The organism is Microbacterium caowuchunii (genome assembly GCF_008727755.1).
Taxonomy (GTDB): Bacteria; Actinomycetota; Actinomycetes; order Actinomycetales; family Microbacteriaceae; genus Microbacterium; species Microbacterium caowuchunii.
In genome coordinates this window covers 851816-1078474 of record NZ_CP044231.1, presented here as the reverse complement: position 1 = coordinate 1078474, position 226659 = coordinate 851816, and the positions used below count along the sequence as shown (strand labels likewise).

Sequence of the window (226659 nt, the reverse complement as noted above, 5' to 3'; positions counted from 1 at the left end):
GCTCGACATGCTCCTCACCGCACAGCCCGGCGCGGACCCCAGCTGCACGGACGACGGGCCGGGAACGCTGGGCGCGATCCGCGCGAAGGTGCAGGTCGTGGTTCCCGCGCTGACCCTGCTGGGCGCAGACGAACACCCCGCCGACCTCGTGGGCGGATCCCCCATCGATGCAGAGACCGCCCGCACCCTCGCCGGCGCCGCACCGGACGCATGGATCCGCGTCCTGACGCACCCGGTCTCAGGAGCCGTGCTCGCCACCGACACCCGATTCGCGGAGACGCCCCTGCGGAACTTCCTGAAAGCCCGTGATCGGCACTGTCGGTTCCCCGGATGCCGGGTCCCCGCCGTCCGCTGCGAGACCGACCACACGATCGACTACGCCCAGGGCGGGAGAACCTGCGTGGAGAACTGCGCAGAACTCTGCCAACGGCACCACTCGATGAAGCAGTTCACCGCATGGCGGGTCCGCCAGCTGGGCGACGGGGTGCTGGAGTGGACCTCGCCCCTCGGGAACACCTACGTCGACGAACCGCCGTCCGCGACCGTGCAGTTCATCCCGGATGCGGTCGGTCCGCCGACGCGGAGGTCTGCACCACCCCTGACGCAGGCGTCGGATCCCCCGCCGTTCTGATCCGGCTCAGCCCTGCAGGACCGCGGGCTCGCTCTTCTCGGCGACCGGGAAGATCTGGTCGAGCAACTGCGCCGTCCAGGCGATCAGGTCGCCGTCCGCGAGCACCGTACCGTCCGCCGTCGGCAGCGGCACGACGACGGCCTCGCCGGACGCCACGAGCTTCGACTTCGGGTACAGGCGCTGCAACCGCACCCGCATCGAGTCCGGCAGCTTGGCCGGCGCGATCCGCAGGTTGGGCCCCATCGCCACCACATCCGTGAGCCCCGACCGAGCGGCACGGCGCCGCAGCCGGGCGACCGCGACGAGCCCTTCCACCTCGGACGGAAGCGCTCCGTACCGGTCGCTCAGCTCCTCGATCACGAGGTCCAGGGCGTCGTCCTTAGCCGTGGCGGATGCCGCGGCGGAGAGCTTCTGATACGCCTCCAGCCGCAGCCGCTCGCTGTCGATGTAGGTCTCCGGGATGCGCGCCTGGACCGGCAGCTCGAGTCGGAGCTCGGTGGGTCCCTCGGTGTCCTCGCCGCGGAAGGTCGCGACCGCCTCCCCCACCATCCGCAGGTACAGGTCGAACCCGACGCCGGCGATGTGGCCGGCCTGCTCGCCCCCGAGCAGGTTCCCCGCACCGCGCAGCTCGAGGTCCTTCAGGGCCACCTGCATCCCGGATCCGAGGTCGTTGTTGACGGCGATCGTCTCGAGCCGGTCGGCGGCGGTCTCACTGAGCGGCTTGTTCTCGTCGTAGAGGAAGTACGCGTAGGCCCGCTCCCGCGCGCGGCCGACGCGCCCGCGCAGCTGGTGCAGCTGGCTCAGGCCGTACTTGTCGGCCCGGTCGATGATGATCGTGTTGGCGTTCGCGATGTCGAGACCGGTCTCGATGATGGTGGTCGAGACGAGCACGTCGGCACGGCGCTCCCAGAAGTCGTCCACGACCTTCTCGAGCTGGTGCTCGCCCATCTGTCCGTGCGCCACGGCGATGCGCGCCTCGGGCACGAGTTCCGCCAGGTGCGCGGCGACCCGCTGGATCGACTGGACACGGTTGTGCACGTAGAAGACCTGCCCCTCGCGCAGCAGCTCGCGACGGATGGCGGCCGCGATCTGCTTGTCGTTGCGGGGGCCGACGTACGACAGGATCGGATGCCTGTCCTCGGGCGGGGTCTGCAGCGTGGACATCTCGCGGATACCGGTCACGGCCATCTCCAGCGTGCGCGGGATCGGCGTCGCGCTCATCGCGAGGATGTCGACGTTCGTCTTGAGCTTCTTCAGGGCGTCCTTGTGCTCGACGCCGAACCGCTGCTCCTCGTCGATGATGAGCAGTCCGAGGTCCTTGAAGATGATCTTCTCGGTGAGGATGCGGTGGGTCCCGATCACCATGTCGACCGTGCCGTCGGCCAGCCCCGCGACGACCTCGCGGGCCTGCTTGTCGGTCTGGAAGCGGGACAGGGCGCGCACCTTCACCGGGAAGCCGGCGAACCGCTCGGTGAACGTCTCGGTGTGCTGCTTGACCAGCAGGGTGGTCGGGACGAGCATCGCGACCTGCTTGCCGTCCTGGATGGCCTTGAACGCCGCCCGGACCGCGACCTCGGTCTTCCCGAAGCCGACATCACCGGACAGCAGCCGGTCCATCGGGATCGGCTTCTCCATGTCGGCCTTGATCTCGTCGATCGTCTGCAGCTGATCCGGCGTCTCGGCGAACGGGAACGCCTCCTCCAGCTCGCGCTGCCAGGGGGTGTCCGGGCCGAAGGCGTGGCCCTTGGACGCCATCCGCGCGGAATACAGCTTGACGAGCTCGACCGCGATGTCGCGCACCGCCTTGCGCGCCTTGCTCTTCGCCGTGGCCCAGTCGCTGCCGCCCATCTTCGAGAGCGTCGGCGCTTCTCCGCCCACGTACCGCGAGAGGAGGTCGAGCTGGTCGGTCGGCACGAAGAGCTTGTCACCGGGATGACCGCGTTTGGAGGGCGCGTACTCCAGCACGAGGTACTCGCGCTGGCTCTTGACCGGATTGCGCCCGCCCGAGGAAACCTCGCGCTGCACGAGCTCGACGAACCGGCCGATGCCGTGCGTCTGGTGCACCACGTAGTCGCCGGCCTTCAGCTGCAGCGGGTCGACGACGTTGCGGCGCCGGGAGGCGAGCTTCTTCACGGCCCGGGAATCGTTCGCGATGGTGCGACCGTAGAACTCCGACTCGGTGAGGACGGCGAGCTTCGCGCCCTCGACCTCGAAGCCGCGTTCCAGCTCACTCGTGACGATCATCGCCACACGCGGTTCCGGGGCCTCGAGGATGGTGTCGACGCGCCGGGCCGCGATCCCGTGCTCGCCGAGCACGTCGCGCGCCCGATCGGCGAGCCCGACGCCGGATGCGGCGATCACCACGGACCATCCGTCCGCGACGCGCGAGCCGACGTGCGCGATCGCGCCGTCCACGTTCCCCGCGAACGACGGGACGGAGCCGGCCTCGAGCCGGACCACGCCCCCGCTGTCGGTGAGACCCTCCACCTCGGCGTCCGCCGCGCCGGAGTCGAAACCGGACAGCGTCCACCAGACACCGCCGTTCTCGTGGGTCACCTCCTGCAGACGGGGCAGGCTCACGAAGTCGCCGGCACCGAGGTCGACCGGGGTGTCCGCTCCTGCGACGGCGGCGCTCCAGGCGGCGTCGAGGAACTCCCGATTCGTGTCCGCGAGGGTGCGGGCACGGGCCGCGGCACGCTCCGGATCGACGAGGGCCACCGCCGTCCCGCGCGGCAGGTAGTCCACGAGGGTGACGAGGTCGTCGATCAGGGCGGGGGTGAGCGATTCCATGCCCTCGGCGGGGATGCCCTCGGCCATCTTCTCGAGCATGCCGCGCAGGGACGGGAACGCGTCACCGAGTCCCCGGGCACGCTCGCGCACGGCGTCGGTGAGGAGGAGCTCCCGGCTCGCGACGAACTCGACCTCCGGGATCTCGCCCGGCAGCGAGCGCTGGTCGGCGACCGAGAACGCACGGATCTGGTCGATCTCGTCCCCGAAGAACTCGACGCGGTAGGGGTGGTCCGCCGTGGGCGGGAAGACGTCGAGGATGCCGCCGCGCACGGCGAACTCGCCGCGCCGGGAGACCATGTCCACCCGCAGGTACGCGCGCTCGACGAGCTTGGTCACGATGTCGGCGAGGTCGTGTCCGCGCGCACCGACCGCCAGGCGGACGGCGGCGGTGTCGGCGAGACCCGGCGCCAGGGGCTGGATGGCGCTGCGCACCGATGCGGTGACCACGAGCGGCGCCTCGCCCTCCCAGTCCGCGATCCGGCGGAGGACGTCGAGCCGTCGCCCGACCGTCTCCGCACTCGGACTGAGGCGCTCGTGCGGCAGGGTCTCCCACGCGGGGAAGTGCCGCACGTCGGCACCGGGGAGCACCGCCTGCAGGGCGGGACCGATGGATTCGGCGCGCCGGCCGGTCGGCACGATCACGAGCAGAGCGGCGGGGGCACCGGCCTCGCGGCGCTTCTCGAGCAGCGCCGCCAGCAGGGGTGCATCGAGCCCGTCGACGAGGGAGAAATCCCCGTCATCGGATGCGGTCGCCACCGCATCCCGGAAGGTTTCCGCCTGCGTGAGGGCGCGCACGATCCCGGGAACTGTCACCGGACAATCCTACGCGGGGTCCCGGGATCAGTCGCGCGGAGCGTGCCAGCGCTGCTGGGCGGCCACGAGCCCGTCGTCGACGAGCATCTCGACCGCATCCGCCGCGTCTGCGACGAGGTTTGCGAGCGTGGCCCGCTCCGTGGCGCCGAAGGGATCGAGCACCCAGTCCGCGGGATCCTGCCGGCCCGGCGGCCGCCCGATCCCCACCCGCACGCGCGGGAAGTCCGCGGTTCCGAGCGCCTTGGCCACGTCGCGGACACCGTTGTGCCCACCGTGTCCGCCGCCCACCTTGAGTTTCAGCGTGTCGAAGGGGATGTCAAGTTCGTCGTGGACGACGACCACGTGCTCCGGGTCGATGCCGTAGAACTTCGCGAGGCCCGCGACCGGTCCTCCCGACACGTTCATGAACGTATTGGCCTTGGCGAGCACGAGCTTGTCGCCCCCGGGGCGGAGCCAGGTCTCAGCGACACGGGCGTTCGCCTTGTGTGCACGGAACGTCTCGCCGCGGCGAGCGGCCAGCTCATCGACGACGACCTGTCCGATGTTGTGCCGGGTCGCCTCGTATCGCGGTCCGGGGTTGCCGAGACCGACGATCAGCCAGGTCTGCCCCATGGTGGCTCCTCGACGGGGATATGCGAGGAGGGGGTGCGCTGACGCACCCCCTCCTCGGACGAAAGGTCTTACTCGGCGGACTCGCTGGCCTGCCCTGCAGCCACCTCGGCATCTGCGGCGGCGATCTCGTCCTCCGCAGCGGACGACTCGGTCGAGATCGCGACGATCAGCGTCTCCGGGTCGACGGCCAGAGCGGCGCCGGCGGGCAGCTTCAGGTCGGCGGCGGTGACGTGCGTGCCGTCCTGGAGGCCGTCGATGTCGACCTCGACGTGCTGCGGGATGTTGGTCGCCTCGACCTCGAGCAGGACGACGTTGGCGTCCTGGTTGACCGAGGTGCCCACGGCCGACTCGCCGACCAGCACGACCGGGATCTCGACCTGGACCTTCTCGCCCTTCACGACGACCAGCAGGTCGATGTGCTCGATGATCTGCAGCACCGGGTCCTTCTGCACGTCCTTGACGAGGGCGAGGTGGTCCTTGCCGTCGATCGAGAGCTCGAGCAGCGCGTTGGCGCGACGGATGATGAGCGCGGTCTGGTGACCGGGCAGTGCGACGTGCACCGGGTCGGTGCCGTGGCCGTACAGCACGGCGGGGATCTGGCCGGCGGCGCGGAGGCGGCGGGCGAAGCCCTTGCCGAACTGCGTGCGCAGCTCAGCGGTGACCTTGTTGTCTTCCGACATGGTGATTCTCCTTGTGGGCCCACGGGACCCGATCTGGGTTTATGGATTCGACTCGAACGCGAGTGCGTGAGGAAACCGTGAGCCTGCACACCCTCGTCGATTACGGATGGCGCACGCGCAGGCACGTCATCCCTCGCCGAAGTTCACCCAGAGTCTATCAGCGAGCCCGCTAGCATGGAGAACGCTCCTGCCCGCGTCGAAAGGACCCCCGTGGACGCCCAACTCTCCTCCGACCTCCTGCTCGCCTTGATCGGACTCCTGTCCGCGGTGTCGCTGGTCGGTGTCGTCGGCGCGTTCTGGTCGCTGGGTCGTTCCGCCTACCGCAAGTAGCACGCATCAAGGGCGTCGGCCGGGCTCATCCCCGGGGCAGCGACGCCACGATCCGGTCGAGGACGTCCTCGATCGCGCCGGTGTTGCGCACCCGGAACCCGTTCTCGTCCGGCCCGAGCGGCTCGAGCGTCCGCAGCTGGGACGCGAGCAGACTCGGCGGCATGAAGTGGGCGCGTTCCCGCATGCGCTTCTCGAGCTCCTCAGCGGGCACATCCAGGTGCACGAAAACCAGGCCGGAAACGCCCGCCGCCAGCCGCCGCCGGTAGCGCAGCGCCAGCGCGGAGCAGGCGACCACGCCGCCCTGCGGCGACCCGTGCAGCACTTCGGCCACCCGATCGAGCCACGGCATCCGGTCGGCGTCCTCGAGGGGCGTCCCCGCTCGCATCTTCGCGAGGTTCTCCTCCGGGTGCAGATCGTCCGCATCCGTGAACGGCAGGCCGAGCCGGTCCGCGAGCGACCGGCCGATGACCGACTTGCCGGCGCCGCTCGGCCCCATGAGCACGATCCTGTCCATCGCGGGTCCCCCGTCGCGCATGCTCTCCTCCATCCGCCGGCACCCGCCCGGGGCCTCCGTGGCGATGACGTCGTCGCGCGCCGACCGGCCGTCCCCTCCATGGTGGCATCCACCGCGGCCCGACGCCCGCCGGGAACCCCGCCCGACGAAGCCACCACCACTACGCTGGTGCCATCCGCCTTTTCTCAAGGAGCGCTTGTGTCTGAAGCAGAAACCGCGACCGCCGGCGTCGCGAACATCGGAGTCGTCGGGCTCGCCGTGATGGGCTCGAACCTGGCCCGCAACCTCGCGTCGCGCGAGGGGAACACCGTGGCGGTGTTCAACCGCAGCTACGAGAAGACCGAGCACCTCGTCACCTCCCACCCCGAGGCCGGCTTCGTGCCCGCGGCCTCCTACGAGGAGTTCGCCGCCAGCCTCGCCAAGCCGCGCACCGCGATCATCATGGTCAAGGCCGGCGCCGGCACCGACGCAGTCATCAACGCCCTGGTCGACGTCTTCGAACCGGGCGACATCATCGTCGACGGCGGCAATGCCCTGTTCACCGACACGATCCGACGCGAGAAGGCGGTGCGTGAGACCGGCATCAACTTCGTCGGCGCCGGCATCTCCGGCGGCGAGGAGGGCGCGCTCAACGGCCCCTCGATCATGCCCGGCGGATCCGACGAGTCCTGGGTCACGCTCGGCCCCATCCTGCGCTCGATCGCGGCGATCGCCGAGGGCGAGCCGTGCGTCACGCACGTCGGTCACGACGGCGCGGGCCACTTCGTCAAGATGGTGCACAACGGCATCGAGTACGCCGACATGCAGCTCATCGCCGAGGCCTACGACCTGATCCGACGCGGCACGGGCAAGACCCCCGCGGAGATCGCCGACGTCTTCGCGGAGTGGAACCGCGGGGAGCTGGAGTCGTACCTCATCGAGATCACGGCCGAGGTGCTGCGGCAGGTGGACGTGGAGACCGGGCTGCCCCTGGTCGACGTCATCCTCGACCAGGCCGGCGCCAAGGGCACCGGGGCCTGGACGGTGCAGACCGCACTGAACCTGGGGGTGCCGGTCTCCGGCATCGCCGAGGCCGTCTTCGCCCGGTCGCTCTCCAGCCACCCCGAGCAGCGCGCGGTATCCGGCGGGCTGCCGGGTCCGACCGACGGCCTCCGCGTCGAGGACCCCGACGCGTTCATCGAAGACGTCCGCCGCGCGCTCTACGCCTCGAAGATCGTCGCGTACTCGCAGGGCTTCGACGAGATCCGGGCCGGCGCCGCCGAGTACGACTGGTCCATCGACCTGGGCGCGATCGCGAAGATCTGGCGCGGGGGCTGCATCATCCGGGCCCAGTTCCTCAACCGCATCGCCGATGCCTACGCGGAGACCCCGGACCTGCCCGTGCTCCTGACCGCGCCCTACTTCGTCGAGGCGCTCGAGCGTTCGCAGTCCGCGTGGCGCTCGATCGTCGGCGCCGCGGCGACGGCCGGCATCCCCGCCCCCGCGTTCTCCTCGTCGCTGGCGTACTACGACGGCCTGCGCGCGGAGCGCCTGCCCGCCGCGCTCATCCAGGGCCAGCGCGACTTCTTCGGCGCGCACACCTACAAGCGGGTCGACAAGCCCGGCACCTTCCACACCCTCTGGTCGGGAGACCGCACCGAGATCGAAGCCGAGGACACCCACTGACCCACCGCGCGCGGGCGTGGCTCGCGATCGCGACGGCCGGTTATCTGCTGGTCCTCGGCCGGCTCACGCTGGGCAACGACGATGCGGCCGGTACCGGGGGCGCGCTGCGAGGCATCGCGGCCGCCCTCGGCACCTGGCCACCGTCGGCGTGGGTCAGCTTCGACATGCTCGAATTCGTCGCCAACGTCGTGCTGTTCGTGCCCGCCGGCGCTCTGGCGCTGCTGTGGCTGGGCCGCCGGGCCGGATGGTGGTGGGCGGCGGCGATCGGTCTCGCCCTCAGCGGAGCGATCGAGGGCGTCCAGGCCCTGGTGCTCGCCGACCGGGTGGCCGATGTCCGGGACCTCCTGGCCAACACCCTCGGCTCGGTCCTCGGCGCCCTCATCGTGCGCACCGTTCTGCGCACCGGCCGCGGGTCCGCGTCCCGGCGCGACCGCCCGGCGCCGGGCTGACGACACCGCCGCTCCCAGCGGGCGCATAGGTTGCTCCATAGGAATCCCATAGGAGTTCGCGGACAATCGAGGGTATGGCCACGCCCGCTACCACCCTGCACCGCGCCGACGGACAGCCGCCGCGCGTCCTCGTCGTCGACGACGAGCAGATGCTGACCGATCTGCTCTCCATGGCCCTCAGAATGGAGGGCTGGGACGTGCGCGCCGCCGCATCCGGCTTCCAGGCGCTGCAGGCGGCCCGCGAGTTCGAGCCGGACGCGATGGTGCTGGACATCATGATGCCCGACCTCGACGGGATGGCCGTCCTGCAGCGGTTGCGCCAGTCTGGCAACGACGTGCCGGTGCTCTTCCTGACCGCCCGCGACGCCGTCTCCGACCGCGTGGCGGGCCTCACCGCCGGTGGTGACGACTACGTCACCAAGCCGTTCAGCCTGGAGGAGGTCGTCGCGCGACTGCGCGGCCTGATGCGGCGCGCCGGCACCGCTCAGGCCAGCGATGCGGAGCCCATCCTGCGCGTCGGCGACCTGACGCTCAACGAGGACAGCCACGAGGTGGAGCGGGCGGGGACCGAGATCGAGTTGACCGCCACGGAGTTCGAGCTGCTGCGCTATCTGATGCGCAACCAGCGGCGCGTCGTCTCCAAAGCGCAGATCCTCGACCGCGTCTGGAACTACGACTTCGGCGGCCGATCCAGCGTCGTCGAGCTCTACATCTCCTACCTGCGCAAGAAGATCGATCAGGGACGCGAGCCGCTGATCCACACCGTGCGCGGTGTCGGATACATGATCAAAGCGCCGCAGTGACCGACGACATCGACGCCCGTCCCCGGCGCGCACGGATGACCCTGCAGTCCCGGCTGATGACGGCGGTGATCGGCATGGTGGCGGTCATCCTGGGGGCCGTCGGACTCGCCACCGGCACGATCCTCAGCTCGATCATGCAGGAGAACCTCAACGCCCAGGTGCAGTCGCTGGGTCAGCTCCGCGCGTACCCCAACAGCACCGCCGCGGACATCCTCTCCGACGGCCGCCAGGAGGCGGGGACCCTGCTGGTCTACCGCTCCTCCTTCGGCGACGCCACGGGGGCATACGTGGCAGGCGACGAGACGGTCACCCCACTCACCGACGAACAGGTCTACGCGCTCGTGCAGAGCATCGAGCAGCCGGGCTTCACGACCGTGGCCGTCACCGGGCTCGGCGAATACCGCGTGTACATGACCGGCGGCTCCGGCGGCCAGTTCGCCGTCGTCGGGCTGCCGACTTCCGAGGTCACCACCACCCTCGCGCAGATCCTCACGACGGTGGCGCTGGTCACCGCCGGCGGCCTGATCCTCCTCGGCGTGGTGCTGGCGATCATCATCCGCCGGAGCCTCCGGCCCCTGCGCGATGTCGCAGCGACCGCGGAGCGGGTCGCCGCGCAACCCTTGTCCGAGGGCGCGGTCACGATCGCGGAACGCGTCCCCACCGCGGAGGCCGACGACAGCACCGAGATCGGGCGGGTGGGCGCTGCACTGAACACCCTCCTCGACCACGTCAGCGTGTCGCTGGATGCGCGCCAGCGCAACGAGGAGCGGATGCGGCGCTTCGTCGCCGATGCCAGCCATGAGCTGCGCACCCCGCTCGCGTCGATCCGGGGGTACTCCGAGCTGTCCCTGCGGGACCCCACGCTGAGCGAGAACACCGAGTCCGCCCTCACCCGCATCCAGGCCCAGTCGCTGCGCATGACCCGGCTCGTGGAGGATCTCCTGCTGCTGGCCCGGCTCGAAGAAGGACAGGAGCTCGTGTACGGGACCGTGGACCTGTCCCGGGTCGTGATCGAGGCGGTCGGCGACGCGCAGGCGGCGGGTCCCGACCATCGATGGGAGCTGGACCTCGACGAGGAGCCGGTCATCCTGGCCGGCGACGAGGGCCGGATCACCCAGGTGGTCGCGAACCTGCTGGCGAACGCGCGCACGCACACCCCGCCGGGCACGCGCGTCGCTGTGAGCGTCTCCCACGAGGGCTCCGACGCGGTCCTGCGCGTGCACGACGACGGCCCCGGGGTCGATCCTGCCGTGGCCGATGAGCTGTTCGAACGCTTCTCGCGCGGCGACACGTCGCGCGCGCGCAAGACCGGCGGCACCGGGCTCGGCCTGTCGATCGCCCGCGCGATCGTGCAGGCGCACGGCGGCGACATCTCCGTGCGCTCCCACCCCGGCGACACGACGTTCACCGTGCGGCTCCCGGCGAAGCCCGCCGACCCCGCGCCCGCGGACTGATCCCGCACGCTCCCCCGCCCTCCCGGACGATCTGACGGGGAGGTGGACGAGCCGCTAGCGTAAAGGGTGTGACCAGCCCCATCGATGCCACCACCACCTCCGCCTGGGCCGAGCTCGAAGAGCTCCGCCGCACCTTCGCCCCGGATCTCCGGGAATGGTTCGCGACGGACCCGGGCCGGGTGGAACGGTACAGTCTGCCGCTCGGGGACCTGCACGTCGACCTCTCCAAGAACCTCGTCACCGACGACGTCCTCGCCGCACTCGTCCGGCTCGCCGAGCAGACGGGTGTCGCCGAGCGCTTCGCCGAGATGCTGCGCGGCGCGCACATCAACACCACGGAGGACCGTGCCGTGCTGCACACGGCGCTCCGCCGTCCCGCAGGGAGCGAGCCCGCGCTCGTCGTCGACGGCCAGGACGTCGACCACGACGTGCAGGCGGTGCTCGCCGAGGTCTCCGCGTTCGCCGACCGGGTCCGGTCGGGAGAGTGGACGGGTGTGACCGGCGAGAAGGTCACCCATGTCGTGAACATCGGCATCGGTGGCTCGGACCTCGGGCCGGTGATGGTCTATGAGGCGCTCAAGCCCCTCGCCGACGCCGGGATCGAGGCGCGGTTCGTCTCCAACATCGACCCGACCGACATCGCCCAGAAGACGGCCGACCTCGACCCGGCCACCACGCTGTTCGTCGTCGCATCGAAGACGTTCACCACCCTCGAGACGCTGACCAACGCCCGTCTCGCGCGCGACTGGATGTGGGAGCGGCTCGCCGCCGCCGGAGCGATCGCGGACGACGAGACCGCCCGGAAGGATGCCGTCGCCCACCACTTCGTCGCGGTGTCCACCGCGCTCGATCGGGTCGCCGAGTTCGGCATCGACCCGCAGAACGCCTTCGGGTTCTGGGACTGGGTCGGTGGTCGCTACTCCGTCGACTCCGCCATCGGCCTGTCGCTCGCGATCGCGCTCGGCCCGGACGCGTTCCGCGAGCTGCTCGGCGGCTTCCACGCCGTCGACGAGCACGTGCGGACCACGCCGCTCGAGCGCAACGTCCCGGTCCTCATGGGCCTCCTCAACGTCTGGTACACGAACTTCCTCGGCGCCCAGTCGCACGCCGTCCTCCCCTACGCCCAGCAGCTCAGCCGGTTCCCCGCCTACCTGCAGCAGCTGACCATGGAATCCAACGGCAAGTCCGTCCGCTGGGACGGCACCCCGGTCACGACCGACACCGGCGAGGTCTTCTGGGGAGAGCCGGGGACGAACGGGCAGCACGCGTTCTACCAGCTCATCCACCAGGGCACCCGCCTCATCCCGGCCGACTTCATCGCGTTCGTGAACCCGGCCTACCCGCTGACGGACGGGGGCCGCGACGTACACGGCCTCCTGCTGTCGAACTTCCTCGCACAGACCAAGGCGCTCGCCTTCGGCAAGACGGCGCAGGAGGTCGAGGCGGAGGGGACGACCGGGCCGCTCGTGGCCGCCCGCACCTTCCCCGGCAACCGCCCGACCACCTCCCTCTTCGCCCCCGCGCTGACCCCCGCCGTCCTCGGGCAGCTCATCGCCCTGTACGAGCACATCACGTTCACCCAGGGAGCGGTGTGGGGCATCAACTCCTTCGACCAGTGGGGCGTGGAGCTCGGTAAGCAGCTGGCCCTGCAGATCGCGCCGGCCATCGAGGGGGATGCGGACGCGACGGCCGCCCAGGACGCCTCCACGCGCTCGCTGCTGGAGTACTACCGGGCCCACCGCGGCTGACGCCGCGGGTCGCGGGGATGCGGCTCAGTACCCGGCGAACGCGTCCGTGGTGACCGCGCGCGCCGACCGCAGCGCGGGCGCCAGATCCGCGATGAGTCCGGGCGGGCCGGAGATGTAGGCGTGCCGCGTCCGCAGATCCGGCACGGCGCGCTCGAGCCCCGCCGCGTCGATGCGCGCGCCCCCCGCCCACCTCCACCCCTCGGGCAGCGGGTCGGGCGGGTCCGGGGTGAAGACGACGACCGGGACACCGGAGGCGGCGATCTCATCGCGGAACACGAGCTGCGCCGCATCCGAAGCCACGAGCACCAGCACCACGTCGCGTCGCTCCCCCGCCGCGGTCAGGTGCCGCAACTGCGAGACGAACGGCGTGACGCCGATCCCCGCGGCGACCATGAGGAGGGGCTGCGCGCGGTCGGCCGGGAGGACGAAGTCGCCCCAGACGCCGGTCACCGCGAGCTCCTGTCCGGGGGCGACCTCTGCCAGCGCCCGCTTGTAGGTGCTCTGCGGGCCGGTGCCGTCGCGGTACGCGACACGCACGACCGGCAGGTCCTCGGGAGCGGACAGGATGCTGAACGGGCGCCGCGTCCCCCGCGCGTCCGGCCGTCGGTGCGGGACGTCCAGCTCCAGGTACTGCCCCGGGACGAACGCCAGCGGGCGCTCCGCGTGCAGGACGAGCTCCCGCACCGTGGGGGCGGGGACGACGCGGGCGGTGAGGCGCAGCCGCACCGCGGCGCGGACGCAGAAGGCGAACGCCACCAGATTGCCGATCAGCAGCGCCCGCTCCTGCCCGAGCGTCACGGCGCCGAGCGGGATCGGCCACCCGGCCAGGAGCCCGACGAGCACGGCGACCACGAGCTGCTGGCGGCGCCGCGGGGGCAGCGTGAGGGGCTCGGACAGCATGAAGGCGCCGAGGAACAGGAACGGCGACGAGGTGAGCACCTGGCCCGCCACCATCGGGAAGTCCAGTTCGAAGCCCGACTCCTGGTACTGCACCACGACCCGGATGAGGTTGACCGCCACGGCGACGAGCAGGAACACCCCGGCCACGCGGACCTTCTCCGTCCGCCACAGCACCGCGAGTCCGCACAGCAGCACCGGACCGAACAACACCGGCGTGCCCACCCACCACGCCGCTCCGCCGATCCCGGAATCCAGCGGGAGGAGCGCCGCGACCACGGTGACCACGGTGGCGCCCACCGCGGCCGGGTTGAAGATGTGCCGTCCGCGCCACACCAGGAGGTACTTCGACACGGATGCGGCGAGGGCTGCGACCGCGACGCCGACCAGACCCATCGGCTCCAGGGTCGGGCGCAGGACGAACAGCAGGATCCCCGCGGTGACGAGTGAGGACTCGAGCCGGAGCGGAAGGCGCAGCAGTCGCTGCGCGGCGGCGTCCGCGCCCGCCGACACGGCCACCAGCACCACCGCCGTCGTGACCAGCTCCGCCGGCGCCGGGACCACCAGGCCGAAGAAGGACAGGAGCAGCGCCACCACCGCGAGCACCGCGAGAGCGAGCAGCACGAGCCGGTACATGGAGAGCCGCCCGAGGACCGCCGTGACCCGGTTCCATCCGGAGACGAACGACGCCCTCATCGGAAGACCTCCGCCCGCGCGGCGGGCGACCACTCCGCGCGCCCGTCGGTCGCCATCCGCACCCACTCGACGCCCCAGCGCGCAGCCAGCTCCGGACCGCCCTCGAAGAACAACGCGGTCGCCGCGGCGTCCGCGTGCAGGGCGTCGGCCGCCAGCGCCCAGGTGGCCGCGATCCGCCGTACCGGCTCGCCGGTACGGGCATCCAGCACGTGGTGCAGGCCGTCGCCCCAGGCGCGGCGGTTCGTCGCCGAGGCGCACAGCGCCGCGTCCTCCACCTCCATCACGCCGATCGCCCGACTCGGGTCGTACGGATGCTCGAGGCCCACCCGCACCGGACCCCCGTGGACCGCGAGGTCGCCGCCCGCGTCGACGACGACGGTCCCCGAGGCGTCCGGCAGGATGCACGCCAGCACCAGGTCGACCAGGCGCCCCTTGCCCACCGCGCCGACATCGACCGTCGCCGCGGCGCGCAGGTGCAGCTCCGCGCTGTCCCAGGTCAGCTCCGCGGTCCAGTCCGGAGGCGAGATCACGGCGCCCCCGTCGACCAGCGAGTACTCGGGGTCGTAGCCGCGCCGGGCGAGCGCATCGCCGACCAGCGGGTTGACGGCGCCGCCGGTCGCGTCCGAGAGCTCGCGGTACACGTCGAGCATCGCGGCGGCATCCGCCGGGAGGGGGATCCGCCCGCCGGATGCCGCGAGGACGCTCACGAGCGAGTCGGGGCGGAATCGCGACCAGGTCGCGTCGAAGTCGCGGATGAGAGCCTCGACCCGGGCGCGCGCCCCCGCACCGAGCGGCTCATCGGTCTCGATCTCCCAGCGGGTGCCGATCGCATCGAACCGCCAGAGCGCCGCCATGTCAGGCCGCTGCCTCACCCTTGATCTGCTCGATCGCCTTGTTGAACCCGCCGCTCGTGAGGGACGAACCGGCGACGCGGCTGACCGAGATCTCGTCGATCCGCTTGCCCACCACCTCATCGGCGATCCCGCCGATGAACTGCGACTGGTACCGCTGGGATTCCCGCGCCTGCGGATCGCCGACGACCTCGACCGCCGTGATCACGTCGTCCTCGAGGGTGACGGTGACCTCCACCGATTCCACGGACTCCGGCGTCTGATACGCGCCCGACGCACTGTACGTGCCGTCGGCGTATCCCGCCGACGTGTCCGAGGCGGCCCCGGCCCCTCCCGCATCCGCCGTGGCGCACCCGGCCAGGCTGACCGCCCCGGCGACGCCGAAGAGCGCCAGCGCCGAGCGGACGGGACGGGGTACGGCATGGTCTCGGATCATCACGGTCCTCCAGGATGCGGCGTATCGGGCCCGCCGGCGGCGGTCACGGGGTCCACGCTTCATGCGTGCACATGGACCATCGTGACCGCTGCGCCTATGCGGATGCTCGGAGAAGCTCAGGCCGCGCCGTTGAACATGCTGGTGACCGAACCATCCTGGAACACCTCGCGGATGGCACGGGCGAGAAGCGGGGCGATCGGAAGGACGGTGAGACCGGGGAAGCGCTTCTCCTCGCCGATCGGGATGGTGTCGGTGACGACGACCTCGTCGATCGCGGCATCCTGGAGCCGGGAGACGGCGGGGTGACTGAACACCGCGTGGGTCGCCGCGACGATCACGCGCTCGGCACCACTGGCCTTCAGCGCCTGGGCCGCCTTGACGATCGTGCCGCCGGTGTCGATCATGTCGTCGACCAGCAGGCACACCCGCCCTTCCACGGAACCGACGATCTCGTTGACCGTCACCTGGTTGGCGACGTTCGGGTCGCGACGCTTGTGGATGATCGCCAGCGGCGCGCCCAGGCTGTCCGACCAGGTGTCCGCCACGCGCACACGGCCGGTGTCCGGCGAGACGACCGTCAGCTTCGCCCGGTCCTCGGGGCTCAGGGTGCGCTGGAAGTACTCCAGCAGCACGGGTTTGGCGAACAGGTGGTCGACCGGGCCGTCGAAGAAGCCCTGGATCTGGGCGGCGTGCAGGTCGACGCTCATGACGCGGTCGGCACCGGCCGTCCGCAGCAGGTCCGCGACCAGACGGGCACTGATGGGCTCGCGCCCGCGGCCCTTCTTGTCCTGACGGGAATAGGGGTAGTAGGGCGCGACGACCGTGATGCGCTTCGCGGACGCGCGCTTGGCGGCATCCAGCATGATGAGCAGCTCCATCAGCCACTCGTTCACCGGGGGGCCGAAGGACTGGATGAGGAAGATGTCGCATCCGCGGATCGACACCTCGAATCGGGTCAGGATCTCGCCAGAGGCGAAGGTCCGGTATTCCGTGGGCACCTGCTCGGTCCCGAGGGCCGCTGCCACATCCTTCGCGAGCGCGGGGTGTGAGCGGCCCGACGCGATGACGAGACGCTTCTTCGTCTTCGTCACCAGGCCGGGCGCGATACCGCGTTCGCGATCGAGATCAACCGTCTTGTCTTTGCGTGCCATCGCCCGATTCCTGTGCCGACCGGGCCCGTTTCGCCGCATCCGCCGCGGGGGTGCCCGGTCTGTTGTTCTCGACCCACCCCTCGACGTTGCGCTGAGGGGCGACGCTCAAAGCCAGGGCCCCGGCCGGGACATCCTTGCGGACGACCGCACCGGCACCGGTTTTCGCGCCGTCTCCAATCCTAACCGGCGCGACGAACACGTTATGCGAGCCCGTGTGCACCTCGTCGCCGATCTCGGTGCGGTGCTTGGCGATGTCGTCGTAGTTCGCGGTGATCGCCCCGGCGCCCAGGTTCACCCCGCGACCGATCGTCGTGTCACCGACGTAGGACAGGTGCGGCACCTTGCTCCCCGCCCCGATCGTGGAGTTCTTGGTCTCCACGAACGTGCCGATCTTCCCTCCCTCGGCGAGGACGGTCCCCGCCCGCAGGTAGGAGAACGGTCCGACGCTGGCGTTCGCCCCGATGACGGCGAGGGTGGCGTCCGTGCGGCGGACGACGGCATCCGCCCCGACCTCGCAGTCCTGCAGGCTCGTGTCCGGGCCGATGGTCGCGCCGGCGGCGATCGTGGTCGTTCCCAGGATGTAGCTGCCCGGCAGCACCGTGACGTCGGGCTCGAGCGTCGCGTCGACGTCGATCCAGGTCGCCGCCGGATCGAGCACGCTCACGCCCGCGACCTGCCAGCGACGCACCGTGCGGGCGTTGAGCAGGCGGGCGGCCTCGGCCAGCTGCACCCGGTCGTTCACGCCGAGGGCGGTGGCCGGATCGGGGGCGATGCACACGGCGATGCGCTCCCCCGCACGCCGGGCGAGGCCGATCACGTCCGTGAGGTACTTCTCACCCTGCGCGTTGTCCTGGCTGACGGCCGGGAGGTGGCGGCGGAGGGTCTCGGCGCGGAAGACGTACACGCCGGCGTTGATCTCCGAGACCTCCGCTTCGTGGTCGGTCGCGTCCTTCTGCTCCACGATCCGCTCCACGTCGCCGGAGGCGTCGCGGAGGACCCGGCCGTATCCGGTCGGATCCGGCAGCACGGCGCTCAGCAGGGTGACGGATGCGGAGCGCTCCCGGTGCGTGCGGACGAGGCCGGTGAGGGTTTCCGGCTCGAGCAGCGGCACATCGGCGCTCAGCACGAGCACGTCGCCGGAGAAGTCGCCGAGGCCGGCGAGACCGAGCTCGACCGCCCGCCCGGTGCCCGGCACCTCGTCCTGGTCGACCACCACGGCGTCCGGGGAGAGCTCACCGACCGTGCGCGCGACGGTGTCCCGCTCGTGGCGGACCACCACCGCGATCCCGGCCGGGGACAACGCCGCGGCGGTGTTCAGAACGTGACCGATGAGCGGACGTCCGCCGATCACGTGCAGCACCTTGGGCAACCGGGAACGCATCCGCGTCCCCTGCCCCGCGGCGAGGACGATGACGGCGAGCGGAGGGGTGTTCGCTTCTGACATGCTCCGCCGCCAGGATTCGAACCTAGACCTAACAGCTCCAAAGGCTGTCGTGCTGCCATTACACCACGGCGGACCATCGCCTCCGAGGGCGACCTCTTCCAGTCTGCCATCCCCTCGTGGCTCGCACCGGCGCGCGCGGACCTCGATAATGAGACCATGGCGCATGAGTCCGACGAAGTCGACCGGATCGTCGGCTCGTGGATGACCCAGCGGCCCGACCTGGATTTCTCCCCCCTCGAGGTGCTGTCCCGCGTGGACCGGCTCTCCCGGCACCTGGACCGTGCGCGGCGCGACGCCTTCCGGCGCAGCGACCTGGAGCCGTGGGAATGGGATGTGCTGTCCGCCCTCCGCCGCTCCGGTGAACCCTTCCAGCTGAGTCCGAAACAACTGCTCCAGCAGACGCTGGTGTCCAGCGGGACGATGACCAACCGCATCGACCGGCTCGTCGGCCGGCGTCTCGTGCGCCGGGAGGCGGACCCCGGCGACGGCCGCAGCATCCTCGTCATCCTGACGGAGGAGGGCCGCACGCGGGTCGACGCCGCCATCACGCGGCTGGTGGATGCGGAAGCGGTGCTCCTCCAGCGCATCTCCCGCAGCGACCGCGAACGTCTGGCGGCTCTGCTTCGCAAACTATCCCTGGGGTTCGACCAATGAGCGATGTGCAGGCCGGTACCGCCGGGGACGACGTGCCGGAGACGACGCCGCGCCAGGCCGCGTGGCACCGCTGGTTCGATCTCCGGTTCCGGACCCCTGTGGCCGTCTACGGCCTCATCGTCTACACGAGCCTGATCAACATCGCCGCCGAGCACGGCTCGGTATCGGATCTCCTGATCACGTCGGTCGCGTCACTGATCGTCTTCTACCTCGCGCACGTGTTCGCGCACACCCTGTCCGACCACGGCACCCACCGGCTGGGGCCGGCGACGGCGAGCGCCTTCCGGCATTCGCTGGGCATGCTCTACTCCGGGGTGCCGACGACTCTGGCGATGGTCATGGCGTCCTTCACCGTGCACGACACGGACGAGCTGTCGGACATCGCGACGAACACCACCTTCGTCATGCTGTTCCTGCTCGGCCTCTCGGCCTACACCCGCACCGGGGCGCCCGTCTGGCTCCGGCTGCTCGGGGCGATCGGCACGGCGATGCTGGGATTGCTGGTCGTCATCCTCGAGCTCCTCCTGCACTGAGCGCGGCGCTGCTGCTCAGCCGATCTGCTCGCCGAGCTCCAACCAGCGCTCCTCGAGCTCTTCGCTCTCCCGTTCCAGCTGGCCGATCGCTGCCATCTCGTCCGCGAGCCCGGTGTAGTCGGACTGGTCGCGGTCGGCGAGCGCGTCACGGCGGCTGCGGATCTGATCCGCGAGCTTCGCCAGACGCCGCTCGATCGCGGAGATCTCCTTCTGCGCGGCCCGCAGCTCCGCCCCGCCGAGGGTAGCGGTGCCGGCAGCATCCGCCGCGCTCTCGCGGACGGCGGCCGCGCGCGGCTGATCACGGCGCAGCCGGAGATACTCCTCCACGCCGCCGGGAAGGTGTCGCAGGCGGCCGTCGAGGATCGCGTACTGCTGGTCGGTCACGCGCTCGAGGAAGTACCGGTCGTGCGAGACCACGATGAGCGTCCCCGCCCACGAGTCGAGCAGATCCTCGATGGCCGCCAGCATGTCGGTGTCCAGGTCGTTGGTCGGCTCATCGAGGATCAGCACGTTGGGCTGGTCGAGGAGGATCAGCAGCAGCTGCAACCGGCGCTTCTGGCCCCCGGAGAGGTCCCGCACGGGCGTCGACAGCTGCGTGGAGGAGAACCCCATCCGTTCCAGCAACTGGCCGGGCGTGAGGTCCTGCGCCTTCGATCCGGAACCGATCGTGTAGCTGGTGCGCAGCTCCGAGATCACGACGCGGACCGGCTTGTCCATGTGCTCGTCGAGCTCGTCCATCTGCTGCGACAGCGTGGCGACCTTGACGGTCTTCCCGCGCTTGACGCGCCCTGCGGTCGCTTCGACCGTTCCCGCGACGAGTCCGAGCAAGGTCGATTTCCCCGCGCCGTTGACGCCGAGGATGCCGGTGCGCTCGCCCGGCGCGATCCGCCACTCCACGTCCCGCAGCACCTCGCGGTCACCGTAGGACACCGACACGTCGAGCAGGTCGACGACGTCCTTGCCCAGGCGGGACACCGCCAGCGACTGCAACGACACGGGGTCGCGGATCTCCGGGACGTCCGCGATGAGGGCGTTCGCGGCGTCGATGCGGAACTTCGGCTTGCTGGTGCGCGCGGGTGCGCCGCGCCTCAGCCAGGCGAGTTCCTTGCGGGCGAGGTTCTGGCGGCGCGCCTCGATCGCCGCGGACTGCCGGTCACGCTCGACGCGCTGCAGGATGTACGCCGCGTATCCGCCGTCGAACGGCTCGACGATCCGGTCGTGCACCTCCCAGGTGACGGTGCACACCTCGTCCAGGAACCAGCGGTCGTGGGTGACCACGAGCAGTCCGCCGGAGTTGGCGGACCAACGGCGCTTCAGGTGTTCGGCGAGCCAGGCGATGCCCTCCACGTCGAGGTGGTTGGTGGGCTCGTCGAGCGCGATCACGTCCCAGTCCCCCGCGAGCAGACGCGCGAGCGCGACCCGGCGCCGCTGACCGCCGGAGAGGGTGCCCAGACGCGCATCCCAGGGGAGGTCGCCCACGAGACCGGAGATCACGTCACGGACGCGGGCCTGCCCGGCCCATTCGTGCTCCAGGGCGTCTCCGACGATGGCATGCCCGACGGTGTCGTCGTCGTCGAGCGTGTCCGCCTGATCGAGCACCCCGATCTGGACGCCGCCGCGGGTCGTGACCCGTCCGCTGTTGGGTTCGCGGCGCCCGGCGAGCATCGCCATGAGGCTCGACTTGCCGTCGCCGTTTCGTCCGACGATGCCGATGCGGTCGCCCTCGTTGACCCCCAGCGAGACGGAGTCGAAAACCACGCGGGTCGGGTATTCCAGGTGCAGGGCCTCGGCCCCGAGAAGATGTGCCATCCCCTCCAGGCTACGGGAGCCCGCACACCGCGTCAGACGGCGAAGGAGAGGACCACGTCGCGACGGCGAGGTGGTCCTCTCCTTCAGGTCAGCTCAGACCGTTGTCGGCCAGCCACTTCTCGGCGATCGCCTTCGGCTGCTCCTTGTCCACCGTGCTCTGCACGTTCAGGGCCACGAGCGCCTCCGGCGTGAGCTTGGCGCTCACCGCGTTGATCACGTCGGCGATCTCGTCGGCGACGTCCGCGTTGACCACGGGCACGACGTTCGACGCGAGGAAGAGCGCCTCCGGGTCCTCGAGGACCACCAGATCCTCCGTCTGGATGCGCGGATCCGCCGTGAACACGTTCGCGACGTTCACGGTGCCGGCGACGAGATCCTCCACGGTCGTGGTCCCGGTCGCCTGGAAGGCGACGTCCACTCCGTAGGTGTCCTTCAGCCCCGACGGGCCGTAGGGGCGCTCCTCGAGCTCGGGCGGTCCGCCGAGGGTGAGGGGCACGGTGACCTCCGCGAGATCGGCGATCGATGTCAGCTGGTACTCGTCGGCGAAGTCCGCGGTCACCGTGTACGAGTCCTGGTCGCTGGCGGTGGCCTGGTCGAGCACCGTCAGCCCCTCGGGCAGCGCATCCTGGAGCGCCTCGTAGACCTCGTCCGACGAACGTGCGGTGGTGTCCTCGTCGAAGTACTGCAGCAGGTTGCCGGTGTACTCCGGGAAGAGGGTGATCGCGCCGCTCTCGAGCTCGGGCATGTACGCGTCGCGCTGCCCGATCGTGAACTGACGCTCCACGGTGAAGCCGGCGTCCTCGAGGGCCTGGGCGTAGATCTCGGCGATGATCTCGTTCGAGTAGTAGTCCTGCGACCCGACGACGATGGTGCCGGCCTCGGGCGCCTCGGCGGAGCCGCCCTCCTCGAGCGGATTGTTCGATGCGCATCCGGCCAGCAGGAGCGCGGCGGTTGCGGTCGCGGCCGCGGTGAGGGCGGCGCGACGACGGAATGCTGTGGACATGGTGTTCCTCTCAGATGGACGGGAAAGACGGAGGCGGTTCATGCGGCGGCCGCCAACGGGCGGCGGCGGGCGGTGGACGGGGCCGCGGCCGCACGTACCCCGTGCGGGACGGCGGCGCGCTGGAGCATCCCGAAGAGGGCGTCCAGCAGGAAGGCGAGCAGTGCCACCGCGATGGCTCCGCCGAGGACCTGGTCGATGCGGCGCAGCGGGATGCCCTGGATGATCGGCAGCCCGAGCCCGCCGAGACCGACGTAGGCGGCGATCGTGACGGTGGCGACGACCTGCAGGACGGCCGCGCGCAGCCCTCCGACGAGCAACGGCAGCCCGAGCGGAACCTCGACACGCCAGAGGATCTGCCATTCGGTCATCCCCATGGCCCGCGCCGCATCGATGACCCGGCGGTCGATGGCCTCGAGGCCCGTGTAGGCGCCGGCGAGGAGGGACGGGATGCCGAGGATGACGAAGGTCACCACGGCGGCCTCGGGCTTGTGCAGCACACCGAACAGGAGCACCAGGAGGACGAGAAGACCGAAGGACGGCACCGCGCGGGCAGCCCCGGAGACGGCGACCGCGATCTCGCGGCCGCGCCCGGTGTGGCCGATGTACCAGCCCAACGGCACCGCGATGAGCGCGGCGATGACGACGGCGACGGCGGTGTACGCGAGCTGCTGGGCGAGCAGGATCTGCAGGGCGGCGTTGCCGGTGTACTGCTCGGGCGACACGAGCCATGCCAGGGCGTCCCAGAACACGTTCATGCGGCGACCTCCGACGCCGCGGGGGCGACCCGTGCCGGTCGCTTCGCGCGCACCCGCCGCGTCCAGGGCATCAGCAGGCGTCCGGCGATCACGAGCAGGACGTCGATGATCAGGGCGAGGACGACGACGGCGACGATCCCGGCGAGGACCTCCTCGATGATCCGGCGCTGCAGCCCGTTGGTGAACAGGTAGCCGAGATTCGTCACGCCGACCAGGATGCCGACGGTGGCGAGGGAGATCGTGCTGACCGAGGTGACCCGCAGGCCCGCCAGGATCACCGGGCCGGACAGCGGCAGGTCGACGGCGAAGAAGCGCCGCAGGCCGCCGTAACCGAGCGCGGTCGCCGCCTGCCGGAGGTCGGGATCCACCGAGTCCAGTCCGTCGGTGACCGCGCGGGTCATGATCGCGACGGCGTAGATCGTCAGCCCGACGACGAGGTTGAACTCGGTCGGGATGCGGTAGCCGAGCGCGGTCGGCAGCAGGATGAGCAGCGCCAGGGAGGGGATCGTGTAGAGCAGCCCGGTGACGGTGATGACCCAGCCGCGCAGGAGCCGGTAGCGCCACGCCACCCAGCCGAGCGGGATGGACAGGACCAGACCGAGGAGGACGGCGATCACGCTCTGGCGCAGGTGCTCCCCCATCAGCTGCGCGATCAGATCGAGGTTCGCGAGGACCCAGGTCACCTCATGCCCCGTCCTCGACCAGCGCCCCCTGCGTACGGCCCTCCCCGTCCACCAGGACCGGACCGTTCGGGGTCTGTTTGATACGCAGGGCACGTTTGCCCCGGTCGGTGCCGATGAAGGCGGCGACGAAGTCGTCCGCCGGGTTCTCAGTGATCTCGCTCGGCGTGCCCACCTGGAGCTTCCGCGCGCCCGCGGCCAGGATCACGACCTGATCGCCCAGCAGGAACGCCTCGTCCACATCGTGCGTGACGAACACGATCGTCTTGTCGAGTTCGCGCTGCAGACGGATGAGTTCCTCCTGCAGCTCCGCCCGGACGATCGGATCGACCGCACCGAACGGCTCGTCCATGAGGAGGATGTTGGGGTCCGCGGCGAGCCCTCGCGCTACTCCGACGCGCTGCTGCTGCCCGCCGGAGAGCTGGGCGGGATACCGGTCGGCCATCGTCCGGTCCAGCCCGACGACCTCCATGAGTTCCAGTGCGCGGCGCCGTGCGTCGCGGCGTGACGTCCCGTTCAGGACGGGCACCGTCGCGATGTTGTCGGCGACGGTGAAGTGGGGCAGGAGCCCCGAGTTCTGCATCACGTAGCCGATGCGGCGACGCAGGTGCACCGGAGATCCGGCGGACACGTCCTCGCCGTCGATCTCGATCGTCCCCGCGGTGGGCTCCACCATCCGGTTGATCATCCTCAGCAGCGTGGTCTTGCCGCATCCGGACGATCCCACCAGGACGGTGGTCTTGCGGGAGGGGACGACGAGATCGAAGTCGCGCACCGCCTGCGTCCCTCCGGGGAACTCCTTGCTGACGCCCCGGAATTCGATCATCGGCGTCCCGTCCGTCGGGTCACGAGACCTGGACGCCCGGGGCGAACGCGACGTAGCCGGAGAAGTCCGCGCCGACGCGATCGATCGCGGAGGGGAACGGGTGCGGATACGCCCACGCGAGGTCGGCGGACTCCCGGCCGTCCACCACCACGTTGTAGTACTGGCATTCGCCCTTCCACGGACAGGTGTAGGGCGTGGGGCTCTCGTTCAGCGCACCGTCCACGATCGACGAGGGCGGGAAGTACCAGTTGCCCTCGATCCGGACCAGATCTTCGTCCGGGGCGTCCGCGACGACGACGCCGTCCAGTCGTGCCTTCATTTCGGACCTCCGCATGCATGCTTCGTCCCGACCGTCTCGGGGTGCCTGAAAGGCTACCGGCGCCGTCCGACCTCGGGGCCGGGATTGCGTGGAACGGCGGCGGTGTGCGTAGGCGGGTGTTCAGTACCAGTAGCTCAGATTCGCGGGGGCGGACCACCGGAACGTGCGGGCCAGGGCGACCGGGTCCGGGCACGAGAGGCGGCCGGCACGGGCGAGGGTGAGCGCGGACACCTCGCCGAGGTAGAGCGCGGAGAGCTCCGTGATGCCCAGCCGCACGGGCAACGACTCCCCGTCGCCGTCCCCCTCCCGAACGGACGCGTTCCCCTGCGCGTCCACCCCCAGAGCGAACGTCCCCGCGGCTATCCCGATGGGGTCGGCGACCTCGAGCCGGAACCTGCCCGGGGCCTCGTACCGGCGCCCCTGCAGGGCGGCGGGGACGTCGAGGATCCGGACGTAGTGGTGATCGCGCACGGTGACGGTCACGGCACGCCGGTCGGCGACCATCCAGAGCAACGGCTCGTCGAGGGTCTGCTCGGCGATGCGCACGGTACCGATCAGGTCCATCTCCATGAAGAACCTCCAGAGCGCGGCGTACGCATCGTCACCGTCGGCGATCAGGGACGAGATCTCCACGCTCGACCGGGCGAAGTCCTCTTCGTTCTCCTCGATCCGGTACAGCGCGAGGCCCTGCACGGTGCCCGCCGGGTCCGCGTACTGCACGGCACGCAGGAGCTCGGGCTTCTCCGCATCCGGTCGCGTGCCGGCGAAGCGGTCCCAGTGCCCTCCGGGCATCTCGAACTCGCCCGGACGTACGGCCCGGATCCGGTCGAACACGTCGGGGGCCAGGGCGCGCCAGCGCTCCCGGGAGATGAAGTCCACGCGTCCGGCCGGGACGGGTCCGGCCCACCCCGCCCGCTTGGTGTCGACGGTGAGGGATGCAGCGGATGCGGCGGATCCGAAACCGTACCGGCCGTACAGCGTCGATTCGCTCACGGTGAGCGAGGCGACCGGCAGTCCGGCCTCGACCGCTCTGCGCAGTTCGCCCTCCATCATCGCCCGCGCCAGCCCCCGGCGGCGGTGGGTGGGGGCGACGGTGACCGAACTGATCGCGCAGGAGGGCACCTCGCCGCCCGGGACGCTCAGCCCGCCCGCCCAGGTCGCGAACGTCGCGACGGGCTCCTGCGGATCGGGCGCGCCCGGATCCAGCACCGCGATGAGACGGCGGTACCCGAGGAACTCCATCCCGGCACGGCGGCGCGCCTCGGTCGGCTCCCCGTCGAAGAATCCCCGCGCGACGGACCGCTGCCAGGCGGCGAACTCGTCGGCATCGTCGTTGTCGAGCCGGACGAGCCGCAGCCCCGCGGCCTCCGCCCGGGCGGCGGACGTCGCATCCACCGGGAGGTCGTGGTGGGCACGGATCAGCGTGTCGTCCATCTGCTTCCTTTCCCGCGCCGTGCGAGGGTCGGGCGACTCAGGCTCAGTCCACGACGCGCGCACCGGGGACGGGCCCGTGCACGTGGTGGGCGACATGACCGCTCGCGCTCAGCACGATCTGCAGTTCGATCGCCGACTCCGCGTCCTTCGCGAGGAAGGCCAGAGTCGGCCCGGATCCCGACACGATACCCGTCAGGGCACCGTTGCGCTCCCCCTCCTCGAGGACCGGGACGAGATCCGGCCGCAGGTGCAACGCGGCGACCTGGAGGTCGTTGCGTGCCGCGGCGGCGAGCATGCCGGCGTCTCCCGCACGGAGGGCGTGCAGCACGTCCGGGTCGACGGACGGCGTCCGTGCCGGCGGGCCGATGTCGACGGCCCGGCGCTCGCGGTACTCGTCGAGGGCGCGATAGCAGGCGGGGGTGGAGAGCCCGTGGTCGTTCGTGACGATGACCCAGTCGAAGCGCCCGCGTGCGAGCGCCGGACTCAGCTCGTCGCCGCGCCCGGTGCCCACGGCTGTTCCGCCCAGCAGGGCGAACGGCACGTCGGCGCCCAGCCGCGCGGCGAGCGCCTGCAGTTCGGCGTGGCTGAGCTGAGCTCCCCACAGCGCGTCGCAGGCGACGAGCGCGGCCGCCGCATCCGCGGATCCTCCGCCCATCCCGCCGGCGACGGGCACGCCCTTCACGATGTCCAGGTGCACGCCGCCCCGGTAGCCGATCTCGGCCGCCAGCATGCGTGCCGCCCGCACCGCGAGGTTGCGGTCGTCCCGGGGGACGCCGGACACGTCGACGGAGCCGGAGACGGCGATCGTGATCTCATCCGACGGCGTCGCCCAGAGGTCCTCGTACGCGGACACCGCCTGATACGCCGAGGCGACGTCGTGGTAGCCGTCGTCCCCCAGCTGGCCGACCTCGAGGAAGACGTTGATCTTCCCGGGCGCGCGTACATGCACGCTCTCGAGCGGTTGCGAGATGCTCACAGCTTCGAGGACTGCGCCCAGATGTCGACGTCGATGCCGTCGGCGAGGACGTCGATGCGCGTCAGTTCTTCCGTGTCGAACGCCGGACCGTCCAACGCCGCCAGGTTCTCGTCGATCTGGTCCGTGCTGGACGCTCCGATGAGCGCCGATGCGACGGTCGGCTCCCGCAGCACCCACTGCAGCGCCATCTGGGCGAGCGTCTGCCCGCGCTCCTTCGCGATCACGTCGAGACCGCGGAGGGCGGCGAGCGTCTGCTCGGGCAGCGCCTTGTCCGGCAGGGAGGAGCGGTTCTGCGAGCGCCGCCCGCGCCCGTCCTCGAGGTATTTGTCGGTGAGCAGGCCCTGCGCCAGCGGGGTGAAGGCGATGGCCCCCATCCGCTCCTGGCGGAGCACACCGGTGAGACCGTCCTCGACCCAGCGGTTGAGGATCGAGTAGGCGGGCTGGTGGATGACCAGCGGCGTTCCGAGACTGCGGGCCACCGCCGCGGCGACGACCGTGCGCTCGGCGCTGTACGACGAGATCCCCACGTAGAGCGCCTTGCCCTGCACGACGAGCGTGTGCAGGGCCCCGATCGTCTCTTCGATCGGGGTGTCCGGATCGACCCGGTGGGAGTAGAAGATGTCGACGTAGTCGAGGTTCATCCGGGTGAGCGACTGCTCGGCGGAGGCCAGGATGTACTTGCGCGAGCCGAGATCCCCGTGGGGGCCGGGCCACATGTCCCAGCCGGCCTTGGAGGAGATGACCAGTTCGTCCCGGTAGGGCGCGAAGTCCTCGCGCATCATCCGGCCGAAGTTCGTCTCGGCGGAGCCGTGCGGCGGGCCGTAGTTGTTGGCCAGGTCGAAGTGGGTGATGCCCGAATCGAAGCTGTGCCGGAGGATGCTGCGCTGACGGTCGAACGGCACGTTGTCGCCGAAATTCCACCACAGGCCCAGCGATATCGGTGGCAGGTAGAGGCCGGAATCGCCCACCTGACGGTAGTCGAAACGGCTGTAGCGATCCGCCGCTGCCGCATAGGGGCGGTGGATCTCGGGGACGTCGGGACGGAACCGGGGGGCGCTCACCCCTGCAGCCTATCCACGCGGCCGCCCGCGCGCCCCCGTTCGCGGAGGAAACCCCCACGACACACGCGTGACCTAGGCTGACGAGATGGCCGCTCTGTCCGCACTCCCCCCCGATGCGCATCCGTGGTCCTCGCTTCTTGCACGCGAGGACGTCGTGCTCGATCACGGCATGCTCCACCTCCGTCACGACGACGTCTCCCCCGAACACGCCCGCCTCGCCGACCTGCTCCAGATCGCCGGCGCGCTGGAGGCGGCCGACGTGCCCTTCCTGCTCATCCGGCACGGCTACCGCACCCCGGCGCTCGTCGTCGACCTCGGCCGCCGGGAGGACGCCTGGCGCGCCCTGACCCGCCTGTGCGCCACCGAGCCGTATTACGCGAAGCTCAAGGGCGTCGCCACGATGCCCGTCCCCGACCTCGCCCCGCAGGCGGGCCCGGCATCGGTGCGACTCTTCCGCCCGCGCATCACCGGGCCGGGCGGGCTGCGGTACGGCAGCGCGTACGGCGTGCGGCTGGAGTTCTGGCGGATGGGTGCCGAGACGGTCGAAGCACCGCACGGCAACGCGCTCACCCGCCGGGTGACGCCCCGCGCCGACCTCTCGTTCACCGAGGTGGAGCGCTACGGCCGCCGGTGGCGCACCATCACCGGGATGTTCGAACCGCATCCGGGCGAGTTCACCCAGGACATCGACATGGTCTTCTCCTGGGTCGACGGTTCGTCCACCGAGTTCCAGCGCCAGCGTGCCGCACAGATGGCGGGGTACGTGGTCGGCGAAGGCGATGACAGCCCGGCGCGGTACCGTCACGTCGACGAGCTCCGCTATGCGCTGCGCAGCGTCCACATGTACGCCCCCTGGGTGCGCCGGATCTTCGTCGCCACCGACTCCCCCCGGCCCGCCTGGCTCGCCGACGACCCGCGGGTGACGGTCGTGCGCAGCGAGGAGTTCTTCGCCGACGCCTCCGCGCTGCCCACGCACAATTCGCACGCCGTCGAGGCGCAGCTGCACCGGATCGCGGGTCTCGCCGAGCATTTCCTGTACTCCAACGACGACATGTTCTTCGGCCGGCCCGTCCAGCCGGAGCTCTTCTTCTCACCGGCCGGGCTCAGTCAGTTCGTGGAGTGCGACGTACGGATCGGTGCGGGAGCACCCGATCCCCGCCGCAGCGGCCACGACAACGCGCTGCGGGTCAACCGGGCGCTGCTGGCGGAGCGGTTCGGCCGCACCATCACGCACGACCTCGAGCACTGCGCGACACCGCTGCGGCGCAGCGTCGCCGCGGAGCTCGAACAGGCCTTCCCGGCCGACTTCGCGCGTACCGCGGCATCCCGATTCCGGTCGGGGACCGACATCTCGGTCACCAACAGCCTCTACCACTACTACGCGATGTTCACCGGGCGGGCGGTGGCCACGACGGCGCCGCGGACCCGCTACTACCAGACGACGATGGCCGACTCCCTGCGCAGGATGGAGCGGCTCTCCGAGCGCCGGGACGTCGACATGTTCTGCCTGAACGACGGCGGCACCGGCGCGGAGGTCCCCGAGGAGGTGCGCGTGCGGGTCGTGACGGGGCTCCTCGAGCGGATGTTCCCGGTGCGCGCTCCGTGGGAGCGGGACGTCAGCGCAGGATCGGCAGCGGCGCGGTCGGAGGCATCCGTCGCGCACTGACCTCCTGCGCGATCCCGGCACGGTCGAGTCGCCGCTGCGCCTCCGCCGGGTCGATGTACTCCAGGGGACGCGGAGCGTCGACCGCCACCACCGAGTGCACGACGGTGTCGTCGAAGACGTGCACGAGGTTGTAGGACTGCGCACCGTCCTGCGGGCGCGTCCCGCCGACGGGGACGGTGAGGTCCTGCGCGTAGCAGGTGGAGGAGGCGACCGAGACGGGGATCCCGGCGAACGTCGCGAAGGTCGAGTAGTGCAGATGCCCCGCGATGACCGCCCGGACGTCGGTGCCGCGCAGCACGCGAGCCAACGCCGGCTGATCGCGCAGTTCCACGCTCGCCGCCAGCGGCAGCACGCTCGGGACCGGCGGGTGGTGCATGGCGAGGATGGTACCCAGCGGAGCGGGCGCGGCGAGCTCCGCGGCGAGCCATTCCAGCTGCGCCGGTCGCAACTCGCCGTGGTGGTAACCGGGGACCGAGGTGTCGAGCGTGATCAACCGCAACCCGTCCAGCTCGTCCACCCGGTCGATCGGGCTGAGGTCGGCGACGTCGTCGAGGAGGTGGGTGCGGAAGGCGCCGCGGTCGTCGTGATTCCCCATGACCCAGAACACGGGAGCGCCCAGACGCTCCGCGAACGGCTCGACGAGGGCGCGCAGGGTGCGGTAGGCCTCCGGCTCACCGAGATCCACCAGATCGCCGGTGAACACGATGCCGTCGGGGAGGATGCCGCTCGCCTCGATCCCGTCCAGGGCCCGCCCGAGCATGCGAGCGCCGTCCATCCGGTCGAACAGCATTCGTCCTGGTGCACGCAGATGCGTGTCGCTCAGATGAAGAAGCACTCTTTCGGCGGCGGGATACTCTCCCCTGCGCATGGGCTGCGACTCCTCGCTCGCGCTCGTCGGGTCGGCGCGTCCGGGAGAAAATGTTACCGGCGGGTTTCGTACCGGCCTGGGAATGCCCGATGAACGGGATGTGAACGTGTCGGAACGAACGTGTGCCGACGACCCTCAGGACGCGCGTGCGATGCGCTGGAAGTCGTCCACCGTCAGCTGTTCGCCGCGCTCGGTCGGGTCGACGCCGGCCGCTTCGAGGACCGCGGACGCTGCCGCGGCCGAACCGCCCAGTTCCGCCGAGAGCGCCTGCCGGAGCATCTTGCGGCGCTGCTGGAAGGCGGCGTCGACCAGGCGGAACGTGCGCAGCCGCTCCTGCTCGTCGCCGCGGGGCTCCGCCGCCCGCTGGAACCCCACGAGGACGCTGTCCACGTTCGGGACGGGCCAGAACACCTGCCGGGACACGGTCCCGGCCAGGCGCCAGGCGCCGTACCAGGCGGCTTTGACGCTCGGGGCGCCGTACACCTTCGATCCGGGCGGGGCGGCCAGCCGCTCCCCCACCTCGGCCTGCACCATGACGACGCCGCGCTGCAGGTGGTCGAAGTTCTCCAGGAAGTGCAGCAGCACGGGGACCGACACGTTGTAGGGCAGATTCGCCACGAGCACCGTCGGGTCGCCCGGCAGTTCGCTCACCCGCAGCGCGTCCGCGTCCATGACCCGCAGCATCCCGTCCCGCACGCCGTGTGCCCGCGCCGTGGCGGGCAGTCGCTCGGCCAGGCGGTGATCGATCTCCACCGCGACGACGCTCGCGCCGGTCTCCAGGATGGCGAGGGTCAGGGAGCCGAGTCCCGGGCCCACCTCCACGACGTGCTCGCCCGCGGAGACGCCGGCGACCTGCACGATCTTCCGTACCGTATTGGCGTCGACGACGAAGTTCTGTCCCAGCTTCTTCGTGGGGGTGACGTCGAGGTCGGCGGCGAGCGCGCGGATTTCGGCCGCGCCGAGCAGGTGCACGGTCATTCCTTAACTGTAACGAGCGCGACGGTCAATCCTGTCCGCGGCATGCGGAGCGGGTCTAGGGTGAGGCACCGTGAGCACAAGCGATTCTGTTCCCACCGGCTCCTTCTCGATGAAGGGCCCGTACGGACGCCGCGCCATTGGCCTCTCGGTCGCCGCGGCGGTTGGCGGTTTCCTCTTCGGATTCGACTCGTCCGTCATCAATGGCGCGGTCGACTCCATCCAGGGAACGTACGAGCTGAACGCCTTCCTGACCGGCTTCGTCGTCGCCGTCGCCCTCCTCGGCTGCGCGGCCGGGGCATTGATCGCCGGCTCGCTGTCCGACCGCTGGGGGCGCCTGAAGGTCATGCGCCTGGGCGCGGTCATGTTCTTCGTCTCCTCCGTCGGGACGGCACTCACCTTCAGCGTCCCGGACCTCGTCGTCTGGCGCGTGATGAGCGGTCTCGGCATCGGCATCGCCTCGGTGGTCGCGCCGGCCTACATCGCCGAGATCGCGCCTCGCCAGATCCGGGGCAGTCTCGCCTCCCTCCAGCAGCTCGCGATCACGCTCGGTATCTTCGGCGCGCTCATGAGCGACGCGGTGCTGGCCAACACGGCGGGCGGCGCCTCCGAGACCCTGTGGTGGGGCATGGAGGCGTGGCGCTGGATGTTCCTGGTGGGCGTCCTGCCCTCTGCCGTGTACGGCGTCCTGTCCTACACCCTGCCGGAGTCCCCCCGGTTCCTCATCGCGAAGGGCCGCGGCGACGAGGCCCGCGAGATCTTCTCCCGGCTCGTGCCGGCCGTCGACCTCGATCAGACCCTGCGCGAGCTCACCCGGGCGATCGAATCGGACCGCAAGAACCGGAACGCGTCGGTGCGGGGGCCGGTGATGGGCCTGCAGTCCATCGTGTGGGTCGGCATCATCCTGTCGGTGTTCCAGCAGTTCGTGGGCATCAACGTGATCTTCTACTACTCGACGACGCTCTGGAAGGCGGTCGGGTTCGACGAGAGCGACTCTCTGACGATCAGCGTGATCACCTCGGTGACGAACGTGCTGGTCACCCTGATCGCGATCTTCCTGGTGGACCGCGTCGGTCGCAAACCCATCCTGCTGACCGGTTCGGTGCTGATGACGGTGTCGCTGGCGGCCATGGCCGTCGCCTTCACCTTCGCGCAGGGCAGCGGCGAGGACGTTTCGCTCCCGGCACCGTGGGGCACGATCGCGTTGATCGCGGCGAACCTCTTCGTCGTCGGGTTCGGCGCATCCTGGGGACCGCTGGTCTGGGTTCTCCTGGGCGAGATCTTCCCCAGCCGCATCCGCGGGAAGGCGCTCGGTGTCGCGGCGGGCGCCCAGTGGATCGCCAACTTCCTCATCACCGTCAGCTTCCCGGCGATGTCGACGTGGTCGCTCCCGCTCACCTACGGCATGTACGCCCTGTTCGCCGCACTCTCTTTCCTCTACGTGGCGTGGAAGATCCCGGAGACCAAGGGCATGGAGCTGGAGAAGACGGAGACGCTGTTCGTGCAGAAGCCGAAGGCGGCCAAGGCCGACCGGTCCTGACCGCCGGGCGGAGCGGGGCGTGACGGCCAGCGCGTCCCTCAGGTTCTGCGCGTTCTTGAAGGTGACGTTGCCGACGAAGGACAGGTAGTACCCGCGCTCCCCTGCGATCCTTGCCATCGCGATGTTCCTGGTGGACCGCGTCGGGCGCAAACCCATCCTGCTGACCGGTTCGGTGCTGATGACGGTGTCGCTGGCGGCGCCGTGGGGCACGATCGCGCTGATCGCGGCGAACGTGTTCGTGATCGGGTTCGGCGCGTCGTGGGGCCCGCTGGTCTGGGCGCTGCTCGGCGAGATCTTCCCGAGCCGCATCCGCGGCAAGGCGCTGGGGGCGCCAACTTCCTCATCACCATCTCGTTCCCGGCGATGTCGTCGTGGTCGCTTCCACTCACCTACGGCATGTACGCGCTGTTCGCGGCGCTGTCGTTCATCTACGTCGCGTGGCGCGTGCCCGAGACGAAGGGCGCCGACATCGAGCAGACCGAGTCGCTGTTCATCCACAAGAGCGACTCCACCCCGCGCTGACCGCAGCGCGGGGTCGGTGCCGGTTCGTAGACTGCTCCGATGCCTTCCCTCGGTGACGTCATCGCGCCTCGCCGCCTCGGACGGGACTTCCGCTGGCTCCTCGGCTCATCGTGGTCGAGCAACCTGGGCGACGGCATCTCGCTGGCTGCCGCTCCTCTCCTGCTGGCATCCATGACGTCGTCACCGCTGATCGTGGCGGCCGGAGCCATGATGCAGTTCCTGCCGTGGCTGCTGTTCGGCCTGCTCGCGGGCGCGGTCGCCGACCGTCACGACCGGCGCCGGCTCGTCATGATCGCGAACGGATCGCGCGCCCTCGTCGTCGCCGCCCTGGTCGCCTTCCTGCTGACCGGTCAGGCGAACGTCTGGATCGTGCTCGCCAGTGCCTTCCTGTACGGCATCGCCGAGGTGTTCGCCGACTCCGCCGGCGCCACACTCATGCCGATGCTGGTGCGCCCCGGCGACCTCGGCATCGGCAACGCCCGCATGCAGGCGGGGCACCTCGTGGGCAACAACCTCGCCGGGCCGCCCGTGGGCGCCTTCCTGTTCGCGCTCGGGTCGTTCTGGCCGTTCCTGGTCGAGATCCTGTGCGTGCTGCTGGCCGTCGTGCTGATCTCCCGCATCTCGCGCACGCCGGTGCCCGAGCACGACGAGAGCGCACCGACCGGCACGGCGCACGCGATCCGCGAGGGTCTGCACTGGCTGCGGGGAAACCCGCCGGTGCGCACGCTCGTGCTGATCATCCTCGTGTTCAACGTGACGTGGGCGGCGCCGTGGAGCATCCTCGTGCTCTATGCGACCGAGCACCTCGGCATGGGCGCCGTCGGCTTCGGCGCTCTCACGACCGCGTCCGCGCTCGGCGGCCTGGTCGCGATCGGCTGCTTCTCCTGGCTGGAGCGCCACGTGTCGTTCGCGACGCTCATGCGCGTGTGCCTGTCGCTCGAGGTGCTCATGCACCTCGCCTTCGCCCTCACGACGTCGAGCATCGTCGCGTTCGTCATCATGTTCGGCTTCGGCGCCTACGCGTTCGTGTGGGGCACGATCTCGACCACGACACGCCAGCGCCTGGTGCCGATGGAGCTGCAGGGGCGCATCGCGTCGGTGAACATGGTGGGCGTCTTCGGCGGCCTCGTCATCGGCCAGCTCCTCGGCGGCCTCATCGCGCAGGTGTGGGGGCTCACCGCCCCGTGGTGGTTCGCGTTCGCCGGGTCGGCGCTCACGCTCCTGCTGGTGTGGCGCCAGATCTCGCATATCGCCGCCGCTCCCCCGGTCATGGAGCCCGTGATCACGCCCGACACCCCGCACGGCGGCACCTGAGGGTCAGCCGTCCTGCTCCCACGGCAGCCGCACCAGCGGCAGGATCAGCACGCGACCTGCGACGGCGGTGGGATGCTGCGCCATCAGCTGCGCGGCCTCGTCGATCGTCTCCGCCGTGACGAGGTCGTACCCGGCGAACCACTCCTTGAACTCCGGGAAGGGCCCGTCGGTGACGATCGTGCGGCCGTCGCGCACGACGACGGACTTGGCCTGGTCCCGGCCCGCGACCGGCGCTCCGGCCCCCAGCGCGCCGGCCTTGTCGCCCTCCTGCGCCCAGGAGTCCAGCATCCGGCGATCCTCCTCCTGCGGGAGTGGGGATCCGGTCGCGTCGGTCAGGTGGAGCACGAGAAACTGCTGCGTCATGTGGGTTCTCCTGGGGTGCGGGGCCTGGTGGCCGGGCGGGTCTGCATGGCGGGCGGGGCGGGCGCATCGGACGCCGAGGCGGAGACGGATGCCGCCAGCTCCGCGCGACGGCGGGCCAGAAGCGTCACCTCGCCGGTGTTCTCGGCCAGCGCGATCGCACGGTCGTACGCGTCGAGGGCTTCGGCGGCGCGCCCGATCCGGCGCAGAAGCTCGGCGCGCGTCGCATGGAACGCGTCGTGGCCCTCGAGCGCGCCGGCGAGGCTGTCGACGATCGCGAGCGCCGCCTCGGGCGAGTCCGCCTCCGAGACGGCGATCGCCCGGTTGAGGGTGACCAGCGGGTTGGCGGCGATGCGCTCCAGCGCACCGTAGAGCGCGACGATCCGGTCCCAATCCGTGTCGTCCGCGTGCGGCGCGGACGCGTGCACGGCGTTCACCGCCGCGAGCAGCAGGTAACGGTCGAGCCGGGCGGTGCCGCGCTCGACGGCGGTGAACCGCTCGTCGACCAGCGCGAGCCCCTCGTCGATGAGAGCGCGGTCCCACGCATCGCGGTCCTGCTCGTCGAGCGGGACCAGTTGCCCGTCGCCCGAGAGGCGGACCGCGGCGCGGGACTCGGTCAGCAGCATGAGCGCGAGCAGCCCTGTGGTCTCGGCGCGCTCGGCGGTCTCGGCCGGAAAGAGGTCGCGCACCAGGCGCGTCAGGCGGATCGCCTCGGCGCTGAGGTCGGGGCGGAGCGGGTCGGCGCCGGCACCGGACGCGAGGTAGCCCTCGTTGAAGATCAGGTACAGCACGGCCAGCACGCCCACCGCCCGCTCGGGCAGGTCCTCCGGCCCGGGGACGCGGAACGGCACGCCCGCCGCCCGGATCCTCGCCTTGGCCCGCGTCAGGCGCTGCGCCATCGTGGTCTCCTGCACCAGGAACGCCCGTGCGATCTCGGCGACCGTGAGGCCCCCGACGATCCGCAGCGTCAGCGCGACCTGCGCATCGATCGCCAGCACCGGGTGGCAGCAGGCGAAGATCAGGCGCAGGCGGTCGTCCTCGACCGCGCCGACCTCCTCGGCCGGGGAATCGTCCGCGAGCATGAGCGCCTCCTGATGCAGCTCGTCGCGTCGCGCCTCGCGCCGCAGCCGGTCGATGGCCCTGCGGTGCGCCGTCGTCGTGATCCAGGCCCCGGGCTGCGGCGGCACGCCGTCGACGGGCCAGCGCTGCACCGCGACGGCGAACGCCTCGGCCGCGGATTCCTCGGCGATGTCGAGGTCGCGGAAGCGCCGCACCAGGCCCGCCACCACGCGCGCCCATTCCTCCCGTTGCGTGCGCGCGAGGGCGGCGGCGACGTCGGTGCTCACGCTCGCCCTCCTTCGCCTCGATGCGGGGTCGGCCCGGCGGGGACCCTCACCAGGTCCACGAACGGGGATCCCCCGATTCGACATCCTGCGGCGAGGAAAGTGCAAGAGCGTCATTCCCGCTTCGGTGCTGTCGAATCCGGCGGTGGCCGACCGTGGACATGGTGAGGGCCGGCTCACCGGGTCTCTCTGACGACGAGAGGTGGACGCCATGTACGACCGGATCACGACGAACGGCCGGATCCCGCCCGACGCGCCGACCGACGGCGCCGCGCGGCCCGAACCCGTGCTGTCGCCGCGGCAGCGGCGCGCCGCGCGCCGGCACGCCTACTGGGAAGAGCTGTCGGAGTTCCTGCTGTCGATCCCCGCCGGCGTCGGCATCCGCATCGGCGGCTGACCGGCCGGGATCCTTGGTTTGGGGCGCACTCCGTCCCAAACCAGGCAGGCCCGGGGAAGAACCCGCCCCAAACCAGGGCGGCCGGGACGACACGCGCCGCGAACCGGGATGCCGGGACGAGAGGCGGCCCGAATCGGGGGTCAGTCCTCGAAGGAGCCGTACGCCGCCACGGTGTTCGCCGCGATCTGCGTGCACAGTTCGTCCACCTCGACGCCGAGCTCGGCCGCCATGAAGCGCACGGTCACCGGCACCAGGTAGGGCGCGTTCGGTCGCCCGCGGTAGGGCACCGGCGTCAGGAAGGGCGCGTCCGTCTCGACGAGGATCCGATCCCGGGGCGTGACGGCCAGCGCGTCCCTCAGGTTCTGCGCGTTCTTGAACGTGACGTTCCCGGCGAAGGACAGGTAGTACCCGCGCTCCCCCGCGATCCGGGCCATCTCGGCGTCGCCGGAGAAGCAGTGGAAAACGGTGCGCTCCGGGGCGCCGACGCGCTGCAGTGTGTCGAGGACCGCGTCGTGCGCGTCGCGGTCGTGGATCTGCATCGCCACGTCGTGCTTCTTCGCGAGGGCGATGTGCGCCTCGAAGCTCGCGTACTGCGCGGGCAGCCCCTCCTCCGGTGTGCGGAAGAAGTCGAGGCCGGTCTCGCCGATCGCCCGGACCCGGGGCTGGGCGGCGAGCTCGTCGATCACGCCGATCGCCTCGTCCAGACGCCCGGCCGCGGCGTACGCCGGTGCTTCGTTGGGATGGATCGCCACCGCGGCCAGCACGCGCGGGTGGGCGGCCGCGGCCCACGCCGACCAGCGGCTGGACTCGATGTCCCCGCCGGCCTGGACGACGCCGAGGATGCCGACCCCGGCGGCCCGCTCCAGCTGCTCGTCGAGGCTGAGCGAGGCCTCGCCGTCCTGGATCTCCAGGTGGCAGTGGTTGTCGTAGACCGGCACGGTCAGCGGCTCGGGAGCCTGCGGGTACGACACGTCCCGCGCACCCTTCTCCCGGGTGCGGACGTAGGTGCTCGGGTCGTTCTCGCTCACGCGTTCTCGATGCGGGGGAACAGCGGTGCGAGCCCGTTGACCGACGTCCCGGGGCGCAGGACGCCCCAGGTCCCGGCCTCACGGAGCGGCTGGTCCTGCAGGCGGCCGATCGACTCGGCGGCCCCGAGGGCGATCCAGAGCTTCTCGGTGGACTCCGGCATCACCGGCGAGAGCAGCACCGCGAGGGCACGCAGGCCCTCCGCGGCGGTGTACAGCACGGTGCCGAGGCGGGCACGCTGGGCGTCGTCCTTGGCGAGCGCCCACGGCTCGTTCTCGGTGATGTAGCCGTTGAGCGCGTCCACGATCGTCCAGATCGCGGTGATCGCCTCGTCGATCCGGAACCGCTCGATGGCGGCGTCGGCGTGGGCCGCCGCATCCGCCACGGTCTTCTGGATGACGAGGTCCGCCTCCGTGTAGTCGCCGGCGGGCGGGATGACGCCCTCGAAGTAGCGCTCGATCATCGCGGTGGTGCGCGAAGCCAGGTTGCCGAAGCCGTTCGCGAGCTCGGCCTGATACCGCGCCGCCAGGTCCTCCCACGAGAAGGAGCCGTCCTGCCCGAAGGCGATCGCGGACAGGAAGTAGAACCGGTACGCGTCCGAGCCGAACACGTCGGTGATCTCCGAGGGACCGATGCCGGTGAGCTTCGACTTCGACATCTTCTCGCCGCCCACGAGCAGCCAGCCGTGCGCGAAGACGCCGCGCGGCACCTCGAGTCCCGCCGCCATCAGCATCGCGGGCCAGATGACCGCGTGGAAGCGGAGGATGTCCTTGCCCACGACGTGGTAGGCGGGCCAGCGGCGCTGGAACTGCTCCTCGTCCTCGCCGTAACCGATCGCGGTGGCGTAGTTGAGCAGGGCGTCGACCCACACATAGATGACGTGCGTGGAGTCCCACGGCACCTTGATGCCCCAGTCGAACGCGGAACGCGAGATGGAGAGGTCCTTGAGCCCCGACCGCACGAAGGAGATGACCTCGTTGCGCGCCGATTCCGGCCGGATGAAGTCCGGGTTCTCCTTGTAGAGCTTCAGCAGGGGCTCTGCGAACTCGCTGAGCTTGAAGAAGTAGTTCTTCTCCTGCAACAGCTCCAGCGGCTTGGAGTGGATGGCGCAGACCTTGAGGCCTTCGAAGGCGCCGGTGCCGTCGAGGATCTCCGACTCCGGTTTGAACTCCTCGCAGCCCACGCAGTAGAGCGCCTCGTACTCGCCCGCGTAGATGTAGCCGCGGTCGTAGATCGCCTGCACGAAGCGCTTCACGCGCTCCTCGTGCCGCTCCTGCGTCGTGCGGATGAAGTCGTCATTGGCGACGTCCAGGGTCTCGAGCAGGGGGAACCACGACTCGCTGACGAGCTTGTCCACCCATTCCTGCGGCGTGACGCCGTTGGCGGCGGCCGCGCGGAGCATCTTCTGCCCGTGCTCGTCCGTCCCGGTCAGCATCCAGGTGTCGTCGCCCGCCTGACGGTGCCAGCGCGCCAGGGTGTCGACGGCGACCGTCGTGTACCCGTGGCCGATGTGCGGCACATCGCTCGGGTAGTAGATGGGCGTCGTGATGTAGAAGGAACGGCCGGTGCTCACCCGATGATTCTAGGCGGGCGGGATGCGCCGGTCCGCCGTCGTGGTCTCGGGCGCTGCGGATCAGTCGCGTACGGCCAGCGCTGCCTGGTACAGCTCCCGCGAGGAATGGCCGGTGTGTGCGGAGACCTCCCCGGCCGCATCCTTCAGCCGGACCCCCTCGCGCACGAGCTCGAGCACGCGCGTCACCGCGTCCGGGAACGCCATCGCCGAGCGCGACGCCCCCTCGACGACGACGACGATCTCGCCGCGCACGCCCTCCGCCGCCCAGGCAGCCAGGTCCTCGAGCGGACCGCGCTTGACCTCTTCGTGCAGCTTCGTGAGCTCCCGGCACACGGCGGCGCGCCGGTCGGGCCCGAACGCGTCCGCCATCGCCGACAGCACCTCGGCGATCCGCGAGTTCGCCTCGAAGAACACCATCGTGCGGGCCTCGGCCGCCAGATCCGCCAGTGCGCGGCGGCGGTCGCCGGGCTTGCGGGGCAGGAAGCCCTCGAAGGTGAACCGGTCGGTCGGCAGCCCCGACACCGCCAGCGCCGTGAGCACGGCGGACGGGCCGGGCAGCGCGGTCACCGGCACGTCCTGGGCGGCGGCCTCGGCGACGACCCCGTAGCCCGGGTCGCTGACGGTCGGCATGCCGGCGTCGCTGAGGAGCAGGATGTCCTCGGTCGCGGCCCGGCGAACGAGCTCCGCGGCGCGCTGCTTCTCGTTGTGGTCGTGCAGCGCGATCAGCTGCGGGCGGTTCTCGACCCCGAGCGCGGCGAGCAGCCGCTGCGTCGTGCGGGTGTCCTCCGCCGCGATCACGGTCGCCGTCTCGAGTGCCTGGACGAGCCGGCGCGTCACGTCGCCCAGATTTCCGATGGGCGTCGCCGCGAGGATGATCACGGCCCCAGCATAAGCTGGGCGGCGTGACCACGAGCGCTTCGCCGTTGCTTCCGACGGTGCGCCCGACTCGTTACGACCGGTGGATGGCACGGGTGCGGGCGAGCCCTGCGCGCACCCGCCGGCTGGACCTCTGGACCCCGGTCGCGATCACCCTGCTCGCCGCGCTGGCACGATTCGTGAACCTGGGCTCCCCGCAGGAGCTCGTCTTCGACGAGACCTACTACGTCAAGGACGCCTGGTCGCAGTGGAGCCTCGGCTACACCTCGAACTGGCCCGAGGGCGCCGACGCCGACTTCGCCGCCGGTGACCCGGCGGGCTTCCTGCGGACCGCGAGCTTCTCGGTGCATCCCCCGCTCGGGAGATGGCTGATCGCCGTCGGGATGTGGCTGTTCGGACCGGAGAACGCGTTCGGATGGCGCTTCTCGGCCGCACTGTTCGGCACCGCGACCGTGCTCCTGGTCTACCTCGTGGCGAAGACGCTGACCCGCTCGACGCCGGTCGCGGCCGTGGCCGGGTACCTGCTGGCGATCGACGGCCTGGCGATCGTGCTGAGCCGGGTCGCCCTGCTCGACGGATTCCTCGCCTTCTTCATCGTCCTGACCTTCTGGTTCGTCCTGCTCGACCGGCGCACGCACCTCGCCCGTCTCGCCGAACGGCTCCGGGACCGCCCACCCGGGATGTTCGGGCCGGTGCTCTGGCACCGGCCGTGGCTCGTCGCCGCCGGTGCCGCAGCGGGTGCGGCCACCGCCGTGAAGTGGTCGGGGCTCTACGTCCTGGCTGCGGTGGGTCTCTACGCCGTCGTCGTCGACGCGCTGGCCCGCCGCCGCGCGGGTGTGGGCGCGTGGCCCGTCGATGCCATCCGCCAGGGCGTCGTGGCGTTCGTGCTGCTCGTCCCCGTCGCGGTCGTCGTCTACCTCGCCTCCTGGATCGGCTGGCTGGCCGGCTCGGGCGGGCACAAGCGACAGAGCGCACTGGCCGAGCCGCTCTCCGCGTTCTGGTCGTGGGTGCCGACGTCCCTGCAGAGTCTCTGGCGCTACCACGAGTCGATGTACGCCTTCCACGTCGGGCTCTCGACGCCGCACAGCTATCAGAGCGCCGCCTGGCAGTGGCCGCTGCTGGTGCGTCCCACGTCGATGTACTGGGACAAGTCGGGCGACACCGTCGAAGCCATCTCGAGCATCCCGAACCCGCTCATCTGGTGGGGCGGGATCGCGGCGGCGGTCTTCCTCGTCGTCGTCTTCATCCGTCGGCGGGATCCCGCGGCCGGCGTCGTCCTCCTCGGGATCGGCGCGACCTACCTGCCGTGGCTGCTCTACCCCGAGCGCACGATCTTCCAGTTCTACACGGCGGTGATGGCACCGTTCCTCGTGCTCGCCATCGCGCTGACCGCCCGGGAGATCGTCGCCGGTCCCGGGACGTCTGCCGAGCGCCGCGTCGCCGGTCAGCGCGTGATCCTGGTGTTCCTCGTGGTGGTGACCCTGGTCAGCGCCTTCTGGTACCCCGTCTGGGCGGGCATGCCGGTGCCGTACGTCTTCTGGCGCCTGCACAACTGGGTGCCGACCTGGGTCTGAGGACGCTCAGTCCGTCGCGCCGGGTTCGGCCGAGAGGATCTCCTCCGCGCCGGCCTCGACATCCACCGGCACGGCGATCGGTCGCCCGCCCGTGAACGCCTCGTGCTCGCGCATGACGACCGCCTCGATGTCGACCGTCCGCAGATGCGGGAACCGCTGGGAGAGCCGGTGCACCACCGCCACGTAGGAGGTGAGCTCCCAGCCGTCGACGACGTGCGTGTCGGCGCGGTCCTCCCCGGAGGGGAACGAGATGGGGGTCACCGCACCATCGTCGCACCCCGGCCTGCGGCGGGGGTGCTCCGGAGCAGGTAAGTAGATCGTTGAGCAAGAATGCTGCCGAGTCACTCGGCGAGCGCGGTCAGCGCCGGGGGGTGACGTGCGCGTCGACCTGGTCGACGGCGTTCTGCAGGCGAGCGAGCGTGTCCATGACGATGGTCGCCTCGTCCGGCGACATGTCGATCACCGCGGCCAGCATCCGTTCGTGCATGTCCCCGAGGGTCTTGCGCACCTCTTCGTCCGTGTCGACCGTGGGGATCACGTAGATACTGCGCCGATCGGTCGCGTGCCGCTCGCGGCGCACGTGACCGGACTTCTCGAGCCGATCGATGATCGCCGTCATCGACGCCGTCGACACCCCGAGATACCGAGCGAGCTCTCCCGGGGAGACCAGCTGGTCCTTCTGCCTGGCCTTGAGTAGATAGCGGAGCACGAGCAGGTCGTTCTCCCCCATGGACATCGACTCGCGCGTGCGGCGACGCATCGCCACCTCCGCCGCGCGGTACATCCGGAAGGCCTGCAGCAGGGCGATGGCGCGACGGCGACGGTCGTCGTCGGCGTCCGAATACCAATAGCCGCTGTTCGGATCGGTCGGGTCGGGCATGAGTTCGATGATAGAGGCGTAGTCCCCTGCCACGGCACGACCTCCTTCCGGCTCCGGACATCCGGGATGCCTCACCAGTTTAGCTAAATATTCAAACTATCCGCCGTCGGCACCGGCGAGCAACTCGGACACCTCGTGCACGGGCAGCCGGCAGACGAAGCCGCGGCAGTCGTACGCGGTCGCCCGGCCGTCCCGGAGCACGCGGTCGGCCAGCAGCCCGAAGCCCGCGTCCGCCCACCGCCGGGCGGTCGGCTCGTCCAGGCAGACGACCGTGTCCGCTCCCATCCCCCGCGCGGCCGCCGCCAGCGGATCGTCCCTCCGGTCCGCGATGACGACGATCTGCCGTGGCGGCTGCAGCAGACGGGCGGCGACGCGCAGCACCGCGCCGTGCGCGAACGGCTCGGTTCGGGCGCGGCCCATCCGCGACCGCACGACGTCCTCGGCGATTGCACGGTACTCCTCCCCGCCGCCGAGTTCCCACAGGGTCAGGGCCGCCGAGGCCAGCGCCGACGTGCCGGACGGGCGGTCGATGTCCGCCTCGTCCGCGATGGGGGCGTCCAGCCGCCCCAGCACCGGGTCCCGGCCGCCCGGCACCTGCAGCCCCTCGCCCGTGCGGCAGAGATCGACGAGGCGCCGCGCCTCCCGCACGTAGGCGAGCTCGCCGGTCGCCGTGCCGAGCGCCAGGAGGCCCTCCGCATACGCCCCGTAGTCCTCCAGCGTCGCCGGCGCCGACGAGGGGATCTCGTCCAGCGAGGCGCGCCGCAATCGTCCCGCCTCGTCCAGATTGCTCTCTTCCAGGGCGTCGACCGCCCGGCGGGCGGCGTCCAGCAGTCCCGGCAGCGCGAAGCGGGTCCCGGCATCCGCGAGCGCCGCGATGGCCAGTCCGTTCCACGCCGTGATCACCTTCCCGTCCACGGCGGGGGCGGGAAGGTCCGCGCGCTCCGACGCTCCCGCGAGGTAGAACGCCCCTTCCCTCCGCTCCCCGGCGATGATCGATTCGGAGTCCTGCGCGGCCGCGAATCCGCCCGCGGGCGTCTGCAGGGTGTCGAGGAGGAAGCCCGCGATCCCGGCGGCGACGTCCGGGCGCTCCGCGTCGACCGCCACCTCGATCAGTCCGGCGTTGTCGGAGAGCATCCGCTCGTAGTGCGGCTGCGTCCAGTCGCGTCGGGTCGCGTACCGGAAGAACCCGCCGTCGACGTGGTCGCGCAATGGCGACCGGGCCATCGCGTCCAGGGTGCGCGCCGCCAGGGCGCCCGCGTCCGGTCGCAGGTCCGTGAACAGCGGCGACTGCAGGAACCGCAGCACCGGCACCGTGGGGAACTTCGGCGTGCCGGGCGCGGCGTCCGCTGCGGCGAAGCCGCCGTGGACGGGATCCTCCGCGGCGGCGACCACATCGGCGATCCGGGTCAGATCGTCGATGGTCGGCAGGCCCGCATCCCCGGCATCGCGCGCCGCCTGCAGCGCGTCGTGCAGGGCCTGGGAGGTCTCCGTCACCGCCTCGCGGCGCTCGGTCCACGCCTCGGCCACGGCACGGATCACGTCGCGGAAGGCCGGCATCCCCCCGCGCGCCTGCGCGGGCCAGTAGGTCCCGGCGTAGAACGGCCGACCCTCGGGCGTCGTGAACACCGACAGCGGCCAGCCGAGGTGGGGGGTGAACGCGGAGGCGGCCGCCAGCATGACGGCATCCACTTCGGGATGCTCCTCCCGGTCGACCTTGATCGCCACCAGCTCACGGTTGAGCAGCGCCGCCGTCTGCGGGTCGGCGAACGATTCCTCCGACATCACGTGGCACCAGTGGCACGTCGAGTAACCGATCGACACGAGCACGGGGACGTCGCGGCGACGGGCCTCCTCGAACGCCTCGTCGCCCCAGGCGAACCAGGCCACCGGCTGACCTGCGTGCGCGCGTACGTAAGGACTGGCGGATGCGGCGAGCCGGGACGACATGCCCCCAGGGTAGACGCAGAGAATACTGCATCCCAGGGGTCCCCCTGAGCCCTCAGATCCCTGTGATAGGAAAGGGGAACGCTCCCGGCTGCTTCGGGATCGTCGGGTGCACGGTGGACGCGGGGAAGGGGGCGGGGTGGCGCAGAGACTCCCCGCAGCACCCCCGGTGCTGCCCGGCTTCACCTACGTCCGTCCGCTCGGCACCGGCGGGTTCGCCGACGTCTTCCTCTTCGAACAGGACATGCCGCGCCGGCCGGTCGCCGTGAAGGTGCTGCTCGAGGACCTCGTCGACGAGGGCCTGCTGCGCATGTTCAACGCGGAGGCCGACGTCATGGCGCGGTTGAGCTCCCACCCCTCCATCCTCACCATCCATCAGGCGAGCATCTCCTCCGACGGGCGCCCGTACCTGGTGATGGAGTACTGCCCCAATTCCCTGAGCTCCCGCTACCGGCGCGAGGTGATCCCGGTCGCCGAGGTCCTCCAGGCCGGTATCAAGATCGCCTCCGCGCTCGAGACCGCCCACCGGTCCGGCCTCCTGCACCGGGACATCAAACCTTCCAACCTGCTCATCACCGCCTTCGGCTCCCCCGTCCTGTCCGACTTCGGCATCGCCACGGCGCTCGGCGGACGGGGCGAGGAGGAGGTCTTCGCGATGTCGGTGCCGTGGAGCGCGCCGGAGGTCGTGGACGAGCGCGTCGCCGGTTCCGTCCCGGCGGAGGTGTGGAGCCTCGGCGCCACCGTGTACTCCCTGCTCTCCGGTCGCAGCCCGTTCGAACGACCCGGGTCGGGGCAGAACTCCCGGGACCAGCTGAAGTCCCGCATCCGCCGGGCGGCGTACACGCCGATCGGCCGCGAGGACGTGCCGGCGAGCCTGGAGGCCGTGCTGAGCCGCTCCATGCAGCGCGACCCGGCCGCGCGCCAGGCATCGGCGGCCCAGTTCGCCTACGAGCTGCAGCTGGTCCAGCACGAGCTCGGACTCCCGCACACCCCCATGGAGGTGGCCGTCGACGAGTGGGCGTCCGCGGGCGCGCCCGTCGATTTCTCCGACGACCGCGCCCGGGGCCCGGTGCGCCCTTCCGTGCACTACGAATCCCGTCGTCCGGTGCGCGCACGCGCCGCAGCCCACCGTCCGGACGAGGGCACCGTGCTCGCCGGGGCGGAACCTGCCCGGCGGGGACTGTCCGCCGGGATGGTCGCCGCCATCGCGATCGGTGCGGCCCTCGCGATCGCCGCCGCGGTCGCCGTGACCCTGCTCGTGGTGGGGGGCTGAGGTGGCCGCCGCAACGGACGCCCCCCGCATGTCCCGGCGCGGGTGGATGCTCGGGGGCGCCGTCGCTGCGGTGATCGCCGTCGTCGTGACCCTCGCCGTGGTGTGGCCGGGCTTCGACGCGCAGCAGACCCCTCCCGACGACGGCAGCATCTGGGCCCTGCAATCCGGCGAGGGGCGCCGCTACGCGCGCGTGAACACGACCGTGGGCGAGATCGACACCGTCAAGCAGGTCGAGAACCCGAGCAGCATCGTGCAGGACGCCGAGCACCTGCTCGTCTTCGCGGAGGGCGGCACGCGGTTCGCGGACGTGGACATGGCGACGCCGCAGGATCTGGATGCGGACGCCGAGGACATGTTCCAGAACACCCCGGCCGGCACCGTCGCCGTCGTCGCCGAGGGCGCCCTCGTGGCCTACCTCACCGATCGCGGCGCCGTGTACGCCGCGCCTCTCGGGGCGCAGGACCGGACCACCGCGATCGATCCCTACGCCGACGAGGACGGCGAGGATCGTCCGACCTTCGTGGCGACCGCCATCGCGGTGGGCCTCGACGGGGTCGTCCACGCCTACTCCGCGGCGGAGGGACGGGTGATCCGCGCGGACGGGACGACGGGGCGGGTGCTCGGCTCGGACACGATCGAGGACGCGCCCGCCGAGAGCGTCCAGCTCACCGCGTCCGGGGACGGCTGGGCGCTGCTGGCCACCGACTCCGGGGATCTCTGGGTGCGTGGACGCACCGCCCCCATCCCCACCGGCACGACCGGCGGCGTCCTCCAGCGATCGACGTCGACCGGCGAGACCGTCTACATCGCCGACGCCACCGGGCTCGTCGCCGTGCCCCGGGACGGATCCGCGCCCGACCGCACCGAGGATGCGGCGCGGGGCGTTCCGGCCGCGCCCGCCGAGCTCGACGGCGTCGTCTACGGCGCCTGGCTCCCCGAGGGCGGGGCGTCCGGCACCCTGTGGAGCAGCGCGGACGGGGCGCGGAGCCTCGACTACCGGGGTGCGCAGCTCGGCGACGAGGTCGCCCCGGCGTTCCTGTCCAACGGTTCGCGCATGATCCTCAACGAGACCCGATCGGGCTGGGTCTGGACGCTGCCGGACGGCGCGCTGGTCGCGTCGTCGCAGCAGTGGGATGCGGAGGACGAACAGCCCACCGTCCAGCAGGACGAGGTCGAGGCGGAGCGCGTGATCGACCCGAAGCCGCCGATCGCGGTGGACGACGCCTTCGGTGTCCGCGCCGGACGCAGCGTCGTCCTTCCCGTGATGCTGAACGATCACGACCCCAACGAGGACGTCCTGAGCATCGTCGCGGCCTCCGTCGAGGGCCTCGACCCGTCCTTCGGCTCGATCGCGCCCTCGAACCAGCAGCAGGAGCTCGTCGTCCGGGTCGCGCCGGACGCAGCCGGCACGGCGACGTTCCGCTATCGGGTGACCGACGGCACGACGGCCGACGGACTGACGTCGGAGCCGGCCACGGTGACGCTGCGCGTGGTTCCGGAGGAGGAGAACTCCGCCCCCGTGTGGTGCGGCACGGACGGATGCCTGTCGAGCTGGCCGGATCCGCAGGTCGTACCCGGGGGCACCGTGTCCGCCAACGTGCTGGAGGGGTGGGTCGATCCGGACGGCGACCCGATCTACGTGTCACAGGCGGTGAACCAGTCCGGCATCGGCTCCCTCGTGCTGGACCCGCAGGGCACCGTGACGTTCCAGCATCCGAACCCGAACGCGACCGAGGCGCAGACGATCCCGATCGCGATCGGCGTCTCGGACTCGCGCGGACTCACCGCCGACAAGCCGCTCGAGATCACGGTCACCCCGAGCCCCCAGCTGACCGCCCAGTCCTTCGCGGTCGTGGGCACCGCCGGCGCCCCCACCACCGTCGACGTGCGCCCGCACATCACCGGCGTCACGGGCGGTCTCTCCATCCGCTCCGCGAACGCGCTCGACGACTCCGGTGCCGACATCGCCGTCAACAGCGTGGCCGGCACCTTCCAGTTCACCGGCGCCACACCCGGCTCGTACATCGTGCAGTACGTGGTGGCCGACGAGGCGGCGGAGGCGACCGGAATCGTCCGCGTGACCCTCGTGGACCCGGCACAGACGCAGATCTCCACACCGCCGCTCACTGCCTTCGTCCGCCCCGGCGAGGACGCCACGATCGACATCGTCTCCGCGGTGTCCAATCCCGCCGCCCTGGTGCTGCTGGCCAGCGACGTGCGGACGACCCCGGATGCCGAGGCGACCCTCGCCGTCGACCTGGTCGGTCAGAGCATGCTGCGCGTCGCGGGCGCGACCGACGACGGACAGCCCGGCACACTCGGCGTGGTCGCCTACACGATCTCCGACGGCACCGGGAACGCCTACACCACCACGACCGGCGAGGTCACGGTCGTGCTGCTCCCCCCGGCCGATGCGGAACCGCCCATCGCGGTCGACGACGCCGTCACGGTGCGGGCGGGGACGCAGATCGACATCCCGGTGCTCCTCAACGACACCGCACCCACGGGCGCGCAGTTCGCGATCGACGCCTCCACGATCTCGAACGACTCCGGCGAGGGCCTCGCCTTCGCGACGGGCCGGCTGCTGCGCTACCTGGCCCCCGAGCAACCGGGGACCTACACGGTCGGCTACACGATCTACCGCATGGGTTTCCCGGACATGACCGACACCGCCCGGGTCACCATCACCGTGCTCCCCGATGAGAACAACGCCGCGCCGGTGCCGCACATGCTCGTCGGCCGTGTCCTCAGCGGCGCGGCGGTATCCATCCCGTTCGACCGGTTCGCCGTGGACCCGGACGGCGACGCGGTCACCCTGGACCGCATCGCGGCCCAGCCGGAGCGCGGATCGGCGACCGTCTCCGCCGAGGGCGACGCGATCATCTACACGAGCTCGGCGGGTGACAGCGGGCAGGTGACCTTCACGTACCAGGTGCGCGACTCGCTGGGGGCGACCGGCACCGGCGAGGTCCGCGTGGGCGTGCTCGACGCCGAGTCCGATCCGAGTCCGGTCACCTACAGCGACTACCTGCAGGCGCAGGCACGCGAGGACGGCGAGGTCGTCGTCCGTCCCGCCGACAACGACATCGACCCCTCCGGCAGCGAGCTCGAGGTGATCGACGTGCGCCCCAACGCGGAGGTCGGCTCGGCCGAGTACCGCGCGATGGACGCCATGATCGCGGGCCTCGACGACAGCGTCGTGTCGCTGGAGTCCGGCACGCAGCTGGGCACCTACTCGTTCGCCTACACGGTGCGCAACGCCAACGGGGACACGGCCATCGGGCTCATCGTGCTCAAGGTCGTGCGCGATCCCGTTCCGGACTACCCCGTGGTGCGGGACACGTCGCTGACCATCGAGACCCGGGAGGACTTCCCCGACGGGATCGATGTGCTCAGCGGCAAGGTCTCCTGGACCGCGGGCGACGCCTCGGGGCTCAGTCTGTCGCTGTGGGGGGACAACCCCGGGATCGAGGTGGACGGATGGCGCATCTCCGGACGCATCCCGGACGAGACCCTGCTGATCCCGTTCGAGGTGTCGGGAACGTCCTTCGACGGCAGCGAGGTCACCTCCTACGGCTTCCTGCGGGTGCCGGGCACCAACGACCTCCAGCTGACCCTGCGCGCTTCCGCCGCCACCGTCCAGGTCGATGAACGGGGCACGGTGGACATCGATCTCGATCGCGCCGTCGCCCTCCCCCCGCGCAGCGACATCGAGATCGACGGTTCCCGCATCGCGGTCGGCGGAGCCCGGGCCCAGGCCCGCTGCGAGCTGCAGTCCGCGACGGTCGTCCGGTACAGCGCCGGCGCGGGTGCGCCGTGGACCGACACCTGCACGGTGCCGGTGCGCCTGGTCGGGCAGGAGTCCTTCACGTTCCTCACGGTGCACGTCGAGGTCGTCGCGGAGAACCCGCAGCCGGAGCTGCGTCCCGCATCCCTCACGGTGAGCCCGGGGGCCTCCTCGACCTACGACCTCACGGACATGACCACCTGGGCGGGAACCGAGGACTGGGCGGCGCTCAGCTATGGCCTCGGCTACACCGGTGACCAGTTCACGGTGACCCAGCAGGGCACGCAGGTCACCGTCACGGCGAAGGACGCTGCTCGCCCTGGCCGCCAGGAGCCGGTCACCGTCACCCTGCCGAGCCACCGCGACGTCCGCCCGTCCACGCTGGCGCTGACGGTCGGTCCCGCCCCCTCCACACTGCCCAAGGGCGCGACCCTGACCCAGCAGTGCTCCCAGGCCTCGGGCACGAGCTGCACCATCTCCGTCATCGGCGGGGGCGGGGAGGTCAACCCGCTGCCCGGGACGCCGCTGAAGGTCGTGGCGGTCGGGACCGGGGCCGGCGGGAGCTGCGCCGGGGTGTCCTTCTCCGTCGCCGGTCCCACCGCGCTGCAGGCGGCGTGGGCGGCGGATGCGGAAGGCACCCGGTGCACCGTCGGGTTCACCGTCGAGGACGCGCAGGGCCGGCAGTCCAGCGGAGACCGCAACGGTCAGGTCACGCTCGATCTGCAGGGATACCCCAAGGGCCCCAACAGCGTGATGCAGACGGCCCACGGCGACCGCTCCATCACCCTGCGGGTCGACCCGGGCGCCGCCGCGAGCGCGTATCCCGCGCTGCAGGGGTTCCGCATCTTCGACGGCGGGCAGCAGGTCACCACGTGCACCGCGGCCGGCGCCTGCCAGCCCTTCCAGGTCGCGGTCAACGGCGACCAGCGCACCTACGAGGCCCGTGCCTACAACAGCGTCGGCGATTCCCGCTCCGGGGTGAGCGTGCGCGCCTGGGGGTACCGCGCGCCCTCCGTCGGCGCAGTCACGGCGGAGCCGATCTACGACGCGCGCCGCACGAGCGCCGACACCGGCGTCGTCCGCATCCGCATCCAGAACACCGACGACGAGGTGCGCAGCTACAGCGTGACCGGCACCTCCTCGCCCGTACCCCGCGGCCGAGGCGAGTACACCGAAGTGGACGTGCAGCTGCCGGTGGGCCCCGCCACGATCCAGGTCACCCCGACCAGCGCGAACTCCGCGCCCGACGGCAGCGGGTCGGTCGGTTCCTCCGGTTCGGCGAGCGTCACGGTGGCGGGGCTCCCGCATACCGGGGGCGTCTCGGTCGTGGCTGAGTCGGCGACGGCCCTGACCGTCTCGGCCGCACCCATCGACGCGAACGGCAGCACACGCCCCACCGAGACGATCTACGTGGCCGTCCGCGCCGGTGGCGACTTCTCCTGCTCGGTCGGCTCCGACGGAACGGGGCTCCGGGTGTCCGGGTCGCGCGAGGTCGTGTCCGACTCCCCCGTCATCGGCGGACTGCGCGAGAACGAGAAGTACACGGTGGGGGCGTGCGTGGGCAACGGCTTCGGCGCCGCCAAGACCGGCACGGCCGACGGCTGGGCCTGGGCGCAGCCGGAGGCGCCCACCGGTGGCACGTACACGATCCGTCGCACCACGCCCTCGGGCACCGTCGCGTACGTGGTCGACGACGTGCGGGTGCCCAGCAGGTCCGGATTCGAGACCATCATCGACGGCGGCTCCCCCGCGATCGGCGCCGAACGGTCCATGACGGCGAAGTACTGCGTCCGCAATTCCAACCAGGAGCGCTGCAGCCCTCCCGGGGCGATCCTCCCGGCCGACGCCGCCAAATCCACCCAGGTCACGCTGTTCGAGCCGGCCGTCTCGGTCTGCCGTGTCGGCGCTACGCTCAAGGCGACCCTGGGACAGAACCCCGGCGGGCTCGGGACCGTCTCGATCGACCCCGGCTCGGTCACCTATTACGGCGACACGTCGCTGGGGTTCCCGGTCCGCATCCCGCCCGCGGAGGGCGCCCCGCTGACGGTTCCGAACGGCACGGTCCGGGTGACCGCGAAGGTGCTGTTCAGCTGGACGAGCCCGCAGGCCGCCTACCAGCAGGAGTCCTTCAGCGTCGACTTCCGCCGCTGCACCGGCACCGTGGACCCCAACCCGCCCGAGCCCGAGCCCGAGCCCGAGCCGGAGCCCGAGCCCACCGATCCCCCGACCGAAGGAACCAACCCATGACCGTGACCCCGGAACAGACCACCTGGTTCCAGGAGACCTTCGATCTGCTCGTGGAGAACGTGGAGCAGGTCGTCCTGGGCAAGCGACACGTGATCGAGCTCGCCTTCGCGGCCCTGGTCTCCCGCGGTCACCTCCTCCTGGAGGACTTCCCGGGGACAGGCAAGACCTCCCTCGCGCGCGCCATGGGCGAGACCATGCAGGGGTCGAGCTCGCGCATCCAGTTCACTCCGGACCTGCTCCCAGGCGACGTCACCGGCATCACCGTCTACGACCAGAAGCGCGGGGAGTTCGAGTTCCACTCCGGACCGATCTTCGCGAACATCGTGCTCGCGGACGAGATCAACCGTGCCAGCCCGAAGACGCAGTCCGCACTGCTGGAGGTGATGGAGGAGGGTCAGGTCACGGTCGACGGGATCTCCCGCCGCGTGCCCACCCCCTTCCTGGTCGTGGCGACGCAGAACCCGGTGGAGCAGGCCGGCACCTACCGCCTGCCCGAGGCCCAGCTCGACCGCTTCCTCATGAAGACCTCACTCGGGTACCCCGACCACGCGGCCACGGTGCGCATCCTCGAAGGCAGCGCCAACGGGCGCCGCGAGGTCGAGGCCGTGATCACGCCCGAGGCCGTGGAGACGATGTCCGCGATCGCGCAGGACGTCTACCTCAACCCGCTCGTCCTGGACTACATCGCCCGCGTGGTCGAGGCGACCCGTCAGGCGGCGCAGGTGCGGCTCGGCGTGAGCGTCCGCGGCGCGCTCGCCCTCACCCGGGCGGCCAAGACGTGGGCCGTCGCGCACGGACGCGGCTACGTGACCCCGGACGACGTGAAGGCGCTGGCCGAGCCCGTGCTGGCGCACCGGTTGATCCTCGACGCGGAGGCGGAGTTCGACGGCGTCACGCCCGGTGCGGTGATCGGGCAGGTCCTGCTCGATGTCAGTCCCCCGACCCAGCGCGAGTCGGCGTGAGCGGGGACGGCCCCTCCCGCATCACCCGGATCGGCTCGACGTCCACGGCGACGTCGGGAACGAGCACGCGCACCCGCACGCGCTACGACACGTCCCGCCAGACGACCGTCATCGTCGTCGGCGGCATCCGGTTCTGGCGTCGCCTGAGCCGATCCGTCGGCCGCGCGGCCGCATCCGTCCGCGGTACCGTGACGCCGGCTGGCTGGCTGCTCGTCGGGGCGGCGCTCGTCGGGCTCGGTGCGGGCCTGCCGCTCGGCTGGATCGAGTTCGTCCTCGCCGGCGTCGTGGCGGCCGTGCTGCTCCTGTGCGCGGCGCCCTTCCTGTTCAGCGCCCGCGCCTACGACGTCTCCCTCGCCCTCGCCCGCGACCGCGTGGTCGCCGGCACCGAGGTGGCCGCGCACCTGCGCGTGGAGAACGTCGGCTCGGGCGTCGCACTGCCGGGTCGGGTGGACATCCCGATCGGGGCGGGGCTCATCGACGTGCCCGTGCCGGTCCTGCGCAAGGGGGGCGTGTTCGACGAGGATCTGTCCGTCCCCGCCCTGCGTCGCGGCGTCCTCGAGGTGGGCCCGGCCCGCTCCGTACGCGGAGACCCGCTGGGCATCCTGCGGCGCGAGGTCACCTGGGAGGACGTGCACACGCTGTACGTGCACCCGGTGACCACGTCCATCCCGAGCACCGCCACCGGGTTCGTGAAGGACCTCGAAGGCAATCCCTCGTCCCAGGTCGTCGACTCGGACATCTCCTTCCACGCCATCCGGGAGTACTCCCCCGGCGATTCGCAGCGGCACATCCACTGGAAGTCCACCGCGAAGACCGGCACGCTCATGGTGCGCCAGTACGAGGAGACGCGGCGCTCGCGCATGGTGATCGTGCTCGCCAGCGGCACGGAGGAGTACGCGAACGACGAGGAGTTCGAACTCGCCGTGAGCGCCGCCGCATCCCTCGGCGTCCGTGGCATCCGGGACGGCCGCGACGTGTCCGTCGTCGTGGGCGGCGAGGTGCCCGAGTTCGCCCGGCGCTCGGTGCGCACGTCGCGCGAGCTGGCGACCGTGACCGCCCGGACGCTGCTCGACGACCTCGCCGGACTCGACAAGACGGAGCGGGTCAGCCCGCTCGGGGACGTGGCCGGGCTGGCCGTGGAGGGACACTCCGACGTCTCCATCGGCTTCCTCGTCTGCGGTTCCACGCCGACCCTGCGGATGCTGCAGCACGCCGCCCTGGCCTTCCCCGCGGACGTCGGCGTCGCGGCGCTGATCTGCGATCCCACCGCGGAGCCGGGCTACCGCACGATCGGGGCGACGTCCGTCGTCACGATCGGTCTGCTGGACGACCTCCGGCACATCCTGGCGCGGAGCGCGAAGTCGTGAACGGGGTCGAGTCGCGAGCCGCCGTGCGCGCCCGCCGCCGTTCGGGTCGTCCGTCGCTCGACGCCGCCGAGACGATCGGCAACGTCGCGTTCATGGACGCCCTGCTCGTGGTGGGTGCGGCCGCATCCTGGACCATCTCGCAGAGTCCCTGGTTCCTCCTCGTGGCCGCGGTCGGCATCGCGGCGGCGACCGCGATCGCCCTCATCGCCCTGGTGCGGCGCTGGCGCTGGTGGCTCACGGCCGCCGTCACCGCCGGGGTCTACCTCGTGGCGGGCGTCCCGCTCACGGCTCCCACCATGATCACGGACCCGGCGACGGTCCTCGGCGCGATCGCCGGTGTCGTCACGGCCCCCGTGACCGGCTGGAAGAACCTGCTCACGCTGGAACTGCCGGTGGGCATCTACCAGGCCGTGCTCGCCCCCATCCTCCTGCTGATCCTGATCCTCGGTGTGCTCGCCCACTCGCTGGCGCTCCGCGCTCGGCGCATCTGGCCGCTGGCCGCACCCGTCGCCCTGCTCCTGACGGTGTTCGGGATCGCGTTCGGATCCAGCGCCCTCTCCGGCTCGGTGCGGGCCGGCGGCTGGGAGCTCGCCGGTGCGGGTGAGGCCGCCGTCGGTCTCGCCGCACTGCTCGTGGCCCTCGCCTGGTACGTGTGGCGAGCGGTGCACACCCGGCGCGCGGCGCTCCGGGCGGCCCGCCGGATGACCCCCACCCGGGCGACGTCCCGCGCGAACCGGACGCTCGGCACCCGGATCGCCCTGTCCGCGGGGATGCTCGTCGTGGCGCTGCTCGCCGGCCTCGTGATCGCCCCGTGGGCGGTGGCCGGCAGCACGCGGGACGTGCTGCGCACCGCGATCGACCCCGAGCTCCAGGTGCGGCAGACCCTCAGCCCCCTCGCGGACTACCGCACCTCGTTCGCCGACGAGCGGTACGACGAGGTGCTGTTCACCGTGACGACCGAGGGTGCGCCGGCGGACCGGGTCCGGCTGGCCGCTCTCCCCTTCTACGACGGGCGCGTGGTCCGCGCCACCGACCCGACCGGCCGGACCGGCGAGGGCGCCACCGCCTTCACCCGGGTCCCGGCGACCCTCGACGGCACGAGCGGGCAGGACGTGGCCGCCCGGATCGAGATCGGCGGCTACCGCGGGATATGGGTGCCGACCGTCGGGGACCTCGTGTCCATCGATTTCGACGGCGCCTCCCGCGCAGCGCTCTCGGACGGGTTCTTCTACAACGCGGACACCGCGACCGGGGTGGAGCTGTCCCGGCCGGGGCTCGAGGCGGGCGTCGCCTATCGGCAGGCCGGCCGGATCGACGACACGGACCGCGCCCCCGGCACGCTGACCCCGCCGGCGGACGGACCGGCCGTGGACCCCGCGCACGTGCCGGAGAGCCTGCTCGCCTGGATCGAGGCGCAGGACGCGCCGACCGGCGGCGCCGGCCTGTCCGAACTGATCGACCGGCTGCGCGCCCGGGGACTGCTGAGCCACGCGCTGACGATCGAGGACGCGCAACTCCCGGCGTGGATGCAGGAGCTCGGCGAGTACAGCTTCGAGCCCAGCCGGGCCGGGCACTCCACCGACCGCATCGGCGCGCTCTTCGCCGCACTGCTCGAGCGGCAGAACGACGTGGGCGGGAGCGACGACGCGCTGCTGGTCGCGGCCGCCGGTGACGACGAGCAGTTCGCGGTCGCCGCCGCGCTCATCGCCGATCAGCTGGGCTTCCCCGCCCGCGTGGTCCTCGGAGCGCGTCTGACGAGCGCGGATGAGGATCTGCCCACCTGCGACGACGGCGTCTGTCGCGGCGGCGACCTGGCCGCGTGGATCGAGGTCCAGGATGCCGGCGGCTCGTGGACGGCGATCGACACGACCCCCCAGCACTCCGTCGCGCTGTCGCCGGACGTGCAGCAGCGTCGCGACCCGCAGAACCCGACCGAGGTGGAGCCCGAGCAGGCCGAGATCGTGCTGCCGCCCGAGGCGGATCCCGCCGACTCCGCGCCGCAGGACGAGGAGACCCCGGAGACCCCCGCGGACCTGGCGTGGCTGTGGACCACGCTCCGCGTCACCGGCATCCTGCTGCTGATCGTCGTGGTCCTCCTCGTGCCCGCCGCGACCGTGCTGATGGCGAAGGTGCTCCGCCGACGTGCACGACGCGGCTCCCGTGACCCCGTGGACCGCGTCGTGGGCGGCTGGGACGAGTACGTCGACGCCGCCGTGGATCACGGCCGTCTCCCCCCGGCCGCCGCGACCCGCGCCGAGACGGCGCAGGCCCTGGGCGGCGGGGCCGGTTCCGAGGCCGGACGCGTCGCCGCGCTGGCCGATCGGGCCGTCTTCGCCCCCGCACCCCCCACCGACGCCGAGGGCGAGCGCTTCTGGGAGCTGGTGGATGCCGAACGGGCACGCCTCGACGAGGGTCTGGGATGGGCGGCGCGATGGAAGGCACGGCTCTCGCTGCGGTCCTTCCTGCGCCGTATCGGGGAGATCGCCGGCCGGACGGGGAAGGGCTCACCATGACGGAACGGATCGTGCTGGTCGCGGGCGCGCGGACCGATGTCGGTCGGGTGCGGGAGACCAACGAGGATGCCGTGCTGGCCGAGCAGCCGGTGTTCCTGGTGGCCGACGGCATGGGCGGACACGAGGCCGGAGACCGCGCCAGCGCCGCCGTCGTAGCGGCGTTCCGCCCCCTCGTGGGGAGGGACGACCTCTCCCCGGAGGACGTCGTGGAGGCCGTCGATGCGGCGCACGCCGCGGTCGGGGCGCTGGCCCGGTCGCGCACGCGCGGAGCCGGATCGACCCTCGCGGCGGTCGTCGTGGTGGTCCAGGCGGGCCGGCCGAGCTGGCTCGTCGTGAACATCGGCGACTCCCGCGTCTACCGCCTGGTGGGGAGCGCTCTCGACCAGCTCACGGTGGATCATTCGGTCGTCCAGGAGCTCGTGGACGAGGGACGCATCAGCCGCGCGGAGATGTCCACGTATCCGGGCCGCAACGTCATCACCCGCGCGGTGGGCGATCCGTCCAGTTCCGCCGACTACTGGCTGGCGCCGATCATCACGGGCGAGCGCCTGCTCATCTGCTCGGACGGGCTCACGAACGATCTGAGCGACGAGGCGCTGCGTGCCGGCCTTTCCCTGGGCGGCTCCGCGCAGCAGACCGCACACGGACTCGTCGACCAGGCCCTCGCCCGGGGCGGCCGCGACAACATCAGCGCGGTCGTCGTGGACGTGCGCTCGGGCGGTCTCGCGCCGCGTGCCGACGAGGTCACCGGCGGGTTCGCCACGAGTGCCGAGGCGACCGTGCATACGATCGACGTGGACACCCGCACCTCCGACCGACAGCGAGCACGCCGTGACTGAGCGCACCTGGTTCGACGGCGATCTCCCCGCCCTCGCCACCGACCGTCTCGCCGTGCTCGTCGGCGGCGCGGACCCGGTGCCCGCGGCGCGGCGCGTCCTGGCGGTCGCCCGGGCCTCTGCGACACCCACGACGATCCTCGATGCGCTGCTCGCCGACGGCATCGCCGCCGTGCCGGACTTCGCCGTCGTCGCGCTCGAGAACGGCGAGCTGACGGCGTTCCTGCGGGGCGAGTTCGCCCTGCGGTTCGAGGACGGCGGCAAGAGGGTGTGGCGCGTGGACGGGGCGGGCGCGCACACGTGGCGCGAGGTCGCCGCATCCGGTGTCACGCGGGCCTGGTCGGGGACGCCCGGACGGGAGCCGCGCATGCTCACGCTCGGCACGACGCCGGAACGCCCGGTGCGCACCGGCCCCACGACCGCATCCGGCGTCGTCCTGCGGACGGTCCCGGCCGTCCCCCGCCCGGTGGCGCCCGCGCCGGCGCCGTCGGCACGGACGACACCGCCGTCCCGCATCCCGCGTGCGATCGTCCTCCCGGATGGCGCACGCGTGCCGATCGAGGGGACCCTCCTGGTCGGACGGGGCCCGCGCACGGCGCGGCTCGACGGGGGTCGCCTGCCCACGCTGGTACCGCTGGCGGAGGCGCCGCGCGACATCTCCCGGAGCCACCTCCGGATCTCCTCGGACGGCGCCCGCGTGCAGGTCGAGGACCTCGCGACATCCGGCGGGACCGCGCTGGTGGACGCGGGGGGCATCGCCCGTCGCCTGGTCGCGGAGCGCCCCGCCGACGTCCTCGTGGGCGCGACGGCCGAGCTCCCTGGCGGCGCCCGCATCCGATTCGTGGGGGACGAATGAGCGACGAGGACGAGGACCGCACCCGCATCACCGGCCGTGCCCGTCCGCTGGAGGACGAGAGCACTCGACTGACCGGCCGCGTCCGGGACCTGGACGACGACACCCGGCTCTCCGCGCGTGCCACGCCCGTGGACGACGAGACCCGGCTCTCCGCGCGTGCCACGCCCGTGGACGACGAGACCAGGCTGTCCGAGCACCGGCACCCCACCGACGCGACGACAGCCGGGCCCGAGACCGACGACGCGACCCGGATCGTCACCCGCCCGCTCGTGCCGCCCGCCGCGCTCCCGGTCCCGGCCGATCCAGCCGATCCAGCCGACGATGCCACCCTGCTCGTCCGCCGGCCGGCGCCCGCCGCAGCCGGGGATGCCGAGGACGGTGGCTCCGCCCCGGCGGTCGCCGGGGAAGACCGCACGGAACTCGGCAGCCGCCGCGGGGGTGCTCCGGTGGTGCGCCGCCGGGACCGCCGGAGCGTCCTGGACGAAGGGACCGCCCTCTCTCCGCGAGCCGGGCGACGGGCGGAGCCCGCGGTGGTCTCCACCCCGGAGGCCCTCGCCGTTCCGGACGCGGGAGACCAGGGAACGCGGCGGTACGGCATCCGCACCGTCGCCGCGACGGCCCCGCCCGCCACCGTCGGCGCTCCCGCTCAGGCGGTGACCGGAGACGGCGGTCTCGCCGCCCGCCAGGAGCGGCGTCGAGCACTGCGCACGCGGCTCCTGCTCCTCGTCGGCGGCGCCGTGATCGTGATGGCCGGCGCGCTCACCGGCCTGGCGCTGCTCCTCGGCGCCTGAGACCGCGCAGGTGCGTCATCCCTCGCCGAACAGCACCACGGGCTTGAGGGTCTCGCCCTTCTCACTGTCGCTGAAGGCGGTGCGGATGTCGGCGAAGTCATACGTCTTGATGAGCCGGTCGTAGGGGAAGTCCCCGGCCCGGTACATCGCGATGAGTTCCGGGATGAACAGCTGAGGAACGGCATCGCCCTCCACGATCCAGGTGATCCGGATGCCGCGGGACAATGCCGTCGGCAGCGCCACGACCCCCTCGGCACCCGCCGCCGCCGCACCCAGCGCCCCGGCGTGCCCGCCGACGGCGAGCGCGTCGATCATCTGCGCGAAGACGCGGGCGTTGCCGGTGGTGTCGAGCGCCGTTTCCACACCACCCCCGGTGATCTCCAGGATCCGCGCCAGCGCATCCTCCTCGGCCCCGTTGACGGTGTGCGTCGCGCCGAGCTCCCGGGCGAACTCGAGTCGGGCGGGCACGACGTCCACCGCGATGATGGTGCCGACCCGCTGCGACACGGCGGCCAGCAGCGCGGAGAATCCCACCGCTCCCGCGCCGAAGACCACGAAGCTCCCGCCGGCTCGCGGGCGGAGGACGTTGAGCACGGCGCCCGCGCCGGTCTGCACGCCGCATCCGAGCGGCGCGAGCAGCTCCAGCGGCATATCCTCGGGGACCTTCACGACGCTCCGCACCGCGACGTTGGTCCGCTCGGCGAACGCGGACTGACCGAAGAAGTGCGAGTTCACCGGGCGACCGGCAGCATCGGTGAAGCAGGTCGAGCCGTCAGCCCGTCCGCCCGCGAAATTGTGGCGGTAGCTCTCCAGACAGTAGGCGGGGTGACCGCTGAGACACGACCGGCACTGTCCGCAGCTGTCGAAGCTGAGCACGACGTGGTCGCCCGCCCGCAGATCTGTGACCCCCGGGCCCACCTTCTCCACGACCCCGGCTCCTTCATGGCCGAGCACCACGGGGAAGGTCGTGGGGATCCAGCCCGCTTGGACGACCGCATCCGTGTGGCACACGCCGGTGGCCACCATGCGGACCTGCACCTCGTCCGCACGGGGGTCGTCCAGTTCCAGGTCCCGGATCTCGAGGGTCTCCCCCACGGCGTCGACGACGGCTGCTTTCACGGTCATGGTGCTCCTCTTCCTGATCTCGGACGGCACCCGGCGTCCTCGCCGTACGTACCGGTCCCCGTATGCTGCCTCCTCCGGTGCGGGAAGCGGGCCCCCTTGCGCCGGGCGCCCCGCCTCGCAAGGGCCGATGGAGACCACAGCGCGTCCGCGGGATAACATCGAAGGCTGTGTCCACGCCAGAACCCGTGATCTCCTTCCCGCCCGAGCTGCCCGTCAGCGCCGCGCGGGACGAGATCGCGCGCGCGATCGCCGACAACCAGGTCGTCATCGTGGCGGGGGCCACCGGCTCGGGCAAGACCACCCAGCTGCCGAAGATCTGCCTTCAGCTCGGACGTACCAGGATCGCGCACACCCAGCCGCGCCGGATCGCCGCCCGCACGATCGCCGAACGCGTGGCGAGCGAGCTGCAGGTGCCGCTCGGCGGCGTCGTCGGATACAAGGTGCGCTTCACCGACAAGGTCTCCGCCGACACCCGGGTCGCCCTGGTCACGGACGGCATCCTGCTCAACGAGATCCACCGCGACCGGCTGCTCCGCCGCTACGACACGATCATCATCGACGAGGCCCACGAACGATCACTGAACGTCGACTTCCTGCTCGGCTACCTGCGCCGCATCCTGCCCGAGCGCCCCGACCTCAAGATCATCGTCACCTCGGCCACGATCGATCCGGAGAGCTTCGCCCGCCACTTCGCCGATGCCGCCGGCCGACCCGCGCCGGTCATCGAGGTCTCCGGCCGCACCTACCCGGTGGAGATCCGCTACCGCCCGCTCGTCGACGACACGTCACTCGGCGAGGACGAGGACGAGGACACGGACGAAGACGACGACCACCGGCCCGCCCGCCCGCCGGCCCGTGCACCGAAGCAGACGGCTGCGCGGACCGCACCCGGAGCCGACGAGGACGAGGTCTCCGCGATCGTGGGGGCACTCCGCGAACTCGACCGGGAGGCGCCCGGCGATGTCCTGGTGTTCCTGCCGGGCGAGGCGGAGATCCGCGACGCGATGGACGCGGTGCGCGGCGCGTACGCGAAGGACGCCTCCCCCACCGAGGTGCTCCCCCTGTACGGTCGGCTCTCCGCCGCCGAGCAGCACCGCGTCTTCGAGCGGTCCACGGTCGCCGGGGTGCGGCGGCGGGTCATCCTCGCGACGAACGTGGCCGAGACGAGCCTCACCGTCCCCGGCATCCGGTACGTGGTGGACGTGGGAACGGCGCGCATCTCGCGCTACAGCAACCGGTCCAAGATCCAGCGGCTGCCGATCGAGGCGATCTCGCAGGCCTCCGCCCAGCAACGCTCCGGCCGCGCCGGCCGCACCGCGCCCGGCATCGCGATCCGGCTCTTCTCCGAGGAGGACTTCGAGCGCCGGCCGGAGTTCACCGAACCGGAGATCCTGCGCACGTCGCTGGCCTCCGTCATCCTGCAGATGCTCTCGCTCGGGTTCGGCGACATCTCGGCGTTCCCCTTCCTCACCCCACCGGATTCCCGCGGCGTCCAGGCGGCCTTCGACCTGCTGGTCGAGATCGGTGCGGTCCGCCGCACGCGTCAGGGCACGACGCTCACCGCGATCGGCCGGGAGATCTCGCGGCTCCCCATCGATCCGCGGTTCGCCCGGATGCTGATCGCCGCGCGGGACGGCGGTGTGCTCCCGAGCGTCCTGGCCATCGTGGCGGGACTGTCCATCCAGGACGTCCGGGAACGCCCCGAGGACCGGCGCGAGGAGGCCGACCGGCAGCATGCGCGGTTCACCGATCCGACCAGCGACTTCCTCACCCTGCTGAACCTCTGGAACCACCTGCGCGAGCAGCAGGCCGAACTGGGTTCGAGCGCCTTCCGGAGGCTCTGTCGCAGCGAGTTCCTCAACTACGTGCGGGTGCGCGAGTGGTTCGATGTGCACCGCCAGCTCGCGCAGCAGCTGGGCGTCCCCCGGGCGCAGACCGAGACCGACCAGACGGCCGATCCGGATGCGGTGCACCGCGCCATCCTCGCCGGCCTCCTCTCGCACATCGGCATCCTGGACGAACGCGAGAAGCCCCGGGACGGCCGTCCCGCCAAGCCCGAGTACCGGGGCGCGCGCGGGGCGCGGTTCGCGCTGTTCCCGGGATCGGGCCTGCGCAAGAAGCGTCCGCAGGCGGTGATGGCGGCCGAGCTGGTCGAGACCAGCCGCCTCTTCGCCCGAACCGCCGCCGCGATCGACCCGGCCTGGGCGGAGCCGCTCGCCGGGGACCTCGCCAAGCGGCAGCTCAGCGATCCGCACTGGTCCAAGGACGCCGGGGCGGCCGTCGCCGCGGAGAAGGTGACCCTGTTCGGGGTCGAGATCATCCCTCGGCGCCGGGTGCAGCTGGCCCGGTTCGACCGTCCGCTCGCCCGCGAGATGTTCCTCCGGCACGCCCTGGTCGAGCAGGAGTGGGATCCGACCGTGCTGCCGAAGCCGCTCACCGCGTTCTCGCGACGGAACGAGGAGCTGCGCCGCCGGCTGGAGAAAGTGGAGGAACGCGAGCGTCGGCGCGACATCCTCGCCGGTGACGAAGCCGTCTACGCGTTCTACGACGGCCGCATCCCCGCCGATGTCTTCGACCTGCGCTCGTTCGAGGCGTGGTGGAAGGACGCCTCGACGCGCACCCCGCGGCTCCTGGATCTCACCGAGGACGACCTGGTCGACGGGAACACCCGCGCCGACGAGCGGGACTTCCCCACCCGCTGGACCCAGGGTGATCAGGTGCTGTCGCTGGCGTACCGCTTCGAGCCCGGCGCGCCCGACGACGGAGTCACCGTCGTCATCCCCATGGCACTGCTGGCGCAGGTGCGCCCGGACGGTTTCGACTGGCAGGTGCCGGGCCTCCGGGACGAGCTCATCACCGCCCTCATCCGCGCGCTGCCGAAGGCGATCCGCCGGCACGTCGTCCCCGCCGGGGACTGGGCGGTGCGGTTCGCGGAGGAACTGGCCGGAGCCGGTCCGGAGAACCACGACGGACTCCCCCGCGAGGACCTCGTGACCGCCCTCGCGGCGCGTATCCAGCGCGTGGCGAACCAGCCGGTCACGGCCGCGGATTTCGAGCTGGACCGGGTCCCCACCCACCTGCGGATGTCTTTCCGCGCGGTCGACGAACGCGGCCGGGCGGCCGGCTCCGACCGGGACCTCGGTGCTCTCCAGGCACGCTTCGCCGACCGTGCGCGCAGCTCCGTCGCCCGGTCCCTCACCCGCCCGCGCGGTCTCGAGCCCCGCGCGGTCGCCACGGCATCGGCCGCCGCTCCGGTGGCGGAGCGGAGCGGTCTCACCGACTGGACCGTGGGCGAGCTCCCCGAGCGGGTGGACTCCAAGGTCGCCGGCGGCATCGTCCGCGGTTATCCCGCCCTGGTCGACGAGGGCGCGAGCGTGGCACTCCGCCTGGAGGCGACCCCGGAAGCGGCGGCTCGCGCCACGCGAGGCGGCGTCCGCCGGCTGGTGCTGCTGGCCGTCCCGTCGCCCACCTCGTACGTGCTCGACCACTTGACCGCGACCGAGAAGCTGGCGCTGGCCACGTCGCCGTACCCGAACGCCAAGGCGCTCGTCGAGGACGCTCGCGTGGCGGTGGCGGATGCCGTCATCGCCGGTATCGTCCCGGACGGGATCGTGCGTGACCGGGCCGGCTTCGAACGGCTCCGTGACGCGTTCTCGGCCGCCGTGACCGACGAGCTGTTCCGTGCGACCTCCCTCACCGCCCGCATCCTGATCGCCCTGCGCGAGGTGGATCGCTCGATGAAGAAGCAGAACTCCCTCACCCTGCTCGGCGCGCTCGGCGACGTGCGCGCGCAGCTGGCGGGGCTCGTGTTCCCCGGCTTCGTCTCCCGCACCGGCCTCGCCCGGCTCGCGCACTACCCGCGGTACCTCCAGGCCGCCAAGGAACGCCTCGACGCTCTCGCGGACCAGCCCGGGAAGGACCGCGCGCGGATGACCGAGTTCGAGCGCGTGGCAGCGGCGTACGCCGAGGCAGGCGGGACGATCCCGACCGGTCCCGACGATCCGGAGACCCTCGTGCACGCGCGCTGGCTGCTGGAGGAGTTGCGCGTGAGCCTGTTCGCGCAGCGTCTGGGCACGGCCGAGCCGGTCTCGCCGCAACGCATCGCCAAGGTGTTGCGCGGATGACTGCGCGTGCGGCAGAGTGTCGCAGCGTGGCACACGCGATCGTCTACTCCCGCCTCGGCTCCCCCGATGTCCTCCACCTGACCGAGATCGTGGTGCCCGCCCCCGGACCGGGCGAGATCGCGGTGCGGATCGAGGCGGCGGGCGTGAACCCGATCGACACGAAGCTCCGTGCCGGCATCCGGCCCTCGCCCCCCATCGTCGAGCCGCGCCGGGTGGGCTCCGACGGCGCCGGGGTCGTGACGGCGGTGGGAGCGGACGTGGAGGGCTTCCGGCCCGGGGACGCCGTCGTACTCTTCGGCGGCGAGGGGCTGTACGCATCCGACGTCGTGGTCGAGGCCGACCGCGTCCTCCCCCGCCCGGCGCAGGTCAGCGCGGTGCAGGGTGCTGCGCTCGGCATCCCGGTCGCCACCGGATACCAGGCCCTCCGCTCGTTGGACGTCGGCCCCGGCGACACCCTGCTGCTGCACGCCGGTTCGGGCGCCGTCGGCCAGGCCACCATCCAGTACGCGGTGCTGTGGGGGGCGACGGTCATCGCCACCGCGTCTCCCGGGCGCTTCGACCGGATCCGCTGGCTCGGTGCCACCCCGGTGGCCTACGGCGAGGGACTCGCCGACCGTGTCCGGGATGCGGCCCCGGAGGGCGTCACGGTGGCCATCGACGCGGCCGGAACCGATGAGGCCCTGCACACGTCGCTCGAACTGGTCGAGGACCGCTCCCGCATCGCGACCCTGGTGCGGGGCGCGGATGCCGACGCGCTGGGCATCCGCGCCTTCTCCGGCGGCAGCCCCCATCCGCTCACCGACCGGCAGACCGCCTGGCGGGCGGAGGCGCTGCCGGTGACGCTGGCGCTCCTGGCCGCGGGGCGCTTCGACCTCGAGCCGCCGCGGGAGCTTCCGCTGGCCGAGGCCGCCGAGGCCCACCGGCTGCTCGAGTCGGGCGCGGGCGGGAAGATCGTCCTCCTCCCCTGAGGCCGGCCCGGCGGACGACCTCAGCCCGTCGCCGGTGCCGCCTGACCGATCTGCCACACGTACGGCGGCGGCGTCCCGTTGACCGCCCAGTCGCCCACGATCCGCGCTTTGAAGACCACCGGGTTGTGCGAGGCCGCGGTGCGGGCGTTGCGCCAGTGCCGGTCGAGCTGTGCTCCGGAGCGCACACCGGAGGCACCCAGCGCGTCGAACACATCGCTCGTCGCCCGCTGGGCGAGATCGACCAGGACCACCTGCGCCTGGGCGGAATCCAGCTCCGCCGCCTCGTTCGCCGCCTGCTCCTCGTGCGGGTCGTCGCCGAACCGCGCCAGGTACGCGCGCTGCGCGGATGCGGCCGCGCGCACGGCCACGGCGGTCGCCGCCCAGCCCCGGGCGGTGGCGGTGCCCACGACCTGCTGGATCTGCGGGTCCTCCGGCCACCGTGCGGCGGCACCGTGACTGTAGACGCGGGTCCGCCGCGCAGCCGCGTCCGCGACGTCCCGCGCCGCGCCCCGTGCACTCCCCGCCAGGACGGCCAGCAGCACGAGCTGGTAGAACGCGGTCTGGTAGGCGAACCGTTCGCGGAACGGGATGACGTCCTCGGGGGCGACCGGCACCCGCTCCAGGAGCAGGGTGCCGCTTCCCGTGGTGCGCTGGCCGAAGCCGTCCCAGTCGTCGATGTGGGTCACGCCGGGCCGACGGGCGGGGACGATCGCGCAGACGTCCTCGCCGGTGTCGTCGCGGCGGGCGAACACGTCGATCCAGTCGGCGTAGATGCTGCCGGTGGCGTAGAACTTCCGCCCGTCCACGACCAGCCCGTCACCGTGCGGCCGGACCCGCGTCAGCACGTCCCCCACGGCCACGTCGCCGACCTCGGTCCAGGCGTTCCCGGCGATCTCCCCCGCCACGAAACGCTCGAACCACACGCTCTGATCCGTCCCGGCATGCGCGTTCAGGCGGTCTTCGACGAGGGCGAAATGCCCGCGGAGGGCCTGCGGGATGTTCGAGTCCGCCTCCGCGAGGTCGGTCAGCAGCTCGATCAGCTGCGGCAGGGACGCCCCGGCGCCGCCGTACGCGACAGGGACGCGAACCGCCCCGAAGCCCAGATCGGCGAGGGCGCGGATCTCCTCGTGAGCGAGCTCGCCCGTCGTCTCCCGGGCGACCGCACCCGCACGGATCCGCTCGAACAGCGGCCGGAACCGCTCGCGGAGCGCCCCCAGGTCGGCTCCGGTGGACAGGTCATCCGACCGGACCCCGACGCGCGGGGTCGCATCGACGCTCATCGGACGTCCGCCCCGGACGAGGCCACGGGGGCGAGCCGCTCGGCGAGACGGGAGTCGCGCGTGCCGTCCTGCGAGGACGGACCGCCGGCGAAGGCCCCGCGGTAGCGTGCCGCGGGGTGGGCCGCGTCGACCCGGGCACGGCCGCTGCCGTACAGCGCTTCCCGCAGCGTCGCCCCCTCGTACTCCGTCTGCGCACGTCCGCGCCGTTGCAGCTCGGGGACGACGTACTCGACGAGGTCCTCGAACGTGCCGGGGGTGATGGCGTAGGCGAAGTTGAAGCCGTCCACGTCCCCCTCGTCCACCCACCGCTCCAGTTCGTCGGCCACGCTCTCCGGACCGCCCACGATGACCGGTCCCATCCCGCCGATCGCGCGCTGGCGGACGATGTCGACCGGCGTCCACCGCCGGTCGGGATCGACCGTGGCGAGCGAAGCCAGCACGGAACGCAGGCTGTCGTTCTCCACCTCTTCGAGCGGCTGGTCCGGGTCCCACTGGCTGAAGTCGATGCCGGTCCAGCCGCCGTACAGGGCGAGCACCCCCTCGCCGGAGGCGTACGAGAGGTACTCCTCGAACTTCGCGCGGGCGTCCGCATCCGTCTCGCCCGTGATGACGGTGACCAGCACGAAGATCTTCACCGCGTCGCGCGCACGTCCTTCGGCCTCGGCGCGGTCCCGGATGTCCGCCGCGATCTCGCGCGCCTGCTCCGGGTTGGCGGGGCTGATGAAGACGCCCTCGCCGTGCTTGGCCGCGAAGGCCCGCCCGCGCGGCGAGGCCCCGGCCTGGAAGATGACCGGCGTCCGCTGCGGCGAGGGCTCCGAGAGGTGGATGCCGGGCACCGTGTAGTAGGTGCCGTGGTGGCCGATCGGATGCACCTTGCTCGGGTCCACGTAGACGCCGCGTTCCCGATCGGCGACGACGGCGTCGTCCTCCCACGACCCCTCCCACAGCTTGTAGGTGACGTCGATGAACTCCTCGGCAAGCTCGTACCGCTCGTCGTGACCGATCTGCTGGGTGAGACCGAGATTCACGGCGGCGCTGTTGAGATAACTCGTCACCACGTTCCAGGCGACGCGGCCCTTGGTGAGGTGGTCGAGCGTCGAGAAGGTCCGGGCGAGGGCGTAAGGCTGCTCGTAGGTGAGTGCCGCGGTGATCCCGAAGCCGAGGTGCGACGTCACGAGCGCCATGGCGGGCACCTGCAGGAAGGGGTCGCCGACCGGGACCTGGTCCGCGTCCGTCAGCGCGGCCGCGGCCGATCCGCGGTAGACGTCGTAGGTGCCGAGGACGTCCGCGATGAACAGGGAGTCGAACCGGCCGCGCTCGAGGAGCTGGGCGAGATCCGTCCAGTACTCGAGGTCCTTGTAGGACGTCGCCCTGCTGTCCGGATGGCGCCAGGTACCGGCGGACTGGTGGCTGATGCACGTCATGTCGAAGGCGTTGAGGATGATCCGCTGGGGCATGCACCGAGTGTCACGTCCCGCACCCGCATCCGCCATCGCGCCCGACACACAACGCAACGCGCCCCACCCCCCGCGCCGAGCCACCCCTTTTCCCCGCGCCGAGCCACCCCTTTCTCTGCGACCCACCCCGGTATCTGCCGCCGCGAAAGGGGCGGGATGCAGTTACCGGGGTGGGTCGGCGGGAGTGGGGTGGGGCGTGGGGCGTGGGGCGGGGGGCGGGGGCGGGGGGCGGGGCGGGGGGCGGGGGCTAGTTGCCGGAGCGGCGCTTGTTGTAGACGTCGAAGGCGACCGCGAGGAGCAGGACGAGGCCCTTGACGGCCTGCTGCCACTCGATGCCGATGCCCATGATCGACATGCCGTTGTTGAGCACACCGATGATCAGGCCACCGATGATGGCACCGGCGATGGTACCGACACCGCCCTGGACCGCCGCGCCGCCGATGAAGGCGGCCGAGATCGCCTCGAGCTCGAAGCCGTCTCCGGCCTTGGGTCCGGCGAGGTTCAGGCGAGCGGTGAAGATGAGCCCTGCCAGGGCGGCGAGGAAGCCCATGTTCACGAACAGCCAGAAGTCGACGCGCCGCGTCTTGATGCCGGACAATTCCGCCGCGTGGCGGTTTCCGCCGATCGCGTAGATGTGCCGGCCGAACACGGTGCGGTTCATCACGACGCCGTAGACCATCACCAGGATGGCGAGGATGATCAGCGTGACCGGGACGCCCTTGTACGAGGCGAGGGCCCAGACGAACCAGCCGATGACCAGGGCGATCAGGGCGAGCTTGGCCACGAACCAGACGAACGGCTCGGTGTCCTGACCGTACTTCTGCCGCGCGACCCGCGTGCGGGTCTGCTGCACCACGAGCGCCACGATCGCCACGACACCGATGAGCAGGGTGAACACATCTGGATCGGCTTCGCCGAACACCCCGGTCAGGAAGCCGTTGCCCAACGCCCGGTACTCGGTCGGGAACGAGCCGATGTTCGCGTTGCCGAGCACGACGAGCGCGAGACCGCGGAAGATGAGCATGCCCGCGAGCGTCACGATGAACGCGGGTATCCCGACGAACGCGATCCAGAACCCCTGCCAGGCGCCCACCAGCGCCCCGATCAGGAGCGAGAGGACGACGGCGAGCCACCAGGGCATCCCCATCTTCACGGCGAAGACGCCGGAGATCGCGCCGATGAAGGCGGCGACCGAACCGACCGAGAGATCGATGTGTCCGGCGATGATCACCATCACCATCCCGATCGCGAGGACCAGGATGTACCCGTTCTGCACGACCAGGTTCGAGATGTTCTGCGGGCGCAGCAGGATGCCGTTGGTGAGGATGGCGAACAGCGCGACGACCGCGATCAGCGCGATGAAGATGCCGTTCTTGCCGAGGTCGCTCAGGACGTGGCTGAGCCAGCGCGTGAAGCGGTTGTCGGCGGGATTGATGAGGGCGCCGGCCGCCTGGGACTCCGGTGGCGCCTGCGTGGTGTTGTTCGACATGGTGAGTCTCCTGCGCCCGTCAGCGGGGCTTTTCCATGGTCATGAGTTTGAGGACGGATTCGGGTGTGGCCTGATCGATCGGCAGCTCGCCGGTGATGCGTCCCTCGGAGAGGGCGTACACCCGGTCGGAGATGCCGAGGAGCTCCGGGAGCTCGGAGGAGATCACGATGATCCCCTTGCCGGATGCGGCGAGCTTGTTGATGATCGTGTAGATCTCGTATTTGGCGCCGACGTCGATGCCTCGCGTGGGCTCGTCGAGGATCAGCACGTCCGGGTCGGAGTAGATCCACTTCGACAGGACGACCTTCTGCTGGTTCCCGCCGGAGAGCTTCCCGGTCTTGGCCAGGACGCTCGGGGCCTTGATGTTCATGCTCGTGCGGTAGCCGTCGGCGATCCGGAACTCCTCGTTGTCGTTGACGAGGCCACCCTTCTCGAGTTTCTTCAGCGACGCCATCGAGATGTTGCGCTTGATGTCCTCGATGAGGTTCAGACCGTACGTCTTGCGGTCCTCGGTCGCATACGCGAGCCCGTTGGCGATCGCCTCGGACACCGAGCGGGTGCGGATCTCGCTGCCGCGCATGAACACCTTCCCACTGATGCGGGTGCCGTAGCTGTGGCCGAACAGGCTCATCGCGAACTCGGTGCGGCCGGCGCCCATGAGCCCGGCGATCCCGACGATCTCGCCCGCGTTGACCGTGATGGACACGTCGTCGACGACGACGCGCGACGGGTCCTGCGGGTGGTGCGCGGTCCAGTTCTCGACCCGCAGCAGCTCCTCGCCGATCTGCGGCTCGTGGTCCGGGTAGCGGTGCTCGAGGTCGCGCCCCACCATGTCCTTGATGATGCGGTCCTCGGTGACGTCGGACTTCGCGATCGTCTCGATCGTCTTCCCGTCGCGGATGACGGTGACGCTGTCGGCGACCTTCTTGATCTCGTTGAGCTTGTGGCTGATGATGATCGACGTGATCCCCTGCCCGCGCAGGCTCAGGATCAGATCCAGCAGGTGGTCGGAGTCCTCATCGTTGAGGGCCGCCGTCGGCTCGTCGAGGATGAGGAGCTTGACCTCCTTCGAGAGCGCCTTGGCGATCTCGACGAGCTGCTGCTTGCCCACCCCGATCTGGTTGGCCTTGGTGGTCGGGTTCTCCCGCAGGCCGACGCGCTTGAGCAGCGCCGCCGCTTCGTAGTTCGTCTTGTTCCAGTCGATGATTCCCGCGGCGTTCTTGCGCTCGTTGTTGAGGAAGATGTTCTCCGCGATCGACAGGTACGGGCTCAGCGCCAGCTCCTGGTGGATGATGACGATGCCCTTGGCCTCGCTGTCGCGGAGGTTCTTGAACTGCACCTCCTCGCCGGCGTAGACGATGTCGCCGTCATAGGTGCCGTGCGGGTACACCCCGGAGAGCACCTTCATGAGGGTCGACTTGCCGGCACCGTTCTCTCCGCAGATCGCGTGGATCTCGCCGCGCTCGACGGTGAAGTTGACGTTCGAGAGGGCCTTCACGCCCGGGAACGTCTTGGTGATTCCGCGCATCTCCAGGATGTGCTCAGCCATCGTTTCTCCTTGCCGGATGGGGCCCGGCCGGGCGGTTCTCGCCGCCCGGCCGGGCCGTCAGGGGTGCGGGGCGTCAGCCCTTGATCTCGTCTTCGGTCCAGTAGCCGCTGTCCACGAGGACCTCGGTGATGTTGTCCTTGACGACGATCTGCGACTCGAGCAGGTACGACGGCACGACCTTCACGCCGTTGTCGTAGTCGGTCGTGTTGTTGACCTCGGGCTCTTCGCCCTTGAGGATCGCGGATGCCATCGCGACGGCGACCTCGGCGAGCTCACGGGTGTCCTTGAAGATGGTCGCGTACTGCTCCCCCGCTTCGATCGCGCGCACCGAGTCGAGTTCGGCGTCCTGGCCCGAGATGACCGGCCACTCCGGACCGACCGAGTACCCGGCGCCCTCGAGCGCCGAGATGATGCCGCGCGAGATGCCGTCGTACGGGGAGAGCACCGCGTCGACCTGTGTGCCGTCGGAGTAGTTCGCCGTGAGGATGTCCTCCATGCGGCTCTGCGCGGCCTCGCCGTCCCAGCGCAGCGTCGCCGCCTGCTGGAAGCTCGTCTGCCCCGACTGGACGACGAGCGTGCCGTCGTCGATGAGCGGCTTGAGCACGTCCATCGCGCCGTCCCAGAAGAACGTGGCGTTGTTGTCGTCCGGCGAACCGGCGAACAGCTCGATGTTGAACGGGCCGGCCGGCGCGCCCTCGATCGGGGTGCCGTCGAGCTCGGTGAGGCCGAGTCCGTTGAGGACCGACCAGGCCTGCTGCTGGCCGACGACGAAGTTGTCGAAGGACGCGTAGTAGTCGACGTTCTCGCTGTCACGGATGAGGCGGTCGTATGCGATCACCGGGATGTCGGAGTCGGCCGCGGTCTGGAGGACCTCGGACAGGGTGGTGCCGTCGATCGAGGCGATGATCAGGGCTTCCGCGCCCTTGGTGATCATGTTCTCGATCTGCGAGACCTGCGTGGGGATGTCGTCTTCCGCGTACTGCAGGTCGACGGTGAATCCCTGCTCCTCGAGCTGGCTCTTGACGGCGTTGCCGTCCTGGATCCAGCGCTCGGAGCTCTTGGTGGGCATGGCGACGCCGATGAGGCCGCCGTCGCCGCCGCCCTCACCGCCGCTTCCGCTTCCGCCTGCACATGCCGAGAGCATGAGGGAGCCGGCGGCCAGCGTGGCCGCGGCGAAGAGGATCTTCTTGGCTTTCACTGTCGTTCCTTTCGAGGTGACTGCACTGTCTTGGTGTTTCAGGGTGACCGCTGCCCGGAGGGCTACCGGCGGTCGTCGGTGGTCTGTCCGTACACGTTCTGGTACCGCGCGTAGAGTGCGTCGATCCGGTCCTGCGGGATCGGGATGAGGGGCCCGGCCTGGCGCGCGAGGTGGACGGTCCGGGCGGCGTCCTCGCACATCACGGCCGCTTTCACCGCGTCGCGGGGCGTCACGCCGATCGTGAACGGGCCGTGGTTCTGCATGAGCACGGCACGGGAGCGGTGCCCGCGGAGGGTCTGCACGATGCCGCGCCCGATCGAGTCGTCGCCGATGACGGCGAAGGGGCCGACCGGGATCGGGCCGCCGAACTCGTCCGCCATCCCGGTGATGACGCACGGGATCTCCTCGCCGCGGGCGGCCCAGGCGACGGCATAGGTGGAGTGCGTGTGCACGACGCCGCCGACGTCGGGCATGTGGCGGTACACGTACGCGTGCGCCGCGGTGTTGCTGGAGGGGCTGCGGTCGCTGCCGGGGGTCCCCTCGACGACGTTGCCGTCGAGATCGCACAGGATCATGTTCTCCGGCGCGAGTTCTCCGTACGTCACTCCGGAGGGCTTGATCACGAAGAGGTCGGCGCCCGGCACCCGCCCGGAGACGTTCCCCCCGGTCCAGACGACGAGGCCGTAGCGCACGAGCTCGGCGTGGAGCGTTGCCACATCGGCTCGGACGCGAGCGATCGCGACCTCCGTCTTCGCGCCGCTGACATAGCGATCGCGCTCGGCGGCGGGTGTGGACACGGGCTGACTCCTTCGTCTGTCGAAACCCCGGTGTGACGATCAATGTGACCGTTCACATTGCGACAATGTAACTCATCCCGGCCGCGACCTGTCAACCCGGATCGGGTCTCGGGTCGGTAACGGCGCGTCAGAGCGGCTGCGGGGCGCTCGTCGAGGAGCGCACCAGGAGTTCGGGGACGATCGTCGCCGGCACCGGCGCGCTGTCACCGAGCGGGCCGAGCAGCACGTCGACGCAGCGCCTGCCGAGTTCCGCGAAATCCTGGCGGACCGTGGTCAGCGGCGGCCAGAAGTGCGCCGACTCGGGGATGTCGTCGAAGCCGACGATGCTGATGTCCCCCGGCACGTCGAGGCCCTCGTCGCGGATGGCGTGGATGAGCCCCAGCGCCATCTGGTCGTTCGAGGAGAAGACTGCCGTGAAATCCCGCACGCGCAGGAGCTCCCGCCCCGCGTAGTACCCGAACTCGGCCGTCCAGTCCCCCAGGATCGGCGCGGTCGTCGGGATGTCGCTGGCGCTCATCTCCTCGAGGAACCCGCGCATGCGTCCCTCCGCCTCGATCCAGTCCTGCGGGCCGGCGAGGTGGTAGATGTGCCGGTGCCCGAGCTCGATGAGGTGGCGGGTGGCGAGCCGCGCCCCCGCCATCTGGTCCACCGACAGTGCATGCGTCGGGTCGAGCTCGGTGGACTGCAGGGTCACGTACGGGATGTCGAGCGGCTGGGCGGCGAGCGCGCGGAAGACCCGCATCTGCGGGGCGATGACCACCAGCCCTTCGACGGACTGCGCCATCAGGTGGGCCAGTCCGGCGGCGATGGAGCTGGGATCCCGCGGCTCGATGTTCGCGGTGCTCACCCAGTATCCGCGCTCCCGGGCGGCAGCCTCGATGGCGGCGATGCTGGAGGCGGGTCCGTACTGCGTGCTGGAGGACGAGAGGATCCCGATCGTCTGGGACCTGCTGGTGACGAGCGCCCTGGCCGCCCGGTTCGGGCGGTACTGCAGATCCGACATGACCTGCAGGACGCGTTCCCTGGTCTCCGGCCGGATGCTCGGGTGGTTGTTGATCACCCGGGAGACCGTCTGGTGCGATACGTCCGCCAGGCGCGCCACGTCGCGGATACTGGGACGTCGCCCGGCAGCCTCGTCGCTCATGGATGTGACTCCCCGCTCGGGAATGCGCACGGTCACACTCCTCCGAGCCATTATGCACCGCCGCCTGACGCCGCGACGGGCAGGATGTGACTGTCACATCAGGCACCCGTTCCTCTCCGCGGCGCGGTGCCGTACGCTGTGCCCCATGCCGGACTTCGCCAGGCACCTCCCCCTCAGCAACCGGCCGCGCTCCAACGAATCGGGCGTGACCGGCGATCGTCGTGTGGCGATCGCGGACGCCGTGGACGAGGCCGCCCGCGTGCTGGCATCGGTGATCGAGGAGGAAGCGGAGTTCGAGGCACGCGCCCGCAGGTTCCTCGAGGAGGCCGGGCTCGGCACGGGCGCCGCGGGCGGCTCCCCCTCGGAGCTGCTTCAGCTCGCGGCGACGATCCGCGTGGGGCGCCGGCGCAACACCCGTCTACTCGTGCACACCGTGCGCGCGCTGCTCGTGCTCGGCGATTCGGTGGAGGTCGAGCCGCGCGTGGCCGCCCACGTCTCCGGCGCCGTCGCGCTCGCGGCCACCGGGTCGGCCCCGTTCGAGCGCCGCGCGGTGCTGCGCGGGCACACGGTCCGGGCCGTGGACGAAGGCTGGGCGTTCGGGAACGGACCCGTCCTGGAGGGACGCGGGCGGGAGATCGTCCGCTTCGTCCTCGCCCTCGACGACATCCCTCCGCTCCCGGTCAGCTCCTCGTGATCAGCTCCCGGTAGAAGTCGATCCCGCGTAGCCAGACATCCACCCGGATGCGTTCGTCGTGCGCGTGCAGCGCGTCGCGCTCGGAGCGGGTGAGGTGGAACGGCGTGAACCGGTAGACGTGGTCGCTGATCGCCGTGAACCACCGGCTGTCGCTTGCGCCGAGCTGCAGGTACGGGGTGGGGATGATGTCCTCGTCGAGTGCCGTCGCGATCGCCCCGGCGAGGCGCCGCCACTGCTCGCCGTGCCACGGGGAGACCGGAGACGGCTCCGCCGCGTGGCGCACCTCGATCCGGATCCCCTCGTCCGCGATGACCGCACGCAGCCTCTCGGTGGCACCGGCGACGGTGTCCCCGGTCAGCAGCCGGATGTCGACCGCGGCGCGGGCGGTCGTGGCCAGGACGTTCTCGCCGGGCGCCCCGTGGAGCTCGGTCGCCACCGCCGTCGTCCGCACGAGCGCATTGGTCTCGGGGCCCATCCGCGCGAACACCGCGGACAGCACCGGCCCGACCAGGGCGGCGTTCCGGAACACCGTGCGCAGGGGCTGCCGTGCGTGCGGCGCGACGGTGGCGAGCATGGCCCGCACCGGCGCACTGATCCGGCGCGGGAAGGGCCGGCGCTGCAGCCGCGTCAGCGCGCGGGCGAGCCGCGCGGTGGCGGGCAGAGCAGGTGGCGTGGAGGCGTGCCCGCCCGCCTCGTGGGCGACGAGCCATGCCGTCATGTGGCCGCGTTCGGCGACCCCGATCATCGCGGTCCGCCGGTCCACCCCCGGCAGCACTCCCTCGACGACGGCGCCGCCCTCGTCGAGCACGAGTCCCGGCCGGGTGCCGCGCGCCCGCAGGAGCTCGACGACGGCGGCCGCTCCGTCGCCGGCCGTCTCCTCGTCGTGCCCGAAAGCCAGGTAGACGTCGCGCGCCGGCACGAAGCCCTCGCCGACGAGCCCCTCCACCGCCTCCATGATCGCGACGAGGGCACCCTTGTCGTCGATCGCGCCGCGGGCGTGCACCGCCGCATCCGCGCCGGTGCCGACGATCTCGGCACCGAACGGATCGTGCGCCCACTCCTCCGGTACGACCGGGACGACGTCCTGATGCGCCATCAGCACGAGCGGTCCCTCTGCGGATGCCCCGGGCCAGCGGTACAGCACCGTGTGCCCGGCGACCGTCTCGCGCGCCAGCGCCCGGTGCGTGCGGGGGTACAGCCGCGCGAGCTCCGCGTGGAACTCGTCGAACGCACCCCGGGCGACCAGCGACTCGTCGGCGTGCGAGACGGTCGGGATGCGCAACAGTCGCTGGAACCTGGCGAGGGGTGTCTGCACGCGTCGAGACTATCCACGGGAGCCGCAGGTACGGTGGACCTATGACCGACGTCCCTCCCCGAGGCCTCCGCTGGGGCATCCTGGCGACCGGCGGCATCGCCCACGCGTTCGCCTCGGACCTCCGCACCGCCGGACTCGACGTCCGCGCCGTGGGCTCCCGTTCCGCGGGCGCGGCCGAGCGCTTCGCCGCGGAATTCGACGTGCCCCGCGCGCACGCGTCGTACGAGGCGCTGGTCGCCGATGACGACGTCGACATCGTCTACATCGCCACCCCGCATCCCCTGCACGCCGGCAACGCACTGCGTGCGATCGAGAACGGCAAGCACGTCCTCGTGGAGAAGCCGTTCACCCTCACCGGCGCGGAGGCCGAACGGGTACGGGCGGCCGCGGAGGCGCACGGCGTCCTGGCGATGGAGGCCATGTGGACGCGCTACCTGCCGCACATGGTTCGCGTGCGGGAGCTGGTGCGCTCCGGGGCGCTCGGCGACATCCGGTCCGCGCACGCCGACCACAGCCAGAGGCTCCCCTCCGATCCCGCGCACCGGTTGAACGCGCTCGAGCTGGGCGGAGGCGCCCTTCTCGACCTCGGGATCTACCCGGTCTCGTTCGTCTGGGACATGCTGGGGGCCCCGACCGACATCGTCGCCCGCGGCCGTCTCGGACAGACGGGCGCGGACACCGAGGTCGCGACGGTCTTCACGCACGGCTCCGGTGCGCTGTCGACGACCACGTCGTCCTCGCGCGCCGCCGGCCCCGTCTCGGCGCACGTCGTCGGGACCGAGGCCCGCATCGACATCGACCGCGTCTGGTACAGCCCCACCTCGTTCCGCCTCACCGGCGCGGACGGCACGGTGCGGGAGACCTACACCTCCGCCGTCGACGGACGCGGGATGCAGTACCAGGCCCTCGCCGCCGAACGCATCATCGCCGAGGGCGCCCGCGACAGCGATGTCCTGCCCCTGGCAGAGACCGTCGCGATCATGCACACGCTCGACGCCATCCGCGCCCGGATCGGCGTGCACTACCCCGAAGAGGACTGACATGCCCGACCCCACCACACCCCGCGTCGCGGTCTACCTTGACTTCGACAACATCGTCATGAGCTGGTACGACCGCGTGCACGGCCGCAACGCCTACTCGCGCGACCGCCAGCGGATCGCGGAGAGCACCAAGGACCCGGAGATCGCGGAGAAGCTGGCCCGCGCCACGGTCGACGTCGGCGCGATCATCGACTACGCCGCGTCGTTCGGCACACTCGTGCTCACCCGCGCCTACGCGGACTGGTCGGCCCCCGTCAACGCCGAGTACCGCTCGCAACTGGTCGCCCGCGCGGTGGACCTCGTGCAGCTGTTCCCGGCGGCCGCGTACGCCAAGAACGGCGCCGACATCCGGCTGGCCGTGGACACGGTCGAGGACATGTTCCGCCTCCCCGACCTCACGCACGTCGTGATCGTCGCCGGCGACTCGGACTACGTGCCCCTGGCACAGCGCTGCAAGCGCCTGGGCCGCTTCGTCGTCGGCGTCGGGGTCGCCGGTTCCACGGCGAAGTCCCTCGCGGCCGCGTGCGACCGCTTCGACTCGTACGACTCGCTCCCGGGCGTCACTCCCCCCGAGCCGGCGAAGAAGGAGGGGGCGACGGCCGCCCGAACCCGGGCACGGAAGCGCTCGGTCGACCCTGCGGCGGACCTGCTCGAGCGCGCGCTGCGCCTGGAGAACGACAAGGACCCCTCGCAGTGGCAGCACGCCTCCGCGGTGAAGAGCCTCATCACCCGGCTGGACTCGTCCTTCAGCGAGAAGGCACTCGGTCACCGCAGCTTCACGGAGTTCGTCGCCGCCCACCCGGACATCGCGGAGATCGACGAGACCGACAACATCGTGCGGATCCGGCTGGTGGGCGACAAGCTCTGACGGCCGCGTCAGGGGCGCGGAGCGCGCGTGCTCCACAGCGCCCAGGCGATCAGCAGCGGCTGGAAGAACAGGCGCACGAGGCGTGCCCGGTCGGTGTTCAGTCCGAACCCGTTCCGATGCTCGGTGTACTGCGCCACGTTCCCCGGGAAGACCGCGGCGAAGAACAGGGCGAGGATCGTGCCCACGCGTCGCCGCTCCCGCGGGAGTGCGACGAGGGACGCGCCCAGCAGGATCTCCGCCACGCCCGATCCGACGACCACGGCGTCCTTGTCGAGGGGGACGATCTCGGTCGCCCAGTCGGGGACCTGGGCCTGGAACTCCTTCCGGCCCCAGAAGAGGTGCGAGAGACCCGCGAAAACCATGGCGACGGCGAGCAACCACCGGGAGAACGTCCTCATCGGCCCAGTCCACCGCCCGGCGCGGCCGCTGTCGAGGACTTGACGGCGGATGCCGCTCCCGTCACAGACCGGCGTCGCGGGCCGCGGCCGCCTCCGTGACGAAGGCCTCGTACTCGGCGAAGTCGTCCTCGGCGACGATCGCACGCAGGACGACCTCGTCCACGGCGGCGAGGTACGCGCCGAGCCGTTCCGCCACGTCCTGGGTGCCCGACGCCGGGAGCACGGTGTCGCGGGCGTCGAACCCGAGCCGGGCGAAGTTCGCCGCGTAGTTCGGGTACGTGGCGTACCGGTCCGCCTCACGGAGCATCCGGTCACGCGCTCCCACGTCGAACGCCGTCCGCACGTACAGGTGCGTGCGAGTCTCCTCCCGCTCGGCGATCGCCTCCTCGCGCTGCGCTGCCGCGGCCTCGGGGGTCAGCCAGCTGAGCAGCGGCCCGTCCGCCTCCCGGGCGGCGAGCCGCCGCATCCGGGGCCCGAGCGCCCCCACGACGATCTGCGCCGAGCGGGCCTCCCGGAGCCGGCCCACCCCGTCGGCCACGAGCGCGAGCTGCCCCGAGCGGGCAGCTCCGGAGCCGACGCCGAGAATGAGGCGCCCGTCCGGGATGCCCGCGCGGTCCAGCGCCTCGAGGATCTCGGCCGGGCCGCGCCGGTCCAGCGGTACGACCCCGGTCGCCAGAACGAGGCGGTCGGTCGCCCGCGCCGCCGCCCCGAGCGCCGCGATCGCGTCTCCGTCGGGGGTGTCGTTGACCCAGAGGGAGTGGAAGCCGGCGTCCTCGGCGACGCGGGCGATCTGTGCGATCAGGTGCGGGCCGAGCGTCGCGGCGACGCCGATCGACAGGGCGGTGCGGGTGCGCGTCATGAGCCGATCATGCCGCAGCCGGGAAAGCCCTCGCCACCTCGCACCCGCGGGCGGAGGCCGATCCTGCTCCCCATCTGGGCATTCGCCCGTCCGGTACAGTGGCGACCGTGGCACCCCGCAACCCGCCTCCTGGCTCGCAGACCTCGCTGCGCGAGGCCAACCGGGCGCGCCTGATCGACGCCCTCAAGCGGCACGGGCGCCTGACCCAGGTGGAGCTGGCCGGGAGCACCGGGCTCTCCCCCGCCACCGTGTCGAACATCGTCAAGGAACTGACCTCCTCCGGCATCCTGCACACGTCGTTCACGTCCCGCAGTGGGCGCCGTGCGACGCTCGTCTCACTGGCCCGCCAGCTCGGGCTCGTCGCCGGCGTGCACTTCAGCTCCCGTCACCTCCACATCGCGATCGCCGACACGGCCCGCACGATCGTGGCGCAGTCCGCGTTCCCGCTCGCTCTCGACCACCGTCACGACGCCGAGCTCGATCGGCTGAGCCTGCTGCTGGGCGACATGATGGAGTCCCTCGGCGGTGCCGTCGGTGACCTGCTCGCGGTGGGCCTCGCCCTCCCCGCACCGATCGACCAGCGCACCGGCATGATCTCCAGTCCGGGCCTGCTCCGCGGCTGGGAGGGCGTCGACGTCGCCGAGAGCCTTCGCGAGCGGATCGGACGACCCGTCTTCGCCGACAGCGAGGCGAACCTCGGGGGACTTGCGGAGGCCCGTGAGGGGAACGGACGCGGTGCCTCCGCCTCGGTCTTCATCCGCGTCGGCCACACGATCAGCGCGGGCCTCATCGTCGGCGGCGACCTCTTCCGCGGGGTCAACGGCAAGGCCGGGCAGATCGGGCACGTCACGATCGACGAGAACGGCCCGGTCTGCCGCTGCAGCAACCGAGGGTGCCTGGAGACGTACGCCAGCGGGCCGGCGCTCCTCTCGCTCTTCCCGCCGGGCGAGGGGATGCGACGGCTGAGCGACCTCCTGCACGCCGTCGAGTCCGGCGACGGCAGTTCACGGCGCGTCGTCGCCGACGCGGGCCGCCACATCGGCATCGCCGCCGCGAGCCTGTGCAACCTCTTCGATCCGGAGCTGATCGTCGTCGGCGGCGAGCTCGCGCAAGCGGGCGAGATCCTGATGGCCCCGATGCGCCACTCCCTGGAACGCTCGGCGCTGTCGTCCGCATCGGGTCTGCCGGAGATCGTGGAGGCCTCCTTCGGGGAGTGGGCGGAGGCCCGGGGCGCGATGGCGATCGCCCTTGACCATGTGACCGTCGGCGCCGAGGCCCTCCCCCACTCGGCGTAGGTGCTGCGCATGCCCGGTCAGCGACGAGGAGCCCGGGCGGGCGGGACTCGCCGGGTCGGGACGGCCGCCCTGGCAGCCGTGGGGCTCGCCGCGGCCCTGTCCGGCTGCGTCGGCCCGGCGTCGGATGCGGGGGCGGACCGGGCTCGGGAATCCATCGCCCTCCTGCTCCCGGAGGCGAAGACCGCCCGCTACGAGACCTTCGACCGTCCCCTGTTCGAGGCGCGGGTTCGGGAGCTGGGCGACCACCCCGTGCTCTACGCCAACGCCGGGCAGAACGCCGCGACCCAGCAGCAACAGGCCGAGTCGGCCCTCGCCGCCGGGGCGGGGGTGCTCGTGCTCGATCCGGTCGACGCCGACGCGGCCGTCAGCATCGTCACCGCGGCCAACGCCGCGGGGGTGCCGGTCATCTCCTACGACCGGCTCGTGGCCGGCGGCGACATCGCGTACTTCGTATCGTTCGACAACGAGCGGGTCGGGAGGCTGCAGGCGACCGCGTTCGTCGAGGCCGTCCGCGACGCCGGCGACGGCGACGGCATCCTGATGGTCAACGGCTCCCCCACCGACAGCAACGCGGATCAGTTCCGCCAGGGGGCGCACGCCGTGATCGACCGGAGCGGGTTGCGCGTGCTCGCCGAGTACGACACCCCGGACTGGAGCCCGGACAAGGCCCAGGACTGGGTGGCCGGTCAGATCGCCCAGTACGGGGACGAGATCGCCGGGGTCTACGCCGCAAACGACGGGACGGCGGGCGGTGCGATCTCGGCGCTGAAGGCGGCCGGTGCGGAGCCCTTCCCCATCGTCACCGGCCAGGATGCAGAGCTCGCCGCCGTGCAGCGGATCGTGGTGGGCGACCAGTACATGACCGTCTACAAGGCGATCCGCACCCAGGCGGAGCACGCGGCGGAGGTGGCCGTGGCGCTCCTGCGCGGTGAGGAGGTGACAGCGCCGACCCTGGTGGACGGCGTGCCCGCGGTGCTCCTCGAGCCGGTCCCGGTGACGGCGGCGGACATCATGGCGACGGTCGTCGCCGACGGGTTCTGGACCGTCGGCGACATCTGCAGCCCCCCGTATGCCGACGCCTGCGCGACCGCCGGCATCGGGTAGGGTCCTGACCCTGACGAGGAGACGATGACCGTGAATCCGACGACACCCCCGGCCGCCGGCCGTGCCCGCGAACGGGTGGTGACGATGCGGGGCATCGGCAAGCGGTTCGGAGCGGTCCGTGCACTCACGGACGTGGACTTCTGGGTCGACGCGGGCGAAGTGGTCGCGCTGATCGGGGACAACGGCGCCGGGAAGTCCACCCTCGTGAACCTCCTCGCCGGGGTGCACACCCCGGACACCGGGACGATCGAGATCGGTGGCGCGCCCGCCGAGATCGGCAGCCCGGCCGACGCCCAGGCGTACGGCGTCGCGACGGTGTTCCAGGACCTCGCGCTGTGCGACAACCTGGATGTCGTCGCGAACCTGTGGCTCGGGCGCGAGCTCGTCTCCGGTCGCGCCCTGGACGAGGTCGACATGGAACAGCGCACCTGGACCCTGCTGCGCGAGCTCTCCGCGAAGCTGCCGTCTGTGCGGGTGCCGGTCGCCTCCCTCTCGGGTGGACAGCGCCAGACGGTCGCGATCGCCCGATCGCTGCTGGGGGACCCGCGCGTGGTGATCCTCGACGAGCCGACCGCCGCACTGGGGGTCGCCCAGACCGCCGAGGTCCTCAATCTCATCGAACGCCTCCGGGAGCGGGGGCACGGCGTCGTCCTCATCAGCCATCACATGGCCGATGTCCTCGCGGTGGCGGACCGGGTGGTGGTGCTGCGGCTCGGCCGGAACAACGGGGTGTACGACGTGGCGGAGGTGACGAGTGAGACCCTCATCGCGGCGATCACGGGCGCCGCCGACCTCGCCCGGCCGACGCGCGCGGAACCGCACCGGAGCGTCACGGAGGATCCCGCCGATGTCGGCGACGGACGGACCGCGACGATCACCCCGATCCCCCGCCGGACCTCGCCGCGACCACCGGGGCGGGGCGGGCGATCGTGATCACGCCACGGTCCGCCCCCGCGGGTGACGATGCCGGCCTCCGGCCCGGCAGCTTCCGCAATGCGCTGGCCGTGGTCTCCGACCGGATCCGGGAGGGCGATCTGGGGGCCGTGCCCGTCCTCGCCGGCCTCCTGGTCATCTGGGCGGTCTTCCAGTCCCTGAATCCCGTCTTCCTCTCCAGCGAGAACCTCGTCAATCTCACGATGCAGTGCGCCGCGACCGGAACGATCGCGCTCGGCGTCGTGCTGGTGCTCCTGGTGGGCGAGATCGATCTGTCGGTCGGTTCGGTGTCGGGCCTCGCGGCGGCGGTGCTGGCGGTCACCTTCGTGAAGCTGCAGTGGCCCCTCCTGGTCGCCCTCCCGGCGGCGGTGGCCACCGGTTGTCTCGTGGGCCTGGTCTACGGCGTGCTCTACACGCGCTTCGGCCTGCCGAGCTTCGTGATCACCCTCGCCGGCCTGCTCGGATTCCTCGGCCTGCAGCTGTGGGTGCTGGGAGACACCGGGGCCATCGCGCTCCCCTTCGACTCCTGGATCGTGTGGTTCGCCCAGCAGATGTTCCTGCCTGCCTGGGCGTCGTACCTCCTCGTCCTGCTCGCCGCCGCCGCCTACGCGGCCTCGCTCCTGCGACGGGCGAGCCGGCGCCGGGCCGCGGACCTCGCCGGCGAGGGGTACGTCCGGATCGCGGTGAAGACCGGGACCCTGCTGGTCGTGCTGCTGGTGATCGTCTGGTACCTGAACCGGCACCGCGGCGTCGGGGCGATGTTCGTGTTCTTCGTGGGCCTCGTCGTGCTGATGAACCTCGTCCTGACCCGGACACGGTGGGGCCGTGCCGTCTACGCAGTGGGCGGTTCCGTGGATGCCGCGCGGCGGGCAGGCATCCGGGTGGATCGCATCTACCTGTCGGTGTTCGCGCTCTGCTCCACGTTCGCCGCGCTCGGGGGCGTGCTGGCCGCCGCGCGCCTGGCCTCCGCGAGTCAGAGCTCCGGCACGGGCGACACCAACCTGATCGCGATCGCCGCGGCGGTCATCGGCGGTGCCAGCCTCTTCGGCGGCCGGGGCTCGGCGTTCGCGGCGCTCCTCGGGATCATCGTCATCCAGTCGATCTCGTCCGGCCTGACCCTGCTCAACCTCGACGCCGCCGTCCAGTTCATGGTCACCGGAGTCGTGCTCGTGCTGGCTGTGATCATCGATTCGCTGTCCCGCCGCACGCGCGCCGCACGGGGTCGCGCCTGACCGTTGCGTTCAGTGTCGGAACGCGGATGCCGCGTTGCCAAAGCGTTACGTTCAAGTCTTGACGCCAAGAACCGATGCGGTCAAGATCACCTCAAGCGCGCGACGGTGCAGCAGCGAAGCTCCTGGCGATCGCGCATGTCAACGACGAAAGGCGAATGATGAAGAAGTCTTCATTCCTCGCCGTGGTCGCCCTCAGCGGCGCGGCAGCGGTGATGCTCGCAGGGTGCGGCGGCGGAGGCGGCGCCGAGACCAGCGAGGGCGGCGGTGGCGGGGACGCCGACGCCGGGCGCGCGTGCGTCATCCTCCCCGATGCGGCATCGTCGCCGCGCTGGGAGAACTTCGACCGCAAGTACCTGCAGGAGGGGCTGGAGGCCGCCGGCTTCGAGGCCGACATCCAGAACGCCCAGGGGGACGTCGCCAAGTACGGGACGATCGCCGACCAGCAGCTCACCCAGGGCTGCGGTGTCATGCTGCTGGTCGACTACCAGGGCGCGGCGGAGACGGTCGCCGCGAAGGCCAGCGCCGAGGGCATCCCGGTGATCGCCTACGACCGGCCGTTCGAGGGCGCGGACTTCTACGTCTCGTTCGACAACGTGGAGGTCGGTCGCCTGCAGGGGCAGACCGTGCTCGACGGGCTGGAGGCGAAGGGCGTCGCCCCGGCGGACGCCACCGTGGTCTACATCGGTGGCGACCCGACCGACGGCAACGCCGCGATGTTCCACGAGGGCGCGGTCGAGGTGATGGAGGGTGCCGGCGTCACGGCGGCGGCCGAGCCTCCGGGCGCCTGGGACCAGGGCAAGTCGCAGACCAACTTCGAGCAGGCGCTGACCTCGCTCGGTGGACAGGTGGACGGCGTCTGGGCGGCCAACGACACGAACGCGGCAGGCGTCATCAAGGTGCTGCAGGACAACAACCTCCAGGGTGTCGCGGTGTCCGGCCAGGACGCCAACGTGGCAGGTCTGCAGAACATCCTGCTCGGCTGGCAGACCGCGACGGTCTACAAGCCGGTCCAGGACGAGGCCACGGCCGCGGTCGAGACGGCGGTCGCGCTGCTGAAGGGTGAGACCCCGGAAGCCGGGGCGGAGCTCGAGGACGGGACCCCGTACATCCAGGTCACCCCCGTGCTCGTCGGCCCGGACGAGGTCAAGGATGTCGTCTCCGCCGGCGACGCCGCGTACGACGACGTCTGCACGCCGGACGTCATGGCGGCCTGCGAGCAGTTCGGGGTCACACCGTAACCATCCGTCGACCGCGAGGGCGTCGCGTCACCGGGCGCGGCGCCCTCCGCGTGTTCCGCATCGGCACATCGCAAGGAAGCGAGCATGACAGACACGATCACCGCAGCAGAGCCGATCATCGAGCTGATCGGCGCGAAGAAGTCGTTCGGTCCGGTCACGGTGCTCAAGGGCGTCGACCTGAAGGTGTATCCCGGCCGGGTCACCGCACTGGTCGGCGACAACGGCGCCGGCAAGTCCACCCTCATCAAGGGGCTGGCGGGCGTGCAGCCGTACGACGAGGGAGAGGTGCGGGTCGACGGCCGGCACCGTGACCTGCACACCCCCCGGGACGCCGCCGCCCTGGGCATCGAGGTGGTCTACCAGGACCTCGCCCTGTGCGACAACCTCGACATCGTTCAGAACATGTTCCTGGGGCGGGAGGAGTTGTCGGCGGGTACGTTCGACGAGGGCCGGATGGAGAAGGATGCCTCCGACACCCTGCGCTCCCTGTCCGTGCGCACCGTCAAGTCGGTGCGCCAGAAGGTGTCCTCACTGTCCGGCGGGCAGCGCCAGACGGTCGCCATCGCGCGCGCCGTACTGAAGAAGGCACGGGTCGTGATCCTCGACGAGCCGACCGCCGCGCTCGGCGTCGCCCAGACCGAACAGGTGCTGAATCTGGTGCAGCGGCTTTCCGAGCAGGGTGTCGCCGTGGTGCTGATCAGCCACAACCTCGTGGACGTCTTCCAGGTGGCGGACGACATCGCGGTCCTGTACCTCGGCCAGCTGGTCGCACAGGTCCGGACGAGCGAGACCTCCCGCGACGACGTCGTGGGCTACATCACCGGGACCAAGACGCTCGGCGGCGTCGAGATCCTCAACACGTCCACCGTGCGCACCGAGGGAGCAGCGGAATGAGCAGCAACGCGACCCGGACCGAGGCCGCTCCCGACCCGGTGGCGAGCGACCTCATCGGCAGCGGGATCGAGGGCGGCCTCGGCGACCAGGTGCAGGCCTGGCTGCAGCGCGTCCGCAGCGGAGACATGGGCGCCCTGCCCGCCGTGGGCGGACTCGTGGTGCTCGGGATCCTGTTCTCGACGCTGAGCCCCTTCTTCCTGACGGAGCGGAACTTCGCGAACCTGCTGAATCAGGCGGCGACCCTGGTGGTCCTCGGCATGGCCCTGGTGTTCGTGCTCCTGCTGGGCGAGATCGACCTGTCGGCGGGGGTGACCGGCGGGGTGGGGATGGCTCTGTTCGTCGTCCTCAACAGCGTCTGGGGCATCCCCTGGCCGCTCGCCCTGCTGGTCGGGTTCGGCTTCGGGATCCTCACCGGTGCCATGATCGGCTTCTTCGTCGCGCGGGTCGGCATACCCTCGTTCGTGGTCACCCTGGGCCTGTTCCTCGGCTTCCAGGGACTGGCGCTCGTCATCATCGGTCCGGGCGGCCTCTACCGGCTGCAGGTCCCGGAGCTGATCGCCCTCCAGAACGGCAACCTCCCGGTGTGGGGCGGGTGGGTGATGCTGCTGATCATGCTGCTCATCTCGGCCGCGATGTCGCTCTGGGACCGGAGCCGTCGTGCGCGCGCCGGGGTCCCGAACCGCGCCGTGTCGCTGGTCTACATCAAGCTCGCGGTCATCGCCGTGGTCGGCGGCGCGGTCGTGTTCGTCCTCAACCAGGACCGGGGGCAGTCGGTCAACGCGGTGCAGGGCGTCCCCTACGTCGTCCCGGTCGTGCTGGTGATCCTCTGGGTCGGCACCTTCGTCCTGGACCGCACCCGTTTCGGCCGGTACATCTACGCCATCGGCGGCAACGCGGAGGCGGCGCGGCGCTCCGGCGTGAAGGTGCGCTGGGTCAAGTGGTGGGCGTTCGTGATCGGATCCAGCCTCGCGGTGTTCTCGGCGCTCCTGGCCGTCTCCCGGGTCGGCTCCGTCGACGCCACGGTGGGGCGCGACATCGTCCTCAGCGGCGTCGCCGCAGCGGTCGTCGGCGGTGTGAGCCTCTTCGGCGGGCGGGGCCGGCTCGTGCACGCCGCGATCGGCGCGCTGGTCATCGCGACGATCACGAACGGTCTGGCGTTGCTGAACCTCCCCGCGGGCGTCAACCTGCTCGTCACCGGCGGAGTGCTGATCCTCGCCGCGACGGTCGACGCGGTGTCCCGCCTCCGCTCCGGAGGCGGGCGGACCTGACCGGCGGAGGGCGCCGGCGCGGTCCACCGACCCGCCGGCGCCCTCCGCACCTCACCCGCGCAGCAGTGCCCGCAGAGCCCCGATCGTGTCGGCATCCGCGGGCATCTTGTCCGCCCGGTAGTGCTTCACGCGGGCGAACCGCAGGGCCACCCCACCGGGGTACCGCGTCGAGCGCTGCACGCCGTCGATGGCGACCTCGACCACCGTCTCCGGCCGCACGTGCACCGTGTTCGCCGTACGGCGGGTCTCCTCCGCGAGGAAGTGATCGGTCTGCCACCGCAGGACCGCGTCGGTGAGCCCCTTGAAGGTCTTCCCGACCATGACGAGCCCGCCCGGCGCGCCGACCTCCCCCTCCGGATCCCGTGCCCCCAGGTGCAGGTTGGAGAGCAGCCCGGCGCGCCGGCCGGATCCCCATTCCACGGCCAGCACCACCAGGTCCACGGTCAGCACCGGCTTGACCTTGAGCCAGCTCTTGCCGCGCCGTCCGGCGGCGTAGGGCGCATCGAGCGCCTTCACCATCACGCCCTCGTGCCCGGCGGCCAGTGCTTCGCGCGAGAAGGCCTCCGCCCGCGCCGGATCGTCGGTGACGATGCCGGGGATCCGCGCCGGTCCCACCGCCTGCTCGAGCAGCATCCGCCGGGTCGCGAGCGGCTCGTCGAGGAGGTCGCGTCCGTCGAGGTGCAGGATGTCGAAGAACCACGGGCGCAGCGCCACGCTCGCCGCTCGCTCGGACCCGAACCGCGCCATGGTGTCCTGGAAGGGGCGGGGGCCGCCGTCCTCGTCGAGCGACAGGGTCTCGCCGTCGAGGATGAGCCGCTCGGCGGGGAAGTCCCGGACGGCGGAGACGATCTCGGGGACCCGTGCCGTGATGTCGGCGAGGCTCCGGGTGTACACGCGCACCTCGTCGCCGGCACGATGCACCTGGATCCGGGCACCGTCGAGCTTGTACTCGACGGATGCGGCCGCACCCGCCAGGGCGAGGGCCTCCGGCACGGACCCGGCGGTCGAGGCGAGCATCGGCAGCACCGGTCGTCCCACCATCAGGCCGACGGCCGCGAGATCCCCGGCCGGCGCGGTGAGGGCGATCCGCGCGGTCTCGCCCAGGTCGCCGCTGAGCATCGCCGCCCGGCGGACGACCGCGATGTCCCGGTCGGCCGCCTTCGCGATCGCCTCGACCAGGACGCCCTCCAGTGCCCCGGTGCGCAGTTCGCCCCGCACGACCCGGCTGAGGAAGTCCCACTCCCGCGGGGTCGCCCGCTCGGAGAGGGCGATCAGCTCCGAGCGCCGGAGTGCGGCGGCGCCGCTGCCGGCCACCGCCGCGAGACCCGCCAGCGCCGCATCGGCGTCGAGGACGGTGAGCGAGGGCACGCGGGCGTGCGAGGTCTCCAGCGCCGCGAGGCCGCGCCATCCCACGCCGATCCGACCCTGACGCGGCCGCGCCACGAGGAAGCCCACGGCCGGCTCGATCTCCTCCGGGGCGAGCTCGCGCAGCAGCGCGGCGAGCGCCGCGGTCTTCGCCAGGCGGGACGAGGTCGCGCCGACCGTTTCGGCGGCGTCGACGACCGCGGCGAGCAGCATGCTGGCATCATGCCATCCGGCCCGGACACCCGCGAGGGAGCACGACGAAGGCCGCCGCCCCGGTGGGGCGACGGCCTTCGTGAGAGGAAGGGGTCAGGCCGCTCGGGCGAGCTCCGCCGCGTCGACCGCGATCCGGCCGTCCACGGCATCCACCCGCACCATGCCGCCGTCCCCCAGGCGTCCGTTCACGAGCAGATCCGCGATCCGGTCGTCGATCTCGCGCTGGATGAGCCGCCGCAACGGGCGGGCGCCGTACTCCGGCTCGTAGCCGTGCTCGGCCAGCCAGTCGACCGCGGCGTCCGTGACGTCGAGGCCGATCTCGCGGGCGGCGAGCCGCGCGCGCGTCGCGCCGAGCAGGAGCGAGACGATCTCGCGCAGCTGCGGCAGGTCGAGCTTGCGGAACATGACGATCTCGTCGATGCGGTTGAGGAACTCCGGCCGCATCGCCTCGCGCACCTTCGCCATCACCCGGTCGCGGAGGTCCTTCTCGGATCCGAAACCGGTCGCGCCACCGCCATCGGCGATGAACCCGATCGCCCCGGACCGCGAGGCCAGGAACTCGGCGCCGATGTTGGACGTCATGACGATCACGGTGTTGCGGAAGTCGACCGTGCGTCCCTGACCGTCGGTCAGCCGCCCGTCGTCGAGCACCTGCAGCAGCAGGTTGAAGACGTCGGGGTGGGCCTTCTCGATCTCGTCGAACAGCACGACGGCGTAGGGGTTGCGGCGCACGCGCTCGGTGAGCTGCCCGGCCTCGTCGTAGCCGACGTATCCGGGAGGGGCGCCGACCAGGCGCGACACCGTGTGCCGCTCGCCGAACTCGCTCATGTCGAAGCGGATGACCGCGTCCTCGTCGTCGAACAGGGACGCCGCGAGGGTCTTCGCGAGCTCCGTCTTACCGACACCGGTCGGTCCGAGGAACAGGAAGGAGCCGATCGGCCGACGTGCGTCCCCCATGCCGGTCCGGCTGCGCCGGACGGCCTTGGCGACGGCGGTGACGGCCTCGTCCTGCCCGATGACCCGGGCGTGCAGCTCGCTCTCGAGCGTCGCCAGGCGATCGCGCTCCGTTTCGGTGAGACGGCTGACCGGGATGCCGGTCGCACGGCTGATGACGGCGGCGATCTGCGCCTCGTCCACGACCGCGTCCGGACGCCCGGTTGCGGTCACCTCGTCGATGCGTCCCTGCAGGCGGGTCATCTCGTCGCGCAGACGCGAGGCCTCCTCGTAGCGCTCGGCCGCGACGGCGGAGTTCTTCTCCGCCTCCAGCTCGGCCAGCTGAGCCATGAGCTGCGTGGTGTCCACGCTCACGCCCAGACGCAGACGGAGCCGCGCTCCGGCCTGGTCGATCAGGTCGATGGCCTTGTCCGGCAGCACCCGCTCGGTCAGGTAGCGGTCGCTGAGTTCGACCGCAGCGCGCAGCGCCTCGTCGGTGTAGGTGACCCGGTGGTGCTCCTCATACGCGGAACGCAGACCCCGGAGGATCTCGATCGCGTCCGTGAGGGACGGCTCGCCGACGCGCACCGGCTGGAACCGGCGCTCCAGGGCGGGGTCCTTCTCGATCACCCGGTACTCCTTGAGGGTCGTCGCCCCGACCAGGTGCAGGTCACCGCGCGCGAGACGCGGCTTCAGGATGTTCCCCGCGTCCATGGCACCTTCACCACCGGCACCGGCGCCGACGACGGTGTGCACCTCGTCGATGAAGAGGATGACCTCGCCGCGGAGCCCGGCGACCTCGTCCATCGTCTTGGTCAGCCGCTCCTCGAAGTCACCGCGATAACGGGCACCGGCGAGCATGGCCGGCAGGTCCAGCGCGATGACGCGCTTCCCGCGCAGCAGCTCGGGCACCTCCTCGGCGACGATGGCGCGGGCCAGGCCCTCCACGATCGCGGTCTTGCCGACGCCGGCCTCACCCATCAGCACGGGGTTGTTCTTCGTGCGACGGCTGAGGATCTCGATGGTCTGCTCGATCTCGTCGCCACGGCCGATCACCGGGTCGAGGTCCCCGGCCGCGGCGAGCGCGGTGAGGTCCTGTCCGTAGGTGTCGAGCATCGGGGTCTGGGATGCGGGTGCACCGGTCTCCGTGCCGGGCGCCCCGGCGGGGACCGGCTCACGGACGCCCTGGGTGAGGGCCTCGGCCGTGACGCCCGCTTCGGCGAGCACGCGGCCTGCCGGGCTGTCCTGCGCGAGGACGAGGGCGAAGAAGAGGTGTTCCGGGTCGATGTAGGTGGATCCCGCCGAGCGGGCCACCTGGAAGGCGTGGAACAGCGCGCGCTGCACGGACACCGTGACGACGGCGCCGTCCGCCTCCGCGGCGGGCCCGGCCTGGGGCAGGCGCCCCTCGATGCCGCGCAGGATGGCCTGCGGGTCGGCACCCACGCGGGAGAGCCCCTCGCGGGCGGTCGGGTCCTCGACGAGCGCGTGGAGCACGTGCAGGGCGTCGAGCTCCCGCTGACCGCGCATGAGGGCGAAGCGTCCGGCCTCCTGCAGGATCTGCTGGGTGCGGGCGCTCAGGAACCGGCTGAGGTCGATCGACCGGGCCGCCCGAGCCTGCTCGCCCTGCAGGTAGCGGGCGAGGAACTCGTCGAAGCTGCGCCGGGCGTCGTCCCCCTCCTGGGGGGTGAAGTCTTCGGGCATTCTGTCTCCTGTAAAGGTGAGCCAAGGCGACTCAACTTCATCCATGTTACGAAGTTGAGCGTGCGTGTATCAAGTTCAACGCGACGCTGCGCAGGGTATTCCCGGTTACGCTCGGTCCATCCCGAGACCCGAGGAAACCGTGATGAGTGACCCGCACGACCCCGCCGACACACCCGAGAGGCGGACCGCCGCAGGCGAGTTCTTCGCCGGGTTCCGCATCCTGTTCGGCGGTTTCGGATGGTGGCGGATGCGCCCGGGCCTCATGCTGCTCGGCCTCGTCCCCGCGGCGATCGTGAGCCTGGCCCTCGGCGCGGGCCTCATCACCCTGGGGTTCTGGATCGCGCCCATCACGACCGCGGTCACGCCGTTCGCGGAGGGATGGCCGGGCCTGTGGTCGACCCTGCTGCGCGTCGCCGTGGGGGCGGCCCTCTTCGGCGGCGCGCTGCTGCTGTCCGCGGCGTTGTTCACCGCACTGACACTGTTGATCGGCGAGCCGTTCTACGACCGGATCTGGCGCTCGGTCGAGGCGACGGAGGCCGGCACGCCCCCGGACCGTGATCCCGGGTTCTGGTCGGGGGTCGCCGACGCCGGATCCCTCATCGTGCGCGGTGCTCTCGCCGCCCTCGTCGCCTTCGCGCTCGGACTCATCCCCCTCGTCGGCGGCGTGCTGGGAGCCGTCACCGGTGTCCTGCTGTCGGGCTGGATCCTCGCGGACGAACTGTCCGCGCGCGCCCTCACCGCCCGGGGGATCGGACACGTCGAACGGCGTACGCTGCTGCGGGGGCGGCGCGCCCGGGCGCTCGGCTTCGGGGTGGCGACGCAGCTCTGCTTCCTGGTTCCGCTCGGCGCCGTCCTCACGATGCCCGCCGCGGTCGTCGGGGCCACGCGGCTGTCCCACGAGGTGCTCCCCGTCCCGGCGGCCCCGCACGCTCTGGCAGACTCCGAAGAATGACGCGCACCGCCACCCGCCGCGACACCATCGCCCTCCTCACCGGAGTGGGCCTGATCGTGCTGCCCCTCGTCGGCGCCGCCTTCAAGATCCTCTGGCCGGGATGGATGCTTGTGGTCATCCTGTTCGTGTCGCCCGTCCTGCTGATCGGCTACGGCCTGCAGGTCGCGATCGCCGCGAGCGGCTTCCTCTCCGCCCGTGCCGTGCTCCGCGACGGGGAGCGGCGGCGCCCGGCGCTCTGGGCGGCATGGCTCACCGCGATCGGGGTCGTCGCCGTCGGGCTCTTCTTCGTCGACGGCGGGGACTCGTCCTGGGGATCCGCGTTCATGTACATCGTCGGCGCGGAGTCCGACGACGGGGTCGCCGACGTGTCGAACGTCCTCGCCTGGGTGGGCGCCATCGCCTGGATCGGCGGTTGGGTCTGGCTCGTCGTCGAGTGGATCAGGGCGCTCATCCGCCGACGCCGGGGCTGAGCGGACGCAGGTCCGCGCAACACCCGATACGCTGGATGAAGTCTGTGAGAAGGAGTGCCATGTTCATCGTCGCCCTGCCGCTGTTCCTGCTCGGTATGTTCGCCTGCGGCATCTCGTTCTCGGTCGAGGGCTTCCAGGCCATCCTCTTCGTCGCCGGGATCCTGCTCGTCTCGCTGGCGATGGCACTGCCCATCCACATCCGCGCGAAGTAGTCGGCGGGCCGCTTCAGCCGCCCGAATCAGCCTGCGACCCGCATCCGCTGATGGGCCGCGTCAGCCTTCCCGTCGAGCGGCTCAGCCCTTCCCACCGGGCGGGCCGATGATCAGCAGCACGACGAAGAGCACGATCACGGCGACGAGGACGATCGCCGCGAACACCCACGGATGGTTCAGCAGCAGCCGCATGACCTTGTCGTGCCAGGCCGCATCCCTCGGGTCGTCGGTCGCCTCGAGGCGCCACTGACCCCGCAGCCGCCCGGTGCGATGCAACCAGATCTCGGTCGGGATCGTCGCGTACGGGATGACCGCGCTGCCGATCGCCACGACCGCCGGCCATGCTCCCCAGCGCTGGTTCTTCGCGACGACGATCGCGGTGGCGCCGTAGGACAGGAACACGAAGCCGTGGATGCCTCCGGCCACCGACACCACGACCGCGACATCCGTGACCGCTCGGATGATCAGGGCGCTGATGAGCAGCGTCCAGGAGATCGCCTCGGCTATCGCGAGGACGCGGAACAGGGACTGGGGCGTGCGGAACAAGGCGGGTCCTCCAACGTCGCGCGGCCGGGACAGCCGCGCCGCCACGTTACCCGAGCCCGGCTTCAGCTTTCCTGAAGGGTCATCCCGAAGGGCTGCTCGTGCAGTCCCTGCAGGGCGGCCGTGAGATCCGGGATGCCGTCGGCGAACTCCCGATCGAGGTCCGCGAGCCGACGGTCGGCCTCAGCCAGCACCCCGGCGCCCTTGTCGGTCACCCGGAGGTCGGATGCCGCCCCGGCGTGGGCGGTGACGTCCTCCGCGAGCCCGTCGCCGACGAGGATCTTCACGGCCGTGTGCGCCGTCTGCACGGTGATCTGGGAGCGCCGGGCCAGCTCCGAGAACGAGATCCCCGGGGTCGCCTGCAGGTGCGCCAGCAGAGCGTACTTACGCGTCGTGAGCCCGAGGTCCTTCAGCGCCGCGTGGAGCCGGTGGTCCCAGACGGCGGCGACGGTGATCAGCGAGATCACGGGGCTGAACGGCGGTCGCCCGACCGCGACGGACGATCGCGGTGTGGCGGTGTCTCCCATCCCCCCATGCTATCCGCCGCATCCGTGCGCGAGGCGGGCAGTAGCGTGGGGGGTGTGGACTTCTCCCTCGACGCGCTCCGGCGCTGGCCCGACGTCGAGGCACCGGACCTGGTCGCCGCCGATGCCGCTGACCGTCTGATCCTCGACGAATCCGCCGCTGCGCGCGCGGACGCTCCGCGGGAGCGCATCGCCGTGATCGGCGACGCCTACGGCGCGCTCGCCCTGGGCGCCGCCGCGGCCGCACCGGCGGCATCCGGCATCGTCCGCGTCCACCAGGACGCCCTGACCGGGGAGCAGGCGCTGGCCGCCAACGCGGAACGCGTGGGACTCACCGGCAGCGTCGCCTCCCTCCCCCTTTCGCCCGGGCTGCTCGAGGGCAGCCGGATCGTGCTGCTCCGGCTCCCGAAGTCGCTCGATGCGCTGCGGGACATCGCGGGAGCCGTCGCCGCGCACGCCCATCCGGAGGTCGTCGTCTACGCGGGCGGCAGGCTCAAACACATGAGTCTCGGGATGAACGACGTGCTCGGGGAGTTCTTCGCGACGCTCGACGTCACCCACGCGCGGCAGAAGTCGCGCGTCCTCATCGCGCGCGGACCGCGGGACGGGCGCGACCCGGAGCCCCGCCGGCAGACGCACGACGGTCTCGTCGTCTGCGCGTACGGCGGTGTCTTCGCCGGCACGTCGATCGACATCGGCACCAGGTTCCTCCTCGAGCACCTGCCCGACGCGCTGCCCGCTGGCGGTACGGTCATCGATCTCGCGTGTGGGACCGGCGTCGTGGCGGCATGGCTGGCACGACGCCACCCCGACCTGACGGTACTCGCGACCGACCAGTCCGCGGCTGCGGTGGCCTCCGCTCGCGCCACCGCGGCGGCGAACGGCGTGGCCGACCGCGTGCAGGTCCGCCGCGACGACGCGCTCTCGGCACAGCCGGAGCGCAGCGCGGCGTTCATCGCCCTGAACCCGCCGTTCCACTCCGGCACGGCGGTCCACAGCGGTCTCGCCCCACACCTCTTCACGGATGCCGCGCGCGTCCTCCGCCCCGGCGGCGAGCTGTGGACGGTCTGGAACTCGGCGCTGCGCTATCGCGCCGAGCTCGAGAGCATCGTCGGCCCCACCCGCCAGGTCGCCCGCAACACGAAGTTCACCGTCACCGTGTCCGTTCGCCGCTGACGCCCTGCGCTACCGCGGGCGGCACCGTCGTCTCGGTCGCCTCGCGGGACCGGTCGGCGTCCACGACGGCGGCGATGCGGCGGGGAACGGACTCGTCCTGCAGCGACGTGGTGTCGCCCAGCGGGCGGCCCTCCACGAGGTCGACCAGGAGCCGCCGCATGATCTTGCCGCTCCGGGTCTTGGGCAGGTCGGGCACGCGGAAAACGTGTGCGGGTCGCGCAACCGGACCGATGGCGCCGCGCACGTGCCGGCGCAGCGCGTCCGCATCCGCCTCGCCCGTCACGAATGCGGCGATGGCCTGCCCGGTGACGGCGTCCGCGACGCCGACCACCGCCGCCTCCCCGACCGCCGGATGAGCCACGAGGGCGGACTCGATCTCGATGGTCGAGAGGCGGTGCCCCGATACGTTGATCACGTCATCGATGCGGCCGAGCACCCACAGGGCGCCGTCCGCATCGAGCTTCGCCCCGTCGCCGGCGAGGAAGTAGCCGCGGTCGGCGAACCGCGCCCAGTACGAGTCCCGGTACCGCAGGGGGTCGCCCCACACGGTCCGCGACATCCCGGGCCATGTGCCGTCGACGACGAGCAGCCCTCCCCCGCCGGGCCCCACATCGGCGCCGTCGGCGTCCACGACCCGCACGCGCAGCCCCGGCAGTGCCGTCAGCGCCGAGCCCGGCTTCAGGGTCGAGACGCCGGGAAGCGGCGCGGCGATCGCGGCGCCCGTCTCGGACTGCCACCAGGTGTCGACCACCGGCGTCTCACCGCGCCCCAGGTGCCGGTGGAACCACACCCACGCTTCCGGGTTGATGGCCTCCCCCACCGTCCCGAGCAGGCGCAGCGCGGACAGGTCGACCGACGGCGGCGGGCCGTCCGGGAACCGGCTCATGAGCGAGCGGATGAGCGTGGGCGCCGTGTAGTACGTCGTGACCCCGTACCGGTCCAGGATCCGGAAGTGCCGGTCCCACGACGGGGTGTCCGGCGTGCCCTCGTACAGGACACTCGTCACGCCGTTCAGGAGCGGCCCGTAGGTGACGTAGCTGTGGGCGGTGACCCACGCCAGGTCGGCGGTGCACCAGTACACGTCGGTCTCCGGCTTGGCGTCGAAGACCGCCCAGAAGCTCCAGGCCACGTGGGTCAGCCAGCCGCCCGTCGTGTGGACCAGCCCTTTCGGTCGCCCCGTCGTCCCGCTCGTGTAGATGATGAACAGCGGCGTCTCGGCGTCGAAGTACTCCGGGTCGTGCCGGTCCGACGCGCCGCCGACCGCGTCGTGCCACCAGAGGTCCCGTCCGGGCGTGAAGGGGACGTCGGAGCCCGTCCGGCGCACCACGAGCACGTGCTCGATGGACGCAATCCCCTCGACCGCCGCATCCGCCTGCTGCTTGACCGGGACGGCCTCCCCGCGGCGGAACTGCCCGTCGCTCGTGACCAGCAGCTTCGCGCCGGTGTCCTCCACCCGGAAGCGCAGCGCCTCGGCGGAGAACCCGCCGAACACGAGCGAGTGGATGGCGCCGATGCGCGCCGTCGCGAGCTGAATGACGATCGTCTCGATGAGCACCGGGAGGTAGATCACGACGCGGTCGCCGCGGGTGATCCCGAGCGACGTCAGCGCGTTGGCCGCCCGCGCCACCTCCCGCTGCAGTTCCGCATAGATGATCGTGCGCCGGTCGCCGCGTTCGCCCTCGAAGTGGAACGCGATCCGGTCGCCGTGGCCGGCCGCGACGTGCCGGTCGACGGCGTTCACCGAGGCGTTCAGCCGGCCGCCCACGAACCACTCGGCCGCGGGGACCGACGCGCCGTCGGTCGGCGCCCACGTGTGCGCCGTGTGCCACGGCTCCGCCCAGTCCAGCACCTCCGAGCGGTGCGCCCAGAACGTCTCCGGATCCTCCCCCGCGCGCTCCCGCCATTCGCGCGCGATCCACTCCGGCGTCACGTTCGCCTGCGCCGCGAACGCCGCAGGAGGCGGGAACGTGCGCCGCTCGTCGAGGAGGCTGCGGATGGTGTCGTCGTGCGCGGTGGAGGTGCTCATGCTGCTTCCGGGGTCGAGGTGACACCAGCCTCCGGGGGATGCCGGTGCGCGGCCAAAACGGATGACGACGTGTGACGCGTCGGGGGGCTGGCGCGGCTCGCTCGGGGGGCTGCGCTCGGGGGCTGCGCTCGGTGGGGGGGGCGCACTCGGTGGGGGGCTGCGCTTGGTGGGGGCTGCGTGGTTCGTGTTTCCGGGCGCATGCCCCCGACCGCCTTCGGCGGTCTCCCACCAGACCCGATGCCAGCGCCCGGAAACACCAACCACTCCGCCACCGCAGCAGCACCTCGCCCCAGCGCAACATCCCCCTGCCGCCCTTCGGCGCTCACCAGACCCGATGCCAGCGCCCGGAAACACGAACCACTCCGCCACCGCAGCAGCACCTCGCCCCAGCGCAACATCCGCCTGCCGCCCTTCGGCGCCCGCCAGACCCGATGCCAGCGCCCGGAAACACGAACCGCTCCGCCACGGGGGACAGCATCCGACAGCGCCGCCACCCTTCCCCGAGCGCCCGGGCGACGTCCCGCCGCACCCGCAGCCCGCATCCGGGCGCGGACGGGGGTCACGCGGGCACGCGTGCGAGGGGACGGCCACCGCGACGCCAACGCTGCAGCGGGTCCCACCACGCCGGCCCACGGACCTCCGGAACACCCCTGCGCATCCGCACCTGCCACCCTGACCCGTCCAGCGTCCGATGGTGATGCCAGCACAGCGCCACGCCGTTGTCGGTATGGGTCGGGCCGCCTCGCGATGCCTCCTCCACATGGTGGATCTCGCACCATTCCGGCGGGGTGTCGCAGCCCGGGATGAGGCACCCGCCGTCCCGGGCCAGGATCGCCCTCCGCTGGTGCGCGGTGAAGATCCTCCCCGCGAACCCGAGCGAGACGATCCGGCCTTCCCGGCCCAAGACCACCCGCTGGACGTCCCCGATGCACGCCGTGTGAGCAGCGACGGACGCGGGAACGGGAACGTCGCAGCCGGAGACACGCGCGTAACCGCGTCCCGAGGCGAGGTCGGCGGCGCGGACCGTCACCACCAGCGTCGGTGCTGCTCCCCCGATCGCCGGCAGCCCGCCGGACGCCGCGGCCGCCACGAGCGCCGTCGCCAGGGCATCGTGCTGTTTCTGCGGACGGGTGCGCACATCCGGCGAAGGCTCGCGCCCCTCACCCTCGCGCCCCTCACCCTCGCGGCCCTCACCCTCGCCCGCGGCCTCACCCTCACCGGGGTCCTCATTCCCCCACACCTCGGGCGAGAACCGCACGCCCGGGGCGAGCTTCGGGTTCAGGATGCTGTGGAAGATCCGTTGCAGCTGCCCGGCGACCTCCGGCATCAGTGCCCCTCGCACGGGGATGAGCCCGTCCCGCTCCCGGCCCAGCACCAGCCCGCGGTTGCGGAGCGCTCGTTCCTCCCGCGGTTCGGCGCCGTCCTGGTCGAGATACGTCGCCCAGACCTGCGCGAACACCCGCAGCTCTGCGGCTGTCGCGGGCGGCGCGGAGTCCACGCCTCGCCCGCAGGCGGCATCCGCCAGTTCACTGTCCGCGGCGCACAGCTCGGACCGCCCGACTCGACCGGCTGCTGCCTGCAGCGGGGCCATGGCGGCGGCCGCCGCATCGGACCCGACGACGCCGTCGCGCATCGCGGCGCGGAGGCTCGGGAACACGCACTCGCCCATCTCGCCGGTCAGACCGACCGGCCAGATGCCGCGGGCCGCCCGTTCGACGTCGGCGACCCGTGCGGGCGAGAACCGGGTGGCCCGCTGCAGCAGCTCGCTGACCGAGCGGCACCCGAACCGCGTCGTCAGCCGGTCGTCGCGGACAGCACCCGCGGACCGCTCCTGCACCTCCGCGGTCACCGCCACGAGCACCCCTTCGGCTTTGCGGATGACCTCGGCGGCTGCGCCGACCACCGCGAGCAGCTCCGCGTCGTCCGCCGCCGCTGCCCCGCCGTCGAACACCCCCGCGAGCGCGTCGCGGAGCGCATCACCGATGCTCCGCAGCGCCGCTCCGATGTCGTCCATACCTCCATTCAACACAGGGGTTCCGACATCGAAGCCGACGGAATATCCCCGATCAGAGGCATTTATCCACAGATTCCGCCAGACGCAGGGTTATCCACAGATGGAGGGAACAAGGACGCGGCCGCACCCAGCGCACGCCCTCCGGGCCGAGTCCGTTGCGCGCTTGCCTGCGACCGATCGGATGCCGGTGAGCTCGATCACCTCGTCCACGCGGGAACGCGGGATGCCGTCCGTGGCGGCCATGGCGAGCAGGTGATTGCGAGCGGTGCGGCCGGTGTGCACGGCCTTTGCGCCGAGCAGCACGCCCACTTCGCTCAACGGGCGCGGAGGCGACGGTACTCGGCGCCGTTGACCGTGACACGTCCGGCGGTCGGCCGGTCGAGCCCCACGATCATGCGCATCGTCGTGGATTTCCCCGTGCCGTTCGGGCCGAGGAACCCGGTGTCCGCATCATCCTCCAGGAGGCCTGCCGGTCCCGTGCCCGCGTCAGCGGAAGACTCGCGCGATGGATGCGCCCAGCTGGGTGAGCTGCATCCAGAGCAGATACCGGTACAGCGGACGCAGGAGCACACCGCGGATGCCGCGCGTGCGCATACCGCGGCGCTGCCAGCGGAGCGCGATGCGCAGGCGGGTACCACCGGCGGCAGGAGTCAGAGAGAGGGTCACCCGCCGGGTGGCCGCGGTCGGCGCATCGGGGCTGGAGAAGGACCAGGCGATACACGACACGGGCTCGTGGCCCAGGAGTTCGACGCGCACTCGGCGGAGTTCGGGCTTGACCCGCATCCGATTCCCGTCCGGCCGGGTCTCGCGCAGACGAGCCGTCCAGACCGCTCCGGTCGCCAAGTCATCGGGATGGGGCCGGTCGACGTGGACCTCGCCGATGTTCGTGTCCCACTCCGGCATGCGCAGGGGATCGGCCAGCAGATCCCAAACCTCCCGGGGCGTCGCGGGCACGAACGTCTCCCACTCCCCTGCCGGCTCGGCCGCGGACGCGGCACTCGATCGGGACGCCACCGGGATGACCCGCTCCGCCTCGTCCAGGCGCTCCCGGACGGCGTCGGTCGATGTGCCGAGGCGCCGCAGCACCTCCGCGATCATCCCGCTCGGCTCGTCCAGCAGTTCTCGGAGAACGGCTGCCGCGTCGCCCCGCTTGCCTCCTCGGGTGGACTCCGTGAAGACGTCGACGGCGCGCGCACTCCAGGCGTAACCACCCGTCTCATGGAAGACGATGCGGCCCGGCCCGGGAGACGGGACCGTGACGCCGATCGTTGCGAGCTGAGCGGCATGCTGCGCCGCGACCGCCGCCCGGGCTGCCTGCAGGGTGACACCACCGGCACGCAGCACGTCTCCGGCGAGCTGGTCGCTGACGACGAGGGCCAGGAACAGGTGATCGATGTCACTCGTGCGCTGACCGACCCGCGAGGCCTCCTCCATCCCCGCCAGCGAGAGGAGTTGCGTGGTCTTCGCCACATCGGCGAGCTTGCTCATGACTGCCTCCTGGGCACGGGGATGGTCTGGTCGATCCTCTTCGCGTACTTCTTGTGGACGGCCTGGCGCGAGACCCCGAGCGCGTCAGCCACCTGCTGCCAGCTCATGCCCGCGCGCAGGCCTGCCTCCACCTGGCGCAACTCCAGGGCGTCCGCGAGCACCCGAAGCGACGCGACCGCCCGCAGACCCGCCCGGGGATCCGAGGTATCGGCGGCCACCTGGGCGACGTCTGGGCTCTCCATGCTGTCAACCTACGTTGCCAATGGCACGCTGTCAATGTGGGTTGCCAATGGGGACGCGCGACACCCGTCGGGACCCGCACCGCCGCTCCCCTACGATGGATCAGCCCCGGGGGGAGGCATGGGATTCGCGCGATGAGGCGATTTCCGTCCTGCGTCCCCGCGAACCCGACAGCGAGGACGACATGACCCACTGGAACGAAGCAGACCTGATCGCCGATGCGCAGGCCATCCTGGGGCCCGGCGAGGAGGTGCTCGGCGCCGGCATCTTCGGCATGGCGAACCTCGTCGTCGCTCAGGTGGCCGGCGTGACCGTCGGGGCCGCGGCGGGCCGTCGGGCGGCCGACGTGATCTCGAACATCACGAACCTCATCGGCAGTCCGCTGCTGGATGGGCTCGCGGCCGCTGCCGGTGCCGTGGCCGGGTCACGCGCCGGCCTCCAGGCCACCGCCGCAGCGCAGGGCGTGAGCGTGCGGCTGCTCGTCGCGGTGACCGCGGAGAAGGTGCACGTCCTCAACCAGGACGAAAACCTCCGCACCGAGGTCGCCTCCTTCGACCGGGATGCGGTGGACGTGGAGGTCAAGAAGCTCGGACTGAACCGCTACCTCACCCTGACGGACACCGGCACCGGCGACAGCATCGAGCTGCACGGCGCGACCGGCTGGATCGCCGCGCAGGCCGCCGGCGACAAGGTGGTCCTGGATCTCCTGCAGCACTGACGAGTAAAGCCCCCGACAAGCGGGGGCTTTACTCGTTTCGGTGGACCTGAGGGGATTCGAACCCCTGACCTCTTCATTGCGAACGAAGCGCGCTACCAACTGCGCCACAGGCCCGAGAACCTCAGCTACATTATCACGTCCGGAACACCCGGCCGTGCCACCGGTCACCCCGCCCGGCGGTCCTGCAACAGCTTGCGCACGTGCGCCTCGATCTCGGCGTCGTCCACGTATCCCATCCGCGTGAAAGCCGATGCCGGCTCCACCTTCTCGGGCGTACGGGCGACGGCGATCGAGGGCGGTGCGGCCTTCTCCGCGCGTACGCGCTTGGCCTCCTCGAAGGCGGCCCGACGCAGCGCCTCGCGCGCGTCGGCGGCGTCTCGTACGGCGGCGGCCGACGAGCCGGCGGACGACGACAGCGGGCGCGGGAGCGTCCGCGGCTGCCAGGTCGCTTTGCTCTGGACCGGGAGGGCGACGTCCTGCACCTCGGCGGTGCGGGCCACCACGACGGGCGCCACCTGCTCCCGTCGCACGGCGCGTGCCGCGACCCGCGACATCCGCTGCAGCACGAGGAGACTCGACAGCGCCCCCACTCCCCCGATCCACAGCAGCGCGGCGGAGGAGAAGGCGAGCATGGTCCAGACGCCGGTGCCGAGGGCGGCGATCGAGAGCACCCCGGCAGCGGACGCGGTCAGCCGCGTGCGACGCCGGGCGCGGGCACGACGGACCTCCGGCCGGTCACGTGCGGCACGGGCCTCGGCCTTCGCCCGCTCCAGTTCCAGGCGCGCCTGCTCGAGCTCGACGCGCTCCTTCTCGGCAAGGGTTCGCCGGGCGAGCTTCTGCTGCGCGTGGGCGGTGCGGGCGGAGAGTTCCAGCCGCACCTCCTCGGGCGTCTCGCTCGTCTCGGCCAGCACGCGCAGCGCCTGGCTGAGCCGGACGGCATTGCGCTCGGCGGAGTTGTACTGATGCCGGCTGTGCCAGCTCGGCAGCAGGTAGAGCATCCACAGGGCCACGGCGACGAGGACGATGACGCCTCCGCCCAGCACCTGTCCACCCATGCGGTCCACGCTAGGTGATCCGCGTCGTCAGGGACGAACGCTGTGGGCGTGTCGCGCGCTACTGGCCCGCAGCATCCCGGTCGGCCTGCGGGATGTCGGCCGCATCGCGGGGCACGCGGGCCTCCGCCCACCGAGCGAGCACCCCCTCCGGGACGTCCTCCTTGACGAGCGCGAAGGCGTAGTGGTCGCGCCAGTCCCCGTCGATGTGGATGTACTTCCGGCGCAGTCCCTCGTACCGGAACCCGAGTTTCTGCACGACCCGGAGACTGGCGTGGTTCTCCGGGCGGATGCAGATCTCCATCCGGTGCAGGCGCAACTGGTCGAAGCACACGTCCGTGGCCAGCGCGACCGAGATCGGCGTGATGTCCCGCCCCGCGTACTCCCGGGAGACCCAGTACCCGATCGTCGCGGACGACAGCGAGCCGCGCGCCACGCCCCAGACGTTCAGCTGGCCCGCGACCTCGCCGTCGTACTCCATGACGAACGGCACGCCGACGCCGTCCCGGTACTGCTGGAGCAGGCGTCGGATCCCGACTTTCATGTCGAGGGAGACGGCACCGTCCGGGCTGGTGGCCTCCCAGGGGCGCAGCCATGTGCGGTTCGACAGGAGATGCTCCTGCAGGACCTTGGCGTCACGATGACGCACCAGCCGGATCGAGACCGGTCCGTGCGCCCTCGGTACCGAGAGGTCCATTCGCGCGCCCTTCGCTCCAGGTCACAGACCCGCGGCGAAATCCTTGAGCCAGGGCCGCAGGTCCGGGCCGAGGTCGTCACGGTCGCTGGCGAGCTGCACGATCGCCTTGATGTAGTCGAGTTTGTCACCGGTGTCGTAACGGCGGCCGCGGAACACGACGCCGAAGACGCCCTTCTCCGGGTCGGCCGCGAGCTCCTGCAGCGCATCGGTCAGCTGGATCTCGCCGCCCTTGCCGGGCTGGGTGTGCTCGAGCACCTCGAAGACGTCGGGACCGAGCACGTAGCGTCCGATGATCGCCAGGTTCGACGGGGCATCCTCCTGGTTCGGCTTCTCCACGAGGCCGGTGACCTTCACGACACCGTCGGTGTCGGTTGCCGCGACCTCAGCCACGCCGTAGAGGTGGATGTGCTCTGGGTCGACCTCCATCAGCGCCACGATCGCCGCACCGCGCTTGTCGTACTCGGCGAGCATCTGCGGCAGCAGCGGGTCGCGCTCGTCGATCAGGTCGTCGCCGAGGAGAACCGCGAACGGGTGGTCGCCCACGTGCGCCTGCGCACGCAGCACCGCGTGACCGAGCCCCTTGGGCTCACCCTGGCGCACCATGTGCACGTCGGCGAGGTCGGAAGCCCGCTCGACCTTGGCCAGCTTGTCGGTGTCGCCCTTCTCACGCAGCTTCTGCTCGAGCTCGGGCATGGCGTCGAAGTGGTTGGCGATGTTGTTCTTGTTCCGGCCGAGGATGATGAGGACGTCCTCGATCCCGGCTTCGACCGCTTCCTCCACCACGTACTGGATCGCGGGCTTGTCCACGACCGGCAGCATTTCCTTGGGCATGGCCTTGGTCGCCGGCAGGAACCGGGTGCCCAGACCTGCGGCGGGGATGACGGCTTTGAAGGGCTTGTGCGACATGCGCCGATCCTATCCGCCCATCGAACCTAGACTCGTCTCCATGTCGGACGTGATAGACCAGGCCAAACGTGCGCTGCGCGCAGACCTGCGTGAACGGCGCCAGATGCTCTCGGATGCGGCTCGCGCGCAGGCGGGAGTGGGACTGACCACCCAGTTACTCGCCCTCGTGGACCAGTACGGCGCGACATCGGTGTCCTGCTTCCTCTCCACCACCATCGAACCGGAGACCCGCGGATTCATCCGCGCGGCCGTGGCACGCGGCGTCCGGGTGCTCCTGCCCGTCACGCGCGTCGACGGTCTCCTCGACTGGGCCGTCGCCACGGAGGACGGCGAGATCGCCGAGGGCCTGTTCGGTCTCCCCGAGCCGGTCGGCGACCTCCTCGGCCCGATCGCCGTGAACGACGTCGACCTCATGATCATCCCCGCCGCCGCCGTCGACCGGACCGGGATGCGGCTGGGCTGGGGCCGCGGATACTTCGACAAGACGATCGGATCCATGGAGGGCTGTCCGCCCGTCTACGCCGTCGTCTTCGACACCGAGTACGTCGACGAGGTGCCGCGAGAGAAGCACGATCAGCCGGTCACCGGGATCGTCACCCCCACCCGAACCGTTCGCCTGCCCGCCGCAGGCTGAGTCCTCACACCCACGCCCCTAGGAGACCCATGCCTACCTACGCCTATGCCTGCAAGTCCTGCGGACACCGCTTCGACGCCGTCCAGTCCTTCTCCGAGCCGACGCTCACGGAGTGCCCGCAGTGCTCCGGTGTGCTCCGCAAGGAGTACGGCTCGATCGGCGTGACCTTCAACGGGTCCGGCTTCTACCGCACCGACTCGCGCTCGGCGACCACCTCGTCCGAGAAGTCCTCCTCCGCGAACTCGGGTGGTGGTGAGTCGAGCTCTTCTTCGACATCATCGTCCACAGGGACGACATCCGCCGCCCCCGCCGCCCCCGCGGCATCCTGAGCGGCCCCCGCCACTCACGAGCGACAAGGAGCATCGGATGATCAAGGGTTTCAAAGAGTTCATCATGCGCGGCAACGTCATCGACCTTGCCGTCGCCGTCGTCATCGGCGCGGCGTTCACCGCCATCATCAACGCGCTGGTGGAAGGTTTCATCAACCCGCTGATCGGCGTCATCTTCCAGCTGGGCGACCTGTCCGGCTGGGTCTGGGTCGTCCCCACCCTCTCCGGCAGCTCGTCGAACTTCCTCGTCGGCGGGATCGTCAACGCGATCATCAACTTCCTGGCCGTCGCGGCGATCGTCTACTTCGTGTTCGTGTACCCCATGAACAAGTGGAAGGAACGCCAGGCCGCGCGTGCCGGCGTGACGGAGGCCGAGGAGGAGAAGCTGCCCACCGAGCAGGAACTGCTCATGCAGATCCGCGACCTGCTCGAGAAGCAGGAGCGTCCTCAGCTCTGAGTCTTCGCCGCCGTCAGTAGTGCGGCGGCACCTCGCGCCGCATCCGCTCGTCGTTCGGTCCCCCGCCGGAGGACGACGCGGATGCGGCGTCGTCGTCTGCGGGATCCTCGATCACGTCGACCTCGGGGACGGCGCCGGGCGCGGGCGTCAGCTTCGCGCGGCGGGATCCGGCGACGCGTTCCACCCGCTGACGGGGCTCATTCGGGGACATCGAGCGGTTGGGTCGAGGCGTGCGTCGGGTCGACGTGCCCGGTCACCCCCAGGATCCCGGCGATCCGCGCGGCGACGGATGCGGGGTCGCTGTACAGGTCGAACGCGTGCACACGGACGTAGTGCCAGCCGAGGCGGCGCAGGATCTGCGGGCGCAGCCGCAGCGACTCGCGCAGCGACTCCGCGCGGGTCTCCGGGTCGCACTCCACCACGACGGCCTTGCCCTCATGCCGTGCCACGAGCGGCAACAGGCCACGGTACTGCAGGTCCACCGTCACGCCGAGCTCGCGGAGCTCGCGGGCGAGGGCCCGTGTCATCGGGTCGGCGAGGTCTTCGAGATGCTGCTCGCGATCGCGCGCGGCCACGCCGCCCAGGATGCTCATCAGGGTGGCTGCACCGTGCTCGAGCCGGCCGTCCTCGAACGCCGTCGGGCGGATCGAGGAGACCACCACCATCGAGCGGCGGGCGCGGGTCATCGCGACTGTGAGCAGGCGCTCCCCGTCGGGCGTGGAGAGGTCGCCGAAGTCGCTGAGGACCCGGCCGTGCTTGGTGAGTCCGAAGCCCAGCGACAGGATGACGCGGTCCCGGCTCTCGGCGACGGACTCCTCCAGCGTGAGCACCGCGAACGGTTCCGCGGAGTCCCGCGAGACGAAGTCCGCGACGTCGGAGCGCCCGGCGAAAGCGGCGCCCACGGCAGCGCGGATGCGCTCGGCATGGCGGCGACTGGCGGTGACGACCATGAGCGACTCGCTCGCCCGGTTGACGGCGTGCTCGGTGACGAGGGTGACGACGCGGGAGACCTCGGCGTCAGGGCTCTCCACCGCTCCGGAGACCGGATCAGGGGTCCCGGTGCCGCCCTCGACGTAGTCGATGCTGAGGCTGCCGCGGCCGAGGTAGGAACCGGCCCAGGGAAGGGAGACGATCTCCCCGCCGTAGAAGGCGTCGTTCACGAGCTGGGCCAGGTCCTCGCCGCCGGCACGGTAACTGCGGGTGAGCGTCGCGACGTCGACGAGGCCCGCGAGACGCTCGAACACGGAGGTCTCGTCGAAGGGCTCCTCGAACTCGTCGGCCTCGACGCTCGCGCCGGCGCCGACGGCGAAGGGCGTGGGCTTCTGCGTGACCGGGTCGCCGAAGACGACCACCTGCCTGGCACGCCGGAGGGCCGGTGCGGCCTCGGCGAGGCAGAGCGCCGCCGCATCCGCGATGATCACGACGTCGAAGGCGGGGGCGTCCGGGATGTCCGGGACCTCGTACGGCGAGGCGAGCCACACCGGTGCGAGCACGCGCAGCAGCGTGGGCGCAGCGCGCATGAGCTGCTCGGGTTCGGCGATGCCGTCCTTCAGCGCCTGCCTGAGGGCGGCGGCCTCGCCCGCGTGGTCCACGATGCCGATCCGCCACTGCGTGGCCAGCTGTGCGGCCAGGAGGGGCCCGGATGCGGCGGCGTGCGCCTCGTCGACGAGCCGATAGTCGCGTTCCAGCCGGTCCAGCACCGCGGTGTTGGCGCCGAGCAAGGCCCGGTCCGTCCGGAGCAGGTGCTCGAGGGCGGACTGCCACCAGGCGAACTCCAGCTCGGCCGCGACCTGCTGCTCGGGGACGTGCCGCACCGACAGCTCGGTCAGGAGAGTCTCGAGCCCCATCCGGTCGAGCTCGCCGCGGAGCGTGGCCCGCTCCACGAGATTCTCGAAGTAGGAGGACTCCGCGGCCAGCCCGGCGAGCGTGCGCACGAGCTGCGCGACGGGGAGCGATGCGAGCCGGGTGGCGTCGCTGCGGCGCAGGATCCCGTCCAGTTCGCCCAGCTGCGCGTGCACGCGCTGCCAGGCCACGTGCACGTCGGCGAGGCCGATCGGCACCTCGGGCATCACGCCCGCCTCGACCAGGCGCTGCCATTCCGCGCGCTGCTGCTGGATGCGCACGAGGGCCTCGTACATGTCGCCCACGTGCACGCCCGCGCGGACGTACTCGCGCGACAGGCGCTTGAGGCGGCGACGGTTCGCGCTGCTCATGGCGGGCGCGTCGCGCTTGGGCGCGTGCGCCTGGATGAGTTCGATGAGGGGGCGCTCGAACACGGACGGCGAGAACTTGTCGAGCGTCTCGCGGATGCCCTGCAGCAGGCGCAGGTAGTCCCCCAGCTCGTCGACCGTGCGGAAGGGCCGCATCCGGGTCTGCGCGATCAGCTCGTAACCGCGCTCCAGCAGGTTCGGCACGTCCTGACCGCTGAGCTTGCCGGCCACCGCGTGCGCGGCGCGGGCGGCGGTCGTGGTCTCGAAGCTGACGCCGTACCACGGGGAGTCGTCGGGGCCGAAGCGGAACTCGCCGAGCTTCGCGGCGGCCACGAGCTTGGCGGCGGCGGCCTGGCGGTTGTCGCGCAGGCGCTGCAGGGTCGCGACGTCGAAGCGCGCGGTCGTGGACGGCGACGGGGTGATCCGGGCGAGCTCGGTCAGCCGGCGCACGACGTCGAGCGCGGAGGCGCCGAGACTCGGATGCTGCACGGTCAGGGCGGTGCGGTAGTCGCGCAGGACGGTTCGCAGCCGCACCAGCGCGTCGTCGATGTCGGAGACCTTGGGCTGCTCGGCCTTCTCGTTCCGGCCGATGGCGCGGATGAGGTCGCGGTGCAGATGACGCGGCGTGACGGCGAGCGAGTCGAGGCCGATCCCGGTGAGCCGGTGGCGGATGCCGTCGAGCGTCGAGCGTCGCGCGCTCACCACGAGCACGCGCTTGCCGCTGTGCACGAGGGCGCCCACCGCGTTGATGACGGTCTGCGTGCCGCCGGTGCCGGGCAGGGTGTGCACGGCGAGCGAGTGCCCGGCGGCGATCCGGGCGAGGACGGCCTCCTGCTCCTCGTCCGCGTCGAGCAGGAGCGTGTCGGCGGCGGGGGTGCGGTCGTCGGGGCTGGTCACGGTCGGCAGCGCCGGACGGATGGAGAGGCGTTCCCGGTCGGCGTGGTGTCCGGCGAGCGCGTTCAGCACGGGGTGCTCGAGGTCCGCAGTGTCGCGGGCCATGCCCGAGCCGACGTCGACGAAGTTCGAGACCACCAGACGCGGCGTGACGGTGAAGGTCGGGATGTGCGTCGTGAGGGCGCGCAGGTGGTCGATCACCGGCTGCGGGCGGAAGACGTTGCCGTCGTGCGCCAGTGACGCGAGTGCGACGGAATCGAGGTGGATGCCGAAGTGCGTGCCGAGGGCGCGGACCAGCTCCGGGTTCACCGTGAACGGGCCGCGCAGCTTCAGCTCGAAGTCGGTGTGGTGACGACGGATCGCGAGCGGGCGCAGCAGCACCGGCGCCGTGCACACGATGCCGCCGATCCGCCAGGACGCCATGCCGACGGCGAGCGCGACGCTCTCCAGCCCGCGGGCGGTGCGCAGCTCGACGTTCTTGGCCGTGATTCGCTCGGCCGCGAGGCGGGCCGTGCGCAGGGCCACCTCGTCGCGGTAGAGGTTCGACAGCAGGGTGGAACGGCCGGTCAGGAACTGGGGCAGGCTGCCGGGATGCGCCTTGTTGATGTCGACCCCGCGCTCGGGGGTGTCGTCGTAGAAGAGGAGGGTCGACCGACCGCCCAGCAGCGCCGCCTGAGCGCGGATCCGCATGCGCTCCGGCTCGGCTGCGTGCGTCACCGTGACCCCGGGCTCGGCGACGCCCAGATCGCCGGGGCGCACGGGGTTCGTCGCCTCGACGTCTTCTTCGCCGGCCGTTGCCGTACCTTCTCCACGCCACACACGTGTCACTGTAAGCGGGAGGAGGGCGCGCAGGCCTCATTCGGCCCGGGTTTCGCGGTATCCGGCGACACGCCGACCTGATCGGCGCTTCCTCCCCACCCCCTGCGGGACCGGTCTTCTCCCCCGATTCCGCGACGGGCGGCCTCCGTCATGGGCGCCCCGTCCAGGATGGGCACATGACGACGGCGACGTTCCGCATCCATCCGACTCCGCTCGGCGAGGCGCTCCTGCTGACCTCGGCGGGCCGGCTCATCGGGCTGGAGATGCTGACCGGCCCCCTGGGCCAGGCCCTCGAGCACTGGGCGCGGGTGCTCTCGTCGGCACCGGAACCCGACGACGATGCGGCCGACGACGCCGCGGCACAGCTCGATGAGTACTTCGACGGGGCACGGCAGGACTTCGACCTCGACATCGATCTCTCGCTCGCGACGGGCTTCACCCGGAGAGCGCTGGAGGCGGTCCTCCGGATCCCTTACGGGGAGACCGCCGGCTACGGAGAGGTCGCGGCGGCGGCGGGCAGCCCGCGGGCGCATCGCGCCGTGGGCACGGCCTGCCGGCTCACGCCGATCTCGATCGTCGTCCCCGTGCACCGGGTGGTGCGCGCCGACGGATCGATCGGCGAGTACGGCGGGCGGCCCGAGATGAAGCGGTTCCTGGTGGAACTGGAGCGCACGCATCGTCCGGCGGGCGTGTAGGCCGCCCGCCGGACGATGCGTGCCGGCTGTCAGTGCGGGGTGGCCTTCTCCGCACCGAACCCGGTGAGCGAGCGCACCTCCATCTCGGCGGCCTTGCGCCGGTCCTCGGCGCGGCGCGAGGTGACGGATCCGAGCCAGCCCAGCAGGAACCCGAGCGGGATCGAGACGATGCCGGGGTTGTTCAGCGGCCAGATGGCCACCCCGACGTTCTTGAAGACGCTCGTCTCGGTGCCCCAGAACACAGGCGACAGCAGGATCAGGATGATCGCCGCGGCGAGTCCTCCGTACATGCTCCACACCGCGCCGCGGGTCGTGAACTTCCGCCAGAACAACGAGTAGAGGATCGTCGGCAGGTTCGCCGACGCCGCCACCGCGAAGGCGAGCGCGACGAGGAACGCCACGTTCTGCCCCTGCACGCCGATGCCGCCGATGATCGCCAGGATGCCGATGACGACCACCGTGCGCCGGGCCACCTTCACCTCGCCGTCCGGCGGCACGTCACCCTTCTTCACCACGTTCGCGTAGATGTCGTGCGCGAACGAGGCGGCCGCGGTGATGGTGAGTCCGGCCACGACCGCGAGGATCGTCGCGAACGCCACCGCCGAGATGAACCCGAGCAGGACCGGCCCGCCGAGGTAGAGCGCCAGCAGCGGCGCGGCGGAGTTGACCCCGCCGGGAGCGGCGGCGATGGTCTCGGGTCCGACCAGCGCACCCGCACCGTAGCCGAGCACGAGGGTCAGCAGGTAGAACAGGCCGATCAGCCAGATCGCCCACACCACCGACCGCCGGGCCTCCTTGGCCGTCGGCACCGTGTAGAAGCGCATCAGCACGTGCGGCAGTCCCGCGGTTCCGAGCACCAGCGCGATCGCGAGCGAGATGAAGTCCCAGGGGTTGGCGCCGTACTGCAGGCCGGGTCCGAGGACGGCGTCACCCTTCGGCGACGCGGCGACCGCGCTCTCCAGGAGCGTGTTCAGGCTGAACCCGTTGATCGCCAGCACCCAGACCGTCATCACGATCGCTCCGCCGATGAGCAGGAAGGCCTTCACGATCTGCACCCAGGTCGTGCCCTTCATCCCGCCGATGAGCACGTAGACGATCATCAGCACACCGACGACCGCGACGACGATCGACTGCCCCACCTGGTCGCCGATGCCCAGCAGCAGCGAGACGAGCCCGCCGGCGCCGGCCATCTGCGCGAGGAGGTAGAAGAAGCACACTGCGAGGGTCGTGATAGCAGCCGCCATCCGCACCGGCCGCTCCTTGAGCCGGAACGACAGCACGTCCGCCATCGTGAACCGGCCGGTGTTGCGCATGAGCTCCGCCACGAGCAGCAGCGCCACGAGCCAGGCGACGAGGAAGCCGATGGAGTAGAGGAACCCGTCGTACCCGTTGATCGCGATCGCTCCGCAGATGCCGAGGAAGGATGCCGCGGACAGGTAGTCACCGGCGATCGCGAACCCGTTCTGCGGCCCGGTGAACGAGCGTCCGGCGGCGTAGTAGTCCGCGGCCGTCTTGTTGTTGCGCGAGGCCCGGATGACGATGAACAGCGTCACCGCGACGAACGCGGCGAAGATGGAGATGTTCAGGACGGGGTTGTTCTCGACCGTCTGGACGGCCGCGTGGACAGCACCGAAGACCTCGTTCATGCGACACCGCCTTCACGGCGCTCGAGCTCTTCGCGGATCGCCTGCGACTGCGGATCGATCCGCCGGTTCGCGTAGGCGACGTAACCCATCGTGATCGCGAACGTCGTCACGAACTGGCCGAGGCCGAACAGCAGCCCGACCGTGATGTCGCCCCACACCCGCTGCGACATGAACTCCACGGCGAACGACGAGAGCAGGACGTAGACGAAGTACCAGAGCAGGAACGCGATCGCCAAGGGGAAGACGAAACTGCGCTGGGTCCTCTTGAGCTTCTGGAAAGCGGCGGATTCCTCCACCGCCACGTAATCGATGTCGCCCTGTGGGGCGGATTTTTCGTGCACCTCACTCATGTGGCCTCCTTGCCTCATGCGGTGACGCAGCCTTGCGCCGGGGTCCATCGCCGCTCACCGCGCCGATGGTAGGGTCGACGCTACGAAAATCCGCGACGCGGCCGACACCTCCGGAAGTAGGTAACGCGCCGCCTCCCCTGTGTGGCCGACTCCCCGTGAAGAGGTAGAGGACCGTGGCGAATCCCGACTCCACCACCGAACAGCAGCTGATGTCCCGGGCTGTGCACGACCTCGTCCGGCGTACCCGCTTCCCGGTGGCGTTCGGCGGCCTCGTGGAGGACCGCTCGGTGCGGGTCACCTCCATCGTGGGCGCCCGCAGCCGCAGCATCGAAGGGCTCGTCGTGCAGGAGCAGCGCGGCCTCGGCGGCCGCGCCCTCAGCGAGCGGCGACCCCGCCTGGCACTGGACTACCGCACGGCGCGCGGCATCACGCACGACTACGATCGTGCGATCCTCGGCGAGGGCATCGCCACCCTCTTCGCGGTCCCCATCATCAGCGGCGGGCGGGCTCGCGCGGTCGTGTACTGCGGATCGTGGTCGCAGTCCTCGGTGGACGACGCTGTGGCCCAGCCGGCTCTGCGCGTGGCCGAGGATCTCGGCACGGAGCTGCGCGTGCGCGAAGAGGTCGCCCGCCGGATGTCGCAGGTGGAGTCCGCGACGACCGAGCCCCGCGGGCTCGACGCCGCCCTGCGCGAGGAGGTGCGGGAGAGCTACGCGGAGCTGCGCAGCATCGCCGCATCCATCGCGGATGCGGATCTCCGTCGGCGTCTCACGGTCGTCGAGGACCGTCTCGCCGCGGTCGCACGCGGCCAGCGGCGCCCGCTCGCGGTCGACGCGCCCCTCTCGCCACGGGAGCTGGACGTCCTCGCCTGCGCCGCCCTGGGGTCGACGAACGCCGAGATCGCGGCGGATCTGGCTCTCAGGGAGACGACCGTGAAGTCCTACCTCGCGGCTGCGATGGCCAAACTCGATGTCTCCACCCGTCATGCGGCGGTCGCCAAGGCGCGCCGTGCGGGTCTTCTCCCCTGATCGGGGCCCAGATCAGTAAGCTGGCGTCATGGCACGCAGAATCGTTCATCAACTCGTGGATGACCTCGACGGTTCGGTGCTGGAGGTGGGTGAGGGCGAAACGGTGCTCTTCTCGCTCGACGGCACCGCCTACGAGATCGACCTCTCCGACGGCAACGCCGCGGCCCTGCGCGAGGCTTTCGCCCCGTTCGTGACCGCGGCGCGCAGTGTGTCGACCTCCCGGTCCTCCGGGTCGGGCACGGCCACGCGCCAGCGACGGCGCGCCGGTCAGCGCGACTACGCGGAGATCCGGGCATGGGCCAAGGAGAACGGGCACCAGGTGTCCGAACGCGGGCGCGTGCCCGCCGCCGTGCTCGACGCGTACGACGCCGCGCACTGAGACACCCTTTGCGGTCCGGCCCCTCCTCGACGCGCCCGTCCCGGGCGGAGAGATAATGGGGGGATGCCGAAGATCACCGCACCGACCGTCGCCGAGCACCGGGTCGCCCAACGGGCGGCACTCGTGCAGGCGGCCGAGTCCGTGCTGCGCGAGTCCGGCCTGGCCGGGATCAATCCGCGCGTGGTGTGCGAGCGCGCGGGCATGGCGAGGTCGAGCTTCTACGACTACTTCCCCTCCAAGGACGACCTGCTCGTCGCCGTCGCGATCGAGGCGTTCGAGCGCTGGGACCGCGAGATCGAAGAGGCGCTCGAGGGGATCGAGACCCCGGAGGGGCGCCTCGAGGCGCTGGTCGAGGCGACCATGCGGATGACCGCGGACGGCGAGCACGACATCGCCGCCCCGCTCCGCCAGGCCGAGTTGTCCCCCACCCGGTTCGAGGACCTCATGGTCCTGCACGACGCGCTGCTGCGCCCGATGAACCAGGCGATCACCGATCTCGGCGTGCCGGATCCGGATCGCGCGGCGATGCTCGCCAACGGCCTGCTCGGCTCCGGAGTGCAGCTCGTGCAGCACGGCGTCGATCCGCACACCGTCGCGCGCGACGTCTACCGGATGCTGACGCGCGGCCTGCTCGCCTGATCCGGGGCCCGTTCGCCTGATCGGCGGCCCGCTCGCCCGACGCACGGGCCGCTCGTGAGGCGCCGTCTCCACGCCCGCTCGCCGGACCTCCACGCCCGCTCGCCGGACCTCCACGCCGGCTCGCCGGACCTCCGCCCGCCCGCGGGGGCGCAGCCCGCCCCTGCTCGCGGACGACCACGCGCGCCCTGCTGCCCCCGGCCTCGGCTTGCCTCACGGGAAAGATAGTGACAGAATGTCGGTAAACGTTCCGACAGACTGTCGGAATCCTTATCCCCGCCAGGACGTGTTCATGTTTCTTGCTGTGCGCGAACTCCGGTTCGCTCGTGGCCGGTTCACGCTGATGGGTGTCGTGATCGCCTTGATCTCGGTGCTCGTCGTGCTGCTCTCCGGCCTCTCTTCCGGTCTCGTCAACGACGGTGTCTCCGGACTGAAGTCCGTACCGGCCACCGCCTTCGCCTTCAACGAAGGCACGATGACCGACAACGCCTTCAGCCGCTCGGTCGTCGACGACGAACAGCTGGCCGAGTGGCAGGACACCGCAGGTGTCACGAAAGCCGAGCCGATGGGCGTCAGCATCGTCAACGGCACGACGGACGCCGATGAGCAGATCGACCTCACCCTCTTCGGTGTCGAGACGGACGGTTTCCTCGCTCCCCCGGTCTCCAGCGGAACCGGCCTCGGCGAGATCGACGGCATCATCGTCTCCGAGCCCCTGCGGGACGCCGGCGTCGAGATCGGCACCGTCGTGACGCTCGACCGCGTGGGCCTCGAGCTCACGGTCATCGGGTTCACCGAGGGGCAGGCGACCTTCGGGCACGTCGACGTCGCCTACGTCCCCCTCGACACCTGGCGCCTGCTCGCCGCGGGAACGCCCCCCGAGGGCGCCCCCACCGCCGCCGACATCGACGCCCTCGACTTCCCCTACTCGAGCGTCGTCGCCATCCAGACGGATGACGCGGCCGAACTCGACATCGAAGCCGCCGACCTCGCCGCCGGCACCACGACCATGACCAAGACCGAGGCGTTCAACGCCTCCCCCGGTTACGAGGCCGAGACCCTCACGCTCAGCATGATCCAGGTCTTCCTCTACGCCATCTGCGCCCTCGTGGTCGGAGCGTTCTTCACGGTCTGGACGATCCAGCGCAAGCACGACATCGCCGTGCTCCGCGCCGTCGGCGCCTCCAGCCGGTACCTGCTGCGCGACAGCCTCGCCCAGGCCGCCATCCTCCTCGTGGGATTCACCGCGATCGGCGTGGCCGTCGGTGTCGGACTCGGCGCCATGATGCCCGACGCGATGCCCTTCGCCCTGGAGGCCGCACCCATCGCGATCGCCTCCATCACCACCATCGCACTCGGGTTGATCGGCGCCGCGATCGCGGTCGTCCGGATCTCCCGAATCGATCCCCTCGATGCTCTGGGAGGAAACCGATGAGCACTCTCACCACCACACCCGCGCTCGACGTCGCGAACGTCACCCTCGAGCTCGGCGACGGGGACGCGAAGATCCGCGCTCTCGACGAAGTCTCCCTCCGGGTCCAGCGCGGCGAGTTCGTCGCCATCGTCGGCCCCTCCGGGTCGGGCAAGTCCTCACTCCTCGCGGTGTCCGGCGCCCTCGCGAAGCCCGACTCCGGCACCGTCCGCGTGCAGGGCACGGACCTCAGCACCCTGTCCAAGGGAGCCGCGGCGGCCTTCCGGCTGCGGAACATCGGCTTCGTCTTCCAGTCCGGCAACCTGCTGCCCTCGCTGAGCGCCGCCGACCAGCTCCGACTGGCCGCGCGACTCGCGCACACCAAGAACGTGGACGTGAACGGGCTGCTCGACCGCGTGGGCATGTCCCACCGGGCCGGCAACCGCCCCGGCCAGCTCTCCGGCGGAGAGCGCCAGCGCGTCGGCATCGCCCGCGCCCTGGTGAACTCCCCCGGGCTGCTGCTCGTCGACGAGCCCACCGCGGCCCTCGACCGCAAGCGCAGCCACGAGGTCGTCCAGCTCCTCGCGGAGCAGGCCCGTGAGGCCGGCGTGGGCGTCGTGATGGTCACCCACGACCACGACGTGCTCGAGCACTGCGACCGCATCCTGGAGATGATCGACGGCCGGCTGACGGCCGCCGAACCCGTCGCAGCCTGATCCCTGACGGTCGCGCCTGCGCGACCCGACCCGCACCGGGTCGGAGCGGTTCTCCGCTCCGACCCGGTGCTCGTTTCCACGGGTGGCGCAACCGCCGCGCATCATTCAAGCTGTGTCCCATGACTGGGGATCGGATCAACTGGCGGTACGCGTTCATCGCCCTTTCCATCCTCGTCCTCGCGGCGGTCATCCTCCTGCACCTCACCGGTGCCGAGGTCGCCGGACGCTGGATCGCCACGGTCTACGTGGCGGCCTACATCGCCTGGACGCTCGTCGACATGGTCCGCGAGGTCCTCCGTGGGCATGTGGGGCTGGACGTCCTCGCCGTCGTGGCGATGATCGCGACCCTCGCCGTCGGCGAGTACATCGCCTCCCTCATCGTCGTGCTGATGCTCTCCGGCGGCGAAGCGCTCGAGCTCTTCGCCGCACGCCGCGCCCAGCGCGACCTGACCGCACTGCTCGACCGGTCCCCGCGCACCGCGCACGTCCTCGTCCACCCCCGTTCCACAGACAGCGACGAGGTGCAGGATGTGGCCGTCGACGATGTCGCCATCGGTGATGTCCTGCTCGTCCGCCCTTCGGAAGTCGTCCCGGTCGACGGGGTGCTCCTCAGCGAATCGGGGACCTTCGACGAGTCCTCCCTCACCGGCGAGAGCCTGCCCGTGACCCACGCCGCGGGCGCCGAGGTGCTCTCCGGCTCGGTCAACAGCACCCGCGCCGTGCACATCCGCGCCGTCCGCCGCAGCGCCGACAGCCAGTACCAGCAGATCGTGGCGCTGGTCCGCGAGGCGCAGTCCTCCCGCGCGCCGGTCGTGCGCCTCGCGGACCGGTTCGCCGTGCCCTTCACCGCCGTCTCATTGGTGCTGGCCGGCGTGGCCTGGACGGTCTCGGGGGACCCGACCCGGTTCGCCGAGGTGCTCGTGCTCGCGACGCCCTGCCCGCTCCTCATCGCCGCGCCGGTGGCGTTCCTCGGCGGCCTCTCCCGCGCCGCCAAGGCAGGGGTCATCATGAAGGGCGGCGCGGTCATCGAGCAGCTCGCGCGCGTCCGGTCGGCGGCCTTCGACAAGACCGGCACGCTCACCCAGGGGCGTCCGCAGCTGGTGTCGGTGCGACCCGCCGCGGGCTTCGACGAGACCGAGCTCCTGCGGCTCGCCGCATCCGCGGAGCAGTACTCCTCGCACGTGCTCGCCGAGGGAATCCGGACGGCCGCGCAGGATCGCGGTCTCACCCTCCTGCCCTCCGACGAGGCCGGCGAGGTGGCCACGAACGGGGTGACGGCCGTGATCGACGGCAAGGTCGTCGTGGTCGGCAAGCCCGCGTACGTGCGCTCCCTCGCCCCCGACACCGTCCGGGCGGACCTCCCCGCCGGAGAGGCCGCCGCCTACGTGGCCGTCGACGGCCGGTTCGGCGGCGTGCTCGTGCTGGCGGATGCGGTGCGGCCGGAGTCCGCGGGCGTCATCTCCTGGTTGCGCGCGCACGGGGTGCGCCGGATCACGATGCTGACCGGCGACGTGCGACCGACCGCGGAGGCCATCGCGCGGGACATCGGCATCGACGACGTGCACGCGGAGATCCTCCCGGCGGACAAGGTGCACCTCGCCGCGGCTCTGCAGCCGCGCCCGGTCATGATGGTCGGCGACGGCGTCAACGACGCCCCGGTGCTGGCCGCCGCGGACGTCGGCATCGCGATGGGCGCGAAGGGCGCGACCGCCGCCGGGGACGCCGCCGACGTGGTGATCGTCGTCGATTCGCTGAGCAAGGTCGTCGACGCCGTGTCGATCGGGCGTCACACCGTGACGGTCGCACTCACGGCGATCTGGATCGGGATCGGGCTCAGCGTCGGCCTCATGCTCGTGGCCATGACCGGGGTGATCCCCGCCGTGGTGGGGGCGCTCGTCCAGGAGCTCGTGGATCTCGCGACGATCCTCTACGCGCTGCGCGCCCTCCGCGGACCCACGCCGACCGTGGCGGCGCCGCAGCACACGGCTTCGGCCGCCGCACCGTCCGCCGTCGCCTGACCCAGCGCGCGATCCATGCCGCGGCGGTTCGGCCGGGTTGCTATTCGTATCGATATTCATCAATATGAGAGCATGCCCATCCGACTCCTCCCCCGCTCGTGAGCACCACGACCGCGTCCCGGCGCCGCGCGGGTGCGGCGGGACGGCTGTCGACGCTCGACCGGTGGCTGCCGGCATGGATCGCTCTCGCGATGGTGGCGGGTCTCCTGCTCGGCCGGTTCGTGCCGTGGGTCTCCACCGCCCTCAGCCGGATGGAGATCGGCGGGATCTCCCTGCCCATCGCGCTCGGACTCCTCGTGATGATGTACCCCGTGCTGGCCAAGGTCCGGTACGACCGGGTCGCCGCCGTCACCGGCGACAAGCGCCTGCTCCTGTCCTCGCTGCTGCTGAACTGGGTGGCCGGCCCCGCGGTGATGTTCGCCCTCGCCTGGCTCTTCCTGCCGGACCTGCCCGAGTACCGCACCGGGCTGATCATCGTCGGCCTCGCCCGCTGCATCGCCATGGTCGTGATCTGGAACGACCTGGCCTGCGGAGACCGCGAGGCCGCCGCGGTGCTGGTGGCGGTCAACTCCGTCTTCCAGGTGGTGGCGTTCTCCCTGCTGGGGTGGTTCTACCTCACGGTGCTGCCGGGATGGCTCGGCCTCGACACCCAGGGACTGGACGTCCCGGTCGGGCAGATCGCGATCAATGTGCTGATCTTCCTCGGTGTGCCGCTGGTCGCGGGCCTCGCGTCGCGGTGGATCGGCGAGCGCCGGAGGGGACGCGCCTGGTACGAGGGGACGTTCCTCCCCCGCATCGGGCCGTGGGCACTGTACGGACTCCTGTTCACCATCGCGCTCCTGTTCGCCCTGCAGGGCGAGCAGATCGCCGCGCGGCCGTGGGACGTCGCCCGCATCGCCCTGCCACTGCTGCTCTACTTCGCCGTGATGTGGTCGGCCGGGCTCGCGACCGGAAAAGCCCTCGGGCTCGGTTACGCCCGCTCCTCGACGCTGGCTTTCACCGCCGCCGGAAACAACTTCGAACTCGCGATCGCGGTCGCGATCGGCGCGTTCGGCGCAGCATCCGGGCAGGCCCTCGCCGGGGTGGTCGGCCCCCTGATCGAGGTCCCGGTGCTCGTCGGGCTCGTCTACGTGTCGCTCTGGGCGGCGCGCACCTGGTTCCACACGGACCCCTACGCACCGGTCGCGGCCGGCACCTCCCGGCATCCTGCTCCCCCGATCCCGAAGGACACCCCATGAGCTCCGGCACCCCCTCCGTCCTGTTCGTCTGCGTCCACAACGCCGGCCGTTCCCAGATGGCGGCCGGGTTCCTCCGCCACCTGGCGGGCGAGCGGATCGAGGTGCGCTCCGCCGGGTCGATGCCGGCGGAAGAGATCAACCCCGTCGCCGTCGCGGCCATGGCCGAGGTCGGCGTCGACATCACGGCCGAGCAGCCGAAGGTTCTCACGACCGAGGCCGTGCAGGACTCGGACGTCGTCATCACCATGGGATGCGGCGACGCCTGCCCTTTCTTCCCGGGAAAGCGCTACGAGGATTGGAAGCTCGAGGATCCCGCAGGCCAGGGCATCGAGGCCGTCCGCCCGATCCGCGACGAGATCCGGAAACGGATCGAGGACCTCGTGGAGAGTCTCCGCTGACCGCCCAGCGGCCGACCATCAGGACTGGCGGCCGTGACTCATCCGACCAGGGCGGACTGCCCGACCGGATCGGCGTCGGGCTCCGGCTCGCGCATCACATACATCCCGCCGGGTGAATTCGCCGCCTTCGCGAGCGCGTCCGTCCACAGCGGATTGATCCGCGGGGCGCGGCTGCCGTGGAACTTGAAGGTGAGCGAGGCGCCCTGGTGCATCCAGACGACCTTGCGCCCGCTGCCGAGGCTGACGTCGTCCTTCCAGGTGAAGAAGAAGCATTCCCCCCGGCGCAGCTTGGAGCCGATGACGATCTGCAGGTGAGCGAGGAGACGATCGTCGAACTCAACCGCGGTATGAGGGTCGTAGGTGAATCTGCCCATTGCAGGCCTCCGGTCCGGCAGGGGAGACCCATCGTCCGTTCCGATGTGGAATGAGGCAGACGACGACTCTCACTCGCCCGTTACCCCGACCCTTCTCTGGTTCGGAGCCCCTGTCAATCCTTCCCGCGGCCGCGTGTCAACCCCCTACCCGGTACGGCGCGGATTGGGAGGTGGTTTCGGCCGTGCGCCCCGCCGACGCCGCTGCGCTCCTATGCTGTGCGCATGGACCCGCTGACTCTCGTTCTCCTCGTGTTCGGCGTCGCCTGCGCGTTCTGCTGGGTCATGTCGCTCATCACCAAGGACACCTCCTGGGTCGACCGGCTCTGGTCGATCGTTCCGGCGGTGTACGTGTGGATCTTCGCCGCCGCCGGCATCGCGTCGGGCGAGGATGCCGGGCGTCTGCTGCTCATGGCGATCCTCGTCACCGCGTGGGCTGCGCGCCTGACCTTCAACTTCGCGCGCCGGGGCGGCTACACCGGCATGGAGGACTACCGCTGGGCGATCCTGCGCGGTCGGATGAAGCCGTGGCAGTTCCAGCTGTTCAATCTCTTCTTCATCGTGCTCTACCAGAACGCCCTGCTCGTCCTGATCACGCTGCCGGCGCTCGTCGCGTTCCAGAACCCGGCGCCGCTGAACGGGTGGGACATCGCGTTCGGGGCACTGTTCCTCGCCTTCCTGGTGGGCGAGTTCCTCGCGGACCAGCAGCAGTGGGACTTCCACCAGGCGAAGAAGCGCGCCGGTGGGCGCCTCGAGCCGGGCTTCGTCACCTCGGGACTGTTCCGGGTGAGCCGGCACCCGAACTACTTCTTCGAGCAGGCGCAGTGGTGGGCGTTCTACGCGCTGGGCGCGACGGCCGCAGTCGCGGCCGGGCACGGGTTCTGGGGCGGAGCGGTCAACGCGTCCATCGTCGGCGCCGTTCTGCTGACGGTCCTGTTCATCGGCTCGACGATCTTCACCGAGTCGATCAGCGCCTCGAAGTACCCCGCCTACGCCGAGTACCGGCGCACCACCTCGATGCTCATCCCGTGGCCGCCCAAGCGTCGGCGCGAGCGGGTGCGCGCGGCCTGACCGCTGCGGCCGCCGCGGGGAGGCACACTGGCAGGGTGCCCATCGTCGACAACGCCGTGTATGTAGCCGGCCGCCGCATCGAGAACCCCGCCAGCCTCGAGGAGACCTTCGAGTACATGCGGTCCCGGGGCGGGATGGCGTGGATCGGGCTGTTCCGGCCCACGCCGGAGGAGATCCAGCAGGTCGCCGCGGAGTTCTCGCTGCACCGTCTGGCGGTCGAGGACGCCCTGTCGGGGCACCAGCGGTCCAAGCTCGAGCGGTACGACGACATCCTCTTCGCCGTCCTGCGCCCCGCCCGCTACATGGACGACACCGAATCCGTCGAATTCGGGGAGCTGCACGTGTTCGTGGGGCCGGACTTCATCGTCACCATCCGCCATGCCGAGTCCCCCGATCTCGCGCGCGTGCGCCAGCGGCTGGAGGCGACTCCGGAGCTGCTCGCGCTCGGCCCCGAGGCCGTGCTGTACGCGATCCTCGATCAGGTCGTCGACGAGTACCAGCCCGTCGTGGCGGGCGTCGAGAACGACATCGACGAGATCGAGGACGTGCTGTTCACCGGCGGGGACACCGCGCTGTCGCAGCGCATCTACGAGCTGTCCCGCGAGGTCATCGTGTTCCAGCGCGCCACCCAGCCGCTGGCCGGGATGCTGGAGAGCCTCCTCCGGGGCGGGGACAAGTACAACGTCGACGTCGAGCTGCAGCGGTCGCTGCGTGACGTCCACGACCATTCGCTGCGGATCACCGACCGGATCGCCTCGTTCCGGTCGATCCTGGAGAACGCCCTGACCGTGAACGCGACGCTGGTCACGCAGCGGCAGACCGACACCGCGCTGGTCCAGAACGAGCAGGTGAAGAAGATCTCCGGCTGGGCGGCGATCCTGTTCGGTCCGACGCTGGTGGGCACGGTCTATGGGATGAACTTCCGCTACATGCCGGAGCTCGACTGGCCGCTGGGATATCCCCTCGCCGTGGCGCTGATGGCGGCGACAAGCGTCACGCTCTACGCCGTGTTCCGCAAGAAGCACTGGCTCTGACAGGCGCCGGCGCTCAGCCGCTCCGGCGGTACCGGATGTGGGTGGCGAGCGGCGAGTGCAGCACCTGTACCGGCTCCATCCCGAACTCCTCGATCCCGTCGAAGATCCGCTCGCCGCTTCCGAGGAGGACGGGGGCGATGTCGAGGGTGAGCTCGTCGACGACCCCGGCGGCGAGCGCCTGGCGCACGGTGGCGGCGCCGCCGGCGATGTCGACGCCCCGGTCCCCCGCCGCCTCCCGGGCCTGCGCATAGGCGGCGTCGAACCCGTCGGTGACGAAGTGGAAGCTGGTCCCGCCCTCCATTTCGATCGGCTCGTGCGGGTGATGCGTGAGCACGAAGACGGGGGCGTGGTAGGGCGGTTCGGGTCCCCACCATCCGCGCCAGTCCTCGTCCCACTCCCCGCGGATGGGGCCGAACATGTTGCGGCCCATCACGTACGCGCCGCGCGGCCGCATCAGCCAGCCCACGGCGATCTCATCGGCGGCGGTGACGCGCTCGTCGCCGAGGTGCCAGGTGTGCACCTCGATGCCGCGTCTGCCAAGGGGTTGCTCGCGGCTCTGGTCGACACCGGCCACGAAGCCGTCGAGCGACACGGACATGTGGCAGGTGGTGTCCGGCATCCGCAGTCCTTTCGCACGGTCGCGGCGGTGGACGATGCCACGAACCTACCGGGCGGGACGGAGCAGCGGAACCCGCGGGCGTCCGTACGGCCGGGGCGCCGCGCACGCGCCCGAGCGCTCAGGAATCCGGATCGCGGGAAGTGTCGATCGCCGCGCGCACGCCGACTCGCGCAGCATGGATCACCATCACGAGGACGATCAGACACCCCAGCAGGACCCCGACGGAGAGGACGGGATCGGAGACCGGGAGAAGCACGAAGGCTGCAGTGGCGAGGAATGTGCACCCCGCCCAAACCGTCGGGCGCTTCGCCCGGACGTGGGCAGCAAGCCAGGCCTCGTCGGTCGCCATCGTGCTGGGCAACCGGATACCCGCGAGCGGATTCCGCTTCAGCCGGCCTGACGCGGCGGAACGAGCGAGCCAGATCAGGAGGATGCCGGCCCCGAGCAAGAGAACGAAGAGCACGATCCGCGCCCCTAAGACGTTCTCCATGATCCGTCCACCCTACCGCCGCGCCCCGGGCGCTTTCCGCGTCGCGGCCGGTGCGGCACCACTGCGACGCGTGGAGCCGCACCATCTGGTGGCCTCCGGGGGCCGCTGGTACCTCGTCGCCTGGGACCTGGAACGCGACGACTGGCGCATCTTCCGTGCGGACCGGATCACACCGCGCACCCCGACCGGGCCACGGTTCACGCCGCGGGAGGTTCCCGGCGGCGATGCGCGCGCGTTCGTCTCGGCGCGGTTCAAGGGATCGGCGCAGGCCGACCGCTGGCCGTGCACGGGCACGGTCGTGCTGCACCTCCCGGCGGATGCGGTGCGGCCCTTCGCCGGCGACGGCACGGTCGAGGAGGTGGCACCGGACCGCTGCCGCTACACCGCCGGTTCCTGGTCGTGGCCGGCCCTCGCCGCCGCTCTAGGCCGGTTCGACGCCGACATGGAGGTGGTGGGCCCGCCGGAGCTCGCCGACGCGTTCGCTCGGCTCGCCGCCCGCTACGCCGCGGGAGCGAGGCGCTGACGTCCGGGGGTGCGGCACCCTGAAGCCGCTTTCCCGCGCCCTCAGCCCGAAAGCCCCTGCACGGTGTAGCGGCGTTCGATGCCGGCGGTCTGCATCCCCCACTCGCTCGTCGCGACCCTGTCCTGGTGCGCGCGGAACGAGACCTCGTCGCGGAATCGCTCAGCGACGTCCCATACCCACGGGATGGCGGACGGGTGGACCTCGAAGGCGAGACACCCCGGCTCAGCGCGGGTGAGCGCGATGTGGCGAGGAAGGTGTTCCCGTACGCGGGCGTCCTCCTCGGCATTGCGACAGACGAGCCGGCCGGTGAGGTGCACGTCGGGCATGCGCCCAGGCTACTGCTCGCCGACGTGGGCGGAGGCTGTACTCAGCGGGGCGGCGGGGTCTGCGCGCGGGCGACAGCCCACAGGGTGCCGCCCAGCACCGCAGCCAGGCTGACCGCCCCGGCGTAACGGGTGCTGCGGTCGCCGCCTCCGGCGGGGGTCAGTCCGTCCGATGGCGGTGCGGCGTCCGGTGCGGCGGTGCGCCCGAACAGGGCGGCGGGCATCTGCGGGTTCATGGCTGATTCCTTCCCTCTCGATGGTGCCCTCAGGCTCGCATCGGCGAGGGTTCCCTCGCGTCGGTAGAGCTGCCGGTATCCCGGTTCGCCCGGCACCGTACCCCCGGCGGCGCCGCCCTTCGCGTCGGTGAGGATTGCCTAGTGCGGGTGGGAGCGAAGGGCTACTCCCGCCCGTCGGACGACCGCCACAGTTGGGCCACGAGCGTGTCCGCGAGCCACTGCTCGAACCTGGCAGCCGACCATCCGGAATCGCCGACCAGTTCCCCGTACACCCCTGCGGCGGCGAACGCCCGGTAGACCGCCTGCGCGTCGGCGAGCGGTACGGCGAGGTGCGCCTCGACCGAGGCGATCAACGAGTCCATCACGCGCGCGCGTCCGCGGAGCTTGGCGCGCAGCAACGTGCGAGTCTCGGCATCCTCGTCGATGGCGGCATCCAGGATGCGGACCACATCGAAGTCCGTCGAGTACAGGACCGTGAGCCACCGGGCGGCTCCCCGCAGTCGCCGCAGCGGATCCGGTTCCGCGAGTATCTCGCTCGCGAGCGTCCTCGCCCCGGCTCGCTCGAGCCACCTCTCGCAGATGAGGTTCAGAATCTCGCGCTTCGCGCCGAAGGCGACGTAGACCGTCCGGTTGCCGACCCCCGCCGCCTTCGCGATCGCTTCCATGCTCGTCGCCGAGTAGCCGTCCCGGGCGAAGAGTCGTTGGGCGGCTGCCGCGATGCGCTCCTTCGTCGCCGCGGCCTGCTCTTGCCGATACGACGAGGTGCTCTTGACGGCGCTTTCCACGAGGTTCACACTAGCCACATCAGAGTGCAGAGGTCCTGCACTGAATGCAGATATACCGTATTCGAACGGAGCTGACCATGAACGAGACCATGTCGGCAACGCCGGCGCTGAAGGTCGTCGAGCGCATCCTGCACGAGGGGTTCGCCGGCGGCGACGTCACCGTCGTCGACGAGCTGTGCTCACCGGATCTGATCGAGCATCAGTTCGGCATGGAGGGCACCGGGGAAGCGGCGATCGCGAAGATCAAGAAGGGCATCACCGAAGTGCACCGGGGCATGCCCGATCTGACCTTCACCATCCAGGGCTGGGCGGAGCGGGACGACATCGTGTGGGTGCTCGCGGAGGGCACCGCGACGAACACCGGCCCCTTCTTCGGCCCACCCACCGGCAAGCGGGTCCGTTTCACCGTGATCGACGTCGCGCGAGTGCGTGACGGGCGCATCGTCGAACACTGGGGCGTGCCCGACCGGTTCGCCATCATGACGCGCATGGGCCGACTCGGGGCACCCTCGGACGGCCGCCCGTCCGCGGCGCTCTGACCGGCGAGCCGACGCATGGCGGCGCCGCCATTCGTCTCGGTGGCGATTGCTTAGTAGGGTGTGGGCCACGTTCTCTGAAGGGAGCGACGCTGGGGGACCTACTGGGCCGGCGCGCCGAACGCGACGCGGTCGACACACTCCTCTCCAAGGCACGGGCCGGGCGGAGCGGGGCGCTCGTCGTGCGCGGGACGGCAGGCATCGGCAAGACGGCGCTGCTCCAGTACGCCCGGGATGCGGCGGCCACGGCGGGCTTCCGGATCGAGTCATCCGTCGGGGTCGAATCCGAGATGCAGTTCGCTTTCGCGGGCCTGCACCAGTTGTGCGCGCCCCTGCTCGATCACATCGACACGTTGCCCCCTCCGCAGCGGACGGCACTCGGCGTGGCCTTCGGGCAGCAGGACGGCGCAACTCCGGATCGCTTCCTCGTGGGGCTCGCCACCCTCAACCTGCTGGCGGAGGCCGCCGAGGTGGAGCCCCTGCTCTGCCTCGTCGATGACGCCCAGTGGCTGGATGAGGCATCCGCTCAGGTGCTCGCCTTCGTGGCGCGACGCGTGGCTGCCGAGCGGATCGCTTTCGCGTTCGCCGTGCGCGACGTCCTCCCCGAGGAGACCGGACGCCGGCCTTCCGCCTTGGACGGACTGCCGGAGCTGCGTCTGCACGGACTCGACGACGCCGATGCGCGGGCACTGCTGGAGTCCGCGCTCCCCGTCCCGCTGGACGAACGCATGCTCGAGCGGATCGTGGCCGAGTCGTGGGGCAATCCGCTGGCGCTGCTGGAGCTCCCGCAATCGGCGGCGTGGACGGGCGGATTCGAGTCACCCAGCACCCTCGATGTCCCCCGTCGGCTGGAGGAGAGCTTCCGGCACCGCTTCCGCAGCCTGCCCGACGACACCCGCGTGCTGCTTCTCGCGGCAGCCGCGGAACCCACGGGAGACGCGGCACTGCTCTTCCGGGCGGCATCCCATCTCGACGTGTCCGAGGGTGCGCTCGGTCCTGCCGAAGCCGTCGGGCTGGTGAGCGTCGACGGCCGGGTGACGTTCCGGCATCCGCTGGTCCGCTCGGCGATCTACCGCGACGCGACGCCGCCCGACCAGCGTCGGGCGCATGACGCCTTGGCCGCCGCGACCGACCCGGACGCCGACCCCGACCGGCGGGCATGGCACCGGGCGCAGGCGGTACTGGGGCTGAACGAGGAGGCCGCCGCAGAACTGGAGCAGTCCGCCGGCCGGGCGCTCCGCCGCGGCGGGCTGGCCGCGGCGGGCGCGTTCCTCCAGCGGGCGACGGAGCTGACCCCCGACCCGGCCGACCGGTCGAGGCGGGCCCTGGATGCGGCTGAGGCCAAGCAGGAGACCGGAGCCTCCGGCGCCGCCCGGGAGCTCCTGGCCGTGGCGGAGGCCGGGCCCCTCGACGCGCTGCAGCGTGGACGACTCGAACTGCTGCGCGCACAGATCTCGTTCCATCTGACCCGCGGCGCAGACGTGCCCGGCATGCTGCTGGATGCGGCCGAAACGCTCGCTCCGCTGGATGGCGCACTGTCGAGGAACATCTACCTGCACGCGCTGGATGCGGCGATCATCACCGGTGGGCCCACCGGGATCCGCATCGCCGAGGCGATGCTCAGCAGATTCGCGTCGGACGTCCCGACGCGACCGGTCGACCTCCTGCTGCACGGGCTCGCGGTGACCATGACCCGCGGGTATGCGGAGGGCGTGCCCACGCTCCGGTGCGCTCTGGCGGTGCTCCGGGATTCCGCGCGCGACGCCATCCGGGACAACACCGTCCGCCCCTGGCTGTGGATCGCCGGACGGGTCGCCGTGGGCATCCTCGACGACGAACTCGCCCATGTGCTGGCGGAGTGCGATGTCGCGATGGCCCGCGCCGACGGCGCACTGGCGCGCCTGCCCGCGTCGCTGAACTTCCACGCGAACGTCCTGGTGATCAGTGGACAGCTCACCCGCGCCGGCGAGCTGGCGGCGGAGGCGGCAGCCATTGCGGACGCGACCGGCGGCGTGCAGATGCGCCACGCTCAGGCGATCCTGGCCGGATGGCGCGGCGATCAGGCGGAGACGGACGCGCTGAACGATCTCACCTTCCACGACCCGAGCTACCCGGCGGACGGCACGGAGGTCGCCCTCGCACAGTACGCGACCGCCGTCCTGCACAACGGACTCGGCGAGTATGCGCTGGCACGGGAGGCTGCCGCCAAGGCCTGCGATTCCATCGAGCTGTCCCTCAGCACGGTCGCGTTGCCGGAACTGATCGAGGCATCCGTACGCACCGGAGAACCGGAGCGCGCGGCAGTGGCGCTCGAGGAGTTGAGTGCCCGGGCGCGGGCGAGCGACACGTCGTGGGCGCGCGGGCTCGAGGCACGGTCGCGGGCTCTGACGGTCACGGGCCCCGGCGCCGAGGACCACTACCGTGAGGCCACCGCCCGCCTCGACGATTCCCGCGTGCGTGGTGAAGCGGCCCGCGCCCACCTCCTCTACGGCGAGTGGCTGCGCCGCGAGGGCCGGCGCCAGGACGCCCGCGAGCAGCTGCGCACCGCCCACGAGCTCCTGACCGACATGGGCGCCGTGGCGTTCGCCGCGCGCGCCGCGCGGGAGCTGCGCGCCACCGGCGAGCGCCCGCAGAAGCGCACGGCGCAACCCACCGATGCGCTCACCTCTCAGGAGCTGCACATCGCACGGTTGGTGGCGACCGGGGCGACCTCGCGCGAAGTGGGCACGCAGCTGTTTCTCAGCCCCCGCACGATCGAGGCCCATCTGCGCAACATCTTCCGCAAACTCGGCATCTCCTCCCGTCGGCAGCTGAAGGAGTTGCCGCTGGGCTGAGCGGATTCGACGCGCCCGCGTGACCCGCTGTGTCGCTCCCACTTGACCCGGTGCCGGGAACCGGGTGTGGAGTGGGTCCCACGTCGTCTACGACGAAAGGGAGCACACGGATGAAGGTCTTCATCATCGGGATCAGCGGCGCGGTGGGCCTGCTGCTGGCGCGGAACCTCCTGCATCGGGGCGATGAGGTGTCGGGGCTCGTGCGTCGCGAGCAGCAGAGGCGGGATCTGGCGGCGCTGGGCGTCGATGCGCACCTCGGGGATCTGACCGCCCTGACCGCCGAATCCCTGGCGTCCCTGCTCGCGGGCGCCGATGCCGTCGTGTACAGCGCCGGCTCCAACGGGGGCGCCCGCGCCGTCACCGTCGCCGTCGACAGCGACGGTGCGGTGAACGCGCTGGAGGCCACCCAGCTCGCCGGAGTGCCGTGCTTCGCGCTCGTATCGGTGATGCCGGAAGCCGCACGTGGGCAGGATCTCACCGACGACGAGGAGTTCTACTTCGCCGTGAAGAAGCTCGTCGACGTCACGGTCAGCGTGAGCGACCTCGACTGGCTGATCCTCCGGCCGTCCCTGCTCGTCGATCGCGCCGGGACGGGCGTGGTCTCGCTCGGCCCCGCTCAGCCGCATGACGAGATCTCCCGGGAGGATGTCGCCGCCACCCTGGCGGAACTGCTGCACGAGCCCCGGATCCGCCGGCGGATCCTCGAGCTGACCCAGGGCGCGACCCCGATCGTGCAGGCCGTCCGGGCGTTGGCACGGGACAGGTGACGCCGGCGCGTGATCGCGGGCGGCAGCGCCCGGGCGCCCGTTGTCCCCAGGGTGACTCCGGCGCCTGATCCACCGGGGGGAATGTCGGTGGCCCTCGCTAGTTTGAGGGTATGGAATTCGACTCCTGGCCAGGGGAAACCCCCGCAGCGGACGTGGTCCGCATGCGGGCCGGTCTCGCCGGTCTGCAGGATGCCGATGCGGCGGTCGCACGCGCGCAGGCCGCGCGGATCCGCCACCTCGCAGCTCTCGCCGACGTGGCGACCGACCAGGTGGCGCGAATCGCGTCGCAGGGCTCACGGGAGCGGGAGATGCCGGTGCGGTCCCTCGCTGCGGAAGTCGCGTTCGCCACGCACGTGCACGACATGACCGCGCAGCGAGACCTCGGCGAGGCCCAGACCCTCGTCACCAAGTTCTCCGCGACCGTCACCGCCCTCGAGAACGCGCGGATCTCGCAGCGACACGTCGACGTCATCCTGGAAACGGGGCTGCCGATCGTCGACGATGAGGTCCGCATGGCGTGGGAGGAGATCGTCCTGGATTACGCCGCGCGGCAGGCGCCGGGGCGGACGAAGGCCTACGCCCGGCAGCTGGCGGAAGCGGTGAACCCGGAGGGGATGGCCGACCGGCACGCACGGGCCGTCGACGGCCGCGGCGTGTCCGTCATCGACCTGGATGACGGGATGGCACTCCTGCAGCTGCGGCTGCCGGCGGCCGTGGCGTACGGGATTCGCGACCGGCTCCGGCGGCAGGCCCGCGCCATCCGGGATGCGGCGAACGCCGAACGCGCGCGCCGCACCGAAGAACCCGGCGCGGGCCACGATGCCGCCGAGCAACCGGTCATCGACGACATCCGCACCCTGGTCCAGATCGGCGCCGATGTCGCGGCCGACATGCTCCTGACCGGCGCCCCGGCGATAGACCCCACCAGCGGGGAGCAGCTCCCCGGCGGGCTCGGCGCCATCCAGGCGCAGGTGCAGATCGTGGTCCCGGTGCTCACGCTCCTGGGCAAGACCGATGCGGGTGCCAGCCTGCACGGGCAGATCCCGATCGACCCCGACACCGCCCGGCACCTGGCGGGCGCAGCGCTCGGCTGGGACCGCGTTCTGTGCCACCCGATCACCGGCACGGTGCTCGAGGTCGACCGGTACACGCCGGGCACCGACCAGCGCCGCTACCTCCGGGCCCGGGACCAGCACTGCCGCGGGTTCGGGTGCCGCCAGCCCGCGCACCGGTGCCAGCTCGACCACAACCACGAGCACCACGACGGCGGACCGACCGCGCTCGCGAACCTCGCGCACTTCTGCACCCGACATCACACGCTGAAGACGGAGACGGAGTGGTCGGTCAGGCAACTGCCGGATGGCGCGGTGGAGTTCACGAGCCCGCTGGGCAGGAGCTACACCGACGAGCCGCCACCCCGCGTGATGTTCGTGCCCGACCCAGATTCGCCGCCGTTCTGAGCCACTGCCTCATCCTGCTCGCCGTCGTCACGCCGTCGCGCTCAGGCTGTGGGGCGTGCGGGTGTCGAACTCGGCCGCCTCACCACGCTCGATGATGCGCTCGTGGCCGTCCAGGGCGACGCGCAGGCGGCCGCTCAGCACGAAGACCCACTCGTAGCCGTCGTGCACGCGGAGTGCGGGCGCCTCCTCCGCGGCCCGTCCCGAAGGCCGTCGCGTCACCGGCCCCGCAGCGCGCTCACGAGCTCGGCGTCACCGCTTCCGGTGACCTCCGTGATCCGCCCGCCGGTGACGCGGTACATGGCGAACTCCGCGACGTTCACGTGGCGGCGAGTGGGGGCGATGCCGCGGAACGCGCCCTGGTGGGTGCCGCCGCCCCGCAGGTGCGCGGCGATGCGATCGTCCTCGATGACGAGCTGGATGCGGCGCCACTGCCAGTCCGGGAAGGCGCGGAAGAGCTCGGCGAGTTCGTCGAGCCAGGCGTCCGCGCCCGCGGGGAGGTGCGCACGACGCACCCCCGGGTCGAGGAAGGACCGCACGGCCTCGAGGTCGTGCCTGTTGCAGGCATCGAGATAGTCCGCGTACCACTCGCGCAGCTCCCACGGCTCCATCCGTCCATTATCGAGGCCGGCATCGCGGGGCCGCAGCCCGCACAGAACCGTCGAGGCGACGCCGGTCACGGACGAGATGTGATCCCTCACACGGGGTCCTACGAGCTCGCGCCGGACCATCCACGGAATCCCGCGCAGCAACGCCATCGTTACCGGAATGTGATCGCTCACAGTCTGTTGTTCTCGCGAATATGAGCGCTAACATTCAGCGCACGGAGGCGCCTCGCGCACCGTGCAGCACACCCAAGTCCCGGCATCGGCGCCGGGCCGTACAAGGAGGTTGGGGAGTGAAGAAGATACTTGCGAGCATCGCTCTGCTCGGAGCCGTGACTCTCGTCGCGGCCGGATGCGCAGGCAACGCGGGCGGCGGCGGAGGCGGCGGTGAGGGCGACGTCCTCACGGTCGGATTCGCGCAGACCGGATCGGAGTCCGGCTGGCGCGCGGCGAACACCGAATCGATGAAGGAGGCGTTCTCGGAGGAGAACGGCTTCAACCTCATCTTCAACGCGGCGGACAACAAGCAGGAGGCGCAGATCGCCGCGGTCCGCAGCTTCATCAACCAGGGCGTCGACGCGATCGTCATCGCCCCGATCACGGTCGACGGCTGGGACGACGTGCTGAAGGAGGCGAAGGACGCCGGCATCCCCGTCGTCCTCGAAGACCGCACGGTGAACGTGGACGACGACAGCCTCTACGCGAGCTGGGTCGGTCTCGACTTCGAGAAGGAGGGCGAGACGGCGGGCGCCTGGGCGAAGGAGACGTTCACCGAGCCGACGAACATGGTCGTCCTCGAGGGCACGACCGGCTCCGCCCCCGCGCTCGACCGCGCCACGGGCTTCGCCACCGGTTCCGAGGGCGCCCCCATCACGACGCTGGACTCGCAGACGGGCGACTTCACCCGTGACGGCGGCAAGAAGGTCATGGAGGGCTTCCTGCAGAAGTACGGCGACTCCATCAACCTGCTCTTCGCGCACAACGACGACATGGGCCTCGGTGCTCTCGACGCCATCACGGCGGCGGGACTCACCCCCGGCACGGACATCCAGATCGTCACGATCGACGCCGTGCGCGACGGGATGCAGGCACTGGCCGACGGGCAGTTCAACTTCATCGTGGAGTGCAACCCGCTGCTGGGCGAGAAGGTCGCCGAGGTCGTCAAGAAGGTCGTCGCGGGCGAGACCGTCGAGAAGACGACGATCGTCGAAGACCAGAGCTTCACGCCGGAGCAGGCGAAGGAAGCACTGCCGGACCGCAAGTACTGAGTCCGCACCATCCATCGATAGACGCACCGCCGGGGATCGGCTCACGATCCCCGGCGGCCCGGCTGACTGAAGGAGTCACCAGGTCATGGACAGCAGTGCGAGCCCGATCGTCGAGATGCGCGGCATCACCATCCGTTTCCCCGGCGTCATCGCGCTGGACGGCGTCGACTTCTCCCTCCGCCGGGGCGAGGTGCACACCCTGATGGGTGAGAACGGCGCCGGTAAATCCACGCTCATCAAAGCCCTCACCGGCGTCTACGCGATCGACGAGGGCACGATCACCGTGGCCGGCGATCCCCGGACCTTCCACGACACCGCCGACGCCCAGGCGGCGGGCATCTCCACCGTGTATCAGGAGGTGAACCTCTGCACGAACCTCACGGTCGGCGAGAACGTCATGCTCGGCCACGAGGTGCGTCGCATCGGCGGCATCGACTGGCGCGCGACCCACCGGGAGGCGGCCCGCCACCTGGAGAACCTCGGCCTGCACATCGACACCCGCTCGCTCCTGTCGAGCCACTCCATCGCCGTGCAGCAGCTCGTCGCGATCAGCCGGGCCATGGTCACCGACGCGACGGTACTCGTCCTCGACGAGCCGACCTCAAGCCTCGACCGCGGCGAGGTGGAGCAGCTCTTCGACGTCATCCGGGACCTCCGTTCCCGGGGCGTCGCCATCCTCTTCGTCACGCACTTCCTGGATCAGGTGTACGAGATCTCCGACCGGCTCACGGTGCTCCGCAACGGCGGGCTGGTCGGCGAGTACCTCGTGGACGAACTCCCCCGCGGCGCCCTCGTCGCGAAGATGATCGGCCGGGAGCTCAACGAGCTGGAGGCGATCTCGGAGGCCACCGACCGCACGATCGACCGTGACGCCATCCCGGTGCTGAAAGCGGTCGGCATCGCCCGCCGCGGCGTGGTCGAACCGAGCGACGTGGAGGTCTTCGACGGTGAGATCGTCGGGATCGCCGGGCTCCTCGGCTCCGGGCGCACCGAGCTCGTCCGGCTGCTGTACGGGGCGGACCGCGCCGACGCCGGCCGGATCGAGGTCCGCGGCGCCCCCACCCGGATGACCTCCCCCCGGCACGCGATCGACGAGCGCATCGCGTTCTCCTCGGAGGACCGCCGGGCCGAGGGCATCGTCGGCGACCTGACCGTCGCGGAGAACATCGTGCTCGGCATCCAGGCGAAGCGCGGCGCCCTGCGGAAGGTCGGCAAGAGCGAGCAGGATGCCGTCGTGTCCGAGTACATCGCGGCGCTCGGCATCCGCCCGGCCGACCCGACCGCGCTCGTGCGGAACCTCTCCGGCGGCAATCAGCAGAAGGTGCTGCTGGCCCGGTGGCTCGCGACGTCCCCGCAGCTCATCATCCTCGACGAGCCCACCCGCGGCATCGACATCGGCGCGAAGGCCGACATCCAGCGCAAGGTCGCCGAACTGTCCGCGAAGGGACTCGGCGTCGTCTTCATCTCCTCCGAGCTGGAGGAGGTGGTCCGGCTCGCGCAACGCATCATCGTGATGCGCGATCGCCGTAAGATCGGGGAGCTTGCAGCCCACGACGTGGGAGTCGACGACGTGGTCGACTTCATCGCCCAGGAAGGCCAGGAGAGCGTGGCATGAAGTTCCTCAAGCATCGGCTGTTCTGGCCGGCGGCCGCACTCGCGGCCCTCATCATCGTCAACACGATCTCCCGCCCCACGTTCCTGCGCATCACGGTGCAGGACGGGCGGCTGTACGGGTCGCTGATCGACATCCTCCGCAACAGCGCCCCGCTGATGCTGGTGGCGCTCGGGATGACGATCGTCATCGCGACCCGCGGTATCGACCTGTCGGTCGGCGCGATCATGGCGGTCTCCGGCGCCGTGGCGCTCACGATCATCTCCGGCTCGTCGGATCCGAACGGGCTCGGCACCGTGCTCTTCGCGATCGGGGTCGGCGTCCTCGTCGCCCTCGTGCTGGGCGTCTGGAACGGGTTCCTCGTCTCCGTCCTCGGGATACAACCGATCATCGCGACGCTCGTGCTGATGCTCGCCGGACGCGGCGTCGCCCTCCTCATCACCGGTGGCTTCATCACCACGATCAACAGCGAGCCCTACAAGTTCATCGCGCAGGGGTACGTGTTCGGGCTGCCCTTCGCGTTCTACGTGTCCGTCACCGCCATCGTCCTGGTGGCGCTCATCGAGCGACGGACGGCCCTCGGCGTCCTCACCGAGTCGGTCGGCATCAACCCGGAGGCGAGCCGCCTCGCCGGCGTCCGCTCCCGCGGCATCGTCTGGGGCGCGTATGCGGCGAGCGGGCTGCTGGCGGGCTTCGCCGGCATCCTGTACAGCTCCAACATCATGGCGGCCGACGCCAACGCGGCGGGCCTGTACATCGAGCTCGACGCGATCCTGGCGGTCGTCCTCGGTGGCACGGCGCTGATGGGCGGCAAGTTCTCGATCGCGGGCACCGTCATCGGCGTCTTCACGATCCAGACACTGAAATCCACGATCACCTTCCTCGGCGTCCCTCCGGCGGTGAGTCCGCTCTTCCTCGCCATCGTCGTGGTGATCGTCGTGCTCGTGCAGTCCCCCCGGGTGCGCGGCTGGATCGGCGGCCTCTGGGCGTCGACCCGCCCGCGCTCGTCGTCCGATACGCGCGATGGAGCGGAGGTGGCCTCGTGACCGCCCAACTGACCCGGGTCCGGACCGAGGACTCCCCCGCCGGGCGCTACCAGCGCTTCATGAGCAGGCACGCCTCGTGGATCCCCGTGTTCGCGGCGCTCGCCATCCTCATCGCCATGCTGATCGGGGCGCAGGGGTACTTCGGCAACTTCCTCACCCCGCGGCTGCTCTCCTCGCTGTTGCTGGACAACGCCTACCTGGTGATCCTCGCGGTCGGCATGACCTTCGTCATCCTCACCGGCGGCATCGACCTGTCGGTCGGTGCGGTGATGGCCTTCACCGGGATGATGGGGGCGAGCCTGCTCAGTCAGGGGCTTCCCGCGATCGTGGTCGTGCCCGTGATGCTCGCCATCGGGGCGGGCATGGGTCTCGCCGTCGGGGTGATGGTGCAGTACTTCGATGTGCAGCCGTTCATCGCCTCGCTCGCGGCGATGTTCGCGGCGCGCGGTCTCGCCTTCATGGTGAGCCTCAAGTCGATCAAGGTCACCGACCCGGCGATCCTGTGGCTGCAGTCCACCCGTATCCAGTCCGAGCCCGGCAGCTGGTACATCACCCCCTCCGGGATCCTCGCGATCCTGGTCGTCGTGGTGGCCGCCCTCGTGCTCGCCTACACGCGGTTCGGCCGCACGATCTATGCGATCGGCGGCAACGAGCAGTCCGCGCGTCTGATGGGTCTGCCGGTCGCCCGCACGAAGCTGCTCGCCTACGTCATCGCCGGGGTCTGCAGCGGACTCGGCGGGGTCGTGTTCACGGCGTACACCGGGTCGTCGTATCCGCTGAACGGCATCGGCACCGAGCTCGACACGATCGCCGCGGTGGTCATCGGCGGCACGCTGCTCACCGGCGGCAGCGGCTACGTGCTCGGCTCGATGATCGGCGTGCTCGTCTACGGCACCATCAAGACGGCGATCAACTTCCTCGGCGTCGACCAGTCGTGGACGCGGATCACGATCGGCGCGCTGCTGCTCGTCTTCGTCGTGGTGCAGCGGGTCATCATCGCCCGGTCGTCGCGACGAAGGTAGCGGTGGCCGGGCGGATCGCGGCAGCCGGGGCGGGCGTGGGAGCGGGTGACGCGCCCGCCCCCGCGCCGTGTCCGCGACAGGCGCCGAGCCCGGGCATGATGGGAAGCATGGGAGAACGATCGGCGCCGATCGTCGAGGTCCTGGGCGCGACCGTGCGCTTCCAGGCCGAGACGGCGCTGGACGGCGTCGACTTCCGCATGTACCCGGGCGAGGTCCACTCGCTCATGGGCGAGAACGGTGCCGGCAAGTCGACGCTCATCAAGGCGCTCACCGGCGCGCTCCGCCTCGACGAGGGCGTGATCCGGCTGGCGGGCGAAGAGGTGCACTTCCGTACGCCCCGCGACGCGCTCGAAGCCGGCATCGGCACCGTGTACCAGGAGATCGACCTCCTCCCGAACCTGACGGTCGCCGAGAACATCCGGCTCGGGCGGGAGCCGCGCCGCTTCGGCGCGATCGACTGGCCCCGGATGCGGCAGGACGCCCACGACGCACTGGCGGAGCTCGGCCTCGACATCGACCCGGCATCCCTCCTCGGATCGCACTCCCTCGCGGTGCAGCAGCTCGTCGCGATCGCGCGGGCCATCTCCACCGACGTGCGGGTGCTGGTCCTCGACGAACCGACGTCGAGCCTCGACCTCGACGAGGTGGCGGAGCTCTTCCGGGTCATCCGCGAGCTGGCGCAGCGGGGCGTCGCCATCCTGTTCGTCTCGCACTTCCTCGATCAGGTCTACGAGATCTGCGACCGCGTCACGGTGCTGCGCAACGGCACGCTCGTCGGCGAGTACCTCACCAAGGAGCTGCTGCGCATCGACCTGGTGCAGAAGATGCTGGGCCGCAGTGCCGCCGACCTCGTCGCCCGCCCGCGTCCCGAGTCGAGCACGGACGACGCCGACGCGGTCTTCCTGAGCGCCCGCGGAGTCTCGGCGACGCCCGGGATCGCGGATGCCGACATCGACCTCCACGAGGGCGAGGTGCTGGGCCTCGGGGGCCTCCTGGGTTCCGGCCGGACGGAGCTCGCCCGGGCGCTGACCGGCGTCGACCGGCTGACGGCCGGGGTGGTGCGGATCTCCGGCGTGGACGCTCACGGCGGCGGACCGCGGCGGGCGATCTCGCTCGGGGTCGTGTACTCGTCCGAGAACCGTCGCACCGAGGGCATCATCAGCGAGCTCAGCGTGCAGGAGAACATCACGCTGGCGCTGCAGGCGCAGCGGGGCATCTTCCGCCGCATCCGCTCCGCCCGCCGACGCGAGCTCGCCGCCAGCTGGGTGGAGGCGCTCGACATCCGCCCGCCCGATCTCGATAAGCCCGCCGGGACGCTCTCCGGCGGCAACCAGCAGAAGGTGCTCCTCGCGCGCCTCCTCGCGCTCTCCCCGCGCGTGCTCGTGCTGGACGAGCCCACCCGCGGCATCGACGTGGGCGCGAAGGTCGACATCCAGAACCTCGTCGGTGAGTTCGCCGACAACGGACTGTCGGTCGTGTTCATCTCGGCGGAGCTCGAGGAGGTCCTCCGGGTGGGGCACCGGGTGGCGATCCTCCGGGACGGCCGCATCGTCGACACGGTGCCGTCGGACCTCCTCACCGTCGACTCGCTGATGGCGCTCGTCGCCCAGCCGGACGAGCCGGAAGAGTGAGGGCGCGGTGAGCCAGGAGGACGGTGCGGCGAAAGCCGCCAACATCTTCGACGTCGCCCGCCTGGCGGGGGTGTCGCATCAGACCGTGTCGCGCGTGATCAACGATCTGCCGAACGTGCGGCCGACCACCCGCACCCGGGTCGAGCAGGCGATCGCGCAGCTGCGCTACAGCCCCTCCCCCGCCGCGCGGGCACTGGTGACCCGACGCACCCGCACGATCGGGCTCATCACCCCGGGCGTATCCGACTACGGGCCGACCTCGATCGCGATGCACTTCAACTTCGCCGCGCGCGCGGCGCGGTACAGCGTCGACACCGTCAGCGCCCTGGAGGCGGACCCCGCCGGCATCCGCTCCGCCGTCGAGGCGCTGCTGCGCCAGCGCGTCGACGCGATCGTGCTCGTGGTCGTGGACGTCGCCGTTCTCGAGGCGGTGCGTGCACTGGATCTCAGCGTCCCGCTCGTCGCCGCCGCGTCGACTGCACGGCGGAACCCGCACATCGTGTCGATCGACCAGTACCGCGGGGCGCGGGCGGCGGTGCGGCACCTGTGCGAACTCGGGCACACCCGCATCCTGCACATCGCCGGCCCGCGCACCGCGTCGGACTCGGTGGAGCGCGTCCGCGGATGGCGGGACGAACTCGGCGCGCGGCGGCTCGAGATCGTGGAGCAGCAGCACGGCGACTGGTCGGCCGCGAGCGGCTACCGGATCGGCATGGACCTCGACATCGAACCCGGCACCGCCCTGTTCGTCGGCAACGACCACATGTCGATCGGGGTCATGTCGGCGCTCCGGGAACGCGGCATCCGCGTGCCGGAGGACGTCAGCATCGTCGGCTTCGACGACGTGCCCGAAGCCGGATACCTCTATCCCCCGCTCACCACCGTGCGGCAGGACTTCGCCTCGCTGGGCGCGCTCATCATGCAGAAGGTGCTCATCGCGGTCGAGGAGCCGGAGAGCGCGACCGAGGACACTCCCCTGCCGACGCACCTGGTGCTGCGGCAGTCCACGCGACCGGCAGCAGGCTGACCGGGCGGCCGTCAGCGGAGGATGCGGCTGACGAGCTCGTCCACGACGGCGTCGGCCGACATCCCGGTATCGAGGGGCACGGTGAGCTGATCGAGCATCAGCCCATCGATGGCGTAGTGGAACAACGCGATCTCGGTTCGTCCTCCGGGTAGCCCGGCTTCGGCGTTGAATGCGAGGTCGGCCTGGAACGCCCGCTGCCGCCACGCTCCCAGCGCTTCCGCGACGGTCGGTCGCCGTGCGGCTTCCAACCGCAGCTCGAAGAGCGCGAGCGACACATGCGGGTCGGCGCTGAGACGCCTCACGACATCGCGCAGGTAGTCGGCGAAGAGTGTCCGATCGGGAGACCGATCGACCGCAGCGACGACCTCCGGTTCGGGCGTGAGCCGCTCCCCGATCCGATCGACCAGTGCGGAGATGAGGTCGTCGCGCGTCGGGAAGTAATTCGACGCGGTCCCGCGCGGAGTTCCGGCCGCGGAATCGACAGCGCGATGGGTGAGACCGCGCGCCCCCTGCTCGGCGAGCACGCGGATCCCGGCGTCGGCGAGAGCGGAGCGTCGTTCGTCGTTGCGAGCCATACGGCACATGCTAGTCAAACCACGACGGATGTCGTACTCTGACCACGACATCTGTTGTGATTGGAGTTTCCCGTGCGACAACTCGTCTACTACGTCGCCGTCAGCATCGACGGCTACATCGCCGACCCGCGGGGCGGGTACGACGCGTTCCTCGTCGACGGGGACCACGCTCCCGTCGTGTTCGGCGAGTACGCGGATGCGTTGCCCGCGCACGTGCTCACCGCTCTCGGCATCGAGCCGCCGAAGACACGATTCGACACCGTGATGATGGGCTGGAACACGCTTCGTCCGGCGCTCGACGCCGGCATCCCCAGCCCGTACCCGCACCTCTCTCAGGTGGTCGCGAGTCGTCATCCGCGGGGCGTGGACCCCGCGATCACCCTCACCCACGATCCGCTCACCACGGTGCGCGACCTGAAGGAGGAGGACGGACGGGACATCTGGCTCTGCGGCGGCGGCGAGCTCGCCGGCACGCTGCTCCCGGAGATCGACCGCCTTGTGCTGAAGCGCAACCCCGTCGTCTTCGGCTCCGGCATCCCACTCTTCGGGTCCGCGCCCTACGAGCCGCGGATCTTCGTACCGACCGGAACCCGCTCGTTCGGATCGGGTGTCGTGGTCGAGGAATATGTCTCCCGCCTCAGGCCGTGAACACCGTGGGTTGCTCTCTGCGCTCGTCTCCCCGGGCCTGTTCACCCTGCTCGCCGGCCCCCTCTTCCCGCGCCTGCTGCGCCGCGATTCGCAGCGCCCGGTCGTCATGGCGCTCGTGGGCGGCGTCATCCTCATCACCGCCCTGCAGATCCCCCGGCCTGACGACCACCGAACGCCCGCGAACACGTCGCCCGTTCGGTGAAGCCGTGCGCTTGTGCGCGCGTGGGACCGGGATCACACTGTCGGCATGACTGGTCGCTTCGTCTACTGGATGAACGTCTCCGCAGACCTCCGCATCGAGCAGGCCGCCGGGGAGAACGGCGGGGGCAGCTGGATGCGGATCGGCGAGTCGCTGCACCGCGAGTTCAACGCGCGCGCCGCCCGCTTGGCGGTCATGGTCCAGGGGCGCACCATGTACGAGATCATGGAGGCGTTCTGGCCCGCCGCCCGCCAGAACGAGGCGTATCCGGACTACATCCGCGAGTACGGCGAGATCTGGACCTCGGCGCCGAAGGTGCTCGTCTCCCGCCACCGGACCGACGCGGACTTCAACACCCGCGTCCTGACCGCCGACGACGCGATCCCCGAGCTGACGGCGCTGCGCGAGGAGACGGACGGCGACATCGGCGTGGGCGGGGCCACGATCGCCACGCACCTCCTGCAGGCGGGGCTGCTGGACGAGCTGATGCTGTTCGTCCACCCGGTGATCCTCGGCGAGGGACGGCCGCTGTTCGACGGCGATCCCGGGCCGATCGAGCTGGACGTGATCGAGACCGCGCAGTTCGAAGCGGGCGTCGTGCTGCACCGGTACGCGGTGCGGCCGGGAGGCGTCCGGGCGCGGCGGTGACCCCAGCGCCCGGTCCACGGTGTGGGGATTGGCACGGCGGACGCGATCGGGCACGGCGCTAGACATGCATCATGACTCGAGGCGCTGTGCTGACGCCCACGAGCGCACCCACCCGTCGCGCCGGCCTCCTCTGGGGTCTGCTCGGTGTCACGGCGTTCTCGTTCACCGTCCCGTTCACGCGGGTCGCGGTCGAGGGCCTGTCCCCGTTGTTCATCGGGTCGGGGCGCGCGGTCGTCGCCGCGGCGCTGGCCGCGCTCGCGCTGGCGATCACCGGGCAAACACCACCCACGGCGCGGCAGTGGGTGCGGCTGGCGATCGTGGCGGGTGGGGTCTTCGCCGGGTTCCCGATCCTCACCTCGTTCGCCCTCACGACCGCTCCGGCCAGTCACGGTGCCGTGGTGATCGCCATCTTGCCGGCGGCCACCGCGGTCATGGTGGTGCTGCGGACACAGGAGCGCCCCACCCGCTCGTTCTGGGCATTCGCCGCGCTGGGCGCGATCGCCGCGGTCGGCTTCGCCGGCCTGCAGGGAGACGGGTTCGCGGGCGTGACCTGGTCGGATCTGCTGCTGTTCGCCGCGGTGCTCGCCGCCGCGATCGGATACGCGGAGGGCGGACTGCTCGCCCGTGAGCTCGGATCCTGGCAGACCGTGTCGTGGGCGCTCGCCCTCGCCTCCCCGGCGATGATCACGCTCACGACCGTTTCGGTCGTGCAAGAGCCGCCGCACGGGACAGCGGTCCAGTGGCTGGCCTTCGCGTATCTCGGCGTCATCAGCATGTTCCTCGGCTTCTTCGCCTGGTACCGCGGCCTCTCCATCGGACCGATGGCGCAGGTCAGCCAAGTGCAGCTCGTACAGCCGGTGATGAGCATCCTCTGGGCCGCGATCATCCTGCACGAGCAGATCACGTGGCCAACGGTCCTCGGCGGCGCCGCGGTCATCGGCTGCGCCGGGCTCGCCATCCGCACGCGGACACGGGCGACGTCCGGCGGGACGTGACGCGGTGCCGCATCCGTGCGCGTCCCCACGCCGTTGTGCGACGATGCACGGGATGGACGATGACGACCGGGCAGAGCTGGCGGAACTGCGGGCACGGGCGTACGGGCCCTCCCCCGCCGTCGAGATGGATGCGGCGGCATGGGTCCGTCTACAGGAGCTGGAGTCCGCATCCCGGCGCCGCACCTTCGACGCCGCGGCGCCGGCCTTCCCGCCCGCCGCGGCGCCCCTGACGACGGTGCCGACCGCATCCGCATCCGCGTCGCCGGCATCGTTGGTCGAGTCGCCGATGGCCCAGCCCGAAGTCGCGGCAGAACGCGAGCCCACCACGCCCTCGCAGAGTCTGCGTACCCGCCGGAGACGTGCGGTCTCGCGCCGGATGCGGTGGGTGTGGGCCGCATCGCTCCTTGCGGTCGCGGCCGTGTCGGCGGCTGCGACCTACGCGGTGACATCGGTCCGTCCCGTCGACCCGACGACGGGCCTCGTGCCGGCCGCGCTTCTGGACCCTGATCCCGCGATCGGGCTTCCGTCCGACTTCTGGAACGGAGCCCTCGCGGACGTCGAGGTCTACGAGTACTTCGGCATCTGGGCCATGCGCTCAGACAACGACGTCTTCGGGAAGGGCGACTGCGTCCTGATCACGTCTGCTGAGAGCATCAGCGCCCAGGACGGTTCCCTCACCGGGCCGGTCTATATGGGATGCGAAGCCGGAGGCCTCCCCGCCACGGTCCAGTTCGCGCTCGATGCCGAATGGCCGGACGCGGTGCTCGAACAGCACCCGGTCGGGACCGGGCTGCGTTTCGTCCTGAACGACGACCGGGTCGGGGTCTTCGTCTCGCCGGTGCACCCCACCCCCAGCCCCTCGGCCGGTTCGGCGTCACGCTGAGCTGGTCCCGGCGCGCCCGTTCGTCAGCCGACGTTCGTCAGCCCCTCGGCGCCTGAGGGCGATCAGTCCTCGGGCCGGCGCCGCAGCCGCTTGGTGTCGGTCCTCTGCTTCTTCGCGGTGAGCCGCCGTTCCTTCGCGCCTCGGGTGGGCTTGGTCGCACGGCGGGGCGCGGCGGGCGGGCGTACCGCCTCCGCGACCAGCGCGGCGAGCCGTTCACGGGCCGCATCCCGGTTCCGTGCCTGGGCGCGATGCTCGGATGCGGTGATCGTCAGCACTCCCCCGACCAGGCGATCGGCCAGCCGGTCGAGGATCCGTTCGCGCTGAAGCGGCGTGAGCGACTCGGATGCTGTCGCGTCCCACGCGAGCTCCACCCGCGAGTCCGTCGTGTTCACGCCCTGCCCGCCGGGACCCGATGATCGCGAGAAGCGCCAGGTCAGTTCCGATTCCGCGATCGTGAGCCGGGACGTCACGCGGAGCCCGGGGCGATGGACGGCAGGCATGCCTCTATTGTTACGCGGCAGGGCATGGGCCGTTTTGCCGGCACCGGGACGGTCACGCCATGATCAGGACAACCGCCGCGGGTTCTTCTGCGGGCAGGTCGTACCCGGCTCTTGAAGGTTGCTCACGATGTCACGTCCCGTCCACCGGAATCTGCCCGCGCCCACCGGGGGGATGCTGACCGCCCGGCGTCCGACCGGCATCATCCTCGCAGTCGTGGTCTTCGCCGTCCTCATCGTGCTCATCGGGATCCCCGGAGCCGTACAGCAGATCCTCGCCTCGCTGGGTGGCGTGCCCGCGTACTCGCCGAGCATCGCCACCCTCATCATGCTGTTCTCCTTCCCCCTCGCGGTGCTGCTGCTCTGGGCCTGGCTCGCGGCGAAGGAGAAGCGCCGCTTCGCCACCCTGGGATTCGAACAGCCTCGTGCGGGCCTGCTCCAGGCGGCTCGCGGGTTGCTCCTCGGGCTGGCGATGGTGTCGGTATGCGTGCTGCTGCCAGTCGCGACGGGTCAAGCCACGCTGGGTTTCGCCGCACCGGACGCGACGAGCTGGATGTTCATCGCCCTCCTGCTTCTCGGGTTCCTGGTGCAGGGGTCGACCGAAGAGATCCTCACCCGCGGATATCTCACCCAGGCGGTCGCCCGGCGGTGGGGGCTAGCCGCGGCGCTGGTCGTACAGGCGGTCGTGTTCGCCGTCATCCACGGCGCGAACCCGGGCATCGGCTGGCTGCCGCTGGTGAACCTCGTGCTGTTCGCTCTGTTCGCGGGCTTCTACACTCTCGCAGAGGGGAGCCTCTGGGGAATCTGCGCCCTGCACGGCGCGTGGAACTGGGGCCAGGGGATGCTGTACGGCGTTCCCGTCTCGGGCACGACCCCGCCCGACTCGGTACTCGTGTTCGTCTCCGGGCCCACCGCGAACGACCTCCTCACCGGCGGCGCCTTCGGCATCGAAGGGAGCCTCGTCACCAGCGTCATCCTCGCCGTCGGCGCTGCGGTCGCTTTCTCGGGCTGGCGTCGGCGTCGACGCTAGATCGCCGTCGCCAGCTCGCCGTATCCCATCGCGATGAAGAAGGACAGCACCGCCAGCACCACCGCCACGGGAACCATCACCCAGCGCTCAGACCGGCTGCGCGAGATCGCGTTCATCAAGATCCCGAGGACGAAGTACCCGAAGATGACCCACATCATCACGACCGCGAACGGTTGCGGGAACAGCTCGATCGCCCCGACACGGCCCCACGCGACAACGGCGATGAAGCCGTAGATCAGGATCGATACGAGGCTGCCGACCCGGAGCTTCGCGGGCAGGATGCGGTGCGCCCCTCCCCACGCGAAGCGACCGAGCGGAGCTCCGAGGGCGAGCGCCAGTTGGAACAGCGCCAACAGCGCGAGGACCACCGTCAGGGCGAGAGCGAGGGGCATGGACTCAACGTAGCGGTGCGGGTGTGGCGACCAGAGGATCTCTCCGCTACCGTCCGAGCGGGAGTACGCCGCGATCGGACTCAATGCTCTTCGCTGCGCCTCAGTCCACCGACGCGAATTGTGCCTATGCGGGTGAACGGGGTCGAGCTGGCCCCTGGAAACGGCGCAGGGTTCGTGGCGCGCCGCCCGGCGGGTGATGCCCACGACGACGGTCTTGTCGTCTGATGGCGCCTTCGCTACGGTGCGCTCAAGGAGGCCGCATGTCGAACAGCAACGAAGAGGTCCTGCCCGGCTCCGAGACGGATCTCGCCCTCCAGCGGGCGCTCGACGCCGCGAACCTGCGCGCCGGCGACGCCACGGGAACTCCGACCGCGTACGTCGCCCACGATCCGGAACCGTCTGCCGTGGAAGCCGGCGACGCGGGCGGCGCGGGCGGCGACGGCGACTGACATCGCACGCGCATCGGGGCACCGCTGCGCGGCGTCCCCCGCCGAGCGGGACCTCACTCAGGTGATCGCGTGACGCCGGCTTCCTCGCCACGCGCGACGGGCGGGCCATCGGGCAGACCCCACTCGCTCCACGATCCGTCATAGAGACGCACTGGTCGGTCGAGCAGTTCCGCGACGAGTCCGATGACGCAGGCCGTGACGCCGGAGCCACAACTGACGACCACGGGTCCGTCCGTGCCGGCGGCCTCCTCGAATCGCGCCCGCAGCTCGGGGAGCGGGCGAAGACGACCGTCGTCGAGCAGCTCCGTGAAGGGAAGGTTGACCGAGCCGGGCATGTGCCCCGGGCGCAGGCCCTCCCGCGGCTCCGGCTCGATTCCGGCGAAGCGGCCGCGGCTGCGCGCATCCAGCACCGTGGCGGAGCCGTCCTCGAGGACCCGCTCGACCTCATCCCGCGGCACGACCGCCGACCCGAACGGCTGCGCGACGAAATCGCCGGGCGTCGGGGACGGGGATTCGTCCCACGGCTCGGTCGCGTGCCCCGCCGCGATCCAAGCGGGCAGCCCGCCGTCGAGGATCGAGACGCAGGGATGACCGGCGGTGATCAGCATCCACCGCGCTCGCGGACTCGAGAAGATCCCCCGCGGGTCGTAGACGACGACCCTGCTCCGCCGGTGGATTCCGAGTGCCTGACAGGCCTCGGTGAACGCGACCGCACTCGGCAGGGTGTGCGCGATCGGTGAATCCGCATCCGACATGACGCCATCCAGGTCGAACCGCCGCGCGCCGGGGATGCGGACGTCCCCGGCCGCCGTGTCCAGCACGATCAGATCGGGATCGTCCAGGTGTTCGGCAAGCCAGGACACATCGACCGTGGGCGGGCAGGTGCGCGAATCGTTCGCCGGGCCGGATGCTGTCATCGCGTCAGCGTAGCCGCCGAGGCCGACAGCGGCTTCGGCCCGCACACACTCATCTCCCCCGGCCCCGGCTCTGTCCCCGGGTGGGGTACACCCGATCGGGCGTCAGTGATGCCGGGCGGCCGCGGTGGCGGCGACCGAGACGGTGCCGGCGATGATGGCGTTCGTGGTGCGGGCGACGGCTTCGGCGGTGGCATCGGCTCCGAAGCTGGAGCGGGCGAACGTCTGGGCGCGGTCGATGACGGTGGTCGTCCACGGGATGTCCCGATGGAACCGCGGCAGCGAACCGCTCCCCCAGATGAGGGCGGCGAGCGCAGCGATCCGGGGTGCCGAAACCGCACCATCCACGAGCGCGGCGCGGACACCGGCCAGCAGCGCCTCGCGGCGGCCCGTCGACCCGGCGACGTGCGCGGTGGAGGAGAAGAGACCCATGATCCTGCGGTGCTCTTCGCGAATGTGGTCGCGCGCGACGAGGCGGGCCAGCAGCGGCTGGCGCAGGGCCGGCCCGATCATGGCGAGGATCGACTGCACGCCGTGCGGGGCGCCGCCGATGCTGCCCCACGCGGAGCGGAGGATGTCGTCGGACGGCGGACGGCCGTCGACGACCTGCACGGTCACCATGCCGCTCCGGGTGGTCGTGGTGGTCACGTGTCCGCCCAGGGCGAGGTCGGTGAGGACCGCCCCGCCCAGGACGTAGAACAGCGTGCTCTCGCCGGCGATCGTGCCGGAGTCGGGCTGGAACAGCAGGAGGAGGAGGTCCTCCGCCAGCGTCGGTTCGTGCGAGCTCGTCTCCGCGGCGCTCTCGATGATGCGGATCTCTTCGGTGTGCGTGGTCATGACCGTCACACCCCGACCAGGAAGGTGAGGGCGGCCCAGACGGAGACCGTGGTGATCGTCGTCCAGATGACGATGGCCACGGCCTGCCAGAGCAGCACCCACGCCCGCGAGGTTCCCGCCGCGACGAGGATCGCCGCGGTGAACTGCGTGGGGATGGCGAGCGGGCCGAGGATGCTGGCTCCCGGGACGCCGAAGCGCACGAGGAACTTCTGCAGGCGGGCCCGCCCCTTCGATTCCGGCTTGGCCGACGCGATGTCCGCGTACGGCGCGGACTCCGCATCCGTCTCCGGCATAGCGGGTCCGCCGACGGTCGCGGCGACCCGGGCCGTCCGGCGGTTGGTGACGGCGGTGCGGGCGCTGGAGGTGAAGAGCACGACGAGCAGCACCGACACGAAGTTGCCCACGGCGGCGAAGATTCCGGCGACGATGGGGTTCAGACCGCCGATGAGGCCGATCGTGGCGGCGAGCTCCCCCTCGACGAAGGGGATGGTACCGGCGAGCGCGACCACGAACGGTTGGATGAGCTCGGGCACTTGGGTGACGAGTTCCTGGAAACCTCGGATGAGGTCCTGGAGCGGGTTCATGAGGGGGTCTTCCTTTCTGTCCTCCATCGCGGATCCGGTGGTGACTCCAGTGGAAACCGTGTTCTCGCGACACGGTCAAGTCCCCGGGTTATGGGAGTGGCCTAGTAGCGTGTGGGCACGGTGTCTGAAGGGGGCGGAGCACACTGGTGGACCTCTGGGGCCGGCGCGCCGAACGCGACGCGGTCGACGAACTCCTCACCGCGGCGCGGGGCGGGCGCAGCGGCGCACTGGTCGTGCGCGGCGAGGCCGGGATCGGGAAGACGGCCCTCCTCGTGCACGCGCGGGATGCGGCCGAGGGATTCCAGGTGCACTCCGCGATCGGGCAGGAACCGGAGCGGCTGTTCGCCTACGCCGGTCTGCACCAGCTCTGCGACCGGATGCTGGACCGTGCCGGCGACCTGCCCGAGCCGCAGCGCGCGGCCCTCGCCGTGGCGTTCGGACTGGAGGACGGTGGCCCACCGGACCGGTTCCTGATCGGGCTGGCGACGCTGAACCTGCTCGCCGAGGTGGCCGAAGCGGCGCCGCTCCTGTGCCTCGTGGACGACGCGCAGTGGCTCGATGAGGCGTCCGCGCAGGTGCTCGCGTTCGTGGCGCGACGGATCTCGGCGGAGCGGATGGCGTTCGTGTTCGCCGTGCGTGACCCCGACGGTGATGCGGCTCCGCGAGTGCTGACCGCGCTGGCGGGCCTCCCCGAACTCTGCCTCGGCGGCCTCGCCGACTCCGATGCGCGGGCGCTCCTGACGTCGGCACTGCAGACCCCGTTGGACGACCGGGTGCTCGCGCAGATCGTCGCGGAGTCGCGCGGGAATCCCCTGGCGCTGCTGGAGCTGCCGCTGAGCGCACCGGTCATGCAGCTGGCCGGTGGTTTCGACCTCGCCGGCGCGGTCGACGTGCCACACCGTGTCGAGGAGAGTTTCCGGCGCCGGTCCACAGACCTCCCCGCCGAGACGCAGCTCCTGCTCCTCACCGCCGCGGCCGACCCCACCGGGGACATGGCGGTACTGAGCGCCGCGGCGGCCGAGCTCGGCGTCGCCGAGGATGCCCTCACCCCAGCGGAGGCGGCCGGACTCGTTCAGCTCGGCGTGCGGGTGACGTTCCGGCATCCGCTCGTCCGCTCCGCCGTCTACCGCGACGCGTCGCCGGCCGACCGGCGTCGCGCGCACGCCGCGCTGGCCGCGGCCACCGACCCGGCGGCCGACCCTGACCGGCGGGCGTGGCATCGTGGGCAAGCGGCGCTGGGTCCGGATGCGGATGCCGCCGCCGACCTGGAGCTCTCGGCCGGCCGGGCCCGCGCCCGGGGCGGGATGGCGGCCGCGGCGGCGTTCCTCGCGCAGGCCTCGACCCTGACGCCGGACCCGGCCGTGCGCGCCCGCCGCGCACTCGATGCCGCGCACGCGGCACATGACGCCGGCGGGTCGGCGGCCGCATCCGAGTTGCTGGCGAGGGCAGCGGCTGGGCCGTTGGATGCCCGGCAGCGAGCCCGACTGGAGCTGCTGCGGGCGCGGATCGCGTTCCACGGCGCGCGGGGAGGCGACGGCCTGCGGATGCTGCTGGACGCCGCGCGCGGGCTCGCCGAGCTCGACCCGACGCTGTCGCGGGAGACGTACCTGGATGCGGTGGACGCGGCGATCGTCACGGGCGGCGCCGGGGTCGGCACGAATGTGGCCGAGGTGGCGGAGGCCGCGCGGGCCGCCCCCGCTCCCCCGGGGTCACCGCGCCCGGCGGATCTGTTGCTCGATGGGCTGGTGACGACCTTCACCGCCGGGTATGCGACCGGCGCGCCCGCGCTGCGCCGGGCCGTCGAGGCGTTCGCCGACCGGGGGCCGGTGGCGCCGACGGATGCCGACAGCGCGAGGTGGGGGTGGCTGGCGAGCCGCACCGCGATGGCGGTGTTCGACGATGAGCTCGTGTTCGCCCTCGCCGACCGGCACGTGCGGCTGGCGCGTGAGGCGGGCGCGCTGGCGACGCTGCCGTCGGCCCTGCTCGTGCAGTCGGTGATGCTGGTGCTGGCCGGCGAGTTCACCCGTGCGGACGAGCAGAGCTCGATGGGCACCGCGACACGATCCGTGCCGCTGCTGCATGCGCAGCTGATCCTCGCCGCTTGGCGGGGGCGTCCGGACGAGGCCGGCGGCATCCATGCGACGATCGCGGAGGAGGCGGCGGCGCGCGGGCAGGACACCGAGGTGGCGCTGACGCAGTACGGGATGGCGGTGCTGCACAACGGCCGGGGCGACTATGCAGCGGCGCAGGAGGCGGCGGCGCGGGCGTTCGCGTCGGACGAGTTGCGGCACAGCAACCTGGCGCACTCCGAACTGATCGAGGCCGCCTACCGCGCCGGTCGGCCGGAGACCGCGGTCGATGCGCTGGAGGAGCTGAGCGCGCGGGGGGTCGCGAGCGACACTCCCTGGGGGCTCGGGTTGGCGGCGCGCTCGCGCGCGCTGACGCTGACCGGGGACCCCGCCGAAGAGCTCTACCGCGAGGCGATCGACCAGCTCGCCGGGTGCCGGATGGGGGCGCACCTCGCCCGCGCCCACCTGGTGTACGGCGAGTGGCTCCGCCGCGAGGGCCGACGTCAGGATGCCCGCGAGCAGTTGCGCACCGCCCACGACATGCTGATCGGGATGGGCGCGGAGGCGTTCGCCGAGCGGGCGGCGCTCGAGCTGCGCGCCACCGGCGAGCACCCGCGCAAGCGCACCACGCAGCCGTCCGACGCGCTCACCGCCCACGAACTGCACATCGCCCGGTTGGTCGCGGATGGGGCGACCTCACGCGAAGTGGGCGCGCAGCTGTTCCTGAGCCCGCGGACGATCGAGGCGCACCTGCGCAACATCTTCCGGAAGCTCGGGATCACCTCGCGCCGGCAGTTGCGCGAGGTGGGGTTGCCGTAGCCCTTCCTCTCCCCGCGGGGACGCAGACGTCACACCGGGATGCGGCGACCGGTGACGATGCGCTTCATCACGAGCGTCGACGCGACCCGCTGCACGCCCGGCAGTGCGCCCAACGCGGAGTCGTAGAGCGCCTGGTAGGCGGCGAGATCGCGACAGAGGATGCGGAGCACGTAGTCCGGATCCCCGAACAGGCGCTCGGCCTCCACCACGTTCGGCAGCGCCGCGATGGCGGCTTCGAACGCGGCGACGGTGTCGACGTCGGTACGCCCCAGTGTGACGAAGACGACCGCCTCGAAATCCAGGCCGGTGCGCTGCGGGGAGACGATCGCCCGGTACCCCTCGATCGTGCCGGACTGCTCGAGTTCGCGTACCCGGCGGTGGCACGCCGACAGGCTGAGTCCGACGCGCTGGGCGAGCTCGGTGACGCTCAGCCGACCGTCGTCCTGCAGCTGCGAGAGAATCTCCCGATCGAGTGCATCCATGGACAAGATTCTTGCGCAATAGACGGGAAACTCCGACCACAACGGAAGCACATTTCGCCGCATTCTCCGTAACTTCTTGAGCGGCGGCGACGTCGCCGCATCTGACCGAGGAGACCCCCGCCCCCATGGACATGACAGCCCTGCTCGCCTTTGCGGCGCTGGCGCTCACCCTCATCCTCGTGCCGGGCGCGGACTGGGCTTTCATCCTCGCCTCCGGCGCGCGCGACCGGGTGGTCGGGCCGGCGGTGGGCGGCATCATGGGCGGGTACGTGGTGCTCGGAGCGGCCGTCGTGCTGGGCATCGGACCGGTGGTCGCCGCCGTGCCGATGATGCTCACCGTGCTGACGTTCGCGGGCGCGGCGTACATGATCCATCTCGGCATCCGCACGTTCCGATCCGCCGCCTCGGCCGGAGCACTCACCGCGTCCGATGTGGTCGTGCCGTCGCCGCACGCGTATGTGGTGCGAGGGATGGGGGTGAGCGCGCTCAACCCCAAGGCACTGCTGTTGTTCCTGGCGCTGCTCCCCCAGTTCGCGCTGGCCCGTGCCCCGTGGCCGCTCACCGCGCAGCTCGCGGTGCTGTGTGCCGTGTACATCGTGATCTGCGGCACGGTCTATGTCGCGCTCGGGCTCGCCGCCCGGCAGCTGATCGGCACGCGTCCCCGGTTCACGGTGGTCATCACCCGCGTCGCGGGGGTGTCGATGGTCATCGTGGGACTGGTGCTGCTCGCCGAGCGGGTTGTCGAGTACGTCGCCTGAACGGCGGCGGTCGCAGGTCACAGGTCCGCGCTTGACCCTGTGCCGGGAACAGCGTGTCGACTGATCCCGCAGGGCGGAGGATCCATCCGCCGAGGCAGGAAGGCAGTCGAATGACGGATGAACGGACCGATGACACCGTCGCAGCGGTGGCGATCGGGCTCGAGATCGCTGAGCCGATCAGCGCGTACACCCTGGTGCTCCCCGATCGCCGGATCATAGGGCGGGTGGACTTCTTCACGCCGCCCGGTGCGGCCGGTGAGCGGATCATCTTCCACACCGAGGTGGACCCGGAGTTCGGCGGACGGGGCCTCTCCGGCCTCCTGCTCCGCCGGGCACTGGCGGACAGCATCCACGACGGCCTCACCGTTGTCCCGGTCTGCCCGCTGTTCGCCCGCCATCTCCGCAGCCACGGCGACGAGTACGTCGCGGAGGGCGGCGCCTACCGCATGCCGGGCCGGGACGACATCGCCCTGGTGGTGCGTCTCACCGCCGGTGACCGCCGATGAGATCGGCCGTCCCGGACTACCTGGACACGGCACTCGCCGACGTCGCGTCCGATGTCTCCGGGGCGCTCGCGGCGTACATCCCCGAGCTCGCCGCGGCGGATCCCACGCGTCTGGCGGCGGTGTTCGCCACCATTGACGGTCACCTCTACGCACGACGGCACCCTTTTCCATGGCGATTACTCGGGTGGCGAATTCCGCAAGCGGCTGCGGCGACTGCTCCACGAGAACGATGACGACACCGGTCTCGGCGATCCGGCGGAAGGCGGTAAGAACGTCGCGCACGAGCGACGGCTGCAGGCCCTGCGAAAACTCATCTACGAGGTCGCCTTCTCGCCCGCCAGGAGCGCGCGAGTCCGACCTGCTGCTTCTGTCCTCCAGAGAGGTCGCTGTCCATGCAAACTCGCGCCGACCTCGCCTTTCGCCCCTTCTCCCGCAGTACCGGCGCCTGCCGAGGAAGCTCCTGCGCCGCAGCCTGCTCGGCCAGCGCCGGTCGTCCCGCTCCCGCTGAGTCGGAGCCGGAGCCGGAGCCGGAGCCGGTCCAGCCTGCACCTGCACCCGAGGCGCTGGCTAAGCCCGCGCCCGCCCCGAGCCGGCAGCACCCGCAACTGCGTTCTACGAGAACTGCGCCGCCGTTCGCGCCGCTGGAGCTGCGCCTCTCTACGCGGGCCAGCCGGGATACAGCCGCAAGCTAGACCGGGACGGCGACGGAGTCGCGTGCGAATAACACGACGTGAACAGTTGCTACGCACGTGATCCATGAACGACCGCTTCTGAACCCGGGGACGCAAGCTTCTGCAGTTTCCGCGCGTGTGGCAGACTGACCGGGATCTCGCGGGGGCTGCGGGATCGGGCAAAGGAGACTCTCAGTGACGGCGATTTCGCTCTCTCCGTTCCAGCGCACGCTCACGGAACTCATCCGTGCACGTCACCCTGTTCTCCTGGTCGAGACGCAGGAGCCCGACCGTGTCCTTGATGCTGTCGAGGACCTCCTGGAGAAAGGCAGCATTCCCCGCGGTCGCGCTGTCCGGCAGTACACCCTGACGAATGGGCTGCACGCTCGCGATAGCGCGGGCGGACGCCGCGTTCTTCCCGAGGAGGCGCTTCTCGAAGCCATCAAAGCGACCGAACCGACCGTCTTCGTCTTCCTGGACCTGCACCACCAGCTCGGTGTCGGCGGCCGGCCCGCCGAACCGGGGCTTGTCCGGGCAATCCTCGACGTCGCGCAAGCGTTCAAGAGCGGCCCCGTCCCCCACACGCTCCTGATCGTCGCACCCGGCCTTGCTCTGCCGGTCGATCTGGAAAAGATCGTGACCGTCGTCGACCTTCCCCTGCCGGACGCGACGGAGATCGCGGGGGCACTGGAGTCGATTGTGTCCGCGAACCGCGACGCGATCCGTGACGAGCTGGAAGGTGACGACCGGATGCGCCTGATTCAGGCGGCCCAGGGCCTCACCCTGTGGGAGGCGGACAACGCGTTCGCTCGCGCAATCGTGACCGACCGGGTCCTGAACGCCGACGATATCGCTCTCATCCTCGAGGAGAAGCGTCAGACCATCCGCAAGTCCGGGCTACTCGAGTTCATCCCGCCTACTAGGAGCCTCGATGAAGTCGGCGGTCTGGACAACCTGAAGAGATGGCTGCTGAAGCGTGACGGGGCGTGGCTCCCGGAAGCCGCGGAGTGGTCTCTTCCCGCACCTAAGGGGCTGCTCATCACCGGCGTGCCGGGATGTGGAAAGAGCCTCACGGCGGCGTGCGTGTCCGCACAGTGGGGGCTCCCCCTCCTGCGTCTCGACGTCGGCCGCGTGTTCTCCGGCCTCGTTGGCTCGAGCGAGCAGAACATGCGCAACGCGCTCAAGCTCGCCGAAGCAGTTGCTCCGTCGATCCTGTGGATCGATGAGATTGAGAAGGGGTTCGGCTCCGTTGGGGGCGGCGGGGACTCCGGCACCAGCCAGCGCGTCTTCGGCACGTTCCTCACCTGGATGCAGGAGAAGAGGAGCCCGGTGTTCGTCATCGCCACCGCCAATAAAATCGACGCTCTTCCCCCCGAGTTCCTCCGCAAAGGCCGGTTCGACGAGATCTTCTTCGTCGACCTCCCCACACAACTCGAGCGCGAAGACATTTGGAAGCTCCACCTCGACCGCCGATTGTCCGGCGACTCCAAAGCGGGCGGCGGCTTCGACGCGTCACCAGACGCCTTGAAGAAGCTCTCCACGGTCAGCGAAGGGTTCTCGGGAGCAGAGATCGAGCAAGCCGTCATCGGCGCGTGCTTCGACGCGTTCGCGGAGCGCCGCCGCGTGACCATCGACGACTTGCTCCGCACCGTCGAGAACACCGTGCCACTGTCCGTGACGCAGGCGGAGCAGATTACCCGCATCCGAGAATGGGCCGAGAGCCGGGCCGTCGCCGCCACCTCGGCCGACTCGAGGGGCGCGTACGATCACTCCGCACCGACCGACCCTAACGACGTCTCGTCTTGGCGCGGCGGCCGCGCCATCGACTTCTAACCGCCCATGAGCATCGAAGTCCTCCTTATCCCCGCCGGCATCGCCGCATACTCCGCGATCCACTCCCTCGTGCGCGAAGCACGCTCGGAAGACCTCTGCGAGAAGTGCCGCGCCACCCGCGTCACCGAGGTGGACGTAGCGCACGACGCGCTCCTGGCCATGGGCGCCACCATCACTCACACCGGTAACGACCGCCTTCAAGCCACCAGCCAGTGGGGCACCCTGACGTTCCAGAAGGTCGGAAACGTGATCCTCGGACGCGTCGACGGTGCCGACGAAGCCACCACCCTCGGAATGCTCGCCGAGTTTGACAAAGCCGTCGGACGGGTCATGCAGGCACGCACCGCGCAGATCGTCGTCGAACGAGCACGCGCCCTCGGCTTCCGACTCATCGAACAACGAGAAGAAGACGGCTCCCTCAACTACGTCTTCGAGGAGGCATGATGCCACGACGACTAGAGGTATCCGTACGCCCCGACGGAACCATCACCGCTGAGGCAAGCGGCACACCCGGCCCCGACTGTCTCGACAGCCTCGACCAGCTGCGCTCCATGCTGAATGCCCAGGTCGCCGAATCCAAACCCACCCCCGAGTTCTCGGGCGCGACAACGATTACCCGCGCCACGGGCCACGAGGCAATCTACCGTCACGGAGAGAATCATGAGAACGCCTGAGGAACTCCTCTGCAGCCGCAAGTGGCGCCTCGCCCACAGCTGGTGGCTCCTCTTCGGGTTCTTCCCGTTTGCCATCCTCGCCTGGGTCGGATACCTAATCATCGGAATCAAGGCTCGCAACTGGAAGTGGCTGCTGATTTCAGGCACCCTTCTCGCGTGGATCGTCTTGTGGTTCGTTTGGGCCGGATCGTGGAGCGCCGTCGAGAAGTACGCCCCTCACCCGGACCCGGTCAGCAATGCGTGGTGGGGATGGCTGGGCGTCGCGGTATGGCTTGGAAACGCCTTTGCGCTGCAATGGTTCGTGAACCGGCAATGGCTCGTGTGGCGTGCTCATTACCGCAAGAAAGTCTGGTATCGAGACGCCACCGCGACGCAGATAGCACCTGCCCCGGCAGCTGGCTCAACGACTGCTCCGAGCATCATCGACAACGCCCTCGCCAGCGGCGCACCAGTGACGTCAGCACCCCGACCGCAACCCGCCGCACGCCCCGAACTGAACCATCCCTCGGCGACGCGCCCGGCTCCGAGCCTGCCCCCGCAGCCCAGCGGCTCGCCCACGAGCGGCGCGTCCACGGTGTTCGATTTGAACACAGCGAGCCGCAAAGAACTCGCCTCGCTCCCGGGAGTCAACGACGCTTGGGCGGATCACATTGTCGCCACGCGCGAACGAATCGGCGGCTTCAAAGACACCTCCGAGCTCGTCACCGCCGCCAGCATGCAGCCCCACTTTTTCGCACTCGTGCGAGAGCACCTCGAGATCCGAGCCGGTCGTCCTTCTGCGCCCACGCCGGAGGCCCCCTCCAGTGGGCGGCGCCTTGAGTTCTAACGCCTCACTCCGTGTCTCCCGTGTCCTTCACGACGTCACCGCCGAGGGACCGGCCCGCCGCTCAGCCATCTGGGTGCAAGGGTGCAGCATCCGCTGCCTCGGCTGCATCAATCCGAACCTCTTCAATCCCTCCGGGGGCCATCTCATATACCCGGAAGTAGTTATCCGCGACGCCCTCGCCAAGAACGTCGAAGGACTCACACTCCTCGGGGGCGAACCGTTCGATCAGGCCGCGCAATGCGCGGACCTCGCACGCCGCGCACACAAGGCAGGACTCGGCGTCATTTGCTTCACCGGCTACACCCATGAGACCCTTCAGAGCGACGATGCGCGAGCGCTGCTTAACGATGTCGACCTCCTCGTCGATGGGCCTTACCTGTCGGACGAACCTGAGTCGAACCGCTCCCTAGTCGGCTCAACGAACCAGAGATTTATCCATCTCACCCCTCGGTACGAAGACTTCGATCCGACGAAATCGAAGAATCGACTGGAACTGCGAGTGACCGCAGCCGGCACGGTGGAAGTGGCAGGCTTCTTGACCGAGCGTGACCTGACGCAATTCGGCACGGCGCTGGACACTCGTCGGGTCGCGCGCAAAGCCGCTCCCAGCTCAGCCCTGGGGGGCTCCGCTCGATAGCTATTCGATGGGTCGCAACGTTCGGTGCCAACTCACGCCCACAGCATCGAAGCAGCCGGCCGACCCAACGGTCAGCGCCGGGCGATGACCAACTTACTCCCTGCCCTGGGCACGCTCCCGTGCCGCGCAGGCCACGCCGCCCGGAGCGAGGTCGGGCGGCGTCCGTCACTGCGCGTCGGCCAGTTCGGTGCACTCCCAGTCTCCGGCCTCGTCCTCATACGCACCTGCGTCGGCGCTGCTCGACGCGGTGACCGCGGACTTCAGCAGACTGAACCGCCATCGCCCGTCCTCGGCGTTTGAAGCCCGTGCGAGATGCGCGGGCGTGAGTTGCGTTCAATCCCGGCTTCTTCGAGAACCCGCCCATTAGAGGTAGTACGTCGCCCTGAGCGAGTTTCGCAAGTCCGCCGCGTTGGCAGTCGAGCCGCTCTTAGTGGATGAGAGTGTCGAAGTAGCTTGGGCTGCAACCGTGCCAAGCGAGTAGCACGCCGCGCGCTCGCCAATCTTCAAGCGTGTATCGCTTTGCTCACTCGAAAGAGATACTCGCGCCACGCGTCCGGACCGCTCCACTGGGCGCTTAGAAGTTCGTCAGTGCGGATGGAACGAGGTCGCACCTGCACTCTCGCCCCCGCTTCGTGTGGCAACGTTTCGGGCCGCCAGCCGGACATCCAACCAAGAAGCGTCTCGAGCTCGTCGCCGCCCGAGATTGAGAGTCTGCCGATCGCAGAACGAACCTCCAGAAACTGGATCAGGTCTTCAGCAGACCGCATGCATCCCATCGACACGGCAAACGCCTGCAGCGGCATTGCGATGAAGGTTTCGGCGCCACTTTCGAGCATGGACTCCGGTCTCCACGTTTGACCCGTGTAGTCGTGGAGCGAAACGACCAGGCCAGACACGTGATCCCCATTCTTCGCGCGCTTGCGCCGTATCCACTTACCGTCCCGAATGCGAGTCACCCGACGCTCGACCTGCTTATTGGCCTTGAGCAGTTGCTCATAGCTGGCTGCTGCCGACTCAGCGGATCCCGTCGGAATGTAGGACTTCGCCTCGATGATGACATCCATGCCCTTTGCATGGAGGTGAAGGTCTACCTCGTCACCGTCAGAAGCGGTCAATGTGTCCGACACGAACGAGTCGCGGTACGCGTGTACGGACGGGGGAAGTAGCGACTCTGCAATGTAGTGACACGCGAACTCAAATGCGTCGCCCTGTGCCCCCGAACCCAGAACCCGCTGAATCGCCGACATCAAGACGGTTTCGAGCCCGAACACAAGCGCCGACGCATTACCGATGAACACTTCGGATCCAACTCGAAACAGTGGTTCGGTTTCGGGGCCGTTGCTTTCGATTAGCTCGGCGAAAGCGGTCGCTGGCCGCGGACGTGCCGTCATGGCGTCAAGCACCGTGGGATGCACAGGCGCCAGAACCGACTGGTCTGGCAGAGGCAACTTACTCCCGATCGCATCGGACAGCGCTCTGGTACGGCCACCGCCGAAGAGTTTCGCGCAATCACCACCCGCTAAGTCTGCCCAGACATCGATTGCCCGCGCGAAGAGTGCGCACACCCATCGAAATGACGTGCTCCCGAATTCCATCCGGGTGTGACGCGCCGCGGGAGCGATACCAAGAAGACTCGATTCTGAAGGGTGGGCGATCATCCGGATGAGAGACTCTGCGTACCACGTAGACGCGCCGCGCAGATAGGCGTCGAGTGAGCCGCAGTCACCGTCGTCGTCAGCACCGGCGACGCCTAGCACCCAAGTCATCCGCGCGTACGCCGGCCCTTTGGCAGCGAGCGCGCGTGTTCAAGCTGGAGAGCGGGGCGGCGAGAGGTCACACGCAGAAGACGTTGCATCTCCGCCTCGGACTCCGCACAAGCGTTTTGGCTTCGCACCTGAAGCTCGCCGAGTAGCTCCTCGTAGCGCGAAACCTCTGACGCGGACTGGCCGTCGAGCTGTAGTTGACCGAGCACTTCGATGAACTCACTGAAAGTTTCGCGTGTGGAACTAGACGCAGATTCGGTCAGGCGTCGCAGCTCGCGATTTCGCCCTCGAACCTCGCCCGTTGAGTCTGGTCACAGCGGCACCTCCGTAACATCTCGCTCTAAGCCGTGTCGCACCCATACTGCGCAATCGGCCTGCGAGACGGGGCTGAGCCTGAAAGTCACGATCTGCCTATGCCGTCCGACGACAGTGGAGTCGCCAGACGCGCCCCTCTCGGCCCAAACGATTGCTGGCGCCGCGACGAACATCTGGACACCCTGGGCAATGTTGGCCGCTGGCTCCACGACCTGCTATCTGCGCGGCGTGGTGGGGGATGGCGTGCGCTGGTTGCGCCATCTTGACGGGTGCCGATGGCTGTCATGGCCAACACCTTAGGCGAGAGCTCGACCTGCGTTTCGACGCGTCCCGAGCGTCAAAGCGCCTCGAAGTACCTTCGAATGGTTGCTGCCATCAGTCGCCGCCGCTCATGTAGGAATCCCTCGTAGTCGGCCGCTGTCACGGATCCGATGTTCTCGGGGATGGCGTTTTCGCTTAGGTTGAGCAAGAGGGCGTCTCGGTCAACAATCTCGCCAAGGCGGAGCACACCGGTCTCGATCTGCTCGTTGACATCCGCCATGTACATCGTCGGCGGACGCTTCCCGATGCTGATGTTGATCGACGTCTCGGTCAGAGCAAAATTGGCAACCTGGTTGTAGTCCCCTCGGTCTGCGAAGCCGTTTTCCTGCAGGTAGGCCTTCGGGACGATGTGATGGATATCACCTGACTGCTGGTGCATCGCTGCGACCGTGATGCTTCTTGACAGAAATCCTCGAGAGTGACTCGCGACCTGAGCGGCGAGGAATGTCTGAAAGTAAGGACTTGCGGTGCTGGTGGTCTCTAGCGCACTCGGAAGTGCCACGTCCCAGAAGCCGTCGGTGAGTTCCGACTCCTCGATCTGTTGCAGATAGGCGGCGGCTCCGACGGAGGCGATGCGACGCATGTCCTGCTCCCACGTCGACTCGAAGCTCCCGGAGTGGCGGCTCGTGAGCATCGACATCACGAACCAACGACGGACGATGCGCTTGCGCTCACCCTCCGCCATCTCTCCGTCAGCGCGTAGGCGCAGGTAAAGCGCGTACGCGAAGTTGAGTGCGTTTCTCGAACCGATCATGCCGGCGTTGATGAAGCCGGCCGACTTCACGATCATGAGGAAGTTCTCGAAGTGGTACTTCTTCACGATTTCGAGCAGTGCGGACTCCAACCGGTCATATGCGAGCGGGATCCGGGACTCATCGACTTTCCGCGTCTCAGGGTCGCGACCGGAGAGTTCACTGACGATGGATGATGCTTTCCCGCGGCTGAACCCAACCAGTCCAGCGACGCGAATGATGTCGCTATAGCCAGGGTCGTAGAGGTCTTCCGCCTCGTGTTGCAGCCAAGCGATCCGTTGCAAATACGAGCTGTTGGCGAACTCCGAGTCGTTTTGCTCGATGTCCGCGTACGCATGCGGGGCGATGGCAAGGTGGCAGAAGTAGTCGATGAGCTTCCTGAGGTTCCGCCCCCGGTCGCCGTATGTGGCGATCTTGCTCATTGCGAAGTCTGCGCTGCTGAGCGGCACTCCCTTGGAGTTGATCCGGATGAAGATCTCCGAGACCGTCTCTACATCGAGATCATCATTCAGAGAGATGATGCCGATTTGCGCGTTCTTGATCGCTTCGAGTCGCGCGATGTTCGCTTCGACCACAGCTGCATCCGCGGCGGGATTGGCCTCGAAGTACGATTTGACGAAGCCGTAGCTAGAGCTTGCGTTAAACAGTTCGCTGATGTCAGAAATCCACTCGGGGTTCTTCCTGATGACCGGAGTAAGGGTCGCAAAGTCCTCTGTCGCGGGATTGAAAGCAATCTTGATACGAACCTGCTTGTATCGCTTGTCGATGACCGGTAGCCCCGCCACCGCGGCGCGCAGTGCGGTGATGCGCTGCTGGCCGTCGATGAGGATCTGCTGGTGTGCGGCGACGTGCCCACCCTTCAGATGAGCCCCGACCGACTGCCACGTAATGAGATACCCGACGGGGTACCCCTTGTATAGCGAATCCATCAGATCTCGCACCTTGACGCTGTCCCATACGAATGGCCGCTGCAGCTCCGGAATCGCGATTTGCTCTCGCTTGACGTCTTCGAGCAGTTGCGTCACCGCGGATTGAGTCACTTTGTACTTCGCCATCGGTCCTCTTTCTATGCCGTTACGAGCTGCATTAGCTCGCTGAAGTCAGTAACGACGTCGTAGGTAACGTCCTGGCCGCTCCTGGCGCTGAGCGCAGCGAAGAACTTGCGTGCGCACTCGATCTTGGCGTTCTCGACGCCCTTCAGCTGAAGAGTGGACAGCGAACCCTTGGTCTCGGCCACGAAGTAGACGTGCTTGATCTTCGTGTCGTCGTCGCGGAACGCGATCGCCCAGTCGGGGTTGTAGTCGCCAACTGGCGTGGGGATGAAGAAGCCGCGGGGTAGTTTCGAGTAGACGACGACCTCGTCGCTGACGTCGAGCTTCTCGACGAACGAGCGCTCGACTTTCGAGTCAGTGACGACGTACTCGTAGACGCTCTTCTTCAGCTTGTCGCCCGCTCTGGACAGGTCCTGGGCGGTCTGGTTCTCTGTGAAGATCGACGAGTCGTAGCGGTTGTCGAGCGGGTCGTAACTGAGATGCTCGACGATGGCGGTTGCCTTCTGCTCGTTGATGAGCCGGGCGGCCTCGGTGATGAACTGCTCGGGATTCTGCTTGAACTTCGCGAACGTACCCGGGTGGATAGCGGTGAGGATCGCCGCGCAGGTGCGGCGGGTGAGCTGCGTCTTCTCCGCGATCTCTCCCAATAGGTCGTACTTCACGGTTGAACCTGCTGACACGGCCGAATGCTCGACCTTCGTCTCGAAGACTGTGAAGCCTGTGCCGGCCTCCAGCCGTTCCACTTCGAGGCCGATGACTTGGTTGCCGCTCTCGACGAGGTACTGCATGACGGTGACGTTGAGCGAGGTGTCGAGTACGCGGATACAGTTGTCGATTAGCTCTTTGGAGTCGAACTCGACGTGGTAGACGGCCTTGCGGTTGATGCGTCCCCAGAGCTCCTGGAACTCGCGCTTGTTGAAGTTTGCCTCGTGGAGCGGGATCCTCTTCGGCTTGCGCCCATCGGTCGGCTTCGGCACGTCGAGGTAGAGGGCGTCGACGACTGGCCATACGAAGTCGATGATCGGCTTCAATGCCTCCGAGGTCGGGACGGCGAGGGTCCCCTCGGCGCGCGCATCCTTGTACGCCTGCGTAACCAGGCCCGACTCGTCGATGTAGTCGTTCTTGATTAGGTGGAAGTAGAGAGCCTGAGCGACATTTTTCTCGAGTGCGCTTGTGGATCCGTCACCCAGGGTGATCGGCTTGCCGACGAAGTAGTCGACGCTCGCCTCGCGTGGCCGCGCCGACAGCGATTCGATGATCTCCTTCTGGAGCGCGGTCACGAAGTCGGTGTAGGACTCGTCGGTGACTACGGTGAGTTCGTTGATGTCGTGGACGGTGACGGGGTTGTCCATTCGCTCGCCGTGCTGGTCGACCGAGAGTCGCAGACCACGGCCGATCTCTTGCCGGCGCGTCGTGGTGTTGTCGCTCTTCTTGAGCATGCCCATCACGAAGACGTTCGGGTTGTCCCAGCCCTCGCGGAGCGCGGAATGTGACCAGATGAATCGGACCGGCTCCTCGAACGAGAGCAGCCTCTCTTTGTCCTTCAGGATCAGGTCGTAGGCGTCGACGTCGTCCGACTGACCTGCGAAGTCGCCACGGGCTGCGATCTTGCCGTCGACAAACTGCTTGGTCTTCTTGTCGATCGAGAAGTACCCCTCGTGGGTCGAGCGCACCGGTATCGCCTGGACGTGGTCACGGTATCGCTCGGCCGCTTCGTCCAGGTCGAGTTCGCTGAGGCAGTCGGCGAGAACAGCCTCGTACTCTTCCTCGAACACTCGGGCGTACTCGCCGAGGGTGTCTTCGCGCTCATAGTCGCGGTACTTGGCGACCTCGTCGATGAAGAACAGCGAGAGCGTCTTGACCCCCTGCGCGAACAGCTCGCGTTCCTTGGCGAGGTGGGCGCGGATAACCTCGCGGATCTGGATGCGCCGCTTCTGGTCCTCGGCGACGTCCTCGGTGACCTCGCCGGCGCCGATGATGTCCCCGTTGCTCAACTCGATGATGTCGCGGGTGGCATCAACCTCCCGGATGAAGAGGCCCTTGTACGCCTCAATCCCGCCGGAGATGTCGTGCAGGTTCATCCCCTGGCTGAGACGCTTCACCTGTCGCTTGATGCCTTGCGCGGTCTGCACCTCCAGCTCGACTCGCGCCTTCGGGAAATCCGCTCCCTTGCCAATCTCGAGGCCGTCCACGTACAAGTACGCACTGCTGCCAGCCAGGTACTTGACGGTGATGCCGCGCACCGCGATTCTCTTCACCAGCTTCTGGTTGTAGGCATCGATAGCGTCGAGGCGGTGCACCTTGGTGCGCTCGATCCTATGGGTCGCAGAGTATCGCAGCGCGAAGAGGGCATTAAACGAAGCAAGGGCTTCCAGCGACTTTGACGGCTTCCTCGCGTCGCCCTCGATCTTCTGAGGCTCGTCGATAATGAGGATTGGGCGGTTCGCCGCGATCACGTCGATCGGTTTCCGCGACTGGAAGTCGTCGAGCACTTCGTAGATGCGTCGAGCGTCCTTGCCGGTCGCGTTGAACGCTTGGACGTTGATGATCATCACTTGCACGCCCGCGTCGGACGAGAAGCGTTCGATCTCATGCAATCGCGACGAGTTGTAGATGAACGTGCGAGGTTTCGTGCCGTAGAGCTGCTGGAAGTGATCAGCGGTGACGTCGAAGGACTTTTTCACACCCTCACGGATCGCAATCGACGGCACGACGACGATGTACTTGGACCACCCATAGCGCTTGTGAAGCTCCATGATCGTCTTGATGTAGACGTATGTCTTTCCGGTGCCAGTCTCCATCTCGATGTCGAGATTGATCGGAGCCGCAGACTTCTTCGCCGGATCCTTTAGATCTTTTGAGAGCGTCAGCCCGCGCGCCTGTTGCACCGAGTGGACATTGGCGAGGAGTTGCGGTGGTGTGAGCGCGATTTCTGCGTTGCGCAGACCAGCGTCCTCCAGGAGGGTCGTCGAGGTGTCACGGCCGGGATCGATGCGGTACCTCACGCCGTCGGCATAAGGCTGTCCTGCGAACACATTGACGACCGCATCGACGGCTTCGGTCTGGTACTGCTGGACCTTGAACTGAAGCTTCATCGGGTCAGATCGCCCTTACCTCGGTCTCGGGCGAAACCTCGCGGAAGATCTGCTCAGCGTTGATCCGAGCCGCGTCCGTAGCGAATCCCGCGTCTAAGAACACCGCGCGGAGCGGATGCCGGGCCGCGATTGACCTAACGACTGCGTCAGTTATGTCTGGGGAAAAGCACGCAATCATCGCGTCATCGGACACTGACAGCACGCGCCGATCTCCGACTTCCTCCACCTCGATCGGCTCAGCGAGGTCGAGTCCCCAATCGAGTAGAACCTGGAAGAGCAAGTCCTCATCAGTGCGTCCCGACTTCACACTTTCGACGGCGTCGGACAGCGCGATCTGCACAAGATCATCCGGCGTCGCGGACGTGTCGGCCATGTTGGTCGTGTCGATCCTGAACGTTCGAAAGCCGAGATCGCCTTCGGTGTCAGCGTCGATCGCCTTCCCGACGCGACGAAGACGGTCTATCGCGATGTCCGAGATCGTCGCGTATCCGTTGGATGCAGCAACGCTCCGTTCAGGCACGGGCTCAGCCACCTGCACGAGCACGAATCGACGTTGGCTTCCGGTAGCCGAATTCAAGTCGAGCACGGCGTGACCTGTCGAAGCGGAACCCGCAAAAAAGTCCATGATGGTATCGCTCGGCCCCGTTAGGTACTCGATGATCCGGCGCAGGTCCTTCCAGTTCTTCGGGTTGTCGAAGACCTTGCCACCCATGAGAGCTTCGAAGTCAACTGCGGCAGTCTGTGCGTAGCTGTAGTGGACGGAACCCATGACCAGCCCTTCGCTCTCGAAGAGATACCGGATTGGCCGCGGCATCGTTGTCTCATCGACGCCGAAGACGATGTGTCCGTCTGCCACCAACTCATCAAACCGAGCCCTGCTCGGGTACCTCCACCCTCCGGGAGGCATTTTGCATGCCTTGCCCGTCGTCGGATGAAGGACCTCGTACTTCGGGCCGCCGCCCCCGGGCCAGGCGATATCACCGTCGTCTCGGAAGGGTCCGCGATCGCTGACCTTTGAGAAGCGGCCCAGCTTGCGGCGCTCGTCGTCCTTCGGAAAAGCCGAGGTCCACTTCCGCCACTCCGCTTGGATCGCGTCCCAGTCGTCGTCGAGTCGAGCCCGCGCGCCCATGATGAATTCGCGGGCCTCAGAGATACCGGCCTGCGGCTCGCGCAGCCGCGTGCCGCGCTCGGTGAGAATTGCCTTATCGCGCGCATACACAAGCATGTACTCGTGGCCGACCGAGAAGAAGCGGGCGTCGTTCTTTCGGTTGCGGTCCCAGACGAGGACCGCGAGCTTGTTCGATGCACCCATCACCTCATCAAGGAGGAGCTCCATCGCGGCGACTTCTGCGTCGTCAATGCTGACCGCGATGTAGCCGTCGGGAGTGAGGAGGTTCCGTGCGAGCTTCAGCCGCGGGTAGACCATGTCGAGCCAGTCCGAGTGGAACCGCCCGTTTGTCTCTGTGTTCGACCGAAGTCGATCGCCGGCGTCGTTGACTTGGCCCGACCGTATGAGGTGCTCGTCCACGCCCTCGGAGTAGTCATCCGGGTAAACGAAATCGTCATTGCCGGTGTTGTAGGGCGGGTCGATGTAGATCAGCTTTACCTTGCCCAGGTACGACTCCTGGAGCAGCTTGAGCGCTTCGAGGTTGTCGCCTTCGATGAAGAGGTTCTTCGCGGTGTCGAAGTCGACCGACTGCTCGCGCACCGGGCGCAGGGTCTTGGCGATGGGAGCGTTGGCGGCGAACGCGGCGGCGCGCTTACCTGGCCAGTCGAGCTGGTAGCGCTCCTGGGGACCCTCGACGATATGGTCGGAGAGCTCCTGGCGCAGAAGATCGAAATCGATCGCGCGAGTCGGCTCCCCGTCGGAATCGAGTGATTCTGTGACGACAGCCGGGAAGAGCTCTGCAATCTTGTCGATGTTGACTCGGGTGAGATCAGGTGAAGTCATTCGCAGTCGCTCCATGGATTACCTCGTCTGGTCCAATTCGGTTTGTTTGGCTCTCAGTTCGCGACGCAGCTCGACTTTGCGATTGAGTTGCGGTTCGGACCGGAGCTTGCGTTCCAGGGCGCTGATCTCGCGCTCGAGCCGGCGCACGGCATCCAACCGTTCGCCGGTGACGGCTGGACTCTCCCCGGGCCGATGCACGAGCGGCGTGAGTGGGCCAATGAGCGCTGAGTACAGCGCCGTCATCGTGATCGCAGTCGGTAGTGAGGTGCGCGGTGTGTCGCTTCGCATCCAGCCCGTCGAGAAGTAGGCATTCGGTTTGGGTGCAGGCGAGCCGGCCGGCTTGTGTGCTGCAGTCATCCTCACGCTGCCGCCATGGGCATCGTCGCGGTGAACCTCGAAGATCACCGGATTCGGTATCGCCTTGTCGATCGATGCAAGTATTTGGACACTGATGTCGTTTGCCTTGGCGTCCAACTGAATGACCTCGATCTCCGGCACTTCTGACGAGCCTGGGAGGTTGATGGTCTCCGCAGCGAGCTTGTAGGCCCAGCTGATGCGGTTCACTTCGGCGACGAACTTCTCGCGCAGCGCGGCGGTCGATGCTGTGCGTTCGTAGAACCGCTCCTTGGCGACGCGTGCACCAAATCGTGCACCAGCCGGCCACTGGTAAAGGATGTCGGTCACGAAGTGCCTTCTGGATCGACGACGGCGATGAACGCGATCAGTTCGAAGTCGTCGAGCCCCGCGATCTGCTGGGTGAGGGCGGTGGTGTGCCCACCGCTGAACAGGCTGTCGACGTCGCGTTCTTCGGTGACGTCGATCATCGAGTGGATGGCATCCGTCAGCAGCGCGGAGTATTTGCTCATGTCGGCGCCCTCGTGGGTACCTTCGTTGAAGACACGAGTGACGTCGGCGACAGGCTTGTCGTGAGGCCGGGAGCCGGCGCGAACGAGGTCTAGGAGGCGCTTCGCTTCGGTGTGGTCAGCGATGACCTTTCCCTCGTCATCGACGTAGACGAGGTAGTGCGGGTGGAGCCGGTTGCCCCGGTTCACGGCAGGATCAGCGTTGACGTTCTTGAGCGCGAAGATCACACCCGGCATAAGGCCTATGGCAGGGTCTGCGGGGATCACGGCGTGCAAGCCGCGCGGGGCGGTAGCGATGTCGCCGTACTCGTTCATGTACGCGAGCAAATCCATGCGGAAGTCGTTGAGACCCAGATCCGTGATTGAGACCCCGGCTCGAACGTCCTCGAGTTCGATGTTCTCGTTCTGCAGCTTGCACAGCTGCTCCTTGCGGAATGCGGCATCCGAATCCTCCGGGTTGAGGACGTTGTCATCGGCTGAACCGGCGAGGTCGGCGATGACCATCCGGTTCTCGACCCGCTCCTTCAGGTTGATGTACTCGTCGAGCGAGATGTCGGGCCAGAAGTTGACGAGCTGGATGACCTCGTTCGTCGATCCGATACGGTCAATACGCCCGAACCGCTGAATGATCCGCACCGGGTTCCAGTGGATGTCGTAGTTGATGAGGTAGTCGCAGTCCTGCAGGTTCTGGCCCTCGCTGATGACATCGGTGCCGATCAGCACATCGATGTCGCGGGTCTCCTTGGGCATCGTGAGGTGCCGCTGCTTGGATCGTGGCGAGAACATCGACATGATCTGCTGAAAGTCGAAGCCAGTGCCGATCGTGGACTTCGCGCCGTGGCTGCCGCCGGTGATCACGGCGCATTGCAGACCAGCCTGCTGGAGCGCCGGTGCGAGCTCGCGGTAGAGGTAGTTGGCGGTGTCGGCGAAGGCGGAGAAGATCAGCACCTTGCGGTTACCGGGGTTGAGTGGATGCTCTGCTTTCTGCTGGACGAGGTGCCGCAGCTTGCGCAGCTTGAGGTCGTGGTCCGGAGTCACATTGCGCATTTCGTCCAGGAGTTCACGCAATGTCTCGCGGTCGTTCCAGAGGTCGCGCTGCCACGATTCGACGTCGATGTCGTCGATGTCGATGCAGATCTTCTCCCCGAACGTAAGTGCCTCGACGTTGGCGTCGTCCTCGTCGTCGAGGTCGAAGTCGAGATCGTCCATTTCGCGCATCTCCGGGAGGGAGCCCGCGTGGTTGCTGAGTCGCGTGAGCGTGCTATCGACCGCAGACTCGATCTTCGCCAGCGTCAAGCGGAAGGCCTCGACCGAGCTCTCGAGACGCTTGAGCAGGTTGACGGTCATCAGCTTCTTCAGGCCCTCTTCGCGACCTTGCTGGCCGAGATTCGAGCGGGCGCTGCCAGTCGTGACGTTGTAGAGATCCTCGTACTTGCTGATGCGGCTCGGGAACACGTAGGCGAGTGGAGTGTAAACGCCCAGCGTCAGCATTTGCAGCTGCTCGAAGATCTCGTTGAACGAGGGGACGTCCACAAGGTCGGTGAGGGGCTCGCGGACGGACGCCGGCGGCAGGCGTCGCGGGAAGGCGCCGATCTCGCTCATGTCGTAGAACGCTTGGATGTGCTTACGTGACCGTGCGATGGTGACCGCGTCGAGCAGCTCGAAGAAGTCGAAGTCGAGCATCTGAAGGATGCGGTCCGCGGTGCGCTCTTGAGTGGGGAGCTTCGACCACTCGTTGAATACCGTCTGGGCATCACGGAACACCCGCTCGACGGATGTCGAGAGCGTGAGCTTGGCGGCGAGGGTGTCGCTCTCGCCCTCGTACGCCAGCTGCAGCTGATTCTTGAGGTCGTTGAATCGGTTGTTGACCGGCGTCGCCGAGAGCATCAGCACCTTAGTCTTCACGCCTTCTCGGATGACCTGCCGCATGAGGCGCTGGTAGCGCGATTCCTTCTCTTCGGCGTAGTCGGCGTTGCGGAAGGTATGCGACTCGTCGATGACGACGAGGTCGTAGTTGCCCCAGTTGATGCGATCCAACCGGAGGCCGAGCGACTCGCCCCGCGTGCGGGAGAGGTCGGTGTGCGCGAGGACGTCGTAGTTGAATCGGTCGCTCGCGAAGATGTTCGTCGTGAGGTTCGCGTTGTAATTTGTCCAGTTCTCCGCGAGCTTCTTCGGCGCAAGAACCAAGACGGACTTGTTGCGGAGCTCGTAGTACTTGATCACTGCCAGGGCGGTGAATGTCTTGCCGAGACCGACGCTGTCGGCCAGGATGCAGCCGTTGTAGGTTTCGAGTTTGTTGATGATGCCTGTCGCGGCATCCCGCTGGAAGTTGTACAGACTCTGCCAAACCTTGGTGTCCTGATATCCCGTGCGGTCGTTCGGGAGCACGTCCTCACTGATGTCGTCGAGGAATTCGGCGAAGAGGTTGTAGAGGATGAGGAAGTAGACGCGCGCCGGCGAGTTCTCGGCGTACACGCTCGCGATGTGGTCATAAACCGCTTGCGTGACATCGTTCAGCTGGCCGGGGCTTGCCCAGATCTGATCGAAGAGGTTGAGAAAGCTGCTCGCCTCAGGCGTACCTTCGAACTTCGTGACCATGTTGGAGACCGCATTGCCGCGCTCGTACCCGAGGTCGGCGGTGGTGAACCCCTGCAGCGGCATGTACGCGGCTCCGTCGTCGACGACGGCGAACTGCTGCATCTGATGGCCGCTGGCATTCGATCTGAACGTGACCTTCTCGCGTACCCAGGCGGCGCACTCGCGGGCGATCGCGCGCTGCGTCAGCTTGTTGCGGAGGCGGATCTCGAACTCGGACCCGTAGAGCGATGACTCTGCCTGCGGGATGAAGAACTCGCGACGGTCCTTGCGCAGCTTGTCCGTGGCCTGACCGTTGCTGAATGACGGCGACGTAAAGATGAACTCGAGTTCCTCGATGTGCTCGAGTTCCTTCCGCAACGCCTCGAAAGCGAAGATCGAGAAGGTCGAAGCGGCGATGCGCACCTTCGAACCGCGGCTGATCTCGCCCTTGAGGTCATCGCCGAGCAAGTCCGAAATGTTGTCGATGATCCGCATGTCTACGCGGCGCGTCCGGGACGGTTGCCGTCTACGCGCGCGTCCACTCCGGGGCGCCCGAGCAACTCCGGATGCTGGGCTCTGCGGGCGACTATCCCGCTCGCAGCGGTCCGCGCGCGGTCGGCTTCCGTCCCGACACCATGCCACTTAGCGATGTCGTCCATGGCGAGCCTAGGCTCAGACATTCACACCCCCATGCGAAATTGAGCCCGATCTATACGGGTCTGGATCGAGAGTAGCGGGTCGCGTCAACCGACCGTCGGAGCCAAGGCGGTTGAAACACACTTCGCACTTCCTGCGATGTGGTGGCGTTCTGAACAACTGCAGCGCCCCTCCCAAATACACGGTGCCCCTGGAGGGATTCGAACCCCCGACCCGCTCCTTAGGACGGAGTGGCTCTTCCACTGAGCTACAGAGGCTGGCCGTCCGATTCTATCGGCACTGGTCAGTTGCGGGCACGCAGCACTGACGGTTCGAACACCCCGGCCATCCCTCACCACCGCAACCGCTCCAGCGACCCGGCCGGTCAGTTCGCGGAGATGTGACCGGCGTTCTCGGCAACGAGGGGGCTACGTCAGACTTGAGGGATGGTCACCGTCACCGCCGTTCACGGCGACATCACCGAGCAGGCGGTCGACGCCATCGTCAACGCCGCCAATCGCCATATGCGGGGTGGAGGTGGAGTGGACGGCGCCATCCATCGCGCAGGGGGACGCGCCATCCTCGATGAGTGCATCGCGCGCTTCCCTGATGGACTGCGCACCGGCGACGCCGGCTGGACCACCGCCGGGAAGCTGCCGGCGCGATGGGTGATCCACGCCGTGGGGCCGAACCACCAGGCGGGCGAACAGGATCGCTCGCTGCTTGAGTCCTGCTACCGGCGAGCGTTGGCGATCGCAGACGAGCTCGGCGCGCGCAGCATGGCCTTTCCGCTCATCAGCGCCGGCGTCTACGGGTGGCCGCTGGACGACGCGCTCGACGTGGCGCTCGAGACGATCGCGCACACACTGACTCGAGTCGAGGATGTGCGGCTCGTATCGTTCAACGAATCGACGCACCGGCGGGTACGCGCGCAGGTCCTGAGGCACTTCCCCCCACCGACCGACCCCAGATCGGTCGGGCAGCTCCTCGACCGAGCGCCCTATCAGTGGGGTTTTCGCGGCGATGCGTATCTCTGGAGGGCGATGCGGGCGGAGTTCGCCTCCGTTCCACTTCCGGCGGACGCTTGGGCGCTCGAGGAGCTGATCCGCACGGCTTTCGAGAGCATCACCGGACGGGCGCTGACGGACGAAGACGAGCCATTTCATGTGCCCGAGTTCGATCCCGGACACGGCATGTCCGCAGGCGGGATCACCCCCTCTTGGTGGGCGTCGACGGCTATCCCCATCCTCATCGACCGATTCGAGGCGACGCTGCCAGTTGAGCCCGGAGATGACGGCCTGAGCGTGGCGGCCGCTGGGCCGGACCGATCCGCAATCTGACACGCTCAAGGGCTTCAGCCCGATCTCTCACGCAGATCCGCGAGCCTGCCGCACTGTATCGACCGCATCCGGCGCACCGGCTAGGGGACGCGGAGCTTAAGCCATGACCTCAGACGTCACCCGAACACGCGCCGCCAGACGTTCGTGTCGGCGAGATCGAGGATCTCGTCGCCGCGTCCGGAGAGCACCGAGCGCAGCGCCCACAGGGTGAAGCCCTTCGCCTGTTCCGCCGTGATGCTCGGCGGGATCGACAGCTCGTTCCCCGCGACGACCACATCCACCAGCACCGGGCCGGGCTCGGCGAGCGCGCGGCGCAGCGCCGGCTCGAGGTCGTCGGGATGCTCCACCCGGATGCCGGTGATGCCCACCGCCTCGGCGACCTGCGCGAAGTCCGGATTGACGAGGTCGGTGCCGAAGTTCACGATGCCGGCCGCGACCATCTCCACCTCGATGAACCCCAGCGAGGAGTTGTTGAAGACCACGATCTTCACCGGCAGGTCGTTCTGCCTGATCGAGAGGAGGTCGCCCATCAGCATCGACAGGCCGCCATCCCCGGAGAGCGCGATCACCTGACGGTCACGGTCGACCACCTGCGCGCCGAGCGCCTGCGGCATGGCGTTCGCCATCGACCCGTGCGTGAACGAGCCGATCAGGCGCCGCTCCTTGGTCATCTGCAGGTAGCGGGCCGCCCAGATCACCGGGCTGCCGACATCCACTGTGAAGACGGCATCCTTGTCGGCGAGCTCGTCCAGGAGCCGCGCCACGTACTGCGGATGGATGGGGGTCTTGCCGTCGTTGTTCGCGAGCCCGTCGAGGTCGCGCCGGGTCTTCTTGTAGTGCTGCACGCTGTCGCGCAGGTGCCGGCCGTCGCGGTCGCCGTGGAGGAGTGGAAGGAGCGCCTCGGCGGTGGCCCCCACCTCCCCCACCATCCCCATGTCGATGGGCGTGCGCCGGCCCAGCTGCTCGCCCCGGATGTCGACCTGGATGATCGTGGCCTTGTCCGGGTAGAACTGCCGATACGGGAAGTCCGACCCGAGGATCAGCAGGGCGTCGCACTTCGCGATCGCCCGGTAACCGGACGCGAAACCGAGGAGCCCCGTCATCCCCACGTCGTACGGGTTGTCGTACTCGATGTGCTCCTTGCCGCGGAAGGCGTGCACGATCGGCGCCTGCAGCTTCTCGGCGAGCGCCAGCACCTCGGCGTGCGCCCCGGCGACCCCCGCACCGGCGAGGATCGTGATCTTCTTCGCCCCGTCCAGCATGGTGGCGGCACGGGCGAGCTCCCCGAGCGAGGGGACGATGACCGGGCGGCTGGCGCGGATGGGGGCGGACGGGCGCCGATCGGGAGCATCCGCGAAGAAGATGTCACCCGGCACGACGACGACCGCAACGCCGCGCTTCTCCACCGCGGTCCGCATCGCGATCTCCAGCACCCACGGCAGCTGCGCCGGATCCGCCACCAGCTCGCTGTAGACGCTGCACTCGCGGAACAGGTCCTGCGGGTGCGTCTCCTGGAAGTAGCCGCTGCCGATCTCGGCCGACGGGATGTGCGAGGCGATCGCGAGCACCGGCACTCGTGAGCGCTGCGCGTCGAAGAGACCGTTGATGAAGTGCAGGTTGCCGGGTCCGGAGCTTCCCGCGATCACCGCGAGTTCGCCGGTCACCTCCGCCTCGGCGGCCGCGGCGAACGCCGCCGCTTCCTCGTGCCTCATGTGCAGCCAGCGGATGCCGCCATCCCGGCGGATCGCATCCGTGAACGCGTTCAGGGAGTCACCGGCCAGACCCCAGATCCGGCTGACGCCGGCGGCGCGGAGCGTGTGGACGAACAGATCTGCAACGTTCTCGGCCATGCGGCCACGCTATCCCCGGGGCCGCACCCGTGGCCAGGGCTTGGATGCCGCGTCAGAGCGCCGCTATTGTCGCGCCTTTCCGGGGAGCGGTGGGTGGGAGCGGCTGGCGCGGCGGCGGCGCGCGGGAGCGGGCGGCGTGACCTGCTGCGGCAAATCGGCCACACTGAGGAACGGGCCAATCTCGGAGCGCTGGATCTGGCGCCCACGAGAACGCACGAAATCCGCGGGAGCGGCTGGAGACTTCAGCCACCTCATAGCGATTGGACCGGCGTATTACCAGGCCAACTCTGAGAAAATAGGGAGTACCACCCGAGTTCAAGGAAGTGACCCATGCTTACTCTCGTCATCCTCAGTGCCTTCACCGTCGCCGCCGTGGCGGGAACCGTCCGGCTGCTCGTCACGGACGGCTACAGCCCGCAGCCCGTCCGCGTCGCGTACGACACCCGGCACCCGGTGAACTGACCTCGGCCGCACGTGTGAGTTCCCTCACAATCGCCGACTGAGGTTGAACCCGCCACCGATTCTCGGAATCGTGGCCGGTCCGCAGTCACCGATGGAAGGGAGAGCCTCATGCTCACACTCACCGAAACTGCTGCTTCGGCGGTCAAGACGATCTCGTCCCAGATCCCCACGGAGGGCGGCGGACTCCGCATCCGCGACACCGGTCCGGAGACCGGGTTCGAACTCGCCCTCGCCCCGTCGCCGGAACAGGGCGACGCCATCGTCGAGACGGACGGCGCCCGCGTGTTCGTCGACGCCGCAGCCAGCGCGGCGCTCGACGACCGCATCCTCGACGCGGAGATGGACCCGGACGGGTCGGTCCGCTTCGCCCTCGGCGTGCGCGGCTGACCGCATCCGTACCTCGAAGGCCCGGAGACCTCGCGCTCCGGGCCTTCGTCGTGCGCGGTGGTTCTCTCCCCCGCGAGACTGCATCCACGCCACGAGACGGATGTAACCAGCCGCAGTCTCGTGCTGGCTATGCAGTCTCGCGGGAAAAGGGGGCGGGGGTCAGCGGAAGTCGCGGGAGCGGTGCTGCACCCCCACGCGCATGTCCTCGAAACCGTCGGCGACGAGGTTGGTCACCCCCTCGGTGGAACGCTCCAGCATCCCCCGCACGATCAGCGCCGGGGCGTCGCGCACCAGCCGCCGATGCCGGTTCCACACCCCCACCGAGCAGATCACGTTGACGAGACCGTGCTCGTCCTCGAGGTTGATGAACGTGATCCCGGATGCGGTGGCCGGCCGCTGCCGGTGCGTCACGAGCCCCGCGACTTCCACCCGCCGGCCCGGTTCGTGGGTACGGAGCTCCCGGGAGGTGAGCACCCCCCGGGCGTCCAGCGCGGACCGGTAGTGCGTCAGCGGGTGGTCGTCGGTGGAGATCCCCGTCGCCCACAGGTCCGAGGCCAGCACCTCGTAGCTCGACGGATCGGGAAACAACGGCGGCTGCACGGCGACGAAGGAGTGGGGCAGGAACACCGGCCGGTTCTCCGCCGCCGACCCGGCCAGCCACATCGCCTCACGGCGACTGAGCCCGAAGCAGTCGAACGCCCCGGCCGTCGCGAGCGCCTCCAGCTGCGCGACGTTCAGGTCGACGCGGCGCACGAGGTCCGGCATGTCCCGGAACGGCCCGGCCTGCTTCCGGGCCGCGACGATGCGGGTCGCGAGCGGCACCCCGATCCCCTTCACCGCGGCGAGCCCCAGCCGCACCGCGAAGGCCCCGTCGCGCCGGTGCGCCTCCGACTCGTCCGGCGCCGCCGGGTCGAACTCCCCCACCGGCGGCTGCTCCCCGCGGCACGCGTCGCGGCCGGTCGGAGCGGTGAACTCCCCCCGCGCCTCCAGCGTCGCCTCGACACCGGAGCGCTGCAGGTCCGGACGCCGCACGTCCACCCCGTGCCGCCGCGCGTCCGAGACAAGGGTCGCGGGCGAGTAGAACCCCATCGGCTGCGCGCGCAGGAGCCCGGCGAGGAACGCCGCGGGATAGTGCAGCTTCAGCCAGGAGCTCGCGTACACGAGCAGCCCGAACGAGAGGGAGTGCGACTCGGCGAACCCGAAGTTCGCGAACGCCTGGATCTTCCGGTAGATCGCGTCCGCGTCCTCCCCCACCAGGCCGTGCCGGGTCATCCCGGCGTACAGCTTCTCGCGCAACGAGTCGATGCGCTCGAGCCCTCGCTTGGAGCCCATCGCCCGGCGCATGAGGTCCGCATCCTCGCCGGTGAGGTCCCCCACCACCATCGCCATCTGCATGAGCTGCTCCTGGAAGACCGGGATCCCCAGCGTCCGCTCCAGCACCGGCTTCAGATCCGGATGCGGATACGTCACCTTCTCCTGACCGAGCTTGCGCCGTACGAACGGATGCACCGCACCGCCCTGGATCGGCCCCGGACGCACGAGCGCGATCTCGATCACGAGGTCGTAGAAGCACCGCGGTCGCAGCCGCGGCAGCAGCCCCATCTGCGCGCGCGACTCCACCTGGAACACCCCGATCGAATCGGCCCGGCAGAGCATGTCGTAGACGGCCGCCTCGTCCTTCGGCAGCGACCGGAGCTCCCACTCCTCCCCGGTCCCGGCGCGGATGAGATCGAAGCAGTACTGCAGGGCGGACAGCATCCCGAGTCCCAGCAGATCGAACTTCACGAGTCCCATCCAGGCCGCGTCGTCCTTGTCCCACTGGATGACGGTGCGGCCGGGCATGCGGGCGTGCTCGATGGGGGCGACCTCGCCGACCGGACGCTCGGTGAGCACCATCCCGCCGGAGTGGATGCCGAGGTGCCGCGGGGCCTTCAGCAGTTCGGTCGCGTAGGCGATGACCTGATCCGGGATGTCGTGATCCGGGGCGCTCTCCAGAGAGGCGCCCCAGCGCTCCACCTGCTTCGACCAGGCGTCCTGCTGCCCCGGCGAATACCCGAGGGCGCGGGCCATGTCGCGCACCGCGTTCTTCGGCCGGTACTGGATGACGTTCGCGACCTGCGCGGCGCGCTCGCGCCCGTAGGTGGAGTACACCCACTGGATGATCTCCTCGCGCCGGTCGGAGTCGAAGTCGACGTCGATGTCCGGCTCCTCGTCGCGCAGGCTCGAGAGGAACCGCTCGAAGGGCAGGTTGTAGTAGATCGCGTCGACCGCGGTGATGTCGAGCAGGAAGCAGACGGCACTGTTGGCCGCCGATCCCCGCCCCTGGCACAGGATGCCGCGACGCCGGGCCTCCTGCACGATGCCGTGCACGATCAGGAAGTACCCCGGGAAGTCCTTCATCTCGATCACCTCGAGCTCCCGCTCGATGCGGCGACGCTGGCCGTCGGTGAGGTTCGGGTAGGCGCGGGGCACCGCATCCCAGACCAGGCGGCGCAGCCACGACATCGGCGTGTGCCCCTCGGGCACCGGGAGCTTCGGCAGCGCCGGGGAAGCCTTCCGCAGCGAGAACGCCAGTTCGTCGGCGAGGGTCACCGTCCACGCCACCGCCCCGGGGTACCGGGCGAACCGGGCCGCCATCTCCGCCCCCGAGCGCAGGAACGCCCCGCCGTGCGCGGGCAGCCAGCCGTCGAGCTCGTCCATGCTGCGGTTCGCCCGCACCGCGGCGATCGCGGCGGCGAGCAGCCGCCGGTCGGGCACCGCGTAGTGCACGTTGCCGGTGGCGAGCAGCGGCAGCCCCCGCTCGGCGGCCAGGGCGGCCAGGATGTCGTTCGTGCGGGTGTCCCGGGGGTCCCCGTGGTCGATCAGCTCCACGTGCACGGCGTCGCGGCCGAAGAGCTCCACGAGCAGGTCGAGCTCCTCCGCCGCGGCGGCGGGCCCGCCGGCGGCGAGCGCCTGCCGCACACCGCCCTTGCGGCATCCGGTGAGCACCGCCCACTGGGGGTCACGCGGGCCACCGGACTGCTCCGCGAGCTCGGCCAGGTCGTAGACCGGCCGTCCCTTCTCGGCGCCGCGCAGCTGCGCCCGAGTGAGCGCGCCGGCGAGCCGGTGGTAGCCCTCCTGCTGCCGGGCGAGCACCACCAGGTGCCGGCCGACCGGGTCCGGCCGCCCCTTCTGCGGGGCGGGGAGCTCCAGCGACAGCTCGGCACCGAAGACGGTCTGCACCGCGCGCTGCTCGGCCGCCTCGGCGAACCGGACGATCCCGTAGAAACCGTCGTGGTCGGTGACGGCGAGGGCGTGCAGTCCCAGCCGTTCCGCCTCCTCCACGAGCTCCTCGGGAGACGAGGCGCCGTCGAGGAACGAGTACGACGAGTGCGCGTGCAGCTCGGCGTAGGGCACGATCTGCTCGGGCCGCTCGATCGGCGGCGGCACGTACGGCCCGCGCTTGTGCGACCATGCCGGACTGTCGCCGCCGTCCGCGCCGGGCGGGCCGGGTGCCGGGCGGCGCACGTCACTGAGGGTGCGTTCGAGCTGCGACCACGGTACGGCCGGGTTGTGCCATCCCATCAGCGTCCTCCCTCTCCGCATCCGTCCATCTGTCAGTCGTACTTCGCCTCGGCGTGCCAGCCGGCCGCTTCGTGCACCAGCAGCCACGCCTCCTGCGCGGCGTCGACGATCTGGAACCGGTACGCCACCCGGCGGCGCACCGCATCCCACTCCCGTTCCACCACCGGCCACGGCCCCGCCCAGGAGACCACCGCGCGCCGGGCGCCCTCCACCGCCACGTCGACAGGGGCGGCGGAGAGCATCCCGCGTTCGTCGACCGTCACCCGCTGCCCCCGCCCGTCCCTGACCTCCGCAGGGCGCGGACGCGGATAGACGGTGGTGGGCAGCGGCGCCGGGAGCGAACCCGGCCACGGCCGGGACGGATCCCCCGGGGTCGTGGCCCGATCCCCCCAGGGCACCAGCACCTGACGCTCCTCGAGCCACCGGCCCCCACCGACGACGGGCGTCACGACCCCGCGGTGACCGAGGATGGCCTGCACCCGGGAGAGCGCGTGGTGCACCTTCTCGCGCTCCCCCGCACCGAACAGCCCCACGACGTGGTGCGCGGCGGCATCCACCGCCTCGGGCGAGATCCGCACCCGGGTGACGCCACTCTGGAACCCCTGCTCCTCGGCCAGTTGCCAGCGCACCCGGTCGACGACGGCGGACCCGTCGAACGTGCCCGGATGCAGCCACACCCGCTCACTGCGCTCGCCCCGGTCGCCCCAGAGCTCCACGCGCAGCTCCGTGCAGACGAGGCGTTCGGCGTCGAGCCGGGCGATGAACTCCTCCGCGGCGACGCGCATGCCGAACGCGGCCTGCTCGGCGAGTTCGACGGGCGGGTCGAACACGACCTCGCGGTGCAGCTCCGGCGGCGGCGTACGGGGGTCGACCGTGCGGGAGTCCGCCCCGGCGGCGAGGGACTGCAGGTGCACGCCCCGCTCCCCCAGCCGCTCGCGCACCCGATCGACCTCGAGTCCGGCGAACGCCCCGAGGGTGTGCACGCCCAGCCGGGCGAGGAGGTGGGCGAGATCGGTCTCGCCCTGCCCGCCGGAAGCCGAATCGAGCAGAGCGGTCACGGGCAGTGGAGCGAGGAAATCGCCCGCCCGGCCCGGTGGGACGATCCGGACGGGGTCGTCCGCCCGGGTGGCGGCGCGGGCCGCCTGCTCGGCGGTGAAGGGTCCGTCCGCGATCCCCACGCGCACATCCGCGATCCCCTGGGCGAGAAGGGCCGCCCGCAGCGTCTCGGCTGCCGCGGACTCGCCCCCGTAGTACCGGGCAGGCCCCCGCGCCTTCAGGGCGCACAGCCCCGGACGCACCACCTGCACGTGCGGGGCGAGCTGCTCCACCGCCGAGACGAGCGGCGAGAAGGCGCGGTGGTCGCGCGCCGCATCCGCCGGCACGAGCTCCAGCCGCGGACAGTGCCCCTGCGCGTCCCGGCGACGCTGGCCGCGCCGCACCCCCTCCGCCCGGGCCGTGGCGGAGCAGGCCACGACCATGTTCTTCTCGATCACCGCGAGCGGCGGGTCGGTCTCGAGCAGGAGAGCCGGGTCGGGCTCGGGGTCGGGCTCGGGCTCATGCTCGAGAGTCGTCCGGCCATCGCCGGCTGCATCGTCTCGGGCTGCATCGTCTCGGGCGGCATCGTCTCGAGCTGCACTGTCGCCACCGGTGGCTCCGGGCGTGGATTCCGGTGCGGAGGGCTTCGCCCGCTCCCGCCGCACCGCCACGACCGGCCAGTCCGGCACCCAGAGCACGAGGCTGCGGATCTGCTCGGGCATCTCAGCCCACCGCCCGCATCGGCGCGACCTCGCGGATGGGCGTCCCGTGCGGCCCGACCTCGCGGATGGGCGTCCCGTGCGGCCCGACCTCGCGGATGGGCGTCGCCAGCGGCGCGAGCGTGCCCTCCCGGTCCGGCAGCAGCATCCGTGCCCGCCGGGGCACCGGGGAGCGACGGGAGTGCACCGTCACGGTCACCGCCCGGGAGGAGAGGTAGCCGTGGCCGTCGCCGAGCCCGGACCACTCCACGTCGCCGATCTGCAGGGATGCCTCGGCCTGCGGCCACACGCCCTGCACCAGCAGGGTCGCCCCGCGATCGCGCAGGCGCACCATGAAGCGGGACGCCTCCGCCTCGGAGACCCGCCCGGTGGGACGCACCGCCACGACCGGCATCACCTCGGCGAGCGTCGCGGCGACGCTCAGCCACCGCGGCCCGGGATCGGGAACCAGCACGAGGCGTTCCAGGGCCACCCCCAGTCCTTCGGCGGCCTCCGCGCCCAGCTCGGGCATGCCGACCGCAGCGCACCAGGCGCCGTCCCGCGAGGGTCGGGCCATCAGCGACAGCAGCAACGACGTCGACGGGGCGACGGTGTAGGCGGCACCGGCCCGCAGCCCGCCGCCGTCGAGAAGGGCGCCGAGCGACGGATGGGTCGGCAGGACGGCGGCCTCCATGCGCCGGCCCTGCACCCGCTCGAGCTGCGCGCGCAGGCGTCGGACCTCGCCGACAGCGTCTTCTCGCACGATGACCTTCACTCCAACAGGTTAGAACGTATGTTCTAGCTTCTCAATGTCAGATTCGAAGATACGACCGACCTGCGACATCGCCGTCATCGTGCGGCGCGTCGGACCTCAGCCGGCGAGGAGCTCTGCCGTGGTGCGGATCCGGGCGAACCCGCCCTCCTGCAGCACGAGGGCCGTCGTCGCCATCAGCTCCTTCGCCGATCGCGGGACGACACCGACCCCGGGCACCTCGGCCGAGAGATCGAACGTGCGCGTGGCATCCAGGACGACGGTGGTGTCGTAGCCGAGGTTCCCCGCCATCCGGGCCGTCGTCTCGACGCACATGTTGGTCTGGATGCCGCAGAGCACGAGTTCGCGGATCCCGTTCTCCCGCAACCAGGCGTGCAGATCCGGATCGCCGTAGAACGCGGAGTTGACCCGCTTGGCGACCGTCAGCGCCGCGGGCGCGCCCGCCACCGCGTCGACCAGAGCGTTGCCGGGGTTTCCCGGATGCAGCGGCGAGCCGGCGGAGTCCGAGTCATGCCGCACGACCACGATCGGCTCGCCCGAGTCCCGCCACGCCCCGACCAGGGCGGCGACGTTCGCCTCGCAATCGGGGTTCGCGGTCGGCCCCCAGAAGTCGAGGTCGTCGAAGCCGCGTTGCATGTCGATCACGAGGAGAGCCCGGGTCATCCCCTCATCCCATCACGGGATACCGACGCCGGGGCGTCGAAGACCGTCGATCGCCGGCGGCGGACTGCCATCCGGCCCGGAACCACCCCCAGCAGGACCCCGCACACCACCAGAGCCAGTCCCATGAACTGCGGGAGACCGAACGCCTCACCACCGACCGCGACGCCGAGCACCGCGCCGGTCACCGGATTGAGCAGCCCGACGATGCCGACGACCCCTGGCCGCAGCCTGCGCAGCCCCGTGAACCACGCCGCGTAGGCGAGCGCCGTGCCGACGACGATCACGAACGCGAAGCCGCCGGCGGCGGGCGCATCGAGAACCGGCGGCGATCCTTCCACAAGCAGCGCGAGCGGGAGGAGTACGAGCGACCCCGCGAGCAGTTGCCACGCCGTCATCGTCAGAGGCGGCACGCCCCGTCCCCACCGGGCGGTCAGCACGAAACCGAGCGAGGAGGCCAGCATGGCACCGACGGACGCCACGACGCCCCATCCGTCGACGTCCTCACCGCCGACGCCGAGCATGAGCACGACCCCGCCGATGCCGATCAGCGCGCCGACCGCGGCACGGAGCTTCGGACGCTGGCGCAGCAGCATCCACGCGAAGAGCATCATGCCCGCGGCGGACGCGGACATGAGCGCGGCGGCGAGGCTCGAGGGAAGGCGCTGCCCGACGATGTAGACCAGCACGCAGAACCCGCCGACGTTCAGCACCCCCAGCACCAGGGAGCGCCACCACCACGCCCCCTGCGGCAGTCGTCGCACGATCAGCAGCACGAGCAGGCCCGCGGGAAGACACCGGATGACACTCCCCCACAGCGGGGTCTCGGCAGGCAGGAGCTGGCGCGTCACGACGTACGTCGCGCCCCAGGCGATCGGGGCGATCGCCGTCACCGCGATCCATCTCCCGAATTTATCTTCCATGGAAGGGACTTTACCTTGCGCGGAAGATAAAGTCGAGGCATGACCGCTCCTGATCGCGTGGCCCAGATCCAGGCAGAATGGCGCCTCGCCCGCCCCGACCTCGACCCCTCCCCGCAGGGGGTCATCGGCCGTCTGCACCGCATCGCGCAGGCGCTCACCCGGGAGCTCACCGAGGTCTATGCCGGTTTCGGCCTCAGCGAGCCGGAGTTCGACCTCCTCGCGACCCTGCGCCGTGCCGGGGAACCCTACGCCCGGACGGCCGGAGAGCTCGCGGCGCACACGATGGTCACCAGCGGCGGGCTCACCAAGCGGGTCGACCGACTGGTCGAGCGCGGGCTGGTCGCGCGGGAGGGCGGAGCGGACGACGCCCGGCGCCGGCTCGTGCGCCTGACTCCGGCCGGGCTCACCCTGATCGACGAGGCCGTGACCGCGCATCTCGCGAACGAACGGCGCCTGCTCGACGAGCTGGGGCCCGCGGATGCTGCGGCGATCGAACCGATCCTCACCCGCTGGCTGGCACTGCTCGAACCGGAGTGATCCGCTCAGGCGGCGAGGGCGAGGTACGGTTCCCAGCGCGGGTCGGCACGGTCCACTCCGCGCACGGTCCATTGCCCGCCGCGCGGGGCGCCCGGGACCAGGCGCAGCGACCAGGACATCTCCTGGGGGGTGCGGTCGCCCTTGAGGTTGTTGCAGCGCAGGCAGCAGGCGACGAGGTTCTCCCAGGTGTCCTTGCCGCCGCGCGAGCGCGGCAGGACATGGTCGATCGTTGAGGCCGCACCGCCGCAGTAGGCACAGCGGTGCGCGTCGCGGCGGAGCACCCCGCGGCGGGTGACCGGCGCGCTGCGTGCACCGGGGATGCGTACGTACCGCGTCAGGATGATCACCGCGGGGCGTTCATAGACGCGACTCGTCGCACACACGGGCTCGCCCTCGACCTGCTCGATGATGGTGGCCTTCTCGTTCATGACGAGCACGAGAGCACGTTTGAAGGAGACCACGCCGAGCGGTTCGTACCCCGCATTCAGCACCAGTGTGCGCATGTCCTGTCCTCTCGAATAGGCCGTGACGGCTTCGCGGATATTCGATTCGAGTGACGAGCGAGCGGTGAAGGGACACGAAAAAAGGCGCTGTCCTATGGACAGCGCCTTGCACGCACGGGAATCCCGTGGCATCCGAAGTCATGATGCCGAAGAACGAGCAGGCCGAGCGCATCCGTGGTTCGGATGCGTGGCGTGCTGCCCATCGGCGTTCCCTTCGCTTCTCTCAACGTCGAGAATCAGGGTAACCCACCCACGACACGCCCGGGTCGCACCACGAATTGCGGTGCGGCGTGTCGGAGGGCGTCAGCCGGCGTTCGCCTGCAGCCAGGCGTACGGGTCGACGTTGCCGCCGTTGAGCTTGACCTCGAAGTGGAGGTGGTTCGCGGTGGACGAACCGGTGCTCCCCATGAGCCCGATCATCTGACCCGCCTCGACGTACTGGCCGGGCGAGACGAGCACACCGCCGTCGACCATGTGGCCGTACAGGGTGCTGACGCTCTGACCGTTGATGACGTGGTCGATCACGACCGCGTTGCCGTAGCCGTAGTACCAGCCGGCGACGCGGACGGTTCCGGCTGCGGCGGCGTACTCGGGGGTGCCCTGAGCGCCGAGCAGGTCGATGCCCTGGTGGTATCCGTCGGCGCCGAATCCGCGGCCGACACGGATGCTGGACATGTCGAGGGGCCAGCGGACGGATCCGCTGCCCGGGGCGACCATGGCGAGGTTCAGGGAGGAGGCGACCGAGGCGGAGGTGCCCGCGGCGGCCAGACGTGCGGCGGCGGCTTCCTTCGCGGCCTCTTCGTCCTTCTTACGCTGGACCTCTTCCGCGGTGGTCGCCGCGTAGGAGCCGCGGGAGAGGGCGACGTTCGTGACATCAGATGCGACGACGAGCGACTGCGCGTTCTCCGCGGCGACCTGCTCGATCGTCAGGCCCTCGGCGGGCGAGTTGAAGGCGGCGTACGCCGGGAGGGCGACCGTGGCGACGAGACCGCCGACCATCGCCAGGATGACCACGCTGCGCAGCGGCTTCCGGACGGCTGCGACGCCGCCCTTCGGCTTCGCCGCGCGGGCCAGCGTGCTCGACGTGCTCACCACGCGGCGCTTCGCCGTACGGGCCGTGTCACGCAGTCCGCGACGACTCGTCGTGCGGGTGTCGGGTTCATCCGTAGACGAATCGATGTACTCAGCCAAACTTTTCCCTCCGTCGCCTCTGCGCTTTCGCGCTGGCTCGTCGGCATTCAGTGTCGGGGCACGATATGCGGGTTTCTCCGCGCGAATGACGAGCCGCCAGAGGCAATTTCGCGCGGGGTCCGACGGTGGGCTTCTCACCTGTGGACTCCACCGAGGCTACCCGAAGGTAACGAATATGTCACGCTCGGGGCTCTCAGCTTTGCTGCCAATGCCCTGGGGAGGAGAGGACGGTTCAGCCCCGCTCGTCGACCACGAAGATGTGTCCGGCGACCTCGACGGGCAGCTCCAGGCCGTCCTCGGTGCCGTCCATCTGCACGAGCACATACCCCTCGCTGAACTGGAACGTGCCGGTCGCGCCGGGCACGACACCGGCGGCGCGCAGCTGCTGCAGGAGCTCCGGGTCCACCTGAGCGGGCTCCGCGAGACGACGTACGGTGCCCGTCACCGGACCGCCTGCAGACTCCAGCAGACGCACGAGACCCACGACACCCTGGCCGAACGTCGAGGAGGAGATGTCCCCGAGCTGGTCGAGTCCCGGGATGGGGTTGCCGTAGGGCGATTCAGTGGGGTGGCCGAGGAGCTCGACGAGGCGGCGCTCCACCTGCTCGCTCATGACGTGCTCCCAGCGGCAGGCCTCTTCGTGCACGTACGCCCAGTCGAGGCCGATGACGTCGCTGAGGAGGCGCTCCGCGAGACGGTGCTTGCGCATCACATCGATCGCCTTCTGCCGTCCGGTGCCGGTGAGTTCCAGCGAGCGGTCGTCGGAGACGACGACGAGTCCGTCGCGCTCCATCCGGCCGATCGTCTGCGACACGGTGGGGCCCGAGTGTCCGAGGCGCTCCGAGATGCGCGCCCGCAGCGGGATGATGTTCTCCTCCTCGAGCTCGAGGATGGTGCGCAGGTACATCTCAGTGGTGTCGATGAGATCGGTCATGTGTGTTCCTCGACGGGTCGGAGCGGTCAAGCCAGCCTATCCGGGTCCGGCATCGGACGGCCGGTGGCGGGGGCGCGATCGCTCTAGAATCAAGGAATGCCCCACGTCGTGCTGCCTCGTGAAATCCTGCCCACCGACGGACGCTTCGGATGCGGCCCGTCCAAGATCCGTCCGGAGCAGGTGGAGGCCCTCGCCGGCCGCGGCGCCGCGGTGCTCGGCACCTCCCACCGGCAGACGCCCGCGAAGAACCTCGTCGGCAGTGTCCGCGCCGGTCTCGGGGAGCTCCTGCGCGTGCCCGCGGGCTACGAGATCATCGTCGGCAACGGCGGATCCACCGCGTTCTGGGACGCCGCTGCCTTCGGCCTCATCGAGCGTCGTGCACAGAACCTCGTGTTCGGTGAGTTCGGCGGCAAGTTCGCCGCCGCCGCAGCCGCCCCGTGGCTGGAGGCACCCGACGTCCGCAAGGCGGAGCCCGGGACGAGCGTGACTGCCGAGGCGGTCGAGGGTGTCGACGTGTACGCCTGGCCGCACAACGAGACCTCCACCGGCGTCGCGACCCAGATCCGTCGCGTGCACGGGGACGACGGCGCCCTCACCGTGATCGACGCGACGAGCGCGGCCGGCGGCATCGACTTCACCCTCGCGGAGAGCGATGTCTACTACTTCGCGCCGCAGAAGAACCTGGGATCCGACGGCGGCCTGTGGTTCGCGGCGGTCTCCCCGGCTGCGATCGAGCGGATCGAGCGGGTCGCCGCATCCGGCCGGTACATCCCGGAGTTCCTCAGCCTGAAGAACGCCCTCGACAACTCCCGTCTGCAGCAGACCCTGAACACCCCGGCGCTGGCGACCCTGGTGCTGCTCGATGAGCAGCTCAACTGGATCAACGGCAACGGCGGTCTGCAGTGGGCGGATGCGCGCACGCACGAATCGTCCGACGCCCTGTACGCGTGGGCCGAGGCCTCCCCTGTGGCCACCCCCTTCGTCGCCGACCCCGCCGACCGCTCCCCGGTGGTCGTCACCATCGACTTCGACGAGAGCGTGGATGCCGCCGCGATCGCGAAGATCCTGCGCGCGAACGGCATCGTCGACACCGAGCCCTACCGCAAGCTCGGCCGCAACCAGCTGCGCATCGCGACGTTCACCTCGATCGACCCGGACGACGTCCGTCAGCTCATCCGCTGCCTGGACTACACGCTCGAGAACATCTGAGCCGCACGGCCGGGATGACGAAGGGGAGCGGTTCGCCGCTCCCCTTCGTCATCCCGGTGCGACTTCGTCGTCTCCCGCGTGCCCGTGCCCTGCTAGCCGGGGTTTCCGTCGCGAAGCGGCGAACCCGCGACCAAGAACTGGCTACCGCCCATCTGGCCGGACAGCAGCGGCATCGCCTCATCGATCGCCGCACGCACGCTGTCGAGTCGCGGCGAGGCCTGATGCGCCTCCTGCGACGTCCACAGCTCGGCGACGAAGACGGTGTCGGGATCGTCGTCGTTGATCCCGACCTCGTAGAGCAGGCAGCCGGCTTCGGCGAGCTCGGGGCTCCGGCGGGTCAGGATGGCCACGAGTTCGTCCCGCTTCCCGGGACGGGTCCCGAGCGTTCCCACGTTCGCGAAGGTCATGCGCACACCGTAACGGCGGGCTCCGACACGAGGAAGATCGTGCCGCATCGGCGCATCGAAATAGGGGAGGAAGCGGTGCGCCGCTCCCTCCCCTTCATCATCAGCTGTCAGTAGACGTTGCCCTCGTCGTCGTCGTCTTCGTCGTCATCGTCGTCGTCGTCTTCGTCGTCGTCTTCGTCGTCGTCTTCGTCGTCGTCGGAGTCGTCTTCGTCGTCGTCGTCGGAGTCGTCATCGTCATCGTCGTCGTCGGAGTCGTCGTCGTCGTCATCGTCGTCGGAGTCGTCTTCGTCGTCGTCATCGTCGTCGTCGTCGTCATCGTCGTCGTCATCGTCGTCCGACTCATCGTCGTCGTCGGAGGCCGAGTCGTCGAGCTCGTCGATGTCGACGCCGTCGAGGTCGCCGGCGTGGAGGATGGAGGACCCGTCCTCGTCGAAGTCGGAGGCATCCAGGTCGTCGACGTCGTCCAGGTCGTCGGACGGGTCGTCCGCGTCCTCGGAGTCCGTCTCCTTGGCCGACTGCGCCTGCGCGGCCTGCTGAGCGTGGTATTCCGCCAGGCGGGTCGCCCACGGCACCCACTCGGGAGCGAGCAGCGCGCCGTTGCCGGGCAGCAGTTCCGCCTCGAGCACGGTCGGGTCGGCGTCCGCGACCACAGCGAGGGAGACCGTCCAGTACCAGCCCGGGTAACCGTCCAGCCGGTTCTCGAACCGCAGCGACACGACGCCGTCGTCCTCCACGGTGTAGCCCGCGGCGGGCCCGATGGTGGAGGCCGGGGTGATCTCGCGCAGCGCCGCGAGGGCCAGGTCGTGACCGGCCACGAGGCGGGGATCCGCCGTCGGCCGTTGCGGGATGTCCTGCTCCGCCGCCGGTTCGGAGGCGGACTCAGGCATCGAGGTCCTCGGCGACCTTGCGAAGCACAGCGGCGATCTTCTTGGAGTGCGCGGCGCTCGGGTAGCGTCCGCGGCGCAGGTCGCCGCCGATGCCGTCGAGCAGCTTCACGAGGTCCTCGATGATGACCGCCATGTCGTCCGCGGGCTTACGCGCGCGCTTAGCGAGACTGACCGGGGCCTCGAGCACCCGCACGGACAGCGCCTGCAGACCGCGCTTGCCGTCGGCGACGCCGAACTCGACCCGCGTGCCCGCTTTGGGGGCCGCCATCCCTTGCGGAAGGGCAGTGGCGTGCAGGAAGACATCCTGGCCGTCATCGGTGGTGATGAAGCCGAAGCCCTTCTCCTCGTCGTAGAACCTGACCTTGCCGGTGGGCATGAAAACCTCGCTGGATCATGCGCCCGACGATCTTGGGCGCGACGGTACTCAGGATCGGAAGACCCCACATCCAGACTACGGCACCGGGTGGGAAGAGGTAGGCTGAGCGCGATGTCAAAGCCCACACCCGCCGGGGATCTTCCGATCCGTCGTATCGACCGCATCCTGGCGTTCATGTCCCTGGGCCTGCTCGTGCTCTCGATCGCCTGCTTCCTGGCGATCATGATCGGCTCCGCCTCCGACGCCGATTTCAGCTCGGGCGTCTGGCCGACCATCGGCGTGCTGGTCTACATCGCCCCGCCCGTGGCCTTCGTCATGATGGTGACGCTGATCATCATGGCCTTCACGCGAAGGGCTCGGGCCAACCGAGCCGACTGACCCGTGGACTCCTCGGACGAACGCGCGCTGGCGACGATGCTGGCCGCCGCCTCGGACGCGGAGCTGGCGGAACTCTTCGCCGCGCGCCGCTTGCCGGTGCCGAGCACCGCACACGACTTCTTCGACATCGCCGCGGCCCTGCTGACCGAACCGGCCGTCGACAAAGCGCTCACCCGGCTCCCCGCTGCCCTGCTGGCCGCCCTCGCCGGCGCGGATGAGATCGGCGCGGACGACCGCGCTCTGCTCGCCGGTCTCGCACTCGTGGATGCCGAGGGTCACCCCTTCGGCGTGGTCAGCTCCCGCCTGGACATCCTGCGGCGCGCCACGCCCGCGACGGAGCAGGATGCGGTGTCCGCCCCGGCACCCGCCGACGCCGAGGCCACCGCCGCTGCCGGGGAACGCGCGTTCGCCGCTGTCTCCTCGCTCGCCGACATCCTGCTCGCCGCACTCTCCGCCCCGCTCCCTCGCACCGGCGCCGGCACCGTCAGCGTCGCGGAGCGACGTCGCCTCATCGAGGACGGCGCGGTCGCGGACGTCGAGGAGCTCGAGGATCTCATCGCCCTCGGCGTGGATGCGGGTCTGCTCTGCGAGCTCGACCGGACCTGGACCACGACGGGCACCGCACGGGACTGGCTCGACCGGTCGACCGCCGACCGCTGGGCCGATGTCGCCCGCGGGTTCCTCACGCATCTCCCCCTGGGCCTCCGGACCGCCTCGGGCGGGTTCATCGCCGCCGAGGCATGGGCGGCGTCCTACCCGCTGGATGCGGAGTGGCCTGCACGTGCCACCGCCCTCACCCGGCGCGCCCGCCGCTGGGGCATCCTCGCCGACCCGGGCGCGGAACCGGGCTGGGCGACCGACCTGCGTCTGCGCGGTGAACCCGATCTCGCGCAGCTGCGCGCGCACCTGCCCCCCGAGGTCGACCGGATCTATCTCCAGGCCGATCTGACCGCCATCTCCCCCGGCCCTCTCGCGCCCCGGCTCGAGCAGCGCCTCCGGTCCATGGCGGTACGCGAGACCCGCGCCCAGGCCTCGACCTACCGGTTCACCCCGGAGTCGCTGACCACGGCCGTCTCCGGCGGCGAGTCCGCACGGTCGCTCCGCGAATTCCTCGGCGCCCTGTCACTGACCGGGATCCCGCAACCCCTGGACTACCTCATCGAGACCACCGCCGCACGGCATGGCCTCATCCGGGTCGCCACCGAACCCGAAACCGGGCGCACCGTCGTCCGGAGCGCCGACCCCCAGGTGCTGGCCACGATCGCCGTCGACCAGGCGCTGCGCCCGGTGGGTCTCGTCCAGGGCGACGACCGGCTCTTCTCCCGCGCTTCCCGGGACACCGTGTACTGGTCGCTCGTGGATGCCCGGTACCCGGTGGTCGCCGTCGACGAGGGCGACGACGTGGAACGGGTCTCCCGGCGCGTCGCACGCTCCACCGCCGATGAGGCGGACGCCGCCGAGCGCTACGCCGCACTCATCCGCACCATCCGGGACTCGCACGGGCCGGATGCGGATGCAGCGTGGCTGGAGCGCGAGCTCGAGCAGGCCGTGCGCGCCCGCGCCGTCGTCGAGGTCGTCGTCCGGCTGCCCGACGCCTCGAACCGCACCTTCCTGCTCGAGGCGACCGGGATCGGCGGCGGACGACTTCGCGGCCTCGACCGTGCCGCCGACGTGGAGCGCACGCTCCCGCTGACGAGCATCGTCAGCATCGCGCATCCCTGAGAACCCCGCCCTCGACGGCCTCCGCCCCTGCGGACCCCGGTAGACTGGTCCGCTATGGCTGACGGACCCCTCATCGTGCAGAGCGACCGCACCGTCCTCCTGGAAGTCGCTCATCCCGACGCCGAGGACGCGCGGCACGAACTGGCCGTGTTCGCCGAACTGGAACGCGCCCCCGAGCACATCCACACGTACCGCATCACGCGTCTCGGGCTCTGGAACGCCCGCGCTGCGGGTCACGATGCCGAGGACATGCTGGCCACCCTCGACAAGTTCACCCGCTTCCCGGTTCCGCCCTCGGTGTCCACCGACATCCGCGAGACCGTGAATCGCTACGGGCGGCTCGTCATCGAGCGCGGACCGTACGGTGACGAGGAGTCCGCGCTGATCCTCCGGTCGACGGATGAGTACGTCCTCGCCGAGGTGGCGCGCAACAAGCGCATCCAGCCGCTGCTGCTGGCCCACCCGAGCCCGGACACCTTCGTGATCGATCCGTGGGCGCGCGGGCACATCAAGCAGGAGCTGCTGAAGATCGGGTGGCCCGCCGAGGACCTCGCCGGTTACACCCCGGGCACGCCGCATCCGATCGACCTGGACGAATCCGACTGGACGCTGCGCCCGTACCAGCGCAAGGCCGTCGACATCTTCACCGAAGGCGGCTCGGGCGTCGTCGTCCTCCCCTGCGGCGCGGGCAAGACCCTCGTCGGCGCTGCCGCGATGGCGGACACGAAGACCACGACGCTGATCCTCGTGACGAACGCGGTGAGCGCGCGCCAGTGGCGCGACGAGCTGCTCAAGCGCACGTCGCTCACCCCCGAGGAGATCGGCGAGTACTCCGGGCAGGTGAAAGAGGTCAAGCCCGTCACGATCGCGACGTACCAGATCCTCACCGCGAAGCGGAAGGGCGAGTACGCGCACCTGGCCCTGCTCGATGCGCTCGACTGGGGACTCGTCGTGTACGACGAGGTCCACCTCCTCCCCGCGCCCGTGTTCAAGCTGACCGCCGACCTGCAGGCGCGGCGTCGGTTGGGACTCACCGCCACGCTCGTGCGTGAGGACGGCCGTGAGGGCGACGTGTTCAGCCTCATCGGCCCGAAGCGCTTCGACGCACCGTGGAAGGAGATCGAGGCCCAGGGCTTCATCTCCCCTGCCGCCTGCTACGAGGTGCGCGTCGACCTGCCGGCCTACGACCGGCTCGAGTACGCCGCCGCGGCGGACGAGGACCGCTACCGCCTCGCCGCGACGGCACCCGTCAAGATCGATGTCGTCCGTGCCCTCGCCGAGCGCCACGCGGGTGAGCAGATCCTCGTGATCGGCCAGTACCTGGATCAGATCGACACGCTCGCCGAGGCGCTGGACGCCCCGAAGATCACCGGCGCCACGCCGGTGGACGAGCGCGAGCAGCTCTACCAGGCGTTCCGGGAGGGCACGATTGCGCTCCTGGTGGTCTCCAAGGTCGCCAACTTCTCGGTCGACCTGCCCGAGGCATCCGTCGCCATCCAGGTGTCCGGCTCGTTCGGCTCCCGCCAGGAGGAGGCACAGCGCCTGGGCCGGCTGCTGCGCCCCAAGACCAACGGGCACACGGCGAGCTTCTACACGCTGATCGCCCGTGACACGGTCGACCAGGACTTCGCGCAGAACCGCCAGCGCTTCCTCGCCGAGCAGGGCTACAGCTACACGATCCTGGATGCGGACAGCCTCGGCGCGGACCTCGCCGCGGTCTGATCCGCGCCTTTCGCCGAGCCGAATATTTCGACCCTGCGCGCGATATTCAGGCGGCGCATGGACTCGGTCACCATAATGGGCCTATGACCGCTCCGCGTATCCTCGTCGTCGACGACGAACCGAACATCCGGGACCTGCTCATCACGAGCCTGAAGTTCGCCGGCTTCCAGGTCCGCGCCGTCTCCAACGGCGCGCAGACGATCTCGGCCGTCCTCGAAGAGGAACCGGATCTCATCGTGCTCGACGTCATGCTGCCGGACATGAACGGCTTCAGCGTCACCAAGCGCCTCCGCGAGGCCGGGTACACCGCGCCCATCCTCTTCCTGACCGCCAAGGACGACACCGAGGACAAGATCACGGGTCTGAACGCCGGCGGCGACGACTACGTGACCAAGCCGTTCTCCCTCGACGAGATCGTGGCCCGCATCCAGGCCATCCTGCGACGCACCATGCAGGCCGATGAGGAGTCCGTGATCCGGGCCGGCGAGCTCACGATGGACCAGGACACGCACGACGTGTTCGTGGGCGACAGCCAGATCGAGCTGAGCCCCACCGAGTTCAAGCTGCTGCGCTACCTCATGCTGAACCCGAACCGCGTGCTGTCGAAGGCGCAGATCCTCGACCACGTCTGGGAGTACGACTTCAACGGTGACGCCGGCATCGTCGAGAGCTACATCTCGTACCTGCGCCGCAAGATCGACCCGCACACCGAGGAGTCCCTCATCCAGACCAAGCGGGGCTTCGGGTACATGCTCAAGGCCGGCAAGAACTCCTGAGGCGGGGGTCCATCCTGGGCGCCGAAGGCGACGGCATCACGCGCTGGTGGCGCGGGACGAGCCTGCGCGCGAAGGTCACCGGGGTCACGGTCGCGGTCCTGGTGATCGGGCTCGTGGCCGCCGGTCTCGGCACCATGGTGTTCCTGCGCACGACCCTGCTCGCCAACCTCGACTCGACCCTGCTCCAGCTGGCGCAGGGGCCGGTGGCGAACACGCTCCTCGACGTCTCCGTCGAGGACGGGGAGGTCGTCTTCACGCCCAAGGACAACCCGCCGGGCACCGACTACTTCCTGGCGATCTACCGCGCCGACGGTTCGGCGGTCGCGCAGGCGGGCGGCGGCGGGTCCGATGTCGTCCCGGCCTATCCCGCCTCCATCGCCCTCGACCGCGCCTACGCCGCGCAGGGTCAGGTCTTCGAGATCAAGGGCTCGAACGGCACGCACTTCCGCGCGACCCTCAGCGTGACCGAGGTGCAGGGCACGAGCGACCTGTTCACGCAGCTGGTCGCCATCTCGACCCTGCCGACCGAGCGGGTCGTGGCGACGTACCTCGGCATCTACACGCTCCTCGCGCTGGTGACGGTCGTCGCGAGCGCCTTCCTGGTGCGGATGGTGGTCACCCTCACCTTCCGCAGCCTCGGTCAGGTGGAACGCACCGCCGAGGCCATCGCCGGCGGCGACTTCAGCCAGCGCATGACCGACATCGAACCGGCCACCACCGAGGTCGGCCGGCTCAAACGCGCGATCAACGCGATGCTGGGGCGTGTGGATGCGTCCCTCAGCGAGCGCGACGCCACCGTCCGTCAGATGCGCCGCTTCATCGGCGACGCCAGCCATGAGCTGCGCACCCCCCTGGTGACGGTCCGCGGGTATGCGGAGCTGTACCGGATGGGGGCGATCTCGGATCCCGAGGCAACCGGCCAGGCGATGGAGCGCATCGAGAAGGAGGCCATGCGGATGACCGCCATGGTCGAGGACCTCCTCGCGCTCGCCCGGCTGGACGAGCGCCGGGCGGTCGTCCTCACCCCGGTCGACCTGCGCCCGATCGCCCGCGACGCCGCACTCGACGTGCGCGCCGCGGCACCGCAGCGCACCGTCACGGTGCTGGACAGCGCCCCGGTTGCGGGCACCCTGCAGACTCCTCCGGTCTCCACCGCCCCCACCGAGTCGCCGATGAAGCGGCGCGGTCCCGTACCCACCGCCGCGATCGGGCTGGCCTCGCGCCTGCGGCGAAAGCCCAAGGGCGAGACCGGAGAGATCACGCCGCTGCCCGTTCCGTTCGAGGAGGCCAAGCCGATCTCCGCGCCCATCGTCACCGGTGACGAGAACCGCATCCGCCAGGTCGTCGCGAACCTCCTCGGCAATGCGCAGCGGTTCTCCGCCCCGGACGCTCCCATCGAGCTGCGGGTGGGCACGGACACGGAGGCCGGCATGGGGTGGATCGAGGTCATCGACCACGGCGAGGGCGTCCCCGAGCAGATCCGGACGCAGATCTTCCAGCGGTTCTGGCGTGCCGACACGTCCCGGGCCCGGGAGACCGGCGGTTCCGGGCTGGGCCTGTCGATCGTCGCCTCCATCGTGGAGACCCTGCACGGCACGGTCGAGGTCACCGACACCCCCGGCGGCGGTGCCACCTTCCGCGTGGCGTTCCCCCTGGCCCCGGGCCCGGACGGCGACGAGACGCCGACTCCCGGCGATGCCGAGCCCGCCACCGACCCCGCGTCCACCGACCCGGCTGCCTGACCGGGGGGGGGCCTGACCGGGGGCTCCGCTCCTGCCCACAGGGGGTTCCGCTCCTCCCCACCGGGGGCTCCGCTCCTCCCCACCGGCGGTTCCGCTCCTGCCCACGGGGGGTTCCGCTCCTCCCCACCGGCGGTTCCGCTCCTCCCCACCGGCGCAGGGGTGCTGCCCGTCCCCCGTTGCCTCGTGCGCGCCGGGCTCGGAACCTGTGGTTCTTACGCTGAAGGCTCCTACGAGAAAGGGAGTCTCCATGGCCGTCTTCTCCGTCGACAGTGATGCCGTCATCGCCGCGACCGCCACCATCCGCGGCACCGCCGACCGCATCCAGGGCGAAGCCACGTCGCTCATGTCCCAGTTGCAGGCGCTGCAGTCGTCCTGGACGGGCGCGGCCTCGGGCATGTTCCAGGGCAGCGTGGAGCAGTGGCGCGCCGCGCAGCGGACGGTCGAGGATGCGCTCGGCACCATCCACCTCGCTCTCGCCGCCGCCGGTCAGCAGTACGCCGAGGCGGAGCAGGCCAACATGGGACTGTTCCGCTGAGGACGGGGGCCGGGAGCTCGAGCCGACTGCCGTCCGCGATCGTCGCCGCCCAGGTCATCCCTGCGGCGGCCTCGACCCCGCTTCCCGTCGAGGTGCGGAAGCCGCGTCGGCGGGTATCCCGTTCGACGCCTTCCCCGCGGTGAACAACGCCTTCGTGGACGGCATGCATGCGGGACTCTGGGTCGCCGCGGCGCTGTGCGCGGTCATCGCAGCGCTGGTCCTCATCGCCATGCGCGAGCCGCAGCGGCGCGAGGTCGAAACGGTGCTGGAAGAGACCGTCGAGGGCGCGGCCGGTCACCTCTGATCCCACCACTCCGCGGGCTGCGCCGATCCGCACAGCCCCCGGGGTTGCGCCGATTCGCACAGCCCCCGGGGTTGCGCCGATTCCGAACACAACGGCGGAGCTCCCGCCCAACACGCCGAGATCCGGCCCGCCGGGCCGGCGCGTCACGGGCCATCTGTGCCGCTGTGCGCGGATGTCGGGGCGCGGATGCCGTGTGCCGATGCGTCCCAGATTCAGCGGGCGCTCCGTTTCGCCATCCATCACAGGGTTGCGCATCGCGGGGGGCCATGCTGGCCATGCCCACACAACGGCACCCATCACCGCCGCACCGCCCACAGCACAACGGCGGAGATCCGGCGCGACACCCCGAGGTCCGAGCGCCCCGCCCGGCGCGTCACCGCCCATCTGCGCCGTCGTGTGGGTGCCTGACCGCGGATGCCCTGTGCCGATATGCCGATGTGCCGGCCGCAGATTCCGGGGGCGCGGGTCCGTTGCGGTATCCGTCACAGGCGCTCTGCATCCCGAGGGCCCCGCCGGCAATGTCCAGGCAACCGCACCCAAAGACACCCACACCCCCGGCACAGCGGCGGAGATCCCGCACAACACGCCGAGGTGCGGCCGGATGGCTCGGCGCGTCACCCCCTGTCTGTGCTGTTGTGCTCGGATGCGGTGTGCCGATGTGCGACAGATGCCCGGGCGCGGGTGCCGCTGCGTCATCCGTCACAGGTCTCTGCATCCCCGATGCCCCCGCCGGCCATGTCCACGCGACGGTCCCCGAGATCCGCCACCGCCCACAGCCCAACGGCGGAGATCCGGCGCAACACCCCGAGGTCCGAGCGCCTCGCCCGGCGCGTCACCGCCCATCTGTGCCGTTGTGCGCGGAGGCGGGAGGGGCGGATGTGCGGCGGGCGGGTGCCAGCCCGTGCACACCACCCGGGAACAACAAGATGGGCCCCTCCCGGAGGAGGGGCCCATCTCAGTGGTTCTGATCAGATCAGAAGTCCATGCCACCCGTCGGGTCGCCGGCCGGAGCCGACGCCTTCTCGGGCTTGTCCGCCACGACGACCTCGGTCGTCAGGAACAGGCCGGCGATGGATGCTGCGTTCTGCAGCGCCGAGCGCGTGACCTTGGCCGGGTCGATGATGCCCTGTGCGAACAGGTCACCGTACTCGCCCGTGGCCGCGTTCAGGCCGTGACCGACGGGAAGGTCGGCGACGGTGTTCGCGACGACGCCCGGCTCGAGACCGGCGTTGAGCGCGATCTGACGCAGCGGCGCCTCGATGGCAACCTTGACGATGTTCGCACCGGTCGCCTCGTCGCCCTCGAGCGACAGACCCTCGAACGCGACCTTGCCGGCCTGGATGAGCGCGACGCCACCACCGGGGACGACACCCTCTTCGACGGCAGCCTTCGCGTTGCGGACGGCGTCCTCGATGCGGTGCTTGCGCTCCTTGAGCTCGACCTCGGTCGCCGCACCCGCCTTGATGACGGCGACGCCGCCGGCGAGCTTGGCGAGACGCTCCTGGAGCTTCTCGCGGTCGTAGTCGCTGTCGGTGTTCTCGATCTCGCGACGGATCTGGGTCACGCGACCCTCGATCTGGCTCGAGTCTCCGGCACCCTCGACGATGGTGGTCTCGTCCTTGGTGATGATGACCTTGCGGGCACGGCCGAGCAGGTCGAGGGTGGCGTTCTCGAGCTTGAGACCGACCTCCTCGGTGATGACCTGGCCACCCGTGAGGATCGCGATGTCCTGCAGCTGGGCCTTGCGGCGGTCGCCGAAGCCGGGAGCCTTGACGGCAGCCGACTTGAAGATGCCGCGGATCTTGTTGAGCACGAGCGTGGCCAGAGCCTCGCCCTCGACGTCCTCAGCGATGATCAGGAGTTCCTTGCCGTCCTGGATCACCTTGTCGACGATCGGGAGCAGGTCCTTGATGTTCGAGATCTTCTGGTTCGCGATCAGGATGTAGGGGTCTTCGAAGACCGCTTCCTGACGCTCCGGGTCGGTCACGAAGTAGGGGTTCAGGTAACCCTTGTCGAAACGCATACCCTCGGTGAGCTCGAGCTCGGTGCCGAAGGTGTTGGACTCCTCGACGGTGACCACACCCTCCTTGCCGACCTTGTCGATCGCCTCGGCGATGAGTGCACCGATCGCGGGGTCTGCGGCAGAGATCGACGCGGTGGCGGCGATCTGCTCCTTGGACTCGATCTCCTTCGCGGAAGCGAGCAGCGCCTCGGTCACGGCCTCAACGGCCTTCTCGATGCCGCGCTTGAGCGAGATGGGGTCGGCGCCGGCCGCGACGTTGCGCAGTCCTTCGCGAACGAGCGCCTGAGCCAGGACCGTGGCGGTCGTGGTGCCGTCACCGGCGACGTCGTCGGTCTTCTTGGCGACCTCCTTGACGAGCTCCGCACCGATCTTCTCGTACGGGTCGTCGAGCTCGATCTCCTTGGCGATCGACACACCGTCGTTGGTGATCGTGGGGGCGCCCCACTTCTTCTCCAGAACGACGTTGCGACCGCGGGGACCGAGGGTCACCTTGACCGCGTCAGCCAGGATGTTGAGGCCGCGCTCGAGGCCGCGACGGGCCTCCTCATCGAAAGCGATGATTTTTGCCATGTGTGTGTCGTCCCTCCCGGACGTGGGCTTACCGTCTATTAGCACTCGTCAAACGCGAGTGCTAACTCATTCTGGCACTCGACCCCATCGAGTGCAAGCCACTCCGGACCGACGCGTCACGCGGCGTGACCCGCACGCACGACGACCCCGACGGCTCGGGAGCCGGCGGGGTCGGACGGATGCGGAGACATCCTCAGGCGAGGAGGCGGATCCTCAGGCGAGGACGCGGACCTCCTCGGCCTGCGGGCCCTTCTGCCCGCTTCCGACGGTGAACTCGACCGCCTGTCCTTCTTCGAGGACGCGGAAGCCGGTCATATCGATGTTCGAGTAATGGACGAAGACGTCCTGCCCATCACCGGACGTGATGAAGCCGAAGCCCTTCTCGGCGTTGAACCATTTGACGGTGCCCTGAGCCATGTGAATCTCCTGAAGCGGGTGGAAACGCCTTCATCGTATGTAGCGGGCCCCGCATCCGGGCAGCGAAGTCGGCACTGTTGACACGGGCGCCGTCAACTGTTTACGCCGCGGAAACACGCACCGCCCGGAGGCGGCGCGAGGAGCGCGTCACTCGGCGGATTCGGGCTCCGGAGCCCCGGCGGCGGTGCGGTCGAGACCGATGACGACGGTCAGCTGGGCGGACTGGCTCTCGTCGAGTTCATCGGTGCCCGGGTCGTCGAGCGGCTGGTACCGATCGCTCTGCTCGACCCTGGCTCCGCCGATGACCTCCGCCAACCCCAGCGCGGCGGCCTCGTCGGCGGGGAACGCGTAGTAGACGGTGGTCTCCGGGAAGTCGGTGACGCTCGCCTGACTGGCAAGCACCGAGTCGGCGCTCCATCCGGCGGCGACGATCTCATCCTTCAGGGTCGTGGCCAGGCCCTGCTCGCCGGTCGCGTTGAGCACGACGACGGAGAAGGACGTGTCGACGACGGCGGCCACCTCCGGGATCGGTTCGACGGTGGGTTCCGGGGTCGGGAAGAGCGTCACACGGCCGGATGCCACAAGGCTCCCGAAGATGCCGATGATCACGAGCAGGATCGTCGCGACCAGCGCCCAGAGCGCGATGACGCCCGGTCGCATGCGCGGGTTCTCGGCCCGATGGGCCCCCACCCGTCCCGATCCCTCCGGGAGATCGTCGAAGCGATCACGGGGGAAGCTCTGGCGCGGCACCCCCCGATGCTACCGAACCGATGCCGTGAGCCCGGTCAACCGGCCATCCGCGACGCGCGGGCGCGGCGACGGTCCTCGCGGATGCGGCGGAGCCGCCCGACGAGCATCGGGTCGTGCGCGAGCGCCGCCTCGGTGTCGATCAGGCGGTTGAGCAGTTGGTAGTAGCGGGCGGGCGCGAGCCCGAGCTCGGCACGGATGGCCTCCTCCTTCGCGCCCGCATGGGCGCCCCACCGGGATTCGAAGTCGAGGATGTCGCGGTCCCGGTCGCCGAGCCCCGCCCGGACGGGCGGATCGCTGGGTGCGGGATGGGAGGCGACGGGCACGGTTCCACGCTAACCGCGGAACCCGTCCGCGCCGTGACGCCACTCCACGCTCGCCCCGAGTGGATCGACGGCGGCGAGCACCCCGCCGTCGAGGGCGAGGACGAACCGGCCTGGCGGCCAATCGGCCACGTCGGCGGGATGAGCCCATTCCTCGTGCAGCGACGGCGCGTCGATCGTCACCCAGCGCCCGAGCGAGCGGGCGGCGGCGATGAGCGGCGTCCGGCGCACGCGGGGCACGTGCGCGAGGACCCCGGGCGTCGTGACCACCAGCGTCGCATCCCGGGGAGCGGATGCGGCGAGCGCAGCCAGGACGCCGGGGGACGCCGCATCCCCGCGCACCAGGTTCGGCGGATCCGCCGCCGCGATGTCGGCCGCCGCGATGATCCGCTCGCGCCGCCCCTCCTCCCCCGGCCAGACGAGGCCGGTGAGCCAGGCGCGGTCCGCCGGGGACGCGGGATCGAGCGGCGACAGGTCGATCCCGGCGCGCCACACGACATCGGGCAGCCGTTCGGGGACCGCGCCCCCGCGCCATTCGGATTCGAGGACGACAGTCGACGGCCCGGTCCCGGGATCCAGCCGTGCCACCGATCCGTCCGGCGAGCCATAGGCGTAGGAGTAGCGGTCGGGGTACAGGCACAGCCCGGCGCTCGCCCCGACCTCGAGCAGGGCGATCGGCCCCTCGACCAGCGCGAGGGCGGGGAGCAGGGCCGCGCACCGGAGGGGCTCATTGGTCTGGATGGTGCGCGTCGAGCATTCCGTGACGAGCCGGTCCGCGTTCCGGCGCACCCACTCCGCCCACGCCGCCGGGGGATCCTCGGGGGCCCCGAGCAGCCGACTCACGGCGAAGACGAGCGGAGGCTGGCGATGGGTCGCCGGGATCCGGGCGAGCACGGCCGTCACGTCCTCGTCGTCACAGGCGATGCGTGCCCACGTCGCGTACAGTGCGGATCGTCCCGGAGCCTCGCTCCCGGCGAACCGGTCGTACCGGGTCCTGACGTCGTCGAGCTCGCTCACGCCGTCCATTCTCGCCGTCACGAGCGGAACAGGACGGTGCGGGACGGGGTTGAATGGTGATGAAGGAGGAGCCAATGAGCTACGCAGTGAACAAGTCCGAAGAGGAATGGCGCGAGGAACTGGGTGACGACAAGTACGCCGTCCTCCGCGAGGCCGGGACGGAGCGTGCGTGGACCGGTGAGCTGCTCGACGAAAGCCGCGCGGGGCTGTACGCCTGTGCCGGGTGCGGTTCGGAGCTCTTCAAGAGCGGCACCAAGTTCGACTCGCACTGCGGGTGGCCGAGCTTCTACGAGTCCATCCGCCCGGACGCCGTGGAACTGCTCGAGGACAACGCTCACGGGATGGTGCGCACCGAGGTGCGCTGCGCGACCTGCGGCTCCCACCTCGGCCATGTCTTCCCCGACGGCTTCGGCACCCCCACCGGTGACCGCTACTGCATGAACTCGATCGCCCTGGAGTTCACCCCCGAGGCAGACGACTGATGACCGGCGCCACGGAGGCGATGCGGGCGCGGAGGTCGGTGTCGAAGGTCACCGACGCGGCGCCGGACCATGATGAGCTGGCACGGCTCGTCGCGGCAGCCGGCCGGGTCGCCGACCACTCGTCCCTGCATCCGTGGCGACTCATCGAACTCCGGGGCGAGGACCGCGAGCGGCTCGGCCGTGCGATCCATCAGGCGGAGGGGAAGGACGGCGCGTCGTCCAAGCCCCTGCGCGCACCCCTGCTGATCGCTGTGGTGGCCTGCATCCGCCCGAGCGGCAAGGTCCCCGACTGGGAGCAGGAGGCGGTGGCGGCCGGGGTCGCGCACATGCTCAGCCTCGCCCTCGACGAGCACGGCTGGGGCGTCATCTGGCGCACGGGGCGGTACACCCGCAGCGCTCCCGTCGCCGAGCTCCACGGCCTGCAAGAGGACGAACGTCTGCTGGGGTGGCTGTACGTGGGCGGCAAGCCGGAGCGTGACCGCGAGGGCAAGCAGCACACCATCGATGCGGAGCGGTTCCTCTCGCCGCTGCCGCGCTGATCCGGGTCAGCGGCGCCGCCATCGCGGCACGACGGCGATGACGACGCCCACGAGGGCGATGGCGACCGAGATCAGGGCGATCACCAGCGGCGGGCCGGATGGCGCCGGCCACACCGCGTCGATGACGACGGACGTGACGAGCAGCCCCACGACGGACCCGAGCCCCAGCTGCAACACACCCGTGTGCCGCACGAGCGCGGCGGACAGGAAGATGTAGACCACGCCGATGGCTCCGCCGAGGTAGAGCCAGGGCTCGGTGGGCATCCGCGGGGGTGCGCCCACGATGCCGATCCGGATGGCGGCGGCGAGCGCGAGCACCACCGTCCCGCCGGCGAAGTTCACGAGGGTGGCGGTCAGCGGGCTGCGCACGGCCTGCCGGAGCCGGCCGTTGGTCGCCTGCTGCCAGGCGATCCCCGCCCCGGCGAGGAACGGCAGCAGCAGCATCCACAGCGGCACGTCCGAGACGCCCTCCCCGACCAGGGACACCACGACGGCGGCGAGCGCGAGGACGGCACCGCTCAGCCGGCCGATCGTCACGGACACGACCCCCGCCGGGCCGTACCCCGCCCGGTCGAGCACGAGCCCGTTCACCGTCTGCCCCGCCACGACGCCCACCGTGAACACCGCGACGCCCAGGACGGCGACGGTGAGCCCCTGGGTGGCCACCGTGAGCGCCCCGGCGAGCCCGCCGAGCAGCATCCAGGGCCGTACCCCGCCCTCCCGCACACCGCGGACGAGCCGCCCGAATCCGGCCCGCCCGCCGGGAAGGAGCGCGGAGAGCACGAGGAGGATGCCGAGGCCCGAACCGAAGGAGATGACCGCGGCCACGAAACCGTCCCCGATGGCAGCGCCCAGTGCGCCGTTGATCTGCGCCTGCACGGTCGTGAGGACGCCGACCAGCACCGCTCCGGACAGCGCCACCGCCGCCGGGAGACGCCGAGGGGACGCGGGGGCGCGGCGGGTGGTCACCCCGCGATGTTACGCGGCCGCGGACCGGGCAGACGTCCGCCGACGACGGATCAGGGCCGCCGGCCGAACGCGATCCTCAGTCGCGGCAGCTCGTCCCGGGGAAGGACCGCGGTCAGGAGGCTGCCGTTGGCGAGTTCCGCCCCGAGGGCGTAGACGAAGGGATCCGTGTCGATCTCCACCCCGTCCTCCTCCCGCCCGTCCACGAGGACCGGGACGTGCCGCCGGACGGCCCGCGCGGAGACCGCGTAGGGGGCGGGCGGGTCGCCGCGCCCTACGTCCAGGGCGGCGTCGGAGAGGTAGCCGATCAGCGCCTCCCCGACGTGCGCGAGGAGGACCGGGACGAGGCCGTTCCGCTCGGACCGGTTCAGGTGCCACGTGGTCCGCACCCCGTCGAGCAGGACCGCATCCGGATGCTCCGCTATGTCGTCGCTCCCCGGGTCGGGGTCATCGCCCCGGAGGACGTAGCTCAGACTCGCGGACATCCGCAGGAGACCGTCCGCGTCGTCGCCGACGATGAGTTCCGCCCCGATCTCGTCGAGCGCGGGCTGCGGGGTGAGCCGCAGGACCGGGACGGGAAGGGACCGCATCCTTTCCTCCGGCGACAGGCGGGGGTCCTGAGGGTGGTCTCCGCCCGGCTGCATGTGCCGATTGTGAACCCGCACCCCTCCGCTGGCAACACTCTTGCGGGCCGGATGCCTCACGGCACCGGGGTCGCCGTGACGACCACGTTCTCCTCGTAACGGCCGACCGACGGGTCGTACTCCCCGCCGCAGGTGATCAGCACGAGCGCGGGGTCCCCGGTCCGGGAGAAGAGTTCCGCGACCGGGAGCTCCGTCTTGCGATGGTAGACGACGTCCGTCACCGAGTACGCGTGCGTGGCTCCGGCCCCATCCGTCACCTGCACGACGTCTCCCGCGGCGAGGTCGCGGAGTCTGCTGAACGGACCGATCGGGTAGTCGGGGGCGTCGACGTGGGCCGAGATGACGGTGTTGCCCTCCGGGCTCGAGGGACCGGATCCGTACCGGTACCAGCCGGCGACGGCGGGATCCACCGGGAGTTCCATGAATCCCCCGGTGTCGACCGCCACCGGCACCACCGGCACCTCCACCCCGGCCGACGGCACCGTCACGCGCACCGGGGGCACCACGGCCTGTGCCGGCGCGGCGGTCGCGGGCGCGACCGGGACGTCCCGCACCGGGGTCGGCGCCGGGGTCGCGGAGGGTGAGGGCGGCGCCGTCGGTTCCGCGGTGGGGGCGGCCGCACCGCCCGCGCAGGCGGTGAGCGCAAGGGCGATCGCGACGGCCCCGAAGGCCGCCGCGATCGCCCGTCCAGCGGATGTGCTCATCAGCGATTCGCGCGTGCCCGCACCAGCAGCGTGCCGGAGACGGCGGCACCGGCTGCGAGGACGAATCCACCCAGCATCAGCATCTGCATCATCGCGTCACGCTCGGCCAGCTGACCGCCCGTCCCCGAGGGGACACCGTCGGGGAGCGAGTGCAGTCCGTCGATGGTCTGCACGGCGAGGGCGAGGTTGTCGTCCTCCAGGCTGCCCCAGGCGTACACGATCGTCAGCGCGCCCTCGTTGACGGCGACGTCCGCCGGTCCGATGACCGGGTCGGTGGTTCCTGCGGCGGCGACGGATGCGGAGATCGTCCCGGCCGGCAGGTTGAGGGTGGCCTCCCCGGGGTTGGCCAGTCCCTCGATGACCGGCGTGCCGCCGGCGAGGACGTCGACGGCAGGAGCTGCCGCGGTGTGCCGGACCGTGAGGCGTCCCTCGCCCACGGCGGTCTGAGCCGTGTCGTTGACGTACGGCGTCAGGGTCGGGTCGCCGTCTGCGGTGAGGTGCGCGACCGCGGTGTAGTTGACACCGGACTCCAGCGTCACGGTGGCCGGGCCGAGGATCGGCGCGCTGGCGTCCGCGGCATCCGGCGCCGTCAGCGCGACCTCGTAGTCGCCCGCGGGCAGGTCCAGCGGACCGGCCAGGTCGCCGGGCTGGAAGTCGTCGAGGGTGAGTTCCCCGTTGACGTACACGTCCACGGGGGTGTCCGGGATGCCGTGCAGCACCGAGAGCTGCGCGGTACCGGCCGTGGCAGCGGATGCCGGCAGGGCGAGGCCGAGAGCGGCGAGCGCTCCGACGACCACACCGAGAGAAAGGGTCTTGCGCACTGTGTCCTCCTAGCTCGGGGGCGGTCGATCACCGCCCGTCAGAAGCCATTCGGAGAGCTCGCGAAATTGGATTCAATTGGATCGACTTTTTTCTCCGATCCTTCCGCCCGGGCCCCGCGTGCGCCTCCGCACCCCGCCGCCGTGGGGGCACCCGGCCCTACCCGCGGGAGGGGCGAGGCGACATACTCGGGTCATGTCCCCGCCGGTCGTCGCACCGCTCCGTCCTCCGCGAGCCCTCGCGGTCTTCTGGATCATCGCCGCGACGGCCGGATGGGTCGTGTCGTTCCTGCTGTACCAGGAGTACATCGGGCAACTCACCGGCGCCGCTCCCCTGTTCTCGTGCGAGATCAGCGTGCTGGTCACCTGCGGCCCGAACCTGCTGTCGCCGGGCGGCAATCTGCTCGGGTTCAGCAACTCCCTGATCGGCATGACGCTGTTCCTCGGGCCGGTGTACGCCGGAGTCAGCGCGCTGGCCGCATCGGAGGGACTGCGCCGGTGGTACTGGCGCGTCTACACGGTGTTCCTGCTCGGCGGGTTCCTGCTGGTGCACTACTTCGCGTACCGCAGCGTCTTCGAGTACAACTCCCTGTGCCCGTGGTGCATGGTGGTGTGGCTGGTGACCATCCCGCTGTTCTGGTTCACCCTGGGGTGGGCGCTGCGGGACGGCGTATGGGGACCGCTCCCCCGGTTCGGCGATGCCCTCCTCACCTGGGCACCGCTGGTCACCGTGCTGGACTACATCCTCATCGCCGTCGTCGCGCAGATCCGGCTGGATGTGCTCGGCAGCTTCTGACCCGATGAGGAGTCCGCTGATCGCACGTGAGTGTCGTGGTGCCGGCTACAGGACTTGAACCTGCAACCCCCTAATTACAAGTTAGGTGCGCTACCAATTGCGCCAAGCCGGCGGGCGCGAACAGTCTACCGGCGCCGAGGGGGCGCGACCGATCAGGGACGGGGCGTCGGCGACGGCGTGCTGTAGTACGCGTCGCTCGCCGTGGTCAGCACGAACTGCGCGAACTCCTTGGGGTCATCGAGCGCCCCACGGTACTGCTCGCCGTTCACGAGGATCATCGGCGTGCCGGTGAGGGTGAGGTCGTCGGTGCCGGGGATGCCGTGGACGGCCTCGTCCGTGGCGGACTTGGCCCACGCCATGTACTCGCCGTTCTCGATGCACGCGCGCACGACCTTGGGCTCGCTCACGCCGGCGGTCTGCGCCAGGGTCGCGAGTTCGTCGTCGGACAGGCCGTCCGAGTTGGCGTCGGGCTGCTGCTCGAGCAGCGCGTGGTTGAAGGCGAAGACCTTCTCCGGGGAGTGCGTGGCCACGCACGCGGCGGCGCCCGCCGCGCGGAGGGAGTACTTCGTGCCGTTCGACTTCGCGGTGAGCATGGCCACCGGGTGATACGAGAGCGTCGCCGCCCCCTGCGTCACCCAGCTGGACAGCTGCGGGGCGTTGGCCATCTCGAACTGCCGGGCCCCCGGCGCGAGGTAGTCGACGTACACGCGGATGTCGGCGGTGGAGGAGCTCGACGGAGTGGGAGTGGGGTCGGCTTCGGTGCCGGTGGATTCCTCGGCCGGCGCTGTCGGGGTCGTGTCCGGGATGGCAGCGGATCCGAGCGCCACACCGGAGACCGAGGTGATCGCGAAGCCGCCGTCGTTCGCCCCGCGGGGCGCCAGCTGAGGCTGGCCCGTCGCCGAGGAGAAAGCCATCGCAACGCCGACGACGACCGCGCCCACGACGATCACGGCGCCGCTGAGCAGCAGGGCGAGCCGGATGCGGCCGGCGCGCGCGTGGCGCGCCTGGACTTGCTGGGCCTTCTCGCGGACAGCCTCGCGGCGGTCGACAGGCGCCGGAACGTTCGAACGATCGTCGCTGGACATGGGACCTCTGATCACGCACAAAACCGGTGGAACCGGCGCAGCCGCACGGGTGAACGGCTCCGTCGATCGTAATCAGCGTCCCTGGGAAATGCCCAGACGCGCGTGCCATACTGGTCCCGCGTCCCTTCGGGCGTGCGGGCAAGCCCCCGCTATTCCATCACTACGGATCGTCCGGCACGTACCTGCCGGTGAAGGAGAAAACCATGGCGTCCGTCACGTTCGACAACGCAACCCGCGTCTACCCGGGCGGCACCCGCCCCGCGGTCGACAAACTCAACCTCGAAGTGGGCGACGGCGAGTTCCTCGTCCTGGTCGGCCCCTCCGGCTGCGGAAAGTCCACCTCCCTGCGCATGCTCGCGGGTCTCGAGGAGGTCAACGCCGGGCGCATCCTGATCGGTGACCGCGACGTGACCGACGTGCCCCCGAAGGACCGCGACATCGCGATGGTCTTCCAGAACTACGCGCTCTACCCGCACATGACCGTCGCCGAGAACATGGGCTTCGCGCTCAAGATCGCCGGCGTCGGCAAAGAAGAACGCGCCACCCGCGTCCTCGAAGCCGCCAAGCTCCTCGATCTCGAGCAGTACCTGACCCGCAAGCCCAAGGCCCTCTCCGGTGGTCAGCGTCAGCGCGTCGCGATGGGCCGCGCCATCGTCCGCCAGCCCCAGGTGTTCCTCATGGACGAACCCCTGTCGAACCTCGACGCGAAGCTGCGCGTGCAGACCCGCACCCAGATCGCGTCCCTGCAGCGGCGCCTCGGCGTCACCACCGTCTACGTCACCCACGACCAGACCGAAGCCCTCACCATGGGCGACCGCATCGCCGTCCTCAAGGACGGCCTCCTCCAGCAGGTCGGCACCCCCCGCGACCTCTACGAACGCCCCAAGAACGTCTTCGTCGCCGGCTTCATCGGCTCCCCCGCCATGAACCTGTTCCCGGTCGACCTGGCCGAGGGCGGCATCCGCTTCGGCGACCTGGTCGTCCCGGTGGAGGCTGACACGCTGGGCAAGGCGCACGGCTCCGAGGTCACCGTGGGCGTCCGCCCCGAGGACATCCAGGTCGGCGGGGTGGACGGCAAGGGCCTCCCGGTCGTCGTGGACCTCGTCGAGGAGCTCGGCGCCGACGGCTACCTGTACGGCCACACCGAGATCAACGGCAAGCGCACCGACATCGTCGCGCGCGTCGACGGACGCAACCACCCGAACGCGGGCGAGAAGGTCACCCTCTCCCCCGTTCCCGGGCACGTCCACGTGTTCGACGTGGAGACGGGCGACCGTCTCACCGACAAGGCGATCGCATCCGTCTGATCGAAAGCTCGAACGCGGCGCGGCGGATCCTCGGATCCGCCGCGCCGCGTCGCGTTCCCGGAGGAACATGTCCGAATCACTGAGAATCACGGCGAGTTCCGTGGACCCGGCCCTCCTCGCCCTGCCGTGGTCGACGCCGCTCGCCGACTGGCCGAGCTCGGACATCGTCTACCTGCCCAAGGGCATCTCACGTCACCTCGTCCGCTTCTCGACGTTGTCCGGCCGCGTGGTCGCGGTCAAGGAGACGACGACGGAGATGGCCCGCCGCGAGTACGACATGCTCGGCAACCTGGCCCGCCTCGATGTGCCGTGCGTGGAGCGGATCGCCGCCATCGGCGGGCGCACGGACGCGAACGGCAAACCGCTGCCCGCCGTGCTCGTGACGGCGCATCTCAAGTTCTCCCTGCCCTACCGCGCCCTGTTCACCCAGGTGCTGCGCCCCGACACGGCCGCGCGCCTCGTCGACGCCCTCGCTGTCCTCCTCGTGCGCCTCCACAACGTCGGGTTCTTCTGGGGCGACGTCTCCCTCTCGAACACCCTCTTCCGCCGGGATGCGGGCGCTTTCGCCGCCTACCTCGTCGATGCCGAGACGGGGGAACTGCACGATGCCGGTCTCACCCGTGGCCAGCGCGAGCACGACCTCGACATCGCCCGTACCAACATCGCCGGCGAGATCATGGACCTCGAGGCGGGTGGACGGCTGGAAGGCGGCGTCGACGCGGTCGAGATCGCCGACGGCATCGTCTCGTCCTACTATTCGCTGTGGAGCGCCCTCACCGACCGGGAGACGTTCTCCGTCGACGAGTCCTGGCGCATCACCGAGCGCGTGCAGCGGCTGAACGCGCTCGGCTTCGACATCGGCGAGATGTCCATGCAGACCACACCGGACGGCACCACGGTGTCGATCCAGCCCAAGGTCGTCGACGCCGGACACCATCAGCGACGCCTCCTGCGCCTGACCGGCCTCGACGTCGAGGAGAACCAGGCCCGCCGACTGCTGAACGATCTGGACGAGTTCCGCGCGCGGGTCTCCCGTCCCGGCGCGGACGAGGAGATGGTCGCGCACGAGTGGCTGACCCGCGTGTTCGAACCGGTCGTGAAGGCGATCCCGTTCGACCTGCGCGCGAAGCTCGAGCCCGCCGAGGTGTTCCACCAGGTGCTCGAGCACCGCTGGTACATGTCACAGGCCCGTGGCCGCGCCGTGCCCCTCGCCGAGGTGCTCACCAGCTACATCGACGATGTCCTCCGCCACCGTCGCGACGAGGCCACCGTGATGGGACCGCCCACCGAGACCATGTCGATCCCGGTCCTGCGCTCCCCCTCCGAGACGGACGAGGCCGCTGAAGACGTCGACTGGCGCGACCTCGTCTGAGGCCGCGCCAGTCGGTGGATCCGTCAGTAACCGACGGTGAAGCGCTCGCGGTGGTGCCGCGGGTTCTCGATCTCGTCGAGCACGGCGACGGCGAGGTCGGCACCCGAGATGTAGGACTCCCCGTCCGCGTCCGTCACCAGGACGTCTCCGCCGTCCCGGTAGGTTCCGGTGCGCTCACCGGGGTTCCACACGCCGAACCCGCCGGCGGGGTGCACGTAGAACCAGTCCCGCCCCGACTCGTCGGCCTGCAGGTCCTCCAGGATGTCGATGGCCTCCTGCGCCTCGGGCTTGTACTCCTCCGTGAACCCGGGGGTGTCGATCAGGCGCGGCCCGCCCTCCGCGATCAGACTGCCGCCCGCCCCGCCGATGACGCCGAGCCGCACGTCCTCGGGAAGGACGGAGTTCAGCTGGGCCATGGCGGGCCGGACGAGGCCGAGCATGTCGCCGCGCGCGGGGACGGTCCCGACGACGACGTCCACGCCCTGCAGTTCGTTCACCAGGGTCGGAACGTCGAGCAGCGTCGCCTCCATGTACGTGGCGTGCTCCACTCGTTCCGAGGGAGCCGTGCGGGCCACGGAGAGCACGGTGTGCCCCCTGCGGACGGCCTCGGCCACGATGTGGCTCCCGGCGTAGCCGGTGCCTCCGATGACGGCGATACGGGTCATTCTGTACTCCTTCGTTGGATCAGATGATGGTGCGGAATCACTCCGGCGGCGCGGAACGCAGCGTCGACACCTGGTAGAGGGCGACGGATGCGGCGATGCCGGCGTTGAGGGACTCGGTCGCGGCCGAGATCGGGATCGAGACGATCTGGTCGCACGTCTCGGTGACCAGGCGCGAGAGCCCCTTGCCTTCGGAACCGACCACGATGAGCACGGGCCGGTCGGCCAGCTCCAGCGCGGGCAGGGACACGTCGCCCCCGCCATCGAGTCCGAGGACGAAGACGCCCTGCTTCTTGTACTCCTTGAGCGTCGCGGTCAGGTTCGCGGCGAGCGCGACCGGGATGCGGGCCGCCGCCCCGGCGCTCGTCTTCCAGGCCGCCGAGTTCACCCCCGCGCTGCGACGCTGCGGGATGATGATTCCCTGGCCGCCGAACGCCGCGGTGGAGCGGATGATCGCACCGAGGTTGCGGGGGTCGGTGACCCCGTCCAGCGCCACGAACAGCGGCGTCTCCCCCCGGTCGATGACCTGCTCGAGGAGGTCCTGCGGGTGCGCGTACTCGTACGGCGGCACCTTGAGCGCCACGCCCTGGTGCACGCCGTCGAAACCGGCCATCCGGTCGAGTTCGGGGCGGGTCACCTCCAGGACGGGGATGCCGCGGTGCGTCGCGATCGAGAGCATCTCCTTGACGCGGTCGTCCATCTCCACGCGCTGGGCGATGTAGAAGGCGGTCGCCGGGATCTTCGTGCGCAGCGCCTCGAGCACCGAGTTGCGGCCGGTGACCGTCTCGGTGTCGTCGTCCTGCTTCCCGCGCCCGCCGCGCTGACCGCCGCCCTGCGGGCGCTGGCCCGGCTTGCCGGTTCCGCCCGCCGCCGCGAAGCGCTCCTGCGCGGCCTTCCGCTTGCCGGCGACGTGCCAGCCGCGGTCCTCGGCCTTGGGGGTCGGTCCCCGGCCTTCGAGCGCCTTGCGGCTGTGTCCGCCGGTGCCCTTCAGAGGGCCCTTCTTCTTTCCCCGGTTCGCGCCGGGACGGGGTGGCTTAGCCATGCTGAATGCTCCAATGGGTTCCGTGGGGAGTGTCTTCGAGGGTGATGCCGGCCGCCGCGATCGCGTCGCGGATGCGGTCGGCCGCCGCCCAGTCCTTCGCCGCGCGCGCGTCGGCGCGTTGGGTGATCATCGTCTGCACGAGTACGTCGAGCGCGGCGGTCTCGTCGCCGCCCGCCCGCGTCCACTCGGGGTCGAGGGGGTCGAGCCCGAGGTGGTGCAGCATCTCGCCGACCTCCTGGGCCAGCGCCGCGGCCGTGCCGGCGTCGCCTGCGTCGAGCGCGGTGTTGCCGTCGCGGACCGCACCGTGCACCACCGCGAGCGCCTCGGGCACGTTCAGGTCGTCGTCCATGGCCGCCGCGAACCGCTCCCGGTGATCGCCGGCAGCGGTCACCCCCGCATCCGGGGCCGCGGACCGACGCGCGCGTTCCAGGAAACCGCGGATGCGTTCGAGGGCCGCTTCGGCCTCCTCGAAGGCGCGGTCCGAGACGTCGAGACTCGAGCGGTAGTGGGCGGAGCCCAGCGCGTAGCGCACCACGAGGGGTGACCGGACGGCGAGGGCATCGGCGGCCAGCACGAAATTCCCGAGCGACTTCGACATCTTCTGCCCGTCCACGGTCACGAGGCCGTTGTGCACCCAGTAGCGGGCGAAGGCGTCCCCCGCCGCGGTGGACTGCGCCAACTCGTTCTCGTGGTGCGGGAACCGCAGGTCGAGGCCGCCGCCGTGGATGTCGAACTCCGGTCCGAGGTACCGTCGCGACATCGCGGAGCACTCGATGTGCCACCCGGGCCGGCCCGCACCCCAGGGGGCGGACCACACGGCGTCCGCGGGTTCACCGGGCTTGGCGCCCTTCCAGAGGGCGAAGTCGTGGGCGTCGCGCTTGCCGCGCGGATCGGCATCCGCTGCGGCCTCCATCGCGTCGATGCTCTGATGCGTCAGCGTGCCGTAGTCGGGCCAGGAGCGCACGTCGAAGTACACGTCGCCGGAGCCGTCCGGTGCGGGATAGGCGTGGCCGCGGTCGATGAGGGCCTGGATGAGCTCGACCATCTGCGGGATGGATGCCGTGGCGCGCGGCTCGTACGTCGGCGATGCGATGCCGATCGCCGCGTAGGCGCGCGAGAACTCGAGCTCCATGCGGTACGCCAGTGCCCACCACGGCTCCTGCTCGGTCGCGTTCGCCAGCACCTTGTCGTCGATGTCGGTCACGTTGCGCACGAACGTCACGCGCCCGTAGCGGTGCGCGAGCCAGCGGCGCAGGATGTCGAAGCTCAGCGCCGCCCGGAGGTGTCCGATGTGCGGACCGGACTGCACCGTCGGACCGCACACGTAGACGGTGACGTTCTCCGGGTCGAGGGGCGTGAAGTCGCGGAGCGCTTGCGCCTGGGAGTCATAGAGCCGGACCGTCACTGTGCCAGCCTACCCGCGAGGCCCGTCACACACCTGTCACACCGACCCGGTACAAAAGAGGCATGCTCCCCGCCCTCGCCGTCGTGGCCGCGGCCGTCCTCTTCGGCACGACCGGTACGGCGCAGGCCCTCGGCCCTGACGGCACCACTCCGCTGGGTGTCGGTGCCATGCGGCTCGTGGTGGGCGGGGTCGCCCTCGCGGCGCTCGGTTTCGGGGTGGCCGCCCGCCGGCGCCGGCACACGCTCACGCCGCCCTCTCCGCCTCTCACCCGTCGCGCGTTCGCCCTGATGGCGCTCACCGGCGTCTGCCTCGCCGCCTACCAGCCGCTGTTCTTCCTCGGCACCGAACGTAGCGGCGTCGCGGTGGGGACGGTCATCGCCCTCGGCTCCGCGCCGGTCCTGGCCGGGGTGCTCGAGTGGGCGCTCACCCGCCGCATCCCCCGCCGCTCCTGGATGGCGGCGACCGCGTGCGCACTCGTCGGCGTCGTGCTGCTCGCATCGGCGGGTACCGGAGGCGGCGAGGCGGATCCGGTCGGCATCCTGGGCGCGCTCGGCGCGGGCGCGGCGTTCGCGGTCTTCGCGAACGCCCAGCGCCGGCTCATGGACGACGACTGGGACCCGTTCACCGTCGCCGGGGCGATGGGGCTCGGGTCGGCGATCGCCGCGCTGCCGATGCTGCCGTTCGCCCCGCTGGGATGGCTCGCCGATCCCGCCGGGGCGGTCATGGCCCTGTGGCTGGGAATCGCGACGATCGCGCTGGCCTACGCCCTGTTCACCTGGGGGCTGCAAGGTCTCACGGCCTCCACGGCGGCGACGCTGACGCTCGCCGAACCGGTCACGGCCGCGCTCCTGGGCATCCTCGTCCTCGGCGAGCGACTCGGTCCGCCGGCGGTCGTCGGCCTCGTCGTGCTGTCGGCGGGTCTGGTGCTGCTCGCCCTCGGCTCCCGCTCGCGGGCCGCAGCGCGCCCGTTCGCGGTGGAGGGCTGATGCCGATCGTCATCCGCGCCGACGACCCGTCGGTCTCCCCCGCCCGCGAGCTGATCCTGGCTCATCTCACCGAGATGGCGGGTTTCTCACCCCCGGAGAGCGTGCACGCGCTGGGTATCCAGGCCCTGTCCGATCCCGCCGTGCGGTTCTGGTCCGCGTTCGTCGACGGCGAGCTCGCAGGGATCGGCGCCCTGAAATCCCTGGACGAGGAGCGTGGCGAGATCAAGTCCATGCGGGTCGCGGATGCGTTCCGGGGATCCGGCATCGGCCGGCGGATGCTGCGGCACATCGTGTCCGAGGCGTCCGAGCGAGGGCTCACGAGCCTCTGGCTGGAGACCGGGAGCACCGCCGAGTTCCGCCCCGCGCAGCGTCTGTACCTCAGTGAGGGCTTCGTGCCGTGCGAACCGTTCGGTGACTACACGGTCGACCCGTTCTCGCTCTTCTTCACCCGGACGCTCTGACCCGCCGGTCCGGGCATGCGGCCCGCGCGGCGTCGGTCCGGTCAGCCCGCAGCGGGGAGGAGGAGAGCGACAGCGAACGCCGACACGCCTTCGGTGCGCCCGGTGAATCCGAGCCCGTCCGTGGTCGTGGCCGACACGGACACCGGCGCTCCGCCCAGCGCCTGCGAGAGGGCTGCCTCGGCTTCGGCCCGTCGGGCCGAGAACCGCGGGCGCGCGGCCTGCACCTGCACCGAGACGTTCCCGATGCGCCATCCGGCTTCTCCGACCAGGGCATGGGTGCGCGCGAGGAACGCGTCCGCGTGCGCGTCGGCGTACTCCGGCCGGTCCGTGCCGAAATGGGTGCCGATGTCGCCGAGTCCGGCGGCCGAGAGCAGGGCGTCGACGATGGCGTGCGCCACCGCATCGCCGTCGGAGTGACCGGAGAGCGCGGGCTCACCCGGCCAGTGCAGCCCGGCGAGCCAGAGGTCACCCTCGCCCGAGAATGCGTGCACGTCCGTCCCTACGCCGACGCGAGGCACAGGGAGCCGGCGTTCGATGGAGACCGGACGATGCGGCGTGGGCGCGATCAGGGAACGTGCCCGGTCGAGGTCCGCCGGTGTCGTGATCTTGAACGCCATCGGGTCCCCCGCCACAGCGGCGACCCGGTGACCGGCCGCCGCCACGAGTGCGGCGTCGTCCGTGAACTCCGTGTCGGCCTCCGCATACGCCGTGACGAGCACGTCGCGACGGAAGCCCTGCGGCGTCTGTGCAGCGCCGAGCTCGGTGCGGTCGACCATGCCGAGGACCTCTCCCTCGCCCACGCGCTTGATCGTGTCGATGACCGGGAGGACGGGGATGGCACCCCAGCCCGTCTCGTCGACCGCGGCCAGCACCCTGCGGTAGACGTCCGGCGGCGTCAGAGCGCGCGCGGCATCGTGGACGAGCACGACCTCGACGTCGGCCCACATGGCCCGTAGTCCCGCGACGACCGACTCCTGCCGGGTCGCGCCGCCGGCGACGACGGACACGACGTCCCGTCGGTCGCCCGCCGCGGCGTAGGCATCCGTGAGGGCCTCGCCCTCGCGCCCCGCGGGCGCGACGACGATGACCTGCGCGTCGTCCAGAGCGGCGAAGACGCCGTCCAGCGCGTGGCGCAGGATCGTGTGCTCGTCGAGACCGACGAGCGCCTTGGGCACGGCGTGGCCGAGACGCGTCCCCGAACCGCCGGCGACGACGATCACGGCGACGCGCGGGACCGGCGCGATCATGTCGATGTCAGCGGGTCAGCTGGCCAGGACCTCTTCGAGGAGGGTGCTTGCCTTCTCCTCGTCGGTCTTCTCGGCGAGCGCGAGCTCGGAGACGAGGATCTGCTTCGCCTTCGCGAGCATCCGCTTCTCTCCGGCGGACAGGCCGCGGTCCTGATCGCGACGCCACAGATCGCGCACGACCTCGCTCACCTTGATCACATCGCCCGAGGCGAGCTTCTCGAGGTTCGCCTTGTACCGGCGGGACCAGTTCGTGGGCTCCTCGGTGAACGGGGCACGCAGCACCTCGAACACGCGCTCGAGACCGTCCTTGCCGATCACGTCGCGCACGCCGACCAGGTCGACGTTGTCCGCAGGGACCTCGATCACCAGATCGCCTTGAGTGACGTTGAGCTTCAGGTACTTCTTGGTCTCGCCCTTGATGACGCGTTCCTTGACCTCGATGATCGTCGCGGCCCCGTGATGGGGGTAGACGACCGTTTCGCCAACCTCAAAAAGCATGGAGTTATGTCCTTTCGGCAAGGACCAGGATACCACAGGGCAGGATGCGCTAAGGTATGCGCCCTCACAGGGTCCATTCTCCCACGCGCCGGCGACACCCCGGATCGGGTGGGCGCGCCGGAGGGACAACACGGGTCTCCTGGACCCCATAGAATGCTGGGGAAGCCGTCTGCACTCTGGGAGGAACCGTGAAAACGCGCCTGATCACGTCTATCGCCGTGGGCGCCGCCGTCGTCCTGGGAACGAGCGGATGCGCCATGATCTCCCCGCAGAGCACCACGCTGCAGTACTCGCCGTCCGACGGCATGAACGTGCCCGACTCCAGCGGCCCGCTCGATGTGCGCAACGTCCTGATCGTCGCCAACGAGGACGGCAGCGAGGGCAACCTCGTCGCCGCGATCGTCAACCCGACCGACAAGGCCGAGGTGCTCAACATCGAGGTGGGCGAGGGCGCCGACGCCATCCCGCTCACCGTCCGCGTACCTGCCGGGACCACGAAGAGCCTCGGCGACGGCGAGACCGAACCGCTGCTCATCGAGGACCTCGACACGATGCCGGGCGCCACGATCTCGATGTACTTCCAGTCCGGTGACGGTGAGGGCGTCCGCACCTACATCCCCGTCCTGGACGGCACCCTGGAATACCTCGCGCCGCTCGTCCCGTAACGACTCGGCGTATACGAGGAAGGGGCACCCCGGCGGGGTGCCCCTTCCTCGTATACCGGCTGATGCGGCCGGTCAGGGTTCGAAACGGTAGCCGAGGCCACGCACGGTGACGAGCATCACCGGCTCGCCGGGATTCGCCTCGATCCGGGACCGGATCCGCTTGATGTGCACGTCGAGGGTCTTCGTGTCCCCGACGTAGTCGCTCCCCCACACCCGATCGATCAGCTGGCCGCGGGTGAGGACCCGCCCGGCGTTGCGCATGAGCAGCTCGAGCAGCTCGAACTCCTTCAGCGGCATCCCGATCTCCACGCCGTCGACGGCGACGGTGTGCCGATCGATGTCGAGCACGACCCGTCCCGCTGTCAGGACCCGCTCGTCCAGGTCGGCGTCGTTCTGCGCGTACCGCCGGAGGACGGCACGCATCCGGGCGAGGAGCTCCCGTGACGAGTAGGGCTTCGTCACATAGTCGTCGGCGCCGAGCTCCAGGCCGACCACGATGTCCACCTCGCTGTCCTTCGCCGTCAGCATGATGATCGGGACGGACGACTCCGCGCGGATGTGCCGGGACACCTCACTGCCCGGCATCCCCGGCAGCATCAGGTCGAGCAGCACGATGTCCGCCCCGCGATCCCGGAAGGCGCTCAACGCGGAGGGACCGTCCTCGGCGACCTCTACCTCGAACCCCTCGCGGCGCAGCAGATAGGCCAGCGGATCGGCCAGATCCGGCTCGTCCTCGACGATCAGCACGCGAGTCATTCGGTGACACTCTCCCTCGGCTCCACGGGTGCGGGTGGTGGTGCAGCAGACGCGGGCGGGTATTCGACGGGCCCGCCCGACGGCACGGCCGGGGCCGGCGCGGTGGCGTCCGTCCGCGACCTCTTCTTGGCATTCTTGGCCCGGCGCTTGTCGCGCGGCTCCGTATGGATCGCACCGGTGTCCGCAGCGGCGAGCGGGAGCTGGATGGTGAACGTGGACCCCTGCCCCAGCCGGGACCAGAGCCGCACCTCCCCGCCGTGGCGCTGCACGGCATGCTTGACGATGGCGAGCCCGAGTCCGGTCCCGCCGGTGCGGCGCGAGCGCGCCTGATCCGAGCGGTAGAAGCGCTCGAAGACGCGCTGCTGATCCTCCTCCGAGATCCCGATCCCGCGGTCGGTGACCGCGATCTCCACCACCCCCGCCTCCTCCTTGACGCCGATACCCACCTGCGCACCAGGCGGCGAATAGGCCACGGCGTTCGAGACGAGGTTCCCGAGCGCCTCGGAGAGGATCTGCTGGTCGCCGCGGACGGTGAGACCCCGCGCCCCGCCGCGGACGAGGGCGACGCCGGCCGATTCCGCGGTCAGCGCGTACGCCTCCAGCGCGGACGTCACGACTGCGTCGACGGACACGTCCCGGACTTCGGCGAGCTCGTCGGCGGACTGCAGGCGGGAGAGGCTCATGACACGCGAGGTCAGGCTGCTCAGGCGCGCCGCCTCACCGTGCAGGCGCCGCGCGAAATCGCGCACCCGGTCCGGCTCGTCTGCTGCGGACTCGATGGCTTCGGAGAGCAGCATGATCGCACCCACCGGTGTCTTGAGTTCGTGCGACGTGTTCGACACGAAGTCGCGCCGCATCTGCTCGACCCGCTCGCGCTCGGTGATGTCCCGGATGACGATCAGGATGAGCGTGGGCGTGATCCGCGACCCCCGCGCAGCAACGAGCCTCGGTTCCGCCGGCGATCCTGCCCGCCGCATCGTCAGGCTGAGCGCCGCCCGCCCACCCGATCGGGCGCTACGGAAGAGATCCCGCAGGCGGTCGTCCGGGAGGGTCTCCCCGACGTGGATACCGAACGCCGCCGCGCTCTCGGAGACCGCTCTTACGTTTCCGGACGTGTCCACGACGAGCGCGGTCTCGTCCATCGCGGCGAGCATGTCGGATACCCCGTCCGGTACGGCGCGGGAACTGCGCGCCTCCACCCGGTCCCGGGCCCGCACCGCGGCGACGATGAGAAGGGTGACACCGCCTCCCGCGAGAAGGCCCATCGCCAGGGCGAGCAGCGCGAGCTGCGTCGAATTCATGGCTCCAGCGTAGAGGGACGACGAACACCGACAACGGCCAGTTGGCCCCTTCCCGCCGTCAGCACGGATAATATTCACTGCTCGGGCACCATCCGTTAACCTTCGGCGGCGACAATCGCCGGGATGCGGCTGTTCCGCCCATCGATCCCAGGAGGCATCTGTCCATGCGCGAGGTATTCCAGCAGTCTCTCGACGAAGTGCGCGTCCGTCTCGTCGAGATCTCCGAGCTCGTCGCCGAGGCGATGGAAAAGGCGACGCGCGCCTTCGGCACGAGCGATGTGGCGCTGGCCGAGGAGGTCATCGAGAACGACCCGGTGATCGACGACAAGACGATCGCCCTGGACGAGCTGGCCATCGACATCCTCGCCCGCCAGCAGCCGGTCGCGAGCGACCTGCGCACGGTCGTGTCGGCGCTGCGCATCAGCGCGTCCCTCGAGCGCATGGGCGACATCGCCGAGCACATCGCCCAGCTCACCCGCATGCGCTTCCCAGACCGGGCCATCCCCAAGGGCCTGAAGGGCACGTTCACCAAGATGGGACAGATCGACGTCGAGCTCGCACGCAAGCTCACCGAGCTGCTCAAAACCCGCGATCTGGAGCTGGCCGAGGAGATCCGCAACGCCGACGACAAGCTCGACGAGCTGCACGTGAGCGTCTTCGAGAAGGTGCTGAGCGAGTCCTGGCAGGGCGAAGCGTCCGCCACGGTCGACGCCACCCTCGCGAGCCGCTACCACGAGCGCTTCGGCGACCATGCCGTCTCGGTCGCCAAGAAGATCGTCTACCTCGCCACCGGAGACTGGGTCCCGGCGTCGGAGACCGAGTACGACTGATCCCGGTCATCGCGCGAACGAGGGCGGGACGGATGCCGACGCATCCGTCCCGCCCTCGTTCGTGGAGTTACTTGCCCTGGTTCGCGACCGCAGCGGCGCCGGCGGCGGCGGCCTCCGGGTCGAGGTACTCGCCCGGACCGAGCGGCACGAGATTCTCGTCGAGGCGGTAGACCAGCGGGATGCCGGTGGGGATGTTCAGGCCGGCGATCTCGTCGTCGCCGATGCCCTCGAGGTGCTTCACCAGTCCGCGCAGCGAGTTGCCGTGCGCGGCGACCAGCACCGTCTTGCCCGCGGTGAGGTCCGGGACGATCGCGTCGTTCCAGTACGGCAGGAGGCGGTCGATGACGAGCTTGAGCGACTCCGTGCGCGGCACCTCACCGTCGATCCCGGCGTAGCGCACGTCGCCGACCTGGCTGAACTCGGAGGCGTCGTCGAGCGGCGGCGGCGGCACGTCGAACGACCGGCGCCACAGCATGAACTGCTCCTGGCCGAACTCCGCCAGCGTCTCGGCTTTGTCCTTACCCTGCAGCGCACCGTAGTGGCGCTCGTTGAGTCGCCACGACCGGGTCACCGGGATCCAGAGACGGTCGGCCGCATCGAGGGCGATGTCCGCGGTCTGGATGGCGCGGCTGAGCAACGAGGTGTGCACCACGTCGGGCAGCAGGCCCGCCTCAGCGAGCAGCTCGCCGCCGCGCCGGGCTTCGGCCTTGCCCTGCTCGGTGAGTCGCACGTCGACCCAGCCGGTGAACAGGTTCAGCTCGTTCCACTGGCTCTGGCCGTGCCGGAGCAGAATCAGGGTGTGTGGGGAGGTCATGGGCCCATGATATCGACCGGGCCGCGCGGGAACCGCTGGCATCATGGATGCATGGCCTCTGCACCGGTGGGACGCATCACACGGGGCACCACCGGCACGAACCGCCTGCGCCGGATCGACCGCTGGATCGCACGCCACCCGGTGCTGCGGAGGGCGGCTGCGGATCCGCTCGTCGTGGATCTCGGGTACGGCGCGAGCGGCGTCACCGCCCTCGAGCTCGAGGCCCGGCTGCACGCGGCGCGGACCGATGTCGAGGTCCGCGGGCTCGAGATCGATCCGGAACGGGTCCGCACCGCGCGGACGCAGCTGGAGCGGGTGCGCGCGGGTGCCACCGCGTTCCGGACGGACGCGCGGGTGGGGTTCGACCGGGGCGGATTCGAGGTCCCCTCGGCCCGGCGTCCCACGATCATCCGTGCCCTCAATGTGCTGCGGCAGTACGACGAGGCCGACGTCCCGGACGCCTGGGCACGGATGACGTCACGACTCGCGACCGACGGCATCCTCGTCGAGGGCACGTGCAACGAGGTGGGGCGGGTCGCGACGTGGGTGGAGGTCGGGGCGGATGCCGTGCCGCGCACGCTCACCGTCTCGCTGCGGCTGGCCGAGCTGGAGCGGCCGTCCATCGCCGCCGAGCGGCTGCCGAAAGCGCTCATCCACCGGAACGTCCCCGGGGAGGGCGTGCACGACTTCCTCCTGACGCTCGATCGCGAGTGGGATCGGGCAGCGCCCGTGTCGGCGTTCGGGCCGGTGCAGCGGTGGCGCGCGACGCTGCAGGCGATGACCGACGCCGGCTGGCCGCTGCGTCAGCGCGGGCGTTGGCGGCTGGGTGAGGTGACCGTCCCCTGGGAGCGGGTCGCCCCGCGCTGATCAGGGCTGGGTGGCGACAGGACGCCGGGACAACCGCGGCATCCGGGGCACGGCGGCAGCTGCACCGGCATCCGGGGGCACCACCGTCGTCGCCGTCGCGGTGACATCGCCCTCGGCCGTGGAGACGACGAGTCCGTCCCCGTCCACGGCGGCGGACCGCTTGACGACGGCCAGCGCGATGGGGCCGTCCTCGTGGTGACGGGCGACCGACGTGATCCGGCCGATCTCCGTCTCCCCCACCCGGAGCGGATCGCCGGGAGTGGGCAGGATGTCGTCGCTGCCGTCCAGTTGCAGGGCGATCACCCGGCGAGGCGGGTGGCCGAGGTTGTGCACCTTCGCGACCGTCTCCTGGCCGCGATAGCACCCCTTGTCCATGTGCACCGCGGTGCGCATCCAGTCGAGTTCGTGCGGGATGGTGCGTTCGTCGACCTCCGCCGACCACCGCGGACGCCAGGCCGCCACCCGGAGCGCTTCGACCGCCAGGGCTCCGGCGAGGGCCAGGTCGCCCGACACCGCCGCGTCGATCAGCCGCTGGAGCTCCGCCTCGGTGACCAGGACCTCGTTCCACCGCACCGCGTAACCCGGGTGATCCGCTTCGGGCGCGTAGCCCACACCTCCGGGACCGATCTCCGGCCACGGGTCCTTCCAGACCAGGGGCACCTCGTGGGGCGCCGCGGGGACGACGAGTCCGAGCCCGGCGTCGGTCACGCCGACGACGGCCAGTTCGTCGCTCGCGTCGCGCGGGGCGACGCGCAGCCGGAACCGCATGCGCAGGAGCCAGGCGAGCAGCGCATCGGCGTCGTCACGGTCGACGATCAGCCATGTCGTCTCGCCGTCGTCGAGGACGGCGGCGGCGTGCTCCACCCTTCCCTGCGGGTCCAGCACGAGGAGTTCGGTCGAGCGGCCCGGCTCGAGCCGGGTGAGAGCCTGCGAGGTCACCGAGTCCAGCCATGACAGGCGGTCCTCCCCGGTGACGGCGAGCACGCGGCGGTCCGCGCGCGGCGCGACGGCCGTCCCGCGTACGAGAGCGCGCTGCTCGATCAGCGGCCCGCCGGCGTGCTGGAGCACGCCCGCAGCCAGGACGGCGCCGGGTACCCGGCCGAGATCGGCATCCATCATTCCGCCTTCGCGAGTCGCGCGGAGGCGTGCGAGGCGAGGTCCGCACCGAGAGCCGCGATGTCCCAGGCCCAGAGCAGGTGCCCTTCGACGAGACCGTACATCCGCGTGGCGGCCGCATACGGCTTCGCGCTGGCCGAGCGCACGACGGCGTCGGTCGCGAGGTCGATGCGGGGCCCGCGGATCTGGCCGAGGTAGAGCTCGCTCACGCCGTCGGCATGCACGATCGACGCCTCGATCTCGAAGCCGCCCTCTGCGGTGCGCAGGGCCTCGACGTCATCGGCCGTGCGCACGGGCGCGACCCCGATTCCGGGGAGCAGCCCCGGGCCGGGTTCGGCGGCCGTCGCGGGGCGCACGAGACGCCAGAAGCCCACCTCGGACACGAGCGGCGTGCGCTCCTCGCCGTCGATGAGCCACGCGGATGCCGAGTAGCTGAGGACGGGGCCGCTGTCGCGGCTGAAGCTGACGCGGTGGGCGAACTCGCCGGTGAAGTGGTGTTCGCCGGCCGTGTAGTCGATGACTCCGGTCCCCTCCCACACCCCGAGCAGCCACGAGAGCGGCGCGAGGTCTGCGGGCAGATCGGTAGGGAGCTCGATCACGGCCCGTCCGTTATCGCTGTCCGCGATACAGGTTCTTGACCACGACCCCGGACACGAACACGATCGCGACCGAGGCGAGGGCCAGAAGTCCCACGAAGAACAGTTCGAGAGCGACGAGGTCCATGCGTTCTACTGTAGCGCCACGACAGGCGGGCCGGGCGACTCAGACGACGGCGGTCATGAGCGCGGCGAGCCCGAATGCGGCGCTGATCACGCCGAGCACCAGGAGCGCCCCGAGGGTGCTGAGCGCGACGCGGTGGATGAAGCGCTGCGCCCGTCCGTAGGCGAGCTGGACCCCGAACGCCATGATGAGGCATCCGCCCATGGCGATCGACATCCAGGTGAGGCGGGCGTCGGGGCTCACGAAGATCCCGATCGCGAGACCGGCGAGCAGTGCGACGATCCACACGGCGACGATGCCGCCGATGGGCCGGCGTGGCACGAGTTCGGTGGTCGACATACGATCATTGTCCCGCACGCGCGCCCGAACCGTGCACACGGCGGACCGGGTGCGAGTTCCGATGGTCCTGACACGGCATAAGATGAGGCCGATACGCCGACCCGGCCGGAAGGGTTTCTCCCGTGGCACAGCTTCTCGTTCTGAGCTCCGCCGGTGGCGCGCCTGCACTGCCTGCCCTCGAACTGCTGAGTCATCGGGTGCGTCAGATCCCGGCGGAACCCGCCCAGCTGGTCAACGCCCCCTCCGCCGACGTCATCTTCCTGGACGCCCGGATGGACCTCGTCGGGGCGAAGTCGCTGTGCAAGATCCTCACCACGACCGGACTCGACGCCCCGCTCGTCCTGATCGTCACCGAGGGCGGACTGACCGCCGTGTCGGCCGACTGGGGCGTGGACGACGTGATCCTCGTGACCGCCGGCCCCGCGGAGGTGGACGCCCGCATCCGCCTGGCCGTCGGACGGATGTCGAAGGAGCAGGTCTCGACCCGCATCCAGACCTCCGGCATCACGATCGACGAGTCCTCCTACGCCGCGAAGGTGCACGGCAAGCCGCTGGATCTCACTTACAAGGAGTTCCAGCTGCTGCACTTCTTCGCCACGCATCCCTCGCGCGTATTCACGCGCGAGCAGCTGCTCAGCGAGGTGTGGGGCTACGACTACTTCGGCGGGACACGGACGGTCGATGTGCACGTCCGGCGCCTGCGCGCGAAGCTCGGTGATCTCGAACAGCTCATCGGCACCGTGCGCAACGTCGGCTACCGGTTCAACGTGTACGAGGACGACCAGGTCCCGGCCACGAAGGACCGCTCCGACGCCTGATCGAAACCGGCGCGGCGGCCACCTCATCCTGCAATGATGAGGAGATGATTCCTGACGAGATGCTCGACTCCGGGCTCGGCGACGCGGATGACGACGACTTCGACTCGGCCGTAGGCATCGCGGATGCCGAACTGCCCGACCACCGCTATCTCGACCGCGAGCTGAGCTGGCTCTCGTTCAACCAGCGCGTGCTGGAACTGGGCGAGGACCCGCGGGTCCCGGCGCTCGAACGTGCCAACTTCCTCGCGATCTTCGGCAGCAACCTCGACGAGTTCTTCATGGTCCGCGTCGCCGGGCTCAAACGCCGCATCATCACCGGGCTCGCACTCCCCTCCAACGTCGGGCGCGCGGCGCAGGACGTGCTCGCCGACATCTCCCGCGATGCGCACGCGCTGCAGCTGCGGCACGCCGAGGCGTGGCAGAGCCTGGTCAAGCCCGCGCTGGCGGACGCCGGCATCGAGGTCATTGGATGGGGCGACCTCGACGAGACCGACCGCGAGACGCTGCACGACTACTTCCAGGCGCAGGTCTTCCCCGTGCTCATGCCGCTCGCGGTCGATCCGGCCCACCCCTTCCCCTACATCTCCGGGCTCTCCCTCAACCTCGCGATCCGGGTGCGCAACGCCAAGACCGGCCGCCAGGAGTTCGCCCGGCTCAAGGTGCCGCCGATGCTGCCCCGCTTCGTGCGGGTCTCCCGCGACGGCGACCACGCCCGCTACCTGCCGTTGGAGGACCTCATCTCCAACCACCTCGGGGACCTCTTCCCCGGGATGGAGATCCTCGACCACCACGCGTTCCGGCTCACCCGCAACGAGGACGTCGTGATCGAGGAGGACGAGACCGAGAACCTCATCCAGGCGCTAGAGGCGGAGCTGCTGCGCCGGCGGTTCGGTCCCCCGATCCGGCTCGAGATCACCGACGACATGGACGACCTGACGCTCGACCTGCTCCTGAAGGAGCTCGACATCACCGAGCAGGAGGTCTACCGGCTCCCCGGCCCGCTCGACCTGCGTGGGCTGTTCGACCTGTCCCGCATCGACCGCCCCGACCTGCACTTCCCGCCGCACGTGCCCACCACCGCGGTGGCGTTCCAGCCGGGCGACAACAACGAACGCCCCGACATCTTCGCGGCGATCCGCAAGGGGGACGTGCTCGTCCACCACCCGTACGAGTCGTTCGCGACCAGTGTGCAGGCGTTCCTGGAGCAGGCGGCGAAGGATCCCCACGTCCTGGCCATCAAGCAGACCCTCTACCGCACCTCCGGCGACAGCCCGATCGTGCAGGCGCTCATCGACGCCGCCGAGGCGGGCAAGCAGGTGCTCGCGCTCGTCGAGGTGAAGGCACGCTTCGACGAGGCGAACAACATCGTCTGGGCACGCAAGCTCGAGAAGGCCGGCGTCCACGTGGTCTACGGCCTCGTCGGGCTGAAGACCCACTGCAAGCTCGCACTCGTCATCCGCCAGGAGGGCGGCGTGCTGCGCAGTTACAGCCACGTCGGCACGGGCAACTACAACCCGAAGACCAGCCGAATCTACGAGGACCTCGGCCTGTTCACGGTCGACCCGGATGTCGGCCGCGATCTGACCCGGCTCTTCAACGAACTCAGCGGCTACGCCATCGAGAAGAAGTTCAAGCGCCTCCTGGTCGCCCCGCTGCACCTGCGCAAGGGCCTCATCCGGCTGATCGACCGGGAGCGTCGGAACGCCGAGAGCGGCAAGCTCGCCGGCATCCGCATCAAGGTCAACTCGATGGTCGATGAGCAGATCATCGACGCGCTCTACCGGGCGAGTCAGGCCGGGGTGCCGATTCAGATCTGGGTGCGCGGCATCTGCAGCATCCGCCCGGGTGTCCCGGGGATGAGCGAGAACATCACGGTGCGCTCGATCCTCGGGCGGTACCTCGAGCACTCGCGGATCTTCGCCTTCCGCAACGACGGCGACCCGCAGGCCTACATCGGCAGCGCCGACATGATGCACCGGAACCTGGACCGCCGGGTCGAAGCGCTCGTGCGCATCGCCGCACCCGAGCAGGTGGCCGAG

General features: G+C 70.3%; 209 protein-coding genes, 4 tRNA genes and 5 pseudogenes (2 of these 218 only partly in view). 104 read left to right on the top strand and 114 right to left on the bottom strand.

Translation table 11 applies throughout. The features are described from left to right. Window positions 1-631, top strand: partial view of an HNH endonuclease signature motif containing protein gene (locus tag F6J84_RS05075; protein ID WP_150971910.1) — the 3' end only. 848 nt of this gene lie to the left of the window's left edge; only the last 631 of its 1479 coding nucleotides appear in the window; its start codon lies beyond the left edge, outside the window; its stop codon occupies window positions 629-631. A gap of 6 nt (window positions 632-637) precedes the next feature. Here the strand turns inward: F6J84_RS05075 and mfd are convergent, their stop codons facing one another. The 4 genes from mfd to F6J84_RS05055 all read right to left on the bottom strand — a co-directional run bounded on the left by mfd (window position 638) and on the right by F6J84_RS05055 (window position 6391). Further along, window positions 638-4234, bottom strand: coding sequence for a transcription-repair coupling factor (mfd, locus tag F6J84_RS05070; RefSeq protein WP_191905757.1), 3597 nt, complete (start codon window positions 4232-4234; stop codon window positions 638-640). A gap of 27 nt (window positions 4235-4261) precedes the next feature. Further along, complete coding sequence (gene pth / locus F6J84_RS05065) at window positions 4262-4846, bottom strand: aminoacyl-tRNA hydrolase (protein ID WP_150971908.1); 585 nt, start codon at window positions 4844-4846, stop codon at window positions 4262-4264. A gap of 68 nt (window positions 4847-4914) precedes the next feature. Continuing rightward, window positions 4915-5526, bottom strand: coding sequence for a 50S ribosomal protein L25/general stress protein Ctc (locus F6J84_RS05060; RefSeq protein WP_150971906.1), 612 nt, complete (start codon window positions 5524-5526; stop codon window positions 4915-4917). Window positions 5527-5881: 355 nt separating this feature from the next. Continuing rightward, window positions 5882-6391, bottom strand: a complete 510-nt coding sequence (locus tag F6J84_RS05055; RefSeq protein WP_238702600.1) for a gluconokinase — start codon at window positions 6389-6391, stop codon at window positions 5882-5884. Window positions 6392-6568: 177 nt separating this feature from the next. Between F6J84_RS05055 and gndA the strand changes: the two genes are divergently transcribed. The 5 genes from gndA (at window position 6569) to pgi (ending at window position 12489) form a co-directional block, all read left to right on the top strand. Further along, window positions 6569-8035: an NADP-dependent phosphogluconate dehydrogenase gene (gndA, locus tag F6J84_RS05050; RefSeq protein ID WP_275094028.1), complete on the top strand. Its 1467-nt coding sequence runs from the start codon at window positions 6569-6571 to the stop codon at window positions 8033-8035. Window positions 8036-8199: 164 nt separating this feature from the next. Continuing rightward, window positions 8200-8484, top strand: coding sequence for a VanZ family protein (locus tag F6J84_RS05045; protein WP_150971902.1), 285 nt, complete (start codon window positions 8200-8202; stop codon window positions 8482-8484). Between the two features lie 74 nt (window positions 8485-8558). Further along, complete coding sequence (locus F6J84_RS05040; protein WP_150971900.1) at window positions 8559-9287, top strand: response regulator transcription factor; 729 nt, start codon at window positions 8559-8561, stop codon at window positions 9285-9287. Beyond that, on the top strand, window positions 9284-10741 hold the full coding sequence (locus tag F6J84_RS05035) for a sensor histidine kinase (RefSeq protein ID WP_338037220.1): 1458 nt from the start codon (window positions 9284-9286) through the stop codon (window positions 10739-10741). The genes F6J84_RS05040 and F6J84_RS05035 overlap by 4 nt, the downstream gene beginning before the upstream one ends. A gap of 68 nt (window positions 10742-10809) precedes the next feature. Then, complete coding sequence (gene pgi, locus F6J84_RS05030) at window positions 10810-12489, top strand: glucose-6-phosphate isomerase (protein ID WP_150971898.1); 1680 nt, start codon at window positions 10810-10812, stop codon at window positions 12487-12489. Window positions 12490-12513: 24 nt separating this feature from the next. On the opposite strand, the gene F6J84_RS05025 is transcribed toward pgi, so the two are convergent. The 6 genes from F6J84_RS05025 to F6J84_RS05000 form a co-directional block, all read right to left on the bottom strand. Continuing rightward, window positions 12514-14082, bottom strand: a complete 1569-nt coding sequence (locus F6J84_RS05025) for an FAD-dependent oxidoreductase (protein ID WP_150971896.1) — start codon at window positions 14080-14082, stop codon at window positions 12514-12516. Next, a complete protein-coding gene (locus F6J84_RS05020) occupies window positions 14079-14936 on the bottom strand; it encodes an FAD:protein FMN transferase (RefSeq protein WP_150974686.1) in 858 nt (285 codons plus the stop codon). Before F6J84_RS05020 ends, F6J84_RS05025 begins: the two co-directional genes overlap by 4 nt. A 1-nt stretch (window position 14937) precedes the next feature. Next, on the bottom strand, window positions 14938-15369 hold the full coding sequence (locus tag F6J84_RS05015; protein ID WP_150974685.1) for an FMN-binding protein: 432 nt from the start codon (window positions 15367-15369) through the stop codon (window positions 14938-14940). 116 nt (window positions 15370-15485) lie between these two features. After that, window positions 15486-16520 (bottom strand): ribose-phosphate diphosphokinase, encoded by a 1035-nt coding sequence (locus tag F6J84_RS05010; protein WP_150971894.1) that lies wholly within the window; start codon window positions 16518-16520, stop codon window positions 15486-15488. Further along, the gene (glmU, locus tag F6J84_RS05005) at window positions 16495-17964 is read right to left on the bottom strand and encodes a bifunctional UDP-N-acetylglucosamine diphosphorylase/glucosamine-1-phosphate N-acetyltransferase GlmU (RefSeq protein ID WP_150971892.1); all 1470 of its coding nucleotides are present in this window, start codon (window positions 17962-17964) and stop codon (window positions 16495-16497) included. Before glmU ends, F6J84_RS05010 begins: the two co-directional genes overlap by 26 nt. Before the next feature lies 1 nt (window position 17965). Continuing rightward, window positions 17966-18037, bottom strand: a tRNA-Gln gene (locus F6J84_RS05000). 83 nt (window positions 18038-18120) lie between these two features. Between F6J84_RS05000 and F6J84_RS04995 the strand changes: the two genes are divergently transcribed. Together F6J84_RS04995 and F6J84_RS04990 are read left to right on the top strand one after the other, a co-directional pair. Then, window positions 18121-18618 carry a MarR family winged helix-turn-helix transcriptional regulator gene (locus tag F6J84_RS04995; protein ID WP_150894933.1) on the top strand — a complete coding sequence of 166 codons (498 nt, stop codon included), beginning with the start codon at window positions 18121-18123 and terminating at the stop codon, window positions 18616-18618. Further along, window positions 18615-19151, top strand: a complete 537-nt coding sequence (locus tag F6J84_RS04990; protein ID WP_150971890.1) for a hypothetical protein — start codon at window positions 18615-18617, stop codon at window positions 19149-19151. Before F6J84_RS04995 ends, F6J84_RS04990 begins: the two co-directional genes overlap by 4 nt. A 15-nt stretch (window positions 19152-19166) precedes the next feature. On the opposite strand, the gene F6J84_RS04985 is transcribed toward F6J84_RS04990, so the two are convergent. From F6J84_RS04985 to F6J84_RS15665, 9 genes are all read right to left on the bottom strand, one after another. Beyond that, window positions 19167-20960 (bottom strand): ABC-F family ATP-binding cassette domain-containing protein, encoded by a 1794-nt coding sequence (locus F6J84_RS04985; RefSeq protein WP_150971888.1) that lies wholly within the window; start codon window positions 20958-20960, stop codon window positions 19167-19169. An 88-nt stretch (window positions 20961-21048) separates the two neighbouring features. Continuing rightward, on the bottom strand, window positions 21049-21963 hold the full coding sequence (locus F6J84_RS04980; protein ID WP_150894939.1) for an ABC transporter substrate-binding protein: 915 nt from the start codon (window positions 21961-21963) through the stop codon (window positions 21049-21051). Between the two features lie 38 nt (window positions 21964-22001). Continuing rightward, window positions 22002-22718 (bottom strand): ABC transporter permease, encoded by a 717-nt coding sequence (locus tag F6J84_RS04975; protein WP_150971886.1) that lies wholly within the window; start codon window positions 22716-22718, stop codon window positions 22002-22004. After that, window positions 22715-23401, bottom strand: a complete 687-nt coding sequence (locus F6J84_RS04970) for an ABC transporter permease (RefSeq protein ID WP_150971884.1) — start codon at window positions 23399-23401, stop codon at window positions 22715-22717. Before F6J84_RS04970 ends, F6J84_RS04975 begins: the two co-directional genes overlap by 4 nt. 1 nt (window position 23402) lies before the next feature. Then, window positions 23403-24224, bottom strand: a complete 822-nt coding sequence (locus F6J84_RS04965) for an ABC transporter ATP-binding protein (RefSeq protein WP_150971882.1) — start codon at window positions 24222-24224, stop codon at window positions 23403-23405. A 19-nt stretch (window positions 24225-24243) separates the two neighbouring features. Continuing rightward, window positions 24244-24543 (bottom strand): DUF427 domain-containing protein, encoded by a 300-nt coding sequence (locus tag F6J84_RS04960; RefSeq protein ID WP_150974684.1) that lies wholly within the window; start codon window positions 24541-24543, stop codon window positions 24244-24246. A gap of 120 nt (window positions 24544-24663) precedes the next feature. Continuing rightward, the gene (locus tag F6J84_RS04955; protein ID WP_150971880.1) at window positions 24664-25977 is read right to left on the bottom strand and encodes a GNAT family N-acetyltransferase; all 1314 of its coding nucleotides are present in this window, start codon (window positions 25975-25977) and stop codon (window positions 24664-24666) included. 43 nt (window positions 25978-26020) lie between these two features. Beyond that, window positions 26021-26947 carry a 4-(cytidine 5'-diphospho)-2-C-methyl-D-erythritol kinase gene (locus F6J84_RS15670; protein ID WP_238702657.1) on the bottom strand — a complete coding sequence of 309 codons (927 nt, stop codon included), beginning with the start codon at window positions 26945-26947 and terminating at the stop codon, window positions 26021-26023. A gap of 2 nt (window positions 26948-26949) precedes the next feature. Continuing rightward, on the bottom strand, window positions 26950-28014 hold the full coding sequence (locus F6J84_RS15665; RefSeq protein ID WP_275094027.1) for an aldo/keto reductase: 1065 nt from the start codon (window positions 28012-28014) through the stop codon (window positions 26950-26952). An 85-nt stretch (window positions 28015-28099) separates the two neighbouring features. On the opposite strand from F6J84_RS15665, the gene F6J84_RS04945 reads away from it, so the two are divergent. Continuing rightward, window positions 28100-29680, top strand: coding sequence for a stealth family protein (locus F6J84_RS04945; RefSeq protein ID WP_150971877.1), 1581 nt, complete (start codon window positions 28100-28102; stop codon window positions 29678-29680). Here the strand turns inward: F6J84_RS04945 and F6J84_RS04940 are convergent. Next, a complete protein-coding gene (locus F6J84_RS04940) occupies window positions 29631-30548 on the bottom strand; it encodes a phosphodiesterase (protein ID WP_150971875.1) in 918 nt (305 codons plus the stop codon). The two genes, F6J84_RS04945 and F6J84_RS04940, sit on opposite strands and share 50 nt — an antisense overlap. A 135-nt stretch (window positions 30549-30683) precedes the next feature. After that, window positions 30684-31526, bottom strand: a complete 843-nt coding sequence (gene rsmA / locus F6J84_RS04935; protein WP_150894960.1) for a 16S rRNA (adenine(1518)-N(6)/adenine(1519)-N(6))-dimethyltransferase RsmA — start codon at window positions 31524-31526, stop codon at window positions 30684-30686. Between the two features lie 109 nt (window positions 31527-31635). Here rsmA and F6J84_RS04930 point away from each other — a divergent pair, with 109 nt between their 5' ends. Beyond that, on the top strand, window positions 31636-33063 hold the full coding sequence (locus tag F6J84_RS04930) for a sugar porter family MFS transporter (RefSeq protein ID WP_191905794.1): 1428 nt from the start codon (window positions 31636-31638) through the stop codon (window positions 33061-33063). 12 nt (window positions 33064-33075) lie between these two features. On the opposite strand, the pseudogene F6J84_RS15660 reads toward F6J84_RS04930, so the two are convergent. After that, a pseudogene (locus tag F6J84_RS15660) lies at window positions 33076-33180 on the bottom strand (TatD family hydrolase); the annotation flags it as partial. On the opposite strand from F6J84_RS15660, the pseudogene F6J84_RS04920 reads away from it, so the two are divergent. Then, a pseudogene (locus F6J84_RS04920) lies at window positions 33170-33585 on the top strand (MFS transporter); the annotation flags it as partial. The pseudogenes F6J84_RS15660 and F6J84_RS04920 overlap by 11 nt on opposite strands. Before the next feature lie 39 nt (window positions 33586-33624). Further along, window positions 33625-34899, top strand: a complete 1275-nt coding sequence (locus F6J84_RS04915) for an MFS transporter (RefSeq protein WP_150971870.1) — start codon at window positions 33625-33627, stop codon at window positions 34897-34899. Window positions 34900-34902: 3 nt separating this feature from the next. On the opposite strand, the gene F6J84_RS04910 is transcribed toward F6J84_RS04915, so the two are convergent. Both F6J84_RS04910 and F6J84_RS04905 read right to left on the bottom strand, forming a co-directional pair. Then, window positions 34903-35262, bottom strand: coding sequence for a YciI family protein (locus F6J84_RS04910; protein WP_150894966.1), 360 nt, complete (start codon window positions 35260-35262; stop codon window positions 34903-34905). Then, complete coding sequence (locus F6J84_RS04905) at window positions 35259-36605, bottom strand: RNA polymerase sigma factor (RefSeq protein WP_238702599.1); 1347 nt, start codon at window positions 36603-36605, stop codon at window positions 35259-35261. Before F6J84_RS04905 ends, F6J84_RS04910 begins: the two co-directional genes overlap by 4 nt. 208 nt (window positions 36606-36813) lie before the next feature. Here F6J84_RS04905 and F6J84_RS04900 point away from each other — a divergent pair, with 208 nt between their 5' ends. Further along, window positions 36814-36999 (top strand): hypothetical protein, encoded by a 186-nt coding sequence (locus tag F6J84_RS04900; RefSeq protein WP_150971866.1) that lies wholly within the window; start codon window positions 36814-36816, stop codon window positions 36997-36999. A gap of 140 nt (window positions 37000-37139) precedes the next feature. Here the strand turns inward: F6J84_RS04900 and F6J84_RS04895 are convergent, their stop codons facing one another. The 3 genes from F6J84_RS04895 to rsmI are packed head-to-tail and all read right to left on the bottom strand — an operon-like array spanning window position 37140 to window position 40477. Further along, a complete protein-coding gene (locus F6J84_RS04895; RefSeq protein WP_150971864.1) occupies window positions 37140-38027 on the bottom strand; it encodes a TatD family hydrolase in 888 nt (295 codons plus the stop codon). Beyond that, on the bottom strand, window positions 38024-39598 hold the full coding sequence (metG, locus tag F6J84_RS04890) for a methionine--tRNA ligase (protein ID WP_150971862.1): 1575 nt from the start codon (window positions 39596-39598) through the stop codon (window positions 38024-38026). Before metG ends, F6J84_RS04895 begins: the two co-directional genes overlap by 4 nt. A gap of 60 nt (window positions 39599-39658) precedes the next feature. Continuing rightward, window positions 39659-40477, bottom strand: a complete 819-nt coding sequence (rsmI, locus tag F6J84_RS04885; RefSeq protein WP_150971860.1) for a 16S rRNA (cytidine(1402)-2'-O)-methyltransferase — start codon at window positions 40475-40477, stop codon at window positions 39659-39661. A 23-nt stretch (window positions 40478-40500) separates the two neighbouring features. Here rsmI and F6J84_RS04880 point away from each other — a divergent pair, with 23 nt between their 5' ends. Continuing rightward, window positions 40501-42048 (top strand): dolichyl-phosphate-mannose--protein mannosyltransferase, encoded by a 1548-nt coding sequence (locus F6J84_RS04880; RefSeq protein WP_150971858.1) that lies wholly within the window; start codon window positions 40501-40503, stop codon window positions 42046-42048. Window positions 42049-42054: 6 nt separating this feature from the next. On the opposite strand, the gene F6J84_RS04875 is transcribed toward F6J84_RS04880, so the two are convergent. The 3 genes from F6J84_RS04875 to F6J84_RS04865 all read right to left on the bottom strand — a co-directional run bounded on the left by F6J84_RS04875 (window position 42055) and on the right by F6J84_RS04865 (window position 44875). Continuing rightward, a complete protein-coding gene (locus tag F6J84_RS04875; protein ID WP_150971856.1) occupies window positions 42055-42309 on the bottom strand; it encodes a three-helix bundle dimerization domain-containing protein in 255 nt (84 codons plus the stop codon). A gap of 97 nt (window positions 42310-42406) precedes the next feature. After that, a complete protein-coding gene (locus F6J84_RS04870) occupies window positions 42407-42928 on the bottom strand; it encodes a MarR family winged helix-turn-helix transcriptional regulator (RefSeq protein WP_150971854.1) in 522 nt (173 codons plus the stop codon). 96 nt (window positions 42929-43024) lie between these two features. Beyond that, complete coding sequence (locus F6J84_RS04865) at window positions 43025-44875, bottom strand: thioredoxin domain-containing protein (RefSeq protein WP_150971852.1); 1851 nt, start codon at window positions 44873-44875, stop codon at window positions 43025-43027. Between the two features lie 136 nt (window positions 44876-45011). Here F6J84_RS04865 and F6J84_RS04860 point away from each other — a divergent pair, with 136 nt between their 5' ends. From F6J84_RS04860 to F6J84_RS04820, 8 genes are read left to right on the top strand one after another with little or no spacing between them, the layout of a single operon-like run. Next, window positions 45012-46145 carry a serine/threonine-protein kinase gene (locus F6J84_RS04860; protein WP_150971849.1) on the top strand — a complete coding sequence of 378 codons (1134 nt, stop codon included), beginning with the start codon at window positions 45012-45014 and terminating at the stop codon, window positions 46143-46145. A 1-nt stretch (window position 46146) separates the two neighbouring features. Next, complete coding sequence (locus tag F6J84_RS15450; RefSeq protein WP_191905756.1) at window positions 46147-52179, top strand: Ig-like domain-containing protein; 6033 nt, start codon at window positions 46147-46149, stop codon at window positions 52177-52179. Continuing rightward, entirely contained in the window at window positions 52176-53141 is a 966-nt protein-coding gene (locus F6J84_RS04845) for an AAA family ATPase (protein ID WP_150971846.1), read from the top strand. The genes F6J84_RS15450 and F6J84_RS04845 overlap by 4 nt, the downstream gene beginning before the upstream one ends. Then, window positions 53138-54508, top strand: a complete 1371-nt coding sequence (locus F6J84_RS04840; RefSeq protein ID WP_238702598.1) for a DUF58 domain-containing protein — start codon at window positions 53138-53140, stop codon at window positions 54506-54508. Before F6J84_RS04845 ends, F6J84_RS04840 begins: the two co-directional genes overlap by 4 nt. Further along, entirely contained in the window at window positions 54505-57021 is a 2517-nt protein-coding gene (locus tag F6J84_RS04835; RefSeq protein WP_150971844.1) for a transglutaminase domain-containing protein, read from the top strand. The genes F6J84_RS04840 and F6J84_RS04835 overlap by 4 nt, the downstream gene beginning before the upstream one ends. After that, on the top strand, window positions 57018-57860 hold the full coding sequence (locus tag F6J84_RS04830; protein ID WP_150971842.1) for a PP2C family protein-serine/threonine phosphatase: 843 nt from the start codon (window positions 57018-57020) through the stop codon (window positions 57858-57860). Before F6J84_RS04835 ends, F6J84_RS04830 begins: the two co-directional genes overlap by 4 nt. Next, window positions 57853-58713: an FHA domain-containing protein gene (locus F6J84_RS04825; RefSeq protein WP_150971840.1), complete on the top strand. Its 861-nt coding sequence runs from the start codon at window positions 57853-57855 to the stop codon at window positions 58711-58713. The genes F6J84_RS04830 and F6J84_RS04825 overlap by 8 nt, the downstream gene beginning before the upstream one ends. Continuing rightward, window positions 58710-59504, top strand: a complete 795-nt coding sequence (locus F6J84_RS04820; protein ID WP_150971838.1) for a hypothetical protein — start codon at window positions 58710-58712, stop codon at window positions 59502-59504. Before F6J84_RS04825 ends, F6J84_RS04820 begins: the two co-directional genes overlap by 4 nt. A gap of 15 nt (window positions 59505-59519) precedes the next feature. Here F6J84_RS04820 and F6J84_RS04815 read toward each other — a convergent pair whose 3' ends face one another. Further along, window positions 59520-60629, bottom strand: coding sequence for an NAD(P)-dependent alcohol dehydrogenase (locus F6J84_RS04815; RefSeq protein ID WP_150971836.1), 1110 nt, complete (start codon window positions 60627-60629; stop codon window positions 59520-59522). 167 nt (window positions 60630-60796) lie between these two features. Between F6J84_RS04815 and hrpA the strand changes: the two genes are divergently transcribed. Both hrpA and F6J84_RS04805 read left to right on the top strand, forming a co-directional pair. Next, complete coding sequence (gene hrpA / locus F6J84_RS04810) at window positions 60797-64753, top strand: ATP-dependent RNA helicase HrpA (RefSeq protein WP_150971834.1); 3957 nt, start codon at window positions 60797-60799, stop codon at window positions 64751-64753. A gap of 26 nt (window positions 64754-64779) precedes the next feature. Next, window positions 64780-65721, top strand: a complete 942-nt coding sequence (locus tag F6J84_RS04805) for a quinone oxidoreductase family protein (RefSeq protein ID WP_150971832.1) — start codon at window positions 64780-64782, stop codon at window positions 65719-65721. 20 nt (window positions 65722-65741) lie between these two features. On the opposite strand, the gene F6J84_RS04800 is transcribed toward F6J84_RS04805, so the two are convergent. The 7 genes from F6J84_RS04800 to F6J84_RS04770 form a co-directional block, all read right to left on the bottom strand. Continuing rightward, the gene (locus F6J84_RS04800) at window positions 65742-67001 is read right to left on the bottom strand and encodes an acyl-CoA dehydrogenase family protein (protein ID WP_150971830.1); all 1260 of its coding nucleotides are present in this window, start codon (window positions 66999-67001) and stop codon (window positions 65742-65744) included. Next, a complete protein-coding gene (locus tag F6J84_RS04795) occupies window positions 66998-68458 on the bottom strand; it encodes an LLM class flavin-dependent oxidoreductase (protein WP_150971828.1) in 1461 nt (486 codons plus the stop codon). Before F6J84_RS04795 ends, F6J84_RS04800 begins: the two co-directional genes overlap by 4 nt. A 247-nt stretch (window positions 68459-68705) precedes the next feature. Further along, entirely contained in the window at window positions 68706-69947 is a 1242-nt protein-coding gene (gene mmsB, locus F6J84_RS04790) for a multiple monosaccharide ABC transporter permease (protein ID WP_150971826.1), read from the bottom strand. Window positions 69948-69966: 19 nt separating this feature from the next. Beyond that, window positions 69967-71496, bottom strand: coding sequence for a multiple monosaccharide ABC transporter ATP-binding protein (gene mmsA, locus F6J84_RS04785; protein WP_150895008.1), 1530 nt, complete (start codon window positions 71494-71496; stop codon window positions 69967-69969). Window positions 71497-71569: 73 nt separating this feature from the next. Further along, entirely contained in the window at window positions 71570-72694 is a 1125-nt protein-coding gene (gene chvE / locus F6J84_RS04780; RefSeq protein WP_150971824.1) for a multiple monosaccharide ABC transporter substrate-binding protein, read from the bottom strand. A 62-nt stretch (window positions 72695-72756) separates the two neighbouring features. After that, a complete protein-coding gene (locus F6J84_RS04775) occupies window positions 72757-73491 on the bottom strand; it encodes an L-ribulose-5-phosphate 4-epimerase (protein ID WP_150971822.1) in 735 nt (244 codons plus the stop codon). A gap of 127 nt (window positions 73492-73618) precedes the next feature. Further along, the gene (locus F6J84_RS04770; protein WP_150971820.1) at window positions 73619-74635 is read right to left on the bottom strand and encodes a LacI family DNA-binding transcriptional regulator; all 1017 of its coding nucleotides are present in this window, start codon (window positions 74633-74635) and stop codon (window positions 73619-73621) included. A gap of 145 nt (window positions 74636-74780) precedes the next feature. Here F6J84_RS04770 and F6J84_RS04765 point away from each other — a divergent pair, with 145 nt between their 5' ends. Continuing rightward, entirely contained in the window at window positions 74781-75329 is a 549-nt protein-coding gene (locus tag F6J84_RS04765) for a hypothetical protein (RefSeq protein ID WP_150971818.1), read from the top strand. Here F6J84_RS04765 and F6J84_RS04760 read toward each other — a convergent pair. Further along, on the bottom strand, window positions 75316-76644 hold the full coding sequence (locus tag F6J84_RS04760; protein WP_150971816.1) for a M20/M25/M40 family metallo-hydrolase: 1329 nt from the start codon (window positions 76642-76644) through the stop codon (window positions 75316-75318). The genes F6J84_RS04765 and F6J84_RS04760 overlap by 14 nt on opposite strands. 41 nt (window positions 76645-76685) lie before the next feature. Between F6J84_RS04760 and F6J84_RS04755 the strand changes: the two genes are divergently transcribed. Together F6J84_RS04755 and F6J84_RS04750 are read left to right on the top strand one after the other, a co-directional pair. Continuing rightward, on the top strand, window positions 76686-77684 hold the full coding sequence (locus F6J84_RS04755) for a Gfo/Idh/MocA family protein (RefSeq protein WP_150971814.1): 999 nt from the start codon (window positions 76686-76688) through the stop codon (window positions 77682-77684). A 1-nt stretch (window position 77685) separates the two neighbouring features. Then, on the top strand, window positions 77686-78552 hold the full coding sequence (locus tag F6J84_RS04750) for an NYN domain-containing protein (RefSeq protein ID WP_150971812.1): 867 nt from the start codon (window positions 77686-77688) through the stop codon (window positions 78550-78552). Between the two features lie 8 nt (window positions 78553-78560). Here F6J84_RS04750 and F6J84_RS04745 read toward each other — a convergent pair whose 3' ends face one another. Together F6J84_RS04745 and F6J84_RS04740 are read right to left on the bottom strand one after the other, a co-directional pair. Next, window positions 78561-78950 (bottom strand): DoxX family protein, encoded by a 390-nt coding sequence (locus F6J84_RS04745; RefSeq protein ID WP_150971811.1) that lies wholly within the window; start codon window positions 78948-78950, stop codon window positions 78561-78563. 61 nt (window positions 78951-79011) lie between these two features. Beyond that, the gene (locus F6J84_RS04740; protein WP_150971808.1) at window positions 79012-79809 is read right to left on the bottom strand and encodes an LLM class flavin-dependent oxidoreductase; all 798 of its coding nucleotides are present in this window, start codon (window positions 79807-79809) and stop codon (window positions 79012-79014) included. A gap of 107 nt (window positions 79810-79916) precedes the next feature. Between F6J84_RS04740 and F6J84_RS04735 the strand changes: the two genes are divergently transcribed. The 7 genes from F6J84_RS04735 to F6J84_RS04705 all read left to right on the top strand — a co-directional run bounded on the left by F6J84_RS04735 (window position 79917) and on the right by F6J84_RS04705 (window position 87773). Then, window positions 79917-81104 carry an ROK family transcriptional regulator gene (locus F6J84_RS04735; protein ID WP_224786164.1) on the top strand — a complete coding sequence of 396 codons (1188 nt, stop codon included), beginning with the start codon at window positions 79917-79919 and terminating at the stop codon, window positions 81102-81104. Between the two features lie 9 nt (window positions 81105-81113). Beyond that, window positions 81114-82208, top strand: coding sequence for a sugar ABC transporter substrate-binding protein (locus F6J84_RS04730; RefSeq protein ID WP_150971806.1), 1095 nt, complete (start codon window positions 81114-81116; stop codon window positions 82206-82208). A gap of 24 nt (window positions 82209-82232) precedes the next feature. Continuing rightward, on the top strand, window positions 82233-83141 hold the full coding sequence (locus tag F6J84_RS04725; RefSeq protein WP_150971804.1) for an ATP-binding cassette domain-containing protein: 909 nt from the start codon (window positions 82233-82235) through the stop codon (window positions 83139-83141). Further along, window positions 83138-84373: an ABC transporter permease subunit gene (locus F6J84_RS04720; protein WP_420846173.1), complete on the top strand. Its 1236-nt coding sequence runs from the start codon at window positions 83138-83140 to the stop codon at window positions 84371-84373. Before F6J84_RS04725 ends, F6J84_RS04720 begins: the two co-directional genes overlap by 4 nt. A gap of 155 nt (window positions 84374-84528) precedes the next feature. Next, entirely contained in the window at window positions 84529-85611 is a 1083-nt protein-coding gene (locus F6J84_RS04715) for a sugar ABC transporter substrate-binding protein (RefSeq protein ID WP_238702597.1), read from the top strand. 84 nt (window positions 85612-85695) lie between these two features. Next, window positions 85696-86505 (top strand): ATP-binding cassette domain-containing protein, encoded by an 810-nt coding sequence (locus F6J84_RS04710; RefSeq protein ID WP_150971798.1) that lies wholly within the window; start codon window positions 85696-85698, stop codon window positions 86503-86505. Further along, complete coding sequence (locus F6J84_RS04705; protein WP_150895033.1) at window positions 86502-87773, top strand: sugar ABC transporter permease; 1272 nt, start codon at window positions 86502-86504, stop codon at window positions 87771-87773. Before F6J84_RS04710 ends, F6J84_RS04705 begins: the two co-directional genes overlap by 4 nt. A gap of 51 nt (window positions 87774-87824) precedes the next feature. Here F6J84_RS04705 and F6J84_RS04700 read toward each other — a convergent pair whose 3' ends face one another. Then, window positions 87825-89351: an ATP-dependent DNA ligase gene (locus F6J84_RS04700; RefSeq protein WP_150971796.1), complete on the bottom strand. Its 1527-nt coding sequence runs from the start codon at window positions 89349-89351 to the stop codon at window positions 87825-87827. Window positions 89352-89444: 93 nt separating this feature from the next. Continuing rightward, window positions 89445-91985: an ATP-dependent Clp protease ATP-binding subunit gene (locus F6J84_RS04695; RefSeq protein ID WP_150971794.1), complete on the bottom strand. Its 2541-nt coding sequence runs from the start codon at window positions 91983-91985 to the stop codon at window positions 89445-89447. Between the two features lie 142 nt (window positions 91986-92127). On the opposite strand from F6J84_RS04695, the gene F6J84_RS04690 reads away from it, so the two are divergent. From F6J84_RS04690 to F6J84_RS15445, 3 genes are read left to right on the top strand one after another with little or no spacing between them, the layout of a single operon-like run. Beyond that, complete coding sequence (locus F6J84_RS04690) at window positions 92128-92937, top strand: EI24 domain-containing protein (protein WP_150971792.1); 810 nt, start codon at window positions 92128-92130, stop codon at window positions 92935-92937. Continuing rightward, window positions 92934-93407 (top strand): hypothetical protein, encoded by a 474-nt coding sequence (locus F6J84_RS04685; RefSeq protein ID WP_150971790.1) that lies wholly within the window; start codon window positions 92934-92936, stop codon window positions 93405-93407. Before F6J84_RS04690 ends, F6J84_RS04685 begins: the two co-directional genes overlap by 4 nt. Window positions 93408-93466: 59 nt before the next feature. Then, window positions 93467-93619 (top strand): hypothetical protein, encoded by a 153-nt coding sequence (locus tag F6J84_RS15445; protein WP_191621892.1) that lies wholly within the window; start codon window positions 93467-93469, stop codon window positions 93617-93619. 81 nt (window positions 93620-93700) lie between these two features. On the opposite strand, the gene F6J84_RS04680 is transcribed toward F6J84_RS15445, so the two are convergent. Then, window positions 93701-94165, bottom strand: coding sequence for a DUF3817 domain-containing protein (locus F6J84_RS04680; protein WP_150971788.1), 465 nt, complete (start codon window positions 94163-94165; stop codon window positions 93701-93703). A gap of 62 nt (window positions 94166-94227) precedes the next feature. Next, on the bottom strand, window positions 94228-94689 hold the full coding sequence (locus tag F6J84_RS04675; RefSeq protein ID WP_150971786.1) for a MarR family winged helix-turn-helix transcriptional regulator: 462 nt from the start codon (window positions 94687-94689) through the stop codon (window positions 94228-94230). A 6-nt stretch (window positions 94690-94695) separates the two neighbouring features. Here F6J84_RS04675 and F6J84_RS04670 point away from each other — a divergent pair, with 6 nt between their 5' ends. Continuing rightward, the gene (locus F6J84_RS04670; protein ID WP_150971784.1) at window positions 94696-95862 is read left to right on the top strand and encodes a class I SAM-dependent methyltransferase; all 1167 of its coding nucleotides are present in this window, start codon (window positions 94696-94698) and stop codon (window positions 95860-95862) included. Here the strand turns inward: F6J84_RS04670 and acs are convergent. The 5 genes and pseudogenes from acs to F6J84_RS04645 form a co-directional block, all read right to left on the bottom strand. Continuing rightward, entirely contained in the window at window positions 95840-97888 is a 2049-nt protein-coding gene (acs, locus tag F6J84_RS04665) for an acetate--CoA ligase (RefSeq protein WP_150971782.1), read from the bottom strand. The two genes, F6J84_RS04670 and acs, sit on opposite strands and share 23 nt — an antisense overlap. A 559-nt stretch (window positions 97889-98447) precedes the next feature. Continuing rightward, a complete protein-coding gene (locus F6J84_RS04660) occupies window positions 98448-99902 on the bottom strand; it encodes an HNH endonuclease signature motif containing protein (protein WP_150971780.1) in 1455 nt (484 codons plus the stop codon). 159 nt (window positions 99903-100061) lie between these two features. After that, window positions 100062-100363 (bottom strand): annotated as a pseudogene (locus F6J84_RS04655) (ATP-binding cassette domain-containing protein); the annotation flags it as partial. Window positions 100364-100388: 25 nt separating this feature from the next. Next, window positions 100389-101390 carry an SRPBCC family protein gene (locus F6J84_RS04650; RefSeq protein WP_150971778.1) on the bottom strand — a complete coding sequence of 334 codons (1002 nt, stop codon included), beginning with the start codon at window positions 101388-101390 and terminating at the stop codon, window positions 100389-100391. Further along, window positions 101387-101632: a hypothetical protein gene (locus F6J84_RS04645; RefSeq protein WP_150971776.1), complete on the bottom strand. Its 246-nt coding sequence runs from the start codon at window positions 101630-101632 to the stop codon at window positions 101387-101389. Before F6J84_RS04645 ends, F6J84_RS04650 begins: the two co-directional genes overlap by 4 nt. Window positions 101633-101814: 182 nt before the next feature. Here F6J84_RS04645 and F6J84_RS04640 point away from each other — a divergent pair, with 182 nt between their 5' ends. Next, complete coding sequence (locus F6J84_RS04640) at window positions 101815-102348, top strand: hypothetical protein (RefSeq protein ID WP_150971774.1); 534 nt, start codon at window positions 101815-101817, stop codon at window positions 102346-102348. Between the two features lie 41 nt (window positions 102349-102389). Here the strand turns inward: F6J84_RS04640 and F6J84_RS04635 are convergent. The 4 genes from F6J84_RS04635 to galU form a co-directional block, all read right to left on the bottom strand. Then, a tRNA-Ala gene (locus F6J84_RS04635) sits at window positions 102390-102462 on the bottom strand. A 50-nt stretch (window positions 102463-102512) separates the two neighbouring features. Continuing rightward, window positions 102513-103403: a large exoprotein gene (locus F6J84_RS04630; RefSeq protein ID WP_150971772.1), complete on the bottom strand. Its 891-nt coding sequence runs from the start codon at window positions 103401-103403 to the stop codon at window positions 102513-102515. Window positions 103404-103461: 58 nt separating this feature from the next. Continuing rightward, a complete protein-coding gene (locus F6J84_RS04625) occupies window positions 103462-104097 on the bottom strand; it encodes a GNAT family N-acetyltransferase (RefSeq protein ID WP_150971769.1) in 636 nt (211 codons plus the stop codon). Between the two features lie 21 nt (window positions 104098-104118). Then, a complete protein-coding gene (gene galU / locus F6J84_RS04620; protein WP_150971767.1) occupies window positions 104119-105003 on the bottom strand; it encodes a UTP--glucose-1-phosphate uridylyltransferase GalU in 885 nt (294 codons plus the stop codon). Window positions 105004-105043: 40 nt separating this feature from the next. Here galU and F6J84_RS04615 point away from each other — a divergent pair, with 40 nt between their 5' ends. From F6J84_RS04615 to mscL, 3 genes are read left to right on the top strand one after another with little or no spacing between them, the layout of a single operon-like run. Further along, on the top strand, window positions 105044-105637 hold the full coding sequence (locus F6J84_RS04615; protein ID WP_150893644.1) for a 5-formyltetrahydrofolate cyclo-ligase: 594 nt from the start codon (window positions 105044-105046) through the stop codon (window positions 105635-105637). A 29-nt stretch (window positions 105638-105666) separates the two neighbouring features. Continuing rightward, the gene (locus F6J84_RS04610) at window positions 105667-105966 is read left to right on the top strand and encodes an FmdB family zinc ribbon protein (protein WP_150971765.1); all 300 of its coding nucleotides are present in this window, start codon (window positions 105667-105669) and stop codon (window positions 105964-105966) included. 37 nt (window positions 105967-106003) lie between these two features. Further along, the gene (gene mscL, locus F6J84_RS04605; protein ID WP_150893647.1) at window positions 106004-106423 is read left to right on the top strand and encodes a large conductance mechanosensitive channel protein MscL; all 420 of its coding nucleotides are present in this window, start codon (window positions 106004-106006) and stop codon (window positions 106421-106423) included. A gap of 13 nt (window positions 106424-106436) precedes the next feature. Here the strand turns inward: mscL and F6J84_RS04600 are convergent, their stop codons facing one another. Both F6J84_RS04600 and F6J84_RS04595 read right to left on the bottom strand, forming a co-directional pair. Then, the gene (locus F6J84_RS04600) at window positions 106437-106634 is read right to left on the bottom strand and encodes a hypothetical protein (RefSeq protein ID WP_150971763.1); all 198 of its coding nucleotides are present in this window, start codon (window positions 106632-106634) and stop codon (window positions 106437-106439) included. Then, on the bottom strand, window positions 106621-110355 hold the full coding sequence (locus F6J84_RS04595) for an AAA family ATPase (protein ID WP_420846172.1): 3735 nt from the start codon (window positions 110353-110355) through the stop codon (window positions 106621-106623). Before F6J84_RS04595 ends, F6J84_RS04600 begins: the two co-directional genes overlap by 14 nt. A gap of 167 nt (window positions 110356-110522) precedes the next feature. Here F6J84_RS04595 and F6J84_RS04590 point away from each other — a divergent pair, with 167 nt between their 5' ends. Next, window positions 110523-111041, top strand: a complete 519-nt coding sequence (locus F6J84_RS04590; protein ID WP_150971759.1) for a methylated-DNA--[protein]-cysteine S-methyltransferase — start codon at window positions 110523-110525, stop codon at window positions 111039-111041. A gap of 29 nt (window positions 111042-111070) precedes the next feature. On the opposite strand, the gene F6J84_RS04585 is transcribed toward F6J84_RS04590, so the two are convergent. Both F6J84_RS04585 and F6J84_RS04580 read right to left on the bottom strand, forming a co-directional pair. Next, window positions 111071-112687 carry a solute symporter family protein gene (locus F6J84_RS04585; RefSeq protein ID WP_150971757.1) on the bottom strand — a complete coding sequence of 539 codons (1617 nt, stop codon included), beginning with the start codon at window positions 112685-112687 and terminating at the stop codon, window positions 111071-111073. Beyond that, the gene (locus F6J84_RS04580) at window positions 112684-113037 is read right to left on the bottom strand and encodes a DUF485 domain-containing protein (protein ID WP_150971755.1); all 354 of its coding nucleotides are present in this window, start codon (window positions 113035-113037) and stop codon (window positions 112684-112686) included. Before F6J84_RS04580 ends, F6J84_RS04585 begins: the two co-directional genes overlap by 4 nt. 173 nt (window positions 113038-113210) lie before the next feature. On the opposite strand from F6J84_RS04580, the gene F6J84_RS04575 reads away from it, so the two are divergent. The 8 genes from F6J84_RS04575 (at window position 113211) to F6J84_RS04540 (ending at window position 120861) form a co-directional block, all read left to right on the top strand. Next, entirely contained in the window at window positions 113211-114065 is an 855-nt protein-coding gene (locus F6J84_RS04575; RefSeq protein ID WP_191905754.1) for a LuxR C-terminal-related transcriptional regulator, read from the top strand. Between the two features lie 28 nt (window positions 114066-114093). After that, window positions 114094-114444, top strand: coding sequence for a histone-like nucleoid-structuring protein Lsr2 (locus F6J84_RS04570; RefSeq protein ID WP_150971753.1), 351 nt, complete (start codon window positions 114094-114096; stop codon window positions 114442-114444). Between the two features lie 63 nt (window positions 114445-114507). After that, window positions 114508-115083, top strand: a complete 576-nt coding sequence (locus F6J84_RS04565) for a TetR/AcrR family transcriptional regulator (protein WP_150971751.1) — start codon at window positions 114508-114510, stop codon at window positions 115081-115083. Window positions 115084-115384: 301 nt separating this feature from the next. Beyond that, window positions 115385-116515 (top strand): ABC transporter permease, encoded by a 1131-nt coding sequence (locus tag F6J84_RS04560; RefSeq protein WP_318183214.1) that lies wholly within the window; start codon window positions 115385-115387, stop codon window positions 116513-116515. Next, window positions 116512-117207, top strand: a complete 696-nt coding sequence (locus tag F6J84_RS04555; protein ID WP_150893660.1) for an ABC transporter ATP-binding protein — start codon at window positions 116512-116514, stop codon at window positions 117205-117207. Before F6J84_RS04560 ends, F6J84_RS04555 begins: the two co-directional genes overlap by 4 nt. A gap of 119 nt (window positions 117208-117326) precedes the next feature. After that, entirely contained in the window at window positions 117327-119225 is a 1899-nt protein-coding gene (locus F6J84_RS04550; protein ID WP_150971749.1) for a heavy metal translocating P-type ATPase, read from the top strand. Between the two features lie 98 nt (window positions 119226-119323). Then, window positions 119324-120463, top strand: coding sequence for an ACR3 family arsenite efflux transporter (arsB, locus tag F6J84_RS04545; RefSeq protein ID WP_275094026.1), 1140 nt, complete (start codon window positions 119324-119326; stop codon window positions 120461-120463). After that, window positions 120460-120861 carry an arsenate reductase ArsC gene (locus F6J84_RS04540; protein ID WP_150971747.1) on the top strand — a complete coding sequence of 134 codons (402 nt, stop codon included), beginning with the start codon at window positions 120460-120462 and terminating at the stop codon, window positions 120859-120861. Before arsB ends, F6J84_RS04540 begins: the two co-directional genes overlap by 4 nt. Before the next feature lie 38 nt (window positions 120862-120899). On the opposite strand, the gene F6J84_RS04535 is transcribed toward F6J84_RS04540, so the two are convergent. After that, window positions 120900-121235, bottom strand: a complete 336-nt coding sequence (locus F6J84_RS04535; RefSeq protein WP_150893666.1) for a DUF7882 family protein — start codon at window positions 121233-121235, stop codon at window positions 120900-120902. A 222-nt stretch (window positions 121236-121457) separates the two neighbouring features. Between F6J84_RS04535 and F6J84_RS04530 the strand changes: the two genes are divergently transcribed. Both F6J84_RS04530 and F6J84_RS04525 read left to right on the top strand, forming a co-directional pair. Then, window positions 121458-122303, top strand: coding sequence for a DUF1295 domain-containing protein (locus F6J84_RS04530; protein ID WP_150971745.1), 846 nt, complete (start codon window positions 121458-121460; stop codon window positions 122301-122303). A 35-nt stretch (window positions 122304-122338) separates the two neighbouring features. After that, window positions 122339-123337: a magnesium and cobalt transport protein CorA gene (locus F6J84_RS04525; RefSeq protein ID WP_150971743.1), complete on the top strand. Its 999-nt coding sequence runs from the start codon at window positions 122339-122341 to the stop codon at window positions 123335-123337. A gap of 13 nt (window positions 123338-123350) precedes the next feature. On the opposite strand, the gene F6J84_RS04520 is transcribed toward F6J84_RS04525, so the two are convergent. Together F6J84_RS04520 and F6J84_RS04515 are read right to left on the bottom strand one after the other, a co-directional pair. Further along, window positions 123351-123956: a dihydrofolate reductase family protein gene (locus tag F6J84_RS04520; protein WP_150971741.1), complete on the bottom strand. Its 606-nt coding sequence runs from the start codon at window positions 123954-123956 to the stop codon at window positions 123351-123353. Window positions 123957-124074: 118 nt separating this feature from the next. Beyond that, window positions 124075-124446 carry an SdpI family protein gene (locus F6J84_RS04515; RefSeq protein WP_150971739.1) on the bottom strand — a complete coding sequence of 124 codons (372 nt, stop codon included), beginning with the start codon at window positions 124444-124446 and terminating at the stop codon, window positions 124075-124077. Between F6J84_RS04515 and F6J84_RS04510 the strand changes: the two genes are divergently transcribed. Continuing rightward, window positions 124445-124969: a helix-turn-helix transcriptional regulator gene (locus F6J84_RS04510; protein ID WP_275094025.1), complete on the top strand. Its 525-nt coding sequence runs from the start codon at window positions 124445-124447 to the stop codon at window positions 124967-124969. The genes F6J84_RS04515 and F6J84_RS04510 overlap by 2 nt on opposite strands. A gap of 41 nt (window positions 124970-125010) precedes the next feature. Here the strand turns inward: F6J84_RS04510 and F6J84_RS04505 are convergent, their stop codons facing one another. The 3 genes from F6J84_RS04505 to F6J84_RS04495 all read right to left on the bottom strand — a co-directional run bounded on the left by F6J84_RS04505 (window position 125011) and on the right by F6J84_RS04495 (window position 126313). After that, window positions 125011-125295, bottom strand: a complete 285-nt coding sequence (locus tag F6J84_RS04505; protein WP_150971735.1) for a putative quinol monooxygenase — start codon at window positions 125293-125295, stop codon at window positions 125011-125013. A 41-nt stretch (window positions 125296-125336) separates the two neighbouring features. Further along, a complete protein-coding gene (locus F6J84_RS04500; RefSeq protein WP_150971732.1) occupies window positions 125337-125528 on the bottom strand; it encodes a hypothetical protein in 192 nt (63 codons plus the stop codon). A 161-nt stretch (window positions 125529-125689) separates the two neighbouring features. Then, complete coding sequence (locus F6J84_RS04495) at window positions 125690-126313, bottom strand: TetR/AcrR family transcriptional regulator (RefSeq protein ID WP_150971730.1); 624 nt, start codon at window positions 126311-126313, stop codon at window positions 125690-125692. 77 nt (window positions 126314-126390) lie between these two features. On the opposite strand from F6J84_RS04495, the gene F6J84_RS04490 reads away from it, so the two are divergent. The 4 genes from F6J84_RS04490 (at window position 126391) to F6J84_RS04475 (ending at window position 131910) form a co-directional block, all read left to right on the top strand. Continuing rightward, window positions 126391-126852 (top strand): ester cyclase, encoded by a 462-nt coding sequence (locus F6J84_RS04490; protein WP_202980474.1) that lies wholly within the window; start codon window positions 126391-126393, stop codon window positions 126850-126852. Then, window positions 126765-129683, top strand: a complete 2919-nt coding sequence (locus F6J84_RS04485) for an ATP-binding protein (protein WP_420846192.1) — start codon at window positions 126765-126767, stop codon at window positions 129681-129683. The genes F6J84_RS04490 and F6J84_RS04485 overlap by 88 nt, the downstream gene beginning before the upstream one ends. A 110-nt stretch (window positions 129684-129793) precedes the next feature. After that, complete coding sequence (locus tag F6J84_RS04480) at window positions 129794-130450, top strand: NAD(P)H-binding protein (RefSeq protein WP_150971726.1); 657 nt, start codon at window positions 129794-129796, stop codon at window positions 130448-130450. Window positions 130451-130560: 110 nt separating this feature from the next. Beyond that, window positions 130561-131910 carry an HNH endonuclease signature motif containing protein gene (locus F6J84_RS04475; protein WP_150971724.1) on the top strand — a complete coding sequence of 450 codons (1350 nt, stop codon included), beginning with the start codon at window positions 130561-130563 and terminating at the stop codon, window positions 131908-131910. 27 nt (window positions 131911-131937) lie between these two features. On the opposite strand, the gene F6J84_RS04470 is transcribed toward F6J84_RS04475, so the two are convergent. Then, window positions 131938-132129, bottom strand: a complete 192-nt coding sequence (locus F6J84_RS04470; protein ID WP_202980473.1) for a cupin domain-containing protein — start codon at window positions 132127-132129, stop codon at window positions 131938-131940. Next, window positions 132126-132518 carry an ester cyclase gene (locus F6J84_RS04465; protein WP_150971722.1) on the bottom strand — a complete coding sequence of 131 codons (393 nt, stop codon included), beginning with the start codon at window positions 132516-132518 and terminating at the stop codon, window positions 132126-132128. The genes F6J84_RS04470 and F6J84_RS04465 overlap by 4 nt, the downstream gene beginning before the upstream one ends. 287 nt (window positions 132519-132805) lie before the next feature. On the opposite strand from F6J84_RS04465, the gene F6J84_RS04460 reads away from it, so the two are divergent. From F6J84_RS04460 to F6J84_RS04435, 6 genes are all read left to right on the top strand, one after another. Then, on the top strand, window positions 132806-133780 hold the full coding sequence (locus F6J84_RS04460) for an ABC transporter substrate-binding protein (RefSeq protein ID WP_150891430.1): 975 nt from the start codon (window positions 132806-132808) through the stop codon (window positions 133778-133780). 85 nt (window positions 133781-133865) lie between these two features. Beyond that, window positions 133866-135395, top strand: a complete 1530-nt coding sequence (locus tag F6J84_RS04455) for a sugar ABC transporter ATP-binding protein (RefSeq protein WP_150971720.1) — start codon at window positions 133866-133868, stop codon at window positions 135393-135395. Further along, window positions 135392-136438, top strand: coding sequence for an ABC transporter permease (locus tag F6J84_RS04450; protein ID WP_150971718.1), 1047 nt, complete (start codon window positions 135392-135394; stop codon window positions 136436-136438). The genes F6J84_RS04455 and F6J84_RS04450 overlap by 4 nt, the downstream gene beginning before the upstream one ends. Beyond that, complete coding sequence (locus F6J84_RS04445; protein WP_224785664.1) at window positions 136435-137460, top strand: ABC transporter permease subunit; 1026 nt, start codon at window positions 136435-136437, stop codon at window positions 137458-137460. Before F6J84_RS04450 ends, F6J84_RS04445 begins: the two co-directional genes overlap by 4 nt. A 107-nt stretch (window positions 137461-137567) precedes the next feature. After that, entirely contained in the window at window positions 137568-139091 is a 1524-nt protein-coding gene (locus tag F6J84_RS04440) for a sugar ABC transporter ATP-binding protein (protein WP_150971717.1), read from the top strand. 7 nt (window positions 139092-139098) lie between these two features. Beyond that, window positions 139099-140118 carry a LacI family DNA-binding transcriptional regulator gene (locus F6J84_RS04435; protein ID WP_150971715.1) on the top strand — a complete coding sequence of 340 codons (1020 nt, stop codon included), beginning with the start codon at window positions 139099-139101 and terminating at the stop codon, window positions 140116-140118. An 11-nt stretch (window positions 140119-140129) separates the two neighbouring features. Here F6J84_RS04435 and F6J84_RS04430 read toward each other — a convergent pair whose 3' ends face one another. Further along, a complete protein-coding gene (locus F6J84_RS04430; RefSeq protein ID WP_150971713.1) occupies window positions 140130-140693 on the bottom strand; it encodes a TetR/AcrR family transcriptional regulator in 564 nt (187 codons plus the stop codon). Between the two features lie 72 nt (window positions 140694-140765). Here F6J84_RS04430 and F6J84_RS04425 point away from each other — a divergent pair, with 72 nt between their 5' ends. The 5 genes from F6J84_RS04425 to F6J84_RS04405 all read left to right on the top strand — a co-directional run bounded on the left by F6J84_RS04425 (window position 140766) and on the right by F6J84_RS04405 (window position 144066). Then, window positions 140766-141341 carry a dihydrofolate reductase family protein gene (locus F6J84_RS04425; protein WP_150971711.1) on the top strand — a complete coding sequence of 192 codons (576 nt, stop codon included), beginning with the start codon at window positions 140766-140768 and terminating at the stop codon, window positions 141339-141341. Between the two features lie 10 nt (window positions 141342-141351). Next, window positions 141352-141543 (top strand): hypothetical protein, encoded by a 192-nt coding sequence (locus F6J84_RS04420; protein ID WP_150971709.1) that lies wholly within the window; start codon window positions 141352-141354, stop codon window positions 141541-141543. Between the two features lie 45 nt (window positions 141544-141588). Then, the gene (locus F6J84_RS04415) at window positions 141589-142188 is read left to right on the top strand and encodes a dihydrofolate reductase family protein (protein ID WP_150971707.1); all 600 of its coding nucleotides are present in this window, start codon (window positions 141589-141591) and stop codon (window positions 142186-142188) included. A gap of 71 nt (window positions 142189-142259) precedes the next feature. Further along, window positions 142260-143183: a DMT family transporter gene (locus tag F6J84_RS04410; protein WP_150971705.1), complete on the top strand. Its 924-nt coding sequence runs from the start codon at window positions 142260-142262 to the stop codon at window positions 143181-143183. 52 nt (window positions 143184-143235) lie between these two features. After that, window positions 143236-144066 (top strand): hypothetical protein, encoded by an 831-nt coding sequence (locus F6J84_RS04405; protein ID WP_150971702.1) that lies wholly within the window; start codon window positions 143236-143238, stop codon window positions 144064-144066. Window positions 144067-144128: 62 nt separating this feature from the next. Here the strand turns inward: F6J84_RS04405 and arfB are convergent, their stop codons facing one another. Then, window positions 144129-144566: an alternative ribosome rescue aminoacyl-tRNA hydrolase ArfB gene (arfB, locus tag F6J84_RS04400; RefSeq protein ID WP_150971700.1), complete on the bottom strand. Its 438-nt coding sequence runs from the start codon at window positions 144564-144566 to the stop codon at window positions 144129-144131. A gap of 127 nt (window positions 144567-144693) precedes the next feature. On the opposite strand from arfB, the gene F6J84_RS04395 reads away from it, so the two are divergent. After that, window positions 144694-145593: a CPBP family intramembrane glutamic endopeptidase gene (locus F6J84_RS04395; RefSeq protein ID WP_150971698.1), complete on the top strand. Its 900-nt coding sequence runs from the start codon at window positions 144694-144696 to the stop codon at window positions 145591-145593. On the opposite strand, the gene F6J84_RS04390 is transcribed toward F6J84_RS04395, so the two are convergent. Then, on the bottom strand, window positions 145590-145985 hold the full coding sequence (locus F6J84_RS04390) for a hypothetical protein (RefSeq protein ID WP_150971695.1): 396 nt from the start codon (window positions 145983-145985) through the stop codon (window positions 145590-145592). The two genes, F6J84_RS04395 and F6J84_RS04390, sit on opposite strands and share 4 nt — an antisense overlap. Window positions 145986-146245: 260 nt before the next feature. Here F6J84_RS04390 and F6J84_RS04385 point away from each other — a divergent pair, with 260 nt between their 5' ends. Beyond that, entirely contained in the window at window positions 146246-146434 is a 189-nt protein-coding gene (locus tag F6J84_RS04385; RefSeq protein ID WP_150971693.1) for a hypothetical protein, read from the top strand. A 53-nt stretch (window positions 146435-146487) separates the two neighbouring features. Here the strand turns inward: F6J84_RS04385 and F6J84_RS04380 are convergent, their stop codons facing one another. The 3 genes from F6J84_RS04380 to F6J84_RS04370 all read right to left on the bottom strand — a co-directional run bounded on the left by F6J84_RS04380 (window position 146488) and on the right by F6J84_RS04370 (window position 148769). Continuing rightward, window positions 146488-147351 (bottom strand): sulfurtransferase, encoded by an 864-nt coding sequence (locus F6J84_RS04380; protein WP_150971691.1) that lies wholly within the window; start codon window positions 147349-147351, stop codon window positions 146488-146490. A gap of 102 nt (window positions 147352-147453) precedes the next feature. After that, window positions 147454-148185, bottom strand: coding sequence for a GOLPH3/VPS74 family protein (locus F6J84_RS04375; RefSeq protein WP_150971689.1), 732 nt, complete (start codon window positions 148183-148185; stop codon window positions 147454-147456). 5 nt (window positions 148186-148190) lie between these two features. Further along, window positions 148191-148769, bottom strand: a complete 579-nt coding sequence (locus tag F6J84_RS04370) for a small multidrug efflux protein (protein WP_191905751.1) — start codon at window positions 148767-148769, stop codon at window positions 148191-148193. A gap of 146 nt (window positions 148770-148915) precedes the next feature. On the opposite strand from F6J84_RS04370, the gene F6J84_RS04365 reads away from it, so the two are divergent. Beyond that, window positions 148916-151657 carry an ATP-binding protein gene (locus tag F6J84_RS04365; RefSeq protein WP_150971685.1) on the top strand — a complete coding sequence of 914 codons (2742 nt, stop codon included), beginning with the start codon at window positions 148916-148918 and terminating at the stop codon, window positions 151655-151657. Window positions 151658-151686: 29 nt separating this feature from the next. Here F6J84_RS04365 and F6J84_RS04360 read toward each other — a convergent pair whose 3' ends face one another. Next, the gene (locus F6J84_RS04360) at window positions 151687-152139 is read right to left on the bottom strand and encodes an Lrp/AsnC family transcriptional regulator (RefSeq protein ID WP_150971683.1); all 453 of its coding nucleotides are present in this window, start codon (window positions 152137-152139) and stop codon (window positions 151687-151689) included. 125 nt (window positions 152140-152264) lie between these two features. Here F6J84_RS04360 and F6J84_RS04355 point away from each other — a divergent pair, with 125 nt between their 5' ends. From F6J84_RS04355 to F6J84_RS04315, 8 genes and pseudogenes are all read left to right on the top strand, one after another. Then, the gene (locus tag F6J84_RS04355; RefSeq protein ID WP_150971681.1) at window positions 152265-152897 is read left to right on the top strand and encodes a LysE family translocator; all 633 of its coding nucleotides are present in this window, start codon (window positions 152265-152267) and stop codon (window positions 152895-152897) included. 110 nt (window positions 152898-153007) lie between these two features. Further along, window positions 153008-153403, top strand: coding sequence for an N-acetyltransferase (locus F6J84_RS04350; RefSeq protein ID WP_150971679.1), 396 nt, complete (start codon window positions 153008-153010; stop codon window positions 153401-153403). 664 nt (window positions 153404-154067) lie between these two features. After that, a pseudogene (locus tag F6J84_RS15765) lies at window positions 154068-154127 on the top strand (excalibur calcium-binding domain-containing protein); the annotation flags it as partial. A 142-nt stretch (window positions 154128-154269) separates the two neighbouring features. Next, window positions 154270-155907 (top strand): AAA family ATPase, encoded by a 1638-nt coding sequence (locus F6J84_RS04335; protein ID WP_150971677.1) that lies wholly within the window; start codon window positions 154270-154272, stop codon window positions 155905-155907. Between the two features lie 6 nt (window positions 155908-155913). Then, window positions 155914-156351 carry a hypothetical protein gene (locus F6J84_RS04330; protein ID WP_150971675.1) on the top strand — a complete coding sequence of 146 codons (438 nt, stop codon included), beginning with the start codon at window positions 155914-155916 and terminating at the stop codon, window positions 156349-156351. Continuing rightward, window positions 156348-156581: a DUF2997 domain-containing protein gene (locus F6J84_RS15805; RefSeq protein ID WP_150971673.1), complete on the top strand. Its 234-nt coding sequence runs from the start codon at window positions 156348-156350 to the stop codon at window positions 156579-156581. The genes F6J84_RS04330 and F6J84_RS15805 overlap by 4 nt, the downstream gene beginning before the upstream one ends. After that, window positions 156568-157407 carry a helix-hairpin-helix domain-containing protein gene (locus tag F6J84_RS04320; RefSeq protein ID WP_191905749.1) on the top strand — a complete coding sequence of 280 codons (840 nt, stop codon included), beginning with the start codon at window positions 156568-156570 and terminating at the stop codon, window positions 157405-157407. Before F6J84_RS15805 ends, F6J84_RS04320 begins: the two co-directional genes overlap by 14 nt. Continuing rightward, window positions 157397-158044 carry a 4Fe-4S single cluster domain-containing protein gene (locus tag F6J84_RS04315; protein ID WP_150971669.1) on the top strand — a complete coding sequence of 216 codons (648 nt, stop codon included), beginning with the start codon at window positions 157397-157399 and terminating at the stop codon, window positions 158042-158044. Before F6J84_RS04320 ends, F6J84_RS04315 begins: the two co-directional genes overlap by 11 nt. A gap of 503 nt (window positions 158045-158547) precedes the next feature. Here the strand turns inward: F6J84_RS04315 and F6J84_RS04310 are convergent. The 7 genes from F6J84_RS04310 to F6J84_RS04280 form a co-directional block, all read right to left on the bottom strand. After that, on the bottom strand, window positions 158548-159810 hold the full coding sequence (locus F6J84_RS04310) for a hypothetical protein (protein ID WP_150971667.1): 1263 nt from the start codon (window positions 159808-159810) through the stop codon (window positions 158548-158550). Between the two features lie 649 nt (window positions 159811-160459). Further along, window positions 160460-162250 (bottom strand): GmrSD restriction endonuclease domain-containing protein, encoded by a 1791-nt coding sequence (locus F6J84_RS04305; RefSeq protein WP_150971665.1) that lies wholly within the window; start codon window positions 162248-162250, stop codon window positions 160460-160462. An 11-nt stretch (window positions 162251-162261) separates the two neighbouring features. After that, window positions 162262-165342, bottom strand: a complete 3081-nt coding sequence (locus F6J84_RS04300; protein WP_150971663.1) for a type III restriction-modification system endonuclease — start codon at window positions 165340-165342, stop codon at window positions 162262-162264. A gap of 4 nt (window positions 165343-165346) precedes the next feature. Further along, window positions 165347-167293 carry a site-specific DNA-methyltransferase gene (locus tag F6J84_RS04295; protein ID WP_238702596.1) on the bottom strand — a complete coding sequence of 649 codons (1947 nt, stop codon included), beginning with the start codon at window positions 167291-167293 and terminating at the stop codon, window positions 165347-165349. A gap of 18 nt (window positions 167294-167311) precedes the next feature. Continuing rightward, entirely contained in the window at window positions 167312-167977 is a 666-nt protein-coding gene (locus tag F6J84_RS04290; RefSeq protein WP_150971659.1) for a DUF4391 domain-containing protein, read from the bottom strand. After that, complete coding sequence (locus tag F6J84_RS04285; protein WP_238702595.1) at window positions 167974-171201, bottom strand: helicase-related protein; 3228 nt, start codon at window positions 171199-171201, stop codon at window positions 167974-167976. The genes F6J84_RS04290 and F6J84_RS04285 overlap by 4 nt, the downstream gene beginning before the upstream one ends. A gap of 374 nt (window positions 171202-171575) precedes the next feature. Then, window positions 171576-171647: transfer RNA gene (locus F6J84_RS04280), tRNA-Arg, on the bottom strand. 168 nt (window positions 171648-171815) lie between these two features. On the opposite strand from F6J84_RS04280, the pseudogene F6J84_RS15800 reads away from it, so the two are divergent. Then, window positions 171816-172277, top strand: a pseudogene (locus F6J84_RS15800) (O-acetyl-ADP-ribose deacetylase); the annotation flags it as partial. A gap of 548 nt (window positions 172278-172825) precedes the next feature. On the opposite strand, the gene poxB reads toward F6J84_RS15800, so the two are convergent. Beyond that, complete coding sequence (gene poxB, locus F6J84_RS04270; protein WP_150971653.1) at window positions 172826-174559, bottom strand: ubiquinone-dependent pyruvate dehydrogenase; 1734 nt, start codon at window positions 174557-174559, stop codon at window positions 172826-172828. A gap of 330 nt (window positions 174560-174889) precedes the next feature. Here poxB and F6J84_RS15755 point away from each other — a divergent pair, with 330 nt between their 5' ends. Beyond that, window positions 174890-175021, top strand: a complete 132-nt coding sequence (locus F6J84_RS15755) for a hypothetical protein (RefSeq protein WP_275094024.1) — start codon at window positions 174890-174892, stop codon at window positions 175019-175021. Window positions 175022-175129: 108 nt separating this feature from the next. Continuing rightward, complete coding sequence (locus F6J84_RS04265; protein WP_150971651.1) at window positions 175130-175408, top strand: Fe-S cluster assembly protein HesB; 279 nt, start codon at window positions 175130-175132, stop codon at window positions 175406-175408. Between the two features lie 159 nt (window positions 175409-175567). On the opposite strand, the gene F6J84_RS04260 is transcribed toward F6J84_RS04265, so the two are convergent. The 5 genes from F6J84_RS04260 to F6J84_RS04240 all read right to left on the bottom strand — a co-directional run bounded on the left by F6J84_RS04260 (window position 175568) and on the right by F6J84_RS04240 (window position 183060). Beyond that, window positions 175568-178972, bottom strand: coding sequence for an error-prone DNA polymerase (locus F6J84_RS04260; RefSeq protein WP_150971649.1), 3405 nt, complete (start codon window positions 178970-178972; stop codon window positions 175568-175570). A 32-nt stretch (window positions 178973-179004) separates the two neighbouring features. After that, entirely contained in the window at window positions 179005-180729 is a 1725-nt protein-coding gene (locus F6J84_RS04255; RefSeq protein WP_150971648.1) for a DNA polymerase Y family protein, read from the bottom strand. Window position 180730: 1 nt separating this feature from the next. Further along, on the bottom strand, window positions 180731-181480 hold the full coding sequence (locus F6J84_RS04250) for a hypothetical protein (protein ID WP_150971646.1): 750 nt from the start codon (window positions 181478-181480) through the stop codon (window positions 180731-180733). A gap of 96 nt (window positions 181481-181576) precedes the next feature. Beyond that, the gene (locus tag F6J84_RS04245) at window positions 181577-182140 is read right to left on the bottom strand and encodes a cysteine hydrolase family protein (RefSeq protein WP_150971644.1); all 564 of its coding nucleotides are present in this window, start codon (window positions 182138-182140) and stop codon (window positions 181577-181579) included. After that, window positions 182137-183060 carry an EamA family transporter gene (locus tag F6J84_RS04240; protein WP_191905748.1) on the bottom strand — a complete coding sequence of 308 codons (924 nt, stop codon included), beginning with the start codon at window positions 183058-183060 and terminating at the stop codon, window positions 182137-182139. The genes F6J84_RS04245 and F6J84_RS04240 overlap by 4 nt, the downstream gene beginning before the upstream one ends. A 39-nt stretch (window positions 183061-183099) precedes the next feature. Between F6J84_RS04240 and F6J84_RS04235 the strand changes: the two genes are divergently transcribed. Then, window positions 183100-183597, top strand: coding sequence for a MarR family winged helix-turn-helix transcriptional regulator (locus tag F6J84_RS04235; RefSeq protein WP_150971642.1), 498 nt, complete (start codon window positions 183100-183102; stop codon window positions 183595-183597). Window positions 183598-183602: 5 nt separating this feature from the next. Here F6J84_RS04235 and F6J84_RS04230 read toward each other — a convergent pair whose 3' ends face one another. The 3 genes from F6J84_RS04230 to F6J84_RS04220 form a co-directional block, all read right to left on the bottom strand. Further along, window positions 183603-184100: an HNH endonuclease gene (locus tag F6J84_RS04230; RefSeq protein ID WP_150971640.1), complete on the bottom strand. Its 498-nt coding sequence runs from the start codon at window positions 184098-184100 to the stop codon at window positions 183603-183605. Between the two features lie 303 nt (window positions 184101-184403). Beyond that, entirely contained in the window at window positions 184404-185291 is an 888-nt protein-coding gene (locus tag F6J84_RS04225) for a M23 family metallopeptidase (protein WP_238702594.1), read from the bottom strand. Window positions 185292-185523: 232 nt separating this feature from the next. After that, the gene (locus tag F6J84_RS04220) at window positions 185524-186225 is read right to left on the bottom strand and encodes an iron-dependent transcriptional repressor DtxR (RefSeq protein ID WP_150971638.1); all 702 of its coding nucleotides are present in this window, start codon (window positions 186223-186225) and stop codon (window positions 185524-185526) included. 96 nt (window positions 186226-186321) lie between these two features. Here F6J84_RS04220 and serC point away from each other — a divergent pair, with 96 nt between their 5' ends. Next, window positions 186322-187434 (top strand): phosphoserine transaminase, encoded by a 1113-nt coding sequence (gene serC, locus F6J84_RS04215; RefSeq protein WP_150971636.1) that lies wholly within the window; start codon window positions 186322-186324, stop codon window positions 187432-187434. 92 nt (window positions 187435-187526) lie between these two features. Here the strand turns inward: serC and F6J84_RS04210 are convergent, their stop codons facing one another. From F6J84_RS04210 to F6J84_RS04200, 3 genes are all read right to left on the bottom strand, one after another. Further along, window positions 187527-187841, bottom strand: coding sequence for a putative quinol monooxygenase (locus F6J84_RS04210; RefSeq protein WP_150971634.1), 315 nt, complete (start codon window positions 187839-187841; stop codon window positions 187527-187529). Between the two features lie 107 nt (window positions 187842-187948). Beyond that, on the bottom strand, window positions 187949-188728 hold the full coding sequence (locus F6J84_RS04205) for a DUF3027 domain-containing protein (RefSeq protein ID WP_150971632.1): 780 nt from the start codon (window positions 188726-188728) through the stop codon (window positions 187949-187951). After that, window positions 188721-189104 carry a cold-shock protein gene (locus F6J84_RS04200; protein ID WP_150971630.1) on the bottom strand — a complete coding sequence of 128 codons (384 nt, stop codon included), beginning with the start codon at window positions 189102-189104 and terminating at the stop codon, window positions 188721-188723. The genes F6J84_RS04205 and F6J84_RS04200 overlap by 8 nt, the downstream gene beginning before the upstream one ends. Window positions 189105-189215: 111 nt before the next feature. On the opposite strand from F6J84_RS04200, the gene F6J84_RS04195 reads away from it, so the two are divergent. From F6J84_RS04195 to F6J84_RS15440, 7 genes are all read left to right on the top strand, one after another. Beyond that, on the top strand, window positions 189216-189482 hold the full coding sequence (locus tag F6J84_RS04195; protein ID WP_150971628.1) for a multidrug ABC transporter ATPase: 267 nt from the start codon (window positions 189216-189218) through the stop codon (window positions 189480-189482). Between the two features lie 3 nt (window positions 189483-189485). Further along, a complete protein-coding gene (locus F6J84_RS04190; protein ID WP_150971626.1) occupies window positions 189486-191204 on the top strand; it encodes a helicase-associated domain-containing protein in 1719 nt (572 codons plus the stop codon). Window positions 191205-191258: 54 nt separating this feature from the next. After that, window positions 191259-192926, top strand: coding sequence for a DNA repair helicase XPB (locus F6J84_RS04185; protein WP_150894516.1), 1668 nt, complete (start codon window positions 191259-191261; stop codon window positions 192924-192926). 83 nt (window positions 192927-193009) lie between these two features. Further along, window positions 193010-193702 carry a response regulator transcription factor gene (locus tag F6J84_RS04180; RefSeq protein ID WP_150894518.1) on the top strand — a complete coding sequence of 231 codons (693 nt, stop codon included), beginning with the start codon at window positions 193010-193012 and terminating at the stop codon, window positions 193700-193702. 134 nt (window positions 193703-193836) lie between these two features. Then, window positions 193837-195444: a sensor histidine kinase gene (locus tag F6J84_RS04175; RefSeq protein ID WP_150974677.1), complete on the top strand. Its 1608-nt coding sequence runs from the start codon at window positions 193837-193839 to the stop codon at window positions 195442-195444. Between the two features lie 247 nt (window positions 195445-195691). Continuing rightward, complete coding sequence (locus F6J84_RS04170) at window positions 195692-195979, top strand: WXG100 family type VII secretion target (RefSeq protein ID WP_150894520.1); 288 nt, start codon at window positions 195692-195694, stop codon at window positions 195977-195979. Between the two features lie 154 nt (window positions 195980-196133). Next, on the top strand, window positions 196134-196283 hold the full coding sequence (locus F6J84_RS15440; RefSeq protein ID WP_191905747.1) for a hypothetical protein: 150 nt from the start codon (window positions 196134-196136) through the stop codon (window positions 196281-196283). Between the two features lie 973 nt (window positions 196284-197256). Here the strand turns inward: F6J84_RS15440 and groL are convergent. From groL to F6J84_RS04145, 5 genes are all read right to left on the bottom strand, one after another. Further along, on the bottom strand, window positions 197257-198876 hold the full coding sequence (groL, locus tag F6J84_RS04165; RefSeq protein ID WP_150894522.1) for a chaperonin GroEL: 1620 nt from the start codon (window positions 198874-198876) through the stop codon (window positions 197257-197259). A gap of 213 nt (window positions 198877-199089) precedes the next feature. Then, window positions 199090-199293, bottom strand: a complete 204-nt coding sequence (locus F6J84_RS04160) for a cold-shock protein (protein WP_150971624.1) — start codon at window positions 199291-199293, stop codon at window positions 199090-199092. Between the two features lie 147 nt (window positions 199294-199440). Continuing rightward, entirely contained in the window at window positions 199441-200043 is a 603-nt protein-coding gene (locus F6J84_RS04155) for a LytR C-terminal domain-containing protein (RefSeq protein WP_238702592.1), read from the bottom strand. Between the two features lie 35 nt (window positions 200044-200078). Beyond that, window positions 200079-200366, bottom strand: coding sequence for a DUF3263 domain-containing protein (locus F6J84_RS04150; RefSeq protein WP_150894526.1), 288 nt, complete (start codon window positions 200364-200366; stop codon window positions 200079-200081). Window positions 200367-200375: 9 nt separating this feature from the next. Then, a complete protein-coding gene (locus F6J84_RS04145; RefSeq protein WP_191905790.1) occupies window positions 200376-201389 on the bottom strand; it encodes a DUF2332 family protein in 1014 nt (337 codons plus the stop codon). 65 nt (window positions 201390-201454) lie between these two features. On the opposite strand from F6J84_RS04145, the gene msrB reads away from it, so the two are divergent. Together msrB and F6J84_RS04135 are read left to right on the top strand one after the other, a co-directional pair. Next, window positions 201455-201862: a peptide-methionine (R)-S-oxide reductase MsrB gene (gene msrB / locus F6J84_RS04140; RefSeq protein ID WP_150894530.1), complete on the top strand. Its 408-nt coding sequence runs from the start codon at window positions 201455-201457 to the stop codon at window positions 201860-201862. Beyond that, on the top strand, window positions 201862-202401 hold the full coding sequence (locus tag F6J84_RS04135) for a nitroreductase family protein (RefSeq protein WP_238702591.1): 540 nt from the start codon (window positions 201862-201864) through the stop codon (window positions 202399-202401). Before msrB ends, F6J84_RS04135 begins: the two co-directional genes overlap by 1 nt. A 6-nt stretch (window positions 202402-202407) precedes the next feature. Here F6J84_RS04135 and F6J84_RS04130 read toward each other — a convergent pair whose 3' ends face one another. Genes F6J84_RS04130 through F6J84_RS04115 form a run of 4 tightly spaced genes read right to left on the bottom strand, consistent with a single transcriptional unit; the run spans window position 202408 to window position 205536 of the window. Next, window positions 202408-203370, bottom strand: coding sequence for a DMT family transporter (locus tag F6J84_RS04130; protein ID WP_238702590.1), 963 nt, complete (start codon window positions 203368-203370; stop codon window positions 202408-202410). A 50-nt stretch (window positions 203371-203420) separates the two neighbouring features. After that, window positions 203421-204011 carry a hypothetical protein gene (locus F6J84_RS04125; protein ID WP_150971620.1) on the bottom strand — a complete coding sequence of 197 codons (591 nt, stop codon included), beginning with the start codon at window positions 204009-204011 and terminating at the stop codon, window positions 203421-203423. Window positions 204012-204067: 56 nt separating this feature from the next. After that, entirely contained in the window at window positions 204068-204715 is a 648-nt protein-coding gene (locus F6J84_RS04120) for a class F sortase (RefSeq protein ID WP_150971618.1), read from the bottom strand. Continuing rightward, window positions 204715-205536: a DUF4397 domain-containing protein gene (locus F6J84_RS04115; protein WP_150971616.1), complete on the bottom strand. Its 822-nt coding sequence runs from the start codon at window positions 205534-205536 to the stop codon at window positions 204715-204717. The genes F6J84_RS04120 and F6J84_RS04115 overlap by 1 nt, the downstream gene beginning before the upstream one ends. 193 nt (window positions 205537-205729) lie before the next feature. Here F6J84_RS04115 and F6J84_RS04110 point away from each other — a divergent pair, with 193 nt between their 5' ends. Beyond that, on the top strand, window positions 205730-206329 hold the full coding sequence (locus F6J84_RS04110) for a vitamin K epoxide reductase family protein (protein WP_150971614.1): 600 nt from the start codon (window positions 205730-205732) through the stop codon (window positions 206327-206329). A 36-nt stretch (window positions 206330-206365) separates the two neighbouring features. Here the strand turns inward: F6J84_RS04110 and F6J84_RS04105 are convergent. Both F6J84_RS04105 and F6J84_RS04100 read right to left on the bottom strand, forming a co-directional pair. After that, window positions 206366-206441, bottom strand: a tRNA-Thr gene (locus F6J84_RS04105). Window positions 206442-206481: 40 nt separating this feature from the next. Beyond that, the gene (locus F6J84_RS04100; RefSeq protein ID WP_150971612.1) at window positions 206482-207414 is read right to left on the bottom strand and encodes a DsbA family protein; all 933 of its coding nucleotides are present in this window, start codon (window positions 207412-207414) and stop codon (window positions 206482-206484) included. 203 nt (window positions 207415-207617) lie between these two features. Here F6J84_RS04100 and F6J84_RS04095 point away from each other — a divergent pair, with 203 nt between their 5' ends. Both F6J84_RS04095 and F6J84_RS04090 read left to right on the top strand, forming a co-directional pair. Next, entirely contained in the window at window positions 207618-208721 is a 1104-nt protein-coding gene (locus F6J84_RS04095; protein ID WP_150894539.1) for an ABC transporter ATP-binding protein, read from the top strand. Window positions 208722-208788: 67 nt separating this feature from the next. Continuing rightward, complete coding sequence (locus F6J84_RS04090; RefSeq protein WP_150971610.1) at window positions 208789-210093, top strand: DUF4032 domain-containing protein; 1305 nt, start codon at window positions 208789-208791, stop codon at window positions 210091-210093. Between the two features lie 23 nt (window positions 210094-210116). Here the strand turns inward: F6J84_RS04090 and F6J84_RS04085 are convergent, their stop codons facing one another. Genes F6J84_RS04085 through cysS form a run of 3 tightly spaced genes read right to left on the bottom strand, consistent with a single transcriptional unit; the run spans window position 210117 to window position 213202 of the window. Next, entirely contained in the window at window positions 210117-210758 is a 642-nt protein-coding gene (locus F6J84_RS04085) for an NAD(P)-dependent oxidoreductase (RefSeq protein ID WP_150971608.1), read from the bottom strand. Window positions 210759-210795: 37 nt separating this feature from the next. Continuing rightward, the gene (rlmB, locus tag F6J84_RS04080) at window positions 210796-211797 is read right to left on the bottom strand and encodes a 23S rRNA (guanosine(2251)-2'-O)-methyltransferase RlmB (protein ID WP_150971606.1); all 1002 of its coding nucleotides are present in this window, start codon (window positions 211795-211797) and stop codon (window positions 210796-210798) included. Then, window positions 211790-213202, bottom strand: coding sequence for a cysteine--tRNA ligase (gene cysS / locus F6J84_RS04075; RefSeq protein WP_150971603.1), 1413 nt, complete (start codon window positions 213200-213202; stop codon window positions 211790-211792). The genes rlmB and cysS overlap by 8 nt, the downstream gene beginning before the upstream one ends. 62 nt (window positions 213203-213264) lie before the next feature. On the opposite strand from cysS, the gene F6J84_RS04070 reads away from it, so the two are divergent. Both F6J84_RS04070 and F6J84_RS04065 read left to right on the top strand, forming a co-directional pair. Further along, window positions 213265-214188 (top strand): DMT family transporter, encoded by a 924-nt coding sequence (locus F6J84_RS04070; RefSeq protein WP_150971601.1) that lies wholly within the window; start codon window positions 213265-213267, stop codon window positions 214186-214188. Beyond that, complete coding sequence (locus F6J84_RS04065) at window positions 214188-214649, top strand: GNAT family N-acetyltransferase (RefSeq protein ID WP_150971599.1); 462 nt, start codon at window positions 214188-214190, stop codon at window positions 214647-214649. The genes F6J84_RS04070 and F6J84_RS04065 overlap by 1 nt, the downstream gene beginning before the upstream one ends. 41 nt (window positions 214650-214690) lie before the next feature. On the opposite strand, the gene ispD is transcribed toward F6J84_RS04065, so the two are convergent. Together ispD and F6J84_RS04055 are read right to left on the bottom strand one after the other, a co-directional pair. After that, a complete protein-coding gene (gene ispD, locus F6J84_RS04060) occupies window positions 214691-215896 on the bottom strand; it encodes a 2-C-methyl-D-erythritol 4-phosphate cytidylyltransferase (protein WP_150971597.1) in 1206 nt (401 codons plus the stop codon). Window positions 215897-215911: 15 nt separating this feature from the next. Then, window positions 215912-216394, bottom strand: coding sequence for a CarD family transcriptional regulator (locus F6J84_RS04055; RefSeq protein WP_150894555.1), 483 nt, complete (start codon window positions 216392-216394; stop codon window positions 215912-215914). Window positions 216395-216582: 188 nt separating this feature from the next. Here F6J84_RS04055 and F6J84_RS04050 point away from each other — a divergent pair, with 188 nt between their 5' ends. Next, entirely contained in the window at window positions 216583-217059 is a 477-nt protein-coding gene (locus tag F6J84_RS04050) for a DNA modification methylase (RefSeq protein WP_150971594.1), read from the top strand. 72 nt (window positions 217060-217131) lie between these two features. Here F6J84_RS04050 and F6J84_RS04045 read toward each other — a convergent pair whose 3' ends face one another. Both F6J84_RS04045 and F6J84_RS04040 read right to left on the bottom strand, forming a co-directional pair. Further along, entirely contained in the window at window positions 217132-217815 is a 684-nt protein-coding gene (locus F6J84_RS04045; protein WP_150971592.1) for a response regulator transcription factor, read from the bottom strand. Then, the gene (locus F6J84_RS04040) at window positions 217812-219116 is read right to left on the bottom strand and encodes a sensor histidine kinase (RefSeq protein WP_150971590.1); all 1305 of its coding nucleotides are present in this window, start codon (window positions 219114-219116) and stop codon (window positions 217812-217814) included. Before F6J84_RS04040 ends, F6J84_RS04045 begins: the two co-directional genes overlap by 4 nt. Before the next feature lie 164 nt (window positions 219117-219280). Here F6J84_RS04040 and phoU point away from each other — a divergent pair, with 164 nt between their 5' ends. Beyond that, window positions 219281-219946 carry a phosphate signaling complex protein PhoU gene (gene phoU, locus F6J84_RS04035; protein WP_150971588.1) on the top strand — a complete coding sequence of 222 codons (666 nt, stop codon included), beginning with the start codon at window positions 219281-219283 and terminating at the stop codon, window positions 219944-219946. A 67-nt stretch (window positions 219947-220013) separates the two neighbouring features. On the opposite strand, the gene F6J84_RS04030 is transcribed toward phoU, so the two are convergent. Then, window positions 220014-220760 (bottom strand): phosphoglyceromutase, encoded by a 747-nt coding sequence (locus F6J84_RS04030; protein ID WP_150971586.1) that lies wholly within the window; start codon window positions 220758-220760, stop codon window positions 220014-220016. Window positions 220761-220811: 51 nt separating this feature from the next. Here F6J84_RS04030 and F6J84_RS04025 point away from each other — a divergent pair, with 51 nt between their 5' ends. Next, window positions 220812-221627: a class I SAM-dependent methyltransferase gene (locus F6J84_RS04025; protein WP_150971584.1), complete on the top strand. Its 816-nt coding sequence runs from the start codon at window positions 220812-220814 to the stop codon at window positions 221625-221627. Here the strand turns inward: F6J84_RS04025 and ygfZ are convergent, their stop codons facing one another. From ygfZ to F6J84_RS04010, 3 genes are all read right to left on the bottom strand, one after another. Then, window positions 221628-222746, bottom strand: a complete 1119-nt coding sequence (gene ygfZ, locus F6J84_RS04020; protein ID WP_150971582.1) for a CAF17-like 4Fe-4S cluster assembly/insertion protein YgfZ — start codon at window positions 222744-222746, stop codon at window positions 221628-221630. Continuing rightward, window positions 222743-223342 carry a heme-binding beta-barrel domain-containing protein gene (locus F6J84_RS04015; protein WP_150971580.1) on the bottom strand — a complete coding sequence of 200 codons (600 nt, stop codon included), beginning with the start codon at window positions 223340-223342 and terminating at the stop codon, window positions 222743-222745. The genes ygfZ and F6J84_RS04015 overlap by 4 nt, the downstream gene beginning before the upstream one ends. Window positions 223343-223505: 163 nt before the next feature. Next, window positions 223506-223802 (bottom strand): hypothetical protein, encoded by a 297-nt coding sequence (locus F6J84_RS04010; protein ID WP_150971572.1) that lies wholly within the window; start codon window positions 223800-223802, stop codon window positions 223506-223508. Between the two features lie 122 nt (window positions 223803-223924). On the opposite strand from F6J84_RS04010, the gene F6J84_RS04005 reads away from it, so the two are divergent. Next, window positions 223925-224620: a winged helix-turn-helix domain-containing protein gene (locus F6J84_RS04005; protein WP_150971570.1), complete on the top strand. Its 696-nt coding sequence runs from the start codon at window positions 223925-223927 to the stop codon at window positions 224618-224620. Window positions 224621-224664: 44 nt separating this feature from the next. Beyond that, window positions 224665-226659 carry the 5' portion of an RNA degradosome polyphosphate kinase gene (locus tag F6J84_RS04000; protein ID WP_150971568.1) on the top strand. It continues 174 nt past the right edge of the window, so 1995 of the gene's 2169 nt are visible here — the first part of the coding sequence; it begins with the start codon at window positions 224665-224667; the stop codon falls past the right edge of the window.

Excerpts from the sequence above, each read along its gene's own strand:
- pth (WP_150971908.1), bottom strand. The coding sequence starts at position 4,846 with ATGGGGCAGACCTGGCTGATCGTCGGTCTCGGCAACCCCGGACCGCGA.
- F6J84_RS05060 (WP_150971906.1), bottom strand. The coding sequence starts at position 5,526 with ATGTCGGAAGACAACAAGGTCACCGCTGAGCTGCGCACGCAGTTCGGC.
- F6J84_RS05055 (WP_238702600.1), bottom strand. The coding sequence starts at position 6,391 with ATGCGCGACGGGGGACCCGCGATGGACAGGATCGTGCTCATGGGGCCG.
- F6J84_RS05045 (WP_150971902.1), top strand. The coding sequence starts at position 8,200 with ATGCTCGAATTCGTCGCCAACGTCGTGCTGTTCGTGCCCGCCGGCGCT.
- F6J84_RS05040 (WP_150971900.1), top strand. The coding sequence starts at position 8,559 with ATGGCCACGCCCGCTACCACCCTGCACCGCGCCGACGGACAGCCGCCG.
- F6J84_RS05025 (WP_150971896.1), bottom strand. The coding sequence starts at position 14,082 with ATGAGGGCGTCGTTCGTCTCCGGATGGAACCGGGTCACGGCGGTCCTC.
- F6J84_RS05020 (WP_150974686.1), bottom strand. The coding sequence starts at position 14,936 with ATGGCGGCGCTCTGGCGGTTCGATGCGATCGGCACCCGCTGGGAGATC.
- F6J84_RS05015 (WP_150974685.1), bottom strand. The coding sequence starts at position 15,369 with ATGATCCGAGACCATGCCGTACCCCGTCCCGTCCGCTCGGCGCTGGCG.
- F6J84_RS05010 (WP_150971894.1), bottom strand. The coding sequence starts at position 16,520 with ATGGCACGCAAAGACAAGACGGTTGATCTCGATCGCGAACGCGGTATC.
- glmU (WP_150971892.1), bottom strand. The coding sequence starts at position 17,964 with ATGTCAGAAGCGAACACCCCTCCGCTCGCCGTCATCGTCCTCGCCGCG.
- F6J84_RS04995 (WP_150894933.1), top strand. The coding sequence starts at position 18,121 with ATGGCGCATGAGTCCGACGAAGTCGACCGGATCGTCGGCTCGTGGATG.
- F6J84_RS04990 (WP_150971890.1), top strand. The coding sequence starts at position 18,615 with ATGAGCGATGTGCAGGCCGGTACCGCCGGGGACGACGTGCCGGAGACG.
- F6J84_RS04985 (WP_150971888.1), bottom strand. The coding sequence starts at position 20,960 with ATGGCACATCTTCTCGGGGCCGAGGCCCTGCACCTGGAATACCCGACC.
- F6J84_RS04980 (WP_150894939.1), bottom strand. The coding sequence starts at position 21,963 with ATGTCCACAGCATTCCGTCGTCGCGCCGCCCTCACCGCGGCCGCGACC.
- F6J84_RS04975 (WP_150971886.1), bottom strand. The coding sequence starts at position 22,718 with ATGAACGTGTTCTGGGACGCCCTGGCATGGCTCGTGTCGCCCGAGCAG.
- F6J84_RS04965 (WP_150971882.1), bottom strand. The coding sequence starts at position 24,224 with ATGATCGAATTCCGGGGCGTCAGCAAGGAGTTCCCCGGAGGGACGCAG.
- F6J84_RS04960 (WP_150974684.1), bottom strand. The coding sequence starts at position 24,543 with ATGAAGGCACGACTGGACGGCGTCGTCGTCGCGGACGCCCCGGACGAA.
- F6J84_RS04955 (WP_150971880.1), bottom strand. The coding sequence starts at position 25,977 with ATGGACGACACGCTGATCCGTGCCCACCACGACCTCCCGGTGGATGCG.
- F6J84_RS04945 (WP_150971877.1), top strand. The coding sequence starts at position 28,100 with ATGGCCGCTCTGTCCGCACTCCCCCCCGATGCGCATCCGTGGTCCTCG.
- F6J84_RS04940 (WP_150971875.1), bottom strand. The coding sequence starts at position 30,548 with ATGCGCAGGGGAGAGTATCCCGCCGCCGAAAGAGTGCTTCTTCATCTG.
- rsmA (WP_150894960.1), bottom strand. The coding sequence starts at position 31,526 with ATGACCGTGCACCTGCTCGGCGCGGCCGAAATCCGCGCGCTCGCCGCC.
- F6J84_RS04930 (WP_191905794.1), top strand. The coding sequence starts at position 31,636 with ATGAAGGGCCCGTACGGACGCCGCGCCATTGGCCTCTCGGTCGCCGCG.
- F6J84_RS04915 (WP_150971870.1), top strand. The coding sequence starts at position 33,625 with ATGCCTTCCCTCGGTGACGTCATCGCGCCTCGCCGCCTCGGACGGGAC.
- F6J84_RS04910 (WP_150894966.1), bottom strand. The coding sequence starts at position 35,262 with ATGACGCAGCAGTTTCTCGTGCTCCACCTGACCGACGCGACCGGATCC.
- F6J84_RS04900 (WP_150971866.1), top strand. The coding sequence starts at position 36,814 with ATGTACGACCGGATCACGACGAACGGCCGGATCCCGCCCGACGCGCCG.
- F6J84_RS04870 (WP_150971854.1), bottom strand. The coding sequence starts at position 42,928 with ATGCCCGACCCGACCGATCCGAACAGCGGCTATTGGTATTCGGACGCC.
- F6J84_RS04865 (WP_150971852.1), bottom strand. The coding sequence starts at position 44,875 with ATGTCGTCCCGGCTCGCCGCATCCGCCAGTCCTTACGTACGCGCGCAC.
- F6J84_RS04845 (WP_150971846.1), top strand. The coding sequence starts at position 52,176 with ATGACCGTGACCCCGGAACAGACCACCTGGTTCCAGGAGACCTTCGAT.
- F6J84_RS04830 (WP_150971842.1), top strand. The coding sequence starts at position 57,018 with ATGACGGAACGGATCGTGCTGGTCGCGGGCGCGCGGACCGATGTCGGT.
- F6J84_RS04820 (WP_150971838.1), top strand. The coding sequence starts at position 58,710 with ATGAGCGACGAGGACGAGGACCGCACCCGCATCACCGGCCGTGCCCGT.
- F6J84_RS04815 (WP_150971836.1), bottom strand. The coding sequence starts at position 60,629 with ATGACCGTGAAAGCAGCCGTCGTCGACGCCGTGGGGGAGACCCTCGAG.
- F6J84_RS04800 (WP_150971830.1), bottom strand. The coding sequence starts at position 67,001 with ATGAGCGTCGATGCGACCCCGCGCGTCGGGGTCCGGTCGGATGACCTG.
- F6J84_RS04795 (WP_150971828.1), bottom strand. The coding sequence starts at position 68,458 with ATGCCCCAGCGGATCATCCTCAACGCCTTCGACATGACGTGCATCAGC.
- mmsB (WP_150971826.1), bottom strand. The coding sequence starts at position 69,947 with ATGTCGAACAACACCACGCAGGCGCCACCGGAGTCCCAGGCGGCCGGC.
- mmsA (WP_150895008.1), bottom strand. The coding sequence starts at position 71,496 with ATGGCTGAGCACATCCTGGAGATGCGCGGAATCACCAAGACGTTCCCG.
- F6J84_RS04770 (WP_150971820.1), bottom strand. The coding sequence starts at position 74,635 with ATGAGCGACGAGGCTGCCGGGCGACGTCCCAGTATCCGCGACGTGGCG.
- F6J84_RS04765 (WP_150971818.1), top strand. The coding sequence starts at position 74,781 with ATGCCGGACTTCGCCAGGCACCTCCCCCTCAGCAACCGGCCGCGCTCC.
- F6J84_RS04755 (WP_150971814.1), top strand. The coding sequence starts at position 76,686 with ATGACCGACGTCCCTCCCCGAGGCCTCCGCTGGGGCATCCTGGCGACC.
- F6J84_RS04750 (WP_150971812.1), top strand. The coding sequence starts at position 77,686 with ATGCCCGACCCCACCACACCCCGCGTCGCGGTCTACCTTGACTTCGAC.
- F6J84_RS04745 (WP_150971811.1), bottom strand. The coding sequence starts at position 78,950 with ATGAGGACGTTCTCCCGGTGGTTGCTCGCCGTCGCCATGGTTTTCGCG.
- F6J84_RS04740 (WP_150971808.1), bottom strand. The coding sequence starts at position 79,809 with ATGACGCGCACCCGCACCGCCCTGTCGATCGGCGTCGCCGCGACGCTC.
- F6J84_RS04730 (WP_150971806.1), top strand. The coding sequence starts at position 81,114 with ATGCCCGGTCAGCGACGAGGAGCCCGGGCGGGCGGGACTCGCCGGGTC.
- F6J84_RS04725 (WP_150971804.1), top strand. The coding sequence starts at position 82,233 with ATGACCGTGAATCCGACGACACCCCCGGCCGCCGGCCGTGCCCGCGAA.
- F6J84_RS04715 (WP_238702597.1), top strand. The coding sequence starts at position 84,529 with ATGATGAAGAAGTCTTCATTCCTCGCCGTGGTCGCCCTCAGCGGCGCG.
- F6J84_RS04710 (WP_150971798.1), top strand. The coding sequence starts at position 85,696 with ATGACAGACACGATCACCGCAGCAGAGCCGATCATCGAGCTGATCGGC.
- F6J84_RS04705 (WP_150895033.1), top strand. The coding sequence starts at position 86,502 with ATGAGCAGCAACGCGACCCGGACCGAGGCCGCTCCCGACCCGGTGGCG.
- F6J84_RS04700 (WP_150971796.1), bottom strand. The coding sequence starts at position 89,351 with ATGCTGCTCGCCGCGGTCGTCGACGCCGCCGAAACGGTCGGCGCGACC.
- F6J84_RS04695 (WP_150971794.1), bottom strand. The coding sequence starts at position 91,985 with ATGCCCGAAGACTTCACCCCCCAGGAGGGGGACGACGCCCGGCGCAGC.
- F6J84_RS04690 (WP_150971792.1), top strand. The coding sequence starts at position 92,128 with ATGAGTGACCCGCACGACCCCGCCGACACACCCGAGAGGCGGACCGCC.
- F6J84_RS04685 (WP_150971790.1), top strand. The coding sequence starts at position 92,934 with ATGACGCGCACCGCCACCCGCCGCGACACCATCGCCCTCCTCACCGGA.
- F6J84_RS15445 (WP_191621892.1), top strand. The coding sequence starts at position 93,467 with ATGTTCATCGTCGCCCTGCCGCTGTTCCTGCTCGGTATGTTCGCCTGC.
- F6J84_RS04675 (WP_150971786.1), bottom strand. The coding sequence starts at position 94,689 with ATGGGAGACACCGCCACACCGCGATCGTCCGTCGCGGTCGGGCGACCG.
- F6J84_RS04670 (WP_150971784.1), top strand. The coding sequence starts at position 94,696 with ATGCTATCCGCCGCATCCGTGCGCGAGGCGGGCAGTAGCGTGGGGGGT.
- acs (WP_150971782.1), bottom strand. The coding sequence starts at position 97,888 with ATGAGCACCTCCACCGCGCACGACGACACCATCCGCAGCCTCCTCGAC.
- F6J84_RS04660 (WP_150971780.1), bottom strand. The coding sequence starts at position 99,902 with ATGGACGACATCGGAGCGGCGCTGCGGAGCATCGGTGATGCGCTCCGC.
- F6J84_RS04650 (WP_150971778.1), bottom strand. The coding sequence starts at position 101,390 with ATGAGCAAGCTCGCCGATGTGGCGAAGACCACGCAACTCCTCTCGCTG.
- F6J84_RS04645 (WP_150971776.1), bottom strand. The coding sequence starts at position 101,632 with ATGGAGAGCCCAGACGTCGCCCAGGTGGCCGCCGATACCTCGGATCCC.
- F6J84_RS04640 (WP_150971774.1), top strand. The coding sequence starts at position 101,815 with ATGACCCACTGGAACGAAGCAGACCTGATCGCCGATGCGCAGGCCATC.
- F6J84_RS04630 (WP_150971772.1), bottom strand. The coding sequence starts at position 103,403 with ATGGGTGGACAGGTGCTGGGCGGAGGCGTCATCGTCCTCGTCGCCGTG.
- F6J84_RS04625 (WP_150971769.1), bottom strand. The coding sequence starts at position 104,097 with ATGGACCTCTCGGTACCGAGGGCGCACGGACCGGTCTCGATCCGGCTG.
- galU (WP_150971767.1), bottom strand. The coding sequence starts at position 105,003 with ATGTCGCACAAGCCCTTCAAAGCCGTCATCCCCGCCGCAGGTCTGGGC.
- F6J84_RS04615 (WP_150893644.1), top strand. The coding sequence starts at position 105,044 with ATGTCGGACGTGATAGACCAGGCCAAACGTGCGCTGCGCGCAGACCTG.
- F6J84_RS04610 (WP_150971765.1), top strand. The coding sequence starts at position 105,667 with ATGCCTACCTACGCCTATGCCTGCAAGTCCTGCGGACACCGCTTCGAC.
- mscL (WP_150893647.1), top strand. The coding sequence starts at position 106,004 with ATGATCAAGGGTTTCAAAGAGTTCATCATGCGCGGCAACGTCATCGAC.
- F6J84_RS04600 (WP_150971763.1), bottom strand. The coding sequence starts at position 106,634 with ATGTCCCCGAATGAGCCCCGTCAGCGGGTGGAACGCGTCGCCGGATCC.
- F6J84_RS04590 (WP_150971759.1), top strand. The coding sequence starts at position 110,523 with ATGACGACGGCGACGTTCCGCATCCATCCGACTCCGCTCGGCGAGGCG.
- F6J84_RS04585 (WP_150971757.1), bottom strand. The coding sequence starts at position 112,687 with ATGAACGAGGTCTTCGGTGCTGTCCACGCGGCCGTCCAGACGGTCGAG.
- F6J84_RS04580 (WP_150971755.1), bottom strand. The coding sequence starts at position 113,037 with ATGAGTGAGGTGCACGAAAAATCCGCCCCACAGGGCGACATCGATTAC.
- F6J84_RS04570 (WP_150971753.1), top strand. The coding sequence starts at position 114,094 with ATGGCACGCAGAATCGTTCATCAACTCGTGGATGACCTCGACGGTTCG.
- F6J84_RS04565 (WP_150971751.1), top strand. The coding sequence starts at position 114,508 with ATGCCGAAGATCACCGCACCGACCGTCGCCGAGCACCGGGTCGCCCAA.
- F6J84_RS04555 (WP_150893660.1), top strand. The coding sequence starts at position 116,512 with ATGAGCACTCTCACCACCACACCCGCGCTCGACGTCGCGAACGTCACC.
- F6J84_RS04550 (WP_150971749.1), top strand. The coding sequence starts at position 117,327 with ATGACTGGGGATCGGATCAACTGGCGGTACGCGTTCATCGCCCTTTCC.
- F6J84_RS04540 (WP_150971747.1), top strand. The coding sequence starts at position 120,460 with ATGAGCTCCGGCACCCCCTCCGTCCTGTTCGTCTGCGTCCACAACGCC.
- F6J84_RS04535 (WP_150893666.1), bottom strand. The coding sequence starts at position 121,235 with ATGGGCAGATTCACCTACGACCCTCATACCGCGGTTGAGTTCGACGAT.
- F6J84_RS04530 (WP_150971745.1), top strand. The coding sequence starts at position 121,458 with ATGGACCCGCTGACTCTCGTTCTCCTCGTGTTCGGCGTCGCCTGCGCG.
- F6J84_RS04520 (WP_150971741.1), bottom strand. The coding sequence starts at position 123,956 with ATGCCGGACACCACCTGCCACATGTCCGTGTCGCTCGACGGCTTCGTG.
- F6J84_RS04510 (WP_275094025.1), top strand. The coding sequence starts at position 124,445 with ATGATCCGTCCACCCTACCGCCGCGCCCCGGGCGCTTTCCGCGTCGCG.
- F6J84_RS04515 (WP_150971739.1), bottom strand. The coding sequence starts at position 124,446 with ATGGAGAACGTCTTAGGGGCGCGGATCGTGCTCTTCGTTCTCTTGCTC.
- F6J84_RS04505 (WP_150971735.1), bottom strand. The coding sequence starts at position 125,295 with ATGCCCGACGTGCACCTCACCGGCCGGCTCGTCTGTCGCAATGCCGAG.
- F6J84_RS04500 (WP_150971732.1), bottom strand. The coding sequence starts at position 125,528 with ATGAACCCGCAGATGCCCGCCGCCCTGTTCGGGCGCACCGCCGCACCG.
- F6J84_RS04490 (WP_202980474.1), top strand. The coding sequence starts at position 126,391 with ATGAACGAGACCATGTCGGCAACGCCGGCGCTGAAGGTCGTCGAGCGC.
- F6J84_RS04480 (WP_150971726.1), top strand. The coding sequence starts at position 129,794 with ATGAAGGTCTTCATCATCGGGATCAGCGGCGCGGTGGGCCTGCTGCTG.
- F6J84_RS04475 (WP_150971724.1), top strand. The coding sequence starts at position 130,561 with ATGGAATTCGACTCCTGGCCAGGGGAAACCCCCGCAGCGGACGTGGTC.
- F6J84_RS04465 (WP_150971722.1), bottom strand. The coding sequence starts at position 132,518 with ATGGAGCCGTGGGAGCTGCGCGAGTGGTACGCGGACTATCTCGATGCC.
- F6J84_RS04455 (WP_150971720.1), top strand. The coding sequence starts at position 133,866 with ATGGACAGCAGTGCGAGCCCGATCGTCGAGATGCGCGGCATCACCATC.
- F6J84_RS04450 (WP_150971718.1), top strand. The coding sequence starts at position 135,392 with ATGAAGTTCCTCAAGCATCGGCTGTTCTGGCCGGCGGCCGCACTCGCG.
- F6J84_RS04440 (WP_150971717.1), top strand. The coding sequence starts at position 137,568 with ATGGGAGAACGATCGGCGCCGATCGTCGAGGTCCTGGGCGCGACCGTG.
- F6J84_RS04430 (WP_150971713.1), bottom strand. The coding sequence starts at position 140,693 with ATGGCTCGCAACGACGAACGACGCTCCGCTCTCGCCGACGCCGGGATC.
- F6J84_RS04415 (WP_150971707.1), top strand. The coding sequence starts at position 141,589 with ATGACTGGTCGCTTCGTCTACTGGATGAACGTCTCCGCAGACCTCCGC.
- F6J84_RS04410 (WP_150971705.1), top strand. The coding sequence starts at position 142,260 with ATGACTCGAGGCGCTGTGCTGACGCCCACGAGCGCACCCACCCGTCGC.
- F6J84_RS04405 (WP_150971702.1), top strand. The coding sequence starts at position 143,236 with ATGGACGATGACGACCGGGCAGAGCTGGCGGAACTGCGGGCACGGGCG.
- arfB (WP_150971700.1), bottom strand. The coding sequence starts at position 144,566 with ATGCCTGCCGTCCATCGCCCCGGGCTCCGCGTGACGTCCCGGCTCACG.
- F6J84_RS04395 (WP_150971698.1), top strand. The coding sequence starts at position 144,694 with ATGTCACGTCCCGTCCACCGGAATCTGCCCGCGCCCACCGGGGGGATG.
- F6J84_RS04390 (WP_150971695.1), bottom strand. The coding sequence starts at position 145,985 with ATGCCCCTCGCTCTCGCCCTGACGGTGGTCCTCGCGCTGTTGGCGCTG.
- F6J84_RS04385 (WP_150971693.1), top strand. The coding sequence starts at position 146,246 with ATGTCGAACAGCAACGAAGAGGTCCTGCCCGGCTCCGAGACGGATCTC.
- F6J84_RS04380 (WP_150971691.1), bottom strand. The coding sequence starts at position 147,351 with ATGACAGCATCCGGCCCGGCGAACGATTCGCGCACCTGCCCGCCCACG.
- F6J84_RS04375 (WP_150971689.1), bottom strand. The coding sequence starts at position 148,185 with ATGACCACGCACACCGAAGAGATCCGCATCATCGAGAGCGCCGCGGAG.
- F6J84_RS04370 (WP_191905751.1), bottom strand. The coding sequence starts at position 148,769 with ATGAACCCGCTCCAGGACCTCATCCGAGGTTTCCAGGAACTCGTCACC.
- F6J84_RS04360 (WP_150971683.1), bottom strand. The coding sequence starts at position 152,139 with ATGGATGCACTCGATCGGGAGATTCTCTCGCAGCTGCAGGACGACGGT.
- F6J84_RS04355 (WP_150971681.1), top strand. The coding sequence starts at position 152,265 with ATGGACATGACAGCCCTGCTCGCCTTTGCGGCGCTGGCGCTCACCCTC.
- F6J84_RS04350 (WP_150971679.1), top strand. The coding sequence starts at position 153,008 with ATGACGGATGAACGGACCGATGACACCGTCGCAGCGGTGGCGATCGGG.
- F6J84_RS04330 (WP_150971675.1), top strand. The coding sequence starts at position 155,914 with ATGAGCATCGAAGTCCTCCTTATCCCCGCCGGCATCGCCGCATACTCC.
- F6J84_RS15805 (WP_150971673.1), top strand. The coding sequence starts at position 156,348 with ATGATGCCACGACGACTAGAGGTATCCGTACGCCCCGACGGAACCATC.
- F6J84_RS04320 (WP_191905749.1), top strand. The coding sequence starts at position 156,568 with ATGAGAACGCCTGAGGAACTCCTCTGCAGCCGCAAGTGGCGCCTCGCC.
- F6J84_RS04310 (WP_150971667.1), bottom strand. The coding sequence starts at position 159,810 with ATGACTTGGGTGCTAGGCGTCGCCGGTGCTGACGACGACGGTGACTGC.
- F6J84_RS04305 (WP_150971665.1), bottom strand. The coding sequence starts at position 162,250 with ATGGCGAAGTACAAAGTGACTCAATCCGCGGTGACGCAACTGCTCGAA.
- F6J84_RS04300 (WP_150971663.1), bottom strand. The coding sequence starts at position 165,342 with ATGAAGCTTCAGTTCAAGGTCCAGCAGTACCAGACCGAAGCCGTCGAT.
- F6J84_RS04295 (WP_238702596.1), bottom strand. The coding sequence starts at position 167,293 with ATGACTTCACCTGATCTCACCCGAGTCAACATCGACAAGATTGCAGAG.
- poxB (WP_150971653.1), bottom strand. The coding sequence starts at position 174,559 with ATGGCCGAGAACGTTGCAGATCTGTTCGTCCACACGCTCCGCGCCGCC.
- F6J84_RS15755 (WP_275094024.1), top strand. The coding sequence starts at position 174,890 with ATGCTTACTCTCGTCATCCTCAGTGCCTTCACCGTCGCCGCCGTGGCG.
- F6J84_RS04265 (WP_150971651.1), top strand. The coding sequence starts at position 175,130 with ATGCTCACACTCACCGAAACTGCTGCTTCGGCGGTCAAGACGATCTCG.
- F6J84_RS04260 (WP_150971649.1), bottom strand. The coding sequence starts at position 178,972 with ATGGGATGGCACAACCCGGCCGTACCGTGGTCGCAGCTCGAACGCACC.
- F6J84_RS04255 (WP_150971648.1), bottom strand. The coding sequence starts at position 180,729 with ATGCCCGAGCAGATCCGCAGCCTCGTGCTCTGGGTGCCGGACTGGCCG.
- F6J84_RS04245 (WP_150971644.1), bottom strand. The coding sequence starts at position 182,140 with ATGACCCGGGCTCTCCTCGTGATCGACATGCAACGCGGCTTCGACGAC.
- F6J84_RS04240 (WP_191905748.1), bottom strand. The coding sequence starts at position 183,060 with ATGGAAGATAAATTCGGGAGATGGATCGCGGTGACGGCGATCGCCCCG.
- F6J84_RS04235 (WP_150971642.1), top strand. The coding sequence starts at position 183,100 with ATGACCGCTCCTGATCGCGTGGCCCAGATCCAGGCAGAATGGCGCCTC.
- F6J84_RS04230 (WP_150971640.1), bottom strand. The coding sequence starts at position 184,100 with ATGCGCACACTGGTGCTGAATGCGGGGTACGAACCGCTCGGCGTGGTC.
- F6J84_RS04220 (WP_150971638.1), bottom strand. The coding sequence starts at position 186,225 with ATGACCGATCTCATCGACACCACTGAGATGTACCTGCGCACCATCCTC.
- serC (WP_150971636.1), top strand. The coding sequence starts at position 186,322 with ATGCCCCACGTCGTGCTGCCTCGTGAAATCCTGCCCACCGACGGACGC.
- F6J84_RS04210 (WP_150971634.1), bottom strand. The coding sequence starts at position 187,841 with ATGACCTTCGCGAACGTGGGAACGCTCGGGACCCGTCCCGGGAAGCGG.
- F6J84_RS04205 (WP_150971632.1), bottom strand. The coding sequence starts at position 188,728 with ATGCCTGAGTCCGCCTCCGAACCGGCGGCGGAGCAGGACATCCCGCAA.
- F6J84_RS04200 (WP_150971630.1), bottom strand. The coding sequence starts at position 189,104 with ATGCCCACCGGCAAGGTCAGGTTCTACGACGAGGAGAAGGGCTTCGGC.
- F6J84_RS04195 (WP_150971628.1), top strand. The coding sequence starts at position 189,216 with ATGTCAAAGCCCACACCCGCCGGGGATCTTCCGATCCGTCGTATCGAC.
- F6J84_RS04185 (WP_150894516.1), top strand. The coding sequence starts at position 191,259 with ATGGCTGACGGACCCCTCATCGTGCAGAGCGACCGCACCGTCCTCCTG.
- F6J84_RS04180 (WP_150894518.1), top strand. The coding sequence starts at position 193,010 with ATGACCGCTCCGCGTATCCTCGTCGTCGACGACGAACCGAACATCCGG.
- F6J84_RS04175 (WP_150974677.1), top strand. The coding sequence starts at position 193,837 with ATGGTGTTCCTGCGCACGACCCTGCTCGCCAACCTCGACTCGACCCTG.
- F6J84_RS04170 (WP_150894520.1), top strand. The coding sequence starts at position 195,692 with ATGGCCGTCTTCTCCGTCGACAGTGATGCCGTCATCGCCGCGACCGCC.
- groL (WP_150894522.1), bottom strand. The coding sequence starts at position 198,876 with ATGGCAAAAATCATCGCTTTCGATGAGGAGGCCCGTCGCGGCCTCGAG.
- F6J84_RS04160 (WP_150971624.1), bottom strand. The coding sequence starts at position 199,293 with ATGGCTCAGGGCACCGTCAAATGGTTCAACGCCGAGAAGGGCTTCGGC.
- F6J84_RS04145 (WP_191905790.1), bottom strand. The coding sequence starts at position 201,389 with ATGGACGGCGTGAGCGAGCTCGACGACGTCAGGACCCGGTACGACCGG.
- msrB (WP_150894530.1), top strand. The coding sequence starts at position 201,455 with ATGAGCTACGCAGTGAACAAGTCCGAAGAGGAATGGCGCGAGGAACTG.
- F6J84_RS04135 (WP_238702591.1), top strand. The coding sequence starts at position 201,862 with ATGACCGGCGCCACGGAGGCGATGCGGGCGCGGAGGTCGGTGTCGAAG.
- F6J84_RS04125 (WP_150971620.1), bottom strand. The coding sequence starts at position 204,011 with ATGCAGCCGGGCGGAGACCACCCTCAGGACCCCCGCCTGTCGCCGGAG.
- F6J84_RS04120 (WP_150971618.1), bottom strand. The coding sequence starts at position 204,715 with ATGAGCACATCCGCTGGACGGGCGATCGCGGCGGCCTTCGGGGCCGTC.
- F6J84_RS04110 (WP_150971614.1), top strand. The coding sequence starts at position 205,730 with ATGTCCCCGCCGGTCGTCGCACCGCTCCGTCCTCCGCGAGCCCTCGCG.
- F6J84_RS04100 (WP_150971612.1), bottom strand. The coding sequence starts at position 207,414 with ATGTCCAGCGACGATCGTTCGAACGTTCCGGCGCCTGTCGACCGCCGC.
- F6J84_RS04095 (WP_150894539.1), top strand. The coding sequence starts at position 207,618 with ATGGCGTCCGTCACGTTCGACAACGCAACCCGCGTCTACCCGGGCGGC.
- F6J84_RS04090 (WP_150971610.1), top strand. The coding sequence starts at position 208,789 with ATGTCCGAATCACTGAGAATCACGGCGAGTTCCGTGGACCCGGCCCTC.
- F6J84_RS04085 (WP_150971608.1), bottom strand. The coding sequence starts at position 210,758 with ATGACCCGTATCGCCGTCATCGGAGGCACCGGCTACGCCGGGAGCCAC.
- rlmB (WP_150971606.1), bottom strand. The coding sequence starts at position 211,797 with ATGGCTAAGCCACCCCGTCCCGGCGCGAACCGGGGAAAGAAGAAGGGC.
- F6J84_RS04070 (WP_150971601.1), top strand. The coding sequence starts at position 213,265 with ATGCTCCCCGCCCTCGCCGTCGTGGCCGCGGCCGTCCTCTTCGGCACG.
- F6J84_RS04065 (WP_150971599.1), top strand. The coding sequence starts at position 214,188 with ATGCCGATCGTCATCCGCGCCGACGACCCGTCGGTCTCCCCCGCCCGC.
- ispD (WP_150971597.1), bottom strand. The coding sequence starts at position 215,896 with ATGATCGCGCCGGTCCCGCGCGTCGCCGTGATCGTCGTCGCCGGCGGT.
- F6J84_RS04055 (WP_150894555.1), bottom strand. The coding sequence starts at position 216,394 with ATGCTTTTTGAGGTTGGCGAAACGGTCGTCTACCCCCATCACGGGGCC.
- F6J84_RS04045 (WP_150971592.1), bottom strand. The coding sequence starts at position 217,815 with ATGACTCGCGTGCTGATCGTCGAGGACGAGCCGGATCTGGCCGATCCG.
- F6J84_RS04040 (WP_150971590.1), bottom strand. The coding sequence starts at position 219,116 with ATGAATTCGACGCAGCTCGCGCTGCTCGCCCTGGCGATGGGCCTTCTC.
- phoU (WP_150971588.1), top strand. The coding sequence starts at position 219,281 with ATGCGCGAGGTATTCCAGCAGTCTCTCGACGAAGTGCGCGTCCGTCTC.
- F6J84_RS04030 (WP_150971586.1), bottom strand. The coding sequence starts at position 220,760 with ATGACCTCCCCACACACCCTGATTCTGCTCCGGCACGGCCAGAGCCAG.
- F6J84_RS04025 (WP_150971584.1), top strand. The coding sequence starts at position 220,812 with ATGGCCTCTGCACCGGTGGGACGCATCACACGGGGCACCACCGGCACG.
- ygfZ (WP_150971582.1), bottom strand. The coding sequence starts at position 222,746 with ATGATGGATGCCGATCTCGGCCGGGTACCCGGCGCCGTCCTGGCTGCG.
- F6J84_RS04010 (WP_150971572.1), bottom strand. The coding sequence starts at position 223,802 with ATGTCGACCACCGAACTCGTGCCACGCCGGCCCATCGGCGGCATCGTC.